Origin of the sequence: Agrobacterium sp. FDAARGOS_525, from assembly GCF_003938925.1 — a bacterium.
GTDB classification, from domain to species: Bacteria; Pseudomonadota; Alphaproteobacteria; order Rhizobiales; family Rhizobiaceae; genus Agrobacterium; species Agrobacterium pusense.
This window is the reverse complement of sequence record NZ_RKIU01000003.1, coordinates 1,711,480-1,939,392: the sequence shown is the minus strand read 5'-3', so window position 1 is coordinate 1,939,392 and position 227,913 is coordinate 1,711,480. Positions and strand designations below refer to the sequence as shown.

At 60.1% G+C, this 227,913-nt stretch carries 213 protein-coding genes, 2 tRNA genes and 5 pseudogenes (2 of these 220 cut by a window edge); 99 read left to right on the top strand and 121 right to left on the bottom strand.

The features are described from left to right. Positions 1 to 250, top strand: the final stretch of a protein-coding gene (locus tag EGT36_RS10790) for a glycosyltransferase family 32 protein (protein WP_006700020.1). Its footprint begins 533 nt before the window's first position; the window shows 250 of its 783 coding nt (coding positions 534–783); its start codon lies beyond the left edge, outside the window; it ends in the stop codon at positions 248 to 250. A 35-nt stretch (positions 251 to 285) separates the two neighbouring features. On the opposite strand, the gene EGT36_RS10785 is transcribed toward EGT36_RS10790, so the two are convergent. From EGT36_RS10785 to EGT36_RS10770, 4 genes are all read right to left on the bottom strand, one after another. Beyond that, the gene (locus tag EGT36_RS10785; protein ID WP_125270387.1) at positions 286 to 1,251 is read right to left on the bottom strand and encodes an alpha/beta hydrolase family protein; all 966 of its coding nucleotides are present in this window, start codon (positions 1,249 to 1,251) and stop codon (positions 286 to 288) included. A 171-nt stretch (positions 1,252 to 1,422) separates the two neighbouring features. Then, the gene (locus EGT36_RS10780) at positions 1,423 to 3,048 is read right to left on the bottom strand and encodes a cisplatin damage response ATP-dependent DNA ligase (protein WP_004440496.1); all 1,626 of its coding nucleotides are present in this window, start codon (positions 3,046 to 3,048) and stop codon (positions 1,423 to 1,425) included. A 1-nt stretch (position 3,049) separates the two neighbouring features. Then, entirely contained in the window at positions 3,050 to 4,060 is a 1,011-nt protein-coding gene (locus EGT36_RS10775) for a ligase-associated DNA damage response exonuclease (protein ID WP_037091727.1), read from the bottom strand. Positions 4,061 to 4,324: 264 nt separating this feature from the next. Then, entirely contained in the window at positions 4,325 to 5,854 is a 1,530-nt protein-coding gene (locus tag EGT36_RS10770; RefSeq protein ID WP_006700017.1) for an MDR family MFS transporter, read from the bottom strand. Positions 5,855 to 5,995: 141 nt separating this feature from the next. On the opposite strand from EGT36_RS10770, the gene EGT36_RS10765 reads away from it, so the two are divergent. Then, the gene (locus tag EGT36_RS10765; RefSeq protein ID WP_004440484.1) at positions 5,996 to 6,511 is read left to right on the top strand and encodes a MarR family winged helix-turn-helix transcriptional regulator; all 516 of its coding nucleotides are present in this window, start codon (positions 5,996 to 5,998) and stop codon (positions 6,509 to 6,511) included. Between the two features lie 82 nt (positions 6,512 to 6,593). After that, positions 6,594 to 7,253, top strand: a complete 660-nt coding sequence (locus EGT36_RS10760; RefSeq protein WP_004440482.1) for a glutathione S-transferase family protein — start codon at positions 6,594 to 6,596, stop codon at positions 7,251 to 7,253. 150 nt (positions 7,254 to 7,403) lie between these two features. Here EGT36_RS10760 and EGT36_RS10755 read toward each other — a convergent pair whose 3' ends face one another. Beyond that, positions 7,404 to 8,024: a glutathione S-transferase family protein gene (locus tag EGT36_RS10755; RefSeq protein WP_037091700.1), complete on the bottom strand. Its 621-nt coding sequence runs from the start codon at positions 8,022 to 8,024 to the stop codon at positions 7,404 to 7,406. Positions 8,025 to 8,158: 134 nt separating this feature from the next. Next, positions 8,159 to 9,157, bottom strand: a complete 999-nt coding sequence (locus EGT36_RS10750; RefSeq protein ID WP_037091702.1) for an asparaginase — start codon at positions 9,155 to 9,157, stop codon at positions 8,159 to 8,161. 73 nt (positions 9,158 to 9,230) lie between these two features. On the opposite strand from EGT36_RS10750, the gene EGT36_RS10745 reads away from it, so the two are divergent. Beyond that, positions 9,231 to 9,983: a DUF3750 domain-containing protein gene (locus EGT36_RS10745; RefSeq protein ID WP_037091703.1), complete on the top strand. Its 753-nt coding sequence runs from the start codon at positions 9,231 to 9,233 to the stop codon at positions 9,981 to 9,983. 4 nt (positions 9,984 to 9,987) lie between these two features. Here EGT36_RS10745 and EGT36_RS10740 read toward each other — a convergent pair whose 3' ends face one another. Further along, positions 9,988 to 11,331 carry a chloride channel protein gene (locus EGT36_RS10740; protein WP_037091704.1) on the bottom strand — a complete coding sequence of 448 codons (1,344 nt, stop codon included), beginning with the start codon at positions 11,329 to 11,331 and terminating at the stop codon, positions 9,988 to 9,990. A 146-nt stretch (positions 11,332 to 11,477) separates the two neighbouring features. On the opposite strand from EGT36_RS10740, the gene EGT36_RS10735 reads away from it, so the two are divergent. Beyond that, positions 11,478 to 11,753, top strand: coding sequence for a YlcI/YnfO family protein (locus EGT36_RS10735; protein WP_004440470.1), 276 nt, complete (start codon positions 11,478 to 11,480; stop codon positions 11,751 to 11,753). After that, complete coding sequence (locus EGT36_RS10730) at positions 11,750 to 12,049, top strand: type II toxin-antitoxin system RelE/ParE family toxin (protein ID WP_037091705.1); 300 nt, start codon at positions 11,750 to 11,752, stop codon at positions 12,047 to 12,049. Before EGT36_RS10735 ends, EGT36_RS10730 begins: the two co-directional genes overlap by 4 nt. Positions 12,050 to 12,052: 3 nt before the next feature. Here the strand turns inward: EGT36_RS10730 and betA are convergent, their stop codons facing one another. The 3 genes from betA to betI form a co-directional block, all read right to left on the bottom strand. Then, entirely contained in the window at positions 12,053 to 13,702 is a 1,650-nt protein-coding gene (gene betA / locus EGT36_RS10725; RefSeq protein ID WP_037091706.1) for a choline dehydrogenase, read from the bottom strand. A gap of 231 nt (positions 13,703 to 13,933) precedes the next feature. Then, positions 13,934 to 15,415: a betaine-aldehyde dehydrogenase gene (gene betB / locus EGT36_RS10720; RefSeq protein ID WP_125270385.1), complete on the bottom strand. Its 1,482-nt coding sequence runs from the start codon at positions 15,413 to 15,415 to the stop codon at positions 13,934 to 13,936. Between the two features lie 11 nt (positions 15,416 to 15,426). Next, positions 15,427 to 16,047, bottom strand: coding sequence for a transcriptional regulator BetI (gene betI / locus EGT36_RS10715; protein ID WP_006700007.1), 621 nt, complete (start codon positions 16,045 to 16,047; stop codon positions 15,427 to 15,429). Between the two features lie 370 nt (positions 16,048 to 16,417). On the opposite strand from betI, the gene EGT36_RS10710 reads away from it, so the two are divergent. The 3 genes and pseudogenes from EGT36_RS10710 to EGT36_RS10700 all read left to right on the top strand — a co-directional run bounded on the left by EGT36_RS10710 (position 16,418) and on the right by EGT36_RS10700 (position 19,725). After that, positions 16,418 to 16,654 carry a ribbon-helix-helix domain-containing protein gene (locus tag EGT36_RS10710; RefSeq protein ID WP_022555776.1) on the top strand — a complete coding sequence of 79 codons (237 nt, stop codon included), beginning with the start codon at positions 16,418 to 16,420 and terminating at the stop codon, positions 16,652 to 16,654. Between the two features lie 168 nt (positions 16,655 to 16,822). After that, positions 16,823 to 18,619: pseudogene (locus tag EGT36_RS10705) on the top strand (GGDEF domain-containing protein); the annotation flags it as partial. Between the two features lie 92 nt (positions 18,620 to 18,711). Continuing rightward, a complete protein-coding gene (locus EGT36_RS10700; protein ID WP_037091708.1) occupies positions 18,712 to 19,725 on the top strand; it encodes an NAD(P)H-quinone oxidoreductase in 1,014 nt (337 codons plus the stop codon). A 401-nt stretch (positions 19,726 to 20,126) separates the two neighbouring features. Here EGT36_RS10700 and EGT36_RS10690 read toward each other — a convergent pair whose 3' ends face one another. The 5 genes from EGT36_RS10690 to EGT36_RS10670 form a co-directional block, all read right to left on the bottom strand. Beyond that, entirely contained in the window at positions 20,127 to 21,167 is a 1,041-nt protein-coding gene (locus tag EGT36_RS10690; protein WP_006700005.1) for a sulfate/molybdate ABC transporter ATP-binding protein, read from the bottom strand. Positions 21,168 to 21,178: 11 nt separating this feature from the next. Next, complete coding sequence (gene cysW / locus EGT36_RS10685; RefSeq protein WP_022555771.1) at positions 21,179 to 22,051, bottom strand: sulfate ABC transporter permease subunit CysW; 873 nt, start codon at positions 22,049 to 22,051, stop codon at positions 21,179 to 21,181. After that, positions 22,044 to 22,901: a sulfate ABC transporter permease subunit CysT gene (gene cysT, locus EGT36_RS10680; protein ID WP_037091709.1), complete on the bottom strand. Its 858-nt coding sequence runs from the start codon at positions 22,899 to 22,901 to the stop codon at positions 22,044 to 22,046. Before cysT ends, cysW begins: the two co-directional genes overlap by 8 nt. A gap of 198 nt (positions 22,902 to 23,099) precedes the next feature. Continuing rightward, positions 23,100 to 24,125 (bottom strand): sulfate ABC transporter substrate-binding protein, encoded by a 1,026-nt coding sequence (locus EGT36_RS10675; RefSeq protein WP_004440447.1) that lies wholly within the window; start codon positions 24,123 to 24,125, stop codon positions 23,100 to 23,102. Between the two features lie 245 nt (positions 24,126 to 24,370). Next, positions 24,371 to 24,811 carry an RrF2 family transcriptional regulator gene (locus EGT36_RS10670; protein WP_004440445.1) on the bottom strand — a complete coding sequence of 147 codons (441 nt, stop codon included), beginning with the start codon at positions 24,809 to 24,811 and terminating at the stop codon, positions 24,371 to 24,373. A gap of 204 nt (positions 24,812 to 25,015) precedes the next feature. Between EGT36_RS10670 and EGT36_RS10665 the strand changes: the two genes are divergently transcribed. The 3 genes from EGT36_RS10665 to cysN are packed head-to-tail and all read left to right on the top strand — an operon-like array spanning position 25,016 to position 28,260. Further along, positions 25,016 to 25,798, top strand: coding sequence for a phosphoadenylyl-sulfate reductase (locus tag EGT36_RS10665; protein WP_162719109.1), 783 nt, complete (start codon positions 25,016 to 25,018; stop codon positions 25,796 to 25,798). 27 nt (positions 25,799 to 25,825) lie between these two features. Next, the gene (gene cysD / locus EGT36_RS10660; protein ID WP_037091710.1) at positions 25,826 to 26,779 is read left to right on the top strand and encodes a sulfate adenylyltransferase subunit CysD; all 954 of its coding nucleotides are present in this window, start codon (positions 25,826 to 25,828) and stop codon (positions 26,777 to 26,779) included. Next, positions 26,779 to 28,260 carry a sulfate adenylyltransferase subunit CysN gene (cysN, locus tag EGT36_RS10655; protein WP_037091711.1) on the top strand — a complete coding sequence of 494 codons (1,482 nt, stop codon included), beginning with the start codon at positions 26,779 to 26,781 and terminating at the stop codon, positions 28,258 to 28,260. Before cysD ends, cysN begins: the two co-directional genes overlap by 1 nt. Before the next feature lie 731 nt (positions 28,261 to 28,991). Here the strand turns inward: cysN and EGT36_RS10645 are convergent. Continuing rightward, positions 28,992 to 29,068 (bottom strand) — tRNA-Pro (locus EGT36_RS10645). A 264-nt stretch (positions 29,069 to 29,332) separates the two neighbouring features. On the opposite strand from EGT36_RS10645, the gene EGT36_RS10640 reads away from it, so the two are divergent. The 7 genes from EGT36_RS10640 to istB all read left to right on the top strand — a co-directional run bounded on the left by EGT36_RS10640 (position 29,333) and on the right by istB (position 37,275). After that, positions 29,333 to 29,755 (top strand): hypothetical protein, encoded by a 423-nt coding sequence (locus EGT36_RS10640; protein ID WP_037090758.1) that lies wholly within the window; start codon positions 29,333 to 29,335, stop codon positions 29,753 to 29,755. A gap of 380 nt (positions 29,756 to 30,135) precedes the next feature. Next, on the top strand, positions 30,136 to 31,869 hold the full coding sequence (gene mqo, locus EGT36_RS10635; protein ID WP_037090759.1) for a malate dehydrogenase (quinone): 1,734 nt from the start codon (positions 30,136 to 30,138) through the stop codon (positions 31,867 to 31,869). Positions 31,870 to 32,011: 142 nt separating this feature from the next. After that, complete coding sequence (locus EGT36_RS10630) at positions 32,012 to 32,293, top strand: type II toxin-antitoxin system ParD family antitoxin (RefSeq protein WP_022555762.1); 282 nt, start codon at positions 32,012 to 32,014, stop codon at positions 32,291 to 32,293. Further along, on the top strand, positions 32,283 to 32,594 hold the full coding sequence (locus EGT36_RS10625; protein ID WP_037090761.1) for a type II toxin-antitoxin system RelE/ParE family toxin: 312 nt from the start codon (positions 32,283 to 32,285) through the stop codon (positions 32,592 to 32,594). The genes EGT36_RS10630 and EGT36_RS10625 overlap by 11 nt, the downstream gene beginning before the upstream one ends. 136 nt (positions 32,595 to 32,730) lie before the next feature. Continuing rightward, the gene (locus EGT36_RS10620) at positions 32,731 to 34,293 is read left to right on the top strand and encodes a site-specific integrase (protein WP_172965641.1); all 1,563 of its coding nucleotides are present in this window, start codon (positions 32,731 to 32,733) and stop codon (positions 34,291 to 34,293) included. 746 nt (positions 34,294 to 35,039) lie between these two features. Further along, the gene (gene istA / locus EGT36_RS10615) at positions 35,040 to 36,539 is read left to right on the top strand and encodes an IS21 family transposase (protein WP_052821263.1); all 1,500 of its coding nucleotides are present in this window, start codon (positions 35,040 to 35,042) and stop codon (positions 36,537 to 36,539) included. 1 nt (position 36,540) lies between these two features. Then, positions 36,541 to 37,275: an IS21-like element helper ATPase IstB gene (gene istB / locus EGT36_RS10610; RefSeq protein ID WP_003501246.1), complete on the top strand. Its 735-nt coding sequence runs from the start codon at positions 36,541 to 36,543 to the stop codon at positions 37,273 to 37,275. A 181-nt stretch (positions 37,276 to 37,456) separates the two neighbouring features. Here the strand turns inward: istB and EGT36_RS10605 are convergent, their stop codons facing one another. From EGT36_RS10605 to EGT36_RS10590, 4 genes are all read right to left on the bottom strand, one after another. Further along, complete coding sequence (locus tag EGT36_RS10605; RefSeq protein ID WP_125270379.1) at positions 37,457 to 38,167, bottom strand: DUF3800 domain-containing protein; 711 nt, start codon at positions 38,165 to 38,167, stop codon at positions 37,457 to 37,459. After that, positions 38,164 to 39,417 (bottom strand): restriction endonuclease subunit S, encoded by a 1,254-nt coding sequence (locus EGT36_RS10600; RefSeq protein WP_125270377.1) that lies wholly within the window; start codon positions 39,415 to 39,417, stop codon positions 38,164 to 38,166. The genes EGT36_RS10605 and EGT36_RS10600 overlap by 4 nt, the downstream gene beginning before the upstream one ends. Then, positions 39,407 to 40,969 (bottom strand): class I SAM-dependent DNA methyltransferase, encoded by a 1,563-nt coding sequence (locus tag EGT36_RS10595; RefSeq protein ID WP_125270375.1) that lies wholly within the window; start codon positions 40,967 to 40,969, stop codon positions 39,407 to 39,409. The genes EGT36_RS10600 and EGT36_RS10595 overlap by 11 nt, the downstream gene beginning before the upstream one ends. Before the next feature lie 161 nt (positions 40,970 to 41,130). Then, positions 41,131 to 41,205, bottom strand: a tRNA-Gln gene (locus EGT36_RS10590). Positions 41,206 to 41,408: 203 nt separating this feature from the next. Between EGT36_RS10590 and EGT36_RS10585 the strand changes: the two genes are divergently transcribed. After that, the gene (locus EGT36_RS10585; RefSeq protein WP_037090931.1) at positions 41,409 to 42,317 is read left to right on the top strand and encodes an MBL fold metallo-hydrolase; all 909 of its coding nucleotides are present in this window, start codon (positions 41,409 to 41,411) and stop codon (positions 42,315 to 42,317) included. Between the two features lie 255 nt (positions 42,318 to 42,572). On the opposite strand, the gene EGT36_RS10580 is transcribed toward EGT36_RS10585, so the two are convergent. Then, positions 42,573 to 43,493 (bottom strand): DUF1499 domain-containing protein, encoded by a 921-nt coding sequence (locus EGT36_RS10580; RefSeq protein ID WP_004440428.1) that lies wholly within the window; start codon positions 43,491 to 43,493, stop codon positions 42,573 to 42,575. 579 nt (positions 43,494 to 44,072) lie between these two features. Between EGT36_RS10580 and EGT36_RS10570 the strand changes: the two genes are divergently transcribed. The 3 genes from EGT36_RS10570 to EGT36_RS10560 all read left to right on the top strand — a co-directional run bounded on the left by EGT36_RS10570 (position 44,073) and on the right by EGT36_RS10560 (position 46,710). Then, complete coding sequence (locus tag EGT36_RS10570) at positions 44,073 to 45,437, top strand: dicarboxylate/amino acid:cation symporter (RefSeq protein WP_004440424.1); 1,365 nt, start codon at positions 44,073 to 44,075, stop codon at positions 45,435 to 45,437. A 289-nt stretch (positions 45,438 to 45,726) separates the two neighbouring features. Continuing rightward, the gene (locus EGT36_RS10565; protein WP_125270373.1) at positions 45,727 to 46,314 is read left to right on the top strand and encodes a demethoxyubiquinone hydroxylase family protein; all 588 of its coding nucleotides are present in this window, start codon (positions 45,727 to 45,729) and stop codon (positions 46,312 to 46,314) included. A 123-nt stretch (positions 46,315 to 46,437) separates the two neighbouring features. Beyond that, positions 46,438 to 46,710: a hypothetical protein gene (locus tag EGT36_RS10560; protein ID WP_004440421.1), complete on the top strand. Its 273-nt coding sequence runs from the start codon at positions 46,438 to 46,440 to the stop codon at positions 46,708 to 46,710. Here EGT36_RS10560 and ppdK read toward each other — a convergent pair. Then, on the bottom strand, positions 46,688 to 49,414 hold the full coding sequence (gene ppdK / locus EGT36_RS10555; protein ID WP_004440419.1) for a pyruvate, phosphate dikinase: 2,727 nt from the start codon (positions 49,412 to 49,414) through the stop codon (positions 46,688 to 46,690). The two genes, EGT36_RS10560 and ppdK, sit on opposite strands and share 23 nt — an antisense overlap. Before the next feature lie 228 nt (positions 49,415 to 49,642). On the opposite strand from ppdK, the gene EGT36_RS10550 reads away from it, so the two are divergent. Further along, positions 49,643 to 50,617: a VOC family protein gene (locus EGT36_RS10550; protein WP_037090765.1), complete on the top strand. Its 975-nt coding sequence runs from the start codon at positions 49,643 to 49,645 to the stop codon at positions 50,615 to 50,617. Positions 50,618 to 51,103: 486 nt separating this feature from the next. Here the strand turns inward: EGT36_RS10550 and EGT36_RS10545 are convergent, their stop codons facing one another. The 5 genes from EGT36_RS10545 to EGT36_RS30470 all read right to left on the bottom strand — a co-directional run bounded on the left by EGT36_RS10545 (position 51,104) and on the right by EGT36_RS30470 (position 56,692). After that, positions 51,104 to 54,571 (bottom strand): chromosome segregation SMC family protein, encoded by a 3,468-nt coding sequence (locus tag EGT36_RS10545; RefSeq protein ID WP_037090767.1) that lies wholly within the window; start codon positions 54,569 to 54,571, stop codon positions 51,104 to 51,106. 84 nt (positions 54,572 to 54,655) lie between these two features. Beyond that, complete coding sequence (locus tag EGT36_RS10540; RefSeq protein WP_037090769.1) at positions 54,656 to 55,336, bottom strand: DsbA family protein; 681 nt, start codon at positions 55,334 to 55,336, stop codon at positions 54,656 to 54,658. 128 nt (positions 55,337 to 55,464) lie between these two features. Next, entirely contained in the window at positions 55,465 to 55,986 is a 522-nt protein-coding gene (locus EGT36_RS10535; RefSeq protein WP_037090771.1) for a DUF721 domain-containing protein, read from the bottom strand. A gap of 27 nt (positions 55,987 to 56,013) precedes the next feature. Continuing rightward, positions 56,014 to 56,478: a hypothetical protein gene (locus tag EGT36_RS10530; protein ID WP_034495929.1), complete on the bottom strand. Its 465-nt coding sequence runs from the start codon at positions 56,476 to 56,478 to the stop codon at positions 56,014 to 56,016. Continuing rightward, positions 56,456 to 56,692 carry a hypothetical protein gene (locus tag EGT36_RS30470; protein WP_162484560.1) on the bottom strand — a complete coding sequence of 79 codons (237 nt, stop codon included), beginning with the start codon at positions 56,690 to 56,692 and terminating at the stop codon, positions 56,456 to 56,458. Before EGT36_RS30470 ends, EGT36_RS10530 begins: the two co-directional genes overlap by 23 nt. On the opposite strand from EGT36_RS30470, the gene mutY reads away from it, so the two are divergent. Both mutY and EGT36_RS10520 read left to right on the top strand, forming a co-directional pair. Continuing rightward, positions 56,605 to 57,714: an A/G-specific adenine glycosylase gene (gene mutY / locus EGT36_RS10525; protein WP_052114204.1), complete on the top strand. Its 1,110-nt coding sequence runs from the start codon at positions 56,605 to 56,607 to the stop codon at positions 57,712 to 57,714. The two genes, EGT36_RS30470 and mutY, sit on opposite strands and share 88 nt — an antisense overlap. 82 nt (positions 57,715 to 57,796) lie before the next feature. Then, positions 57,797 to 58,408, top strand: a complete 612-nt coding sequence (locus tag EGT36_RS10520; protein WP_022555751.1) for an HAD family hydrolase — start codon at positions 57,797 to 57,799, stop codon at positions 58,406 to 58,408. A 31-nt stretch (positions 58,409 to 58,439) separates the two neighbouring features. Here the strand turns inward: EGT36_RS10520 and EGT36_RS10515 are convergent. From EGT36_RS10515 to EGT36_RS10505, 3 genes and pseudogenes are all read right to left on the bottom strand, one after another. Then, positions 58,440 to 58,729, bottom strand: a pseudogene (locus EGT36_RS10515) (type II toxin-antitoxin system RelE/ParE family toxin). 2 nt (positions 58,730 to 58,731) lie between these two features. Next, entirely contained in the window at positions 58,732 to 58,983 is a 252-nt protein-coding gene (locus tag EGT36_RS10510) for a type II toxin-antitoxin system ParD family antitoxin (RefSeq protein ID WP_022555750.1), read from the bottom strand. Between the two features lie 373 nt (positions 58,984 to 59,356). Further along, positions 59,357 to 60,502 (bottom strand): site-specific DNA-methyltransferase, encoded by a 1,146-nt coding sequence (locus EGT36_RS10505; protein WP_004440405.1) that lies wholly within the window; start codon positions 60,500 to 60,502, stop codon positions 59,357 to 59,359. A 237-nt stretch (positions 60,503 to 60,739) separates the two neighbouring features. Here EGT36_RS10505 and EGT36_RS10495 point away from each other — a divergent pair, with 237 nt between their 5' ends. Then, complete coding sequence (locus EGT36_RS10495; protein ID WP_037090772.1) at positions 60,740 to 61,840, top strand: hypothetical protein; 1,101 nt, start codon at positions 60,740 to 60,742, stop codon at positions 61,838 to 61,840. Here EGT36_RS10495 and EGT36_RS10490 read toward each other — a convergent pair. Further along, on the bottom strand, positions 61,800 to 62,261 hold the full coding sequence (locus EGT36_RS10490; RefSeq protein ID WP_037090933.1) for a DUF1284 domain-containing protein: 462 nt from the start codon (positions 62,259 to 62,261) through the stop codon (positions 61,800 to 61,802). The two genes, EGT36_RS10495 and EGT36_RS10490, sit on opposite strands and share 41 nt — an antisense overlap. 40 nt (positions 62,262 to 62,301) lie before the next feature. Beyond that, positions 62,302 to 62,982, bottom strand: coding sequence for a GntR family transcriptional regulator (locus tag EGT36_RS10485; RefSeq protein WP_004440402.1), 681 nt, complete (start codon positions 62,980 to 62,982; stop codon positions 62,302 to 62,304). Between the two features lie 214 nt (positions 62,983 to 63,196). On the opposite strand from EGT36_RS10485, the gene EGT36_RS10480 reads away from it, so the two are divergent. After that, entirely contained in the window at positions 63,197 to 63,886 is a 690-nt protein-coding gene (locus tag EGT36_RS10480) for an HAD family hydrolase (protein ID WP_037090773.1), read from the top strand. A 10-nt stretch (positions 63,887 to 63,896) separates the two neighbouring features. Then, positions 63,897 to 64,091, top strand: a pseudogene (locus EGT36_RS10475) (BrnA antitoxin family protein); the annotation flags it as partial. A gap of 250 nt (positions 64,092 to 64,341) precedes the next feature. Here EGT36_RS10475 and EGT36_RS10470 read toward each other — a convergent pair. Further along, entirely contained in the window at positions 64,342 to 64,881 is a 540-nt protein-coding gene (locus EGT36_RS10470) for a hypothetical protein (protein ID WP_037090934.1), read from the bottom strand. A 264-nt stretch (positions 64,882 to 65,145) separates the two neighbouring features. Here EGT36_RS10470 and thrC point away from each other — a divergent pair, with 264 nt between their 5' ends. From thrC to EGT36_RS10450, 4 genes are all read left to right on the top strand, one after another. Beyond that, positions 65,146 to 66,543: a threonine synthase gene (gene thrC / locus EGT36_RS10465; RefSeq protein ID WP_037090774.1), complete on the top strand. Its 1,398-nt coding sequence runs from the start codon at positions 65,146 to 65,148 to the stop codon at positions 66,541 to 66,543. A gap of 21 nt (positions 66,544 to 66,564) precedes the next feature. Then, on the top strand, positions 66,565 to 67,863 hold the full coding sequence (locus EGT36_RS10460) for a M16 family metallopeptidase (protein WP_125270369.1): 1,299 nt from the start codon (positions 66,565 to 66,567) through the stop codon (positions 67,861 to 67,863). Between the two features lie 93 nt (positions 67,864 to 67,956). After that, positions 67,957 to 68,556: a GNAT family N-acetyltransferase gene (locus EGT36_RS10455; RefSeq protein WP_004440394.1), complete on the top strand. Its 600-nt coding sequence runs from the start codon at positions 67,957 to 67,959 to the stop codon at positions 68,554 to 68,556. Continuing rightward, entirely contained in the window at positions 68,553 to 71,468 is a 2,916-nt protein-coding gene (locus tag EGT36_RS10450) for a sensor domain-containing phosphodiesterase (protein ID WP_004440393.1), read from the top strand. The genes EGT36_RS10455 and EGT36_RS10450 overlap by 4 nt, the downstream gene beginning before the upstream one ends. Before the next feature lie 171 nt (positions 71,469 to 71,639). Here EGT36_RS10450 and EGT36_RS10445 read toward each other — a convergent pair whose 3' ends face one another. The 3 genes from EGT36_RS10445 to EGT36_RS10435 all read right to left on the bottom strand — a co-directional run bounded on the left by EGT36_RS10445 (position 71,640) and on the right by EGT36_RS10435 (position 73,814). Continuing rightward, positions 71,640 to 72,743 carry a zinc-binding metallopeptidase family protein gene (locus tag EGT36_RS10445; protein WP_037090776.1) on the bottom strand — a complete coding sequence of 368 codons (1,104 nt, stop codon included), beginning with the start codon at positions 72,741 to 72,743 and terminating at the stop codon, positions 71,640 to 71,642. 170 nt (positions 72,744 to 72,913) lie between these two features. Further along, positions 72,914 to 73,105 carry a CsbD family protein gene (locus tag EGT36_RS10440; protein ID WP_004440389.1) on the bottom strand — a complete coding sequence of 64 codons (192 nt, stop codon included), beginning with the start codon at positions 73,103 to 73,105 and terminating at the stop codon, positions 72,914 to 72,916. A gap of 103 nt (positions 73,106 to 73,208) precedes the next feature. Then, entirely contained in the window at positions 73,209 to 73,814 is a 606-nt protein-coding gene (locus EGT36_RS10435; RefSeq protein ID WP_004440387.1) for a YqgE/AlgH family protein, read from the bottom strand. 161 nt (positions 73,815 to 73,975) lie between these two features. On the opposite strand from EGT36_RS10435, the gene EGT36_RS10430 reads away from it, so the two are divergent. Further along, the gene (locus tag EGT36_RS10430; protein ID WP_004440386.1) at positions 73,976 to 74,824 is read left to right on the top strand and encodes a protein-disulfide reductase DsbD domain-containing protein; all 849 of its coding nucleotides are present in this window, start codon (positions 73,976 to 73,978) and stop codon (positions 74,822 to 74,824) included. A 199-nt stretch (positions 74,825 to 75,023) separates the two neighbouring features. Continuing rightward, entirely contained in the window at positions 75,024 to 75,509 is a 486-nt protein-coding gene (locus EGT36_RS10425) for a peroxiredoxin (protein ID WP_006699978.1), read from the top strand. Positions 75,510 to 75,649: 140 nt separating this feature from the next. Here the strand turns inward: EGT36_RS10425 and EGT36_RS10420 are convergent. The 12 genes and pseudogenes from EGT36_RS10420 to coxB form a co-directional block, all read right to left on the bottom strand. Continuing rightward, positions 75,650 to 75,957: pseudogene (locus EGT36_RS10420) on the bottom strand (Dabb family protein). Between the two features lie 135 nt (positions 75,958 to 76,092). Next, positions 76,093 to 76,533 (bottom strand): ribonuclease HI, encoded by a 441-nt coding sequence (gene rnhA / locus EGT36_RS10415; protein WP_037090780.1) that lies wholly within the window; start codon positions 76,531 to 76,533, stop codon positions 76,093 to 76,095. Next, a complete protein-coding gene (locus EGT36_RS10410) occupies positions 76,530 to 77,498 on the bottom strand; it encodes a homoserine kinase (RefSeq protein WP_004440378.1) in 969 nt (322 codons plus the stop codon). The genes rnhA and EGT36_RS10410 overlap by 4 nt, the downstream gene beginning before the upstream one ends. Positions 77,499 to 77,579: 81 nt before the next feature. Continuing rightward, entirely contained in the window at positions 77,580 to 78,626 is a 1,047-nt protein-coding gene (gene ispH, locus EGT36_RS10405) for a 4-hydroxy-3-methylbut-2-enyl diphosphate reductase (RefSeq protein WP_037090782.1), read from the bottom strand. A 62-nt stretch (positions 78,627 to 78,688) separates the two neighbouring features. Continuing rightward, the gene (locus tag EGT36_RS10400; RefSeq protein WP_479829523.1) at positions 78,689 to 79,465 is read right to left on the bottom strand and encodes an SURF1 family protein; all 777 of its coding nucleotides are present in this window, start codon (positions 79,463 to 79,465) and stop codon (positions 78,689 to 78,691) included. Then, positions 79,434 to 79,820 (bottom strand): DUF983 domain-containing protein, encoded by a 387-nt coding sequence (locus EGT36_RS10395; protein ID WP_004440372.1) that lies wholly within the window; start codon positions 79,818 to 79,820, stop codon positions 79,434 to 79,436. The genes EGT36_RS10400 and EGT36_RS10395 overlap by 32 nt, the downstream gene beginning before the upstream one ends. Before the next feature lie 280 nt (positions 79,821 to 80,100). After that, positions 80,101 to 80,976: a cytochrome c oxidase subunit 3 gene (locus tag EGT36_RS10390; protein ID WP_004440371.1), complete on the bottom strand. Its 876-nt coding sequence runs from the start codon at positions 80,974 to 80,976 to the stop codon at positions 80,101 to 80,103. Positions 80,977 to 81,035: 59 nt separating this feature from the next. Beyond that, on the bottom strand, positions 81,036 to 81,653 hold the full coding sequence (locus EGT36_RS10385) for a cytochrome c oxidase assembly protein (protein ID WP_004440369.1): 618 nt from the start codon (positions 81,651 to 81,653) through the stop codon (positions 81,036 to 81,038). Between the two features lie 29 nt (positions 81,654 to 81,682). After that, positions 81,683 to 81,814, bottom strand: a complete 132-nt coding sequence (locus EGT36_RS30990) for a cytochrome c oxidase system small membrane protein (protein WP_003521105.1) — start codon at positions 81,812 to 81,814, stop codon at positions 81,683 to 81,685. After that, positions 81,814 to 82,767 carry a heme o synthase gene (locus tag EGT36_RS10375; RefSeq protein ID WP_004440366.1) on the bottom strand — a complete coding sequence of 318 codons (954 nt, stop codon included), beginning with the start codon at positions 82,765 to 82,767 and terminating at the stop codon, positions 81,814 to 81,816. Before EGT36_RS10375 ends, EGT36_RS30990 begins: the two co-directional genes overlap by 1 nt. A 388-nt stretch (positions 82,768 to 83,155) precedes the next feature. Next, on the bottom strand, positions 83,156 to 84,871 hold the full coding sequence (ctaD, locus tag EGT36_RS10370) for a cytochrome c oxidase subunit I (RefSeq protein ID WP_004440364.1): 1,716 nt from the start codon (positions 84,869 to 84,871) through the stop codon (positions 83,156 to 83,158). Between the two features lie 16 nt (positions 84,872 to 84,887). Then, entirely contained in the window at positions 84,888 to 85,751 is an 864-nt protein-coding gene (coxB, locus tag EGT36_RS10365; protein ID WP_034496285.1) for a cytochrome c oxidase subunit II, read from the bottom strand. 431 nt (positions 85,752 to 86,182) lie between these two features. Between coxB and EGT36_RS10360 the strand changes: the two genes are divergently transcribed. From EGT36_RS10360 to EGT36_RS10340, 5 genes are all read left to right on the top strand, one after another. After that, the gene (locus EGT36_RS10360) at positions 86,183 to 86,707 is read left to right on the top strand and encodes an invasion associated locus B family protein (RefSeq protein ID WP_022555736.1); all 525 of its coding nucleotides are present in this window, start codon (positions 86,183 to 86,185) and stop codon (positions 86,705 to 86,707) included. Positions 86,708 to 86,787: 80 nt separating this feature from the next. After that, the gene (gene tldD, locus EGT36_RS10355) at positions 86,788 to 88,203 is read left to right on the top strand and encodes a metalloprotease TldD (RefSeq protein WP_037090784.1); all 1,416 of its coding nucleotides are present in this window, start codon (positions 86,788 to 86,790) and stop codon (positions 88,201 to 88,203) included. 358 nt (positions 88,204 to 88,561) lie between these two features. Next, entirely contained in the window at positions 88,562 to 88,999 is a 438-nt protein-coding gene (locus EGT36_RS10350) for a bleomycin resistance protein (RefSeq protein ID WP_037090785.1), read from the top strand. 3 nt (positions 89,000 to 89,002) lie between these two features. Further along, a complete protein-coding gene (locus tag EGT36_RS10345) occupies positions 89,003 to 89,668 on the top strand; it encodes an HAD family hydrolase (RefSeq protein WP_006699876.1) in 666 nt (221 codons plus the stop codon). 139 nt (positions 89,669 to 89,807) lie between these two features. Beyond that, a complete protein-coding gene (locus EGT36_RS10340) occupies positions 89,808 to 90,185 on the top strand; it encodes a hypothetical protein (RefSeq protein WP_037090786.1) in 378 nt (125 codons plus the stop codon). Between the two features lie 50 nt (positions 90,186 to 90,235). Here EGT36_RS10340 and EGT36_RS10335 read toward each other — a convergent pair whose 3' ends face one another. Both EGT36_RS10335 and pdxH read right to left on the bottom strand, forming a co-directional pair. Continuing rightward, a complete protein-coding gene (locus EGT36_RS10335; protein ID WP_035209412.1) occupies positions 90,236 to 90,541 on the bottom strand; it encodes a pyrophosphohydrolase domain-containing protein in 306 nt (101 codons plus the stop codon). 174 nt (positions 90,542 to 90,715) lie between these two features. After that, positions 90,716 to 91,336: a pyridoxamine 5'-phosphate oxidase gene (gene pdxH / locus EGT36_RS10330; protein ID WP_037090787.1), complete on the bottom strand. Its 621-nt coding sequence runs from the start codon at positions 91,334 to 91,336 to the stop codon at positions 90,716 to 90,718. A gap of 56 nt (positions 91,337 to 91,392) precedes the next feature. Between pdxH and EGT36_RS10325 the strand changes: the two genes are divergently transcribed. The 4 genes from EGT36_RS10325 to EGT36_RS10310 all read left to right on the top strand — a co-directional run bounded on the left by EGT36_RS10325 (position 91,393) and on the right by EGT36_RS10310 (position 94,749). Then, complete coding sequence (locus tag EGT36_RS10325) at positions 91,393 to 91,842, top strand: RT0821/Lpp0805 family surface protein (RefSeq protein WP_004440354.1); 450 nt, start codon at positions 91,393 to 91,395, stop codon at positions 91,840 to 91,842. A gap of 212 nt (positions 91,843 to 92,054) precedes the next feature. Next, entirely contained in the window at positions 92,055 to 93,170 is a 1,116-nt protein-coding gene (locus EGT36_RS10320) for a DnaJ C-terminal domain-containing protein (RefSeq protein ID WP_037090789.1), read from the top strand. Between the two features lie 131 nt (positions 93,171 to 93,301). Continuing rightward, complete coding sequence (fabI, locus tag EGT36_RS10315) at positions 93,302 to 94,120, top strand: enoyl-ACP reductase FabI (RefSeq protein WP_004440350.1); 819 nt, start codon at positions 93,302 to 93,304, stop codon at positions 94,118 to 94,120. Between the two features lie 35 nt (positions 94,121 to 94,155). After that, a complete protein-coding gene (locus EGT36_RS10310; RefSeq protein ID WP_037090791.1) occupies positions 94,156 to 94,749 on the top strand; it encodes a histidine phosphatase family protein in 594 nt (197 codons plus the stop codon). Positions 94,750 to 94,966: 217 nt separating this feature from the next. Here EGT36_RS10310 and EGT36_RS10305 read toward each other — a convergent pair whose 3' ends face one another. Further along, positions 94,967 to 95,227, bottom strand: coding sequence for a DUF1344 domain-containing protein (locus EGT36_RS10305; RefSeq protein WP_006699882.1), 261 nt, complete (start codon positions 95,225 to 95,227; stop codon positions 94,967 to 94,969). Positions 95,228 to 95,310: 83 nt separating this feature from the next. On the opposite strand from EGT36_RS10305, the gene EGT36_RS30465 reads away from it, so the two are divergent. The 3 genes from EGT36_RS30465 to ribB all read left to right on the top strand — a co-directional run bounded on the left by EGT36_RS30465 (position 95,311) and on the right by ribB (position 97,873). After that, a complete protein-coding gene (locus EGT36_RS30465; protein WP_172965640.1) occupies positions 95,311 to 95,565 on the top strand; it encodes a hypothetical protein in 255 nt (84 codons plus the stop codon). A 98-nt stretch (positions 95,566 to 95,663) separates the two neighbouring features. Continuing rightward, the gene (gene aroC / locus EGT36_RS10300) at positions 95,664 to 96,761 is read left to right on the top strand and encodes a chorismate synthase (RefSeq protein WP_004440343.1); all 1,098 of its coding nucleotides are present in this window, start codon (positions 95,664 to 95,666) and stop codon (positions 96,759 to 96,761) included. Positions 96,762 to 96,772: 11 nt separating this feature from the next. Next, positions 96,773 to 97,873: a 3,4-dihydroxy-2-butanone-4-phosphate synthase gene (ribB, locus tag EGT36_RS10295; RefSeq protein ID WP_004440341.1), complete on the top strand. Its 1,101-nt coding sequence runs from the start codon at positions 96,773 to 96,775 to the stop codon at positions 97,871 to 97,873. 269 nt (positions 97,874 to 98,142) lie between these two features. On the opposite strand, the gene EGT36_RS10290 is transcribed toward ribB, so the two are convergent. Continuing rightward, on the bottom strand, positions 98,143 to 99,339 hold the full coding sequence (locus tag EGT36_RS10290) for a winged helix-turn-helix domain-containing protein (RefSeq protein ID WP_125270581.1): 1,197 nt from the start codon (positions 99,337 to 99,339) through the stop codon (positions 98,143 to 98,145). Positions 99,340 to 99,451: 112 nt separating this feature from the next. Here EGT36_RS10290 and EGT36_RS10285 point away from each other — a divergent pair, with 112 nt between their 5' ends. From EGT36_RS10285 to dxs, 7 genes are all read left to right on the top strand, one after another. Continuing rightward, positions 99,452 to 100,132, top strand: coding sequence for an energy-coupling factor ABC transporter ATP-binding protein (locus EGT36_RS10285; RefSeq protein ID WP_037090793.1), 681 nt, complete (start codon positions 99,452 to 99,454; stop codon positions 100,130 to 100,132). Further along, positions 100,129 to 100,734, top strand: a complete 606-nt coding sequence (locus tag EGT36_RS10280; RefSeq protein WP_022555725.1) for an energy-coupling factor transporter transmembrane component T family protein — start codon at positions 100,129 to 100,131, stop codon at positions 100,732 to 100,734. Before EGT36_RS10285 ends, EGT36_RS10280 begins: the two co-directional genes overlap by 4 nt. A gap of 31 nt (positions 100,735 to 100,765) precedes the next feature. After that, positions 100,766 to 101,329 (top strand): biotin transporter BioY, encoded by a 564-nt coding sequence (locus EGT36_RS10275; RefSeq protein WP_004440332.1) that lies wholly within the window; start codon positions 100,766 to 100,768, stop codon positions 101,327 to 101,329. A gap of 25 nt (positions 101,330 to 101,354) precedes the next feature. After that, positions 101,355 to 102,290 carry a histone deacetylase family protein gene (locus tag EGT36_RS10270; protein WP_006699885.1) on the top strand — a complete coding sequence of 312 codons (936 nt, stop codon included), beginning with the start codon at positions 101,355 to 101,357 and terminating at the stop codon, positions 102,288 to 102,290. Positions 102,291 to 102,292: 2 nt separating this feature from the next. Beyond that, positions 102,293 to 102,547, top strand: a complete 255-nt coding sequence (locus EGT36_RS10265) for an exodeoxyribonuclease VII small subunit (protein WP_003503059.1) — start codon at positions 102,293 to 102,295, stop codon at positions 102,545 to 102,547. Positions 102,548 to 102,846: 299 nt separating this feature from the next. After that, positions 102,847 to 103,770, top strand: a complete 924-nt coding sequence (locus EGT36_RS10260; protein WP_035209401.1) for a pirin family protein — start codon at positions 102,847 to 102,849, stop codon at positions 103,768 to 103,770. A gap of 101 nt (positions 103,771 to 103,871) precedes the next feature. After that, the gene (gene dxs / locus EGT36_RS10255) at positions 103,872 to 105,791 is read left to right on the top strand and encodes a 1-deoxy-D-xylulose-5-phosphate synthase (RefSeq protein WP_037090795.1); all 1,920 of its coding nucleotides are present in this window, start codon (positions 103,872 to 103,874) and stop codon (positions 105,789 to 105,791) included. A gap of 42 nt (positions 105,792 to 105,833) precedes the next feature. Here the strand turns inward: dxs and EGT36_RS10250 are convergent, their stop codons facing one another. Beyond that, complete coding sequence (locus tag EGT36_RS10250) at positions 105,834 to 106,196, bottom strand: nuclear transport factor 2 family protein (RefSeq protein ID WP_037090797.1); 363 nt, start codon at positions 106,194 to 106,196, stop codon at positions 105,834 to 105,836. 107 nt (positions 106,197 to 106,303) lie between these two features. Between EGT36_RS10250 and EGT36_RS10245 the strand changes: the two genes are divergently transcribed. Next, on the top strand, positions 106,304 to 107,098 hold the full coding sequence (locus tag EGT36_RS10245; RefSeq protein ID WP_022555723.1) for a helix-turn-helix domain-containing protein: 795 nt from the start codon (positions 106,304 to 106,306) through the stop codon (positions 107,096 to 107,098). A 5-nt stretch (positions 107,099 to 107,103) separates the two neighbouring features. Further along, positions 107,104 to 107,418, top strand: coding sequence for a putative quinol monooxygenase (locus EGT36_RS10240; RefSeq protein ID WP_037090798.1), 315 nt, complete (start codon positions 107,104 to 107,106; stop codon positions 107,416 to 107,418). On the opposite strand, the gene EGT36_RS10235 is transcribed toward EGT36_RS10240, so the two are convergent. Further along, complete coding sequence (locus tag EGT36_RS10235) at positions 107,415 to 107,798, bottom strand: ACT domain-containing protein (RefSeq protein WP_037090799.1); 384 nt, start codon at positions 107,796 to 107,798, stop codon at positions 107,415 to 107,417. The genes EGT36_RS10240 and EGT36_RS10235 overlap by 4 nt on opposite strands. Positions 107,799 to 107,885: 87 nt before the next feature. Next, on the bottom strand, positions 107,886 to 108,338 hold the full coding sequence (locus tag EGT36_RS10230) for an Lrp/AsnC family transcriptional regulator (protein WP_022555720.1): 453 nt from the start codon (positions 108,336 to 108,338) through the stop codon (positions 107,886 to 107,888). A gap of 121 nt (positions 108,339 to 108,459) precedes the next feature. On the opposite strand from EGT36_RS10230, the gene EGT36_RS10225 reads away from it, so the two are divergent. After that, positions 108,460 to 109,422: a nucleoside recognition domain-containing protein gene (locus tag EGT36_RS10225; protein ID WP_037090800.1), complete on the top strand. Its 963-nt coding sequence runs from the start codon at positions 108,460 to 108,462 to the stop codon at positions 109,420 to 109,422. Between the two features lie 79 nt (positions 109,423 to 109,501). Here EGT36_RS10225 and EGT36_RS10220 read toward each other — a convergent pair whose 3' ends face one another. Continuing rightward, positions 109,502 to 111,523 carry a methyl-accepting chemotaxis protein gene (locus EGT36_RS10220; RefSeq protein ID WP_037090802.1) on the bottom strand — a complete coding sequence of 674 codons (2,022 nt, stop codon included), beginning with the start codon at positions 111,521 to 111,523 and terminating at the stop codon, positions 109,502 to 109,504. Positions 111,524 to 111,795: 272 nt separating this feature from the next. Here EGT36_RS10220 and EGT36_RS10215 point away from each other — a divergent pair, with 272 nt between their 5' ends. Further along, positions 111,796 to 112,548 (top strand): TlyA family RNA methyltransferase, encoded by a 753-nt coding sequence (locus EGT36_RS10215; RefSeq protein ID WP_037090803.1) that lies wholly within the window; start codon positions 111,796 to 111,798, stop codon positions 112,546 to 112,548. Beyond that, the gene (locus EGT36_RS10210) at positions 112,545 to 113,795 is read left to right on the top strand and encodes a class I SAM-dependent RNA methyltransferase (protein WP_037090804.1); all 1,251 of its coding nucleotides are present in this window, start codon (positions 112,545 to 112,547) and stop codon (positions 113,793 to 113,795) included. Before EGT36_RS10215 ends, EGT36_RS10210 begins: the two co-directional genes overlap by 4 nt. A 125-nt stretch (positions 113,796 to 113,920) precedes the next feature. On the opposite strand, the gene EGT36_RS10205 is transcribed toward EGT36_RS10210, so the two are convergent. From EGT36_RS10205 to EGT36_RS10195, 3 genes are all read right to left on the bottom strand, one after another. Then, positions 113,921 to 114,259: a hypothetical protein gene (locus EGT36_RS10205; RefSeq protein WP_125270367.1), complete on the bottom strand. Its 339-nt coding sequence runs from the start codon at positions 114,257 to 114,259 to the stop codon at positions 113,921 to 113,923. A 70-nt stretch (positions 114,260 to 114,329) separates the two neighbouring features. Further along, a complete protein-coding gene (locus EGT36_RS10200) occupies positions 114,330 to 115,088 on the bottom strand; it encodes a crotonase/enoyl-CoA hydratase family protein (protein ID WP_037090806.1) in 759 nt (252 codons plus the stop codon). 10 nt (positions 115,089 to 115,098) lie between these two features. Then, the gene (locus tag EGT36_RS10195) at positions 115,099 to 116,883 is read right to left on the bottom strand and encodes an acyl-CoA dehydrogenase family protein (RefSeq protein WP_125270365.1); all 1,785 of its coding nucleotides are present in this window, start codon (positions 116,881 to 116,883) and stop codon (positions 115,099 to 115,101) included. A gap of 221 nt (positions 116,884 to 117,104) precedes the next feature. On the opposite strand from EGT36_RS10195, the gene EGT36_RS10190 reads away from it, so the two are divergent. Next, positions 117,105 to 118,100 (top strand): transporter, encoded by a 996-nt coding sequence (locus EGT36_RS10190; RefSeq protein ID WP_004440300.1) that lies wholly within the window; start codon positions 117,105 to 117,107, stop codon positions 118,098 to 118,100. A 61-nt stretch (positions 118,101 to 118,161) separates the two neighbouring features. Here the strand turns inward: EGT36_RS10190 and EGT36_RS10185 are convergent, their stop codons facing one another. The 4 genes and pseudogenes from EGT36_RS10185 to EGT36_RS10170 form a co-directional block, all read right to left on the bottom strand. Further along, entirely contained in the window at positions 118,162 to 118,677 is a 516-nt protein-coding gene (locus EGT36_RS10185) for a BA14K family protein (protein ID WP_004440298.1), read from the bottom strand. Between the two features lie 214 nt (positions 118,678 to 118,891). Continuing rightward, positions 118,892 to 119,356 (bottom strand): annotated as a pseudogene (locus tag EGT36_RS10180) (BA14K family protein). A 178-nt stretch (positions 119,357 to 119,534) separates the two neighbouring features. Then, positions 119,535 to 120,608: an FAD-binding oxidoreductase gene (locus EGT36_RS10175; RefSeq protein ID WP_004440293.1), complete on the bottom strand. Its 1,074-nt coding sequence runs from the start codon at positions 120,606 to 120,608 to the stop codon at positions 119,535 to 119,537. Between the two features lie 8 nt (positions 120,609 to 120,616). Then, complete coding sequence (locus EGT36_RS10170; RefSeq protein ID WP_006699899.1) at positions 120,617 to 121,861, bottom strand: aromatic ring-hydroxylating oxygenase subunit alpha; 1,245 nt, start codon at positions 121,859 to 121,861, stop codon at positions 120,617 to 120,619. A gap of 330 nt (positions 121,862 to 122,191) precedes the next feature. On the opposite strand from EGT36_RS10170, the gene EGT36_RS10165 reads away from it, so the two are divergent. The 3 genes from EGT36_RS10165 (at position 122,192) to EGT36_RS10155 (ending at position 125,397) form a co-directional block, all read left to right on the top strand. Further along, a complete protein-coding gene (locus tag EGT36_RS10165; RefSeq protein ID WP_125270363.1) occupies positions 122,192 to 122,800 on the top strand; it encodes a DUF6656 family protein in 609 nt (202 codons plus the stop codon). A 143-nt stretch (positions 122,801 to 122,943) separates the two neighbouring features. Further along, positions 122,944 to 123,921, top strand: coding sequence for an L-threonylcarbamoyladenylate synthase (locus EGT36_RS10160; RefSeq protein ID WP_004440284.1), 978 nt, complete (start codon positions 122,944 to 122,946; stop codon positions 123,919 to 123,921). A gap of 48 nt (positions 123,922 to 123,969) precedes the next feature. Then, the gene (locus tag EGT36_RS10155; protein ID WP_004440282.1) at positions 123,970 to 125,397 is read left to right on the top strand and encodes an FAD-binding oxidoreductase; all 1,428 of its coding nucleotides are present in this window, start codon (positions 123,970 to 123,972) and stop codon (positions 125,395 to 125,397) included. Positions 125,398 to 125,408: 11 nt separating this feature from the next. Here the strand turns inward: EGT36_RS10155 and EGT36_RS10150 are convergent, their stop codons facing one another. Then, positions 125,409 to 125,927: a hypothetical protein gene (locus EGT36_RS10150; RefSeq protein ID WP_004440279.1), complete on the bottom strand. Its 519-nt coding sequence runs from the start codon at positions 125,925 to 125,927 to the stop codon at positions 125,409 to 125,411. A 284-nt stretch (positions 125,928 to 126,211) separates the two neighbouring features. Between EGT36_RS10150 and EGT36_RS10145 the strand changes: the two genes are divergently transcribed. Further along, a complete protein-coding gene (locus tag EGT36_RS10145) occupies positions 126,212 to 127,369 on the top strand; it encodes a PA0069 family radical SAM protein (protein WP_022555710.1) in 1,158 nt (385 codons plus the stop codon). A gap of 444 nt (positions 127,370 to 127,813) precedes the next feature. After that, on the top strand, positions 127,814 to 128,467 hold the full coding sequence (rnhB, locus tag EGT36_RS10140) for a ribonuclease HII (protein WP_081950564.1): 654 nt from the start codon (positions 127,814 to 127,816) through the stop codon (positions 128,465 to 128,467). Between the two features lie 92 nt (positions 128,468 to 128,559). Here rnhB and EGT36_RS10135 read toward each other — a convergent pair whose 3' ends face one another. The 13 genes from EGT36_RS10135 to EGT36_RS10075 all read right to left on the bottom strand — a co-directional run bounded on the left by EGT36_RS10135 (position 128,560) and on the right by EGT36_RS10075 (position 141,968). After that, positions 128,560 to 129,543, bottom strand: coding sequence for a ribose-phosphate diphosphokinase (locus tag EGT36_RS10135; RefSeq protein ID WP_052114205.1), 984 nt, complete (start codon positions 129,541 to 129,543; stop codon positions 128,560 to 128,562). 314 nt (positions 129,544 to 129,857) lie between these two features. Further along, positions 129,858 to 130,343 (bottom strand): F0F1 ATP synthase subunit B, encoded by a 486-nt coding sequence (locus EGT36_RS10130; protein WP_004440269.1) that lies wholly within the window; start codon positions 130,341 to 130,343, stop codon positions 129,858 to 129,860. A gap of 1 nt (position 130,344) precedes the next feature. Next, on the bottom strand, positions 130,345 to 130,986 hold the full coding sequence (locus tag EGT36_RS10125) for a F0F1 ATP synthase subunit B (protein ID WP_004440268.1): 642 nt from the start codon (positions 130,984 to 130,986) through the stop codon (positions 130,345 to 130,347). A gap of 80 nt (positions 130,987 to 131,066) precedes the next feature. Continuing rightward, positions 131,067 to 131,294: a F0F1 ATP synthase subunit C gene (locus EGT36_RS10120; protein ID WP_003494147.1), complete on the bottom strand. Its 228-nt coding sequence runs from the start codon at positions 131,292 to 131,294 to the stop codon at positions 131,067 to 131,069. A gap of 72 nt (positions 131,295 to 131,366) precedes the next feature. Beyond that, positions 131,367 to 132,116, bottom strand: a complete 750-nt coding sequence (locus EGT36_RS10115; protein WP_004440258.1) for a F0F1 ATP synthase subunit A — start codon at positions 132,114 to 132,116, stop codon at positions 131,367 to 131,369. Between the two features lie 61 nt (positions 132,117 to 132,177). Next, entirely contained in the window at positions 132,178 to 132,543 is a 366-nt protein-coding gene (locus tag EGT36_RS10110; RefSeq protein ID WP_022555707.1) for an AtpZ/AtpI family protein, read from the bottom strand. 270 nt (positions 132,544 to 132,813) lie between these two features. Then, positions 132,814 to 133,977, bottom strand: a complete 1,164-nt coding sequence (locus EGT36_RS10105; RefSeq protein WP_035209376.1) for a cell wall hydrolase — start codon at positions 133,975 to 133,977, stop codon at positions 132,814 to 132,816. A 365-nt stretch (positions 133,978 to 134,342) separates the two neighbouring features. Continuing rightward, complete coding sequence (locus EGT36_RS10100) at positions 134,343 to 136,262, bottom strand: potassium transporter Kup (RefSeq protein ID WP_004440255.1); 1,920 nt, start codon at positions 136,260 to 136,262, stop codon at positions 134,343 to 134,345. Positions 136,263 to 136,277: 15 nt separating this feature from the next. Continuing rightward, positions 136,278 to 137,255: a magnesium transporter CorA family protein gene (locus EGT36_RS10095; RefSeq protein WP_004440254.1), complete on the bottom strand. Its 978-nt coding sequence runs from the start codon at positions 137,253 to 137,255 to the stop codon at positions 136,278 to 136,280. Between the two features lie 334 nt (positions 137,256 to 137,589). Next, positions 137,590 to 138,720, bottom strand: coding sequence for an Mrp/NBP35 family ATP-binding protein (locus EGT36_RS10090; RefSeq protein WP_037090812.1), 1,131 nt, complete (start codon positions 138,718 to 138,720; stop codon positions 137,590 to 137,592). Between the two features lie 127 nt (positions 138,721 to 138,847). Beyond that, the gene (locus EGT36_RS10085) at positions 138,848 to 140,071 is read right to left on the bottom strand and encodes a CmpA/NrtA family ABC transporter substrate-binding protein (protein ID WP_037090813.1); all 1,224 of its coding nucleotides are present in this window, start codon (positions 140,069 to 140,071) and stop codon (positions 138,848 to 138,850) included. A gap of 78 nt (positions 140,072 to 140,149) precedes the next feature. Continuing rightward, positions 140,150 to 140,890 (bottom strand): helix-turn-helix transcriptional regulator, encoded by a 741-nt coding sequence (locus tag EGT36_RS10080; protein ID WP_037090815.1) that lies wholly within the window; start codon positions 140,888 to 140,890, stop codon positions 140,150 to 140,152. Between the two features lie 208 nt (positions 140,891 to 141,098). After that, entirely contained in the window at positions 141,099 to 141,968 is an 870-nt protein-coding gene (locus EGT36_RS10075; protein ID WP_172965639.1) for an IclR family transcriptional regulator, read from the bottom strand. 83 nt (positions 141,969 to 142,051) lie between these two features. On the opposite strand from EGT36_RS10075, the gene EGT36_RS10070 reads away from it, so the two are divergent. Genes EGT36_RS10070 through EGT36_RS10055 form a run of 4 tightly spaced genes read left to right on the top strand, consistent with a single transcriptional unit; the run spans position 142,052 to position 145,273 of the window. After that, positions 142,052 to 142,822 (top strand): SDR family NAD(P)-dependent oxidoreductase, encoded by a 771-nt coding sequence (locus EGT36_RS10070; protein WP_037090817.1) that lies wholly within the window; start codon positions 142,052 to 142,054, stop codon positions 142,820 to 142,822. Continuing rightward, the gene (locus EGT36_RS10065) at positions 142,822 to 143,736 is read left to right on the top strand and encodes a 2-dehydro-3-deoxygalactonokinase (RefSeq protein ID WP_048902660.1); all 915 of its coding nucleotides are present in this window, start codon (positions 142,822 to 142,824) and stop codon (positions 143,734 to 143,736) included. The genes EGT36_RS10070 and EGT36_RS10065 overlap by 1 nt, the downstream gene beginning before the upstream one ends. Before the next feature lie 15 nt (positions 143,737 to 143,751). Then, a complete protein-coding gene (locus EGT36_RS10060; protein WP_004440240.1) occupies positions 143,752 to 144,381 on the top strand; it encodes a 2-dehydro-3-deoxy-6-phosphogalactonate aldolase in 630 nt (209 codons plus the stop codon). 4 nt (positions 144,382 to 144,385) lie between these two features. Then, positions 144,386 to 145,273: an SMP-30/gluconolactonase/LRE family protein gene (locus EGT36_RS10055; protein WP_125270359.1), complete on the top strand. Its 888-nt coding sequence runs from the start codon at positions 144,386 to 144,388 to the stop codon at positions 145,271 to 145,273. Positions 145,274 to 145,458: 185 nt separating this feature from the next. Here EGT36_RS10055 and EGT36_RS10045 read toward each other — a convergent pair whose 3' ends face one another. Together EGT36_RS10045 and EGT36_RS10040 are read right to left on the bottom strand one after the other, a co-directional pair. Continuing rightward, the gene (locus EGT36_RS10045; protein ID WP_125270357.1) at positions 145,459 to 146,811 is read right to left on the bottom strand and encodes a putative bifunctional diguanylate cyclase/phosphodiesterase; all 1,353 of its coding nucleotides are present in this window, start codon (positions 146,809 to 146,811) and stop codon (positions 145,459 to 145,461) included. Positions 146,812 to 146,994: 183 nt separating this feature from the next. Continuing rightward, on the bottom strand, positions 146,995 to 148,614 hold the full coding sequence (locus tag EGT36_RS10040) for a response regulator (protein WP_162719123.1): 1,620 nt from the start codon (positions 148,612 to 148,614) through the stop codon (positions 146,995 to 146,997). Positions 148,615 to 149,020: 406 nt separating this feature from the next. On the opposite strand from EGT36_RS10040, the gene mutL reads away from it, so the two are divergent. Continuing rightward, entirely contained in the window at positions 149,021 to 150,853 is a 1,833-nt protein-coding gene (gene mutL / locus EGT36_RS10035; protein ID WP_034496289.1) for a DNA mismatch repair endonuclease MutL, read from the top strand. Positions 150,854 to 151,003: 150 nt separating this feature from the next. After that, positions 151,004 to 151,225, top strand: a complete 222-nt coding sequence (locus EGT36_RS10030) for a DUF2093 domain-containing protein (protein ID WP_004440232.1) — start codon at positions 151,004 to 151,006, stop codon at positions 151,223 to 151,225. A 106-nt stretch (positions 151,226 to 151,331) separates the two neighbouring features. Here EGT36_RS10030 and lpxK read toward each other — a convergent pair whose 3' ends face one another. The 6 genes from lpxK to EGT36_RS10000 form a co-directional block, all read right to left on the bottom strand. After that, positions 151,332 to 152,378: a tetraacyldisaccharide 4'-kinase gene (gene lpxK / locus EGT36_RS10025; protein WP_125270355.1), complete on the bottom strand. Its 1,047-nt coding sequence runs from the start codon at positions 152,376 to 152,378 to the stop codon at positions 151,332 to 151,334. A 258-nt stretch (positions 152,379 to 152,636) separates the two neighbouring features. After that, positions 152,637 to 153,374 (bottom strand): HAD family hydrolase, encoded by a 738-nt coding sequence (locus tag EGT36_RS10020; RefSeq protein WP_125270353.1) that lies wholly within the window; start codon positions 153,372 to 153,374, stop codon positions 152,637 to 152,639. Then, a complete protein-coding gene (gene waaA, locus EGT36_RS10015; RefSeq protein ID WP_037090824.1) occupies positions 153,368 to 154,690 on the bottom strand; it encodes a lipid IV(A) 3-deoxy-D-manno-octulosonic acid transferase in 1,323 nt (440 codons plus the stop codon). Before waaA ends, EGT36_RS10020 begins: the two co-directional genes overlap by 7 nt. A gap of 215 nt (positions 154,691 to 154,905) precedes the next feature. Continuing rightward, entirely contained in the window at positions 154,906 to 155,145 is a 240-nt protein-coding gene (locus EGT36_RS10010; RefSeq protein WP_004440223.1) for a DUF4170 domain-containing protein, read from the bottom strand. A gap of 60 nt (positions 155,146 to 155,205) precedes the next feature. Further along, complete coding sequence (locus EGT36_RS10005) at positions 155,206 to 156,012, bottom strand: 3'(2'),5'-bisphosphate nucleotidase CysQ (RefSeq protein WP_037090825.1); 807 nt, start codon at positions 156,010 to 156,012, stop codon at positions 155,206 to 155,208. Between the two features lie 91 nt (positions 156,013 to 156,103). Then, a complete protein-coding gene (locus tag EGT36_RS10000; protein ID WP_037090937.1) occupies positions 156,104 to 157,450 on the bottom strand; it encodes a TldD/PmbA family protein in 1,347 nt (448 codons plus the stop codon). Positions 157,451 to 157,566: 116 nt separating this feature from the next. Here EGT36_RS10000 and EGT36_RS09995 point away from each other — a divergent pair, with 116 nt between their 5' ends. Continuing rightward, a complete protein-coding gene (locus EGT36_RS09995) occupies positions 157,567 to 159,396 on the top strand; it encodes a monovalent cation:proton antiporter-2 (CPA2) family protein (RefSeq protein WP_037090826.1) in 1,830 nt (609 codons plus the stop codon). Between the two features lie 205 nt (positions 159,397 to 159,601). On the opposite strand, the gene EGT36_RS09990 is transcribed toward EGT36_RS09995, so the two are convergent. From EGT36_RS09990 to EGT36_RS09980, 3 genes are all read right to left on the bottom strand, one after another. Continuing rightward, positions 159,602 to 160,528 (bottom strand): patatin-like phospholipase family protein, encoded by a 927-nt coding sequence (locus EGT36_RS09990; RefSeq protein WP_125270351.1) that lies wholly within the window; start codon positions 160,526 to 160,528, stop codon positions 159,602 to 159,604. A gap of 89 nt (positions 160,529 to 160,617) precedes the next feature. After that, entirely contained in the window at positions 160,618 to 161,175 is a 558-nt protein-coding gene (gene rsmD, locus EGT36_RS09985) for a 16S rRNA (guanine(966)-N(2))-methyltransferase RsmD (RefSeq protein ID WP_004440217.1), read from the bottom strand. Then, positions 161,156 to 163,099 (bottom strand): pseudouridine synthase, encoded by a 1,944-nt coding sequence (locus EGT36_RS09980; protein WP_037090828.1) that lies wholly within the window; start codon positions 163,097 to 163,099, stop codon positions 161,156 to 161,158. The genes rsmD and EGT36_RS09980 overlap by 20 nt, the downstream gene beginning before the upstream one ends. Positions 163,100 to 163,170: 71 nt before the next feature. Between EGT36_RS09980 and EGT36_RS09975 the strand changes: the two genes are divergently transcribed. Further along, the gene (locus tag EGT36_RS09975; protein WP_004440213.1) at positions 163,171 to 163,629 is read left to right on the top strand and encodes a nucleoside deaminase; all 459 of its coding nucleotides are present in this window, start codon (positions 163,171 to 163,173) and stop codon (positions 163,627 to 163,629) included. 50 nt (positions 163,630 to 163,679) lie between these two features. On the opposite strand, the gene EGT36_RS09970 is transcribed toward EGT36_RS09975, so the two are convergent. The 4 genes from EGT36_RS09970 to EGT36_RS09955 all read right to left on the bottom strand — a co-directional run bounded on the left by EGT36_RS09970 (position 163,680) and on the right by EGT36_RS09955 (position 169,534). Then, positions 163,680 to 164,321, bottom strand: coding sequence for a hypothetical protein (locus EGT36_RS09970; RefSeq protein ID WP_004440212.1), 642 nt, complete (start codon positions 164,319 to 164,321; stop codon positions 163,680 to 163,682). A gap of 142 nt (positions 164,322 to 164,463) precedes the next feature. Further along, on the bottom strand, positions 164,464 to 167,367 hold the full coding sequence (gene ileS, locus EGT36_RS09965; protein WP_037090938.1) for an isoleucine--tRNA ligase: 2,904 nt from the start codon (positions 167,365 to 167,367) through the stop codon (positions 164,464 to 164,466). Between the two features lie 280 nt (positions 167,368 to 167,647). Next, a complete protein-coding gene (locus EGT36_RS09960) occupies positions 167,648 to 168,628 on the bottom strand; it encodes a bifunctional riboflavin kinase/FAD synthetase (protein ID WP_004440200.1) in 981 nt (326 codons plus the stop codon). A 57-nt stretch (positions 168,629 to 168,685) separates the two neighbouring features. After that, positions 168,686 to 169,534, bottom strand: a complete 849-nt coding sequence (locus tag EGT36_RS09955; RefSeq protein ID WP_037090830.1) for a TIGR01459 family HAD-type hydrolase — start codon at positions 169,532 to 169,534, stop codon at positions 168,686 to 168,688. A 457-nt stretch (positions 169,535 to 169,991) separates the two neighbouring features. On the opposite strand from EGT36_RS09955, the gene groES reads away from it, so the two are divergent. From groES to EGT36_RS09935, 4 genes are all read left to right on the top strand, one after another. Continuing rightward, positions 169,992 to 170,288 (top strand): co-chaperone GroES, encoded by a 297-nt coding sequence (gene groES / locus EGT36_RS09950; protein ID WP_004440196.1) that lies wholly within the window; start codon positions 169,992 to 169,994, stop codon positions 170,286 to 170,288. A 73-nt stretch (positions 170,289 to 170,361) separates the two neighbouring features. Further along, positions 170,362 to 171,996 carry a chaperonin GroEL gene (groL, locus tag EGT36_RS09945; protein ID WP_004440194.1) on the top strand — a complete coding sequence of 545 codons (1,635 nt, stop codon included), beginning with the start codon at positions 170,362 to 170,364 and terminating at the stop codon, positions 171,994 to 171,996. 923 nt (positions 171,997 to 172,919) lie between these two features. Then, positions 172,920 to 173,360 (top strand): hypothetical protein, encoded by a 441-nt coding sequence (locus tag EGT36_RS09940; RefSeq protein WP_037090831.1) that lies wholly within the window; start codon positions 172,920 to 172,922, stop codon positions 173,358 to 173,360. Positions 173,361 to 173,507: 147 nt separating this feature from the next. Then, the gene (locus EGT36_RS09935) at positions 173,508 to 173,954 is read left to right on the top strand and encodes a DoxX family protein (protein WP_037090832.1); all 447 of its coding nucleotides are present in this window, start codon (positions 173,508 to 173,510) and stop codon (positions 173,952 to 173,954) included. 62 nt (positions 173,955 to 174,016) lie between these two features. Here EGT36_RS09935 and hisG read toward each other — a convergent pair whose 3' ends face one another. From hisG to hisS, 4 genes are read right to left on the bottom strand one after another with little or no spacing between them, the layout of a single operon-like run. Further along, positions 174,017 to 174,709 carry an ATP phosphoribosyltransferase gene (gene hisG / locus EGT36_RS09930; RefSeq protein ID WP_004440190.1) on the bottom strand — a complete coding sequence of 231 codons (693 nt, stop codon included), beginning with the start codon at positions 174,707 to 174,709 and terminating at the stop codon, positions 174,017 to 174,019. Continuing rightward, positions 174,706 to 175,830 (bottom strand): ATP phosphoribosyltransferase regulatory subunit, encoded by a 1,125-nt coding sequence (locus EGT36_RS09925; protein WP_037090833.1) that lies wholly within the window; start codon positions 175,828 to 175,830, stop codon positions 174,706 to 174,708. The genes hisG and EGT36_RS09925 overlap by 4 nt, the downstream gene beginning before the upstream one ends. A gap of 16 nt (positions 175,831 to 175,846) precedes the next feature. Continuing rightward, positions 175,847 to 176,215: a VOC family protein gene (locus tag EGT36_RS09920; RefSeq protein WP_006699502.1), complete on the bottom strand. Its 369-nt coding sequence runs from the start codon at positions 176,213 to 176,215 to the stop codon at positions 175,847 to 175,849. A gap of 4 nt (positions 176,216 to 176,219) precedes the next feature. Next, positions 176,220 to 177,743, bottom strand: coding sequence for a histidine--tRNA ligase (gene hisS, locus EGT36_RS09915; protein ID WP_037090834.1), 1,524 nt, complete (start codon positions 177,741 to 177,743; stop codon positions 176,220 to 176,222). Positions 177,744 to 177,977: 234 nt separating this feature from the next. Here hisS and relB point away from each other — a divergent pair, with 234 nt between their 5' ends. From relB to copM, 5 genes are read left to right on the top strand one after another with little or no spacing between them, the layout of a single operon-like run. Then, positions 177,978 to 178,211 (top strand): type II toxin-antitoxin system RelB family antitoxin, encoded by a 234-nt coding sequence (gene relB / locus EGT36_RS09910; RefSeq protein WP_004440186.1) that lies wholly within the window; start codon positions 177,978 to 177,980, stop codon positions 178,209 to 178,211. Then, a complete protein-coding gene (locus EGT36_RS09905) occupies positions 178,195 to 178,398 on the top strand; it encodes a type II toxin-antitoxin system RelE family toxin (RefSeq protein ID WP_286083845.1) in 204 nt (67 codons plus the stop codon). Before relB ends, EGT36_RS09905 begins: the two co-directional genes overlap by 17 nt. Positions 178,399 to 178,404: 6 nt before the next feature. Then, positions 178,405 to 179,169: a hypothetical protein gene (locus EGT36_RS09900; protein ID WP_125270349.1), complete on the top strand. Its 765-nt coding sequence runs from the start codon at positions 178,405 to 178,407 to the stop codon at positions 179,167 to 179,169. A 41-nt stretch (positions 179,170 to 179,210) separates the two neighbouring features. Next, a complete protein-coding gene (locus EGT36_RS09895; protein ID WP_234882025.1) occupies positions 179,211 to 179,594 on the top strand; it encodes a hypothetical protein in 384 nt (127 codons plus the stop codon). Positions 179,595 to 179,651: 57 nt separating this feature from the next. Continuing rightward, positions 179,652 to 180,026, top strand: coding sequence for a CopM family metallochaperone (gene copM, locus EGT36_RS09890; RefSeq protein ID WP_037090836.1), 375 nt, complete (start codon positions 179,652 to 179,654; stop codon positions 180,024 to 180,026). A 145-nt stretch (positions 180,027 to 180,171) separates the two neighbouring features. Here copM and EGT36_RS09885 read toward each other — a convergent pair whose 3' ends face one another. Further along, positions 180,172 to 181,089: a LysR substrate-binding domain-containing protein gene (locus EGT36_RS09885; protein WP_004440182.1), complete on the bottom strand. Its 918-nt coding sequence runs from the start codon at positions 181,087 to 181,089 to the stop codon at positions 180,172 to 180,174. A gap of 81 nt (positions 181,090 to 181,170) precedes the next feature. Between EGT36_RS09885 and EGT36_RS09880 the strand changes: the two genes are divergently transcribed. Continuing rightward, positions 181,171 to 182,214 (top strand): YeiH family protein, encoded by a 1,044-nt coding sequence (locus EGT36_RS09880; protein ID WP_037090837.1) that lies wholly within the window; start codon positions 181,171 to 181,173, stop codon positions 182,212 to 182,214. 14 nt (positions 182,215 to 182,228) lie between these two features. On the opposite strand, the gene EGT36_RS09875 is transcribed toward EGT36_RS09880, so the two are convergent. Next, positions 182,229 to 182,672 (bottom strand): hypothetical protein, encoded by a 444-nt coding sequence (locus EGT36_RS09875; RefSeq protein ID WP_004440178.1) that lies wholly within the window; start codon positions 182,670 to 182,672, stop codon positions 182,229 to 182,231. Further along, on the bottom strand, positions 182,669 to 183,298 hold the full coding sequence (locus EGT36_RS09870) for a DNA-3-methyladenine glycosylase I (protein WP_037090940.1): 630 nt from the start codon (positions 183,296 to 183,298) through the stop codon (positions 182,669 to 182,671). The genes EGT36_RS09875 and EGT36_RS09870 overlap by 4 nt, the downstream gene beginning before the upstream one ends. A 234-nt stretch (positions 183,299 to 183,532) precedes the next feature. On the opposite strand from EGT36_RS09870, the gene EGT36_RS09865 reads away from it, so the two are divergent. Beyond that, entirely contained in the window at positions 183,533 to 184,309 is a 777-nt protein-coding gene (locus EGT36_RS09865) for a L,D-transpeptidase (RefSeq protein ID WP_125270347.1), read from the top strand. A 263-nt stretch (positions 184,310 to 184,572) separates the two neighbouring features. After that, positions 184,573 to 185,232 carry an outer membrane beta-barrel protein gene (locus EGT36_RS09860; protein ID WP_004440172.1) on the top strand — a complete coding sequence of 220 codons (660 nt, stop codon included), beginning with the start codon at positions 184,573 to 184,575 and terminating at the stop codon, positions 185,230 to 185,232. Between the two features lie 232 nt (positions 185,233 to 185,464). Here EGT36_RS09860 and glcF read toward each other — a convergent pair whose 3' ends face one another. From glcF to EGT36_RS09840, 3 genes are all read right to left on the bottom strand, one after another. After that, complete coding sequence (glcF, locus tag EGT36_RS09855) at positions 185,465 to 186,769, bottom strand: glycolate oxidase subunit GlcF (protein ID WP_125270345.1); 1,305 nt, start codon at positions 186,767 to 186,769, stop codon at positions 185,465 to 185,467. 3 nt (positions 186,770 to 186,772) lie between these two features. Next, on the bottom strand, positions 186,773 to 187,987 hold the full coding sequence (gene glcE, locus EGT36_RS09850) for a glycolate oxidase subunit GlcE (protein WP_037090941.1): 1,215 nt from the start codon (positions 187,985 to 187,987) through the stop codon (positions 186,773 to 186,775). A 202-nt stretch (positions 187,988 to 188,189) separates the two neighbouring features. After that, positions 188,190 to 189,623: an FAD-linked oxidase C-terminal domain-containing protein gene (locus EGT36_RS09840; RefSeq protein ID WP_037090839.1), complete on the bottom strand. Its 1,434-nt coding sequence runs from the start codon at positions 189,621 to 189,623 to the stop codon at positions 188,190 to 188,192. Positions 189,624 to 189,728: 105 nt separating this feature from the next. On the opposite strand from EGT36_RS09840, the gene EGT36_RS09835 reads away from it, so the two are divergent. After that, complete coding sequence (locus EGT36_RS09835) at positions 189,729 to 190,628, top strand: LysR family transcriptional regulator (protein ID WP_004440165.1); 900 nt, start codon at positions 189,729 to 189,731, stop codon at positions 190,626 to 190,628. 3 nt (positions 190,629 to 190,631) lie between these two features. Here the strand turns inward: EGT36_RS09835 and EGT36_RS09830 are convergent, their stop codons facing one another. Beyond that, a complete protein-coding gene (locus tag EGT36_RS09830; protein ID WP_037090942.1) occupies positions 190,632 to 191,906 on the bottom strand; it encodes a DUF3422 family protein in 1,275 nt (424 codons plus the stop codon). Positions 191,907 to 192,194: 288 nt separating this feature from the next. On the opposite strand from EGT36_RS09830, the gene EGT36_RS09825 reads away from it, so the two are divergent. From EGT36_RS09825 to EGT36_RS09790, 7 genes are all read left to right on the top strand, one after another. After that, a complete protein-coding gene (locus EGT36_RS09825; protein ID WP_037090840.1) occupies positions 192,195 to 192,968 on the top strand; it encodes a FadR/GntR family transcriptional regulator in 774 nt (257 codons plus the stop codon). 103 nt (positions 192,969 to 193,071) lie between these two features. Further along, positions 193,072 to 194,418, top strand: coding sequence for a glycosyltransferase family 4 protein (locus EGT36_RS09820; protein ID WP_172965638.1), 1,347 nt, complete (start codon positions 193,072 to 193,074; stop codon positions 194,416 to 194,418). Beyond that, the gene (locus EGT36_RS09815; protein WP_037090842.1) at positions 194,415 to 195,161 is read left to right on the top strand and encodes an HAD-IIB family hydrolase; all 747 of its coding nucleotides are present in this window, start codon (positions 194,415 to 194,417) and stop codon (positions 195,159 to 195,161) included. Before EGT36_RS09820 ends, EGT36_RS09815 begins: the two co-directional genes overlap by 4 nt. Before the next feature lie 287 nt (positions 195,162 to 195,448). Beyond that, entirely contained in the window at positions 195,449 to 195,889 is a 441-nt protein-coding gene (locus EGT36_RS09810; protein ID WP_037090843.1) for an NUDIX hydrolase, read from the top strand. Positions 195,890 to 196,050: 161 nt separating this feature from the next. Next, positions 196,051 to 197,556, top strand: a complete 1,506-nt coding sequence (locus tag EGT36_RS09800; protein WP_125270343.1) for an inorganic phosphate transporter — start codon at positions 196,051 to 196,053, stop codon at positions 197,554 to 197,556. A gap of 14 nt (positions 197,557 to 197,570) precedes the next feature. Continuing rightward, on the top strand, positions 197,571 to 198,308 hold the full coding sequence (locus EGT36_RS09795) for a 16S rRNA (uracil(1498)-N(3))-methyltransferase (RefSeq protein WP_037090845.1): 738 nt from the start codon (positions 197,571 to 197,573) through the stop codon (positions 198,306 to 198,308). 117 nt (positions 198,309 to 198,425) lie between these two features. Next, positions 198,426 to 199,799: a glutamate--cysteine ligase gene (locus tag EGT36_RS09790; protein WP_037090846.1), complete on the top strand. Its 1,374-nt coding sequence runs from the start codon at positions 198,426 to 198,428 to the stop codon at positions 199,797 to 199,799. A 178-nt stretch (positions 199,800 to 199,977) separates the two neighbouring features. Here EGT36_RS09790 and EGT36_RS09785 read toward each other — a convergent pair whose 3' ends face one another. Further along, positions 199,978 to 200,259: a YjiS-like domain-containing protein gene (locus EGT36_RS09785; protein ID WP_004440146.1), complete on the bottom strand. Its 282-nt coding sequence runs from the start codon at positions 200,257 to 200,259 to the stop codon at positions 199,978 to 199,980. A gap of 203 nt (positions 200,260 to 200,462) precedes the next feature. Between EGT36_RS09785 and EGT36_RS09780 the strand changes: the two genes are divergently transcribed. After that, entirely contained in the window at positions 200,463 to 201,413 is a 951-nt protein-coding gene (locus tag EGT36_RS09780) for a LysR substrate-binding domain-containing protein (protein WP_004440144.1), read from the top strand. Between the two features lie 52 nt (positions 201,414 to 201,465). Here the strand turns inward: EGT36_RS09780 and EGT36_RS09775 are convergent, their stop codons facing one another. Further along, positions 201,466 to 203,904 (bottom strand): DUF1217 domain-containing protein, encoded by a 2,439-nt coding sequence (locus EGT36_RS09775; RefSeq protein WP_022555670.1) that lies wholly within the window; start codon positions 203,902 to 203,904, stop codon positions 201,466 to 201,468. A 365-nt stretch (positions 203,905 to 204,269) separates the two neighbouring features. Here EGT36_RS09775 and EGT36_RS09770 point away from each other — a divergent pair, with 365 nt between their 5' ends. Further along, positions 204,270 to 204,836: a DUF6101 family protein gene (locus tag EGT36_RS09770; protein ID WP_004440141.1), complete on the top strand. Its 567-nt coding sequence runs from the start codon at positions 204,270 to 204,272 to the stop codon at positions 204,834 to 204,836. Positions 204,837 to 204,912: 76 nt separating this feature from the next. Here EGT36_RS09770 and ubiA read toward each other — a convergent pair whose 3' ends face one another. The 4 genes from ubiA to EGT36_RS09750 form a co-directional block, all read right to left on the bottom strand. Then, positions 204,913 to 205,866 carry a 4-hydroxybenzoate octaprenyltransferase gene (gene ubiA / locus EGT36_RS09765; protein ID WP_037090847.1) on the bottom strand — a complete coding sequence of 318 codons (954 nt, stop codon included), beginning with the start codon at positions 205,864 to 205,866 and terminating at the stop codon, positions 204,913 to 204,915. Positions 205,867 to 205,985: 119 nt separating this feature from the next. Further along, the gene (locus tag EGT36_RS09760; protein WP_037090943.1) at positions 205,986 to 206,786 is read right to left on the bottom strand and encodes a MipA/OmpV family protein; all 801 of its coding nucleotides are present in this window, start codon (positions 206,784 to 206,786) and stop codon (positions 205,986 to 205,988) included. Positions 206,787 to 207,068: 282 nt separating this feature from the next. Beyond that, positions 207,069 to 208,325 (bottom strand): cyclopropane fatty acid synthase, encoded by a 1,257-nt coding sequence (locus EGT36_RS09755; RefSeq protein WP_037090848.1) that lies wholly within the window; start codon positions 208,323 to 208,325, stop codon positions 207,069 to 207,071. 168 nt (positions 208,326 to 208,493) lie between these two features. Beyond that, positions 208,494 to 210,818 (bottom strand): Tex family protein, encoded by a 2,325-nt coding sequence (locus EGT36_RS09750; RefSeq protein WP_125270341.1) that lies wholly within the window; start codon positions 210,816 to 210,818, stop codon positions 208,494 to 208,496. Between the two features lie 424 nt (positions 210,819 to 211,242). On the opposite strand from EGT36_RS09750, the gene purD reads away from it, so the two are divergent. From purD to EGT36_RS09735, 3 genes are all read left to right on the top strand, one after another. Further along, positions 211,243 to 212,514 (top strand): phosphoribosylamine--glycine ligase, encoded by a 1,272-nt coding sequence (gene purD, locus EGT36_RS09745; RefSeq protein WP_125270339.1) that lies wholly within the window; start codon positions 211,243 to 211,245, stop codon positions 212,512 to 212,514. Between the two features lie 155 nt (positions 212,515 to 212,669). Continuing rightward, a complete protein-coding gene (locus tag EGT36_RS09740) occupies positions 212,670 to 213,185 on the top strand; it encodes a plant virulence effector HPE1-like domain-containing protein (protein WP_022555665.1) in 516 nt (171 codons plus the stop codon). Positions 213,186 to 213,501: 316 nt separating this feature from the next. Further along, positions 213,502 to 215,325, top strand: coding sequence for a methyl-accepting chemotaxis protein (locus EGT36_RS09735; protein ID WP_004440129.1), 1,824 nt, complete (start codon positions 213,502 to 213,504; stop codon positions 215,323 to 215,325). A 55-nt stretch (positions 215,326 to 215,380) separates the two neighbouring features. On the opposite strand, the gene EGT36_RS09730 is transcribed toward EGT36_RS09735, so the two are convergent. The 12 genes from EGT36_RS09730 to EGT36_RS09670 all read right to left on the bottom strand — a co-directional run bounded on the left by EGT36_RS09730 (position 215,381) and on the right by EGT36_RS09670 (position 227,283). Next, a complete protein-coding gene (locus EGT36_RS09730; protein ID WP_037090851.1) occupies positions 215,381 to 215,875 on the bottom strand; it encodes a 2-thiouracil desulfurase family protein in 495 nt (164 codons plus the stop codon). Positions 215,876 to 216,104: 229 nt separating this feature from the next. Next, positions 216,105 to 218,258, bottom strand: a complete 2,154-nt coding sequence (glyS, locus tag EGT36_RS09720; RefSeq protein WP_037090852.1) for a glycine--tRNA ligase subunit beta — start codon at positions 218,256 to 218,258, stop codon at positions 216,105 to 216,107. A gap of 97 nt (positions 218,259 to 218,355) precedes the next feature. After that, positions 218,356 to 220,293: a DUF2207 domain-containing protein gene (locus tag EGT36_RS09715; RefSeq protein ID WP_037090853.1), complete on the bottom strand. Its 1,938-nt coding sequence runs from the start codon at positions 220,291 to 220,293 to the stop codon at positions 218,356 to 218,358. A 21-nt stretch (positions 220,294 to 220,314) separates the two neighbouring features. Continuing rightward, positions 220,315 to 221,592 (bottom strand): 3-phosphoshikimate 1-carboxyvinyltransferase, encoded by a 1,278-nt coding sequence (gene aroA, locus EGT36_RS09710; protein WP_037090854.1) that lies wholly within the window; start codon positions 221,590 to 221,592, stop codon positions 220,315 to 220,317. 74 nt (positions 221,593 to 221,666) lie between these two features. After that, a complete protein-coding gene (locus tag EGT36_RS09705) occupies positions 221,667 to 222,218 on the bottom strand; it encodes a LemA family protein (protein WP_004440119.1) in 552 nt (183 codons plus the stop codon). A gap of 119 nt (positions 222,219 to 222,337) precedes the next feature. Continuing rightward, positions 222,338 to 222,721 (bottom strand): hypothetical protein, encoded by a 384-nt coding sequence (locus EGT36_RS09700; RefSeq protein ID WP_223215408.1) that lies wholly within the window; start codon positions 222,719 to 222,721, stop codon positions 222,338 to 222,340. A gap of 107 nt (positions 222,722 to 222,828) precedes the next feature. After that, a complete protein-coding gene (locus tag EGT36_RS09695; RefSeq protein ID WP_020813609.1) occupies positions 222,829 to 223,791 on the bottom strand; it encodes a glycine--tRNA ligase subunit alpha in 963 nt (320 codons plus the stop codon). 96 nt (positions 223,792 to 223,887) lie between these two features. Continuing rightward, complete coding sequence (locus EGT36_RS09690) at positions 223,888 to 224,814, bottom strand: acyltransferase family protein (RefSeq protein ID WP_234882024.1); 927 nt, start codon at positions 224,812 to 224,814, stop codon at positions 223,888 to 223,890. Between the two features lie 259 nt (positions 224,815 to 225,073). Next, entirely contained in the window at positions 225,074 to 225,268 is a 195-nt protein-coding gene (locus EGT36_RS09685) for an NfeD family protein (protein WP_004440115.1), read from the bottom strand. A gap of 20 nt (positions 225,269 to 225,288) precedes the next feature. Next, positions 225,289 to 226,155 carry a S49 family peptidase gene (locus EGT36_RS09680; protein ID WP_006699473.1) on the bottom strand — a complete coding sequence of 289 codons (867 nt, stop codon included), beginning with the start codon at positions 226,153 to 226,155 and terminating at the stop codon, positions 225,289 to 225,291. Between the two features lie 90 nt (positions 226,156 to 226,245). Beyond that, positions 226,246 to 227,046, bottom strand: coding sequence for a tRNA1(Val) (adenine(37)-N6)-methyltransferase (locus EGT36_RS09675; protein ID WP_004440112.1), 801 nt, complete (start codon positions 227,044 to 227,046; stop codon positions 226,246 to 226,248). 6 nt (positions 227,047 to 227,052) lie between these two features. Continuing rightward, positions 227,053 to 227,283, bottom strand: a complete 231-nt coding sequence (locus EGT36_RS09670; RefSeq protein ID WP_004440111.1) for a putative signal transducing protein — start codon at positions 227,281 to 227,283, stop codon at positions 227,053 to 227,055. Between the two features lie 111 nt (positions 227,284 to 227,394). Here EGT36_RS09670 and EGT36_RS09665 point away from each other — a divergent pair, with 111 nt between their 5' ends. After that, positions 227,395 to 227,913 carry the 5' portion of a polyprenyl synthetase family protein gene (locus EGT36_RS09665; RefSeq protein ID WP_004440110.1) on the top strand. It continues 498 nt past the right edge of the window, so the window shows 519 of its 1,017 coding nt (coding positions 1–519); its start codon is at positions 227,395 to 227,397; its stop codon lies beyond the right edge, outside the window.

Genomic DNA, 227,913 nt, shown 5'->3' with positions numbered 1-227,913 from the left:
CCACCCGGCGCTCAGGCTGATAGCTGATCGTATTGCCCGCAATATCGAAGAAGGCACGCTCGTCAGCGTCTATGACATGACGGGCCCAACCGTGGTGCATGCCGTCGTCAAGGAACTCGGGCTGCCGGTCCGCAACTACCGGGAAATTTGCACCCAGGGCCAATTCACCAACAAGCGCGCCCAATATGCCGACAAGAAAGACGGCGCATGGTGGGCAGAGCAGGCCAAGACGTCCATCATCAAGACCTGAGACACCACACGCCTACGGACGGTGCAACATCGCGTTTACGCAAAGCCGTTGAAAAAACGGATGCTTTCCGCCACTGCGCCGGGGACGACACCATTATGGGTTCCCGCCAGCAGTTTTTTGTCGACCCTGAAACCCGAGGTCAGGGCGCGGTCCACAAAAAGCTGGTGATCGGCGTCGAAGGGCCGCTCCTCCGTACCGCGCAACAGCAGTGCCGGACATTTGAGGCTGGGGCCGAAACAGACGGAGGAGCGCATGATGAATTCGCGTTCGTCGGTTTCGTCGAAACAGATCTCCTCGCTATAGCGGTTGAAATAGCGCCATGAATTGACGCCAGCGGATATGGGGGCCGCAGCACGGAATTTACGGCTCATGGCTGCCAGAAGCGTGAGCGTGCCGCCATTGGAATGGCCGGCGATGAAGAAGCGAGCTCTGTCAATGCCGGGAAGATTTTCAAGATAGGTGGCCGCCGCCAGCGCATCCGAGGTTTCGTCGTAGAAGCCTGAATAATTGCCGTTCTGGCCGTTTTCGCCACGAAAGGACGGTAGCAGCACAACGAAGCCCGCTTCCCAATATGGCTTCATCAGCGCCCAATGGCCATCCCCGGTGGCGTTGCCGCCATGCAGGAAGAGGACGGCCGGTTTCAGTGTTTTTGACGGCTGGTAGTGGGAGAGCCAGGCGACAAGTTCGATCGAGCCATCCGGCCCGCCACGATAGGTGACACGCTCCGCCCCGGGCGGTGTGCCAAGCGCCGAGGACTTCTCCGGCGCCGCCATCTCGCGCAGCAGGTGGGTGTGGAAACGTCGGCGAGCCTCCGCATAATCCTGCCGTTCGAGCGGCAAGACTTCAGGTGTCGGAATGCCCGCTTTCACGGCGGGCGGCAGGACAAGCGCTGCTGACAGCCCCATTGCGCCAGCGAGCAATCCACGCCGCGTCATGCCCGGCGAGATCGTGCCGCTCTCTTCCTGTCCGAAGGGTGAGGAAAGAAAGCGTTTGTCTGCCATATGGTCACCTGACGAGGATGGTTGCATTAGCAGTTCAGCACTGCGGCGGGAGGCTGTCCAATCACGGATTCGCGAATGACAACAATGTATTCGCAGCCATCATGGCAATTTCTGGACGTCGCCTCGCCCCGACTGTGACGCCCAGGGAAATAAACAGGCGATCGTGCCACCCTAGCCTTCCACACCGTCGATCATCGCCACCAGTGTTGAAAGCCTGTCGGCTTCGGCCGGCAACTTGTCGGCGCGCAGCCGGGCAATGCGGGGGAACCGCATGGCGACGCCGGATTTGTGGCGGGTAGAGCGGTTGATGCCTTCGAAGGCAACTTCAAGCACGAAACCGAAATCCGGCGTGGCGCGCACCGCCCGCACCGGGCCGAAACGCTCGACGGTATTGTCGCGCACGAACTTGTCCAGCACCTCCAGCTCCGCATCGGTGAAACCGAAATAAGCCTTTCCGACAGGCACGAGCTGTTCGCCGTCCTCCCCCTCCGCCCAGACACCGAAGGTGAAATCGGAGTAATAGCTCGATCTTTTGCCGTGGCCACGCTGGGCATACATCATGACGGCGTCGATATTGTAAGGATCGCGTTTCCACTTGAACCAGGGGCCTTTGGCGCGCCCGGCCTGATAGGTGCTGTCGCGGCGCTTGATCATGACGCCCTCGATGACCGGATCGGGCGGTGCGGCGCGTAGCGTATCGAGCTCCTGCCAGCTGGAAAAGCCGATCAGTGGCGATAGGTCGAAGCGGTCATGCGGTGCATGTTCGATAATGTCAGACAGCCGGCCGCGACGCTGCAGATAGGTCTGCGCGCGGATATCGCTCTCGCCGTCGAACAGCAGGTCATAGGCGCGGATGAAGGCGGGATAGTCGTCCAGCATCTTCGCCGTCACCGTCTTGCGGTTCAGTCGCTGCTGCAGGTCGGAAAAGGTTCGGGTGAGATTGTTGGACCGTGCCGTGCCGCCAATCAGCAGCTCACCATCCATCACACCTTCGAAATCGATCGCGTCAAGAACGTCAGGGAAGGCGCCTGAAATATCGTCGCCTGAACGGGAATAGAGTTTCCGTGTCCCACCGGCGCGGGACAATTGCACACGAATACCGTCCCATTTCCATTCGGCGGCGTAGTCGGCGGGGTCCAGCCCATCGAGGTCGCCATCCGCCACCGGCGTCGCCAGCATCACCGAATGGAAGATGGCGGGCGTTGCCAGCACCGGGCGGTCCGCCTTGCCCTCGAGCCATGCGAAAAGCGGCGTATAGGGCGGCGCCAGCCCGTGCCAGAGGGTTTCGATCTCGATGATGTCTTTCCCCGCAAAATCCGCCAGCGCCTGACGCGCCAGCCGGGCCGAAACACCGATGCGCAGGCTGCCGGTGGCAAGTTTGAGGAAAGCGAAACGAGAGGACGTATCGAGCCGATCCAGGAGATCACGCACCGCACCGCGCACCTCCGTACGGCCGAGCGAATTCATCAGTGTCACCACTTCACCAAGACGCGGATCCTGTGCCTCTGAATCGTCAGCACCACCGATATTGCCCCAGACCAGCGAAATGGTTTCGGCGAGATCGCCCACATAATCATAGGAATAGCGGAACAGAACCTCATCCATCCGCTCCAAGACCAGTTCGCGCAGCAGGGCCGGCTTGACGCTTTTGAGGTCCAGCGTGCCGGCAATGGCCGCCAGCCCGTAACCCCGGTCGGGATCGGGCGTATCGCGGAAATAATCGGTCAGCAGCTTCAGCTTGCCATTGCGCGACGGGGTGAGAACCAGGCGGTCAAGAAGAGTGGCGAAGGCTTTCATCTCAATCCCCCTCGTCCTCGTAACCAACGAGATGCAGTGGCTTGGCGGCGATGCCCTGCAATTCGCACCAGCGCACCAGCGCCTCCTCCCGGCCATGCGTGACCCAGACGGCCTGCGGGGAAATTTCCTTGATCGTCTCCAGCAGTTCCGGCCAGTCGCAATGGTCCGAGATCACCAGCGGCAATTCCACACCGCCCTGCTTTGCCCTCTGCCGCACCATCATCCAGCCGGACGCGAAGGCAATCAGTGGTTCGTTGAAGCGGCGCGCCCAGCGCTCCTGAAACGCCGAGGGCGGTCCGACGACAATCGCGCCCTTGAAGGCGGAAGGATCGCTTTTTTCCAGTGTTGCGGGCCTGAGATCACCGAGATCGATACCCTGCGAGACGTAATAATCGCAGAGCCGCGCCAGCGCACCGTGGATATAGATCGGCTCGGCATAACCATTATCGCGCAGGAGCCTGATGACGCGCTGCGCCTTGCCCAGCGAATAGGCGCCGACAAGGTGCGTCCGCTCGGGAAACTGTTTGATGGAGGTGAGCAGTTTGGCCGTTTCCACACGCGGCAGCGGATGATGAAACACCGGGAGGCCGAAGGTGGCTTCGGTGATGAAGACATCGCAGGGCACCGACTCGAAGGGGGCGCAGGTGGGGTCGATGCCGCGCTTGTAATCGCCGGACGCCACGATGCGCAGACCGTTCATTTCTACGGAAATCTGCGCCGAACCCAGAACATGGCCTGCCGGATGGAAACCGACGGTGACGCCGTTTACCTCCACCCTCTCGCCGAATGCGACCGCCTGCTCGCTGCCACAGAAATCCTCGCCATAACGGATGCGCATGATATCCAGCGTCTGGCGCGTGGCCAGCACCGCGCCATGGCCAGCGCGGGCGTGATCGGAATGACCATGGGTGATGAGCGCCCGCGCCACGGGCCGCACGGGATCGATATAAAAATCACCCACCGGGCAATAAAGGCCATTGGGCGTGGAATTCAGGAGCTGTTCCGGCTTCATGTTCATTGAGATAGGGCCGCCCGCGCGAATCTAGAGTGCTGCGAGCATAACGCGGAACGCGCGTTAAATTTCCAATGGGCGCGTTTTTGTTTTGCGGAGACATCCCGTCATTCCGGCCTTGAGCCGGAATCCAGGAGCCGCGCGTCCGCGCGGCGAAAGAGTTATTTCAGCCCAAGGACTTGGGCTGGCTGGATACCGGCTCAAGGCCGGTATGACGGATGAGAGGTTTCAGCGAGAACCAAAGGTGACAACTGTCGGCCGCCCCTACTCCCCCGCCACTTCCGCGGGCTTCGCCTCAACCGCCGCCGGTAGCCGCACCGGTTTCAGCATCAGCGCCGCGGCAAGGCCGATGGCAGCGGTTGCGGCGGCCGCGAAGAACAGCGGCGTAAACGCATCCGAGTAGAGCGAGGCGACGGCGGCCTGGGAGGCTGCGGGCAGTTCCGAGAGGATTTTTGGCGTCAATTCCTCGATTTTGCCGACGCCGGGAATATCCACCGCCACACCCTTGAGGCTTGTGGATACGATGGCGCCATAGACCGAGATGGCGATGGCAGCACCACCCATGCGGGTCAGCGTTACCGCTCCGCTTGCCGCACCGATGTCAGCCTTGGGGGCCGAGTTCTGCACGCCGATGATCGGAGCCTGTTGGCCGAGGCCGACTGCGAAACCCTGCGCCAGCATCAGCACAGCGATCAGCCAAAGCGGCGTTCCCGCATGCATCTGCGTGAAGAGCAGCATGGCGATGACGTTGATTGTCAGGCCCGCAACCGAGAAGGGCTTGTAGACGCCGGTAATCGAAATCAGCCGTCCGGCCGAAAGCGAACCCATGACGATGCCGCCGGTGACCGCGATGAAGAACAGGCCGGCATGGGAGGGGGAAAGGCCGGTGGTCGTCTGCAGGAACAGGGCATAATAATTGACCATGCCGATGCCGATGCCGCCGCTGGTGAGCGAAACGATCATCAACAGCGGAAAGGTGCTGTCCTTGAAGAGACGCAGCGGCACTACCGGTTCCGGCGCGCGGCGCTCCACCTGCACCCAGAGGAAAGCGGCGATGACGGCGAAGGCGATGATGCCGAGGCTGGGGGCCGCGATGAGCGAGCCGAACAATTCGCTGCTGTCCGCCCAGAAGACCACGCTGGCAATGGTGGCCGCCAAGAGGACCGCACCGAGATAATCGATCTTCGGCTGGCGCGCCGGGCGGCGGTAAGGCAGCATCAGCGCCAGACCGGCAATAACGATGATGCCGAGCGGCAGATTGATCAGGAAGATCGACCGCCAGCCAAAGAGATCACTCATCGTGCCGCCGAGGATCGGGCCGACACTGCCCGACGCCATGATGGTGAGGCTGGAATAGCTCTGGTAACGGGCGCGTTCACGCGGTTCGAACAGATCCGCATTGACGGAAAAGATCGAGACCATGATGCCGCCGCCGCCGAGCCCCTGCAAGACACGGGCGGCAATCAGACTGTCCATCGACCATGCCAGCCCGCAGGCGAGCGAGCCGAGCGTAAAGATGACGACCGCAGCGATCATCACGTATTTCCGGCCGAACAGATCGCCGAGCTTGCCATAGACGGGCATGACCGCGCTGGTCGCCAGCAGATAGGCAGAGCCGATCCAGCCGAAACGCTCCAGCGCGCCGAATTCACCGACGATGGTGGGCAGTGCCGTCGATACGATCTGGTTATCGAGGGTCGCCATGAACATGGCCAGCATCAGAAACAGAAAGACGATGAGCCTGCGGCGATGATCCGACACAAGCGGCGCCACGGGGGCGGTGGACATATCCATGAAAAATCTCGTTGGCTTCAGGCAGATTTGCTGTGACAATTTGTGTGCTATCAGCATATATATGTCAATGGCAAGTTTTTGACATCTGTGCTATTGCCGCTAAACGTGATCGGAAAACAGCATCGAAAGGGACGATGAAGCGTGGCGACTGAGGAAAACTGGAACGAGGATCTGCCCGAGGACATCAAGCGGATCGGCAATACGATGACGCGCATGCGCATCATGATCGGCCGCCGCATCATCGGCCGCATGGCGCTTGCCAGGCTCGCTCCAGGTCTCGAACTTTCCCATATCGACGTGCTCGACATTCTACGCCGGGCGGAGGGCGATGTGACCGTGGGCGCGATTGCCGAGGGCATGCGCATCGATCCCTCACGCGGCAGCCGGGTTGTGGCCGATATGGTCGGGAGAGGGCTGCTGAAACGCGGCGTTTCCCAGCAAGACGCCCGCCGCAGCATCGTAGAGATCACCCCGCTCGGCACCAGTCTCTTGCAGGAAATGCGTCGGACGAAGATGAGCGTCATCGAGGACGTGATGGATGGCTGGCCGGCGGAGGATGTGGAGACATTCGCCCGGCTGTTCGAACGCTTCATCGACCGTTTCGAATGCCGGCTCTCGCCCGATACAGACCTCCTGCCGGATCAGAAAAAATCATAGTTGGCGCTGCGATCCACAGCTTCACTTTAGGAGGGCTAGACCGTAACTTGCCGCCATCTGACAGGTTGAAGGGGTAATTTCAATGTTGACGATTTACGGTGTCTACCGTTCCCGCGCCACACGCACATTATGGCTGGCGGGCGAACTCGGCATAGAATTCAAGCACGTGCCTGTGATACAGGCCCGCCGTCTTGCCGATCCGCTGGCTGCGGATGCGCCGCTCAACACGCTGTCTCCGGACTTCCTGGCCGTCAACCCGATGGGCACCATTCCCTGCATCGAGGATGACGGCATGGTGCTTTACGAATCCATGGCCATCAATCTCTACCTCGCCCGCAAATATGGCGGACCGCTTGCGCCGATCGATCTGAAGGAAGATGCGGCGATGCTGCAATGGTCCTTCTTTGCCGCGACCGAAGTGGAGACGAATTCGCTGAAGATTTCCTCCGCCATCGCCGAAGGCCTGTCGGAAAGTGATAGCGGCAAGGCCGTGATCGATGTTGCCAGCCGCCTGCTGAAGCGCCCCTTCCGGGTGCTGGAGCAGCATCTGTCCAGTCATGATTATCTGGTGGGCGATCGCTTTACCGTCGCCGATCTCAACGCGGCGGAAATCGTTCGTTACGCACAGGGCCACAAGCCGCTGTTCGACGCCCATCCGGCTCTGAAGGCCTGGCTGGATCGTTGCCAGGCCCGCACGGCGTTCAAGACGATGTGGGATACGCGCGCGGCCGAGGCGGCTTGAGCGGTTAAGCCCCTTACCCCTCCGTCATGCCGGACCTGATCCGGCATCCAGCCAGCCCAAGTCCTTGGGCTTAAAGGACCCTTCTCGCCGCGCAGACGCGTGTTGGCTGGATTCCGGCTCAGGGCCGGAATGACGGAAATACTGAGCCTTTCAGCCCCTCTCCCCCGCGAGCGCCCGCTGCACCGCCGGCCGGTCGTTCATGCGGCGGAAGTGGTCGTGCACCTTGGGGAAACGGGCAATATCTACGCCGTCGCTTTCCAGCCATCCGGACATGACGAAAAGATAGGGATCGGCCACGGAATAAGCAGTGCCCAGAACCCATGGGCCATGCAGCATGCCGTGCTCGATCAGTTCGAAGCATTCACCCATGGTCTGCGGCACCTTGGCCTTCATATCCTCAAGCGAGCTATCCTTGCTCGCCCAGCGACTGCCGCGCCGGCCGTGGGCATGGGCGACATGCACCGTCGAAGAAATGAAGGCGTTGAAGGACTGCATCAACGCGAATTCGAAGGGATCGTCGAGCGGCGCGAGTTTCTTCTCGGGCGCCATCTGGGCGATGAAGGCGAGGATGGCCGGCGTCTCCGTCAGCACGCCGCTTTCCGTCGCCAGTGCCGGCACGCGGCCCTTGGGATTGATCTTTAAAAATGCCTCGGAGCGTTGCTCGCCTTCCGCAAAATTGACGCGGTGGGCCTTGTAAGGCAGGCCCGATTCCTCCAGCACAATATGGCTGGCGCGGGAGCAGGAACCGGGGGAGAAAAACAATGTGAACATGGATATGAGACCTCCAAAGCAATGAAGCGCCCGCTTCTTCCTCATGCGGACACCGCCCCGCGAGGGCCATGGGGTGGCCGTCACGTGCGGGGCGTGTCATCATCATGCCGGCAAACGGCCGCGTCAAAGGTTATTTAGAGACCGACGACCCTGATATCGCCGACATGGATGCCGTTCCAATTGCGCATCTGCCGGTTCGCCATGCCGCTCAGCGCCTGTTGTTCGGCGCTGCCTTCATCGAAATAGCGGGCGAGCAATGCCGAAACCATGGCTTCCGCCGCACGCGTCGTGCCGTCTTCGCATTTCACCGCCATGGCGATGCCCTTTTCCGGCATGGCGGCGACGAAGACGCCCTCCGCGCCGGTCTTGGCGAAAATCTTGCCCGGCGCGATCTGCATCAGCTTCGTGCAGGCGCGGCCGGTGCCTGCCACATAAAAGGGTTCTGCCATGCAGGCCTCCATGAGCCGGCGCGAGGCGCTCGCCCGGCCGGCTTCCAGCCCCCTGCCCGTCGCCATCTTTGCGAAACCATGTGCCAGCCCTTTGAGCGGCACCGCATAGGTCGGGATGGAGCAGCCGTCCACGCCGCAATTGTCGTGACCCAGCGCAGCACCCGTCAGGCTCTCCATCGCCGCGCGGATTTCCTGCTGCAGCGGGTGGTCATAACCGACATAGCCCTTGGGGTCGGTGCCGGTATGGCAGCAGGCGCAGATGAAGCCTGAATGTTTGCCAGAGCAATTATTGTGAAGCGCCGTCGGCTTTTCCAGCGTGCGGGCCTGATGGATGATGGTTTTCTGGTCGGAGGACCAGTGCGCGCCGCATTCCAGCGTATCCACATCCCTGCCCGCCTTGGCGAGCATCGAAGCGGCAAGTTCCGCATGTGCGTCCTCGCCGGAATGGGACGAACAGGCAAGCGCCAGCTCGCGGCTGCCGAAACCATAGGCGTCCGCGGCACCGCTTTCCACCAGCGGCAGGGCCTGCATGGCCTTGCAGGCCGAACGCGGGAAGATGCCACGTTCCAGATCTCCCGTGGAATACAGCACGCCGCCATCGCCATCCACCACTACCGCAAGGCCCCTGTGGCGGCTTTCCACGAGATTGCCCCTGACGACTTCGACGGTAACGGAATTGTTCATTCTCTCAGCCTCAAAAAATTCTGATTTTATGTTGTTGATACCGCAATTGATTTTTCGATGCACGGGGCCATCAGTGAAATTTGCAAAACGTCTGTTACTGGCGATTGCCATTATCTACCTGCTGCCGGCACTGGCATCGGCCGGACTGTGGGCCATGAAGGACCATCCACGCGGCTGGAATGCCGCCAGATGGTCATCGTCAGGCATGCTGCCGGCGGCTTCGAGCGACGGGCAAGCCGCCGTCTACGTCTTTTCCGCCATGACCGGCGGCTTCAAGGGCTCGGTCGCCAGCCATGCCTGGGTCGTGTTGAAAAAGCCGGGCGCTACGAGCTATGACCGTTATGACAAGGTGGGCTGGGGCACGCCGATCCGCCATAATGGATATGCGGCGGACGCCTATTGGTATTCCAACATGCCGCGCCAGGTGGTGGCCATTCACGGCGTAGAGGCGGAAAAGCTGATCCCCAAGATCGAAAAGGCGATTGCCGACTATCCCTATGGCAAGCCGGGCGGCTATCGCATCTATCCCGGGCCGAACTCGAACACCTTCGTCGCCCATGTGCTGCGCAGCGTGCCCGAACTCGGCGTCGTTTTGCCGCCGGATGCGGTCGGCCGCGACTATCTGCCGGACGGTGCATTTTACCACGTCGCCGACGACTGGAAGGATGCGAGCGTTTCGCTCGGTGGCCTGTTCGGCATTTCGGCGGGTGCGCGCAGCGGCTTCGAGATCAACTTCCTCGGTCTCGTGGCCGGCATCGATTTCGCCCGGCCGGGCGTGAAGATACCCGGGCTTGGTTATTTCGGCGTGGCGGGCATACGCGCTTAAGCCGTCACGTTTCGTTAGCCTGAGCGGCGCGTCTGGCGCGGATGCTCTGGGCGATGAAGACCCGTGACAGGCCGTGATAAAGCGGTTCGCGAGAGAAAAGCCGAGACGTCAGATATCCCAGCATCGATGCGGCCATGATGGGTATGACGCCTTCATGATTACCGGTCATTTCGAGGATGATGACGAAGGCTGTCATCGGCGCCTGCACAACGCCGGCAAAATAACCCGCCATGCCGACGATGGCGCCAAGGCCGATGCTGGTGCCGAGCAAGCTCGCCATGGTGCTGCCGAAACCCGCACCGACCGACAGAGACGGCGCGAAAATGCCGCCGGGGATGCCCGACATCATGGCAAGGAAAGTCGCCGCCAGTTTTTCGATGAAGAAGAACGACGGTGCGGCTTGCCCCTCTATCGCCGCACGGGCCTGCTCGTAACCGGTTCCGAATGTCGCGCCGCCTGTTGCGATGCCGAGGACGGCGGAAGCAAGGCCGCAGGCGGCGGCAACCGCCAGCATTCGCTTCAGGGGCATGGTCTGGGCGAAACGGCGGATACGTGCAGAGAGGCGCAACGCACCAGCGCTGAAAAGAGCGCCAAATGCACCACCGCCGACACCGCAGACAAGCACCAGCAGCCAGTCCATCGGCGTTTTCGCCATGACCGAGCTGGTGCCGAAATAGGTATAGCTGCCGACCAGAGCCAGCGATGCAAGGCCCGACAGGATGACGGCCGTCAGCACAAGGCCGTTGGCGCGGGATTCATAAGTCTTACTCATCTCCTCGATGGCAAAGACAATGCCTGCGAGCGGCGTGTTGAAGGCCGCCGCAATGCCCGCCGCCGAACCGGCTAGGATGAGGCCCTTGGCCTGCGCCATGCCGCCCCAGCGAGCGGCCTGCAGCATGATCGAGGCCCCCACCTGAACCGTCGGCCCCTCACGGCCAATCGACGCGCCGGAGAGCAGACCGGCGACGGTGAGCACCACCTTGCCGAAAGCAAGCTTCAGCGACAGAAGCCGCGAACGATCCGCATCGTCCCGCAGGTGCCGGGCGGCGATGGCCTGCGGAATGCCGCTGCCGCCGGCGTTGGGGAAAACCGTGATCGCGAGCCAGGCGCACAGGGTGAAACCGAGCGGCGTGATGATGAGCGGCAGCAGAAACGCCCATTCGCCTGAGGACGTGGCCGCGAAGAAGAGGTGCTGGGCGCGATCCGCTGCCCAAGCGAAACCGACGCTGATAAGGCCGACGGCAATCGCACCAATCCAGAAAACCGCCCTTGGCTTCCAAATCCGCCATGAACCCCAGACAACACGGGAACGGCGGAGCATTTTCAGCTTCTTGTAATCGACGGGCATGGCGATCCAGATCGGTGATTTCAGTCATTGTCGGGCGGGAGGCCCTTTTATCGGCCTGCCAGCCGGCGATTGCAAGTTTTGCATTTGACTCGTTGCGACAGATGGCAGATGCTGCGCATCGCAAATGCAACGAATGGAGAGACAAGATGAAAACCGCAACTTTGCCTTCGCTGCGTGTAACGGCGGATTTCCGCGAAGCGGCAGAAAGCGTTCTGAAGGACGGCGAGACGCTATCGTCATTTGTCGAGGATTCGGTCCGCAGGGAAGTTGAAATCCGCAAGTCACAGGCAGATTTTATTGCCCGCGGGCTGGCGGCACGTGAAGAAGCCAAAAAAACGGGTGTTTATCACAGGGCGGAAGACGTTCTTGCTGAACTAAAAACTATGCTTGACGCGAAGCTCGCTGAAGACGACGACAAGTGACGTATCAGGTTTTTCTCGCCGACAGAGCGCGCGACAACATAACGCGCCTATATTCTCATCTCCTTCGCCGTGACAAACATGCGGCTAAGCAAGCCTATAGGGCAATCGAAAAAGGAATAGCCGCACTGGCGGATTTTCCAATGAGTTGCAGGAAAATTGATGCGGACAACCCGTTTCTGCGTGAGTTTCTTATTCCGTTCGGTTCATCAGGCTACGTCATTCTCTTTGAAATAGAGAATGCTGAAAAGGTAACAATCCTCGCGATCCGCCACCAGCGCGAGGACGATTACTATTGACCTTCACCGGTCGCTGACTGCCGCTCGCGGGTTTACCCACGGCTCCTGATTGGAGCGCGGCAGCGGGGTCTTGCCGAGAATGTGGTCCGCGGCCTTTTCGCCCGTCATGATGGAGGGGCCGTTCAGGTTACCATAGGTCACGTGCGGGAAGATCGAGCTGTCTGCAACGCGCAGGCCCTCGACACCGATCACGCGGCATTCGGGATCGACAACCGCCATCGGGTCGTTTCTGTCGCCCATGCGGCAGGTGCCGCAGGGGTGGTAAGCGCTTTCCAGATGGTCGCGCAGGAAGGCGTCGATCTGCTCATCGGTCTCGATATTTTCACCGGGCTGGATTTCCGGGCCACGGAATTCGTCGAATGCTTTCTGGCCAAAAATTTCGCGCGTGAGGCGCACGCAATGGCGGAATTTCTCCCAATCCTCTGGGTGGCTCATATAGTTGAAACGAATGACCGGCTCATCTGAGGGATCCGCGGAGCGCAAGGTGACGTTGCCGCGCGATTTCGACAGGTTGTAGCCGACATGCGCCTGGAAACCATGGCTTTTCGCCGCCGCCTTGCCGTCATAGGAGATGGCAACGGGCAGGAAATGATACTGAATGTCAGGTTGCTTGAGCCCGGGGGCGGAGCGCAGGAAGGCGCAGGCCTCGAACTGGTTGGAAGCACCGAGGCCGCCTTTCGACAGCAGCCATTGCGCACCGGCCACACCCTGCCAGAACCACGGAAGCCACGAATAAAGCGAGACCGGCTTGGTGGAGACCTGCTGGAAATAAAACTCCATATGGTCCTGGAGATTGGCGCCGACGCCGGGGCGATCCGCCTTCACCTCGATGCCCATGTCTTTCAGATGGGCGGCGGGGCCGATGCCCGAGAGCATCAGCAGCTTCGGCGAATTGAAGGAGGAGGCCGAAACGATGACCTCGCGACCGGCCTTGATGGTCTCCACCACACCCTTGCGCTCGATCTCGACTCCCACGGCGCGGCCGTTCTCAATGACCACCTTGCGGGCAAAACCGTTGACCAGCGTGACATTGCCTCGCTTCAGCGCCGGTTTGAGATAGGCATTGGCGGCGGACCAGCGACGGCCATTGTGAATGGTCTGCTCCATCAGGCCGAAACCTTCCTGTTTGGAGCCGTTATAGTCATCCGTCAGTTCAAACCCCGCTTGGGCGCCGGCCTGAATGAAGGCGTGAAACAGGGGGTTATTGACCGGCCCGCGCTGTACATGCAGCGGCCCATCCGTGCCACGCCAGCCTTCCTCGCCGCCATGGCTGTGTTCCATGCGCTTGAAATAGGGCAGCACATCCGCATAGGCCCAGCCCTGCGCGCCGAGCTCTTCCCAGCGATTGAAATCCTCGGCATGGCCGCGCACGTAAACGAGGCCGTTAATGGAGGAGGAGCCGCCGATGACCTTGCCACGCGGGGCGGTGATGCGGCGATTATTGAGGTTCGGTTCTGGCTCGGACAGGTAACCCCAATTGTAGCGCTTCATGCTCATCGGCCAGGCCAATGCGGCAGGCATCTGGATGAACGGGCCGAAATCGGAACCGCCGGCCTCAATGACGATGACGGAATAGCGACCATCTTCCGACAGGCGGTAGGCGATGGCGGACCCTGCGGAGCCGGAGCCGACGATGACGTAATCTGCTTGCATTGTTGCTCTCTCCGATGAGCGGTTGTTCCGATCAATTGACTGTCAGGGGGTGGGTTACCCCCCTCTGCCCTGCCGGGCATCTCCCCCTCAAGGGGGGAGATCGGCAAGCGGCGCTACCACCGCTCCATTCGCAAACTTTGAGATGGGCGAGACCTCGCCTCAGGTCGATCTCCCCCCCTTGAGGGGGAGATGTCCGGCAGGACAGAGGGGGGTGAACCCAACCATTGAACCTCAATAAGGCGCTTCCACCTTCCCCGTGCTCACATAAACCGTCTTCAACTCACTATAATGCTCCAGCGCCGACGCCGAATTCTCGCGGCCGAAGCCGGATTGCTTGGAGCCACCGAAGGGGATTTCCACCGGGCAGAGATTGTACGTATTGATCCACAGCGTGCCCGCCTCCAGCTGATCCACCACGCGGTGGGCGCGGGCGAGATCGGCGGTAAAGACGCCGCCGGCCAGCCCGAATTCGGTGGCGTTGGCGCGGGCAAGAACCTCGTCTTCATCCTCGAAATCCAGCACGCACATGACGGGCCCGAAGATTTCCTCGCGGGCGATCGTCATGTCGTCGGTCACGTCAGCGAACACGGTGGGCTGAACGTAGGCGCCCTCACCCGCGACATTGTTGGGGATGCCGCCGCCGGTGATGAGCGTCGCACCTTCCGCCTTGCCCTTTTCGATATAACCGAGAACCTTCTCCTGCTGGGCCTTGGAGACCAGCGGGCCGAGATGGGTGGCGTAATCGAGGGGATCGCCGAGGATCATCGCTTCCGTGCGGCTTTTCAGGTTTTCAAGGAAGCGGGCCTTCGCCTTTTTCTGCACGAAGACACGCGTTCCGTTGGAGCACACCTGCCCGGAGGAGTAGAAATTGCCGAGCATCGCACCGCCGACGGCGCTTTCGATATCGGCATCATCGAAGACGATCAGCGGCGACTTGCCGCCCAGTTCCATCGTGACATGCTTCAGATGCCCGGCGGCAGCGGCGGCCACCTTGCGGCCGGTCGGCACCGAGCCGGTAAGCGAGACTTTCGCCACATCCGGGTGATTGACGAGCAGCGGCCCCGTATCACGATCCCCCTGAATGACATTGAACAGGCCCTTGGGAAGACCCGCTTCGATAAGGATTTCAGCAATCTTCAGCGCGCCGAGCGGGGTGTTTTCCGAAGGCTTGAAGACCATGGCATTGCCGGCGACGAGCGCAGGCGCGGCCTTCCAGCAGGCGATCTGCTGCGGATAGTTCCACGCGCCGATACCGACGCAGACGCCGAGCGGCACACGTTTCGTATAGGCGAAATCGCCGCCGAGCGGGATGTAATCGCCATTCAATGCGGAAGGGGCGATACCGCCGAAAAATTCGAAGGCATCCGCACCCGAGGTCGGATCGGCGACGATGGTTTCCTGAATGGGCTTGCCGGTATCCAGCGTTTCCAGCGTCGAAAGCGCCTCATTGCGTTCGCGCATGATATCGGCGGCGCGTTTGAGGATGCGGCCACGCGCCATGGTGCTCATTGCCGCCCATTCCTTCTGGGCGCGCTTGGCCGAGGCGATGGCACGCTCGACAATCGCCGGCGTTGCGGCGTGAAGCCGGGCGATGATCTCGCCGGTTGCGGGGTAGATGCTCTCGAATGGCGTGCCGGCATTGTCCTCGACATAATCGCCGTCGATGAAATGCGAGGCTTTCGGCTGCGCCCTGAGTGGCGTGGCGATGGTCATGTCGAAGTCTCCTAGAGAGTGCGGATGGACGGCTTGGCGCGCTGTCCATCGGGAAAAGATCTGAGCTGCATGTCGAAATAATCCTCGACCAGCGCCGGTGCAGAGGCGAGGCCGAGCGGGGCGGAACGCAGGCTGTGCCTGATATAAAGCCCGTCGATGAGGGCTGCGGCCCCTTCTGCAATGCGTGCGGCATCATCGGGCGGGCAGAGCCGGTTGAGGCTTGCCATGAGGTTGGAGCGCAGGCGGCGGGAATAAATCACCAGCAGCCGGCGGGTTTCTTCCGAGCGCTGCGCCTCAACGTAAAAGGCAAGCCATGCCGCCACCGTTTCGGGCGTGAACTGGTCGCTCTGGAAGGAGACATGGACGATGGCGCTCAGCCTTTCGCGCGGGCCGGAAGCACGGGTCAGCGCCGCCACCGCATCACGCCTGAGATCACGCAGCAGGCTGCGAATGGTCTCCAGCAGGAGCTGCTGCTTGCTGCCGAAATAATGATGCGCAAGCGCCGCCGACACCCCCGCTTCCCGGGCGATGTCAGACATTGTCACATTCAACGAGCCATGGTGGCCTATGGTGCGCAGCGCCGCATCCACGAGCGCTTTTCGGCGCAGAGGCTCCATTCCGACCTTGGGCATGACGATCTCCTTGAGGGCGGCAAAATATTATTGATTGACTGATCAATCAATAAAAAATGCGCCATTCCGTGTCGCTATTTTGCTGTAAATCAATTCTTTCTCATCGGACGGACCCTGGTGTCGGCAATGGCCGGCGCGTGAGGATCATCTTCATGCTCCCGGCGCGGTCACGGGGGAAAAACTAAACCGTGATATACTGCGAATTGGGAATGGAACACGTTCCGTGCTAATATCCCAGCTGATACAAATTTCGCTGGAAGCGGCGCCAGACGAAAGACAATAAAAACGCCCGCCCTAGACCACGACGGCAGCCGATACCCATCCGGAGATCGAATGACCGTTCGCAGTGTTTAAAGAAGGGAGTGATATCATGCCAATGGTGACAGTATCGATTTCCCCGGAACAGGCAGCAAGAATGCGCGAAGCCGTCAATTGCGGGGCTTATGCATCCGGTAGCGAGGTCGTCAGGGAAGCGCTGCGATTATGGGCGGCGTCTGGCGCACACGGTATGGGCGCGAAGTCCAGGGAACCCGTGGAAGCCGACCGGGAGCGGGTGAACGTGGCCGATCTCTACGCCGCGCACTCAGGACATGTCCGCCGGGCGTGAGGCCCGGCTACTACCCCACATATCAAGGGGGTTGCAACAAAACGTTCATCAAAGCTTCACAGAGGTGAAAGCTTTTGTTGACCTGTAATCTGCGATTGTTCGCCGCAAAAGAGAAAGGCTCTCCTTACCTCAGCCACGGAAGGAAGGCCGTAATAGCGGAGAACAGAAATGCAGGCCGTTACGCTGGAAAACGATGCCGTAAGGCGATTTGCCTCCGGGCACATGTTTCCCATGGCGAAGCTCGTGCTGGAAACCGCGTTTCAGCCGATCGTCGAGGCGACGACGGGCACTATTTTCGGCTATGAATCACTGATGCGCGGCCACGACCGGCTCGGTTTTTCCGATCCGCTGGCGCTTCTCGACCAGGCGGCGCAGGGCGGCGAACTCAAGGCTTTCGAGCAGATGCTGGCGAGCCGCGCGCTGGCGAAATTCTCCACCCTGCCTGACTTCTCCTCCGCCACCCTGTTTCTCAACCTCGATGTGAGGCTGATCGCGCAGGGCGACGCCATTCTCGACAAGCTTGTGGGCCATCTGGCGCGCGCGGGTATTCCCCCCTCCTCCATCTGCTTCGAGCTTTCCGAACGCTTCGACAATACAAGCGTCCCCGAATTCACGACGCTGATTGCCCGCATGCGGAAAGAGGGCTTCAAGCTGGCGATCGACGATTTTGGCGCGGGACACGGCGAGATGAAGCTTCTGTGCGATTTTCCGCTGGACTATCTGAAGATCGATCGTCACTTCATCACCGGCGTCGATCATCTGCCGCGCAAGCAGCATCTTGTCCGCAGCATCGTCAATATTGCCCATGTTCTGGGGGTGCGGGTCATTGCCGAGGGCATTGAAACGGAAGCGGAGTTCCTGACGTGTCGCGAATTCGGCGTCGACCTGGTGCAGGGCTGGCTGATCGCCAGGCCAACGGTCTTCACCAGCGAGTTGCCGGAGAGCTTTCCCCACATCAACCGCATCGGCGTGGCGCGGCGAAACAGCCAGACTCTGGATGAGATCCTGATCCGCCGTGAAATCGAACGACTTCCCACCGTCTTCGAACATGACAGCGTCGACAGCGTCTTCGAGCTCTTCCGGAGAAACCCGCAGCAGGCGTTTTTTCCGGTTCTCAATGCCAACGGCGAACCGCGCGGCGTCATCAACGAATATCATCTCAAGGAATATATCTACCGACCCTTTGGCCGTGACCTGCTCAAGAACAAGATCTATGAGCGCACCATCTCCCATTTCGTCGACGCCGCGCCGATCGTCGGTCTCGATGCCGATGCCGACCAGTTGATGAACATGTTTGCCAGCATGGGCGGCAGCGCCTGCATTATCCTCACCGAAAACATGCGTTACGCCGGCATCGTTTCCGCCGCTTCGCTTATCAAGGTCATCAATGAAAAACAGCTGAAGATGGCGCAGGACCAGAACCCGCTGACGGCATTGCCGGGCAACCGCGCGATTGGCGGCTTCATCGCCGACCGCTGCAGCGATGGCGACGAGACACGTTTCTTCTGCTATTGCGACTTCGACAATTTCAAACCCTTCAACGACAAATACGGCTTCAACGCCGGCGACCACGCCATCACCCTGTTTTCAGCACTGATGCGCCGTTACTTTTTTGCCGGCGACTGCTTCCTCGGACATATTGGCGGTGATGACTTCTTCATCGGCGTGCGCGACTGGGCGGTGGAAGACCTGACGGAAATACTCGAGCGGCTGCTCAGCGATTTCCACGACGATGTCGCGGAACTGTATTCGGCCGAGGATCGCGAGGCGGGCTGCATGAAGGGCCAGGACCGGCACGGCAATGAGCGGGACTTCGCGCTTCTGCGCTGTTCCATTGGCGTTCTGAGCTTGCCCAAAGGATTGATCATCGCAAATCCCGAGCGCATCGGCAGCGAGATCGCGGGCGTTAAAGCGGCTGCGAAGGAAAATGACAGCGGCCTCGTCATCCGGGTCTTCGGCGAGACAATTGACACCAGTGACAAACGGCCTTCTTCCCTAAGCGGCGCATCTGACCTACATCTTCAGGCGACGCCGATAGTGAGGAGTTGCCCCTGACCATGCCCGACCCCAAGACCCTGCCCGAAAAAATGCGTTTCATCGACCTTCCCTCCCATGGCGGTCCGGAAGTGATGCGTCTTTCACAAGCGCCTTTGCCGAAGCCCGCGAAAGGCGAGGTTTTGGTGAAGGTCGAGGCAGCAGGCGTCAACCGGCCGGATGTCGCACAGCGCCAGGGAACCTATCCGCCACCCAAGGATGCAAGTCCGATCCTCGGCCTTGAGATCGCCGGCGAGGTTGTTGGGCTTGGCGAAGGCGTCGATGAATTCAATCTTGGCGACAGGGTCTGCGCGCTCGCCAATGGCGGCGGTTATGCGCAATATTGCGCCGTTCCCGCTGGGCAGGCCCTGCCCTTCCCCAAAGGTTACGACGCCGTCAAAGCCGCAGCCTTGCCGGAAACCTTCTTCACCGTCTGGGCGAATCTCTTCCAGATGGCGGGCCTGACCGAAGGTGAAACCGTGCTCATCCACGGCGGCACCAGCGGCATCGGCACGACGGCGATCCAGCTTGCCAAAGCATTCGGCGCGGAAGTTTATGCCACGGCGGGCTCTGCAGAAAAATGCGAGGCCTGTGTGAAGCTCGGCGCCAAACGCGCGATCAATTACCGCGACGAGGATTTCGCCGAAGTCGTGAAATCCGAAACCGGCGGCAAGGGCGTCGATGTCGTTCTCGACATGATTGGTGCTGCCTATTTCGAAAAGAACCTTGCGGCGCTGGCAAAGGACGGCTGCCTGTCCATCATCGCCTTTCTGGGGGGCGCAGTGGCCGACAAGGTCAACCTCACGCCGATCATGGTCAAGCGCCTGACCGTCACCGGCTCCACCATGCGCCCGCGCACGGCGGACGAGAAACGCGCCATCCGTGACGATCTCGTGGATCAGGTCTGGCCGCTGATCGAAAGCGGCCAGGTCGCACCGGTCATCAACCGCGTCTTCACACTGGATGAGGTTGCGGAAGCGCACCGGCTGATGGAAAGCAGCAGCCATATCGGCAAGATCGTGATGCGAGTCGACTAGGTGCTGCAGAGTAAGTTCTCAGTTAGCCCTCTTGCATTACTCACGAATCGTACTACCTTCTAGTTATGTTCAACGTATCGGAAGGAGGTGATCCAATGTCTAGTGAGATTTCGGTCTCTGGTGCAGGCAATGGAAAGGGTGTGTTTTCGACGGGGCAGCCCTCGTTGTAAACCTCTTCTGCCTTCGGAACGTTGAGAAACAGTCCCGGGTCTGTAAACAGGACCAAACTCATGGAAGGGTCGCTCAGGCGGCCCTTTTCCGTTTTTGCTTATTGCTTCGGCTATTGAGAAATCTGCGCTTCGAGTGCAGGTGCGGTTCTCTCGCGACGAGAAAATCTCCTTAATCAGATTGCAGTTCACCGCCGTTGAAACCATCGACCCTAAACGGCGGTCACCTCTTCCTTATTTCTTCCCGAACACCTTCCACCGCGTCGGGCGGAACCGCAGTTCGGCACCCACCGCCACGGCGGCGTTGAGCGGCACTTCGATTTCGAGGTGGTAGGGTTCATGGCCGTTATTGGCGATGTCGATTTCGGCGATGCGGGTGCCGGCCAGGCGGCGACAGGTGGTGACCTTGCCGTAAAGCGCGTCCTTTTCGTCCGTCAGCACCACGTCTTCCGGCCGGAAGAACAATTCGCCCTCGCCTGCGCCGCTTTCGTTGACGCCGATGCTTTCGCCCTGGAACAGCACATGGCCATCACGGATGGTGACCGGCAGGCTGGAGGATTCGCCGATGAAGGAGAAGACGAAGGGCGAGTTCGGCGTGTCGTAGACGTCATCGGCGGTGCCGACCTGCTCGATCTTGCCCTGGCTCATGACGACGACGCGGTCCGCCAGTTCCAGCGCCTCTTCCTGATCGTGGGTGACGAAGACGGTGGTGTGGCCGGTGCGGTCGTGGAATTCACGCAGCCAGCGGCGCAACTCCTTGCGCACCTTGGCGTCCAGCGCACCGAAGGGTTCATCGAGAAGCAGCACCTTCGGTTCGATGGCGACGGCGCGGGCGAGCGCCACCCGCTGGCGCTGGCCACCCGAGAGCTGCGAGGGGTAGCGTTTTTCAAGCCCGGAAAGGTGCACCATGTCGAGAAGCTCGGACACGCGCTTGCGGATTTCCGCTTTTGGCGGACGCTTGGCGGAGGGTCGCACCTTCAAGCCGAAAGCAATGTTGTCTGCCACCGTCATGTGGCGAAACAGCGCGTAATGCTGGAAAACGAAACCGACATTGCGCTCCTGCACGGTGCGATGCGAGGCGTCTTCGTCGCCGAAGAAAATCTGGCCCGTCGTCGGCTGCTCAAGACCGGCAATCAGACGCAGCAGCGTCGTCTTGCCGGAACCGGAAGGACCAAGCAGCGCGATCAGCTCGCCCGAGCGAATGTTGAGCGACACATCGTTCAGCGCCGGAAAGCGATCAAACTGCTTGGTGATGCCGGAAACTTTCACTTCCATGAAGATGCCTTTCAATGCTTGCCGGCTGCGTTGCCCGCGCCAAAGCGTATTTCGAGAATGGTTTTAAGAACGAGGGTCACCAGAGCCAGACCGGCAAGCAGCGTCGCAACGGCGAAGGATGCGCCTATATTGTACTCATTATAGAGTATCTCGACATGCAGCGGCATGGTGTTGGTCTCGCCGCGAATATGGCCTGAAACCACCGAGACAGCGCCGAACTCGCCCATGGCACGGGCGTTGCAGAGCAGCACGCCATAAAGCAGGCCCCATTTGATGTTCGGCAGCGTGACGTACCAGAAGGTCTGCCAGCCGGATGCGCCAAGCGAAATCGCCGCCTCCTCGTCACCATTGCCCTGATCCTGCATCAGCGGGATCAACTCGCGCGCGACAAAGGGAAAGGTGACGAAGATGGTGGCGAGCACGATGCCCGGCACCGCAAAGAGGATCTCGATGCCGTAACTCTTCAGCCATGGGCCTAGCACGCTGTGCGAGGAAAACAGGATGACGTAGACCAGACCTGATATGACCGGAGAGATCGAGAATGGCAGGTCGATCAGCGTGATCAGGAATGCCTTGCCCTTGAACTCGAATTTCGCGATGGCCCAGGCGGCCGCTACTCCAAAAATGAGGTTGAGCGGCACCGAAATAGCGGCGACGAGCAGCGTCAGCCGAATGGCGGAAAGCGCATCCGGCTCGAAAATCGCCTCCCAGAAGCTTTCCGTGCCCTTGCGGAATGCTTCGAAGAAGACCGAAACCAGGGGCAGGACGAGAAATGCGGCGAGGAAGACGAAGGCGATGGCGATCAGGGCCAGCCGCGCTGGCAGGCTTTCGCTGGCGGGATCGCGGAACGGACGCGGCGTGGTGCGGGAAACAGTCTCAGACATAACCGTACCTCTTGCGGCTCCAGGCCTGAATGAGATTGATGAGGAACAGCATGGCAAAGGAGATGATCAGCATGATGGTGGCGATGCCGGTGGCGGCCGCATAATTGAACTCCTCCAGCCGGATGACGATGAGGAGCGGCGCGATTTCCGAGACGTAGGGAATATTGCCGGCAATGAAAATGACCGAACCGTATTCTCCGACACCACGCGCAAAAGCGAGCGCAAACCCCGTTAGGATGGCGGGTGTGAGGCTCGGCAACAGAATGCGGGTTATGGTCTGGAAACGATTGGCACCGAGCGTTGCTGCCACCTCCTCCACCTGCCGGTCGATCTCCTCCATCACCGGCTGCACGGTGCGCACCACGAAGGGCAGGCCGATAAAGATCAACGCGATGACGATGCCGGTCGGCGTGAACGCAATCTTGATGCCATAGGGCTCAAACAGCGAACCGACCCAGCCGCGATTGGCGTAAAGCGCCGTCAACGCAATGCCCGCGACCGCGGTTGGAAGCGCAAAGGGAAGGTCCACGATGGCATCCACGAAACGACGGCCGGGAAAGCGGTAACGTGTGAGAACCCAGGCGACGATGACGCCGAAGACCACATTGACCAGCGCGGCGAGGAATGCCGTGCCAAAACTGACGCGCAACGCATTCAGCGTACGGCTATCCGTGGCAATCGCAATGAAATCTGCAAAACCGAGTTTCGCCGTGGACCAGACAAGGCCGCCAAGCGGAATAAGAATGATGAGAAACAGATAGGTGACGGTGTAACCAAACGTCAGGCCGAAGCCCGGTATGACGCTCGACTGCCGCCACTTCCACCTGCTTCCGGAAATATTATTGCTCATCAAGGCTCCGGATAATCTTAGTTTTTGAACATTTCCGGGACAGTCAACCGAGGTCTGCCCGTCCTGGAGGTGCTCTCTGGGAGCCGGTATTCCCCCGGCGCTTATTATAAAGTATCGACCGGCACGGCGTCCGGTCGATCAGGTTCTGATTTGTCTTGTCCCGTGGGACGGGGTGACTACGTTCACCCCATCATCCGCTTACTTCGCGGGCTTGTAAATCTGGTCGAAGATGCCGCCGTCACCAAAATGTTCCGGCTGCGCCTTTGCCCAACCGCCGAAGATCGGGTCGTCAATGGTGACGAGCTTGATGTCAGGCAGCTGCTTCAGCAGGTCCTTGGAGACAACGGCCGGGTTGGAGGGACGGTAGAAGTGCTTGGCCGCAATATTCTGGCCCTCGTCGGAATAGAGATATTGCAGATAGGCTTCGGCCGCCTTGCGGGTGCCCTTGGCGTCGACATTGGCGTCAACCACGGCAACCGGCGGCTCGGCAAGGATCGAGATCGGCGGCACGACGATATCGAAAGCGTCAGCGCCGAATTCCTGGCCGGCCAGATAGGCTTCGTTTTCCCAGGCGAGCAGCACGTCGCCGATCTGGCGCTGTGCGAAGGTTACCGTGGAACCACGGGCGCCGGTGTCGAGAACCGGAGCGCGCTTGTAGAGCTCGCCGACATAGGCCTTGATCTTGTCCTTGTCGCCCTTGAATTCTTCATTCGCCCAGGCCCAGGCCGCGAGATAGTTCCAGCGCGCACCGCCCGAGGTCTTCGGGTTCGGGGTCACGATCTGTACGTCGCCCTTCACCAGATCGCCCCAGTTATGGATGCCCTTCGGGTTACCCTTGCGAACGAGGAAAACGATGGTGGAGGTGTAAGGGGAGGAATTATGCGGCAGGCGGCCGCGCCAGTCCTTGTTGATCTTGCCGGAATTCTGCACGATGGCGTCGATGTCGCTCTGCAGCGCCAACGTCACGACGTCGGCTTCCAGACCGTCGATGACCGAACGGGCCTGCTTGCCGGAGCCGCCATGCGACTGCTGGATGGTGACGTCCTCGCCGGTGTCGGCCTTCCACTTCTTGGCGAAGGCTTCGTTGAAATCCTTGTAGAGTTCACGGGTCGGATCATAGGACACGTTCAGCAGCTTGGTCTGCGCCGCGGCCGAGCCAGCTGCGCCAAGTGCCAGTGAGAGGCTGAGCGCGACAACGCTCAAACCGGACAGAAGCTTGGACATCGGTATTCCCTCCTGATTGCGATGGCTTAACTCTACCGGTTGAGTAGAGTTGGTCAATGAGGCCGAATACGATCGAAAAAGTGTTTCCCTTGAGCGTTTCTCCGGGCAACAAATACAGCGCAGCATAAGCGAAAGGCGCAACAAGCGTCGTGTAAAACTTTGCTGAATGCAAAAGCGTTTCACATTTTTGCCGGTTTTTTGCCGCGATGGCGAAAAATATTGAGGTGTTTTAGACGAATTTTTCGTCAGGCCGTCAAAAGCTCGGGCACTTCGACACCGGCCACCGCATCCGCAACGGTGGTGTTGAACAGGATGTTGCGCGTCGCATCGGCCACACGGGCGAAGACGTGGCGGATCTCGCACTGCTTCTCGCCGTCGCAATCCTCGCAGCGGCGATAGGCGGTCTGGGAGAGGCAAGGCAGAGGAGCAAGGGGGCCATCAATGAGCCGCAGCACCTCGCCGAAAGTAATATCATCCGCCGGACGAGCCAGAAGATAACCACCCTGCTTGCCACGCCGGCTTTCGACAAGGCGTTCCTTCTTCATTTCGAGAAGGATCTGCTCCAGAAACTTTTTCGGAATGGCCTGTTCGCGGGCAATGTCGGAAATCTGCACAGGACAGCCGCCGTCGGCCTTGGCCAGCGAAAGAAGCGCCCTCAGCGCATATTTTGCCTTCTGCGAAATCATCGTAAAACCAGTAGATCACAAGCCCGGATACCCGGCAATCACGGCTTAGCGCAGAAGTTGTCACAATTCAAATCCAGGCCGCGAACAAGGTGAACGGGCATCTTTTGCTCGTAGCACGCGCGCGAGAGGCATTTTTGCTCTGAAGTGCAGCGCACAAAGACTGTCATTTCTCGTCCAAAGCGCCGATTTCAACAATAATCGGCCATGGAAATCCCGGACGTGACAATGACCATCAATTCAGCAAATGCCTCTGCCGATGCCGCTTCCCTTGATGCCACGCTTGCCGGGCTCGATCTGGCGGGTCGGCTTTCATTTATCGCCGGCCTCGGCGGGCGCGCGGTCTTCACCACCAGCCTCGGCATCGAGGATCAGGTCATCACCGCCGCCATCGGCACCCATCGCCTGCCGATTGACGTTGTCACGCTGGAAACTGGCCGTCTTTTCAAGGAAACCGTCGATCTCATCGATGAAACCGAGGAGCGTTTCGGCATCGAAATCCGTCGTTTCCGTCCCGAACAGGACGATATAGACGCCTACGCCGCAAAATACGGTCTCAACGGCTTTTACGAAAGCGTTGAGGCGCGTCATGCCTGCTGTCATGTCAGAAAGCTGATCCCGCTCGGCAAGGCGCTTGATGGTGCCGCCTTCTGGATCACCGGCCTCCGTCGCGGCCAGTCGGGCAATCGCGCCACGACGCCGTTTGCCGAATTCGATGCGGATCGCAATCTCATCAAGATCAACCCTTTGGCTGACTGGGATATCGATCTCATCAAGGCGCATGTCGCCCAGGAGAACATCCCCATCAATCCGTTGCATCAGCGCGGTTACCCGTCCATCGGCTGCGAGCCGTGTACGCGCGCCATCAAGCCCGGTGAGCCTGAGCGCGCCGGACGATGGTGGTGGGAAAACGACGAGAAGCGCGAATGCGGTCTTCACGTCGCCGGTGCGGAGCAGACCTCCGCCGTTTCCGCCATCCCGCAACGATAATCATTCAGTACATTCCCGGAGTTCACAATGTCCAACGCAGTCCACGAGACGGACAGCAAGAATACTGTCGCATCCAAGCCGCCGCTCGATCCCCATCTGAAGGCGCTTGAAAACGAAGCTATTCATATCTTTCGCGAAGTCGCAGCCGAATTCGACAAGCCCGTGATGCTCTATTCCATCGGCAAGGACTCGTCCGTGCTGCTGCATCTCGCGCGCAAGGCCTTCTTCCCCGGCCGCATTCCCTTCCCGCTGCTGCACGTCAATACCGGCTGGAAGTTCAAGGAGATGATCGAATTCCGCGACAATATCGTCAAGGAATACGATCTGGAGCTGATCTCCCATACCAATCCGCGCGGCGCGGCGGAAAACATCACGCCCTTCACCCACGGATCGGCGCTTTACACCGACATCATGAAGACGGAAGCCCTGCGTCAGGCACTGGATGCCGGCCAGTTCGACGCAGCCTTTGGTGGTGCACGCCGCGACGAAGAGGCGAGCCGCGCCAAGGAACGCATCTACTCTTTCCGTACGCCCGACCATAAGTGGGACCCGCGTAACCAGCGCCCTGAGCTATGGAACATCTATAACGGCATGGTGCGCAAGGGTGAGAGCGTTCGCGCTTTCCCGCTCTCCAACTGGACCGAAGTCGACATCTGGCGTTATATCGAGGCGGAAAACATCCCGCTGGTGCCGCTCTATTATGCCGCCGAGCGCCCCTATATCGAGCGTGACGGCATGATGATCCTTGCCGAAGACGAGCGTCTGGAGCTTTTGCCCGGCGAAGAGGTCAAGCGTGGCTCGATCCGCTTCCGCACGCTCGGCTGCTTCCCGCTCACCGGTGCGATCCGTTCCGAGGCGGCGACGCTTCAGGATGTGATTGCCGAGCTCGAAATCGCCACCGTTTCCGAACGTCAGGGCCGCGCGATCGATCGCGACCAGTCCGGCTCGATGGAGAAAAAGAAGCGCGAGGGGTATTTCTGATGACCGCCTCTGCCACCACCAACATTTCCACGGCCACCATTTTGCCCTTTGCTGAACATTCGAAAGCAGCGCGCGACACCCGCCCGCTTCGTCTCATCACATGCGGCAGCGTGGATGACGGCAAGTCGACCCTGATCGGCCGTCTCCTCTGGGACACCAAGGCCGTCAAGGAAGACCAGGCCGCGACACTGCACCGCGACAGCGGCAAGCAGAACGATCTCGGTCTGCCCGATTTCGCGTTGCTGCTGGATGGTCTGCAGGCAGAGCGCGAACAGGGCATCACCATCGATGTCGCCTATCGTTACTTCGCCACCGACCGACGCGCCTTCATCGTGGCCGACACGCCCGGCCATGAGCAATATACCCGCAACATGGCGACCGGCGCTTCCACGGCCGATCTCGCCGTGCTGCTCGTCGATGCGCGCACCGGCATTCTGGAACAGACCCGCCGCCACGCCACCATCGCGGCGCTGATGGGCATCCGGCAATTCGTGCTGGCCGTCAACAAGATCGACCTGACGCATTACGACAAGGCCGGTTTCGAACTGATCGCCCACGAGTTCCGCGATTTCGCATCCGATCTCGGCATCAAGCAGATAACCGCCATTCCGATGTCGGCGCTGAAAGGTGAAAACGTCGTTCTGTCAGGCAAGGCTTCCATGCCCTGGTATGAAGGCCCGACGCTGGTGGAAACGCTGGAACTGGCGACCGTTCGCTCCGCGCAATCGGGCGGCTTCCGCTTTCCCGTACAACGCGTCTCGCGTCCCGGCGAAAGCTTCCGCGGTTATCAGGGCACGGTTGCCGGCGGTTCGGTGAAGCCGGGCGACAGCGTCGTTATCCTGCCTTCCGGCATGGTCGCTAACGTCAAGCAGATCTTCACTTTCGACCTGGTGCGCAATGCCGCCGTGGCGGGTGATGCCGTCACGCTGGTGCTCGATCGTCAGGTGGACGTCTCGCGCGGCGACATGATTGTCTCCATCGAGGCGCAGCCTCAGACGGGCCTTGCCTTCGACGCGCAGATCGTGGCTTTGCAGCCCGGAGGCATCGAGGCCGGCAAACGCTACTGGCTGAAAAGCGGCAGCCGCCGACAGCGTGTCAGTGTGCAGCCTGTCAGCCAGCTGAACCTCAAGGAAGGCGAATGGCAGGCGCATGAAACGTCGCTTCCGATGAACGCCATCGGCAAGGTCAGGCTTTCCTTCGATGAGACGGCGATCTTCGATCCCTATGAGCAGAACCGCTCGACGGGTTCCTTCATCCTGATCGACCCCGACACCAACAATACGGTGGCGGGCGGCATGATTTCAGGAAAGCGCAATACTGGCGCGACGGAAGAAAAAGGCGACCGGGTCATTCTCTCGCTGCCTGCCGATCTCGCGGAAAAGCTGCTGGCGAGCGAGCTTCTTGCCAAGCACCGCGACGAGATCGACATCCGGCGCACGGATGCGGCAACAGCCTCACGGCTCATCAGCGATCTCGACTGAGAATGCCGGCATGAACGACAAAAGGCGACCACGGTGTGGTCGCCTTTTTGTTTGGGTCCAGTCGTCAGATGCGACTTAAAACACGAACATATAAAGCAGAATGATCACGAAGATCGGAACGCCCATAGCCCACAGTGCAATACCCTTCAGCATGTTATCCTCCATTGTTGTATGTTTGGATAACGGCTGAGGAAGCTTTCCGATCCATCTGCTTTGCGGATTTTTACGGGTTGTTTCTCGGCGGCGCAGAAGGGCGCTCGTTCATTCGGCGTTCATGGGCAAAAGGCGAATTTGCCCTCGGTCGCTCCGCCAAGCGGCCGAACAGAGGCTCGTTGCTTGAAAATGCAGCGGGCCTCTTTTTTGATCGCGATAAGTTGATCACGGCGATGGCCCTGAAACTCGGGGCTCGCGACTGTCACGGGTAACTTCTTGGATTGTGGACCTGAATTGACACTTCTAAGACGGTCCGTGTCGCGCGTCCCCTGAAACAGGCCGCGACATTGGGGCCTGGCGCTTGGCGGAGCGACGGGCCTCTTTTATTCGCGCATACGGAAAACTGGAAGCGCAGGAAGTTGCGACAGCCTACCCAACTGGGCTCCGAGGCATGGGCGACGAATGCATTCAAACCGGCTCTGATGCGACCGGCCCGGTTGATGTATGACGATTTGATATGGAGGTTTTCAGCAAGTATCGGGATTTTTTGCAAGCCGCTGATTTATCGGGCTTCTAGCTGGTCGGAGTGAGAGGATTCGAACCTCCGACCCCCACGTCCCGAACGTGGTGCGCTACCAGACTGCGCTACACTCCGTGACCAGCGGCGCTTCTATAGACCAGCCTCCGGCATTCGACAAGCGGCTTATTGCATTTTTTATGACAAGTTTTCCCCACCTGCTGGAACAGCCCCGGCAGGCACCGGCGGCACCGGGCGGAAGGCTTCAAAACGTTACAAAAAAGCAATTGTGGCAGGAAATTTTCATCGGGCCGCACAGCTCCCCTGCCCGCCGCCGCCAAATCTGCTAGGGGAACGGAATGACCGGCGGGATGCCGGACACGGCACAAAGGACATTTCACCATGCTATTTCGCAGCGTAACGCTTGCAGCGTTTGCCATTACGCTCTCGGCCTGCACCACTGCCACCGATGGCTCCACGCCCTCCTTCACCCAGAAGAGCCCGGTTGAGACCCGTTGGGTCGGCCAGTCCGCAGGTATTTTCTTCGCCAAATTCGGCCCGCCGCTGAGCGACACCGAAAGCGGCAGCTCCACCGTCTACAACTGGCGCGGCGGCTACAAGAAGGCGACGATTCCGGCGAAGTTCGAAGAAGGCAAGGATGGCAAAAAAGGCCGGCAGATTTCGCCCGCCCGCACCGCCTCCCTTTCCTGCACGGTGCAGCTGGTCGTCTCCAGCGATTACAAGATCACCGCCGTCCGCACGATCTCCGATCGCCCGGGCGTCAACGGTCCGAGCTACTGCGCGGAATTCCTCGCCGCCAACTGATCGTCAGCCACAAGCCAAAATGCGCGAAGGCCTGCCCGAACCGGTGGGCCTTTTCACTTTTTCGGGATTTCCGTCATTATTCTGAAAAAAATTGTGCCTGAAGCGGCACCTTGCGGATCGTAACTCAGTGGAAAGGGTGCTGGCGCTGCGTTTTTGGCAAAATCCCGTCAGGGAACGCTTTCAACCGTTTGAAAGCCGCGACTTATCTTAACAATCATCAAAACGATAATCGGCAAAACCGTGAAATCGGCCGTCCGCCACGGCAAAATCCGCACAAAACCGCTTGAACTGGAGTGGATGAGTCCGGGTTGTGCCGGTTTGCGCTTTGCTATAACGGGGCGATCGGGAGGAGTGTTTTTAACACAAAACAAGAATCAGGTATGGCCGTGACTCCCATCGATCAAGACAAATCCCAGCTCACTGATCTCTCCGAGGAAACTTCCCTCTCCCACGCATTGCCGATGAACCGCAGACAGGTTCTTGGTGGTGCTCTCGCCGGACTTGCCGCAGCAGCGCTGCCCTCTTCCGCGCTTCTCGCCAATACGACTGCCAAGAAGGTCGACGTGCTTCTCATCGGTGGCGGCATCATGAGCGCGACGCTCGGTGTGTGGCTGCGCGAGCTGGAGCCCACCTGGTCGATGCAGATGCTGGAGCGGCTGGATGGCGTGGCGCTTGAAAGCTCCAACGGCTGGAACAATGCCGGCACCGGCCATTCCGCGCTTGCCGAGCTGAACTACACGCCCGAAGACGACAAGGGCAACATCAAGATCAGCCAGGCGATCAACATCAACGAATCCTTCCAGATTTCCCGGCAGTTCTGGGCATGGCAGGTGCGCAACGGCGTTTTGAAGAACCCGCGCTCCTTCATCAACCACACGCCGCATATGAGCTTCGTCTGGGGTGACGAGAACGTCGCCTATCTGGAAAAGCGCTATCAGGCGCTGAAGGCGAGCCCGCTTTTCGCGGGCATGGAGTTCTCCACCGATCCCGAGCAGATCAAGAAGTGGGTGCCGCTGATGATGGAAGGCCGCGATCCTTCCCAGAAGATCGGCGCAACCTGGTCGCCGCTCGGCACCGACATGGAATTTGGCGAAATCACCCGCCAATTCGTCTCGCATCTGCAGAGCGACCAGAATTTCGACCTGCAGGTCAATAGCGAGGTTTCCGACATCCAGCGCAATGCCGATGGCAGCTGGCGCGTGACCTATACCAACACCAAGACCGATGCCGAACAGGTGGTGGATGCGAAATTCGTGTTCATCGGCGCCGGCGGCGGCGCGCTGCATCTGCTGCAGATGTCTGGCATTCCGGAAGCGGATGATTATGCCGGTTTCCCTGTCGGCGGCTCGTTCCTCATCAACGAGAACCCCGATGTGACGATGCAGCATCTGGCCAAGGCCTATGGCAAGGCCTCGGTGGGCTCGCCGCCCATGTCGGTGCCGCACCTCGATACCCGCGTGCTGGGCGGCAAACGCGTCATCCTGTTCGGACCTTTCGCCACCTTCTCGACCAAGTTCCTGAAGGAAGGCTCCTATTTCGATCTCGTCTCCTCCGTAACAACCAGCAATGCCTGGCCGATGGTGCGCGTCGGCATCGATGAATATCCGCTGGTCGAATATCTCGCCGGCCAGCTGATGATGTCGGATGACGACCGTTTTGCTGCGCTGAAGGAATATTTCCCGAATGCCAAGCAGGGGGAATGGCGCCTGTGGCAGGCAGGCCAGCGCGTGCAGATCATCAAGCGCGACGAAGAAAAGGGCGGCGTGCTGCGGCTCGGCACCGAAGTCGTCTCCGCTGGGGACGGCAGCATCGCCGGCCTGCTCGGCGCTTCGCCGGGCGCTTCCACCGCAGCGCCGATCATGCTCAGCGTTCTGGAAAAAGTCTTCAAGGACAAGGTGGCAACGCCGGAATGGCAGACGAAGCTGCGCCAGATCGTGCCGAGCTACGGCACCAAGCTCAATGACGACCCGGAAAAGGTACAGCAGGAATGGGCCTACACCGCCGAACACCTGCAGCTGCCGACCCCGCCGCAGATCGATCTTGAAGCGCTGAAGGCAGCTGGCTCGGCGCCTGCGGGTGCGCCGGTGAAGAAGGTGCCGGATATCGCGCTTTAAGGTTTAGGTGCGATTTAGGATTGGACGCCGCGTGTCTCTGGATGCGCGGCGTTTTTTGTCGATCCAATTCTGCATACTGAAATATCTGGTCGGCCAATCTCTTTGGTGGTAATAATTGCTACCAAATCGATGGAGATCTTAGATGGCCAATGTGGAAAAAATCAGCGTCTCGATGACACCCCAGCACGCCGAAATCTTGCGTGATGCCGTGGAAAGCGGGGCTTATGCCAGCAGCAGCGAAGTCATCCGTGAAGCGATGCGTGACTGGTCTGCAAAATGGGTTCAGCGACGCGACGACATTGCCAAGCTGCGCACATTATGGACCGAAGGCAAAGCCAGTGGCAATTCAACCGAAGTGGATTTTGACGAGGCGCTCAATGAAGCGCGTGCAGAACTGGCTTCGTTGAAAAATCGTGACCATTAAACTTGTCTGGTCGCCCCGCGCGCGCAGCGATGTGAAGAAAATCTACATCGACATTGGTAAATTGCATACCCTTGCGGCGGAGCGGTATTTCGCGCGGTTTCGCGCCAAAGCGGAGCGCTTGATCGAGCATCCCCACCTCGGCGAGCGCCACCCGGAAATTTTTCCATCCGCCCGCATGCTGGTTGAAGCGCCCTACATCATTCTCTACGAAACCGTGCCGGATACCAATGGTGAGAACATACGCTCCGTGGAAATAGTTCGCATTATTGACGGTCGCCGGGACCTGCGAACACTGTTTTGACTTGGGGATAGGTGGCTGGGGCGCCAGGAGCCCCACTTACTCCCAAGTAAGCCCCAAGAAATCATTGCGCTTATTGACTTATCCCTTCGCCATGAGCTACCAACGTGTACCACCAGCGTGTACTACCGAGGAGCAAATGGCTGACACTCGATACCTCAAGCAGCGGCGGCAAGGCTGGTACTTCGCAATGAAGGTACCTGCCGATTTGATCGATAAGATGGGTAAGTCCAACATTGTGAAATCGCTACATACCCGTGATTTGTCACAGGCGCAGAAAGACCGCTGGCCGCTGGTTGCGCACTGGAGCGCCCAATTTGATGTGCTCCGTGGCAAGCGTACGTGGACGCCTGCCGAGATTGAGGAAAAGGCGCAGGCAGAGTACCAAGATACACTGAAAGTCCTGGCCGAATACAACGAGGGCGAGGAGAACCTTGACATCTTCGCCGAGCTTGAAGCTGAGAAACTGGAGGACCCAAAGCTTAGCGATCTGGATTATGCGCTCGCTTCGGCACGCATCGCGGCAGCATTCGGGCGCAGGGCCGCGCTCGGCGGAAGAACCATCAGGCCGCCTCTCGTGTTCGGACGCAATGGTATCGACATGGAGACCCTTGAGCCAGTCAGCTTGAAGAAGCGACAGGGGGCTGGGGAGGCGTTCGCCGAGGCCGCGCGCCGATACATCGAGGAAGTTCAACGCGACCCGTCCGCCAAGCTCACGGAGCAAACGCGTGGTCAGTACGAAGCGGTTTATCGCCTGTTCGACCAATGGGCGGGGAAGCCGTTCCTACATGAGGTTAATCGGAAACAGGCGGCCGACTTTCTCGATAAGATTGCCACGCTTGATCCCCATTGGGGCCGGAGCCCGCAAACGAAGCAGCGGACGTTCGACGACATCTTCAAAGAGTTCGGCAACCATGAGACTGGTCTGCGCAACAGGACGGTCAACCGGTATGCCACCGCCCTCTCGATGGTTTGGCAGTGGGCTAAGCAGCGTGGCCGGCTGTCGGGCGAGAACCCGTGGGAAGAGCAATACCGTAAGACCGGTGAGAAGCGGAAAACTCAGAAGCTGCCGTTCGCTATCGAGGAAATGAAAAAGCTCCTCGCCACCCAGCCGGAGGTTCGCCCCAAACAACAGAGCCACCCTAACACCCTTGCTTGGCTCTGCCTCATCTCCGCGTACAGCGGCATGCGGTTGAACGAGATGTGCGACCGGAAGGTCGCCGACATCAAGCAGGAGGACGACGTCTGGTATTTCGACATCACGAACGCCAAGTCCGAGGCGGGTGATCGGAAGGTGCCCATCCATTCCCGCCTCATCGCCGCTGGCTTGCTCGAGTTCATGCGGCATCACAAGAGCGAGTGGCTATTTCCCGCGCTGAAGCCGGGAGGCCCCGATGGCAAGCGGTCGTGGTACATATCAAAACGCTTTACCGAGTACCGGAGGAAGTTGAAGATCGTGCGTCCTGACGAACGAACTGGGAAAGATCGGGTGGACTTTCATTCTTTTCGGCGCAGCGCAATCAAGGTACTTGAGCGTGCAAGACTTCCTCAAACAGAGGTGGCGCAGGTCGTCGGCCATGATCGGGAGGGCATCACGTTCGGCACCTACAATCCCGACGGCTTGGACATTCGCGCGCTGCAGCAGGTAGTCGAGGCTATAAGGTACCCGGAAATCGAGCGGGAAATTGCCGTTGCCGCCTGAAACAATGGTTCAATCTTCCGATTGTTCTGCCATACTCCGTACGCAAAGAAGCGGCTCATCAGGCGACGGCGAGCGTCTCCAAGCACCGAACGTGGCCTAACCCGTTCCGCCTCAGACGACCTTCACCGCCCCGTTGAGCGATCTTCGGCGGCTTTGTTTTCAGATCGGTGTTTTTCTTACTGGCTATCGACCGTGGAGCCGCGTTCGAGGTGTGGTTGGTATCATCACGTATTTCGATAGTTGATGCGCGTCTCCATGCGGTTTGTCGAGATCAAGGGAACATTACACGGCTTTGCTGGGGACATCTGCCCGCAACTCGGCCTGAAGCCTGGCAAAATGGGAGACTTCCGCGAATTTCTTTGCAAGCTGAAAACTCCATGGACAATATCAATGGTTGCCATGGGCACAGAAGTCCAAGGGCCATTCGCATTGCTCTCATAGGAAGCCGTTGACGATCTCTCCGGTTACGCACGAGACTACACCGGCGTCTTCGAATTTCTCGATATCGTCGACATCTTCCTTGAAGCCGATATCGTGCTTCATGGCTGGATGCCTTCGCGCATTGTTCCAGCAATTCGAGCAGGCGACTATATCAGACGCTGACTTCCGCTGGTCTACGCTCCGGATCGCCTGTGATTAGGCATGGAATAAGGACCCCGCACATGGGGTGATCGGCGTCCAAACGGGACCCCCATTTGCAATGGGGTTACAACAGCCTCCGGTTTCATCGGAGGCTTTTTGTTCGGATGCTTATTGTGGAAACAATTCTGAAGATACGGCGGCTAGCCCATGTTCAGGGCAAGTCGATCAAGGCGATCTGCCGGGAGTTGGGCATATCGCGGAAAGTGGTGCGGAAGGTTTTGCGCACCGATGAGACGGAGTTCAAATACGAACGGACCCGTCAACCTCAGCCGAAGCTCGGCCCCTGGCGCGGTCAGCTCGATGGAATGCTCCTCGCCAATGAGGCCAAATCTTCTCGCGAACGGCTGACACTGATCCGGATATTCGAGGACTTGCGCGACCTCGGCTACGAGGGCGGTTACGACACAGTCCGGCGTTACGCCCGAACATGGGCGAAGGAGCGCGGGTCCGTGACGGCGCAAGCCTATGTGCCGCTCTATTACGCGCCGGGCGAGGCCTACCAGTTCGACTGGAGCCACGAGATTGTCGTGCTGAACGGCGTGACGACGACGGTGAAGGTTGCGCATATCCGGCTCTGCCACAGCCGGATGATGTATGTGAGAGCCTATCCGCGCGAGACGCAAGAGATGGTCTTCGACGCCCATGACAGGGCGTTCGCTTTCTTCGGCGGGGCCTGCACGCGCGGCATCTATGATAATATGAAGACCGCGGTGGAGACGGTCTTCGTCGGCAAGGAACGGCAATACAATCGCCGCTTCCTACAGATGTGCAGCCATTACCTGATCGAACCGGTGGCCTGCACGCCGGCGTCGGGGTGGGAGAAAGGCCAGGTCGAGAACCAGGTCAATCTGGTGCGCGAACGCTTCTTCACGCCGCGACTGCGCTTCAAATCCTACGATGAACTGAATGGCTGGTTGCTGGACAAGTGCATCAGTTACGCCCGCGCTCATAAGCACGTCGATCAGACGGAGCGCACGATCTGGGAGGTGTTCGATGCGGAGCGGCCGCACCTGGTCGGCTATCCCGGCAAATTCGACGGCTTCCACGCTGTGCAGGCCTCGATCGGCAAGACCTGCCTCGTGCGTTTCGACAACAACAAATACTCGGTACTGTCTACGGCAGTCGGCCGCCCTGCCGAGATACATGCCTATGCAGATCGCATCGTCATCCGGCAGGATGGCGTGGAAATCGGCCAACACGATCGCTGCTTCGGCCGTGGCGAGACGATCTATAATCCCTGGCATTACGTGCCGGTCCTGACCCGCAAACCGGGAGCACTGCGCAACGGTGCGCCGTTCCACGACTGGGTTTTGCCCGCCGCCATGGAGAAGGTGCGCCGCCGGCTGAAGGCAATGCATGACGGCGACCGGCAGATGGTGTCGATCCTCGAATGCGTGGGCCTGGACGGGCTCCCCGCCGTCGAAGCGGCCTGCCAGGAGGCGATCGATCAGGGCGTGTTCTCGGCCGCCGTCATCATCAACATTCTGGCCCGCAAGCGTGATCCGCAGCCGGCCGCCATCCTTTCCATCCCCGATGCGCTTCGCCTGACCCATGAGCCTCTGGCCGACTGCGCCCGTTACGACAGCCTGAGGAGGGCAAGCTGATATGGAACGATCCCAAATCCTCGACATGATGGGCACGCTGAAGCTGTTCGGCATGCGTAGCGCCTATGACGAGATCATGGCCTCCGGCATCAAGCGACAGCACGAACCGCCGCGCATCGTCGGTGACCTGCTTCAGTCGGAGATCGCCGAGAAGCAAGCGCGCTCCATCAAATACCAGATCACCGTCGCCAAGCTGCCGCTGGCCAAGGACATCGACGACTTCGACTTCACCGACACGCCGGTCAACGAAGGCCTGGTGCGCCAACTCGCAACCGGGGCCTTCCTCGCCGAGCAGCACAATATCGTTCTGGTCGGCGGAACCGGCACGGGAAAGTCTCACCTGTCCATCGCCCTTGCTCGTGCTCTGATCCGCAATGGCGCACGCGGCCGCTTCTTCAACGTCGTCGACCTCGTCAATCGGCTCGAGACGGAGGCACGTAGCGGCAAACAGGGACGGCTGGCCGACTTCATCACCAGGCTCGACTTCGTCATCATGGACGAACTGGGCTATCTCCCATTTGCCCAGGCGGGCGGCCAGCTCCTCTTCCACCTCATCAGCAGGCTCTACGAGCGGACGTCCATCATCGTCACGACGAACCTGGCCTTCGGCGAGTGGCCGGCCGTATTCGGCGACGCCAAGATGACCGCCGCTCTGCTCGACAGGCTCACCCACCATTGCGAGATCGTGGAAACCGGGAACGAATCCTGGCGCTTTAAAAACCGCTCTCAAAGCTAAAGCCGAAAAGACAAACAACCCGCGCCCGCAGGCCCTTGCGCTAAATGGAGAGCCCCGGGCCTACGCGCGCTGACCCGATGCAACTAGAGGCAGGGGTCCCTTTTGGGAGCCGATAAGGGGTCCCGTTACGACGCCGATTGACAACCATCGAAGTCGGAGAAGAGCACGAGGTCCGGCAGGCTCATTTACCGTAACCCTTGGGCGACCATGCGAGAAGATTGAATTTCTGCGACCCAAAGGTAGAAGTGGTCGAAAGGGCTCGGGAGCCCAAGACCGCCTTCAGTTGCTCGACAAGCGCACTCTTTCCTGCACTGCTAGAGAGGCCCCTATTTGCGTAGCCAATGGCTCCGATAATAAGGTCCGCCACCTGCATTAACTCGCTTTCATGGGAGCGAATTTGCTCCACCCGTTCGATGCAAGAACGGTCGAAATCATGCAGGCTGTTGGCAAGTACTTCATGAAGTTGCCGGGTCTTCGCTCCACCTTGGGTATCCTTGATATCCAGATAGACCCTGTATTTATGCCCTGGCGTGAATATGTACTTTAACATCGTAAAATACATCTTGTAATACCACTCGTCATGTGTTTGGGTAAAACTGCCATGATCGAGAATTGACTTATCAGCGACAAGTAATCCACGGAAATTAATGGATTTTTCTTCAAGAGCGTATTGCAAAACCTCCTGATAGAATGCAATCCGCGCGGGAGATACCTTCGTCCACTTGATCTCAAAATTCCGCTTCAGGCCGTGCGTTTCTTTCAGTGCTCGGATATGTTCTGAAATACGCCGGGTCTCCTTCAAGTCACAATAGACCGCGCCCCAAACCATGACCTGAATATGGTCGTTCTCAAGGTGGCAGCTCTCGTCACAATAAAGGTTGAAGGTTGTCATTGCGCGGCCTCCAATTGTTCTTCGACATCGCGAAGGCGGATTTCGCCGGACATCAGCTTGGGGAGGAGGAGATCGCGGGTGGCGGCGAGCGTGCGGCTTTCTATCTCGTTTGAAGTAATCCTCTGCCGCAGAAGCCCGGCCATATGCCCGAACTCCCGAACAATCGCTGCACTCGCCATCGCCACATCAAGTCGATATGCGTTGCTGCGGTTTAGGCCCGGCACAGCGGCATCCGTATTCATGCCATCAAGGCCCAGTGTCTGCAGGAGGTAGTAGCAGTAGGTCATCGGTTTTTCCGACTTCACATAAAAGACGGTGTCGATGGGATAGAAGTCACGATCCTCCCAGTACAGGCTGCCTACCGTGCCTTTCCTGCCAACGACTACAGACGGCCCCTTAACTAGTGCGGCATCATGGAACCCACCAATGCCGCCCGAACCATACACAGGATATGGGCCATCCCGACGATCACCCTTTGGTAGGGACTTGCCGTAAGCAAGCTCCAGCACATCCTCTAGCCTTCCTGCGCCCCACCCCTCCGGCAGCCCATTGTCCCCGAACCTTGCCGGGAAGAGATCGGCGAGTTTCTGCGCGCACTCGGCATCGGTGACGAGGCCGCCCATGATCTCGACGGGATCGGATGCGCCCTCGACCTTTCGGCGGGTCGGGCCAAAGTCGACGAACCAGTCGCGGAAGATCGCCTGCGCCATTGCCTCCAGCGTCTCGTTCATCCGCCGGTTCAGTTCGATCTTGTCGTCGAGGCAACCGAGCAATTCACCTATCTTGTTGGCAATCGCGGCCGGGATATCCGGTATGGGGAGGCTCTCAATTAGCGCTCCGCTTATGTTGGGCTGAGCCGAGCCGTAAGCGGCGTTGGCAAAATAAAGATACGCCTCTGGGCGGCTGACCAGATAGTGGATGTAGTCCTTGGAAAAATGCAGTTCCGTAATGGGGACAAAGCGCCCCACTCGCTGGTTGATCCTAGCTTCTGGGTCACCATAACCAGTTCGCGCGGTCTTTCCTACATTGGCTCCGGTCATTGAGATAAGCGTATCTCTCGGAGCAGGCGAGAATTTTTTGGTCTGATGGGCGACCAATTGAGGGACACGTTGCAGTCCATCGTAGTTGACCGTACCGCCCCCGGTAACGTCGGAAATTTTGATAACAGGAACGCCTTCTGTCCCGAAGTCTCCACTCTTGAACGCGAACCCGCCCACAAGACGGCAAATCTCACCCAGCTTAGTTGGCATCTACCTGAACCGATCCGAGAGCTGTATCTATTTGCTCCTCCAACGCTCGCCCCTCGGCAAATTGCGCTAGTAGCGTCTCCCTCAATCCATCGAACTTTTCCGCAAACGAGATGCCATCATCCTCGGCATCCGCTGCACCGACGTAGCGCCCCGGCGTCAGGACATGACCGTGCGAGCGCACCTCCTCCAAGGTCGCCGACTTGCAGAAGCCGGGTTCGTTCTGATAGTCCGCCCAGCCGTTCTTCTCCCGCGTTTCCGGCTTGGCACGCCAGCGATGATAGGCGCCGGCGATCTTCTCTATGTCCTCGTCGGTGAATTCGCGACGCACGCGATCCACCATGAAGCCGAGCTTGCGGGCATCGATGAACAGGATTTCTCCGCGCCGGTCGCGGTGGCCATTCGCGCTCTTGTCGCGGGCCAGTATCCAGAGACAGGCGGGTATCTGCGTCGAGAAGAACAGCTGCCCCGGCAGAGCCACCATGCAATCCACCTGATCGGCGTTGATCATTGCCTTGCGGATATCGCCTTCACCAGACTGCTGCGAGGACATCGAGCCGTTGGCGAGTACCACACCTGCCGTGCCGCGAGGGGCCAAGTGGTGGATGATGTGCTGCAGCCAGCCAAAGTTGGCGTTGCCCTTGGGCGGCAAGCCGAACTTCCAGCGTGCATCCTCCGCCAATCGCTCACCACCCCAGTCGGAGATGTTGAAGGGCGGGTTGGCGAGAATGAAGTCGGCCTTCAGGTCCGGTAGTTCGTCACGATGAAAGCTGCCCTCGTTGTTCCAGCGGATATCGGCATCGATGCCCTGCACGGCGAGGTTCATCTTGGCGAGGCGCCACGTAGTGTGGTTGATCTCCTGCCCGTAGATGGCGATGTCGTCCCGCCGTCCGCCATGCTCCTCGATAAACTTCTCCGACTGCACGAACATGCCGCCCGAGCCGCAACAGGGGTCGTAGACGCGGCCCTTGTAGGGCTCCAGCAGTTCGACCAACGTGCGCACCACCGAGCGGGGCGTGAAGAACTCGCCACCGCGCTTGCCTTCGGAACCGGCGAAGCCCGAGAGGAAATACTCGTAGACGCGGCCCAGCAGGTCCTTGGCCTTGTCGGAGCTGTCATGCATGCCGATGTTGGAGAACAGGTCGATCAGCTCGCCGAGCATGGTCTTGTTCAGCGTCGGGCGAGCGTAGTTCTTCGGCAGCACGCCCTTCAGCCCCTCGTTCGAGGGCGCCTTCTCGATCGCCTCCATCGCCTCGTCGATCAGCTTGCCTATCTCCGGGCGCTTGGCGTTGGCCTGGAGATAGGTCCAGCGGGCCTCCCTCGGCACCCAGAAGACGTTCTCGGCGAGATACTCCTCCGGGTCTTCCGCATCGGCATACTCGTCCGCTTCGAGCTTCGCATGAAGCCCCTCGAAGGCATCGGAGATGTATTTCAGGAAGATCAGGCCAAGCGCGACGTGCTTGTATTCCGAGGGCTCAAGATTGCCTCGAAGTTTGTCAGCCGCCTTGAAAAGCTCGGCCGTGAAGCCGAGGTCACCATTATTTTCTCTTGCCACCAGTATGTCCCCAAATCAATGCGGCGACGATAGCAGCCAGACATGAGGTGTAAAGGACAAAACGCCAGCCTTAGTTGTCCATCCAATGTGTACTACCGGCGTGTACTACCGGCGACGCCATCTCTGCACTAAGTTATTGATTTTTATGGCGTTTTATGAGGTGGCTGGGGCGCCAGGATTCGAACCTGGGAATGCCGGTACCAAAAACCGGTGCCTTACCGCTTGGCGACGCCCCAACAGGGCAGCGAAAGCGAAACGCCGCTGCCTGAACCGCGCCTGATTAGCAAAGCCTGCCCGGCGCGGCAATGACCCGGCGACCAATTTTTTCACAAAATTCAAGCTTTTTGGATGTCGCGCCGCAGACGGCATGATAGGGCTTGGCGATTGTGCGGCGGGTGCCGTCGGCACTGGCGGCATGGCATTCATTCAGGAGGTCTTGATGGCGGACCCGGCATTCGATCTCGATTTCAAGCCGGCCTATGGCGAGGCGGTTCCCGTCGCCCCGCTCATCCAGCGCATCACCGTCAACAATCCTTCCGCCTTCACCTTCCATGGCACCAATTCCTATATCGTCGGTGACCGTTCCGTCGCCGTCATCGATCCCGGCCCGGAGGATGAGGCGCACTTTCGGGCGCTGATGGCCGCGCTCGAAGGGCGCGAAGTCACGCACATCTTCGTCAGCCACACCCATCGCGATCATTCGCCGCTTGCCCGCAGGCTGGCGCAGGCGACCGGGGCGCTGACGGTGGCTGAAGGCCCGCACCGCGCCGCCCGGCCACTGCATGTGGGCGAGACCAATCCCTTTGCCGAAAGTTCCGATACGGCTTTCGCGCCCGACATTGCGCTGGGCGACGGGCAGAGCCTTTCCGGCGACGGCTGGACATTGACGGCGCTGCATACGCCGGGCCACACCGCCAACCACGCCGCCTTTGCGCTTGAGGGCAGCGGCATTGTCTTTTCGGCCGATCACGTCATGGCCTGGGCTACCACCATCGTCGCGCCGCCTGATGGGGCGATGAGCGACTATATGGCTTCACTGGAGCGGTTGCTGACCCGCGACGACCGGTTGTTCCTGCCAGGCCATGGCGGCCCGGTCACCGATCCTGCCGCCTTCATGCGGGGCTTGCGCGCCCACCGCCGCATGCGGGAAAAGGCGGTGTTGAAGCGGATCAGGGACGGCGACAGGCTGATCGCCGACATGGTGAAGGTGATCTATGCCAGCACCGACAAGCGTCTGCATGGGGCGGCGGCACTTTCCGTGCTGGCGCATATCGAGGATCTGATCGAGAAGGGCGAGGTTCGGACGGATGGCGTGCCTTCGCTCACTGGTGAGTATTTTCCGGGGTGACGGCGTTTTAATCTGCGAATTCTCAAGATGCTTTCATGCTCGCCGCCCGTTCGATGGCGAACGAGCGGGCGCCACCTGTTTCTTCTCCCCGCCGGGGAGAAGTCCGCGGCAGCGGGATGAGGGGGCAAGCTCTCCGAAAATCTCCGCCGTTACCCCATCATCCGGCCCTTCGGGCCACCTCCTCCTCGGCGGGGAGAAGAAACGAGCGGCGACGTCGCGATCCATTCGGCCGACGTGTAGCTTTGCCTTCCGGCCTCAATTATCGTTCAGACCCTGCATCTCCGCATCCAGAGCATCGAGATAGGCCTCGGCAATCGCCGCACCCATGCCAAGATCGTGCGGGCCGTAGCGGGAGGCGACGCGGACATCGACGATGGTAGTTTCCGCCTCTTCCTTCAGGCGAATGAGGATATCGAAGCGCAGGCCCCAGATGCGGGTGCGGGTTTCACCCTGCATCAGCACCACGCCGCTGCCGTTGAAGAAGGTGGGCAAAGGCGCGTCGGTCGGGCGGGCCATGGGCACGGGCACGATGGAGGGCAGGTCTTCCACCGGCGCATCGTCGGCGGGCTGCTGCCTGTCCTGTGCTGGCACCCCGACGGCAGGGGCATCCTCCGCCCCGATCACACCCTTCGTATGGGTAATGCGGATGTTCTGGGAGGCGGCCATTTTTTTGGCGGCGGCGTAGATGCGGTCTATCGCGCCTTCATAACGGCGCCCGGCAAGGCTGGCATAGGCCTCCATCTGCGCATCGCGATCAGCCTTGGTAATGGTCGCGGGCCGCACCAGCCATTGCTGGTTGGCGGCCGGTGTCGCCAGCCACTCCGGCACATCGCTCAGGTCAGTGGAGATGTCGTAAATCTTCGGCTGCTGCCAATAAAGAAAGGCGCCGTAGCCGACAACGCCGAGTGGCAAGGCCGAGAGAAGCAGCGCCGCCAGCGCCGAAAGGCCGCCGCGTGCGCCTCTGGTCCACAGCCGCTCAAGGCCGATCAGCGCCAGAAGCACGGCAAGAAAAGCGATGCCTGCGGCAATGAGGAGCAGCCCGACAAGATCAGGCGTCGTCAGCGGCCCGAAACGGTGGATGCCGGCGGCGATGAGAAAAAGCGCCAGTGCCGCCAGGCCCAGATAGCGGGAAAGATAGGCTGCAACCGAAAAAGGCCGGACGAAACGCACAGTCATGGAAGCGGATATCCGTTAGATCGCATTGGCTAAGAGGCGTTGCACCCGGGTTCTGGCAGGGAATCACCTGCATATGATGTCATAGACCGGAATTGCGGCGAGGAAAACAAAGGAGGGGGCGATCTGCGGGTAAAGCGTGCCCCCCGAAGACCTCTCTTCCGCCATTCCGGGTATGATCCACTTCTGTCCGGGTTAAATTTCCGGACAGGTCGCAGTTTCCTTGAGGTCGGTGATTAAGGGTGAAGACTCGCTCAACGTCATGCTCGGCTCTGTGCAGAGGATCTAACTACCTCCAATAAAAATCAATATATCGGCAGACCTCGGGACAGGCCCGAGGATGACGTCGGCGCAATTGGCATGACTTTCCCTGCGCGACGGACTGAGAGGCCAAGCCAACAAGAAGCAGGAATATTTTTCCGCATTGCCGTAGCGTCAGAGAATAATTCCCCGACAATGCAACAAATACGCACGTTCATCCCTTAATTGCTGAGGAAATCGGCGTATTCTCGGCGACCTCCCTCGAGAATGCTTGTAAAAAATGCAACATTCTCGCTTTCTTGCACAATAAAGAGACATGTCATGTCACAGGCAACGACCTCTGCCCGCCCCTCGGGGCATAAACCCTTTTATCGCAATTTTGGCTTTCAGGTTCTGATAGCCATGGTCATCGGCCTGCTGCTTGGCCTTGTTGCCCGCAATATCGGCCCCGACGCCGCCGGTAGCCCCAACTGGCTCTCGGTGACGCTGCAGACCATCGGCAGCATATTCGTCCAGCTGCTGCGCGCACTCGTGCCGCCGCTGATCTTTACCGCCATCGTCGCCTCCATCGCCAATCTCAAGAACCTCTCTAATGCGGCGAAGCTCGTCTGGCAGACGCTGCTCTGGTTCGCCATCACCGCTTTGATCGCGGTCGTCATCGGCATCGTGCTCGGTCTTGTCATCCAGCCGGGCGTCAACACGGCGATCGCCAATACGGCAGCCGCAGCACCGTCCTCCACCGGTTCTTGGCTGGACTTCCTCAAGGGTCTCGTCCCGGCCAACGTCTTCGGCCTCGAAGCATCTACCAAAATCAGCAATGGCGCGGCCAGCACCTCGCTGAATTTCAACGTCCTGCAGTTGCTGGTGGTGTCGATTGCCTTCGGTGTCGCGGCGCTGAAAGCCGGCAAGGCGGCGGAGCCGTTCCTCGCCTTCAACCAGTCGCTGCTCGCCATCGTGCGTAAAATCCTGTGGTGGGTCATCCGCCTTACCCCCATCGGCACCATCGGCCTGCTTGGCCGCGCAGTTGACCAATATGGCTGGACCACGCTGTCGCAGCTCGGCTGGTATGCAGCGGCCGTCTATATCGGTCTCGCACTGGTGCTTTTCGTCGTTTACCCGGCGCTGCTTCTCGCGCATGGCCTGAAGCCCTCGCGCTTCTTTGCGGGCGCATGGCCGGCCATCCAGCTCGCCTTTGTCTCGCGTTCCTCCATCGGCACACTGCCCGTCACCGAAACCGTGACGGAAAAGAGCCTCGGCGTGCCGCGCGAATATGCCGCCTTCTCCGTGCCGCTCGGCGCCACGACCAAGATGGACGGCTGCGCCGCAATCTATCCGGCAATCTCGGCGATCTTCATCGCGCAGTTCTTCCAGGTGCCCCTCGGCATTCAGGAATATGTGCTGATCGTCTTCGTTTCGGTGCTCGGTTCCGCCGCAACGGCCGGACTGACCGGCGCGGTGGTTATGCTCACGCTGACGCTCTCCACACTCGGACTGCCGCTCGAAGGTGTGGGCCTGCTGCTCGCAATCGACCCGATCCTGGACATGGGCCGCACCGCGGTCAACGTCGCCGGACAGGCGCTGGTGCCCACCATTGTCGCCAAGCGTGAGGGCATTCTCAACGAGGCCGTTTATAACAACGCCAAGGACATCGACGCACTCGATGACCGTGAAGTGGCGACGGCCTGAGCAAAGCAATGAACGTGATTGCTCCCTGCGCATCACGTCCCTGCCTCGATGACGAACGCTACCGATGAAGTCATCATCTTGGCGAAACCGTCGTCATTGCAGCCGCCAGCAAAGCTTGCGCGGCTGCAATGAACGCCTAGCCTTGGTCGTCATCACCGATCGTGTAATTTATTTGTTGTTGTGTGAGACTATGGAACTGGACTAAAGGGGCGGCTAGCCCCTACCAAAAAAGCAGAAGCGATTTGTGCCGTGTTCGTGTGAACGGGAGTAGGCTGAGGTAGCATTTCACATGTCCGACAGTCTAGGTAAACACGACCCGGCTCTTACCGTTCGGCGTATTCTCAAGGTCAATCACGCCGGAGAGTTTGGCGCTATTCGCATCTACGGCGCGCAGATATGGATGGCTCGCCGGCTGTTTCCGGACATTGTACCCCCTCTGCAGGAGATGCGGGAAGACGAGATCGATCATTGCCGCCTGTTCAGAGAAGCCATGCCATCCAGAGACGCAAGGCCTTGTCGCGTCATGGCATTTTGGAGCCTCGGAGGTTTCCTGCTCGGTTTTCTGACCGCGCTGGGTGGACGCAACATGATCTGGATTTGCACCGAAGCCGTTGAAAGCACCGTTCACCGCCATCTGGACGATCAATTGGCCTTCTTGCAAACGGGAGATCGCGAGCTTTACAGGCTCATCGCTTCTATCCAGGAACAGGAATTGGCGCATTTACGGGAAGCCGAAAAAAACCAGGCGACACGCGGTCTGGCTCACAAGCTTCTTCTTCCGATTATCGGCTTTCTAACCGACCTGATGATCTGGCTCTCGACATGGGGGGATTCAAGCTGGATGCGCGCTGAAATGGCGCGTTCCAAGCAGACTTGACGACTGGTATGTTCTCGAACCGAACGCAACTTTCCACCCTGCCGCGGCTTTTCCCCGTCCTAAAACAGGCGTATCAATCTCGGCAATAAGTGCCGTACGGCTGTCATATCAGGGAGAAACAAAATGCGCTTTTCCATCGTCTTCGGTGCGCTTGCCGCCATGCTGGCGCTCACGGCATGCCAGACGCTGACACCGGAAGAGCGCCGGGCTCGGGATGAGGCGACATGCCGGGGTTACGGTTTCCGTCCCGGCACTGACCCGATGGCCGGTTGCCTTCTCGATCTGGAAATGGACCGTCGTGCCGACAACCGTGCCTGGCAGGCGCAGATGAACCGCGACATGTTCTACCGTCCCGTGGTGGTGGAGCGGCGCATCATCGTCCAACAGAACCCCTGACGGGGATAAAGGCGACATTGCTTGCCACCTGCCCTTCTTCCGCCCGCGCGGCAAGCGTCGCCTGCGCGGCGGCTAGGCGGGCGATGGGCACGCGAAAAGGCGAGCACGAGACGTAATCAAGATCGGCATTTTCGCAGAAATGGATCGAGGCCGGGTCTCCGCCATGTTCGCCGCAGATACCGAGCTTCAGTTCTGGCCGCGTCTGGCGGCCGCGTTCGGCGGCGATGCGGATCAATTCACCCACGCCATCGAAATCGAGCGAAATGAACGGGTCGCGTTCGATGATGCCCTTACGTTGATAGGTATTGATGAAACGCGCCGCATCGTCGCGGGAAATGCCGAAGGTCGTCTGCGTCAAATCATTGGTGCCGAAGGAGAAGAACTCGGCCGCTTCGGCAATGACATGTGCGCGCAGAGCCGCACGCGGCAGCTCGATCATGGTTCCCGTGAGATATTCGATCTCCATGCCGGTTTCTTTCGCCACCGCCGCGGCGACGCCGTCGATGACCGCAGTCACATAATCCAGTTCCGAACGCAGGCCAACCAGCGGCACCATGATCTCAGGCACGACGGGCGCGCCGGTAATGCGCGCCGCCGCAACGGCCGCTTCGAAAATGGCGCGGGCCTGCATTTCGGCGATTTCCGGGTAGGAGATGGCGAGACGGCAGCCGCGATGGCCGAGCATGGGGTTGAATTCGTGCAGCGCATCCAGCCGCTGGCGGAACACCGTCTGCGGCATGCCCATGGCGGCGGCAACCTCGACGATTTCACCATCCGTCTTCGGCAGGAATTCGTGCAGTGGCGGGTCGAGCAGGCGGATCGTCACCGGCAGGCCGTGCATGATCTGGAAAAGTTCGGTGAAATCCGAGCGCTGCATCGGCAGAAGCTCATCGAGCGCCGCCCGCCTGCCCTTTTCGCTTTCGGCCAGGATCATCTCGCGCATGACATGGATGCGATCGCCCTCGAAGAACATGTGTTCGGTACGGCAGAGGCCAATGCCCTCAGCGCCAAAGGCGCGCGCGGCGCGGGCGTCGGCGGGCGTGTCCGCATTGGTGCGCACGGTCATCCGGCGCAGCTTGTCCGCCCACTCCATCAGCTTGCCGAAATCACCCGAGAGTTCCGGCTGCGTCATCGGCACCTCGCCTTTCAGCACCCGGCCGGAGGAACCGTCGATGGTGATGACATCCCCCCGCTTCAGCATGCAGCCGACGCCGATCAGCACCCTGTTGCGCATATCGACCCGCATGGAGCCGGCGCCGGTGACACAGGGAATGCCCATGCCGCGCGCCACCACGGCGGCGTGGCTGGTCATGCCGCCGCGCGTCGTCAGAATGCCTTCGGCGGCATGCATGCCGTGAATATCTTCCGGGCTGGTTTCGATGCGTACCAGAATGACGCGACGCCCCTCGGCTTCGGCGGCGACCGCCTCTTCCGCGGTAAAGACGATCTCACCCGTTGCCGCCCCCGGAGAGGCGGGCAGGCCGGAGCCGATGATGGGACGGGATGTGCCGGGATCGATGGTGGGATGCAGCAGCTGGTCGAGCGACGACGGCTCGATGCGGCAGACGGCTTCGTCCTGCGAAATCAGCCCTTCCTCCACCATATCGACCGCGATTTTCATGGCGGCGCGAGTGGTGCGCTTGCCGGAGCGGGTCTGCAGCATCCAGAGCTTGCCGCGCTCGATGGTGAATTCAAGATCCTGCATGTCGCGGTAGTGGGTTTCCAGCCGCTTGCAGATCGCCAGGAATTCGGAAAAGGCTTCCGGCATCAGCTTTTCCATGGATGGCTTGTCGGAGCCGGAGGCCAAGCGTGCGGCCTCGGTGATGGATTGCGGCGTGCGGATGCCCGCCACCACGTCTTCGCCTTGCGCATTGACGAGGAATTCGCCGTAAAGCTCCGCCTCGCCTGTCGAGGGGTTGCGGGTAAAGGCGACGCCGGTTGCCGAGGACGAGCCGAGATTGCCGAAGACCATGGCCTGAACGTTAACGGCCGTGCCCCAGTCGCCGGGAATATTGTGCAGGTGCCGATAGGTCACGGCACGGTGGTTGGTCCAGCTGGCGAACACGGCGCCAATTGCGCCCCAAAGCTGGACGTGACAATCCTGCGGGAAGGCTTCGCCGAGCTCATCTTCGATCAGCTTCTTGTAGAGCGAAACGACGTGCTGCCATTCGACCGCCGACATGTCCGTATCGTATTCATGGCCAAGCCGGCCTTTTTCATCTTCGAGGATTTCCTCGAACATTTCATGGTCGAGACCCATGACGACATCAGCATACATCTGGATGAAGCGGCGATAGCTGTCCCAGGCAAAACGCGCGTCGCCCGCATCGTGGCCCAATGCCTCGACGGTGCGGTCGTTGAGACCAAGGTTCAACACCGTGTCCATCATGCCGGGCATGGAGGCGCGCGCGCCGGAACGGACGGAGATGAGCAGTGGCGACTGGCTGCCGCCGAAGGTCTTGCCGGTCACGATTTCCATACCATGCAGGCCGGCCATGACCTGAAGCTTCAGGTCATCCGGGAGATCGCGGCCGTTCTTGTGATAAAGCGCGCAGGCGTCGGTAATGATGGTGAGGCCGGGGGGAACGGGAAGGCCGAGACTTGCCATTTCGGCAAGGTTTGCGCCCTTGCCGCCCAATATCGCAACGTCACCTGCCCGGCCTTCGGCAGCACCGTTGCCGAAGGTATAAACCCATTTTTTCATTCCACGCTCTCCACCCAGAAGCGTTGTCATTTTTCTATCATCTACAGCATTGGCGGCACGTTGGGAACGCCGCAACGCGTAGTTTACATCGCAGTGCAGCATAATTGCGGCGAATTGCGCGCCAGAATTGCCTTAAACAGGACATAACAGCAGCATTGACGCATTCGTGTAGTGCGCTGAAACGGAGTGTTACCTAAGCCATTCAAATCGCCGACAAAGAGATTATTCATGCAATTTACCCGCCGCCACACGCTCAAATTTGCCGGAATTTCCTGCGCCGCCACCGCCCTTGCCGGTGCGCTAAGAGCCGAGGGCGGAGCTTCCGCCGCCGTCGATCCCACCCTGCCCTTTGCGTTGACGACGCCGATGCATATCGGCAAGGCGGCGCTGCGCGTGCGCGAACTCGATCCGATGATCGATTATTACCGTTCGGTGCTGGGTATGAACGAAGTGGAACGCACGGCAAGGGGCGTGACGCTGGGTGTCGGGACCGTCCCGCTGCTCGATCTCGATCACAAGCCCGCAGCGGATTTCGAGAGCCCCACCTCTGCCGGCCTGTTCCACGTCGCCTATCTGATGCCCTCCCGCAAGGATCTGGCGCGCTGGCTGGTGCATGCGGCGCTGAAGCAGGTGCCTCTGACGGGCTTTGCCGATCACAATGTCAGCGAGGCGATCTATCTCAACGATCCCGAAGGTAACGGCATCGAGGTCTACAGCGATCGTCCCACGGACACATGGGTGTGGAGCGGCAACGTGGTTAAAATGGGCACCGAGCCTCTCGATGTCGATGATCTCGTAAAGCTGACCGATACCAAAAACAGTGATTATGACGTCGCCCCCGCGGGAATGCGCATTGGCCACATCCACCTGCGAGTTGGGGACATCGCCGCTGCCCGCGCCTTCTACGAAGAGGCCGTCGGCCTCAAACCGACACAGGATGCGCGTTCCGACGCGTCTTTTCTCTCTTCCGGTGGCTATCACCACCATCTGGCGGTGAATACCTGGAACAGCCGTGGCGCAAAGGAACGCAACGCCATGGAAACCGGCCTCGACTGGTTTTCAATCACCGTTCGCAACCCCACCGATCTCCAGGCGCAGAAAACACGGCTACGGGCCGCGGGTTATGTGCTGGTGGAGATGGAGAATAATGTCGTGGAAGCGATCGACCCCTGGGGCACAAGGTTGCGGCTTGTGCCAGGGTGAGTGATGGTGGCCTCCATGCATCATGGGCCGAGAAACTCGCACACTGCGCGGGCAGTTGCAGCATGCCAGTGTTTACAGTGATTGGCTGCGTCGCCTCTCTCCGTCATTCCGGCCTTGAGCCGGAATCCAGTCGACGCGGCTATCGCGCGACGGGAAGAGTCCTTTCAGCCCAAGGACTTGGGCTGGCTGGATACCGGCTCAAGGCCGGTATGACGGAAAGAGGCTTACTCCCCTGACACAATTGCCAATGCAAACCGCCGCGCAACCCTATGAACCCGGAAAAAGAAAGCCTTGCGAGGCCACGGCAGCGGCCTCGCAAGGCATTCCATCCGGTACAGGAAACCGGATGGTGGGGTCTCAGGAGAACCTTTGGCTCTTGCGAAAGACATAGCAAACTGCCGCGCAATGTCGCTCACCCGAATGGGTGATATGGCAAGATAAATTGACATTGAGCAAAACCAGAAATTGAATCCCGGAATTGTCGCCTCAGACGGCTTCGCGCAACTGTTCGGCGGTCTGCAAATCAACAGACACCAGTTGCGACACGCCCTGCTCCGCCATGGTGACGCCAAAGAGGCGGTTCATGCGCGCCATGGTGATGGGATTGTGAGTGATGATGACGAAGCGGGTTTCGGTGGAGGCCACCATTTCATCCATCAGGTTGCAGTAGCGCTCGACATTGTGGTCATCGAGCGGCGCGTCCACCTCGTCCAGCACGCAGATCGGCGCGGGATTGGTGAGGAAGACGGCGAATATCAGCGCCATGGCCGTCAGCGCCTGCTCACCGCCAGAAAGCAATGTCATGGTCTGCGGCTTCTTGCCCGGCGGGCGGGCGAGGATTTCGAGACCGGCTTCCAGCGGATCGTCGGACTCGATCAGCTGCAATTCCGCCGTGCCGCCGCCGAAGAGATGCGTGAACAGCCGCTGGAACTGCGAATTGACGACATCGAAGGCGGCAATCAGCCGCTCGCGGCCCTCGCGGTTCAGGCTCTGGATGCCGGCGCGCAGCTTGCGCACGGCATCGATGATGTCGTCGCGCTCCTTGATCAGCGCCGCGAGCTTGGCGGAAAGCTCGGCCTGCTCCTCCTCGGCGCGCAGATTGACGGCGCCAAGCCTTTCGCGCTCGATCTTCAGCCGGTCCAGATCGCGCTCGACATCACGGATATCGGGCTTTGGCTGGTCCGGGCCAAGGCCGGTCAGGCGAAACGCCATATGCGGCTCGGTATTCAGCGTCTCGCGGATGCGATGTTCCGCCTCCTGGCGCTTCTCGCGGGCGGAAACCAGGCGCTCTTCGGCGCGGCCGCGCTTTTCGCGGGCTTCGGCCAGTTCGGAAAGCGCCGTTGCCGCCAGCCGGTCGGCGGCGCGCTGCAGGTTTTCCGCCTCGGCCAGCCGGTCGGCGGCCGCGCGGCGGGCGTCTTCGGTCTTCTGCAATTCGTTGAGGAGGTTGCGGCGTTTTTCGTCGAATTCCTCGGGCGCAATGTCCAGCTCGGCGATTTCCTCGCGCGCTTCTTCCTCACGTTCGCGCAGCGTGGCGATATGATCGGCGGCACTTGCCGCCCGCGATTGCCAGGTGGAACGCTCCTGCCCGATTGCCTGAATTCTGCGCTGGCGGCTTTCCGCCTCGCGGCTCACACCTTCATGGCGGGCGCGCGCTTCCGCCAGCAGGCCGCGATCGGTCGCGACTTCCAGCTGGCTTTCACGCAGCTTGAGATCAAGCACGGAAAGATCAGGCGCATCTTCCATCTCGATACGGGCATTTTCTTCCTGAACGGCGATCTCGTCGATCTGCGCGCCGATCTGGTTCAGTGCTTCGGAGACGATATCCCGGCGGCGCAAAAGATCGCCCGAGGCGCGTTCGGCCGATGTCAGCGCCTCGCGTGCCTCGGCAAGCTGACGGGTCGCAAGCCGGCTCCGGTCGCGCACGTCCGAAAGCCGCAATTCGCTGCTTCTGATCTCCTCGGTTTTCGCGGCAAGCTGGTCTTCGGCCTCTTCCAGAATGGAGCGGGCCTCATCCAGTTCGGTTTCGATTTCGGCGAGGCGGTTCTTCTGCGACAGGCGAAGTGCCGCAGCGCCCGGCGCATCAGCGCTGGCGACATGGCCGTCCCAGCGGAACAGCGCGCCTTCACGCGTCACCAGCCGCTGGCCGGCCTTCAGCGACGGCAACAGCCGCCGGGCCTCCGTGACGTCTGCAACGACGCCGATCTGTGCAAGGGCACGCCTAAGCGCATCCGGCGCCTGAGCATAATCCAGAAGCGGTTTGGCGGTCTGCGGTAAGGCAGGATCATCAGAACCGTCGCCATTACCGGCCCAATAGGCAGGTGCTGCGGCATCAAGCGGACTTTCCAGATCGTCGCCAAGCGCCGCGCCCAGTGCCGCCTCATAACCGCGCTCAACCGTCATTTCTTCCGCCACCGGCGTGAAGCTGCCATTCGCGGCGGCGCTTGAAGCGAGGATTTTGGTGATGGTACGCGCTTCCGTGTCCAACGCGTTCAGGCGGTTTCGCGCCGTTTCCAGCGGCCCGCGCGCCATGGCTTCGGCGGAACGCGCCTCGGCAACGGCAGCGTCGGCCTCTTCCACGACGATCAGCGCATCTTCGACGGCAATCTCGGCTGCCTCAACCGCTTCGCGCCGTTCCGCGGGGTCCGGAAGGCCGGAGAGTTTTTCGTCGATGGCCTCGATCTCGGCCGTTGCTTCCTGCGATTGCCGTTCGAGCCTCAGCTTGCGGTCGGAAAGATCGCGGATCGCCCGCTCCAATTGCTGCCGGGCGGCGGCGGCTTGCGCGCGCTCGGCGGTGATGGCGGTGAAGATGGCTTCGCTTTCCGCCAGCTTGACGGACGCAGCTTCGAAGGCTTTGCGCATTTCGTCGGCATGGCGGCCGGAATCGGACAGGATTTCGAGGAGCTCGGCTTCTTCCTCATCGAGCCGCGCGAGTATCTGGGCATTGTCGGAGACCAGCCGCTCCTCGCGGATAATATCCTCGCCAAGCTGCGACAGACGGCGCGCCAGCTCGTCACGACGGCGGAGCAGGCGGTTTGCTTCGTCGTCAAGCTGGGTACGGGCGATTTGCAGGCGTTGCAGGGCAGCGGCGACTTTCGCCTCGTCCTCGCGCAGCTCCGGCAGCTTCAGGCTGGCGATGCCCTGCTGCTTTGCCGCCTCCATCTGCGCCTGCGCCTTTTCGGCGACGATATTCGTGGCCTGATTGAGCGCGCTCTCCGCCTCGCCCTCGGCTTCCTTCGCCTCTACCCAGCGGATATGCAACAGGGTCGCCTCGCGGGCGCGGATATCGGCGGACAGCATCTTGAAACGGTTGGCTTGGCGCGCCTGCCGTTTCAGGCTTTCGATCTGGCTCTCCAGCTGCGCGGTCACATCCTCGAGCCGCTCCAGATTGGTCTCGGCGGCGCGCAGGCGAAGCTCGGCCTCATGGCGGCGCGAATGCAGGCCGGAAATGCCGGCCGCCTCTTCCAGCAGCTGGCGGCGGGCCTGCGGCTTGGCGTTGATGAGTTCGCCGATGCGCCCCTGCCCCACCATGGAGGGCGAGCGTGCGCCTGTGGAGGCATCGGCGAAAAGAAGCTGTACATCCTTGGCGCGGGCTTCCTTGCCGTTGATGCGATAGACGGAGCCGTTTTCGCGCTCGATGCGGCGCGTCACCTGAATTTCATCGGCATCGTTAAAGGCGGCAGGCGCGGTGCGGTCGGAATTGTCGAGATAAAGGCCAACTTCGGCGGTGTTTCTGGCCGGGCGGTTACCGGAACCGGAGAAGATGACGTCATCCATGCCGGAGGCGCGCATGTTCTTGTAGGAGTTCTCACCCATCACCCAGCGCAGTGCTTCAACAAGGTTGGACTTGCCGCAGCCATTGGGGCCGACAACGCCGGTCAGACCGGGCTCGATGATGAATTCCGAGGGCTCGACGAAGGACTTGAAACCGACGAGGCGGAGCTTGTTAAACTTCATGCCGCCCCGCTCCGGACAGAAAAACGGCAATAAAAAACGGGCGTGCGGAAATATCCGCCGCCCGTTTTCTGAAGGCTTCGGTAATCAGAGCAGCTTGTCGATGACAGCCGACATGGTTTCAACCGACATGTCTCCTGCGTATTTCTTGCCGTTGATGATGAAAGTCGGCGTGGAGTTGACGCCGAATTCCGTCGCACCGCGTTGCATGGTTGCGTTCACATCATCCAGAAGTTTCTGGTTCGTCAAGCAGGCCTCGAAAGACTCCTGTGAGAAACCGGCCATTTTCGACATTTGCAGCAGGGCGGCGCGCGCATCCTGCGCAACGGCCCAGCTCTGCTGCTGCTTGAACAGCATGGAAACGAAGGGGAAATACTGACCTTCCGGTGCGCAGCGCGCCAGCATGAAGGCGGCAGCGGCGCGCGGATCGAACGGGAATTCGCGGAGCACGAAATAGACCTTGCCGGTATCGATATACTTCTTCTTGATTTCTTCGAAGGTCTTGTTGTGGAAGTTGGCGCAGTGCGGGCAGGTCATCGACATATATTCGACGATCTTGACGGGTGCGTTGGCATCGCCGAGCGCTGCTTCCGGCAGCGGGCCGGGCTTCATTACCGCAGCCATATCCACATCGCCGGTGGATTCAGGCAATTCCTGCGCCTCGGCGATGCCAGACGTAAAGGCAAACGGCAGGGCCGTGGCGATGGCGGCAAGAGCAACGCCGCCGAGAAGGCTGCGACGGGAAATGGTCAGTTCGGGAAAATGCATGAAAGCACCTGTTGGTAATAGACTCTATTGTCCGTTGATTCCGATATAGCGACGGCCTGTTCATCACAAGCGGGGTTCTGAACTCTTCTTGTCAAAGAATTGTGACCAGTCAAGGACGGCATCTTGCATCAAATCGTCCTGCGCCCCGGCTTCTTCTGCAACACCGCCGTACCCAGCCTCTCCACCGCCTTGCGCAGCGCCTCGCTTTCAATGCCGTCCATCATGTCATCGAGACGTTTTGCCGCATCGCCGCGCAGGGGCTGCGGTTTGCGCCGGCGGGTGATGGTTTGCGAGACGGGCTTCTGTACGATCCTGATCTGGCGCACGGCCGGAAAGCCGAAAAAGCCGTTGATGCGAGCAATGAGTTCGCCCTGCGCGTGGGTGAGAAATAGCGCGCGCGCGCCTTCGCAGGCGATCGTCAGCACGCCGGGGTGATATCCGCCACGGTCCGGGCCTTCGTCGCGGCGCGGCCAGGTGATCTTTTCGGGGCGGGTGCAATCGGCAAAATCGTCCCCGGCGATCTCGTCCCAGGAGCCGAGCAGCGCCGTGTTGATGCCGGCGCGTTTCGACAGGACCGGGTCCATGATGCCATTGGCGACTTCGGCGATCTGCACGACGCCTTTGCGGAATGAATCTGCGGGTTTCTTCATGCTCTCCTCGACAGGGGCCAAGCGGCCTCAAGCGGTCGCGCCATCGTCATCTTCTTCGCCGCGCCACAATGCGCGGAATCGTCGCCAGTCCCGGCAGGCACCCAAGCGTATCATTCCCGCCACCAAACATCCAAAGAGGAAATAGGCCACAGCCAAAAACTTCAGATGCGATATTCCCGGCTTATCCGACATAACGGCAATCACCAACATGCAGGTGAGCACGATGGAGAGGTATATCCACAGGCCATGGCAGAAAATCGCCCAGAAACCGGATTCGATAATTCGAAAGCGGCGCGAGGGCTTGCCTCTCATCTTCTCCAGTTCACGGACTTCGCCGATCAGGCAGGAAACCACAAAGGCCACGCAGTTGTGCCGCCCGAAACACAGCCGGCCAATATGGTTCAACAGGCTTCCAATCAGGCACAGGGCCAACAGAACCCCGATAACATAAAGCAGCGGTTGGGGTATATTATCCAGCAGCGCATTCAGCATGAGGCTCTTCTTCCAAAATCGGATCATGGGTTTCGATGTCGGGCATTCGTTGCCGGATGCGGTTTTCCACGTCGCCGTCGCAGGCTGCTGTTGCAGATTGCCGTGCCGTGTCTATGTTCAGCGGCGATGAACACACATACGCGGCAACACATATCACATCCGACAGCGGAACAACTTCTCGCATGGTATGACCGGCACCATCGCGAACTGCCATGGCGCACGTCTCCGGCCATGGCGGCACAGGGAAAACGCGCCGATCCCTATCACGTCTGGCTGTCGGAGGTCATGTTGCAGCAGACGACGGTGCAGGCGGTGAAACCCTATTTCCTGAAGTTTCTCGCCGCCTGGCCAAGCGTCAGCGATCTGGCCGCGGCTCCGGTCGAGGATGTCATGGCGGCCTGGGCGGGGCTCGGTTATTACGCCCGCGCCCGCAACCTTAAAAAATGCGCGGAAGCCGTGGCGCGCGACCATGGCGGGACCTTTCCGGACAGCGAAGAGGGGCTGAAGAAACTGCCCGGCATCGGCGATTATACGGCCGCGGCCGTGGCGGCCATCGCCTTTAACCAGCCGGCGGCGGTGATGGACGGCAATGTGGAGCGCGTCATCTCCCGCCTCTTCGCCATAGACGCTCCCCTGCCCGGCTCAAAGCCCGCCATGAAAGCGAAGGTGGCCGCGCTTACGCCTTCCGACCGGCCCGGCGATTTCGCCCAGGCGATGATGGACCTGGGTGCTACGATCTGTACGCCGAAACGGCCGGCATGCGCGCTCTGTCCCTTCAACGGCCACTGTCTTGCGCTTGCCCATGACGAGCCGGAGCGTTTTCCGGTCAAGGCGGCGAAGAAAGCAAAGCCGGTGCGACTAGGGGCCGCGTTCGTGGCGGTGAATGCGAGCGGCGAAATCCTGCTCCGGCGGCGCGTCGAAAGCGGGCTTCTCGGCGGCATGACTGAGGTGCCGACAACGGCATGGACCGCCCGCATGGACGGAGGCACGGAGGCGAGCCATGCGCCCTTTGCCGCCGGCTGGCAGGCGGCGGGCGTCATTACGCATGTCTTCACCCATTTCGAACTGCGGCTCACCGTCTACCGCGCGCAGGTACCGGACGGTCTTAAACCCGGTCCGGATGACGAATGGTGGGAGCCGGTTACAAATCTTGACGCGCAGGCGCTGCCAACGGTGATGAAAAAAGTCATCGCCCAAGCTATTCCATCCGCGTATCGGCCCGAAAATCGAAATTGATTTTCGACAGGCACGATGCGCAACTCAAAGATTTAGAGCGTCTTTCGGACGCTCTAACGTTCGATGAAAGCAGGAAATTTCGATGACCAAGATTGAGCATATCGTATTCGACATCGGCAAGGTGCTGATCCATTACGATCCGCATATTCCCTATAGCCGCCTCATTCCCGATGCCGATGAGCGCCAATGGTTCTTCGAGAATGTCTGCACCCATGACTGGAACCTCGAGCAGGATCGTGGCCGCCGCTGGGAGGATGCTGAAGCTTTGCTGGTGGAGAAGTTCCCGGAACGGGAAGAGCACATCCGCTCCTTCCGCAAGTTCTGGCACGAGATGGTCTCGCATTCCTATGACGACAGCGTCGCGATCATGACAGGCCTTATCGAGAGCGGCCACGACGTGACGATGCTCACCAACTTCGCCTCCGACACTTTTCGTGAGGCGCAGAAGATGTTCCCCTTCCTCACCCTGCCGCGTGGCGTCACCGTTTCCGGTGACATCAAGCTGATCAAACCGGATGTGGCGATTTATGAGCTTCATGCGCGCGATTTCGGGCTCAATCCCGCCGCAACTTTGTTCATCGATGATACGGCGATCAATGTCGAAGGCGCAAAGGCCGCCGGCTGGCAGGCGGTGCAGTTCACCGGCGCGGAGAAGCTGAAGCAGGATCTGCAGGCATTTGGGGTGGCGGTTTAGGTTCCGCCCTTAAGTCACCTCGTGGCATGGATTAAGGCTCATTGCCCCAGTCCTCGTGCCCATGGCGGACGCGGACGATGAGGACGTCGTCGTCCGCCTCAACGCGATAGACCACCAGATGTGCTCTGAACGGATGAATGCGCACCGACGGCGACAACTCGTTACGCTCGCGTGCGATCCTCGGATTCCGTGATATCAAGTCGAATATTGCGAAAAGTTCGCATGGTACTTTCGCGCTTGCTGAGGTCCAAATAGGTCGATGCCTTCTTGCGCTATGCGGATGACGTCTTCTTCCGCAGGCAGAGAAAGGCGAAATCCCATGATCAGCCAATTTTACGTTTCATGGAGCGGGCTTCGGCCTCAGCAAACAAGGCATCTTCACAACGATGACCGGAGGGAGCCTGCAATCCTTCGTCCACCAGACCCTGCATGGCAGCGATCTTTTCGCTCCGCTCCTGATCCTTTCGGATGAGATCTCGTACATAGTCGCTGGCATTGGAGTAACGGCCCGTTTTAGACTGCGCTTCGACCCATTCCTTCATCTGGCCGGGCAGCGAAATATTCATGGTTACCATCTTCATCTCCTATGAAGACAGAGTGCAGATTTTGGCAAGGTTTGTCAAAAAGATCAGGAAAAGAAATTGGCGCAGGCGGAAATGGCGGTCTCCGGCCTGCGCCAGTCCTGCCGCAAGCGGCATTGGACGCAATGTTTTTGTGAGTTGTCCAGACCGGATTTTCACAACCACTGCTTTGATTAGGACAGTAGTTGTCGTCTCTTGCGCGAAACTTGTCTATCTAAAATTTTATATTCGAAAATACCAACGCCCGACACGATGTGCCGGGCGTTGGTCGTTCTCCATCCGGGACTGAAGGTACTAAACCGGACGGAGACGTATTCTGGACAAGGGCGGGCGGTGGATCGGTGCCTTCAAGCCTTTTCGGCTTGGACTATTCGGCCTTTGCCAGTTCACTGCGGATGATGGCTCGGAGATCATCGATCGGCTTCAGGTCGTCGCCGTCTTCGAAGTGCCAGAACGTCCATCCGTTGCATGCGTCGAGACCCTGCACCTTCGCGCCGAGGCGATGGATGGAGCCGGCGGTTCCGGCGGATGCGAGCGTACCATCCGCACGAATAATGGCGCTATAACGGCGCTTTGCATCCGTCAGCACCTGGCCGGGACGGACGAGGCCGCTTTCCAGCAGGGTGTTGAAGGCGACGCGCGGCTCGGCCTTCTTGCCGGTCATGACCGTCAGTTCCGCCTTGCCGAGCGGTTCGACGGCGGCGATGCGGGCGGCGGCGGCATCGATATAATCCTGCTCGCGCTCAATGCCGACGAAGTGGCGGCCGAGGCGTTTTGCCACCGCACCCGTGGTGCCGGAGCCGAAGAACGGGTCGAGCACGACATCACCCGGTTTGGTGGAAGCCATGATGATGCGGGCAAGCAGCGCTTCCGGCTTCTGGGTGGGGTGCACCTTCTTGCCGTCCTCACCCTTCAGCCGCTCATGGCCGCTGCAGATAGGGAACAGCCAGTCGGAGCGCATCTGCACGTCGTCATTGGAGGCCTTCAACGCATCGTAGTTGAAGGTGTAGTTCTTGGCTTTCGGATCGCGGCTCGCCCAGATCATGGTTTCATGGGCGTTCTGGAACCGGCGGCCCTTGAAATTGGGCATGGGGTTGGTCTTGCGCCAGACGATATCGTTGAGGATCCAGAAATCGAGGTTCTGGAGCGTGGCGCCGACGCGGAAGATATTGTGATAGGAACCGATGACCCAGATGGTGCCGTTCGGCTTCAGCACGCGGCGGCAGGCGAGCAGCCAGGCGCGGGTGAAGGCATCATAGGCCTCGAAGGAGGCGAACTGGTCCCATTCGTCGTCGACGGCATCAACGAGCGACTGATCGGGCCGGTGCAGCGTGCCGCCAAGCTGGAGGTTATACGGCGGATCGGCGAAAATCGCGTCCACCGACTGGCTCGGGAGGGCATCCAAGGCAGCGACGCAATCACCCTTTATGATGCTGTCTTTCCAGGCGTCACTCTCACCTGCACGATCAAAACCGGCATGCCGAAAATCGGCCAGCGGAAAAACTGCTGCCATTGGTACTCGCTCCATACGCTTACTCTCTACTGAGGCTTATGGTTACCGAAGATGGTTATCAAAGCCTGAACAAGTCACGGAAAATGCGAAATAAATGGCTCTCGCGGCGCACTGGCGCAATTTGCGGAGACCGGCGGGGAACCCGAAGTCCGGCGAAAACGTTGTGCACAATGGGTTCTCCTGTGCCCGCTCATTCGCGCGGCAGGAAGAGCCATTATGGCAGAGGGGTAGTCCGCAATGGGGTCCGTGATGAAAATGGCGTCTTTTTCCATGAATGTCGTTTGGGCCGCACTTTTCGCGGTCGCGCTGGCAACGCCCTCGCAGGCTCAGCAACCGAACCCGCAATATAACGTCATCACCGATGCGGTTTTGTTTGATGGCGGCCCCTCCCTCGGCAACAGTGACAGGGTGCGCTGGGATTTCTACAAGGCCGACAGCACGGGCGGGCGCACCGACGAGAATGCCGGCGGTTCCTATGACGCCACCTTCGAGGCGAAGCTGCCAGCGGGCAGATATGTGGGCGTGGCGGCGCTGGGCAATGTGACCCGCGAAATAGCGTTCGAGGTGAAGGACGGAAGCGTTGCAAGGCCGAAGGTAAATTTCGATGCGGCCGAACTGACTGTCGTTCCAAAACGCAGCCCCGGCGGCGATGTGGAGACACAGGCGAAAACTGAAATCACCAAGGATGATTTCAAAGACAGCGTCTATGGCCAGGATACCGTCTTCGTGCCGGCGGGCGAAGTGCTTCTCACCGGCAGCGTCGGCCCGGCGCGGGCGCAGGAGAAGCTCACCATGAAGGCCGGCGACAAGATCAGCCACGAACTTGTCATTCCGAGCGGCGTGGTGATCGCCAAGGCCGTGTATGCGGAAGGCGGCAGGGCGGTGGAAACGGATGATATCCGCTTCGAAGCGATGTCAGCCAAGGAAACCCTTGACGGCACGCGGGAGACCATCAACGGCATTTACGGAACCGGCAAGATGATGGAAATGCCGGCCGGTAATTTCGTCATGCGCGCACGCCTCGGCAAGGTGACAGTGGAGCAGCCGTTCACCGTGACAGCCGGAAGACGCACGGAAATAACCATCAATCTCGATGCGGGCGTACTCGCAATTACCGCCCCCGGCGCGGAACGGATCGACATTGTCGAAACGACCAGGGACCTTCAGGGCACGCAGAAGGAGATTTCCGGCCGTTATGGCACGCAGCATCAGGAAACGCTTCATCCCGGCGATTATTCGGTGAAGGTAAGTTACGACAAGAAGTCGGGCCGCGATCCGAAGGAGATCAAGGCGACGGTCAAGGCTGCCGAGAGAACCGAGACGCGTGTGCCGGAGTAGGCCTCGGCCGCAGCCCTGCTTGAGGCTCCGGCTGTTCGCCGATTTTCACGCCAGCAAAGCCTGAAGCGACAATGCGGTCGCACAGCCTGTTCCACTGGCAGCCTCGACAGGCCTGCCTGATATCTCCCGCTGCAAATGCCAGACGCATCTTGGCAAGGAAGTCCGGCGTCGCCTGCAACCGCTGGCCGGCAGCCAGCGTCTCGCCCAAAAGCACTGACACCGAAACGCGGGCCGTCTCATCCCGCTTCACAACACCTTCGTTGAAACAGTGGGCATGGCTTTCACACAACAGGCCCTCGCAGATGTCGTCGGGGCCATCCACCAGCTCGATATCCTCTTCCCCGGCATTCAGGCGGTCGGCTACACGGTCGTAATTTTCGACGAAGCCGGATGTGTATCCCTTGCCCACATAGGTGAGCATGCAGAGAAGGTGGTGGGGCCGGAGGCGGACGGTCAAGGGCCTATCCGACAATGGCGAAGGCGTCGCGCACCGAGCCGGACGAGGTGCGGATCGCCTTGCGGCCGATCCATTGCACATGCCCGTCAAGGATGCGCACCGCCTCTTCGGCGCGGCCGCCGCGCAGCGCGTCGATGATCGCCCGGTGATCGGTATCGGTGCGGCGCTCCCAGCCGGCCCGCCAGGCGGAGAACAGGAAACGGGCGCTTGCCGCATGCAGGCCATCGATTGCTTCCATCAGGCGCGGCATGTTGCAGGGCGCGGTGATGAGGCGGTGGAAGCGGCGATTGGCCTCCTCCCAATGCTCGACATCAACGGCGCTGTCGCCTTCGAGCGTGGCTGCCTCCGCCTGATCGAGAATGGCTGACGTCATGTTGGGAATGGCGTGGCGCAAAGCCAGAACCTCAAGAGCGGCACGCATTTCCGCCACCTCGCGCACATCATCGAGACCGAAATCCGCGACCCTGACACCCCGGCGCGGAATGCTGGCGGCAAGTCCCTGCGCTTCCAGCCGGCGGAATGCCTCGCGCACCGGCACATGCGAGGCGCCGAATTCGGCGGCGATGTGATCCTGCCGCAGCCTTTCGCCCGGCGACAGCTCACCGCGAACGATGCGGTCGGCAAGCGTGCGGCTGATGCGGGCGGCAATGGTATCTTCAGGCGAATTTTTTGCTGTCTTGGGCATAACATCCCATAGCGCATATGGCGCGACCGTGTGTAGAGGTTTTTGCAGCAAGCCAGAGCAGACTGTTATGACACGCGGCACCCTTGCCCGCGGCCTTCAAGCTATGAGCCTGACGGGACTGTCCTTTGCTGGCGAGCCGGTTGAGCTTGGCGCGGACATGGTCTAAAAGCCCGGCATCATTTTCTTCCAGCCAAATCCGATACAGGGAGCGCCCATGAGCGGCTTCGACCTCATTATTTTCGACTGCGACGGCGTTCTGGTCGATTCCGAAATCATCGCGGCACAGGTGGAATCCAGCCTTCTGACCGAAGCCGGTTATCCGATCTCGGTCGAGGAAATGGGGGAGCGTTTCGCCGGCATGACCTGGAAGAACATCCTCCTGCAGGTGGAAAGCGAAGCCAGCATTCCGCTCTCAGCCTCGCTGCTCGACAAATCGGAAAAACTGCTCGACATGCGGCTGGAACGCGACGTGAAGATCATCGAGGGCGTGAAGTTCGCCCTGTCCCGCCTGACGACGCCCCGCTGCATCTGCTCGAACTCTTCGAGCCACCGCCTCGATATGATGCTCACGAAAGTAGGCCTGAAGCCGTATTTCGCGCCGCATATCTATTCCGCCAAGGATCTCGGCGCTGATCGCGTGAAGCCGAAGCCCGACATCTTCCTGCACGGCGCAGCGCAATTCGGCGTTTCCCCCGATCGCGTGGTCGTGGTCGAAGATTCCGTGCACGGCATCCATGGCGCAAGGGCCGCTGGCATGCGCGTCATCGGCTTTACCGGCGCGTCCCACACCTATCCCAGCCACGCCGACCGGCTGACAGATGCGGGCGCCGAAACGGTGATCTCCCGCATGCAGGACCTGCCGGCCGTGATTGCAGCAATGGCAGAGTGGGAAGGCGCGTTTTAAGGAGGTAGCTGTGGTGGCATCCCAGACGGAAAAGGAATTCGTACCCGGCCAAGGCTATACCGAAGCGGATTGGGATGCTGTCGACTTTCCCGAAATGACAGATGAAGAGCTGGCAAATGCGCGTCCCGCCAGGGCCGTTTTGCCGCCAGCTTTTTTTGAGGCTGTGGAGGAGTATCGAAACTCCAGTAGCCGCCCGTCAGCGGAGAAGGCGACGACTGTGGGAAAACCCTCCGGTTAAAACGCATGGAAAGTGGTAGACCTCTCCTCCGTCATGCCGGACTTGATCCGGCATCCAGTCACGGCGCGTCTGCGCCGTGAGAAGAGTCTTTTGCGATCAATGACTTGATCGCGCTGGACCCCGGATCAAGTCCGGGGTGACGGAATTCGGACCTTTGCGCGCAATCAGCACCGAAGCCTGCCGAGCATCCTCCGGCTTTTACATTTTGCCCGTCAAATCACCGGCGCTTCGTCTTAGCCTTCGCGCCCTGCTCTGCAAAGCCGATATAAACGCTGACAGACCTCGGAGCGCCGCCCGGTCCGTTGGGAATGGCGACGTGGTCGTTGTTGAAGATGAACTGCGTGCCGGCCCCGCCTGCGGGAACATCGATGGCGAAATTGGTCGTTTCACCGAAAATCTCGCCGTCGCCATCCTTCACCGTCACCCGGATCGGCACGGTGACGCGGCCGGGCTTGGCCATCGGGCCGGGAACGAGGCGGCCCTGGGCCAGCACGTTGACGGTGAGCGTCGATTCATTGGCGGTGCAGGAGCGCGTCGTATCGGACAGCGAGACCTGATAGGCGAGTTTCTGCGGATCGTCCTTGGCGCCGCCGGCATAGACGCGATGAACGGCATTGCCGTCGAGAACCGTCACGGCCGGGCAATTGGCCTGAACCACGGCAGCCGTTGGCGCGGCCTGCGCCGCCGGCGGGTTGACGGCAAGCGAGTCCGACGGGTTGGAGGAATTGCATCCTGCAACAACGACGAGAAGCGACATCGCGGCGGACAAACGCAAGAAATTCCCTGACACTCTTCTAATTCCCTCTCCATTGTCCCGGAACAGAACCGGAGACGCTGTTTATTGACCTTTCACCCAGGTTGGCGATGGTCTATAGCAGCGACGCCGGAAAAAATCGATTGGCATGTTCGGTTTTGCTTGAATTTTCAAAAAAGCGCTTCATGACCTCGCCAATCGCCTCAATTCGGTGAGACGCTGCGGAAAAGACGCCGATCACATCGGCAACGGATAAGGGACTATCTCGTGGAATATGTATCGACCAGGGGTGCGGCCCCTTCGCTTGGTTTTTGCGACGCGCTTCTGGCAGGCCTTGGCCGCGATGGCGGGCTTTACATGCCGCGCAAATGGCCGTCCATGTCGAAAAAGGAAATCCGCAACCTGCGCGGCAAGTCCTACCAGGATGTCGCCTTCGAGGTTCTCTACCGTTTCACCGGCGGCGAAATTCCGGCCGACAAGTTCAAGGCGATGATCGACGACGCCTATGCGACCTTCCGCCACCCGGCCGTCGTTCCGCTGACACAGACCGGTCCGAACACCTTCGTGCTGGAGCTTTTCCACGGCACCACGCTCGCCTTCAAGGATGTGGCGATGCAGCTACTCGCCCGTCTGATGGATTACACGCTGACGGAACGCGGCGAGCGCGCCACCATTGTCGGCGCCACATCCGGCGATACGGGCGGGGCGGCGATCGACGCCTTTGCCGGGCGCGAGCGTACTGATATCTTCATCCTTTTCCCGAACGGCAAGGTCTCTCCGGTGCAGCAGCGTCAGATGACGACCTCCACGGCTTCCAACGTGCATGCGCTCGCGATCAACGGCAATTTCGACGATTGCCAGACGCTGGTGAAGGAGATGTTCAACGACGTGAAGTTCCGCGACGGCGTGAAGCTTTCCGGCGTCAACTCCATCAACTGGGCGCGCATCATGGCGCAGGTGGTCTATTATTTCACCGCGTCTCTGTCGCTCGGCGGCCCCGACCGGAAGGTGTCCTTCACCGTTCCGACAGGCAATTTCGGCGATATTTTCGCCGGTTACGTCGCCAAGAAGATGGGCCTGCCGATCGACAAGCTGGTCATCGCGACCAATGACAACGACATTCTGGCGCGCACGCTGAAGACCGGCCGTTACGAGATGCGCGGCGTCAAGCCCACCACCTCGCCCTCGATGGACATCCAGATTTCGTCCAACTTCGAGCGACTGCTGTTCGAAGCCTACGACCGCGATTCCGCTGCCGTTAAGTCATCGATGGATGGCCTCAAGCAATCGGGCGCGTTTGAAATTCCGGAAAAGGCGCTGAAGTTCATCAAGAAGGATTTCCGCGCCGGACGCGCCACCGAAAAGCAGGTGGCGGCGACCATTCGCGACACGCTTGAAAAGACCGGCTACCTGATCGACCCGCACACGGCAACAGGTGTTTTCGTGGCGGAAAAGCACGAAAAGCCCGCAACGCCAATGGTGGTTCTGTCGACCGCCCATCCGGCAAAATTCCCGGCGGCTGTAAAATCCGCTTGCGCAATCGACCCGGCGCTTCCAGTATGGCTCGCTGACATCATGAACCGGGAGGAGCGTTTCGACATTCTGGATGCGGAGCTCAAAGCCGTGGAAAGCTTCATCGGCAAACATGCTCGCGCCGGCAAATAGAGACGCGGAAAGACGTTGAGTATGAGAGTAAATTTGACCCGGCTTTCGTCCGGGTTGACCGTTGTCACGGAAAGAATGCCACATCTCGAAAGCGTCGCTCTTGGGGTGTGGATCAAATCCGGCTCCCGCAACGAGACGACTGCCGAACATGGCATCGCCCATCTTCTCGAACATATGGCGTTCAAGGGCACGGCGCGCCGCACCGCCCGTCAGATCGCCGAAGAGATCGAAAATGTCGGCGGCGAAGTCAACGCCGCGACGTCGACGGAAACAACCTCCTACTACGCCCGCGTCCTCAAGGATCACGTTCCGCTCGCGGTCGATATCCTTGCCGACATCCTGACGGAATCGCTCTTCGATGAAGACGAGTTGGAGCGCGAAAAGAACGTCATCCTGCAGGAGATCGGCGCCGCCATCGATACGCCCGACGACGTGATCTTCGACAATTTCTCCGGTGTCGCCTATCGCGACCAGACGATCGGCCGGCCGATCCTGGGCACGCCCGACACCGTGCAATCCTTCACGACAGGCCAGATCAGGCATTATCTCGCCCGCAATTATACGACGGACCGCATTTTCGTCGTTGCGGCCGGCGCGGTCGATCACGAGAGCTTCGTCAAGCAGGTGGAAGAGCGTTTCGCCTCGCTGCCGCAGCTGCCCGTGGCGACACCTGTGCTTGAAAAGGCTGTCTATACCGGCGGAGAAATCCGCGAGACCCGCGACCTGATGGATGCGCAGGTGCTTCTCGGCTTCGAGGGCAAGGCCTATCATGCCCGCGATTTCTATTGTTCGCAGATTCTCGCCAATATTCTCGGCGGCGGCATGTCTTCCCGCCTGTTCCAGGAAGTGCGTGAATATCGCGGCCTGTGTTATTCCGTCTATGCGTTCCACTGGGGTTTTTCCGATACCGGCATCTTCGGCGTGCATGCGGCCACCGGCGGCAACGACCTGCCTGAACTGGTTCCCGTCATTCTGGAAGAGCTGCGCAAGTCCTCGCAGACCATCCACCAGGAGGAAATCGACCGGGCCCGTGCGCAGATCCGCGCGCAACTGCTGATGGGCCAGGAAAGCCCGGCTGCCCGCGCCGGCCAGATCGCCCGCCAGATGATGCTTTACGGCCGACCCATTCCGAATGAAGAGATGATGGAGCGGCTGGGCGACATCACCCGCACGCGCCTGACCGATCTTGCAGGACGGCTGTTTTTCGATACAGTTCCGACATTGTCTGCAATTGGCCCGCTCGAACATCTGCCGCCTCTTTCCGACATCACGGCCGCGCTGTCCGCGCAGCAGCCCGCAAGGATAAAGGCGAACGGATAAACCGATATGAGAGCGGGATTTGAAGGTGAAGACCGCTCATCTTTTTCGCCATCCCATTCGCGGATGGCGATATCTGCCTGACAGGGATCGTGAATGCTGCGTTTTCTTTCCCGACATAATGACACACCCGAATTGCGCAGCGCCAATCACCTTCTCAGACTGCCGCGCTACAGCGATTTCAAGCAGTGGCACGTGCTGCGATCCGAGAGCCGGCAGTTTCTACAGCCGTGGGAACCGACCTGGCGGCCGGACGAACTGACGGAGGGCGCCTTCCGCATGCGCGTGGTGCGTAACGGACAGGAATTTTCTTCCGGCACCGCCGTTTCCTTTCTTCTGTTCGAAAAAGAGACGCTTCTGGTCGGCGGCATCACCATCGGCTATATCCGCCGCGGGGCGGCGCAGAGCTGCATGATCGGATACTGGATCGGTGAACGGCATGCCGCCCAAGGCCATATGTCTGCCGCATTAAAATTGGTAATACCCTACATCTTCAACGGACTTCAGTTGCACCGTATCGAGGCAGCCTGTATTCCGGAAAACTTCAAAAGCATCCGGCTCCTCGAAAATGCCGGGTTCCAGCGGGAAGGTCTCTTGCGGGAATATCTGAAAATCAATGGCCAATGGCGGGATCATATGATGTTTTCCCTTCTTGCCGACAAGCAAAGCTCCGGCGGAACGAAGTACGATACATGACCTACAATCACACTGCGCCTTGCCTCACGAAACGTCTGGCGGCAATCGCGCTGGCTGCGCCGTTTTTTCTGCTTTTCCTGCTTTTTGCCTCCCATTCCTTCGCCTTCGAGCCGGTCAAGATCTCCCGTGACGACACGGCGCTCGATCTCACCGCCACCACGGATATCTATGCCAATCAGGGCGAAGCCTTCCAGGTTTCCACCGCGCCGGGTCCTGACGGCATCCGCCGGCGCATCGAGGTGCGTGCCAGTTCCGACGATCACCAGGGCGACTGGGCCGTGTTCGCGCTTGCCAATGTCTCCGAAGAGCAGCTGGAGCGCGTGATCGTCGCGCCGCATTTCCGTCTCGTCAATTCCAAGCTGTTCTGGCCGGATCTCGGCTCGCAACGCATCATGGCGATAACGCCCAGCGAAGGCTTTGCGCTCGACAGGCAGCCAAGCCCGGACGCCGACGTCTTCCGCATCACGCTCAATCCCGGCTCCGTCATCACCTTCGTCGCCGAGCTTTCCACGCCGCAGCTGCCGCAGCTTTATCTGTGGGAACCGGAAGCCTACAAGGATACGATCAACGCCTTCACGCTCTATCGCGGCATCGTGCTCGGCATTGCCGGCCTGCTTGCCGTGCTCCTGACCATTCTCTTCGTGGTCAAGGGAACCTCGGTCCTGCCCGCGTCTGCCGCCCTCGCCTGGGCCGTGCTTGCCTATATATGCGTTGATTTCGGCTTCCTCGAAAAGCTCATCACCGTCACCTCAAGCGATCAGCGAATATGGAGGGCGGGCGCGGAAGTGGCGCTCGCCTCCAGCTTCGTCGTCTTTCTCTTCACCTATCTCAACCTGAACCGATGGCACGCACATCTGGGTTATGCGACCTTTGCCTGGGTGGTGGGGCTGGCGCTGCTGTTTGGCGTGGCGATCTATGACCCTTCCGTCGCATCCGGTATTGCGCGTGTTTCCTTCGCGCTGACGGCGACGGCGGGCATCGCGCTCATCATCTATCTCGGTTTCAACAAATACGACCGGGCTATCCTGCTCGTCCCATCCTGGGCCTTGATCCTCGTCTGGCTGTTCGGCAGCTGGTTGACGGTGACGGGACAGCTGGACAACGACATCGTGCAGCCTGCGCTTGGCGGCGGGCTGGTACTGATCGTCCTTCTGATCGGCTTTACGGTCATCCAGCACGCCTTTGCCGGCAGCGCCTATCAGCAGGGGCTGTTCTCCGATCTGGAACGCCAGTCGCTGGCGCTCACGGGCAGCGGCGATACGGTCTGGGACTGGGACGTTACGCGTGACCGCATCGTCACCACACCAGATATTTCCAACCGCCTGGGGCTGGAGCCCGGAACCATGCATGGCGCCGCGCGCAACTGGCTGCCGCGCCTGCACCCTGATGACCGCGACCGGTTCAAGGCCACGCTCGACGTGCTGCTCGACCATCGCAAGGGCCGGCTGAACCACGAATTCCGTATTCGCGCCGAGGATGGCCATTTCCACTGGCTGCAAATCCGTGCGCGTCCCGTTCTTGGCTCCAACGGCGAAATCATCCGCTGCGTCGGCACCATCACCGATATTACAGAGCAGAGAAATTCGGTCGAGCGGCTGCTGCAGGACGCGATGAACGACAATCTGACCGGGCTTCCGAACCGGCAGGTCTTCCTCGACCGCCTGCAATCGATCCTCAACCTCTCGCCGGACAGCGAGGGCGTGCGGCCAACCGTGATGGCGATCGATATCGACCGTTACAAGCTGGTCAATGACACGCTCGGCATTGCTGCCGGCGACAATATTTTGATTGCCCTCACCCGGCGCCTGCGTCGCCTGCTCAAACCGCAGGACACGCTGGCTCGTCTCGGCGGCGACGAATTCGGCCTGATCCTGACCTCGGAGCGCGATCCGCAGCGTGTGGCGGATTTCGCCGATGCGGTGAACAAGGCGATCATGGTGCCGATCAATTTCGCCAATCGCGAAATCATTCTCACCGCTTCTATCGGCCTCGTCTCGTGGATCGACCAACAGGAAAGTGCGGCAGGTCTGCTTAGCGATGCGGAATTGGCCATGTATCGCGCCAAGCGCGCCGGCGGCAATCGTGTCGAGCCTTTCCGTCCCGCCTTCCGCACCTCGGGCACCGACCGGCTGCAGATGGAAAGTGACCTTCGCCGCGCTATCGAGCGCAAGGAACTGTCACTTGCCTATCAGCCGATCGTCAAGCTCGATGATGGGGAGCTTGCCGGTTTCGAGGCGCTGATGCGTTGGGAGCACCCGAAGCGTGGCAATATCCCGCCAAGCGAGTTCATTCCGATTGCCGAAGCCTCCGGCCTGATCGAGCCGCTCGGCATGTTCGCGCTGGAACGGGCAGCGACCGACCTGATGGACTGGCAACATGCCATCGACAAGATGCCGATCTTCATCTCCGTCAATATTTCCAGTGCCCAATTGCTGAACAACGAACTCTATAACGACGTTCGCGGCATGCTCACCCGCACGCGCTGCAACCCGCAGCAGCTGAAGCTGGAACTGACGGAATCCGTCGTCATGGAAAATCCGGAACAGGCGCGGCTTGTGCTTTCCAAGCTCAAGGAAACCGGCCTTAGCCTCGCCATGGACGATTTCGGCACGGGCTATTCATCGCTCGCCTATCTCACCCGTTTCCCCTTCGATACGATCAAGCTCGACAAGGCGCTGGTGGCCAATACCAGCGACAAGCGTAACGTGCTTCTGCGCTCCGTCATTGCCATGGCGCGGGCGCTCGACATGCAGGTGGTGGCGGAAGGCATCGAAACGCCTGAGGATGCGGCCGAACTGGCCCGCATGAACTGCCATTTCGGCCAGAGCTTCCTGTTTGGCACGCCGGTTTCCGGCGATGCGGCGCTAAAGCTTCTTCGGGAGCGGTTCCAGCCGACGAAGCGGGCTTCGTAAGCGAAGTATTGGAACGCGAGGTATCTACCCCCGTCAGCCGACGCGCGTCGGCACGGCGGGAAAAGTCCTTTCAAGCCAAGGACTTGGGCAGGCCGCATACCGGATCAAGTCCGGCACGACCGGAGGAGGAAACACCGCGTTTGCCGGCTTTTACTCCTCGCTTGTCGATATTCACTGAACCACGGCAGCCTGCACCGGTGTTGACGCATCCGCCGCCACCCTCCCATGCAGCAGGTCGTGAATGAACTCCATCTTCGCAACCACCGGCGGCGTCAGGACGAAGGGATAGAGGTCCGCTTCCCCCATGCTGCGCTGGATCGAGTTGATCGCAACGCTGAGCGGAATCCAGGCCTTGACCAGCTGTGCAGCGCTGCGGGCATTGTAAGGATCGAAAGTCACCTCCGCCGCCATTTCTTCATGCCCGTCGGGGTCGATTGCCACGCCGAAGGCGCGCGCGGTCTCAAGCGTATCGACGATATGCAGATAATGCGCGAAACATTCGGCAAAATCCTCCCAAGGGTGGACGGAGGCATACGAACTGATGAAGCTGTCCTGCCAGTCGGGACGTGGACCCTCCTCGTAATTGCGTTGCAGGGCAGCGCCATAATCTTCTCTGTCATCGCCAAAGACGGCGCGGCAGGCCTCCAGTCGGTTTGCATCGCGTACGAGCTTGTTCCAGATGAAGTGACCGACTTCGTGGCGGAAATGGCCGAGCATTGTGCGGTACGGCTCGTTCATATTGGCGCGCACCTGTTCGCGCGTAGCATCGTCGGCCTCGGCCGCACGAATGGCGATCAGCCCCTCGTCATGACCGGTCATGGCCGGAATGACGGAACCATCTGGCGCCACCTCATCCACCAGAAAGTCGAAGACAAGGCCGCCAGCGGGATCGGCATCACGGTTGGGATGCGGGAGGCCGAGCCGCAGGATAGAATAAAACAGATGACGCTGCGCCTGGCTGATACGACGCCATTGCTCAATGCCCTGTTGCGTCGCAATGTCGGGAACAAGGCGATTGTGGCTGCAGGCAGGGCAAAATGCGCTTTCGCTTCCCGCGGGCACCGACCAGTTGCAGATATCGTTCACTTCATTGGCGCAAAACCGTACCTGTTTTTGCGGTTCCGCGACGATCTGCCAGTTCGGCTCACCGGCCGGGGCCAACGCCTCCATGGACAGGCGCTCCGGCACGAAGGCAAGACGATGACCGCAGGAAACGCAAAAACGATTGTCGAAATGCACCGGCTGGCCGCAGGATGCGCAGGAAAAAAGCTTCATCGATGAAACCCTTGCGATGGATCAGTTGGTCGGAGGCAAATCTGGGACGACGACATGAACGGCGCAACAGGAAGAGCGTTCCGGCGCTCAGACGACAAGAGCGCATGTGCTCTTGAACACATGCGCTCCGCGCGCCCCATCATCAGAGAGGCGCAATCAATCCGGCGATATTACATGCGGTCGACGGCGCCCTTTACGGCATCCTTCGCCTTGCCGACGGAGGACTGTACCTTGCCCTTGGTTTCCTGGGCGGCACCCTTGGCGCGCAACTCATTATTGCCGGTCGCTTCACCCACGTTCTTCTTCACCTTACCAGCAACTTCATTAGCTTTACCGGCGACCTTGTCAGATGTGCTACCCATATTACTGCTCCCTAGTTGAACCGTACTGTCTGTGCGGCTTTCCGGGTAAGTAACGCCAAAGGGAGAAGAATGGTTCCAGCCAAAACGAGCGGGAAGATGAGGCTCAGGCATGCCCCGCATCTGTGGAGAGCATGCGTGCATCAACGCCCATCAGGGCGAGCGCTCGCTCGTATTTATTGTCCAGCCCGCGGTCGAAAATCAGCTCCTCCGCAGCCGGGCAGTTCAGCCAGCCATTATTGGCGATCTCGTTTTCCAGTTGTCCTGGCCCCCAGCCGGCATAACCGAGCATCATGGTGGCCCTTTGCGGGCCGCGGCCGTTGGAAATGGCGCGCACGATATCCAGCGTTGCGGTCAGCGAAATGTCATCGCTGACGGGAATGCTGGATTCGCTTAAATAGTCATCCGAATGCAGAACGAAACCTCGGCCGGATTCCACCGGGCCGCCGCACTGGATCGGGAACTCACGGGTGCGGTTGGGCAGCATGATGGCGTCGTTGCTGTCCACCAGTTTCAGGTGGAGCAGTATGTCCGTGAAGGTAATCTGCTGCGGCCGGTTGATGATGAAACCCATGGCCCCGGCGTCCGAGTGGGCGCAGATATAGATCACCGCACGGGCAAAATTGCCGTCGTCCAGCCCCGGCATCGCAATGAGGAACTGGCCGTCGAGAAAGCCACGTTCGCGCTTGTCCATCAGGGTTGAAAAGCTCACAGGCGCCTCCAGCAGGCCGAATTCCGTCGTTTAACGGAAAACGGCGTTCGCACTTCGACAAAGGACAGGATGCGGCATACCGCCCGATCAATCAACCGAAAATGATGAACCCCACGAATTCGTAACTGGTCCGCCGGTCGATGTTGGGTTAGACGGGAAGCATGAGCGTCAGGTTATTCTTTCGATTTTCACATCTTCACCTCGCGGCTGCTTTTGCCGCCCTCCTCGGCGGCATGCAAGCCGCCCGGGCCGACATTACCGACTGGGCCAGAAGCGAGGGCGGCCAGATGCGCGTCGCGAGCCTTGCCGTGGATGCAAACGGCGTGGTGCGCGGCGTATTGCAGATCGAGCCGAAGGACGGCTGGATAACCTATTGGCGCGAACCCGGAGAAGCAGGCATACCGCCGCAGATCACGCCTGATCCGACCAGCGGTGCGATGCTGACCGCCATGGCCTATCCGGTTCCGAAGTTGATCGAAAACGGCGATATAACCGATATCGGTTATGACCACGCCGTCAGCCTTCCCTTTCAGCTGAAGGTTACCGATCCGGCAGCTGGCGGGAAGATCGACCTCACCGCATTCATCGGCGTCTGCCAGAATATCTGCATCCCTTTCGAGGCGAAGTTCTCCATCGACCGGGGCACAGCGGGTGATGATGACAGCGAGGAGCGCCGCCTTCTCGAAGAGGCGCGCGAAACACTGCCCGAAGCGGCATCCGACGATTTCAAGGTGATCGATTTCCACATCACGCCCGACAAGACCATGCTCGGCGTGCAGCTGCAGCTTCCGGAAAACGCGCCGAAGGAGACCGAAATCTTCATCGCCGGCCCCTCGGGTTTTGCCTATTACGAGCCGCAGAACCTCGTACGCGACAAGCGCAAGCTCTCCTTCTACATGAACATCAAGGGCCTGCCGAAAACCTATCAGGTGCAGGGCAACAGCTGGCCCATTCTGGTCAAATCGGGCGACCGGGCCATGGAGACGATGCTGAATTTCCCGAAGCCCTGAACGGTGGCTCCGCGGTGGAATCCACCGTGAAAACCATGTGGCAGACTTCATTTCCGTGCTCCTGATACCGTTGGATTCGTTGCGAGCCTGCCAGTATCGGGACAGCTTGTTTTCGTTTGTCTTCCAAGGAAAACCGGGTTCCACTTTTCCCTGACAAACTCTATAGTCGCGCGAACCGAACGGCCATAGGAGCACGGACATGACTATCAAGATCGGCGATAAACTGCCTTCCGCAACGTTCAAGGAAAAGACGGCCGATGGCCCGGTGGAAACCACCACGGACGCGCTTTTCGGCGGGAAGAAGGTTGTTCTCTTTGCCGTTCCCGGCGCTTTCACCCCCACCTGCTCGCTGAACCACCTGCCGGGTTACCTGGAAAACCGCGACACTATTCTGGCCAAAGGCGTTGACGATATCGCAGTCGTTGCCGTCAACGACTGGCATGTAATGGGCGCATGGGCGCAATCTTCGGGCGGTCAGGGCAAAATCCATTTCCTCGCCGACTGGGATGCGTCCTTCACCAAGGCGCTCGGCCTTGATGCCGATCTCTCCGCCGGCGGCCTCGGCGTGCGTTCCAAGCGTTATTCGATGCTGGTGGAAGACGGCGTCGTGAAGTCACTCAACGTGGAAGAGAACCCCGGTCAGGCGACGGTCTCTGCCGCTGCGGCGATGATCGAGCAGCTTTAAGGCCAATTGTTTGGCCACAGGCCGGGCCATAAATCCTCGGGCTTGTCCCGGGGATCCAATCATTTCACCAAAAACGAAATGCTGCAGATGTTTTGGGCCGGCCCGAGCATGAGGGAAGAGAGCGGCGAGGAGCCGCCTTCTCAAACATTCATATCAAACACCAGAAGCCCGGCAAGACCGCCATCGGTGAGTGACACGAGGCGCTCCCCCACCTCCATATGCCTGGGGTGGGCAAGATATTCGTCCCGGGCTTCCGGGCTTTCAAGCGTCACGAGAAGCCATCGACAAAACCGCCATTTAGCCCTTCGGGTGAAACGTTCTGTCCGTATTTCACATCGACGATGCCGGGTATCACGTCTTTCAGGGCGGCGATCGCCTCGAAAATTGCATGTTTTTCAGAAGCGGCCGTCGCGGCCTTGAAGCGTAGAAAGACACAATGCAGGATCATCCGGATTTTTCTCCTCCGTTGGGCACCACCGGAGCACCCTTTGACGACAAGATAGGTCGGGTTTCGGTTTTCACAACCCCGGATGGGGGCGTGCCGGCTCGGATTTTGTCCGGCGCAAAATAGAGCAGTCTTGCATTACCGCCGTTTGAAAGGCTCCATGCCTTTTCGCGCCAATTCATCGGCGCGCTCGTTTTCCGGATGGCCGGCATGGCCCTTCACCCAGTGCAAGGTAACCTTGTGGCGCTCGCGCGCCACTTCCAGTGCCTGCCATAGCTCGATATTCTTGACCGGCTTGTTATCGGCTGTCTTCCAGCCCTTCTTTTTCCAGCCAAAAATCCACTTGGTGATGCCGTCCTTCACATAGGCGCTGTCGGTGAAAAGATCGACTTCGCAGGGGGCCTTGAGCGCATTGAGTGCGGAAATCGCCGCCATCAGTTCCATGCGGTTGTTGGTGGTCTCGGCCTCGCCGCCGCAGAGTTCCTTCTCCACCTCGCCGTAACGCAGCACCGCACCCCAGCCTCCCGGACCCGGATTGCCGGAGCAGGCGCCATCGGTGAAAATATCGACATGCTTCATTCGCCGGCCAGCCCGTATTCGGCGACAGTGGCGATGGAACGGTGGAACCGCAGCTTGCGCAGATATTCCAGCGGGTCTTTTTTCACCACCAGCGCGCCCTCCGGCGTTGTCAGCCAGTCGTAAAGCCGCGTCAGGAAGAAGCGCAGAGCCGAACCGCGCGCCAGAAGCGGCAGGGCTTCCAGCTCCGCTTCACTGAGCGGCCGCACGGACTGGTAACCTTCCAGCAACGCCTTGCCCTTGGTGACATTGTAAGCGCCATCCTTTTCAAAGCACCAGGCATTGAGGCAGATCGACACATCATAAGCGAGCAGGTCGTTGCAGGCGAAGTAAAAGTCGATCAGACCGGAGAGTTCGTCGCCGAGGAAGAACACATTGTCCTGAAACAGATCCGCATGGATGACACCGGCCGGCAGGTCCTTCGGCCAATGGGCCGCGAGATAATCGATCTCGGGGCGAATCTCGTCCTTCAGCCCCTTCTCCACCTCGTCCGCGCGGTCTTCGGATTTCTCCCACAGCACCTTCCAGCCCTCAACGGAGAGCGCGTTCGGCCGCTTGATCTCGAAGCCTTCGCCCGCCAGATGCATGGCGGCCAGCGCCTTGCCGACTTCGCGGCAATGTTTCGCCTCCGGCTTTCTCAGCCACATTCCCTCAAGGAAGGAGATAAGCGCGGCGGGGCGGCCCGACAGCTCTCCCAGCAACTCGCCATCCTTGCGCGGCAGCGGCAAGGGGCAGGACAGGCCTTTGGCGGCCAGATGCTGCATGAGGCCGAGGAAGAAAGGCAGATCGGATTTTTCCACACGCTTTTCATAAAGCGTCAGGATCAGCGGGTCCTTGGTGGTATGCAGCAGGAAATTGGAGTTTTCGACGCCTTCGGCAATGCCCTTGTAGGAAGTGAGGCTGCCGACGTCATACTGCGTGAGGAAATTCCTCAGATCATCTTCGGTGATATCAGTATAAACTGCCAATTTTAAATCTCTTGATGAAGGATGGAGTGGAAATCCGGCAGAGCGGCGCGGGGCGAATACCACCCTTCCCGCCAAACCATGTCAGGCGCCGGCTGCAGCCTTGGGCGACAGCGCGTTGCTGGCATTGCCGTTGACGAAAGCCATATCATCCGTCGTCAGCTCGATGCTGCGCAACTCGCGATTGACGAGGAAATGTTCCGTTTCCTCAACCGTCACGGCGAGATCGAGCGTGGTGTCGAAACGGGCCTTGAAGGCTTCGATGATTTCATCGACGATGACTTCAGGAGCGGATGCACCGGCCGAGAGACCGACGGTGCGGATATCGCCGATTTCATTCCAGTCGATTTCGGAGGCCCGCTGCACCAGGACAGAGCGCTTCGCACCCGCACGCAGGGCCACTTCCACCAGCCGCTTGGAATTGGAGGAATTGGGGGCGCCGACGACGATGAACAGGTCGCAGCCGGGCGCTGCCTGTTTCACCGCATCCTGACGGTTGGTGGTCGCGTAACAGATGCTGTCGGCGGCGGGCGCCTGAATGGCCGGGAAGCGTTCCTGCAGCCTGGCGATCACGCCTGCCGTGTCATCGACCGACAGGGTCGTCTGGGTGACAAAGCCGAGATTTTCGCGGTCCAGCGGCTCATAACGGTCGGCATCCTCCACCGTTTCGATGAGCGAGACGGTGCCTTCGGGAAGCTGGCCCATGGTGCCGATGACCTCTGGATGACCGGCATGGCCGATCAGCACCACATGGCGGCCGAGGCGCTGGTGGCGCATGGCCTGCTTGTGGACCTTGGAGACCAACGGGCAAGTGGCATCGAGATAAAACAGGTTGCGCGCCTGCGCATCCTCAGGCACGGATTTAGGAACGCCATGCGCCGAGAAAACCACCGGCTGCTCGCGATGTTCGGCCGGAATTTCATGCAGTTCCTCGACGAAGACCGCACCCTTGGCTTCCAGCCCTTCCACCACATAGCGGTTATGGACGATTTCGTGGCGAACATAAACGGGCGCGCCATAGGCCTTCAGCGCCAGCACGACGATCTGGATCGCCCGGTCCACGCCCGCGCAAAAACCACGCGGTCCGCACAGCCTTATCGTCAAAGGGGGTTTGGAAACGGCGATGTTCATTCCAGCTCCTTAGGCGTGCTCCGTGCCCTGCCGATGGCCAGCCCTGCCGGGCGGCAGGCGCACTATTCATCGCGCGCCTTGTGGTTCCGGAAATAGGCAAAACCGGCGACGATGACAAGGGCTGCAGCCAGACCATACCACGTTATCGCATATTGCAGGTGATTATTGGGCAAATCTATCAGCGTCACCCCGCCCTGCGGCCAGCCGCCGGGATTGGGGGCGGCATCGGCATCCACGAAAAGCTTGACCAGCCGGTCCGGCGGAATATCCGCACTGGAGGCCATGGCCGCCAGATCCTTCCAGTAGAATATGTTCTTGGCGATATCGTTGTCCGGCAGCAGCGAGGAAGGCTTGGCGACAAGCGGCGCACGCGCCAGCCCCGTAATCGTCACCTCGCCCGTCACCTGCCCCTCGGATCGCTTGGCCGGATCCTTCATCTCGAAGGGCACAAAACCGCGATTGACGAAGAGGACGCGGCCATCGGCAAGCGTCAGCGGCGTATAGATGTAATAGCCGGTTCTGCCCTGGTGGGTGGCGAAGAAATGCCGCTCGCGGGCGTGATCGAAGGTACCGGACAGTATGACCTTGCGATATTCGATATCGCCGCCGCTTTTGGCAATCGCCTCTATTTCGGCAACCGTGGCGGGGGCAGCGTTTCGCCGTTCTTCTATATCGGCGAGAAGCGCCTCTTTCCAGTAAAGCCGCTTTACCTGCCAGGTGCCGAGCCCGAGAAGAATGGCAAGCGCCAGCAGAACCAGCGGCGCAGCGAACCAGACCCGCCTTTCCGCCGCCTTCATGTGGGACACGTCATTCACGGTCAAGCCTGCCTTCGCTTGCATTGTTGCGGTATTGCAGCGCGATCATGATGCCCTTCAGCTTGCGCAGCAGCACGAGGGAGACAATCACCGTGAATGGCAACCACAAGATGACATGCACCCAGACGGGCGGCGCAAAATGCTGATCGAACCAGAGCGCCAGCCCGACAACCAGAAAACCGACGATCAGCATGACGAAAACCGCCGGGCCATCACCCGCATCGGCAAAACCGTAATCCAGTCCGCATGCGCTGCAGGCGGGTTTTACCGTCAGAAAACCATCGAAAAGGCGCCCGTTGCCGCAGCGAGGGCAGCAGCCCTTCAAGCCCACCTTGATCGGGTCGACCGGGGCGAACTTGCTGCCTGATGGCTCTGACATGGTGAAACCTCCCGCAAAGTCGGCCAAAGTCCGAGGGTGACGTCGATCTCTTGGAAACCTGCCTCAAAACCCGGGCACTTGTTTCTTGCTCGATCGCGTCGCGTCTTCTTCTCCCCGCCGGGGAGAAGGTGGCCCGAAGGGTCGGATGAGGGGGCTAGCTCTCCGGATATCTCTACCGGAGTCCCCTCATCCCGCTGCCGCGGACTTCTCCCCGGCGGGGAGAAGAAACGATTGCACCCGCTCGCTCCACCGGATGCCTTGCTTTGGCCCCTTGGCCCTATCAGCCGTGAATTGGCGCGCCCCAGCCACCCCAGATATAGATGGCGAAGAACAGGAACAGCCAGACGACGTCAACGAAGTGCCAGTACCAGGCAGCGGCTTCGAAACCGAAATGCTGGGTGGGCGTGAACCCGCCGGCAATGGCGCGGAACAGGCAGACCAGCAGGAACACCGTGCCCACGAAGACGTGGAAACCGTGGAAACCGGTGGCCATGAAGAAGGTCGCGCCGTAGATCGAATTCTTGAAGTCGAACGGGGCGTGCATGTATTCGTAAACCTGCACGGTGGAGAACAGCACGCCAAGCGCAACGGTGAGCACCAGACCCGATATCAGGCCCTTGCGGTCATTGTGCAGCAGAGCATGATGCGCCCAGGTGACACAGGTGCCCGACAGCAGCAGGATGACGGTGTTGTAGAGCGGCAGATGCCATGGATCGATGACTTCGATGCCCTTGGGCGGCCATTGTCCGCCGGTATATTCGAGACGCGACGCCTGAATAGCTTCATGGGGGAAGAGGCTGGCATCGAAATATGCCCAGAACCATGCGACGAAGAACATCACCTCTGAGGCGATGAACATGATCATGCCGTAACGCAGATGCAGCGAAACGACGCGGGTGTGATTGCCCTCGCGGCCTTCCTTGATCGTATCCGCCCACCACGCATACATGGTGTAGAGCACGATGACGAGACCGATATAGAACAGCCAGGGATTGGCGAGTTCCGCGCCGAACAGCTTGAAGGAGCCGCCCGACAGGTAACGCATGTAACAAACGCCACCGAAAGTCAGGATGAAAGCGCCGATCGAGGCCAGAAGCGGCCAGGGGCTTGGATCGATAATGTGGTAATCGTGGTTCTTCTGATGCGTATCTGCCATTGCGACAATCCCCTGGTGTCTCTTCCCTGATCCGGCCTCGGCAAAGGCCGGATCTCCTCTCACAATTTGCTTTCGCCAGATTCGGTTTTTACCGGCAAGGACGCAACCGGTTTTTCGGTTTTGGCCGGATAAAACGTATAGGACAGCGTTAAAGTATGAATGCTCTTGGTCTCACGCGCCGTGGCGATGTCAGGATCGACGAAGAACACCACCGGCATTTCCAGCGTTTCGCCGGGCTGCAGCGTCGTTTCGGTGAAGCAGAAGCACTCCACCTTGTTGAAATAGGCGCCGGCTTCCATGGGCGTGACGTTGAAGACCGCCGTGCCTGTGGTCGCCACCGGTGAACGGTTCGTCGCCTTGAAGGTCACCTGCACCGTTTCGCCGATCTTCGGCGTGACCTTCCTGTCGACCGGCTGGAAATCCCAGTTGAGGCCGTTCGACGTATTGGCGTCAAAGGTGACATTGATGGTCTTGTCGAGGATCACATCGGAATATTGCTCGACGCGCTGGGTCGTGCCGTTGTAACCGGTGACACGGCAGAACAGCGTATAAAGCGGCACGGCGGCGTAGGCCATGCCGATCATGGCGCAGAAAAACACCAGACAGAGCACGAGGATGGAGCGATTGCTCACCCGTTGCCGCTCGGTCCCCGTTGTCTGCGCTTCCATATTCGCCATATCCTCCTCCTTCCCCCTCGATCAGCCCGTCAGTGCGAACCGATCTTGATGATGGTGATGATATAGAATAGCACCACCAGACCGGCGAGCAGGACGCCGAGCGCAATATTGCGCCCGCGTCTCGATTTTTTCTGCGCCGCGCTCAGTTCCACCGTTTCCATCACAGGACTCCCGACATGACGGCCTTCAGGGCCGGCGCGAAATGATCGGCCAGAAGGCCGGAGAAAATCGCAAAAAGGTAAAGCACCGAATAAGCGAACATTTTCTTGGCCGGCAACATCTTTTCGTCACCCTCCGGCATGCGCCGGACATCGAGCGAACAGTATACGAAGATGGCGCTCAGCACTGCCGCGAAAATACCGTAACCGGCGCTTGCCAGACCAGTGAAATAAGGCGCGACGGCTGCGGCTGCGGTCAACACCGCATAACAGATCATCTGGTTCTTGGTGGAGCGCTCGCCAGCAACATTCGGCATCATCGGAATGCCAACGGCGCCATAATCACGCATCTTGAACAGGGCCAGCGCCCAGAAATGCGCAGGCGTCCACAGGAAGATGATGAGGAACAGGATGATGCTGTCCAGCGAAACGCCACCGGTGACGCAGGCCCAGCCAAGCATGGGCGGGAAAGCGCCTGCCGCGCCGCCGATCACTATATTCTGCGGCGTCGAGCGTTTCAGCCACATCGTATAGATGACAGCATAAAAGAAGATGGTGAAGGCCAGAAGACCGGCCGAGAACCAGTTGATCGCAAGGCCGAGAATGACTACCGAGAAGGCCGACAGCGTCAGGCCAAAGGCCAGCGCCTCGCGCGGGGTGATACGGCCGGACGGGATCGGTCGCCTGGCGGTGCGGCTCATGACGGCATCGATATCGGCATCGTACCACATGTTGAGCGCACCGGACGCGCCCGCGCCGACGGCGATGCAGAGAATAGCGATGATGCCGAGTATCGGGTTGATTTCACCCGGCGCCAGCACGAGGCCCGCAAAGGCCGTGAAGACCACGAGCGACATGACGCGCGGTTTCAGCAATTCGAAATAATCGCGCGCGCCGGCTTCCGAGAGTTCGGAGCTTTCCGCGCCCAGCATTTCGCGATTGTCGATAACGGTCATTTCCTGTCCTGCTTCCTTCGAACGCCGCCTGTCGCGACATTCCCTGCATCGGCCGGAAACACGAGTGAGAGTTCCGGAATGCGCGATGCGTCGATCCATGGGTCCCGAACGTCACGGCCTGACCGGCAGCCGGTTCAACCGATGCCATCTGCCCGGCCTTACGCCGTGTCCTGCCGCCATTCCTCTGCGCTTGCCATTCATAAAGGCCAAAACTGGCATTTATCATATCCCGGCGCATGTATCACGCTGGAAGGCAAGCATCGCTTGGACAAAATGTCACGCGGCAGTAAAGGCAGCCCGTTCGGGAAAACGGCACGGGCCTGACCGTGCCGCCCTCTTTCTCAGCGCTCGGGACCCGCGAGCCTTACCGCGCGTCCCGATCCGTGCATCAGCGAATGCGCGGAAGCTGTTCCCACTGGTGGTACGGCGGCGGGGAAGACAGCTGCCATTCGAGCGTCGTCGCGCCTTCACCCCAGGGATTGTTGCCGGCGATCCGCTTCTTGGCGAAAGCTTCCCAGACACCGAAAAGGAAGATCAGCACGCCGACGGCCGAAATATAGGACCCGTAGGACGACACCAGGTTCCAGCCGGCATAGGCATCGGGATAATCGATGTAACGGCGCGGCATGCCGGCAAGGCCGAGGAAGTGCTGCGGGAAGAAGATCAGGTTCACACCGACGAACATGACCCAGAAATGCAGTTTTCCGATGAACTCGCTGTACATGTAGCCGGAAATCTTCGGGAACCAGTAATACCAGCCGGCGAAGATCGCAAAGACGGCGCCGAGCGACAGAACGTAGTGGAAATGGGCCACCACGTAATAGGTATCGTGCAGCGAGCGGTCGAGACCGGCATTGGCGAGCTGGACGCCCGTGACGCCACCGACCGTGAACAGGAAGATGAAGCCGATTGCCCAGACCATTGGTGTCGAGAAGGTCAGCGAGCCGCCCCACATCGTCGCGATCCACGAGAAAATCTTGATGCCTGTCGGCACCGCGATGACCATGGTTGCGAAGACGAAGTAGCGTTGTGCTTCCAGCGACAGGCCAACCGTATACATGTGGTGCGCCCAGACGATGAAGCCGACCGCGCCGATCGCAACCATGGCGTAAGCCATGCCGAGATAACCGAAGACGGGCTTCTTCGAGAAGGTGGACACGATGTGGCTGATGATGCCGAAGCCGGGCAGGATCAGGATGTACACTTCCGGGTGGCCGAAGAACCAGAACAGGTGCTGATAGAGGATCGGGTCACCGCCGCCTTCCGGCGAGAAAAATGCCGTGCCGAAATTGCGGTCCGTCAGAAGCATGGTGATGCCGCCCGCCAGAACCGGCAGCGAAAGCAGCAGCAGGAACGCAGTGACGAGCACCGACCAGGCGAAGAGCGGCATCTTGTGCAGCGTCATGCCCGGGGCGCGCATGTTGAGGATGGTGGTGATGAAGTTGATCGCACCGAGGATCGACGACGCGCCCGAAACGTGCAGCGCAAAGATCGCCAGATCCACCGCCGGTCCGGGCATGCCGTTTGTCGACAGAGGCGGATACATGGTCCACCCGCCGCCGACACCATAAGCACCCGCCGGCCCTTCGACGAAGAGTGACAGAATGAGCAGGATGAAGGCCGGAACGATCAGCCAGAAGGAGATGTTGTTCAGGCGCGGGAAAGCCATGTCCGGCGCACCGATCATGATCGGGATCATCCAGTTGGCGAAACCGCCGATCAGCGCCGGCATGACCATGAAGAAGATCATGATCAGGGCGTGTGCGGTGGTGAACACGTTGAACATGTGCTTGCCGCCGTCGATGGCAGCGTCGCCCTCAAAGCCGTAAACCATGGAGGCCAGACCGTGGAAAATCTGGATGCCCGGCTCCTGCAGTTCCATGCGCATGACGACGGAAAGCCCGCCGCCGACGATACCGGCCATGATCGCAAAGATCAGGTAGAGCGTGCCGATGTCCTTATGGTTGGTGGACAGGAACCAGCGGGCGAAGAAGCCCGGCGTATGGGAATGATGTGCATCATGCGAATGGTCGTCATGCGCGTGCCCATCATGTGCGGAATGACCATGCGAGTGATGATCGTCGTGTGCGGAAGGTCCAGCCATTGTCCTCACTCCAGAATCAGTTGGTTTCGTTGGCGGCAACGTCGACGGTGCGCGGAGCGCCATCGACAGAGGCCATCAGCGCCCGGTTCGCGCCGTTCAGGTCAGAACCGGCGGCGGCGAGCCAGGTGTTGTACTGCTGTTCGGAAACCACCCGAATGGCGATGGGCATGAAGGCGTGATCCTTGCCGCAAAGCTCGGAACACTGGCCGTAATAAAGGCCTTCTTTTTCCGCCTTGAACCAGGTTTCGTTCAGGCGGCCCGGAACAGCGTCGATCTTGACGCCGAAAGCCGGCATGGCGAAGGAATGGATCACATCCGTCGGCGCGGCGGTGACGAGCAGGCGAACGGTCTTGCCGACCGGGACAACCATTTCATTGTCTACTGCGAGAAGACGCGGATAGCGGGCCTTGTCCTCCTTGCCGGCGGCGGCGCGATCCTGATCCTTCAGCATGTAGCTGTCGAAGGAGACCGGCTCGGCGCCCTCGGCAGCCGTATATTCGTAGCTCCACAGCCACTGCGTGGCGGTCGCCTTCAGCGTCACGTCGGGGTTTTCCGGCTGCGTGAGCTGCGCGTTCAAAAGATTGAACGACGGGAAAGCAAGGAACAGGAGAATGAGAACCGGCGCCAGCGTCCAGACCACTTCGATTGCCGTGTTGTGGCTGGTCTTCGAAGGCACGGGATTGGCCGAGGCGCGGAATTTCAGAACGACGACGATGAGCAGCGCAAGAACGAAAAGCGTTACCGGAACAATGAACCAGAGCGTATATTGTTCGAACCAGCGTATTTCGTGCATGATCGGCGTGGCGGCCTCCTGCATGCCCATTTGCCAATGCACCGGCTGGTCGGCGTGGGCGCCGACAGCCGTGAGCAGACAGGTCATCCCCGCCAGTGCTGCGTAAATCCTATTCCTCACGGTACCCTCTCCCTCACGCGCCTGATCCAGATCAATCACAGGCGCAGAATCCATGCTAATGGTAATAACTTCAAACCACAGTTTGCCCTCTGCCGCAATATGCGTCACGCCACGGATGCGCCCCAATTTTGCCATTGATCAATCCGCGCGCGACTTTCCTTCAGCCTGTGCGTCGGCTCGTCTGCCGAAGACGATTTCGCGACGAAAAAATGCGGCAAGCCCCGTCTTCCAGCCGGTTTGATCGCGGGATGACGACCGATGCCGCGAACAAATCCGGCTGCCATCAGGACCGACAGGTCCTATTTCCGCCCAACTCGGCTGGAATTGAAAGCCCGAGGCTTTTTTTTCCGGATTATGGCGTCAAAATAGCCGCACTGATTCGAATCCCAGAGGTATCCATGCGTCTTTCCCCGCTCGCGCGCACTTTTCTTGCCGCCGCCGGTCTTGCCATCATCGCCCCCGCCGCCGCGGCGCTGGCGCAACAGCCGCAGCCCGGAACGCCGAAGTCGACGCATGGCGCATGGTCTGTCATCTGTGACAAGCCGGCGGGCGCTTCGGAAGAACAATGCGCCCTGATGCAGAACGTGATTGCCGACGACCGCCCGGAAGTCGGTCTTTCAGTGGTGGTGCTGAAGACGGCCGACCGCAAGTCGCGCATCCTCCGCATCCTCGCACCGCTGGGCGTGCTTCTGAAGGACGGCATGGAACTCTATATCGACAATAACAATATCGGCCGCGCCTATTTCACCCGCTGCTTCTCCGAAGGCTGCTATGTGGAAGTTGATATTGACGACGAGTTGCTGAAGGTTCTGCGCGCCGGCAAGAACGCCGTTTTTGCACTGCGTGAATCCGTCGATCAGGACCGCGTCGGCATTCCGATCGAACTGACGGGGTTTGCCGAAGGTTACGACGCGCTTCCTTGAAGGCTGCCGTACCGGACAGCCTTGCGTCCGCCCGCTCCAGTGCCTAAATCGGTCATGAACGATAATGACTGGAGCCTCCTATGACCGACGATCTTGTAAAACTCTTCGATTGCGACGAAACGCAATTGCGCAAGCTCGTCGGCGAGGCGCTCGCCGGCGCTGACGATGGCGAGCTTTTCATCGAACATGCGCAGGCCGAGTCGCTGACTTTCGATAATGGCCGGCTCAAGGGCGGTTCCTTCAATACAGACCAGGGTTTCGGCCTGCGGGCGGTCGCCGGCGAGACGGTGGGTTACGCCCATGCGGGCGAGCTTTCGCAAAGCGCGCTGAAACGTGCATCGGATGCGGTCAGCGCAGTGACGAGAGGTTATTCCGGCTCCTATGCCGCCGCACCGCAGCGCACCAACAAGAAGCTCTATGGCGACGAGAATCCCATCGGCAGCCCGAGCTTCGAAGAGAAGGTGAAGCTTCTCACCGATATCGATGCCTATCTGCGTGACAAGAACACCAATGTCCGGCAGGTGACGGCGACGATTTCCGCAAGCTGGCAGGTGGTTGACATTCTGCGCGCCGATGGCCACCGCGTCAGTGACGTCAGGCCGATGACCCGCATCAACATCTCCGTCGTGGCGGGTGAAGGCGATCGGCAGGAAAGCGGCTCCTATGGCATTGGCGGCCGGGTCGGTTTCGGCGATTTCATCACAGAAGAAAACTGGCAGCGCGGCGCCGATGAGGCTTTGCGTCAGGCGCTCGTCAACCTCACCGCCATCGATGCGCCGGCCGGCACCATGGATGTGGTGCTGGGCTCCGGCTGGCCGGGTGTGATGCTGCATGAGGCCGTGGGTCACGGTCTGGAAGGCGATTTCAACCGCAAGAAGACGTCCACATTCGCCGGCCTGATGGGCGAAATGGTCGCCGCGCCCGGCGTGACCGTGGTGGACGACGGCACTATCGACAGCCGCCGCGGCTCGCTGACCGTGGACGATGAAGGCACCCCTTCCGGTTACAACGTGCTGATCGAGAACGGCAGGCTGGTGGGCTACATGCAGGACCGCCAGAACGCCCGGCTGATGGGTGCGACGCCCACCGGCAACGGTCGCCGTCAGGGTTATGCCTATGTTCCGATGCCGCGCATGACCAATACCTACATGCTGTCGGGCGACAAGACGCCGGAAGAGATCATCGCCTCCGTCAAGAAGGGCATCTATGCCGTCTCCTTCGGCGGCGGCCAGGTCGATATCACCTCGGGTAAATTCGTGTTCGGCTGCACCGAGGCCTATCTCATCGAAAACGGCAAGATCGGCGCGCCGGTGAAGGGCGCCATGCTGATCGGCAACGGGCCGGATGCGATGAAGCGCGTCTCGATGATCGGCAATGATTCGAAACTCGATACCGGCATCGGCAATTGCGGCAAGGCCGGGCAATGGGTGCCTGTTGGCGTCGGCCAGCCGCATCTGCGCATGGACCAGATCACCGTGGGCGGCACGAAGGCGTAAATCTCCCGACCCTGCCTGTAACGACTGTTAATGCGTATCTGTAGCGCGGATAAAGTGATGTAACGGTGCATCCCTGCACCCGTCATTCCGGCCTTGAGCCGGAATCCAGCCGATGCGCGTCGGCGCAGCGGGAAGACTCTTTTCAGCCCAAGGACTTGGGCTGGCTGGATTCCGGCTCAAGGCCGGAATGACGGAAGAAAGAGTTGCAGCCACACTGAGCCTGTCGGCGCCTCGTCAGCCCCTGACCACACACATGGCTGCCATGATGCGGTTTCCTCTGGCATGCCGCCGGGAAGACGTTAAGATCAGCCCCTACCCTAAGGCCACATCCCGATCCGGCCGATGCGCAAAGGAGACCATGACCATTATACGAAATGCCCTCGTTCCTGAACTTGCCGTCAGCGACTGGCAGAAAAGCCGCGCATTTTATTGCGACCTGATCGGTTTTCATGTGGTCTATGAGCGCCCCGAAGAGGGCTTTACCTATCTGGCGCTGGGGGAAGCCCAGCTGATGATCGACCAGATTGGCGCGACGCGGACATTCGTGACTGATAATGCCGTGCTCGAATTTCCGTTTGGTCGCGGCATGAACCTGCAGCTTGCCGTCCCCTCGCTGCAACCCATTCTTTCCCGGCTGGAGCGATCCTCCATCGACCTCGTCATGCCGTTGGAAGAAAAATGGTACAGGCGCGGCACGGTCGAAGTGGGCAACCGGCAGTTCATCGTCGCCGATCCCGATGGTTACCTGATCCGTCCGTTCGAGAGCCTTGGCGAACGCCCTTTCCGGTTCGGTTGAGCCATGCTCCCTTTTCTCCCACGGGCCGTGGTTTTCGACATGGACGGATTGCTGATCGAGAGCGAGCGGCTCTATCGCGATTCATTTCTGGCGGCTTCGGAAGAAGGCGGCCACGGCATGAGGGTGGAGACCTATCAGAAGGTCTGCGGCAGCCCGTGGGACGTCATCACCGGCACCATTTTTGCTGATTATGGCGCGGATTTTCCCATCGACAGTTTCCGAGACGCCTGGCTCCGGCATCTTGGCGTGATGATGGCTGATGGCGTGGCGTTGAAGCCGGGCGTCACCGAGATACTCGACCTTCTCGACAGCCTCGATATCCGCCGCGCCATCGCCACCTCGTCGCGGCACGATTCGGTGACGCGCCATCTTGGGCCCCACGATCTTCTCAGACGCTTCGACACAATTGTCGCGCGCGGCGACTATACGGAGCCGAAACCGGCGCCCATGCCCTATCTGACAGCCGCGCGACGACTGTCCCTTGATCCCGGGCGTTGTCTTGCCCTGGAGGATTCATACTCGGGTGTACGCTCGGCGACATCGGCAGGCATGATGACGATCATGGTGCCCGACGTTGCGCCGCCGACCGAGGAAATGCGGGAGAAATGCGTGGCCGTCGCCAGCGACCTGCATATGGTGGCCGACCTTCTGCAAAAAGCGCAGGCCTGAGTAGAATGAAAATCGGGCTGGGCGCGCGAGACGGCGTCATACGTGCTTCGCGATTTGACGTCATGATGAAACGCATGTCGGGCTGGGGCGCCGCTACTGGGCAAATGCCTCTGCCGGCGTATCCATAACCGGGGTAATCATGACGCCTGTCGCCGTGTCACTCATCACGCTGATACTGCTGGTTCTGTCCCTGTTCCAGATTGCGCTCGCCGCCGGCGCCCCTTTCGGCGGCCTTGTCTGGGGCGGCGTGCACACGGTATTGCCGGGACGGCAAAGGATAGCCAGCGCAGCGACACCGCTCTTTTATGCGCTTTTCGCGTCCTTCCCGCTGCAAAAGGCGGGTTGGGCCTACATCTGGCCGTCTGGCTGGGTTGATCCTGGAATCTGGATCATCGCCTGTTACATGGCGGTGAGCATCGGATTGAACGCAATGTCGAAAAGCCGCCCGGAGCAGCTGGTCATGGCACCTGTAGCTGCCGCTCTTGCGATCCTGTTCTTTGTCATCGCGTTCTCCTAGCGGATCGCGGAGGCGCGACGCAGCAGGATCGAATGGTCCTCGGCGGAGCGTCAGGCCCCCGGCTTGAAGCGCCACTTGCGTTCTATCGAATTTTCGAGATCGAGACCGTTGCGATGCGCCAGCAGCAGTACGTGGCCGAGCAGATCGGCGGTTTCGTCAGCCAGATCACGCTTCATCTCCTCTTCGCTTCTGCCCCTGCTGCGCCCCCGCCCCGTCAGCCGGTTCCAGGCCTGCGTAACCTCGCCCACCTCCTCCTGAAGCTTCAGCATGAACCAGTCGGGATCACGGGCGATCCCGTTTTCATCGGCATATTTCTGCGAGGCCGCCTCGAACTGGCGCATCATGGACAGAAGCATTTGTTCATCCTTTGTTCGTGATATCCAACTCTAATCACGATTCTCCGGCAGCGTCGATTCGAAAGCGGACGGCGGATGGAATTTGCGCGACGAGCGTCTGCCGGGCCCCCTTGGCCCGGCGCTGTTTGATTTGCTGCTTAAACAGGCAGGCGCCAATGGCGCGGCCTGACGCCCTTAGGGGTACATGCGGACCTTGGACCAGGCACCGTCTGGCGTGTCGCGGCGGAATTCGATGCGGTCATGCAGGCGGAACTTGCGGTCATGCCAGAATTCGATGCTGACGGGGCGAATGCGGAAACCGGACCAATGGGACGGGCGCGGAATATCGCCGATCGCATATTTGGCAGTGTATTCAGCCACCGCCTTTTCCAGCGCGAAACGGCCTTCCAGCGGCCGTGACTGCTTGGATGCCCAGGCGCCGATGCGGCTGCCACGCGGGCGGGAGGCGTAATAGGCATCCGCCTCCTCGTCGCTCACGATCTCCACCTCGCCGCGCAGGCGCACCTGACGTCGCAGGCTCTTCCAGTGAAAACACATGGCCGCTTTTTTCTGGCCGAGGATCTCCCGGCCCTTCTGGCTTTCGAAATTCGTGTAGAACACGAAGCCGCGGCCATCGACGCCTTTCAGCAGCACCATGCGCACATTCGGCAGGCCATTTTCGTCCACGGTGGCGAGTGCCACCGCGTTCGGATCGTTGATCTCGGAAGCCGTCGCATCCTTCAGCCATTCGGCAAAAAGCGTGAAAGGTTCATTTTCTTCCGTGAAGTCACTGGATGTTAACCCCGTTTCCGACATATTGACTAAAATGCTCCCGAGCTGATTTGGACCCCAGAGATGATCTCTGGTGAAAGATGGTGACCGTCATAGCAAAGTCGAACAGTCGAACAAAGAGCCTCCTTTCGTCGGTAGCGGAAGTTTCCGCCGTCGTGTCGATGCTTGCGGTGCTGAGCGGATGCGTCAGCCTCGATCTGTTCGGCGGCGACAAGGTTGACCGCTCGCTTTCCACCGCCTCCGTGCCGAACCAGCAGAATGGCAGCGCCCAGACCGACGATGTGACCATTCGCAATGCGGTGACATCGGCCGATCTCGCCAAACTTGCCGACCAGCCGCTGCCCTGGGCGAACGCCGCCACCGGCAGCGCCGGCGTCGTGACCGCCATTCACGAAGACAAATCAAGCGGTTTCGTCTGCCGCGATTTCAAGACGACGCGCCACTCCTTCGAAGGGGTGGCAGCTTATTCCGGACAGGCCTGCCTGTCGGAAACCGGCGAATGGTTGATGACCCGCTTCGAGCAGAAATAATCTGTTTACCCTTCCATGGGGAATAGGCGCGGCCCCGGTGCGTCGAACCTGCTCCGTAAAGGAGTGATTAGCAACTTATTGCAACAGTCGACGTTGATTAAACCGAGGGCGTGCAGGCGAATGATCGCGGGCACCCCTTTTCGGAGGGGTTAGCTTCAGGATTGCGCCATGACGGGCGGCAGGCGCCTGAGCCAACGTAACTGGTGTTTCGCATGCGCGATCCATATTCGATCCTCGGCGTAAAACGTGACGCCCGCCACGAGGAAATCAAGGCCGCCTGGCGCACGAAGGCGAAAACCGTTCATCCGGACGCCAATCGCGACGATCCCGATGCCTCGGCGCGATTCGCCGAGATCGGACAGGCCTACGACCTTCTGAAAGACCCGAAAAAGCGCGATCTCTACGATCAGGCCCGCAAGGCTGCAGAAAAAAAGCAGCGCGATCAGACCATCATGCAGCAGCGGGAGGCCGCGCGCGAGGCGGCTGAACGCGCCAGGGCGGCCGAAAAGCTGATGGAAGAACTGGCCCGGGCGGACGCCCGCAACCGGACGCAGACCGGCCAGAAAACCGACGCCAGGACGGAAAGTGCCGAAGACATCGTCGAGCGGATTTTCGGCGCGGAGGCACAGAACGATCCCAAGGTACAGCAGGCGGCGGAAGCGGCAAAGGCTGCCGCAAGCGCCGTAAGAGGCGATGCGCCTGCCGCCGGCGAGACCGCCCAGTCCGGCGCTGGCGATGACAGGGCCACGCCCGTCTCGCTTGCCGCCAATCTCTTCAGCGCTCTCGTACGCCGGTTCCGCACGCCGCAACCAGCTCCCGAAAAGGCGCCCGATATCACGGCGGAGGCCATCGTCACGGTCGCCGATCTGCTGGAGCAAAAGTGGATTACCGTATCGCTTGCCGATGAACGAGAGGTTCGCTTCCAGCTGGAAGCCGGCATGACCGACGGACATGTGGTGCGGCTGAAGGGACAGGGGCTGAAGCTTCCGAACATGGCCCGCGGCGATCTCGCCGTGACATTGCTGACCGCGCGCGAGGACGCGTTTTCCCTTCGTGGCTTCGATATCCACACAACGTTGCCGATCTCGCTCAGCGATGCGGTTCTGGGCTGCGAAGCAAAGGTCAAGACGCCGCTTGGCGAGGAAAACATCACCATTCCAGCCTGGTCAGGCTCGGACCGCGCGCTCAGGATTGCCGGCAAGGGTCTTGCCGACGGCAATGGCGGCTCCGGCGATCTCGTCATCGAATTGCGCATCGTCCTGCACGAGAAGCCCGATGAAAAGGTGACGGACCTGATGCGCCACATGCGCGAAGGCCTTTATTTGTGAAAGTTTTGCGAATAACCGGGACAACGCACCCTTTGTTACGTTCCCTAACAGTTGATGATCCTTGGCAATCTTGAACAGGATTGCAGCCTATGCCATAGGCAGGACCGATCAAAAGTACTAGGGAGCATAAAATGGCTCAGGCATCCGGCCTCATGGCTGGCAAACGCGGCCTCATCATGGGTGTCGCCAATAATCGTTCCATCGCTTGGGGCATCGCCAAGGCCTGCGCCGACGCGGGCGCGGAAGTGGCTCTCACCTGGCAGGGCGATGCGCTGAAGAAGCGTGTCGAGCCGCTGGCCCAGGAACTCGGCGCCTTCATGGCCGGTCACTGCGATGTGACCGATCTCGAGACCATCGATGCGGTTTTTGCCAGCCTGGAAAAGCATTGGGGCAAGATCGACTTCGTCGTGCACGCCATTGCCTTTTCCGACAAGGATGAGCTGACCGGCCGTTACCTCGATACCAGCCGCGACAATTTCAACCGCACCATGGACATTTCCGTCTTCTCGCTGGCCGCCGTTGCCAAGCGGGCGGAGCCCGTCATGAATGACGGTGGTTCGATCGTGACGCTCACCTATTACGGCGCCGAAAAGGTGATGCCGAACTACAACGTCATGGGCGTGGCCAAGGCCGCGCTTGAGGCAAGCGTGCGTTACCTCGCCGTCGACCTCGGCAATCGCGGCATCCGCGTCAATGCCGTTTCCGCCGGCCCTATCAAGACGCTCGCTGCTTCCGGCATCGGCGACTTCCGTTACATTCTCAAGTGGAACGAATATAATGCGCCGCTGAAGCGCACCGTTTCGATCGAGGAAGTCGGCAAGTCGGCGCTTTACCTGCTCTCCGACCTTTCGACCGGCGTGACCGGCGAAATCCACCATGTCGATTCCGGTTACCACACCATCGGCATGAAGGCGGTGGATGCGCCTGACATTTCGGTGGTTAAGGACTGACGACAACCGGGAATGCTTGAAACTGGGGTATCGCCTTGCTCGTCTATGTGATCCGGCACGGACAAACGGACTGGAATGCGATACGCCGGCTTCAGGGCCAGAAAGACATTCCGCTCAATGATTTCGGCCGCCAGCAGGCGGTCGGCAATGGTCTGCTTCTCGCCCGCCTCCTGGGGGATCAGGCCGCGGATTTCGATTATGTAGCAAGCCCGCTCGGGCGCACGCGCGAGACAATGGAACTGATGCGCGGCGCGATGGGGCTCGATGCCAAGGCCTATCGCACCGACGACCGCCTCATCGAAGTTTCCTTTGGTGACTGGGAAGGGCAGACGTTGCCCGAGCTCAAGAAGGAATTTCCGGACCGGGTGAAGGCGCGCAAGGCCAACAAGTGGGATTTCATTCCCCCCGGGCAGGACGCCGAAAGCTATGAAATCCTCTCCTGGCGCATCGGCGCATGGCTCTCCTCCGTGGAGCGGCCGACAGTCTGCGTCTGCCATGGCGGCGTCATCCGCTCGATTTTCAGACTTGTTTCAGGCATGGACAAGGATGAGGCGTCGCGGACGCAAATCCCGCAGGACCAGATTTTGAAGGTCGAGATCGACAGGAACAGCGTGGAGTGGATTTCCTAGGGGCTGGCAGCTTTCCTATGATTGGCAGGACGTCGCAGCTTGTTTCTTCTCTCCCCCGGGGAGAGGTGGCCCGAAGGGTGGGATGAGGGGGCAACGTTGCCGGATTTCGGAGAGCTTGCTCCCTTACCCGCTGTCGCGGACTTCTCCCCGTCGAGGAGAAGAAACAGGTGGCACCCGCTCGTTTCACAAAGGGGGTTTTGACTTGGTAGGCGGCTGCTTACTCCACAACCTGCAGATCGTCGACCACACGTTTCCCATCCACTTCCGTGTAGAAGACAACGACCTTCACGCCCGCTTTCAGACCTTCGAAATTGAATTCTTCCGGCACACGATAGGTCTTGCCGTCGTTCAGCGTGATACTTAGACCGTTCGCGTCGATCTTGCTGATCGTGCCTTCCACGTCGACGCTCTGGGCGAAGCCGTTGATCGGCATCAGGAGGTTGGCGGTGGCCAGAAGGGCGGCAATCATCATACGCATCGATCTAGCTTTCGTGGATTTGCGTGAAAACCTTACATGCATGAAGAATTGCCTTTCGAATGTGGCGGAAATTGCCCGCAACCATGACATTTTCGGCCCAATTGATGAACGGATTTCAAATCCTGTTCAAGCCGTTAGTGATTTTTACACCGCATTTTCCGGCAATATTTGAAAACTCGGGTTTAGGGTGGAAAACCCCGGCTCTTTTACAATTTCGTCATCTCACAAAACCCGTCGATACGGTCGAATCACTTTCCGTCGCCCATGGCGGGACTGTCGTTTTTCGTCCTTTCGCAAGTCGTGAACGGTACGTCACCTTCTTATCGCGTTTGCGATGAAAGAAAGGCTTTTGCCTTGCCCGGATTTTCCACTAAGACAAATCCGCTTGTTTTAAACGGCGCTGTCCACAGGCGCCCCGTTTTCCGGTTTGAGAATTATGTCGCATAACAGTTTCGGTCATCTTTTCCGCGTTACCACCTGGGGAGAAAGCCACGGGCCGGCGCTTGGCTGCGTGGTGGATGGTTGCCCGCCCGGCATCCGGTTTACCCTTGCGGAGGTGCAGCACTGGATGGACAAGCGCAAGCCGGGCCAGAGCCGCTTCGTCACCCAGCGGCGCGAGGACGATATCGTCAAGGTCCTTTCCGGCGTCATGCTGGATGAGGACGGCGAGACGATGACGACAACAGGCACGCCGATTTCCATGCTGATCGAAAACACCGACCAGCGCTCCAAGGATTATGGCGAGATCGCCAGGCGATTCCGCCCCGGACATGCGGATTTCACCTATGACCTGAAATATGGCATTCGCGATTATCGCGGCGGCGGTCGCTCTTCCGCGCGCGAGACGGCGGCGCGTGTCGCTGCCGGCGCAATCGCGCGAAAGGTGGTACCCAGCCTTAACGTGCGCGGCGCGCTGGTGCAGATCGGCAAACACAGGATCAACCGCGACAACTGGGATTGGGATCAGGTCGATCAGAACCCGTTCTTCTGCCCTGATGCCGCCATGGTGCCCGTCTGGGAAGAATATCTCGACGGCATCCGCAAGGCCGGTTCGTCCATTGGCGCCGTCGTCGAAGTGATCGCCGAAGGCGTTCCGGCGGGCATCGGCGCACCGATCTACGCCAAGCTTGACCAGGATATTGCCTCCAGCCTGATGTCGATCAACGCCGTCAAGGGCGTGGAAATCGGTGAGGGTTTCGCCTCCGCCGAGCTTTCCGGCGAGGAGAATGCCGATGAAATGCGCATGGGCAATGACGGCAGGCCGATCTTCCTCTCCAATCATGCCGGCGGCATTCTGGGTGGCATTGCGACCGGCGAGCCCGTCATCGCGCGCTTTGCCATCAAGCCGACCTCGTCAATCCTGACCGAGCGCCAGTCGATCGACGCCGATGGCAACAATGTCGACGTGCGCACCAAGGGACGCCACGACCCCTGCGTCGGCATTCGTGCCGTGCCGATCGGCGAAGCGATGGTGGCCTGCACCGTTGCCGACCATTATCTGAGGGATCGCGGCCAGACCGGCCGGTTGAAGTGAGGTATTCCGCCATGGCCTATGACCAGAAACGCGTTGTCGATGCCATCCGCGCTTTCGAAGCCGGTGAAATCGTTGTCGTGACCGATGATGATGACCGTGAGAACGAGGGCGATCTGATCATTTCAGCGGTCCACTGCACGGCAGAAAAGATGGCTTTCATCGTGCGCCACACGTCAGGCATCGTCTGCGCCCCCATGCCGCGCGAAGAAGCCAAGCGCCTGAACCTCAATGCCATGGTGGCCGAAAATGACAGCGCCCATACCACGGCCTTCACCGTCAGCGTCGATTTCAAGCACGGCACCACAACTGGCATTTCCGCCGATGACCGCACGCTGACGGTGCGCAATCTCGCCAATCCCAATGTCGGAGCCGCCGATTTTACCCGGCCCGGACACATTTTCCCGCTGATTGCCCGTGAGGGCGGCGTCCTGATGCGCTCGGGACATACGGAAGCCGCGGTCGACCTCTGCAAGCTGGCAGGCCTGCCGCCGATCGGTGTCATCTGCGAACTCGTCAATGATGACGGCACCGTGACGCGCGGACCGCAGGTCACCGCCTTTGCGGAAAAACATCAGCTCAAGCAGGTGTCGGTTGCCGATCTGATAGCCTATCGCCAGCGCAAGGAAACGCTGGTGGAGATGGAATCCTCCTTCACCATCGAAACGCCCTTCGGCCCGGCCAGAGCGCAGACCTACTCCCTTCCCTGGGACCGGATGCAGCACATGGCGGTGATTTTCGGCGACATCAGGGACGGTGTCGACATTCCCGTGCGCCTGCACCCGGAAAACGTCGCTGACGACGTGTTCGGCGACCGCCAGCCAGTGCGGCACTACATGCAGAAGATCGCCGAGGAAGGCCGCGGCGTCATCGTCTATCTGCGTGAAGGCTCCGTCGGCGTCGGCCAGGTTGCGGGGCGGCGCAAGGCGCGCGACCCGGACGAGGCACACGCCCAGGCCCGCTCGCGGGAAAACGAATGGCTGGAAATCGGTCTCGGCGCGCAAATCCTCAAAGACCTCGGCATCAGCTCGATCAAGCTGATGACCACGCGCGAACGCCATTATGTCGGTCTCGAAGGATTTGGCATCAAGATTTCCGCGACGGATATCGGGTGAGCCTGGGTTTTGCCTGGTCTCGCCGCGCAATTGTGAGGCGAGCGGGTTCCGCCTGCTTCTTCTCGCCGCCGGGGAGAAGTCCGTGGCAGCGGGATGAGGGGGCTAGCTCTCCGTAAATCTCTACCGTTGCCCCCTCATCCGACCCTTCGGGCCACCTTCTCCCCGGCGGGGAGAAGAAATATGCCGCAACGCCGCGCTACAATGGGGTATCACGGATCGGTAACCTTGAGTCCGAGGGCACCTCTCTCGCAATCATTCGTGCGAAAAACTCAGTTGTCCTCCCGCCAGCCCTCCAGATAGTTCACGCTCTCGACCCCTGTGAACTTCGCAAGCCGCGACAATTCCGCATCGAGCTTTTCCAGCCGCCCGGCCGAAGCGCGCACGCCGGGCTCGAGCCACAGGCGGCGTACATCCAGAGTGCTGCCTTTGCGCTCCGCCTTCATGTCGATGCGACCGATCAGACGGTCGCCTTCCAGAAGCGGAAAAACATAATAGCCATATTGCCGCTTCGGCTCCGGCACGAAGACCTCGATGCGATAATAAAAGCCGAATAGCCGCTCCGTGCGGTTTCGGTCACGCAGCAAAGGGTCGAAGGGGCTCAGCACGCGAACGCGGGAGGACGGTTCCGGTACGTCCGTCAGGTCGGCAGTGAAATCGGCAAAGGCATAGGACTGGCGGGCAGTATCGCCGTCACTTGCGAGAAGCGATACCTCGCACAATTCATCGCGATGGTTTTTGACCCAGTCTCTCGCCTCCTGCGGGGTAACGAGGTCGAAAAAAGCGGCGATTTCGCCGTGGGTGGCGAAACCCAGCCGTTTCAGCGCCTCGCGGCAGGCCCAGTCGACGAATTCGGCGTGCTCCACTTCGGTCTCGTGATGCTCACCGGGAATGACCCGTTCGGCCAGATCATAGACCTTCTGGAAGTTCACACGGCCGGCAATTGCAAGCTTGCCGGTGTGCCAGAGATATTCGAGTGCGGTCTTGGAGGGATGCCAGTTCCACCAGCCACCGGACTGGTGTCCCTCCTCTTTAAGCTCCCGCGCCAGCACCGGCCCGGTTGCGGCGATGCGCTCCAGCGTTTCGCCGAACGCGGCATCGAAACCCTCACCGTGCCATTTGCGCCAGCGTTCCTGAATGATCGGCTCGCGGCGGCGGAAGCGGTGTTTCCAATAGGGATAAAATTCCGTCGGCAGGATGGAGGCATCATGCGTCCAGTGCTCGAAAAGCGCGCGATCCTTTTCCAGCAGCGTGGTCAGATGGTTGCGCCTGTAGGTCTGGTTGCGGGAGAAAATAATCTGGTGATGGGCGCGCGCCACCGTGCCGATGCTGTCCACCTGCACGAAGCCGAGATCGGTGATGAGCTGCAGCAGCCCATCCTTGGAAAGCGCCTTGCCGGGCGGGGAGGAAAGGCCCTGCCGCGCCAGAAAAATTCGCCTTGCTGCTTCGTTCGAAACCTTGATTGTCATGGCCCAGAAGGTATGACGGCTTTTTCGCGAATGCAATGTTCTTTTTTTGTTCCTTGTTTCGCTTCTGTTGATGACGGGATATAGAACCGGAAACGAGCGCGAGGATGTAAGTTTGGAAATCCGTTTCGATGCCGCCGGTGTCGTTTTCGAGGGCCGGCAGGTCCTGCAGCCGCTGTCTTTGACGTTGACGGAACGGCGTATCGGCGTAATCGGTCTCAATGGTTCCGGTAAGACCACCTTTGCCCGGCTGATCAACGGGCTGAACAAGCCAAGCGAGGGCAAGGTTTCGGTGAACGGTCTCGACACCGTGAGCGACGCCAGGGCCATCCTGCAGATGGTCGGTTTCATCTTCCAGAATCCCCAAAACCAGATCATCCTGCCGATCGTGCGCGACGATGTCGCCTTCGGGCTGAAGCGGCTCGGCCTCGGCAAGGCCGAAACTGAAAATCGGGTGAAGGTCGTTCTGGCCGGACTCGGCATCGCGCAGCTGGAAGACCGGCGCGCGCATGAGCTTTCCGGCGGTGAGCTACAGCTTGCAGCGCTTGCCGCCCTTCTGGTGACCGAACCGCAAATCCTCATTCTCGATGAGCCAACCAACCAGCTTGATCTCAAAAACCGCGCAGTCGTGGAAATAACCATGGCGGCGCTGTCCCAGGCGCTGATTGTCATAACCCACGATCTGCCGTTGCTTCGGGGTTTCGACCGGGTGCTGGTTTTCCATGAGGGTGCGCTTATTGCAGATGCTGCACCTGAAGAGGCGGTGGCGCGCTATCTGGAGGTGGCGTCGCGATGAAATCGCTGCATGTCGAGGGCACCGGCTGGCTATACCGCGTCTCGCCGCGCCTCAAGCTTCTGACGCTCATGGGCTTCAGCATTGCATTGTTCCTCACCCGCGACTTGCTGGTTCTCGCATGCGCGATGGTTCTGGCCGCGCTAGTTCTGGGCGCGACGCGGCTGCCCCTCAAGGACATCGCCCTGCGGCTGCGGCCGGTGATGCTGACGATCTTCCTCGTCGCCGGCTTCAGCTATCTCCTGCTTCCGGCCCACGATGCCAGTGTCAATCTTATGCGGCTGACGGCACTTGCGTTGCTCGCCACCGCGGTCACCATCACCGTCAGCATTTCGCAGTTCATGGACGAAATTACACGTGCTGCCTCCCCGCTGGAAAGGCTGGGGCTGCTCAAGGCCGCCGATATCGGGCTTGCAGTCGGGCTGGTGGTGCGCTTCGTGCCTGAGATCGTCAACCGTTACCATGCGGTGCGCGATGCCCACCGGGCGCGTGGCCTGCCCGTGCGGATGGCGACCATCATCGTGCCCCTCGTCATTATGACGTTGAAGGATGCCGATGCCATTGCCGACGCCATTGACGCGCGCGGTTTCAGAGGCCAAAGCTGACGGCCAGACAACCATCCGGAGTTTCCGAGCCATGACGACCCGCGACCTTGTGCTGATTTCGCTGTTTTCCGCCATCATCATCGCGCTCGGGCTTTTGCCGCCGATCACGCTCGGTTTCATTCCGGTGCCGATTACCGCGCAGTCGCTCGGCGTCATGCTCGCCGGCGTCGTCCTCGGCGCAAAACGCGGCACGCTCGCGGTTCTGCTGACGATCCTGATTGCCGCCATCGGCCTGCCGGTGCTTTCGGGCGGACGTGGCGGTCTTTCGATCTTCACCACGCCGACAACGGGCTTCCTGATCGGCTGGATCGCAGCCGTTTTCGTCACCGGCACGCTCTCGGAAAAACTCGTCAATCGCAGCCAGTCCGCTCTGGCGCAGGGTGTTGGCTTTTTCGTCGCCAGCCTGATCGGCGGCGTGGTCGTGCTTTATGCTTTCGGCATCACCTACCTGGCGGTGGTCGTCGGTCTCGGTTTTGAAAAGGCTTTCATGGGTTCGCTCGCCTTCATCCCGGGTGATGCGCTGAAGGCCGTGCTGGCAGCCCTTGCCGGCCGCGCCGTCATGGCGGGTTATCCGCTGCTGCCGCAGCGCGCCTGAAAACACTTTCTTCGGGAGGAAAAGAATGGCGACGCGTTTATACGAACATCCGATCTTCCTCGAGCATATCACGCCTTCCGGCCATCCCGAGCGGCCGGACCGCCTGCGGTCGCTGAACATCGCGCTCGAACATCCGAATTTCGAGCGCCTTGATCGCAAAGAAGCGCCTCAGGCCAATGAGGATGCGGTGCTGCTGGCGCATCCGGAAGAGCATCTGCTTGCCGTGATGCGACAGATTCCGGAAGAGGATGGCGAGATCAACCGCATTGAGGCCGACACTTACGTTTCGCAAAAAAGCCTGCAGGCGGCGCTGACCGGCATCGGCGCCGCAATGGCGGCAGTAGACGATGTCTTTACCGGCGCTGCCGACAATGTCTTCGTTGCAGCCCGCCCGCCTGGCCACCATGCCGAGACCGCCAAGGCCATGGGCTTCTGTCTTTTCAACAATGTGGCGATCGCCGCCCGCCACGCGCAGAAGGCGCATGGTGCCGAGCGCGTCGCCATCATCGACTGGGATGTGCACCACGGCAACGGCACGCAGGACATCTTCTGGAACGACACATCCGTGCTGTTCTGTTCCACCCACCAGATGCCGCTTTATCCGTGGAGCGGCGATAAAAACGAAACCGGCGTGAAGAACAACGTCGTCAACGCACCGCTTTCTCCGAACACCGGCAGCGAACATTTCCGCGAGGCATTCAAATCACGCGTTTTGCCGGCGATTGCGGATTTTTCGCCCGATCTCATTCTCATCTCCGCCGGTTTCGACGCGCATCACCGTGATCCGCTGGCGCAGATCAATCTGGTGGGAGAGGATTTCGACTGGGCGACGGGCCGGCTCTTGGAGATGGCGGATAAATACACTTCGAACCGGGTCGTCAGCCTGCTGGAAGGCGGTTATGATCTGGAAGGGCTGGCGGAATCGGCAGCCATGCATATTTTGAGAATGATGAAGGGTTGAACATGACGGAAAATGCCAACACAGCCGATGTCAGCGGTTATTCGTTCGAAAAAGCCGTCGCCGAGCTGGAAAGCATTGTCGCACGTCTGGAACGCGGCGACGTGGCGCTGGACGAATCCATCGCCATCTATGAGCGCGGCGAAGCCCTGAAGAAGCATTGCGAAACGCTGCTGAACGCTGCCGAAAAGCGCATCGAGAAGATCCGTCTCGACCGCGCCGGCAAGCCGCAGGGTGTGGAGCCGCTTGACGGAGAGTGATTGCGTTTAGGGTGAGCGTTCGGACGGGATTCGATAAGGTAGCCACCTCCCGATTTAAACGCTAGACGTCATCCTCGGGCTTGTCCCGAGGATCTGCAATGCATTGATTTTCTTGACGTGTTTAGATCCTCGGGACAAGCCCGAGGATGACGGAGGAGAGGTTTGAGAACTTTCTCCGGCCGTAAGGTGTTCTCACAATGTCGTGTTAACAAGGATCGTTGACGCTGCGTTCGATATCGCGATGCTCCCCTCCCCCTCGGTTATGCTAAACTCCCGCCAGACGATACGAGGAGCTGACCATGTCCTTCTTTCCCGGTAACGATCCCGTCGCGGGCGATGCCTTTGCCTGCGACGCCATCGAGAACCTCATCATCCCCCGCACCAGCGATATTGGCGGCTTTGCGGTGCGGCGCGCGCTACCGACGCGGCAGCGGCGGCTTGTCGGTCCCTTCATCTTTTTCGATCGCATGGGTCCGGCGATACTGAAGGCCGGTGAGGCGCTGGATGTGAAGCCGCATCCGCATATCGGGCTTTCCACCGTCACCTATCTGTTCGACGGCGAAATCAAGCATCGAGACAGTCTCGGCACCGAGCTTGTCATCCGCCCCGGCGACATCAACCTGATGACGGCCGGGCGCGGCATCGTGCATTCGGAACGCACGCCGGAAAACCTGCGCGGCCATCCGCTTTCCATGTCGGGCCTCCAGACCTGGCTTGCCCTGCCCGACCATATGGAGGAAATCGACCCGGCCTTTGCCCACACGGCAAAGGAAGAGATGCCGCTGATCGATATCAAGGGCGCGTCGGGTCGTGTAGTGATCGGTGAATTCGAGGGCCTCACCTCCCCCGTTGCGGCCTTCACGGATACGCTTTATGTCGACCTGACGCTGGAGCCGGGGGCAAAGTTTCCCTTTTCCGCCGATCATGAGGAGCGGGCGATCTATATCCTGTCCGGCTCGCTGGATGTGGCGGGCGATATCTTCGCCGCCGACCAGCTGCTCGTCTTCCGGCCGGGTGACGACATCACGCTTCAGGCCGGCAGCAATGGCTGTCACATCATGATCTTTGGCGGGGCAGCGCTGAATGAGCGCCGATACATCTGGTGGAACTTCGTTTCGTCATCAAAAGAACGCATAGAACAGGCCAAACAGGAGTGGAGAACGGGACGCTTCGACATCGTTCCCGGCGACGAAGAAGAGTTTGTCCCTTTGCCGGAAGGTTGAAATTCTATAGAAGTATACGACATGCATGGTTCACCCGGCGGCTTTCGCGATGAAAGACGTTCTCACGCGCCGCGCGGGGACCACCAGAAAAGGCCGAACGATTGACCGGAATGCCACAGACACCATTGCTTGACCGGGTGAATTTTCCCTCCGATCTCAAGGAGATCGATGATCGCGACTTGCCGGAACTGGCAAGGGAACTGCGCGACGAGATGATTGACGCCGTGTCGAAAACCGGTGGGCATCTGGGTGCCGGCCTTGGCGTTGTGGAATTGACGATTGCCATCCACAAGGTCTTCAACACGCCCGAAGACCGGCTGATCTTCGATGTCGGCCATCAATGTTACCCGCACAAGATCCTGACCGGCCGGCGTGATCGCATCCGCACGCTGCGGCAGGAAGGTGGCCTTTCCGGTTTCACCCGCCGTGCGGAAAGCGAATATGATGATTTCGGCGCCGGCCATTCTTCTACCTCCATTTCCGCCGGTCTCGGCATGGCGGTGGCGGCGGGCTTGGATGGCAGCGACCGCAAGGTCATTGCTGTCATCGGTGACGGTTCCATGTCTGCCGGCATGGCGTTTGAGGCACTGAACAATGCCGGCGCGCTCGATGCACGACTGATCGTCATCCTCAACGACAACGACATGTCCATTGCGCCGCCGACGGGCGCGATGAGCGCCTATCTGGCGCGTCTCGCCTCCGGCCGCACCTATATGGGTTTTCGCGATTTCGGCAAGAAGCTGACGGCGTATCTCGGGAAGACGATCGACCGCGCCATTACCCGCGCCGTGACCCATGCGCGCGGTTACGTGACCGGCGGCACGCTGTTCGAGGAGCTTGGTTTCTATCACATCGGCCCGATCGACGGTCACTCCTTCGACCACCTTTTGCCGGTGCTGCGCAATGTGCGCGACAACCAGAAAGGCCCTGTCCTCATCCATGTGGTGACGCAGAAGGGCAAGGGTTATGCGCCGGCGGAAGCCGCAGCCGACAAATATCACGGCGTCAACAAGTTCGACGTCATCACCGGCGCGCAGGCAAAAGCCAAGCCGAATGCGCCGAGCTATACCAGCGTCTTTGCCGAGGCGCTGATCCAGGAAGCCACGCTCGATGAGAAAATCATCGGTGTGACGGCCGCGATGCCCAACGGTACCGGCCTCGACAAGATGGCCGAGCTGTTCCCGGCGCGCACCTTCGATGTCGGCATTGCCGAACAGCATGCCGTCACCTTTGCGGCGGGGCTTGCGGCTGACGGTTACAAGCCGTTCTGCGCGCTTTATTCCACCTTCCTGCAACGCGGTTACGACCAGCTGGTGCATGATGTGGCGATCCAGAGCCTGCCCGTGCGTTTCCCGATCGACCGCGCCGGTTTTGTCGGCGCCGACGGGCCGACCCATGCCGGCTCCTTCGACACGACTTTCCTCGCCACCCTCCCCGGCATGGTAGTTATGGCGGCCTCGGATGAGGCGGAGCTGAAACACATGGTCCGCACGGCGGCCGCCTATGACGAAGGCCCGATTTCCTTCCGTTATCCGCGCGGAGAAGGTGTCGGCGTCGAGATGCCCGCACGTGGGGAGATTCTTCAGATCGGCAAGGGTCGCATCATCAAGGAAGGCACGAAGGTTGCCTTGCTTTCCTTCGGAACCCGCCTTGCGGAATGCCTGGCGGCGGCCGAAGACCTGGACGCCGCCGGCCTTTCCACCACGGTTGCCGATGCGCGCTTCGCCAAGCCGCTCGATCTCGATCTCATCCGACAGCTTGCCGCCCATCACGAGGTTCTGGTGACGATAGAAGAAGGCTCGGTCGGCGGTTTTGGCGCACATGTGCTGCATTTCATGGCAAGCGCCGGCCTGCTCGATCACGGCCCCAAGGTGCGGACACTCACACTGCCCGACCAGTGGGTGGAACAGGCCAAGCCAGAGACCATGTATGCCAATGCCGGCCTCGACCGGGCCGGCATCATTTCCACGGTGTTCAATGCGCTCGGCCAGCGTCAGGCCGGAGTCGGTTTCGCCGGCTGACAAAATTGCCGGGACAGGAGGCGGGACTATCCCGCCTTTACCTCAGGATGCCGCGCCGTCGAGAAAACCAACGACATTTTCGATCCGGCCCTCGGCATCGTGGCTGACGACATCGGTGCCACCAGCCACATCGTCCCCGTCAGGCGAGATAAGGCGCCAGGCGAAACGGGTGAAGTTGCCGTGTCCGTCCGGGGTGCCGGCAAGAACGAAACGATATCCCGGAAATTTCTGCCGCGCCGCCTCGATCATTGCGGCAATCCCCTGCTGGCCTTCGCCCTGCATCAGCGGATCGACGTAGCGCGTATTTTCTGCCCATGCCTGACCGATGAGGTGCCTGCGGCGTTCATTGTCTTCCTCATTCCAGGCTGCGAGATAGGTTTCGGCGATTGCGAGATGCTGCGTCATGATTGCGCTCCTTGTGGTTGACGGCCCAAACATGCCGGGGGTCGGAAAGCGGAACAATTACCTCCGAGGTAATCGCATCCGCGATATCTTCTGCTAGGCTGCGGGGCATGACACATCATCGAGAACATGTCGGCCAGGTGCTGAAGGAATGGCGAGCCCGCCGCAGATTGAGCCAGCTGGATCTGGCGGTGGAGGCTGAAATATCAGCACGCCATCTGAGCTTCGTTGAAAGCGGGCGATCATCGCCCAGCCGCGACATGCTGGTGAGGCTGGCGGAGCAGCTTTCGATGCCGGCCCGTGCCGCTAACCGGCTGATGCTGGCTGCAGGTTATGCACCCGTTCATTCCGAACGATCACTGGATGCACCTGATATGGCAGCCGCCCGACAAGCCGTCGAAACGGTAGTGCATGGGCATATGCCATTCCCCGCTCTTGCCGTCGACCGGCACTGGAATGTCGTTCTCGCCAATGGGGCGATCACGTCGCTTCTGGCCGGCGTTTCAGAAGAGCTGCTTTACCCGCCGCTCAACGCCTTGAGGCTGAGCCTGCATCCGCTGGGTCTGAGTTCACGCATCGTCAATCTGGCCGAATGGCGCCATCACCTGCTGGAACGCCTGCGCCGTCAGGTCGAGGAAACCGGAGACGAAGTGCTTTCTCGGCTGCATGCGGAGCTTGCGGCCTATCCCGCGCCAAAGGTCGCCCCGCATTCCACCGGGGCCGACCCTCTGGCCATACCGCTCCAGCTTCGCGATCCATCTTCGGGCGGCATATTGAGCTTCATTTCAACCACAACGGTTTTCGGGACGGCGACGGACGTCACGCTCTCCGAACTCGTGCTGGAATGTTTTTATCCCGCCGACGCAGCAACCCGCAACGCACTGATGCAAGGCGCCAAGGAGTAAGACCCGTGCACAGCACCTATCTTATCGGCTTTCAGGTCCGTCCAGCCCAGCGCGAACGTTTTCTGGAATTGCTGAATGCGCTGCTCGACGCCATGCGGCACGAAAAGACCTTCGTGAACGCAACCCTGCACCGGGATTGCGAAAACGAGAACCGGTTCCTGCTGCATGAGACCTGGACTGACCATCAGGACGTCATCGACGTTCAGATCCACCGGCCCTATCGGCAGGCATGGCACGATGCCCTGCCCGAGCTTCTGGACGCGCCGCGCGATATTTCCGTTTGGCATCCCATGCGGGCGGATCACGCTCACGGAGCTTAGATGCATGAGTGCCCTGCATTTGCCAGCAGCTCAAACGTTTTCTCCAGATCTTTCGATTTGACCAGCAGATGATCGCCATCGAAAGTGGAAACCACGAATATCCCGATGTCGTTGGTCGATAGCGGTTCGATCACCGAAAGCACGATGCCGGTCTCATCAAAGGCGAACGGGCCCTGAAGTTTGAGACAGTTCCAGCCGGTGTCGGCCTTAACATCATGAGGGATACGCTCCTGACGGCAAACGACGGAAAGCTCATCATCAGTCCGGCTGATGCTGAGAAAACCTGTGCCATCGGCCCAGGCTGGAATGGATGCATCGGCAGAAAGCCGGGCCACTCCGTAGGTGCCCTCAAGGAGCCTTAACTTAACGCGAGGCGCCATCTGTAAACTGCCTTCCCGAAAGCCAGAGGCTTTCCTTGGGTTGAAGGGGAGGATCAAATGCCTCCCCAGAAGGCCATATTATCAGTTTCAAAGCTTGATGGCCGTTTCTTCTTTCGCCGTCTTGATGACGACCATGGTGAAAAAGCGTGCCACATTGTGCTGATCGCGGAACAAGCGGTCGCACAGGGCGTCGAATTCTTCCATATCCCGCAGGCGTAACATCAGTACGACATCGCTTGCGCCGGTGACGGCATAAGCCTGCGACACCGCCTCCTCCGCGCAGGCAATATCCAGAAAGCGGCGCATCTGCTGCTCACCGTGCAGTTTCAGCTCCACCGTCACCAGAGCCTTGAGCACGCGTCCCGCCTTTGCCGGGTTGAGGATCGCCACGATGCGGTCGATCACGCCCGACTTGCGCAGCCGCTGCAGGCGGCGCAGGCAACTGGACGGCGACAGCCCGACTTCGTCAGCCATATCCACATTGGTGCGCGAGGCATCGTTCTGCAAAAGGTTCAGAAGTTTCCGGTCGATCCTGTCCATGCGGGCAGCATATCGCCCGCCGCCATCTTTGCAATAAAATTGCATGAAACTGCAATCTCTGACCGCAAATGCGAACCGGCCGGGAGTAGTGGATGGAAACAACTTTCAGGGGAGCCTTGATATGTCAGTTCTACAGACCGTCTGGCAAAAAACGCGGGAAACGCTTGCAATTTACTGGGTGCTGGTGCGGATCACGGTCCCGATCGCCATACTGACCGAGCTGCTATCAAGGATGGGGGCGATCGACGCGGTGGCGCCTGCCTTTGCGCCGGTCATGAACCTCATCGGCCTGCCGCCTGAACTCGGCCTTGCCTGGCTGACCGCGATGCTGGTCGGCATATGGGGTGCCGTGCCGCTCATCTTCACGCTGGTTCCCGCGTCTTCACTGACCGTGGCTGATATTACCGTTTTTTCGGCGCTCATCCTGTTCGCCCATGGCCTGCCCATCGAACAGAAAATCATCGAAAAGGCGGGCCCCGGCATGATCGTCACGACGGGGCTGCGCGTCGGCGGCGGATTGCTTTATGCCTTTCTCCTGCACCAGCTTCTGGAATCGACCGGCTGGTTGTCGGGGCCGGTGAGCCCGGCCTGGATTGCGATGAGCGCCAAGCCTGAATGGTCCGCCTATTTCCTCGGTCTCGGTGAAACCATGGCCTGGATGCTCGTCATCCTCCTTGCCCTTTCCCTTTGCCTTGAAATTCTCAGGCTGACCGGCCTGCTCGCGCTGATGATGAAAGCGCTCTCGCCCCTGCTGCGTCTTGCAGGCATTCGCGGCGAGGCCGAGCATCTCACTGCCATCGGGTTGTTCCTCGGCATTTCCTATGGCGCGGGTTTCCTGATCCGCGAGGCGCAATCGGGGACGATATCACCGCGGCAGGTATTTCTGTCCTGCGTCTTCATGGGTTTTGCCCATAGCGTGATTGAAGACACGCTTGTGGTCATGTCGCTGGGTGCGGATGTCTACGGGGTTCTCGCCGGACGTCTCGTTTTCGCCATTGCCGCAACCGCCGTCATTGCCGCCGTGCTCCACCGCCTGTCGGATGAGCTTTTTTTTGCGCGGATGTTCCGGCTACAGCGCGCCTAGGCGGCCTCCCATTTGAAAATGCCGACGCAAAAAGGGGGCCTTTCGGCCCCCGATCCGTAGGTTCAATCTGAAGCCCCGCTCAGAACTCCGTCCAGTCCTGATCCTTCGCGGCCGGTGCTTCGGCAGCACCACCGAAGGCGCGGGCAAGGCTCTGGCCGAGTGCACGGGCCGGCGATGCGACAGGCCTTGCTGTTGCAGAGGCCGATTTTACCGGAGCCTTGCGGATCGGCGCGGCTGGCGCAGGCTGAAAGGCCGGCTTGGCCGAAGATGCGCGCGGAGCGGAATATCCGCCGGCGCTCGCAACGGCGGTGCGTGCGCCGCCCATCCTGAACTGGCCAAGCAGGCTGTTCAGCGCTTCCGCTTCGCGGGCCAGCGAATGGCTGGCGGCGGTCTGCTGCTCCACCATGGCGGCGTTCTGCTGCGTGCCCTGATCCATGGTGTTCACGGCCGTGTTGATTTCCTGCAGGCCGGTGGCCTGTTCGCGGGCAGCGACAACGATGGCGCTGACATGGGCGTTGATCTCTTCGACTTCCGAGACGATGAGTTCCAGCGCCTTGCCGGTTTCATCGACGAGATTGACGCCGTTTTCCACCTGCTGGCTGGAAGCGCTGATCAAGGTCTTGATTTCCTTGGCGGCATTGGCCGAACGCTGGGCAAGTTCGCGGACTTCCTGCGCGACCACCGCAAAGCCCTTGCCGGCATCACCGGCGCGGGCGGCTTCCACACCGGCATTCAGCGCCAGGAGGTTGGTCTGGAAAGCGATATCGTCGATGACGCCGATGATGTTGCCGATTTCGCCCGAGGACTTCTCGATCTCGCGCATGGCGGCAACCGCCTTGCGGACTACAACACCCGACTTTTCCGCACCGGCGCGGGCGCGCTGGACCAGATTGCCGGCATCTTCCGCACCACGGGCGCTATCACGCACGGTGGTGGTGACTTCTTCGAGCGCCGCAGCGGTCTCTTCGATGGAGGCCGCCTGCTGTTCGGTGCGGCGCGACAGGTCGTCGGCGGCGGAGAGCATTTCCGAAGCGCCGGCATTGATGGCGGCCGCGTTCTCGCCGACCGTGCGCAATGCCTGCTGGAGTTTTTCGACGGCGCTGTTGAAATTCACACGAACCGGATCAATCGCAGGCGCAAAAGGCGTTTCAATGCGATAGGAAAGATCGCCATCCGCGAGAGCCGCAAGGCCCTTGCCAAGCTCGGCGCTGGCAAAAGCGCTGGCGGCCTCGTCCCTGGCTTTTTCTTCCTCGGTGCGGCGACGTTCTGCTTCCGTCGCGGAGCGCATGCGATCGGTCTCACCGGCAAGGCGAGCTTTTTCAAGCCCGGCTTCCTTGAAGACCATTACAGCCTTTGCCATCTTGCCGACTTCGTCGCCACGATCCGTGGCCGGAACTTCCGTCGTCAGATCGCCATCGGCAAGCCGGCTCATCGCCGCTGTCATGCCGACGATGGGCGTAACGATGGAGCGCGAAAGCGCCCAGATCAGGATCACGGCGAGAAGGCCGGCGACGGCGCCACCGCCGAGAAGGGCATATTCCAGCTTGCGGGCAGCAGCCTGCTGTTCTGCAGCGTAAGCGGTGGACAGGCCATTCAGCTGTTCCTTGATCTTGGCGGCCGAGGCGCGGAAGCCGTCAAGCTGGCCCTTGGCCTGATTACGGCCGATTTCGATGATTTCGGAAATCGGCGCTTCGGTCGCTTTGCGTGCGGCGATCTGCGGTTCCGCCAGTTCCTTGAAGAACACGGTGGCGGATTTCTGCATGTCGTCGATGGATTTCAGGATGTCCGGCTGGCCGGCAGCAAGGGCGCGCGCTTCATCAAGCTTCTTCAGCATGATATCGCGCTGGGCGAACACGTCATTATAGGTGCTGTCACTGCGAAACAGCAGGAAGCCGCGCTGATTGACGGCCTGTTCCAGCATGGCTGCCGTCGCGCCATCCACGGCCTGGATGATATCCTTGGTGCGGTTGTTTTCAATCGTGACACGCTCGCTCCCCAGCGTCTGCCAGAATACGACCGCGGAAGCGAGCAGGCACACGCCCATCAAGGCACAGAAGGTGGCTATGAGCTTCAGATTAATGGGGAGATTTTTCAGCGACATCGCAAACTCTCTCGGCGACCCGATGCCTCGGAGCAAGCGTCTGCGCTGCAACGGCCGCAATTTCAGAAATGGGAGAAGATGCCATCATGGCGGGTTCCGACCGGCCGCACGGGCCTTGGCACACCCTGCAATACAAGCCTTTATATTGGATTAATCTGATATGCTGATTTGCGGCGCAAAAGCCTCATAAGTCCGTGGCTCAGGCGCTGTCGGCTCCGCATCGCGATAAATCGCTTGCATCGGCGGAGTTTGGCAGTCATTGACACGGGATCATGTCCAAAACACCTGAAAATGAACGGCTTGACCAGCTTCTCGTGTCGCTCGGCCATTTTGCCAGTCGCTCGCGTGCGCGCGACGCGATTGCGCGCGGCACCGTGAGCGTCAACGGCAAGACCGTCACCAAACCGAGCCAGACCGTCGCCGGCAATGCCGAGATCGCCATCAGCGATCCAGCGCAGGCCTATGTTTCCCGCGCAGCTCTGAAACTCGTGGCGGCACTCGATCATTTCGGGCTCAATCCTTCCGGCCATCACTGTCTTGACGTCGGCGCTTCCACAGGCGGTTTTACCGAGGTGCTGCTGGAACGGGGCGCCAGCCACGTCATCGCCATCGATGTCGGCCACGGGCAGATGCATGCAAGGATCGCAAACGATCCGCGCGTCACCAATCTGGAGGGGCTGAATGCCCGCTTCCTGACGGCGGACGATATCGATGACCAGCCCATCGGCTTCATTGTCTCCGACGTGTCCTTCATTTCGCTGAAGCTCGCGCTCGCCCCGGCGCTCGATCTTGCTGAGCCGGGTGCTCGTGCTGTCCTGTTGGTGAAACCGCAATTCGAGGCAGGGCGTGACGCCATCAGCAAGGCCGGGCTTCTGAAGGAACCCGAAACCGCGCCCGCAGTGGCGGCCGAACTGGAGCGCTGGCTGACGGAGGACATGGGCTGGAAAAGTCTCGGCCTCATTCCCTCGCCGATTTCTGGCGGTGACGGCAATGTCGAATTTCTTCTCGGAGGCGAAAAGCCATGAGCACACAAACCGTCACCATCAAGAGCCTCGGCGCCCAGGGCGATGGCATTGCGCACTGTCCCGACGGCCCGGTCTATGTGCCCTTCGCGTTGCCCGGCGAGACGGTCGCCATCGCCAAGGTGAAGGATCACGGCACCGTCATGTCGATTACGGAAGCCTCACCCGAGCGCCGTACACCCGCCTGCCGCCATTTCGGCCCGGAGGGCAAGAATGGCACCTGCGGCGGCTGTTCGCTGCAACATCTCGCCGACGAGCCTTACCACGCATACAAGCGGGAACTGGTGGTCTCGGCACTGAAATCGAAGGGCTTGACGCCCGATGTGGATAATCTCGTCATCTGTCGCCCTGGCGAGCGCCGCCGTGCGGTGTTCGCCGCCCGCAAGACGGAAAAGGGCCTGCTGCTCGGCTTCAGCCAGGCGAACAGCCACCACATCGTCGCCATTGAGGAATGTCCCGTCACCTCGCCCGGCATCGTCTCGCGACTGGATGCCATCCGCGCCATCGGACTTTCAATGGTGGCGAATGCGGAACCCTTCCGGATGACGGTGCTGGAGACCCTTTCCGGCCTCGATATTTCCGTCGACGGTATCAAGTCGGTCAGCGACAAGCAGCGCCGCACGCTCACGGAAACGGTTCTTGCCATGCGCGGCATTGCGCGTGTTTCACTGTCGGGTGAAATATTGATCGAACCCCAGAAGCCGATCATCGAGTTTGGCGGGGTGGCGGTATCGCCCCCGGCCGGCAGCTTCACGCAGGCGACGAAGCAGGCGGAGGACGCCATGGCGGAGCTGGTGCTTGCCCATGTCGGCAAGTCCAAACGCATTGCCGATCTCTTCTGCGGCTCCGGCACATTTGCGCTGCGGCTTGCGCGCGTTGGCAAGGTGCATGCGGTGGAGGCGGAAGACAAGCCGCTGAAGGCGCTGGATTTCGCCGCCCGCAACACGCAGGGCCTGAAGCCGGTCAGCGTCGAGAAGCGCGATCTCTTCCGCCGCCCCCTGATGACAAGCGAGCTAAAGAATTACGACGCCGTCGTCTTCGATCCGCCACGCGCGGGCGCGGAGTTCCAGTGCAAGGAACTGGCACGCAGCACGGTAAAGAAGATCGTGGCCGTGAGCTGCAACCCGCTGACACTGGCGCGCGATCTCGCCATCCTGACCGAGGGCGGCTATCGCATCACCCGCGTCACGCCGGTCGACCAGTTCCTGTGGTCGCCGCATGTGGAAGCCGTGGCGACGCTGGAGAAATAAGCAATCCGGGCGGAGAGCCGCTCAGCGACGCTGAGGCAACACAACGATTCATATGCCCGCAATCCCAACAGCTCTCATTCCTGTGCTTGTCGCAGGAATGAGAGTGGAGATGAAGCCTAGGAGTCTTACCAGACCGTATCGACCGTGCCGTTGCCCACCACGCCCGAGCAGCGGCAGGCACCGCCCACACGGCCGCGCTCCAGCGGGCAGATATAGGGCCGACGGCGGTTGGCGCTGTCCGGGGGGGTGATGACGCAGACGAAACGCGCGCGGCGCTGGCGGTCGCGGTTATTGCCGGAATAGAAGTTCGGACTATCGTCGTCCGTGGACTGCGCCAGAATGACATCGTTGGTGGAAGCCGCTGGAGCGCGTGTTATCGCCGCCGCTTCAGCAATCGTCGCGGCGGATAGGAAGACAGTCAGGGCGAAAAAACGAAGTGACGCATGTGGGTGGCCTTCGGACAATGACGGTGCGTTATCTAACCCAAGCCATATTGCCCGGCTGCTTAACCGCAAGGAATTCCTGCCCGCACACTTAACGACGCATGAATGCCTCGAAGGCGGCGCGCGCTTCGGCACTTTGCAGCTGCGCGATGAAATGACGACCTTCCTCTTCGATGCGGGTGAGAATATCGGCCGGGTTGCCGCGGACCAGATCGCGAGCGATCTTCAGCGCCTGCTGCGGTTTGGCGGCAAGGCGGGTGGCAAGCGCCAGCGTTTCGGCTTCGACATGTTCCGGGGCAACGACTTTCCAGATCAGCCCGGCCTGCAATGCCTGCTCGGCGGAAAAACCCTCACCCATCGCGAGCAGCGCAAAGGCGCGCTGGTGGCCGATGAGCCTTGGCACGAGCAGGCTGGAGGCCGCTTCCGGCACCAATGCGAGATCCACGAAGGGCGTCTTGAACAGGCTGCGGCTGGAAGCGACCGTCAGGTCGCAATGCAGGTTCAGCGTGGTGCCGATGCCGATGGCGAGCCCATCGACACCGGATACCAGCGGTTTTTCGAAGGTGACCAGCGCTTTCAGAAGTTCGAGGGCAGCGAGCTTGCCCTTTCCTCCGGACATGGCGAAGGCGAGAAAATCAGCCATGTCGTTGCCAGCGGAAAAGCAGCCTTCCGTGCCGAGAAAGGCAACGACGCGGATGTCCGGATCCGTATTGGCGGCGTGCAACGTCTCGGCCATGCGCAGATACATGGCATCGGTGATGGCGTTTTTCTTTTCCGGTCGGTTGAAGCGGATGGTCAGAACGTCAGGCGCATGGCCGACACGCGCGACAAGAATATGGTCGTCCGACATCTGAAGCTCCTCAAGCCAAAACAGTACGGGCGGCGGCAAGGCTTGCCGCGCCTGACACAATGCGGTCCTTCAGCGCCGCCGTTTCCGCCAGCAGGTTTTCCGCCGCGAAACGGCAAAGCGCGGCACGATGCCCGCCCCTGCTATCATCGACAGAGACCAATGCACCCTTGGCGAGATAAGCGCCCGTCAAGGCAAGACCGAAGAGACGCTGATAGGGCGTGGCGCCCGCAAGTGCCATCTCGGTTTCGCCCGCCTTGATGCGGGAGAGCAGCCAGTCGGTTGCCGTTTCCAGATCGGTGAGGCTGGCATCGAGATAACGGGCGGTCTCTCCGAGATCGTCACGGTTCGATGCGGCCGTGCGGGCGGCGATCTCACGCAGTTCGGCGATGAAACCGCGTACCTGCGCGCCCTCGGAGAGCGGCAACTTGCGCAGGACCAGATCGATGGCCTGAATGCCGTTGGTGCCCTCGTAGATCGGCGCGATGCGGGCATCACGCAGATAACGCGCCGCGCCGGTTTCCTCGATGAAGCCCATGCCGCCATGCACCTGAATGCCCATGGACGCGACATCGACACCGGCATCGGTGGAAAAGGACTTGGCGATCGGTGTCAGAAGGGCAGCGCGCTCCTGCCAGTGAGCGCGCTGCCGGGCGTCCTCAGTCGCATGCGCCATGTCGATGGCGTGCGCGCAGCTGAAGGAAATCGCCCGTGATCCTTGCGTCAGCGCCTTCATTGTCAGAAGGGTTCTCACGATATCAGGATGTTCGATGATCGGGCTCATGCCCGGACCCTGCCAGCCGGGCGCCTTGCCCTGCGTGCGTTCCCTCGCGTATTCGATCGCCTTCTGGGTCGCCGCCTCACAGATCGCCACGCCCTGCATGCCAACGGCAAGGCGGGCGTTGTTCATCATGGTGAACATGCAGGCGAGGCCTTTGTTCTCCTCGCCGACCAGCCAGCCGAGCGCACCCTTTTCGTCACCAAATTTGCCGTCACCGAAGATCATGGTGCAGGTGGGCGAACCGTGAATACCGAGCTTGTGTTCGAGAGAGTGGCAGAAAAGATCGTTGCGGTTGCCCGGCGCGCCGTTTTCATCGGGCAGGAATTTTGGCACGAGGAACAGCGAAATGCCACGCGTTCCCGCCGGCGCATCCGGAAGACGGGCGAGAACGAGGTGGATGATATTATCAGCCGCGTCGTGTTCACCCCAGGTGATGAAAATCTTCTGGCCGAAGATGCGGTAGGTGCCGTCACCATTGCGCTCCGCCCGGGTCTTCAGGACACCAAGATCGGAACCCGCATGCGGCTCGGTCAGGTTCATCGTGCCGGTCCATTCGCCGGAGACGAGTTTCGGCAAATAGCTTCGCTTGAGATCGTTGCTGCCGTGGGCGACGATGGCTTCCACCGCACCCATTGTCAGCGTCGGCGCCAGCGCGAAGGCCATGGAGCCGGAATTCCACATTTCGAGCGCTGCAACATTTAGCATATGCGGCAGGTTCTGGCCGCCGAATTCTTCCGGGGCAGTCAGGCTGTTCCAGCCCGCCGCCGCCCAGCGACGGTAAAGATCGGCCCAGCCATCGGGCGTCGTCACCCTGCCATCGGCAAGTTTTGCGCCCTGACGGTCCCCGATTTCGGCGAGTGGCGCGACCTCTCCGGTGGCGAAACGTCCGGCTTCCTCCAGAATGGCATCGACGAGATCTTCACTCAGATCTCCCAGCACACCCCTGGAAAGCGCGTCTCCGAGACCCGCTACATGTTTGAGTGTAAAGGCGATATCATCCACCGGCGCGCTATACATCCTGCCTCCTCCCGAAGCTCTTGTATCCTGCTACTGCCTTCGGGCTAAATGATTTTTACGTAAACGTCAATTTGAAAATTCCCGGTATTTCGACGGGCTTGTTATAAAACTGTCATATGAATTTGCTCAGCATGTTGACGGTGCCCTGACGCGCTCCTTTCGCCTCCCCCCGGTGCGACGGGCACCCCTCTCCTCCCATCCCGCCGGTCAGGACTGCCACGATGGACCTCATAACGCCCACCATTCCCGGCCTCGTGTGGGCCTATCAATTTCAACCCGGGAAGGCCCCATGCCGCAGGCTGGCGCCCGATGCCGGCTTTGACGAGATGGCGGGACGCGACGGGTTCTTCTGGCTGCATCTCAATCTCGCCGATCAGCGCGTGGCGGGTTTTCTGGAGACGGTTGAGGGTCTCGATCCGGCAGCACGGGCAAGCCTCACCACCCACGAAACGCATCCGTCCATTGTTGTCGACGAAAAATCGCTCTACGGCACCCTGGTCGATTTCCAACGGGAATTCGACAAGGAAACGCGCGATTTCGGCTGGCTGCATTTTGCGGTGAGCGACCGTTTCATCATCACCACCCGCCTTCAGCCGCTGCATTCGGTAGACCGGCTAAAGGCGGCGGTCGACAAGAACTCCAACCGCTATCTCACACCTTCCCACGTCTTCGAAGGCCTTGTCGCCGAATTCCAGCGTTCGCTGATCAATCTGGTCATGGAGACGACGGAAGAACTGAACGCCATCGAGGATCTGGTCTATGACAGCGAGACCCGCGACGAAAGGCGACGCCTCGCACCGCTGCGCCGCACGGTGGTGCGCCTGCACCGGCATTTACGCACCGTCCTCACCCTGATGCGGCGGGCTTCGGCAGCGGATGACGACGAGATGCCTGACGGTTTCGAGGATGTCGCCTCACGGCTGATGGGGCGCCTCGAGGCTGTCGATCATGACGTCTATGCCCTGCAGGAGCGCGCAAGGCTGCTTCACGAAGAAATCGATTCAAAACTCTCGTCTGAAACCAACCGGCATCTCTATATACTGTCGCTGATGACGGCGTTCCTGCTGCCACCGTCGCTGGTAACCGGCTTTTTTGGCATGAACACGGATGAGCTGCCGTTTACGGTCGGGACCGGTGGCACCATGGCGGCCAGCATCTTCATCGTCATCTCGGTCGTGCTCGCCTGGTTCGTGTTGAAACGCGCGCGTATCCTCTGACAGCAAAAAGCCGTCCGGTCGAAACCGGACGGCTCTGTCAATCTCGGTCTTGGCCAACCTATCAGCCGTAGGGCGAATAGCAGGTCTGACGCGGACCGTTGTACGGCTGGAACGTGTTGCTATAGGCGTCGTAGGAGCGATAGCGGCCATAGCACCAGTTCACATGCGCCTGGCTCATGCCACCACGGCGGACCGGACGATACTCACGATAGACCGGGCGCGGGCGATATTCCGGCACCGGACGGTACACTTCGCGCGGCTGCGAAAGAGCGCCGCCGATGATTGCGCCCGTTGCAAATGCTGCGAGCGGGAACCAGTAACCGTCATGGTGGCGGTAACCCGGACGATAATCGCGGTAACCGCGGTGACCGCGATACCAGCCGCGACGATCGCCCCAGCCGTCACGGTCACGCCAATATTGCACGTTCACGATATTCTTGCTGGCATCGTTGCCCGAGGTCTCAACGCTCTTCGGCGCTACAGGCAGGGGCATGGCGGCTTCGGCCGGAACAATCGCTCCTGCAACCACGATTGCAGAAAGACCGACAGCCAGGATATTCTTCACATAGCTTTTCATCTGACTTCCTCCATTCACGACGGTCGACAGGCCGTAAGACGTGAATTTCTGTTGTTCTATTCCGCCTTTGTCCGGGCGGTGTCGTGTACTTCTACAGCCTAGGGACGTGTGGCTGAACCTACGATTAACGGTCCGATCACGCTTCGTTTATCAAAACCACGGCGTTTCAGGGCCAGACAAAAGCCCGGTAAAGACCGGGCTTCTGCTTGTGCAATTAGCGGCTGTAAGGCGATACGCAAATGCGGCGCGGACCGCTGTTGGGCTGGTAGGTGTTGTCGTAGGCACGATACGAGCGCCAGCGATTCTGACACCAGGATACATGGCTGCCGCCATAGGCCGGACGGGGTTGCTGAATCGCGCCGCCGATGATGGCGCCGGTGGCGAAAGCGGCAAGCGGGAACCAGTAGCCGTTATGATAACGGTAACCCGGACGGCGGTCACGGTAACCACGGTGGCCATTATAATAGCCGTCACGCGGCGGGCGCGGGCGATACATGCGGTCGCCGTGACGGCGATCATGTCGACGGTCCCATTCGCGATATTGCACCTGCACGACATTGTCGGTGGAAACCGCCGGCTTCTGGATCGGCACAGGAACCTGGAACGCCTACGACGGCGTAAAGCTGGTCAGGAACACGACGAGGGCCGTGGCGACACTCGTTGTCCGGAAATTTATCATGATCTTCCTCCGTTTGCTTCAGCGCGTTGACCCACGCTTTTCACCCACTCACTCTTTTCGGAGATTAGGGTCAGCCCCGCTTCATGCCCGAGAAGAATTGGATGACGTGCAAACGAATTTACGGAAATTTGGTTCCAGACAATGGTAATGGAAGGAAAGCCTCAAATGCCTGCCGGCATCATGCCTCCACCTTGACATCGGTCAAAGGCCGCGAGCAGCAGGCGAGAATATAGCCCTCCTCGATTTCCTCATCGAGAATGCCACCATTGTGGTTCATCTCCACCTCGCCGGAAAGTTTCAAGACCCGGCAAGTCCCGCAGATGCCGGATTCGCAGGCTGCGCCGATCCGCACACCGGCTGCACGCGCCGTCATCAGAACGGTCTGCCCGGGCTGGCAGGGCATTTCTTTCCCGGAAAGGGTAAAACCCACCATCGACAACGCTTCGCCATCATCGGTGAGAACACTCTCGCCGACGGCGACGGGAGCAGCAGGCGAGAAGCTTTCCTGATGGTAACGGCCCATGTCGAAGCCGGAGGCTTCAAGCATGGAGCGGACAGCGGCCATGAACGGCTCCGGCCCGCAGCAGAAGACGGTACGCTCCATGAAGTCATGGGCGAGCAGCGCGATCTTGGCCTTGTCGACCATGCCCTTCAGGCCGGACCACAGATCGGTGCGTCCACATTTCTCGACAATGAAGCCGAGCGACAGGTTCGGCATGAAGCGGGCGAGATATTCCAGCTCGTGACGGAAGACAATATCGCCGGGTGTACGCGAGCAATTGATGAAGGCAATGTCGCTTTGCGGGGCGCGGTCGCTCATGTCGCGCACCATCGACATCATCGGCGTGACGCCGGAGCCCGCGGAGATGAAGAGATACTTGTCCCCGGGATGCTTGACGTAGGAAAAATCGCCGAGCGGACCAAGCGCCCGGATCTTCATGCCGGGCTTCAGATTGTCGAACATCCAGCGCGTGCCGATACTGTTGGCCTGCGCCTTGACCGTGACCGACAGCGAATAGGGCCGCGACGGGCTGGATGACAATGTGTAGGTGCGGTAAAGCGGCTCCTTGCCCACCGGCAGTTCCAGCGTGACGAACTGGCCCGGCAGATAACGGAACCAGTTCTGATCCTCGGAGCGGAACAGGAACGTCATCACATCCTGTGTTTCGGGGGTTACCGAAATACATTCCAGCAGCTGGAGCTTGTCGCTCCACGGCTTCATCTCGTCAATATGCTTATATGTCACGACCATGTTCATCTTCACGCTACAGCCGAAAGCCGGGCCTTGTCGCCGGACAGCCGGTCGATCATGAAATCGGCGTACCAGTTGACGAACTGCATCACGCCGCCCTCGTCCTCCATGGAGTAAGGGCCGGGCTCATAAGCGGGCGAGCGGATGCCGAAGGCATTTTCCTCGACGATGCGGCGGTCCTGATCGTTGGTTTCGTTCCAGACATGGGTGAGATCCTCAAGATCGTAATCCACGCCCTCCACCGCATCCTTGTGCACCAGCCATTTGGTGGTGACCATCGTCTCGTTGGCGCTGAGCGGCAGCACGCGGAAGGAGATGGTGTGGTCGCCGAGGAAGTGGTTCCAGGTCGTCGGGTAATGGAACAGGAGCAGCGCGCCGATATGGCTGATGCTGACATCGTCCGACAGCGGCCGGCGCACGGCGCGTTTTCCCGACATTGTGTAGCTTTCCGCTTCGCCGATCAACGGCATGCGCGCCACGCGGAACTGGCCCTTCGGGTCAATCTTGAAACGGCTGGGCAGGCCGGCTGCTTCGCAGCGTGCCCAGTGGCCGCCGATCTCGGGGTCGCTTGCCCCGCCATCCGTTCCCGTCACGCTCGGGTTTTCGGGATAGGTACGGCAGAGTTCCGGATGGTTGGCGGCGCAATGGTAGCACTCGCGGTTGTTTTCCCAGACGAGCTTCCAGTTACCCTTTTCGATGATGGTGCTCTCATGCGCGACCTTGGCTTCCCATATGCGGTGCGGCGCCATGTAGCTTTCCACTTCGGCGCGCATGGGCTCAAAATCCGCCGGCTGATCGGCGAGGCAGATGAAGACGTAGCCAGCGACGGTTTCGCAGGCGACAGGCTTCAGGCCGAAATCGCCCTTGTCGAACTCCTCGCCCATGTGGCGCGCAAAAAGCAGCTTGCCGTCAAGATCGTAGGTCCACTGGTGATAGGGACAGACCAGACGCGCCGACTGGCCCTTCTGCGTGGTGCAGACGCGGGAGCCGCGATGGCGGCAGGAATTGTGGAACGCGCGGATTTGCCCGTCGCGGCCACGAACGATGACGACCGAATAGGCGCCGACCTGCACGGTGAAATAGCTGCCGGACTTCTGTACCTCACAATCATGGCCGACAAACAGCCAGTCGCGATACCAGATGGTTTCCATATCCAGCTTGAAGTAATCCGGGTCCGTGTAGAAGGGCTGTTCCAGGCTAAAACCTTCGCGGCGGTTTTTCAGCTGGCGCAATACGGTATCACGCAATTCCATGGCCAAATCCTCGATCAAACCGCCCTGCCCGACACCATTTGCGGGGGCTGCGGAAGCATGTCCTCATCTAATCATCGGCGGTCATTTGCGGCAGCACAGACAGCGACATCGGCTTCCGCATTGGCGACAAATTGCGACATGTCCAAACGGCGTCTTCAGGCCATTCCACTGCAAAATCCGGCAACTATTTACCGCCTGCAACGACGTCGCAATATGACGAATGATGGCGCAGCCACTGCCCACCCATCAAAAAACAGGGGCTGCAGCGCAACGGAGTATTAACGCACCCTAAATTATCTTACCGGATCGACAGCAACGAGGGTGTTCCCGGTGGAGAAGGCGACACGCATACGCTATTTCGATGCGAGCAGGCATTCGGTCACACCGATACGCTCGAAGACCGCGCATTCCGATTTTTTGCGGACAGGGCGCATCAGCCGTTACGAAGAGGGGTGGCTGCCGAAAGAACGCGTCTACTACAGCCATGACGAAGTGGCTGCGCTGACCGGGCGAAAGCTGGAAGCTGCCGCCGATGCCACCCACAGCCGCCTGAACGGTTTTCACCAGTCCATCCGTTTTCCGAAGATGGTTTTTCACCATCTGCTGAATGACCGGCCGCATCTGGGTTATTGCCACGTCACGGCGGCGACGACCAGCTTCGATGCAGAGCGTCATGTGCTATGGTCCTTCTATTTCGCGAATTTCTTCGCGGAACTGAGCGGTGCCGAAAACTTCTTCGAAAATATCGATGCGCGTTATTCGCGGATGTATTTCGCTGTCGCCATCAACGCCCTTCCCGATCAGGAAATCGCCGTCGATACATCCGTCCATCGCGGCGGCCTGCTGTTCCAGACACACGATCCGCGCGTGGCGCTGAAAAACGTCCTCATGCTCGGCGCGCGCTCGGAGGAGATGCGCAGGATCATCAAGGCGATATAGCAGCGACAAAGCCCCCAGGGACTTCATCTTTCTTTCTTAGGCATGTCGTTGTCCCGAAACCGACGACCAGTTTCGGACAATGTGCATTAGCGCTTTCCATTCTGCCCGGAAATACGCTATTGACCGCCCTGAAAGGCAGCATCATGGCGCGTCATATCCATATTGAAAACGAGCGGGAAACCGCCCTTCAAGCAGCCGTCACGGAGCTTGCCGCCGGCCAGCCGATCGCCCTGCCGACGGAAACCGTTTACGGCCTTGCCGCCGATGCCACCAACCCTGCAGCCATTGCCCGTATCTACGAGACCAAAGGCCGGCCGCAATTCAACCCGTTGATCTGCCACATGGCAGATATCGCCATGGCGGAACGTTACGCCATTTTCGATCCCATGTCGCTTGATCTTGCACAGGCCTTCTGGCCCGGCCCGCTGACACTGGTGCTGCCGCTGAAGCCGGCAAGCGATATTCATGCGCTGGCGACGGCCGGGCTCGATACGGTCGGCATTCGCGTACCGCAAGGTTTTGCCGGCGATCTTATCCGCCGGTTCGGCAAACCGCTCGCAGCCCCCAGCGCCAATAGTTCCGGCAAGATCAGCCCGACAAGCGCCGCCCATGTGGAGGCCGATCTCGGTCAGAAAATCAACCTCATTCTCGACGGCGGGGCGGCTTCGGTCGGCGTCGAATCCACCATCGTCAAGGTGGAGGAAGATGGAAGGGTGCGTCTGCTTCGTCCTGGCGGCGTCGTCACGGCCGAAATAGAGCGTGTTGCGGGCAAGCGGCTTGAACGTTCTGAAAAAGCGTCGGCGGCCATCGAGGCGCCAGGCATGCTCGCTTCGCATTATGCCCCCGGCGCCGCCGTGCGCCTCAACGCCACATCGGTTTCGCCTGGCGAAGCGTTGATCCGGTTCGAAGGTATCCCGGTTGCGGGTGAAGAGACCGCCCGCGCCGTTTTCGATCTCAGCCCCTCCGGCGATCTTTCCGAGGCCGCCGCCAACCTGTTCGATTACCTCAAGGCCGCCGATGCGAGCGGCGCAGACAGCATCGCCATCACCAGCATTCCCACTCACGGTCTTGGAGAGGCGATCAATGACCGCCTTTCCCGCGCCGCCGCACCGCGGAGCTGAGGCCCGCCGACCATTCGCCCACCGTTTCAAATGACAGAGAGACGCCCGATGACAACCGTCCCCTCCTCCGACATCCTCGACCGATTTGCCGCCATTGTCGGAGACAGGAATGCGGTGCGCGATGCGACAGAGATGGCGCCGCGGCTGGTGGAAAATCGCGGGCTTTATCGTGGCGCTTCGCCGTTGCTCCTCAAACCCGGATCGGTCGAGGAAGTATCGGCCATCCTGCAGTTCGCCAGCGAGACGGGTACCCCAATCGTGCCGCAGACGGGCAATACGGGCCTTGTCGGCGGGCAAACGCCGCGCGCCGGGGGAACTGACATCATTCTTTCGCTGGAGCGCATGAACCGCATTCGCGACATCGATCCCGTCGCCAATGTCATCGTTGCCGATGCCGGCTGCATTCTCGATGACATCCATAAAGCCGCCGATTCGGTTGAACGCATGTTTCCGCTGTCCCTCGGCTCTCAGGGGTCCTGCCGTATCGGCGGCAATCTCGCCACCAATGCCGGCGGTACCGCAGTGCTTGCTTATGGCAATATGCGCCAGCTCTGCCTCGGGCTCGAAGTGGTGTTGCCGACAGGCGAGATCTGGAACGGGCTGCGCCGGCTGAAAAAGGACAATACCGGTTACGATCTGCGTGATCTCTTCATCGGCTCCGAAGGTACGCTCGGCATCATCACCGGCGCGGTGCTGAAGCTCTTCCCGAAGCCACTCGGCCATCAGGTGGCCTTCGCCGGGCTGACCTCAACCGAAGATGCGCTGAAGCTGTTCGAGATGGCGTCAAACCTCTGCGGCACGGCGCTGACCGGCTTCGAGCTTATGCCACGGATTGGCGTGGAGTTTACCGCCAGACATATTCCCGGCGTGCGCGATCCCCTGGAACAGCCCCATGACTGGTACGCACTCATCGACATCTCCACCTCCGATTCGGCCGAGACGGCGGATACGATGATGCAATTGCTGCTGGAGCGTGGTTTTGAGGCCGGGCTGGTCGAGGATGCCGTGATCGCCGCCTCCGAAGCCCAGCGTCAGGCACTGTGGCACATGCGTGAGAGCATGTCGGATGCGCAGAAGCCGGAGGGCGGCTCCATCAAGCACGATGTCTCCGTCCCGGTTTCCAGAATACCGGAGTTCATGGCGACGGCGGAAAAGGCGGTTCTTGCTGCTATCCCGGGCGCCCGTGTCTGCGCCTTCGGCCATCTGGGCGACGGCAACATCCATTACAATATTTCCCAGCCGGTGGGGGCGGACAAGGCGCAATTCCTCGCCCGCTGGCGGGACATGAACGAAATCGTGCACGGCATCGTGCTGTCGCTGGGCGGTTCGATTTCCGCCGAACACGGCATTGGCCAGTTAAAGCGCGACGAACTGGCCGCCATCCGGCCCGGCATCGAAATGGAGCTGATGCGGCGCATCAAGCACGCATTCGATCCCGCCGGAATCATGAACCCCGGCAAGGTGCTCGCGGAATAACCCTTCCCGCCTCAGGCCGAAGCCCGCAATGCCCAGGCGGGCACCATTTCCGCATTCAGCCGGCGCGGCTTCTGCGCGCCGACAAATTGCGTCAGGCTCATGCCCGATTTCGCAATCGACATCGCGTGCTTCTTCGGCAGGAGATAACCATGCTCCAGCGGCGGGGTGCGGCGCAGGACACGGCTGAAAACATTCCGCCGGTGATAACGTGATGGGGAAAAGCGCGCTGGCTGTTCGCAGATCGCGACATATTCCAGGATTTCATCGATCCAGCCTGCCTGCGGGCGTGCGCCCGGCTCGATCAGCAGCAACCAGCCGCCACGCGCGGACTTGACGATATCCTCCAGTTCCCATTGCCCATAAAAACGGCAGCCGGCCGCATCGGCCACACGCGACGATCCATCGCGCGAACCGTGATCCAGAATCACAACATCGCTTACAAGCCCTTCCACGGCACCGGTGACAAGCGCAGACAGCGTATGCGCCAGTTCCGGCTCCTGATCCCGGCATTCCATTATGACTGTCAACATGTGCATAGCTCTAACGCATCGCACAATAAATTGCCACCATGCTCGTCGCGGTAAAATCCGCGGGGGTTGATGTCGCTCTCCGCGATCTCAGGTGCCGGCGTGCCCGTCCTGGCGCTGGCCCCGGCAGTACAAAAGCAGCCAAATTTACAATTTTGTTCTTGTATTGTTCTCATTCGTGATGTAGGAATTTAATCATTCGAGGGGCGATGAGGCCTCTCCGGATGGAAACGGTTTAGGGCGTTCAGCGTGCCTCGAAAGGCGTGCGACGTCTTGGGAGCATCCAGATGAGAAATCATTCGCTTTCGGGGCAGGCTGCCTTCCAGCCGAGCCATATGCCTGACATTGCCAATGCGCTGGCCGATGCATCCGGCCTGCGCATCGAGATTGACCGTCGCCGCGGCCGTGGTGCGGGGCTCAATCCAGATGGACGTTTCGAAGCCTTGCAGCGTGAGGTCTTCGACGATGGCTGGCAGACGCTGGAAGAGATGCCGGAATTCCGCACCGAGGTGCAGGTGGAAAAGCCACGCAGCATCATCACCCGCAATGAATCGCCCGATATCCCCTTCGATCGTTCCATCAATCCATACAGGGGCTGCGAACATGGCTGCATTTACTGTTTTGCCAGACCCACTCACAGCTACATGGGCCTTTCGGCCGGACTTGATTTCGAGGCCAAGCTGTTTGCCAAGCCTGATGCGGCCAAACTTCTGGAACGGGAACTGGCGAAACCCGGCTACAAGGCGCGGGTAATCGCCATCGGCACCAATACCGACCCTTACCAGCCGATTGAGCGCGAATGGCGCATCATGCGGCAGATACTGGAAGTGCTGGCCAAGGCTGATCATCCCGTCGCCATCGTCACCAAATCGGCGCTGATCAAGCGGGATATTGATATTCTCGCGCCAATGGCAAAAAAGGGGCTCGTCAAGGTCGGCATTTCCGTCACGTCGCTGGATCGCAAGCTTTCGCGCACGATGGAGCCGCGCGCCGCCACGCCGGAGAAGCGGCTGGAGGCCGTCAAGGCGCTGACGGATGCCGGAATTCCGGTGGCGGTGATGATGGCACCCGTCATCCCGGCGCTTAACGATCATGAAATCGAGCGCATTCTTGAGGCCGGCAAGGCTGCTGGCGCGACCGAGGCTTCCTATGTGCTTTTGCGGCTGCCGCTGGAGGTAAGCCCGCTGTTCCGCGACTGGCTGCTGCGCAACTATCCGGACCGTTACCGTCATGTCATGTCGCTGGTGCGCTCCATGCGCGACGGCAAGGATTATGACGCGGAGTTCGGCAAGCGCATGAAGGGTGATGGCCCTTATGCCTGGCAGATCGGCAGGCGATTCGAGATGGCGACCAAAAGACTTGGTCTCATCCGCCGCGGCATCAACCTGCGTGACGACCTGTTCGTGCCTCCGGGCGGTGCCGGGGTGCAATTGTCTCTGCTTTGAGAGCCGCATGGTGAAAGTGACTGAAGGTAACGAATGCCCGTGATGAACCAGACGCTACCCTCGGGCTCGACCCTGGAACGTGAACCGAGCGCGACAGGATCTCGGGTCAAGCCCGAGAGGACATCGAGCATGGGGGGATGACGCGCCGACAATACGAGGTGCTGTGAGCTTTTAATAAACGGAATTCAAAATGACAGGAGCAATCGTCTCATCGTGTTGCTCTCGACGAAATGCCCGGCTGGTTTTCCCTGGCCCGCCGGACATCGCCCCTGGAACCGCCGCCTCGCGTGCGATCGTTTTTCCTCCGCCGCCCTGCTGGAGGATAAAAGGTCATGACGACCTTGGGCACGGTGAGCCACGCCCCTTGACCCCGGCTCATCGTGCCTGTCATCGCCCGCTTCCGGGGGCTTGCAGGAGATCGGGTGTGTGTGCCAGTTTCGCCGCATGAAACGCACGGCCACACCCGATTCTCCTGCCCTTTTTGATCTTGCCGATACTGGCCCGGATTTCTCGTTCGAGCTGGAAGCGCGAAAGAAGGGCCTCTGGCCGGTCGCCGGCACGGACGAGGCAGGGCGTGGCCCGCTCGCCGGCCCTGTGGTTGCGGCCGCCGTCATTCTCGATCCGGACAATATTCCTGACGGAATGGATGATTCCAAGAAACTGACGAAGCAAAAGCGCGAGAGCCTGTTCGTCCAGATCATGGAAACCTCGGTCGTATCGGTCGCCTCCTCCGGCCCGGGCCTGATCGACACGATGAATATCCTGCGCGCCAGCCTGGACGCCATGCGCCGCGCAGTCCTCGGACTCGAAATTTCCCCCGCCCTCGTACTGGCCGACGGCCGCGACAGGCCGCCAGGCATCACCTGCGAAGCCAAGGCCGTCATCAAGGGCGATTCCCGCTCCCTCTCCATCGCCGCCGCCTCAATCGTCGCCAAGGTGACCCGCGACCGGATGATGGAACGTGCGGGTGTGGTGCATTCATCCTATGGCTTTGAAAGCCACGCAGGCTACGGCACACCGGCCCACCTGCGCGCCATCGAAAGCCACGGGCCCTGCGCGCTGCACAGGATGAGCTTTCGGCCACTGAAGCGGGATTGATGACAAATGGTGAAGTTCTAGCCGCAGCGCGGACTTGACGGCGGCGCCACCTGAGGACATCTCTAGTCCGGCAGTCCAAAGAAATGCTCACTTCATTTGCTTTGAGACGCGGTGATCACTTGGGCCGGACCAATGTCCTCGGCCAGAAGCGCGCTAACGGAATCCCCCGAATTAATCCGGCGCATTGCTTCGGCGAGAGCCGGTGCGACAGACAACACGGTAAGCTTGGGAAGGCGCTTTTCGGCAGCGATGGGCACCGTGTTGGTGCACACGATCTCAAGCACGTCCGGTTCCGCGGCAAGCCGGGCAACTGCAGAGCCAGCGAGAATTCCGTGCGTGGTGGCGATCCGGATGGTGCGTGCGCCGTGGGCCCGCAGATGTTGGAGCAGCTCAAGAATGGAGCCACCGCTGGCGATCTCGTCATCGAGCACAATGACGTCGCGATTTCGGATATCGCCGATCAGCGCCGAGATGCGCACTTGGGTATCGCTCACCCGTTCTTTGGCGCCGGCCGCGACAGGCACATTCAGCCGCTTTGCAAAGGCGGCCGCGTTCTTGGCATTGCCAAGGTCGGGGGAAACGACGACGGCCCGGCTGAGATCATAACGGAAGAAATAATTGGCGAGCTCGCCCAAGGCGTGGAGCTGATCAACAGGCACGCTGAAAAAGCCGTGGACCTGGGGGGAATGCAGCGTCATGGTGAGCACGCGGCTGGCACCTGCCGTAACTAGGAGATCTGCGACCAGCCGACCGCCGATGGAGATCCTCGGCGCATCTTTCTTGTCGGAGCGAGCATAGGAAAAGTGCGGAATGACTGCGGTGATGCGTGAGGCCGACGCACCACGCGCCGCATCGAGCATCAAGAGCAGCTCGATCAGGTTTTCCTGCACAGGCGCACTGAGCGGTTGGACGATAAAGACATCTTGCTCCCGGCAGTTTGCCTGCAGCTGGACCTCAAGGCAATCGTTGGAGAAGCGCTTAGTGCGCACCGGATGCAACGGCACGCCGAGGTGGGAACAAATTTCCTTCGCAAGTTCGGGATGCGCACTACCGCTGAAGATGGCTATCTGGTTCAACGAGAACTCTCCCCTTAACTGTCCGGCTTATGATAGTTGCCTCTGTCATAGTCAACCCTTTGCGGGCAGTGTTTGCTAAGGGCCTTCCGATGCTTTCGGTGCGTCCAAACCATGCCAAGTATTGGAGCAAAGCGATGAGCAATCTGCATCAAAAACATTGCAGCCAGTTACCGCCACCCTAAGAGAAATGCCTGTTAGCGAATGCCGCATTTTCGTAGTGCAGGCGGCACCCAATCCTAACCAGCTTTATCACCTCAAACAAAAAACCCCTCGCGGCGGGGCCGGAGGGGTTTTGAACAATACCGAGATAAATCTCAGTTCAGTTTCGACTTCACTTCGCCGATCGTGGCGGTGAAAAGCTTGGCCTTTGCGGCGGCCGTCGTCTTTTCGGCCAGCAGCTTCTCGGATGCGGCAATGGCGATGTCGACCGCGGCGGCGCGGACGGCGCCGATGGCGTCTTCTTCGGCCTGCTTGATCTTCTGTTCCGAAAGAGCCGTGCGGCGGGCGACGAATTCTTCCGTCTTCTGCTTGGCTTCTTCGGTCAGTGCGGCGGCTTCGCGTTCAGCGGCGGCAACGATGCCGGCGGCTTCGGCTTCGGCTTCCTTGCGCTTGCGCTGATATTCGGCCAGCAGGTGCTGGGCCTCTTCACGCAGGCGCTTGGCTTCAGCCAGCTCATCCTGAATATTCTGCGCGCGCTCGTCCAGAGACTTGGAGAGCATGCCCGGAACCTTGAGATAGGCGATCAGGACGAAGAAAAGGACGAGACCGACGAGAGCGAAAAATGATGCATCAAATGCCATATCAGGCTCCCTTGACGTTCGAAGCGGCGGCAATCGCTGCCTTGACGTCCGTGTCCTTGACCTTTGCGCCAACCAGCTGGTCGACGATTGCGGTCGCGGTTTCTTCGGCGATGGCGCCGACGTCGGCAAAAGCCTGGTCCTTGATGCCGGCAATGCGCTTTTCGGCGGCGGCAAGCTTTTCGGCGAGACCGGCTTCAATAGCGGCGCGATCGGCATCGGCCTTCGCCTTGGCGGCGTCACGGGCCGCGGCGCCGATCGAGCTTGCCTTGGCGCGGGCTGCCGCGAGTTCTTTTTCATAGGTTTCGACGGCAGCGTCAGCTTCAGCTTTCAGCCGTGCCGCTTCGTCGAGATCCTGTGCGATGCGTCCATGACGGTTTTCGAGAATGCCGCCGACGCGCGGAACGATGACCTTCTGCATGAGCAGGTAGAAAAGGCCAAACGTAATCGCCAGCCACAGGACCTGCGATGCATAAGTAGACTGGTCGAACGGCGGGAAAACGCCGGAAGAACCGTGCTCGGCGCCATGCGCTACACCGGTTTCCGTGTGCGTGGCTTCCGGTTGCGGCTGGCCAACGGCCGGAGTTTCCGTATGCGTTTCACCTACGGTCGGTGCTGACTGGGCATAAGCCTCGGTCACGAACATGCTCACCTCCAGGGGGACTGCAAATGCGAAGGATCACGGCACGCTATGTTGCGGGCCGTGATCCAGACCTGATGCCGGTATTAGACAGCGAACAGGAGAAGGAGAGCAACGAGCAGCGAGAAGATGCCCAGAGCTTCCGTAACGGCGAAGCCGAATACCAGACGGCCGAACTGGCTGTCGGCAGCAGAGGGGTTGCGCAGTGCGCCGGACAGGTAATCACCGAAGATACGGCCGAGTGCGAGGGACGTACCAGCCATGCCGAGGCATGCGAGACCTGCGCCGATGTACTTTGCTGCTTCCGCTTCCATGTGAGACTCCTTGAGATATTGGTTGTTGCGGCTGTTTTTGACGCCCGTTGCCGGGGCCAGCGACTTTACTTCTCAGTGACCACCATGCACGGCGTCGTTCAGGTACATGCAAGTCAGTACCGCGAAGACGTAAGCCTGCAGGAAGGCAACGAGAAATTCGAGAGCGGTCATGGCGACCGTCATGATGAGAGGCAGGACTGCACCGCCGACGCCGAGCGCGCCAAGCGCGCTCATGGAGGCGACGAAGCCTGCGAAAACCTTGAGCGTGATGTGGCCGGCCAGCATGTTCGCGAAAAGACGAACGGAAAGGCTGATCGGGCGCGACAGGAAGGAGATCATTTCAATCGACGCCACAAGCGGCAGAAGCGCCTTGGGCACGCCGGAGGGGGCGAAAATGCCGAAGAAATGCAAACCGTGCTTATAGAAACCGTAAACCACGACCGTGCCGATGACGAGGCAGGCGAGCGCGAAGGTGACAATGATCTGGCTGGTGACCGTGAAGAAATACGGGAACATGCCGAGCAGGTTTGCCGTCAGCACGAACATGAACAGCGAGAAAACGAAGGGGAAGAACACCATACCCTTCTTGCCGGCGCCTTCGCGCAGCATGGAGGCGATGAACTCATAGGACATTTCGGCAACGGACTGCATGCGGGTGGGGATCAGACCGCGGTTCGACGTTGCGAAATAAAGGAAACCCGAAGCAGCAGCCACGGTCGCGACCATGAAGAGCGACGCATTGGTGAAGGAAAAATCGACGCCGCCAATTTCGATCGGAATGATCGGCTGCACCAAGAACTGATGGGTCGGATCGTTTGCCACCGGCTGCCCTCTTTACCTGTCGCCGCCTGTCGCGGCATCTCAACTGTAAGGAAAAACAGCCTCAAAGGCCGCGTTTTCCACCCTCGTCTCGTCTGTCCGCCTTCTCAAGCAGCGGCGGCTTGGCCACCGCGCCCGTCGAACGCAACACATTCAATACGCCTGCGCAGAAACCGAGAAGAAGAAGAACGATCATCCCCCACGGCGTCGTGCCGGCAAAATAGTCCAGAAGATAACCCAGCATAGCGCCGACCACGATGGCCGAAATGAACTCCGATGAGAGCTTAACCGCCATCGCAAAGCCTTTCCGGCTCTCCGCAGCGTTGGTCTCCGCCCTCACTTCCGCCTCATCCTCCGCCTTCACCTTTGCCAACTCGTCAGCAAGGCGTTTGCGGCGCTCGTCCAGACTATCGTCACGGTTGCCAGTCATCTTAAAATCCCACCCATTTTCTCCGTTCCAGCCATGCCAGAACCCTTTGGAGTTGTAAACGGTGACGGATTAAGCCTGTTCCAGCCCGCTCTGAAGTCGCGCGCAACATAGTTTTAGGGGCTTCTCTAGTCAAGGCACTGCGAGCGGTTGTTTAGGCACAAATTAATCATGCAAAAACAATGCCTTGACTAGAAATCACGGTTTGGGGGCGATGTTTCGCCGGGGAATCGGCATTTTTGACACGCAAAATGCGACAAATTGGCGGTGGTATCAGCTCCAGCCGCCACCATAGGTACGGTAAAAGACGTGGAGGCCGATTCTGCCGACCTTCTTCATCGACTTGCCCCAGGCGGGACGCACGTAAACGGCGTGATAGTGGGTAGCAGAGCCAACTTCCTTCAGCCAGATCTTGCCGGCCGTAGTCGCCATGGCCACTTCGCGGGCCATCTTCCAGTGGCGTTCGGAATTCACCCGGTCCTTGATATTATCGCAGGCGAAGGAGAACTGGCAGCGATTGCGCCAGTCCTTGTTCTGGTAGACAACGCCGCAGATGGTTTTCGGATAGGCCGGATTGCGCACGCGGTTGAGGATGACCTGCGCCACCGCCGCCTGACCTTTAACGGACTCACCGCGCGCCTCGAAATAGATGCCCGATGCAAGGCACTGCTGTTCGGCCGGAGAAAACACGGCAGCCGGCAGCGGCGTTGCGGCCCAGGCGTGGTCATCTGGGTTGATCTGCGGTACGAAGCGGCCGGCCTCGGGCTTCTTCAGAATGGCGTCGAAGGGAGACTCGCGGGCAAAATCCGGTTCGGCGGGCGCATAGGCCGTCGCCAGGATGTCCGGCGTGCGGTTGGTGACGAGTTCCGCCAGCATCGGCGAGACGCTCTTGTCCGCCTTCTTTTCCTCGCGGCGGAAATAGAAAGAGGCGAGTTCGACATCCTTGCCGCGCTTCGGCTTGACGAAGGCGGTGCGATCCTTGCGCTTCAGCGGCTCGATATCCAGCATCGAGGTGCGCTGCAGCACCGAACCGGCGGTGAAGGCCTTCGGCGGCTGCATGATTTCGGTGGCGACGATGCGGCCCTTCTTGGCGGCGCGGTTCACCCGCTCGCTGTCCGGCGTCGTTGCCTCGCCCTTCTTGTTGGTGACGAACGCGACCTTGCTGCCATTGGGCAGGGTCATGCCGCCGCCATGCAGCGCCTCGTCCCCTTCCGCATCGTTGAATGTCAGGGAGGCGTTATGCGTCGAGCCCGCCGGGGAGGCAGTCAGCACCATGCGCCATTGTTCGCCGCCCTTGTCGAGGCCCGCCAGAAGCGAGGCGAGATCGGCACGCGCAGCGAGGGAGGGAAAGACAAGCCAGGCGGCCAGGCCGAAGACGACGGGTGACGTCCACTTGGACGCCCATCCCTGAAAGGACACGGGGGACCGACGACGCATTACTCTTTTCGAACGCAAAACCAGCACTCCGAACACCGACAACCGAATTTTCTACAGGTGTTCAAGAATCTCTTATTAACCTTGATGGTTGGTTAACGCCGCGCAGGAAGGTGTCTTCACGTTAATGTGTGAGGGAATGCTAATGAGTATGGCGTGGAGTCGAGTTCGCATGCGCCGATCAGAACTGTGCCGCAGGGAATCTCCTCATCCGTCATTCCGGCCTCGAGCCCGAACCAGCCGTCGCGCGTCGGCGCGGCGTAAAGACCCCTTCACCCCAAGGACTTGGGCTGGCTGGATACCGGCTCAAGGCCGGTATGACAGAGAGAACGAGATCGCCCGGCTACATTGAGGGCATGCCCACTTCGTCACACCACGACGTGCGAACCGAGTTCCACCACCCGATTGGCAGGCAGGCGGAAATAGTCGGAGGGATCGGCCGCGGTTTCGGCGAGCGCGATGAACAGGCGGTTCTGCCAGCCCGGCATGCCCGATTTCGGATCTGGAACCAGCTTGCGGCGACCGAGATAGAAGGAGGTCGACATGATGTCGAACTTGTAGCCCGTGCGGCGCAGATAGCCCAGCGCCTGGGTAACATTCTGGGTTTCCATGAAGCCGAAATGCAGCTCGACCACGGCGAAACGGTCGCTCATCTTCGTCAACGTATAACGATCTGCCGGATGAACGCGCGGCTGATCCTCGGTGCGGATCGTCAGGATGACGTTCTTGTCGTGAAGGACGTGGTTATGCTTGAGATTATGCAGCAAAGCCGCCGGCGCCGTTTCCGGATCGCCGGTGAGGAAAATCGCCGTACCCGGTACGCGCACCGGCGCATGGGCGCTTTCCTTTTCCACTGAGGCGATGAAGGCCTTCAGCGGCACATCGATGCGGCGCGTCTTGGCGAACAGGATTCTCGAACCGCGCTGCCAAGTCGTCATGATGACCGTGAAGGCAATCGCCAGCAGCACCGGCACGTAACCGCCATCATGAATTTTCAGAAGGTTTGCGCCGAGGAAGATCAGTTCCAGCACCAGAAGCGGGGTCAGCACCGCAAGGGCAAGCCAGATCGACCATTGCCAGCGTTTGCGCACGAACTCGAAGAACATCAGGCTGGTGACGACCATCGCACCGGTGACCGAAATACCATAGGCGGTGGCCAGCGCATCCGAGCTCTTGAAGGTGAGCACCAGGGCAACGACACCGAAAAGCAGGATGGTGTTGACCGCCGGAAGATAAATCTGCCCGGTATTGGTTTCCGAGGTGAAGAGAATTTCCATGCGCGGCAGGTAGCCGAGGTGAATCGCCTGGCGAACCAGCGAGAAGGCGCCCGTTATAACGGCCTGGCTGGCAATGATTGTCGCGGCGGTCGCCAGAATGACGGCGGGCAGGATCGCCCATTGCGGGAACATCAGATAGAAGGGATTGGACATGGCCGCCGGGTCTTTCAGCACCAGCGCGCCCTGCCCCAGATAGTTCAGCGTCAGCGCCGGGAATACCAGACAGAACCACGCCCACTGGATGGGGCGGCGGCCGAAATGGCCGAGGTCTGCATAAAGCGCTTCTGCGCCCGTAATCGTCAGGAACACCGCGCCGAGCACGACAATGCCATAAAAACCTTCATTCGCCAGAAACTCGACCGCGTGCCACGGGTTGAAGGCAAAGAGAATGCTGAAGTCGTCAGCAATATGAATGAGGCCTGCAAGGCCCATGACGATGAACCAGACCGCGGTGATCGGTCCGAAAAATTTTGCCACCGTGCCGGTGCCGTGGGACTGGATGGCGAAGAGGCCAATCAGGATACCGACAGAGATCGGAATGATGAAGGCGTCCATCTCCGGGGTGACGAGCTTCAGGCCTTCCACCGCCGAAAGCACTGAAAGTGCCGGGGTGATCATGGCATCGCCGAGAAACAGCGCCGCGCCAATCAGGCCAAGCACGATAAGAACGCTGCGATGGGTGCCGGCCGTCTTCATCAGCAGCGCCAGCAGCGACAGCGTACCGCCCTCGCCGTCATTGTCGGCGCGCAGCAAAAGCGTGATGTATTTGAAGGTGACGATGATCGTCAGAGACCAGATCATCAGCGATGTGAGGCCGATGACCTCTTCCTGCGTCACCCCGTCATAGGCGATGGGCCGCAGGGCTTCGCGAAAGGCGTAGAGCGGGCTGGTGCCGATATCGCCATAAACGACGCCGATCGAACCAAGGATAGCGGCGTAAAGCCCCTTGTTCTTGTGAGCGTCATCCGCATCCGGCTTCTCGGCAACATCCTTGTCAGCGATCTGGGACATGATGATCCTGGCTCCTCAGAGCCAGCCCTTCCAACGAAAAAAGAGAAACGGGATGATTGCGGACATCACCATGACGATCAGCGCAAGTGGATAACCAAATGTCCAGTTCAACTCCGGCATGAGCTGAAAGTTCATTCCGTAAACCGAAGCCACCAGCGTGGGCGGCAGAAAAACCACCGAAGCGATGGAGAATATCTTGATGATGCTGTTCTGCTCGATGTTGATGATGCCGAGCGAGGCATCGAGCAGGAAGGTCAGATTGCCGGAAACGAAGGAGGCATGTTCGTTCAGCGACTGGATATCGCGTCCGATGGACTTGCCCTGCTCCCTCGCAACCTTGTCCGCGCTCGCCTGATCGCTGGTGGAAAAGAACGTCTGCAGCCGCGCCAGCGATGCAAGACTGACGCGGACCTTCGAAATCAGCCGATGATAGGCAGCGATGTTGGTCAGGCGGTCTTCGAGATAACGCGGCGCCTTGCGCTTGGAACGGGCTTGGCTGCCGAGAATATCAGCGGCGAGATTGTCGATGCCAGCGACCGAGTTTTCGAGAATTTCGGCCGTGCGATCGACGATTGTCTCGAGCAGTTTCAAAAGCAGCGCCGTGCCGCTGCGCATCTCATGCGGCGCGCGGGTGATGGCGGCAATGAAAAGGTGGAATGATTTCGGCTCAGCATAACGGATCGTCACGAGGCGCGTGCCGGCGAGGATGAAGGCGACGTCGGTGAGGCGGGGGTCGTCCGAATCCGCCTTCCACACCAGCGATGCGGTCATGAAAACATTGCCGTCTTCCATGTAGAGACGGCTGGAGGGCTCGATATCCTTCAGATCCTCACGCGTCGGCAGATCGAGCTGCAGCAGCTTTTCCACATGCTGCTCTTCCGCCCTGTCCGGGTTGACGAGATCGATCCAGACGATGTCATCAGGAATCTGTACGGAGCCGTCGTCTGACGACAGGCTGATCGCCTCGCAATTGGCGCGATAGGCTTTTATCAATCCGTTTCTCCGCTCCACATTGCAGGCCTTAGCCGCAATGCTGCTTAACATATCCTGTTTGCTGTCGGCAAACCTTTGGACGACACTTCAGGGACCACCGAAACAGGCGCAACGTCATATCGCGCCAGCCCGATGGACCAAGAGCCAAACGGCGCAGGCGTATGCGCCCAAAGCGAGATGCAATCAAGCAATATTTTTTCGTGACAGCTTTGCAGACGAAGCACTTCTGGATTTCATGGCCAGAAACCGCACCGTTACTGGCCACCAATCTTCTGTTTTTACAGGACTATTCACAGCGCAGGTGCGCTTTGCGGTTTTGCCGGCCGTCCGTAGCTTATTCGAAAACGATCTTTGGAGCCGCTTTTCTTTCACCGGCGCCAATACGCTCCCAGACTTTTTTCGCTATCTCGCGGTAGATCGCAGCCTGTGGACCATCCGGGTCGGCAACGACGACAGGCGTTCCGGCGTCCGACATTTCGCGGATGGCGATGGTGAGCGGCACCTCGCCGAGGAACGGCACACCGATCCTTTCGGCTTCCGCCTTCGCGCCGCCGTGGCCGAAAATATCGTAGCGGGCGCCGGTATCAGGTGCGATGAAGTAACTCATGTTCTCGATGACGCCGAGCAATGGCACCTCCACCTTGCGGAACATGGTGATGCCCTTGCGCGCGTCGAGCAGCGCGAGGTCCTGTGGAGTGGAAACGATGACCGCGCCGGCAAGCGGCACCTGCTGGGCGATGGTCAGCTGCGCATCACCCGTGCCGGGCGGCATATCCAGCACCAGCACGTCGAGCTCGCCCCAAGCGACTTCACGCAGCATCTGCATCAGGGCGGACTGCACCATTGGCCCGCGCCAGATCATCGCGGCCTCCTCATCCACCAGAAACCCCATGGACATGACCTTCAGCCCATAATTCTCCATGGGAAGAATGATGCGGTCCTCCTGCTGTTTCGGACGACCGGAAATCTTGAGGAGCCGCGGCAGCGAAGGCCCGTAAATGTCCGCATCCAGCATGCCGACCTTCAGGCCAAGCGCCTGAAGGCCGAGCGCAAGATTGACTGATGTCGTCGATTTGCCGACCCCGCCCTTGCCCGATGCGACGGCGATGATGGCGCGGACGCCGGGGACGCCCACCTTGGACGAGCCCGGCTGCTGTGTTGGCCGGCCCGCTGCCGCGGCGGGACGCGGCGGCGCCGGCTGCTGTTGGCCGGGCTTGCGATCGGCAGTCAGCGCCACGACCGCGCCGGCGATACCCGGAACGCCCTTCGCCGCCTGTTCGGCGGACAGGCGCAACGGCTCCATCTCGGCCGCCCTGTCGGCCGGGACGGTGATCGAGAAATAGGCCTTTCCATCTGCGATGAAGATTTCCGAGACCATGCCGAGGGAAACGATGCTTCTGCCGCTGCCGGGATAGATGACGGCGTCCAGAGCCTTTTCCACCTGGTTCTTGCTAACCTCTGCCATTGTCTTACTCCGTTACATCGTCCGGCCTGATCGGGAAACAATTTGCGCCATCCATAGACAAGCGGAAGCGGTTCGCCAACGCCAAAGCGCAAACAGGAACCATTCGCGACGATTTAGCGCTGCGATTTCAAATCTCGTCATCCATATCGAGCGTCTCCGGATCGAAGACGCGCCCGTCGAAGAAACAGTCGGGTCCCAGAACGAGGCCGGTACGCGATGCGCCGACATGAACAGGTTCCCTCAGCGTGCCTTCCAGCTTCAGATTGGCGCCCGGCACCGGCACGAAAAGTGGTTTCATCGCCTTGCGAAAAATATCCGGCCTATACGCATTGCGTGCGGCTTCCACCACCGCGGCATCGAAACGGCAACCGGCGGGTATTTCCCCCCAGCGCAACATCTGGCTGAAGAACCAAAGAGCCTGGCTTTGCCATGGAAAATTCGCCGCTTTCGCGCTGGTGACGAAAAATTCCTGAAAACGCTGCATGTCCTTCTGCGAAGTCGAAATATAGCCCGTCAGGGCCGGAAGCAGTAATTCGCCACTGACGTTCATATAATGGGGGGCGGCCAGAATACCGGCGAGTTCTTCGATATTGGCGGGGTTGGCGCACCACTCGCCCGCGCGATAAAGCGCGCGTAGCAGCCCCTCCAACAGGCTGGCATTCGCATCAGCCCAATCTCGCTTCACGGCAAGTATTTTTTCCGGGGCATTGTGCCAGATGAGCGCGCCCGTCGTCACGATACGCCCGGCGCCACCCAGCACCGCAGCGCTGCCCGCGGGTTCAGCGGAACAGAGCGCATCGACGTCGCCGCTTTCCAGAAGCCCGGGCATCGCCTTCGGCAGCGCTTCGACGATTTCCATGTCACGGCCAAGCAGCACACCGCAGCTTCCGAGCAGATAACGCAGGGCATAAAAGGACGTCGAGGCGATATCCTCAACCGCGAAGACGGGCGGATTTTCACCCGCGGCCCGGCGTGCGGCGCAGACGCGGGCCATCGCACGGCCGAAAGCCGCCGGGTCCGGCAGCTTCAGTCCCTCACGGTAAAGTTCATCATAAAACCCAGGGGAAACGGTGGTCGCGGAGCCGCCGAGGGAAAGCGTGAAAACGCCGATGATATTGGCGGGCATATCATGGATGCCAACGGCCGACCCCACGGGAACGGGAGCGGGCAAATGCGCGATCTGAACGCCGTCCTCGCCGAGCACCGAAAGAACACCACGTGCGGACTGCTTTCGGACCAGTTCCAGTTCTATGCCTTCATCGGCGGCAAAGCCTTTTTCGGCAGCGACTATCAGCACGGCGCAATCGACAGTCGGAGAAAATCCCGCTTTTACACTATGCCGCTCCGGCAACGATTTCTCCTTTCCGGTGATTCGAAAAGAGGATCGCCCAGGAAGGGCTTTATCACAATGATAAAATTGCGAGTTTCGCTATTTAATCAGTCCGACGCGCAGGGCCTTGGCGACCGCCTGGGTGCGGTTGACCGTATCGAGTTTTTTCGTCGCGCGGTTCAGGTAGTGATTGATGGTATGCTCCGACAACATCATGATCTCGGCGATTTCGGCACTGGTCTTGCCGGCTGCCGTCCAGTTCAGGCAGTCGATCTCCCGTTCGCTCAATGTTTCCGGCACGCGGAGATCGAGACGGCGGATTTCGGACAGCCGGGCAAAGACGTGGCTGGAAATGTAAAAAAGCTCCGCAAGCCGGGCTTCCGGCAGGGCCGTCTTGTTGCCGGAAAAGGATACGGCGCCGCGCCTGAGGGTGACATCATGCACCGGGAACCAGACGGAATTTATCATCTCGAACCGTTCGAAAAGCGCGACCACGTTTTTCTTCAGGACATGCCCCTCGCCTTCGACCAGGAAATCCAGCGACACGGAAAAGGGTACAGTGGATTTTCTTAGCCGCGCCATGACGCGGCTGTCCTGCAACTCGCCTTCTTCATCATAGCGTTGCAACAGTTCGGCCGGCCAGCTGGTGATGACGGTATAATGCGATAATTCGCTCGAGACCTCTGTAGTGAGGTCGAGTACCATGAAGGCCCTGAATTCCCACGCCTCCGTCAGCCGCTTCAGGAAGCGGAATATATCGAACTGCGTATTAAGATTGGCGATCTCGCGAACGCAATCAACACCAATCGACTGAACGCTGGCCGTTTCTGTTTTCTGCATGAAAGCTGTTCTTCGAGCATGAGGAAATGCCGCCGCAAAGGCCCGCCTCTGCCCGGAATTTTGAGGATGTTACTCAGCAAATCGATTCATGCAAACAAAAGTTGAAAATTAGATCAGAATATTCGAAAATTAGCGTTATCTCGCGTAAGCCGGTCATGTCTCCTCTTTTTCGCGGGCGGGCATCCCCATAAGCGGCATCGGCTTTTCGTCAATCATCCGCAACCGGCGATAAGCGATAGACAAGTTCTGCCGAAATTTTATCGGCGGTTGCACGCACTAGCGGAGCCCAGGCGCGGAGCTGTTCCACATCCACCCTGTAGGCGGGGCCGGTCACTGAAATCGCCGCGCGGAAACTGCGTCCCGGGGCCGGTAACGGCGCCGCAACGCAATGAATGCCGATCTCGTGTTCCTGAAGGTCGAAACCGTAACCGAGGGTGCGAATGGCCGAAACATCCTCCATCAGGGCCTGCGGTGTGGTGATGGTGTTGTCCGTGAAGCGCTTAAAATCCAGCCCGTCCGCGAGATCTTCCAGATCGCCGGCGGGCAGCAGCGACAGCGCAGCCTTACCCACGCCGGTGCAATAGGCTGGTGAGGTCTTTCCAACCTGCGAATGCATGCGCAAGCTGTGCTTGCCCTCAATCTTGTCCAGATAGGTCACTTCGCGCCCGATCAGAACCGCGAGATGCACCGATTCCTGCGTTGCCTCCTGCAGCGCCGCCAGGTGTGGGGCGGCTATGCTGCGCAGATCGTTGCCACTCCAGGCTTTGGCTGCAAACTGCAACAGCCTCAGGCCAACAACGTAGGTCTGGTCGGGAGCCTGGTCTATCAGGCCTTCGGCAAGCAGATGTGCGAGCTGGCGGTGGACGGTGCCTCGCGGCTGGCCGCACGCTTCCACCACATCGGTGAAACGCATCTGCCTTTCAGCAAGGGCGATCAGTTCCAGGAGCGAGGTGGCCTTACCGAGTGTACCGGTGTCGCTATCGGTTTTTTGCCGCGCGGCTGGAACTGCGCTGCGCATCCTGCCATTGGGTATTTTGATATCAGGCATGGCAACATCCATTGTCATTCGCCTTGACATGGGGCTTGCGCCAAGGGAATAATTCCATTTATTAAAATCTAGTTCCAAATAATGGAACAATCAAGCCCCTGACGGATGAGATCATGCCGATGACGACAGCCCAATTTCCGGACCTCAAGGATGCGGGCGTGCTGATCACCGGCGGCGGTTCCGGCATAGGGGCTTCGCTCGTGGAAGCCTTTGCCATGCAGGGCGCAAAGGTAGCGTTCATCGATATCGCCGAAGAGCCGAGCGAAGCGCTGGTCCGGCGGCTTTCCGGGGTGTCGCCCCACCCGGTCCATTTCTTCAGGGCCGACCTGCGAGACGTGGCGGCCATAGCCGTGACCGTCACTGAGGCGGCCGCGGCGATCGGCGGCATCAAGGTTCTGGTCAACAACGCCGCCTGGGACGACCGTCATGACATAGATACGGTGACGGAAGCCTATTGGGATGCCAATCAGGCGGTCAATCTCAAGCAGATGTTTTTTACCGTTCAGGCCGCGCTTCCCTACCTCCGGCTCGCGAAAGACGCCTCCATCATCAATTTCTCGTCCATCTCGTTTCTGCTCAACATGGGCGAACTTCCCTCCTATGCGGCGGCGAAGGCAGGTATCATCGGGTTGACAAAAAGCCTTGCCGGCCGGCTGGGGCCAGAAAATATCCGCGTCAACACGCTGCTGCCGGGCATGATCGTGACCGAGCGGCAGAAGGAACTGTGGCTGACGGATGAGGGCATTGCGACCACCACGGCGCGGCAATGCTTGAAGCGCATGCTCGTCGCTGCCGATTTGTCTGGGCCATGCCTGTTTCTCGCATCCTCGGCATCAAGCGCCATCACGGCGCAATCCATAATCGTAGACGGAGGCCTTCTATAATGTCTGAACCCGCTTTTATCGCCGTTGACTGGGGTACGACCAGTTTCCGGCTCTGGCTCATGAGCCGCTCGGGTGCTGTTCTGGCGGAGCGCAGAAGTTCGGAAGGCATGACCACGGCCATGCGGACCGGTTTTGCCGAGGTTCTGCAAGCGCATCTCGACGCCATCGGCGCGCCTGAAGATTTGCCGGTTCTCGTCTGTGGTATGGCAGGCGCGCGGCAGGGTTGGGTCGAAGCGGGTTACATCGACGTGCCGGCATCGCTGTCGTCGGTGCTGGATGGCGCGGTTCGCGTGCCGGGTCAGGCGCGCGATGTGCGCATTCTGCCGGGGCTGGCGCAGCGGGATAAAAACGCGCCCGACGTGATGCGTGGCGAGGAAACGCAATTGCTCGGCGCTCTTGCCTCCTCGGACACCGGCGAGAAACTTGTCTGCATGCCCGGCACGCATTCCAAATGGGTGACCGTTCGTGATGGCGACGTCAACGGCTTTGCCACCTTCATGACCGGCGAACTGTTCGAGGTCATTTCCAAGCAGACGATCCTGTCCCATGCGGTGGCCGAGGCGGAGCCGTTCACCGGCCAACACGAGGACTTCAGAGCGGCCGTGCTCGACATTTACGCCAATCCGCAGCTCGCCAGCAACCGGCTGTTCACACTGCGCTCCGGTCAACTGCTGCATGGCCTCGCCGCCACGGATGCCAAGGCCAGGCTTTCCGGCATCATGATCGGGCTGGAGATCGCCGGCGCGCATTCGACGGCGCGGCGGGAGACACCGGTGGTGCTGATCGGCTCCGGCGCGCTTGGCGCGCTTTACGAAGGCGCCTTCACCGCCCTCGATATCCACTATACGGTCATCGACGCAGACGAAGCCGTGCGGCGCGGATTGCTGGCCGCTGCAACAGCCATCTGGCCATAAGAAGAAAGATCGACCATGCGTATTCCCTTTCCTTCCATCAAATATCCGCTGATTGCCATCCTGCGCGGCCTGAAACCCGAGGAGACAGAAGGCGTTGTCGGCGCGCTGATCGAAACCGGCTTCCGCGCCATCGAAATTCCGCTGAACTCCCCCGATCCGTTCCGCTCCATCGAGATCGCGGCAAAGATGGCGCCCGCCGATTGCCTGATCGGCGCCGGGACCGTGCTGAGCGTGGAAGACGTCGCATCGCTGGACGCGGCAGGCGGCAGGCTGATGGTTAGCCCCAATGCCGATGCGGAGGTCATTACAGCTGCACGTGAAAAAGGCATGGTGACGATGCCGGGCGTTCTCACCCCCACCGAAGCGCTGGTGGCCGCAAAAGCCGGTGCGACCGGGCTGAAGTTCTTCCCCGCCAGCATCATCGGCCCCGCCGGCATCAATGCGATCCGGACGATCCTGCCGAAGGATCTGGTCATCGCCGCGGTCGGCGGTGTCTCGGATAAGAATTTTGCCGACTATACATCGGCCGGCATCATGGCGTTCGGGCTCGGAACCAGCCTCTATAAACCCGGCATGACCGCAGCGGAGGTACGCGAACGCGCCACTGTCACACTGTCGGCCTATGATGCAGCCATCGGAGGATAAGAGCTTGGCGACTGTTTTTCCCTTTACCGGACGTGTTCTTGACGAGACGCCGATGCTGCTCGGCGAAGGCCCGACCTTCGACCCTGCGACCGGCACGGCCTGGTGGTTCAACATTCTCGAGCGGGAATTGCATGAACTGCACCTCGCCTCCGGCCGCAAGACGGTCCATGCCCTGCCCTTCATGGGCAGCGCTCTGGCAAAAGTCAGCGACAGCCAACAGTTGATCGCCTCCGATGACGGGCTTTTCCTGCGTGATACGAAGACTGGTGTGCTGACTCTGCATGCGGAGCTGGAAAAGGACCTGCCCGGCAACCGGTCCAATGACGGGCGCATGCACCCTTGCGGCGCGCTTTGGATCGGCACCATGGGCCGCAAGGCGGAAACCGGCGCGGGCAGCATCTATCATGTTTACAAAGGCACGGTGACGAAGCTGTTTGCCGATATCAGCATTCCGAATTCGATCTGCTTCTCGCCCGATGGCGCGGCCGGATATTACGTCGATACCAAGGTGAACAAGCTGATGCGCGTGCCGCTCGATCCGGAGACCGGCCTCCCTTCCGGCAAGGCTGAAGTCTTCATCGATTCGACAGGAGTCGATGGCGGTATCGACGGCTCGGTCTGCGATGCTGAAGGGCATATCTGGAACGCTCGTTGGGGCGAAGGCGCGGTCGATCGTTATGATACCGACGGCAACCATATTGCCCGATATGCGGTGCCCGCGGGACAGACGACCTGCCCGGCCTTCGTCGGCCCGGAAGCATCGCGCCTTCTCGTGACGTCGGCGCGTGAAAATCTTGACGAGGACGCCCTAGCCGCCAATCCGCAGCACGGGTTGACGTTCGAACTGGGGGTTGAGGTCAAGGGCCGGTTTGAGCCGCTTTACAGGCTCTGAGACGCCGCACGCACCGCCTTCTCCTCATTCCTGTGCTTGTCACAGGAATCTAGGCAGTCCAAGTCCTTGGGCTGAAGGGACTCTCTTCGCCGCGCAAACGCGCGTCGGCCGGGTTCCCGTGACAAAGACAGGAATGAGGGGTGTTGGGGGCGTCCCCACCACCTCGTCCAAGGTCATTCCGTTTCTCAGGAAATATCCGAAAATATCTCGCGGTAATTCTCATGTAGATACCGCTGGGTCGCCGCGGCGTCGGCGGGGCGGCCGTAGAAGTAGCCTTGTCCCATGGCGCAGCCGAGCGCGCGCAGTTTTTCCTCTTCCGCCCGCTCCTCTATCCCTTCGGCCACGACTTCAAGATCAAGCCCTTCGCACATGGCGACGATGGCCTTGATGATATGTTCGGAAGGGCGGTCGCTGCTGATGCGCGAGACGAAAGCGCGGTCGATCTTCACCTTGTCGAATGTGAAATCCCGCAGGCGGCCGAGGCTCGATTGGCCGGTGCCGAAATCGTCGAGAGAAATACGAACGCCCGCGCTCTGCAACTCGCTGATGATCCGCTGGGCGGTATCGGCGGAGGTCATGACCGCCGTTTCGGTGATTTCAAGCTCCAGCCGGTGCGGGTCGAGGCCGACACGCGAAAGTATGGACAGAATATTGTCGGCCGTGCTGGGGTCCATCAGTTGCGCGGACGACAGGTTGAAGGACAGAAAGAGCTCACGCGGCCAGAAAAGCGCCGCTTCCGCGGCTTTTCTGAGCAGGGCCTCCGAAAGCGCATCGATGAAACCGCGTTCTTCGGCCAGCGGCACAAAAACCGCAGGCGATACGAAGCCGAGATCCAGATCGTTCCAGCGCGCGAGCGCCTCGAAACCGATGACCTTCGCCTCCTCCAGCCGGACGATGGGCTGGAAATGCACGTCGATCGCGTCGGTGATGATCGCGTTTCTGAGCGCCTGCTCAAGCTGCGTGGCGCGCTTCATCTCCTGCGCAATCTCACGCGAATAGACGGTGATCTGGCCGCGGCCGCGCCGCTTGGAGCGGTAGAGCGCCGTCTCGGCGCTTTTCAGAAGATCCTCAAAATCATCGCCGGCGAAGGGATAGATGGCAAAGCCGAACGAGGAGGAAAGCCGGACGTTACGATCACCAAGATCATAGGGAGCGGAGAGCACGTCCTTGATCATGTTGCCGACACGCTCGGCACCGGTGCGTTCGAACACCAGCGGCAATACGAAAGCGAATTCGTCGCCGTCATGGCGCGTCACGATGGCGCCATCGGGAATGCAGGCTTTGAGGCGGTGAGCAACCTGGCAGAGGATTTCATCGCCCGCCTGCACGCCGAAAAGGTCATTGATGGGTTTGAAGCCGTCTATATTGGCAATGCCGACCGTGAAGGGTGCTGGATCGCTGGAGCGTTCGCTGGCGAGCATGCGGATCTTGTCCCGCAAACGGTAGCGGTTGCCGAGCCCTGTCAGCGGATCGCTGTAGGCCATCGCCTGAAGCTCGTTCTGGCTAACCTGCAACGTTTGCGGCTCTGCCCGTTTCATTCCTGCATCTCTTGAATCCTCTATCGACCGCGATCACAATGCAGGGCAAGTATTAAAAAAGCCATAGAGCGACGAACCGAAAAACGCAGACCGCCCTCGTTGAGACCCGCTGCCAGCGCAAAACGGCCGAGGCGGCGGCAATTAATTGTATGTTTACGCCACGCGGTTCGATGGAGGGGGCTATCACGCCTGCAGCTGCAGCACGTCCTTGCCAAAAAGCCGCACAAAAACAGCCTCCACCATATCGGGGCTGACAGGTTTCAGCAGCATGTCCTCCATCCCGGATGCGAGGCATTTGTCGAGGTCGCCTTCGAATGCGTGGGTAATGACGCCGACAACAGGAATGCGCTTTTCACCCGAAAGATCGCGCATGCGGCGGGCGACCTCGAAGCCGTCGATATCGGCAAGTGTCGTGTCAAGCAGGACGACCGACGGAGCCTGTTCCACGAAGAGACGCAGCGCTTCCTCGCCCGACGTGGCGAGCCGCCAGGAAAGCCCGAGACCCTCAAGTATCTGCGAAAAAACGATCTGGTTGACCCGGTTGTCCTCGACGAGAAGAACGTCGCACACGCCGCCGTTGCTGAGGATTTTGGGCAGGTCCTGCGTCATGATCTCCCAGTCCTCCTCTACCGATTTCTCCTTCGGCACCGAATGGAGCCCTACAGCCACATGATGCAACAACGACGCGTCAATCTCGTCCTCCTCGATGCTGACGACGGGCAGATGGTGTGCCGCGGCAATATCGAGGCATGCGATGCTCATCTGGGCGTCGATGACAACAACATCGATGGCAACCCCGGCGGAGGCGGCGACATCGATAAAGGCGCGCTGCTCTTCCTCGCTCGTCACCGCTGCATGGTCCATGCCACCTGCCGTGAGCTGGCGGCCTGCGGCCTCTGCAAAGCGGCTGTTTTCGGAGACGACCAGCACCGCCTTGCTTTTCAGCAAGCCGTTACGGCCTTCCTTCTCCTCATCCTTTCCATAGGTTGAGGACACAAATGCCACATGCTCCAGAGAAGGGATGACGGGCATGCCGTTCGCATCGAGCGTGGCGAGCGCAGTCACATCCTCCATCGTCGTCACCAGAAAATAACGGCCTGACCGTCCTACGCGCTGTTTGCGCGTGATCGTCAGTATCTCTTCACCGTTCAGGCGTCTCACCCTTTCCGGAATGACGCTTGGCGTGCCGCTCTCCAGTACCGTCCGGTCGGCCGCATCGATCCGCCCCGCAACCTTGCTTGAATGGAGATCGAAGACCGTGCGTCCGAGCAGGCTCTCGGGGCTGGTTTCGACCAGGGTGCAGGCGGATTTGTTCACGGCGGCATAGGCCAGGTTCCGGTCCTTGACGAAGACGGGAAACGGCAGATTGTCGAGAATATCCTCGAGGAGCTGTACGCGCTCGAGATCGATACGCCATTGTTCTTCACGCTTCTTCTGTTCAGAAATATCCGCGAGGACACTAATGCCGAGACCGGATGGCAGGCGGTTCATGACAAAGCGCAGGAACCGCTCCCCCTTCAGCCGTTCGGTTTTTTCAGACCGTTCCTTCCAGTGCAGAGCCAGCCGTTCGCCGATCCACTCTTCCCGACCGAACTGGCGGGCATTGGCGGCAGGATTTTCCGTCTCGATATGGTAACAATCGTACAGGGCGCCAAGATAATCGCGCAGGCGCGCGCCGGGGCCGATGACGGCCTCTTCCAGCGGGAAAAAACTGAGGAGCTTCCGGCTTGCGAAAATAATGTGATCGTTACGGTCGTAAACGACGATCGCCGCGCCAAGCGCGTCGCAAAGGGCATCAAGCATCACCGTATGAACGCCCGCGCCGGAGGACGCCAAATCACTCAACTGCAAACTCCCGCCTGTTTTAATGGGTCAGGCTTTTGTTTCTATTGGAATCGTCCAGGGCAGATGCCGGGATGAAACGAAAATTCCGGAAAACAGACATCAGGGTTTGCCGCTTGAAGCAGTCTTGAGGAGAAGATGACGCTCACCCATAGTCGACGTCACACACCACCCGGCAGAGGTGGCCCCGTTTCTGCGGTCATTTCAAGCTGCCCCACCATAAACAAGGGCGATTAAGGGCGGATTAACGCTTAAACTGCATTGGCGGAAATGGTCCGATGCCATGCAACCCGCAAAACATGTGCAAATTTCCGCGGTCTCAGTTTTTTGCTTTCGAAGCCGGCGCGAATCCGCGAAAATGGCGATCATGGCCATCAAGCAGCTCTCAGAAACCCTTATCAACCAGATCGCCGCCGGCGAGGTCATCGAAAGACCCTCCAGCGCCACGAAGGAACTGGTGGAAAATGCCATCGACGCCGGGGCGACGCGCATCGAGATCGCCACGGCGGGCGGCGGCAAGGGGCTGGTGCGGATTACCGACAATGGCTGTGGCATGTCGCCGGCCGATCTCGAGCTTGCGGTCAGGCGGCACTGCACCTCGAAGATTTCCGATACACTTGACGATATACGCACGCTCGGCTTCCGCGGCGAGGCACTGCCCTCCATCGGCTCCGTGGCCAAGCTGACGATCACCAGCCGCCAGCAGGGCGCGGAGCAGGGTTCGGTGATTTCCGTCACCGGCGGCAAGGTTTCCGATGTGAGGCCGGCCGCCTCGAATGCCGGCACCATCGTCGAGGTGCGCGACCTGTTCTTCGCCACACCGGCGCGGCTGAAATTCCTGAAGACGGAACGCGCCGAAGCGGCCGCAATCACCGAAGTCGTCAAACGCATGGCGATCGCCTTTCCGCATATCCGCTTCGTGCTGTCAGGCACGGATCGGTCGACGCTCGAAATTCCGTCGACGGGTGACGATCATCTGGCCCGCATGGCGCAGATTCTCGGTGCGGACTTCAAGGACAACGCCATCGAAATCGATGCCGGGCGTGAGGATGTGACGCTGACGGGCTTTGCCGGCGTGCCCACCTTCAACCGTGGCAATTCGGCGCATCAATATGTCTTCGTCAACGGCCGTCCGGTGCAGGACAAACTGCTTTTATCCGCCATTCGCGGGGCTTACGCCGAGACCGTGCCGCATGGGCGATATCCTGTCGCGGTGCTTTCCATCACGCTCGATCCCGCCTTTGTGGATGTAAACGTACACCCGGCGAAATCCGACGTTCGTTTTCGCGACCCCGGGCTCATTCGCGGGCTGATCGTCGGCGCGATCCGCCAGGCGCTGACGCGTGACGGCGACAGGGCGGCAACGACGGGCGCCAGCCAGATGATGAACGCCTTCCGCCCCGGCTATAGCCCTTCTGGCCTCAGGCCATCGCCTTTCACGACCGCTCCCGCGCCATGGTCCGCCGCGACCTCGCCGTCACGGCCGCTCGCCGTTTCAGGCGCAACGCAGTTTTCGGAGGCGGTACAATCACATTTCTCGGACATCACCACCCCAACGGCGCGGGCCGAGTCTCGGGAAACTTATGAAGCCGGCGCGAGCTCCTCGCCCGAGCCCACGCTCTACCCGCTCGGGGCCGCGCGGGCGCAGCTGCACGAGAACTACATCATCGCGCAGACAGAAAACGGCCTTGTCATCGTCGACCAGCATGCGGCGCATGAGCGGCTGGTTTTCGAGCAGATGCGGAATGCGCTGCATTCCAAACGGCCGGCTTCGCAGGTGCTGCTCATTCCCGAAATCATCGATCTGCCGGAAGAAGATTGCGACCGGCTGATGGATCACGCCACCGGTTTCGATGCGCTGGGGCTCGTCATCGAGCGTTTCGGGCCGGGTGCCGTCGCCGTTCGCGAAACCCCGGCCATGCTGGGTGAGGTCAATGTGCAGGGATTGGTGCGCCAGCTTGCCGACGAGATCGCCGAATGGGACGCCGCCTCGACGCTTGCCAACAAGCTAGAATATGTCGCCGCCACGATGGCCTGCCACGGCTCGGTGCGTTCCGGCCGGCGCATGCGGCCGGAGGAGATGAATGCGCTTCTGCGGCAGATGGAAAATACACCGGGTTCGGGCCAGTGTAATCATGGCCGTCCGACCTATATCGAACTGAAGCTTTCCGATATAGAACGGCTCTTCGGCCGCAGCTGACGCCTTCTTACATGCACGGGCGTCGGGGCTGGCCTTGCGCCACGCCGGCCTATATAAATTCAGGATACTGGAGCATCCGGATTGTTCAGGAAAACGCTACGCCGTTTCGGACTGGGTGCCCTGACAGGACAGAGCAGGAGACGAAAACGGATGAACAGATTTGAAGGAGGCGGCAATCGCCTCGCCGTCATCGAATATCTCGACGGTGACTTCCGCATCGTCCAGACCGGCTCGCATGTCATCTGCGCCATGACAGGCAAGAGCATTCCGCTCGATGAGCTGCGCTACTGGAGCGTGGCGCGGCAGGAGGCCTATGTGGATGCCGCGGCTTCTCTGGAAGCCGAAAAGAAGGCTGGTACTTTGCCGGCATAAGGAGGGAAGAGACGCGTCGAGTGTCGCGCGTGTGCCTCCCTCGTCCCTATGCTCGTCACGTCAGTGAGGAGAAACCGGCGCACGACGGTTTGTCTTTTTCGGTACCTTAAAGCGACGTCCGCGAATTATCCCGAAGCAAACGGGCGCGGCAGTTCGCCACGGCCGTATCGATAATGGTTCCAGCCGCATTGGGATCGTCGAACACCATGTCGACCTCGATCACCAGGCTGTTCCAGAGCAATTCCTCTGCCCGGCCTTGGTGCCCGTTAAGCCGCACGGCATCCTTGGCCGTGGTGACAAGTTGCAGATCCGCCTTGCCTGCGTCCTGCAGAAGATCGGCAATCTCGTCATCGCTGAAGTGGTGATGATCCGGGAAAGAGCGCTGCATCACGATATCGCCGCCGAGCGCTTCGACGGTTCGATAAAATTTGGCCGGGTCGGCTATGCCCGCATAGGCCAGCACACGCCTTCCCCTGAAATCCTGCGGCTCCTGCGGCGTGATCGCCGCAACGAAAACGGGTTTGGCAGCCTTTGCGGCTCGCCGCACAAGGGCATCGGCCGCGTGACCATTACCGACCTTCAGGAGCCCGGTCATATGCCGCATCTGTTCGGCGAGCGGGGCTCTTACCGGACCGCCCGGCACCAGATGGCCGTTGCCGATGCCGCGCATCGTATCGATGACGACAAGCGCATAATCCAGCGTCAGACGCGCACTCTGAAACCCGTCATCCATCATGATGAGATCGACGCCCTCTTTGATCAGGCGATGCGCACCCTCAACGCGGCGGCGCGAAATCACCGTCACCGCTTCGCGCGCCAGAAGCAACGGCTCGTCGCCGACATCGGCAGAGCGATGATGTGCGGGATCGACAAGGGTGGTGACGTCCAGTGTGCCGCCATAACCGCGGCTGAGAAATCCGGGTTTCAAGCCTTTCGCAACGGCGGCCCTTGCAATTGCCATTGCCGTCGGCGTCTTACCGGCGCCACCCACGGTAAAGTTGCCGATGCAGATGACCGGAACGGTAACACTTGCCCTTTTTGCCGTCCGCATGCGCCGGCCGGCGACCTTGCCGTAAAGAAGCGAGAAAGGAGACAGGAGCCACGCCTGCCAGCCCGCTTTCTGCCACCAGAAGGGCGGCGCTTCAGAAACCATCTATTCCCGCTCCCGGCCGGGTCGCCCACGGCATTGCGTTCGCCATTTCACGTCTGGGAGGTTGTTTGCCAGAAAAAACCGTAAATTGCAAAATCCGAATAGACGGCTTTACGCACCGGTGCTGATACGGACTGGCCGCGATTTAACATGGAACTTCAATCTGCGCGCCGCGATATCCATTTTCTCCGTCATACCGGCTCAAAGCCGGCATGACGGGACTAGAGAGTGCCGCGACAATGCAAACCGTGCGACACCGCTTCAAACAGCCCTTTCCGGCAGCAGCGCTTCGAGCCCGGTGATGTCATCGAAACAATAATGGGCATCCGCACCCAGGCTTTCGCGAGAGCCGGTGCCGGTGAGAACGGCGACCCTGAGACCCGCGCCGGCGTTTTTCGCCATATGCAGATCGTGGTTATTATCGCCGACGACGGCCACGCGGTCGGGAGAGATACCGGTCGCCTGACAGAAGCCGAGGACCATGCCGGGCTGCGGCTTGGTGCCGTAACCGCTGTCATATCCCGCAACGAAATCGATATCGTTTTCGAAACCGAAGCGGATGGCCGTCTGGCGGATGGAGTTTTCGTTGTCGCTGGAGGCGATACCGAGCTTGTAGCCGCGAGCCTTCAGCCTCGCGAAAAAACCCTTGAGATCGGTCACCGGCACGGATTTATCCGCGGCCTCGGTAAACAGCCGGTCGAGACGTTGCGTGAGCTCGACAACATCGCAGGGCGAGCCGGCGGCGACGAGACCGGCGGCGATCTCCGCCGTGTTGCCGGCGGCCAGAAGACTGTCGGGCACGACATGACCGGTAACGGGATCCATGCCGCAGGCTGAGAGAAGCCTGTCGGCGAGGACGGGATCTCCCTTGGCCGCAATCGACGCGAGTTCGCGGTTCACCGGTCCCCAGCTTGCGTCATAGCCCAGCAGCGTGCCGTCCTTGTCGAAAAGCACTGCGGCGATTGACTGCGCGACGTTGAGTTCTATATCCGCTACCATGATCCGATGGCGCTCCGCGGCTGCAGCTTGGCGGAAACGGTGAGCGGGTTGATATAGGGCTCCAGCGCCTTCACCGTGGAGGAAAGCGCGCCGCGCATATCCTGAATGACCCGATTGCCCGCATCGATCATCTTGTAACGCTCATTATCGTTGACGAGCAGATAATGCACCGCCTTTGCCAGCATCTCCACATCACGGATGATGCGGCCACCACCTGCGCGGATCAGCTTCTGATAGGCCTCGCGGAAGTTCTGCACATGCGCGCCCGACAAAACCGCACAGCCAAGCATGGCAGGCTCCAGCGGGTTCTGCCCGCCTTCAGCCGTCAGCGAGCGGCCAACAAAGGCAAGCTCGGTCAGCCGCAGGTAAAGCCCCATTTCGCCAATCGAGTCTCCGAGGAAAATATCGGTTTCAGGCGTTATCGCATCATTGCGGCTGCGGCGAGCAACGGAGAGATTCATGCCCTTCAGCATGGCCTCCACCTCATCTCCACGCTCGGGATGGCGCGGCACGATGATGGTCAGTTGCCCGTTGCGCGACTTGATCGCCGCATGCACGGTGGCCGCGGCCTTCTCCTCACCGTCGAAGGTTGAGATCGCCGCCCATGTCTTGCGATTGCCGACCTGCTTGCGGTAGCTCTCCAGCAGCGCCTCGTCACAGGGCGGCGGGTCGGTGTCACCCTTGAGGTTACCCGATATCACCACCGGCCAGGAGCCGAGATCGCGGAAACGTTCGGCATCGAGATCGGATTGGGCAACCACCAGCGCCAGCTTGGAAAACAGAGATTCAGCAATGTCGTGGCGAGCTTTCCAGCGATCGAAGGAACGGTCGGAAAGGCGTGCATTGACCCGGATCTGCGGAATGTGCCGACGCTCCAGTTCCATCATCGTCACCGGCCAGATTTCGGACTCGGCCGTGATGGCGGCATCGGGTGCCCAGTAGGTCAGGAAACGGTTGACCGCGATCTTGATGTCGAGCGGCACATACTGGTGGATCACGTCATCGCCGAGCCGGGTGCGGGTCAGTTCGGCCGAGGTGACCGTACCCGTGGTCAGAAGCACGAAGATGTCGCGTTTGCGGATTTCGCGGATGAGCGGAATGAGCGCCAGCGTTTCGCCGACACTTGCGGCGTGGAACCAGACGAGCGGCCCGCGCGGGCGCTCGGCACTCGCATAACCGAAACGTTCGAGCCGGCGGCGTTTGTCTTCCTTGCCCTTGGCGGCCCGATAGGAAAGATAGGGCTTGGCAAACGGGTAAGCGGCGATACCGGCAATGCGGTAACCGGAAAGAGCGAAACGTGCGATACGGCTGCTCATGACAGTCTGCCCTTGATCATTCCGCGCAATGCCCTGCCCCTGTTCTGGTTGTTATCGCCGCCTACTTCTTCTCAAATTGCGTCATTTTTTGTCATCGGAAACGAAAGCGCGATCACATTTTCTCGTAACGGCATTCCCGGGCTGCGCCGCTCGCGCAGGAATCACGGGAAAGCGCGCTTTCATCCAATAGTATTACAACGCAAGGGCAAAGGGACTCAAATTTTGTCGTCAGGATTGAGGAGACGGTGCATATGCACGATAAAATAACGCATATGGGCGTTATCGACAGTCATCTGTGCCTTCGACTTCCAAGCCGTGAGCGCGGAGGCGTAATCTGGGTAGATGCCGACAATGTCGAGCGCGCTCAAATCCCGGAACTGAACATCCTGAAGGTTTTCCAGTTCGCCGCCGAAGACGAGGTGCAGCAGCTGTTTCGGTTTGCCAGTTTCCGTCATGTCTTATCTCTTTCTTGAACTCTGAGAGAGGCCTTCATCTGCGGGATTTCCCGCCAAACGTCAACTGCCAGACGGATGTGAAAACGCTTTCAAAAGTGCAGGCAGCGCATAATTCGCTGCGGCGCACAATGCGGGGTGGTTCACCCGGCGGCGATTATACATCAGAGGTTTGCCATCCAGACCGGCAAGCCGGCCGCCGGAGCATTCGAGAATGAGATCGGCCGCGGCCAGGTCCCACTCGTGTGAGTTGGGCATGACCAGCGTACCGTCGATACGACCGTCCGCCACCATCGCCAGCCGGTAGGCCAGCGACGGCACATGCGGGACACGCTCGACATTGTTACGCATCGTTTCCGGCAGATGCGTGATCGCCTCTGCCGCGGCGGCGAGATGGAAGGTGCCGGTATTGCCGCCGCTTGCGGAGATGGGGCTTCCGTTTTTTAACGCCACGCCGCCCTCTATCGCGGTAAATTCCTCCGACAGCGCCGGTGCGACGAGCACGCCCACCACCGGCCGCCCTTCATGCACCACGGCAACGCTGATGCACCAAGTATCCCTGCCGCCAATGAAGGCGCGGGTGCCGTCGATGGGATCGACCACAAAGACGGTGGAACGGGAAAGCCTGTCCGCGTCGTCATCCGTCTCTTCGGAAAGCCAGCCATAATCCGGCCGGGCGGAGCGCAGAATGGTTTCGAGGATTTCATTGGCGGCGTAATCGGCCGCGCTTACCGGCGAAAGCCCGCCATTCTTCCACCAGACCTCGGGATCCTTGCGGAAGAAACCGAGGGCTGTCTCGCCCGCCTTGCGGGCGGCTTCGAGGACCAGCCTCAGATCGGAGGCCCAGCGGGCCTCATCCATGTCGTTCATCTTGCCGTCTTTTCCGCGCGCCTCAGATGGCGCGCCCGTTTTTCTGTTCGCACTTGCATATGAAGCGCCAGCGAAAATCCCGCAGGTCGCCTCACTTGCCTGCGATCGTCATGCCTTCGATGGCGAGCGTCGGGGCCGCGATGCCGTATTTGCGATCAATATCATTGGCCGGCGTGATCCGCATGAACATGTCCTTCAGGTTCGAGGCAATCGTGACCTCGGAAACCGGAAACGTCTTTTCGCCGTTCTCGATCCAGAAACCGCTCGCCCCGCAACTATATTCACCAGTGATCATGTTGGCACCGTGGCCGATCAGCTCGGTGACGTAAAAGCCCGACCCGACCTGCCCCAACAGGTCCTCCGGCGAAAGATCGCCCGGCTCCAGAGCAAGGTTGGTGGAAGCCGGCGAGACCGAGGTGCCGCCACGCACGCCGCGGCCGTTGGTTTCGAGGCCGAGTTCCCGTGCCGCGGAGGTGGAGAGGAACCAGTGCTTCAAAACGCCATCCTCAATCATCGTCATCTTTTCGCCGCGAACACCTTCGCCATCGAAAGGACGGGAGGAAGGGCCACGCACGATCTGAGGATCGTCGGTGAGGTAAAGGCCTCTTTTCAGCACCTGCTGGCCCATCTTGTCGCGCAGGAAGCTGGTCTTGCGGGCAACGGAAGCGCCGTTGATCGCGCCTGCAATCGCACCGACGAAGCCGCGGGCGATACGGGGATCAAACACCACCGTGATGTTGCTGCCGGTATCGACCTGGCGCGGACCGACGCGGCGCACGACTTTTTCACCGGCGCGACGGCCTATCTCTTCGGCGGCATCGAGATCTGCATAATAAAGGCGGCTGTCGAAATCGTAGTCGCGCTCCATCTTCGTGCCTTCGCCGGCGATGACACTGACGGAACGGCTGAAACGGCTGCCCATATAGCTGCCGGCAAAGCCATGCGAGGTGACGAGAACGAGACCGCCCATCCCGCTCGATGCACCGGCGCCGGAGGAATTGCTGACGCCCTTGACCGCCAGCGCCGCCTCTTCCGAAGCAAGGGCCGCCTCGCGCAATTGATCCGCAGACACGTCCGTTGCATCGAAAAGCTCGAGATCATCATAGGAACTTGCCAGCCGTTCCTTGTCCGCAAGGCAGGCAAAGGGGTCTTCCGGCGAAACCTTCGCCATGGCCACTGCCCTTTCCGCCAAGGTCTTCAGATCGAAGCCGGGATTGGCCGAAACGCTTGCCACCCGGCGGCCAACGAAGACACGCAGGGAAAAATCGTCGCTTTCGGAGGATTCGGTGCTTTCCACCTTGCCGAGCCGCACGCCGACCGATTGTGAGCGCGAACGCACGACAACAGCATCCGCCTCATCCGCGCCGGCGGCCCGGGCAAGATCGACAAGCTGGCTGGCGCGCTCGAGAAGTTTGGAAGAATCTATTTCTGAGGACATGAGTTGGCCTTTCATTCCTGTTCCATTTATTGTGCCAGCAACCCCGCATCAAGGGCGAAACGTCGCTTTCTCCGTCCAGAGGGCGCCATCGCCACCCTATTCGAAAGTTCGCCCGCATGACCGAGCACGACGCTCTCTTTTCCGAACCCTTGCTGCTTCTGGCCGGCGCGGTCATTGCGGCCTCCGTTTTCCGCAAACTCGGACTTGGCACCGTGCTCGGTTATCTGGTGGCCGGCATCGTCATCGGGCCGTTCCTGCATCTGGTCACGGATGCAAAGGACATCTTCAACGTCTCGGAACTCGGCGTCGTTTTCCTGCTCTTCATCATCGGGCTGGAACTCAAGCCGTCGCGCATCTGGCAGATGCGGCGCGATATTTTAGGGCTGGGGCTTGCGCAAGTACTGGTGACGGGCAGTGTGCTTGCGGCGATTGTATGGTGGGCGGGGCTGATCGACTGGCGGGGAAGCGTGGTTGCAGGTTTCGGCCTTGCGCTTTCCTCCACCGCCTTTGCGCTGCAGATCCTCGAAGACGACGGCGACATGAATACGCGGCACGGCAACCGCTCCTTTTCTATCCTGCTGTTTCAGGATCTGGCCATCGTGCCGCTTCTCGCCCTCGTTACCATTCTTTCCAACCGGCCGGACGTGGCGACGGATTCCATGGTGTCCGATCTCATCGCCTCCGTCGTCGCGGTGGCTGGAATGATCCTTGCCGGGCGGTATCTTCTCACCCCCATGTTCCAGATCATCGCCCGCACCGGCGCGCGGGAGGTGATGATCGCCGCCGCCCTCTTCGTCGTCATCGGCGCCGCCGCGATCATGGAGGCGGTCGGCCTGTCGATGGGCATGGGCGCGTTGCTGGCGGGGTTGATGCTGTCGGAATCCTCCTATCGGCACGAGTTGGAGGCCGATATAGAGCCGTTTCGCGGGTTGTTCCTGGCATTGTTCTTCATGGCCGTCGGCATGTCGCTGCACGTCCATATCGTTTATGAGAACATCGTGCTTATCCTGATCGCCGTGCCTGTCATGATGGCGGTGAAGGCGGCGCTGATCTATGGCCTCTGCCGCATCGCAGGCTCATCGCGTTATGCGTCGAGCCGCATCGCGCTGCTTCTGGCGCAGGGCGGCGAATTCGGCTTCGTGCTCTTCACCACGGCGGCCGCCTCGGGGCTGTTTCCGCAGGCAACCGCGTCAATCCTCGTTGCCGTCGTTACGCTCTCCATGGCGCTGACGCCGCTTCTTGCAGTAATTTCCCGTCGGCTGACGGCGGAGGATGCGGAAGAAGACAAGCTGGAAGAGGATTTCGACGGAGCCGGCGCGGATGTGCTGATGATCGGCTTTTCCCGTTTCGGTCAGATCGCCTCGCAGATCCTTCTCGCCGGCGGGCGCGACGTGACCGTGATCGACAGTTCCGCCGATCGCGTGCGTCAGGCCGCCCGTTTCGGTTTCCGTATCTTTTTCGGTGATGGCACCCGCAAGGACGTGCTGATCGCCGCCGGCATCGAACGGGCCGATCTGGTGGCTGTCTGCACCCACAAGAAGGAAGTCACCGACCGTATCATCGACATGATCCAGTCGGAATTTCCAAGCGTTCGCATCTATGCCCGCTCCTATGACCGCATTCATTCGATCGACCTTAGAAAGAAGGGCGTGGAATATGAGCTCCGCGAAACGCTGGAATCCGGCCTGCTGTTTGGCAGGCGCATTCTCGAGGGGCTTGATATGGATGGCGACAGGGCTCTGGCGATTGCCGACGACATTCGCGAACGCGATGAGGAGCGACTGCAGTTGCAAGCCGTGGAAGGCCTCGCCGCCGGCCGGCAGATGCTGCACAACAAGCCGGTACGCGAGGTGAAGCCGGAACCGCTGATGAAGCCGAAGAACAAGGCGGAAAAGCGGGAGGAAGAAGAGGATATGGAGGACAGCGAGACGGAGGTGTCGTTGTGAAATGCGTTCTTCGTAGTGGCTGGGATAGCGCCACTTGTCTCTTCTCCCCGCCGGAGAGAAGTCCGCGGCAGCGGGATGAAGGGGCAAGTTCTCCGAAATCCGGCAACGTTCCCCCTCATCCGACCCTTCGGGCCACCTTCTCCCCGGCGGGGAGAAGAAACCAGTGGTACCCGCTCGTTCCTAGCGAATACTCAGGGATTGCTGCTTAAGCCTCCACGCCGTGCCCGCGATGAAACAGCTCCACTTGCAGCTCGATCTGCCGTTTGAGATCGTCCTTGATGCCGGACGACGCGTTCAGCACCTCTTCCGACTTCAGGAAGTCCAGCACGCCGAAACGGTGAACCGGAGGGCGTAGGAAAATGTGTGGCGGGCGCAGTCTGAGCTTCAGGGCAATCGCCGCCTGCATCATCAGCTGGCTGGCGCCGAACAGGCTTTCCAATCGGCTGGGCATGGTGGTTCCATCCCCTTCCGGGCCACCGACGACATCGACGCCAATAACGATATCGGCGTGATCCAGCAAATGTTCATAGGGGACCGGATTGAAGATACCGCCATCGATCATGATGCGGCCATCGATACGAACAGGCATGAACAGCGCCGGAATGGCGGCTGAAGCCGCCAGCGCCTGGATGATCTCGCCGCTCTCGACCACCACTTCGGTCTGGGCGTAATAATCCGTGGTTATCACTTTCAGCGGAATGGCGAGTTCGGAAAAATCCTTCGGCAGCGCCTGTGGCATCAAGGCGTGGAGAATGAGTTCGAGATTGAACTGGCCGAGACGAAAACCGTCCACCGCATGGCGCATCGATGCCGGGCCGAGGCTCCAGAGCCGGTTGGCGACCGAACCTTTGCGTCCCATGAGTTCCAGCGTGTATTCGCGGATTTCGCGGCCAGACATGCCGGCCGCCATGCCCGCGCCGATGATGGAGCCGATGGACGAACCGGAAATTGCCACGGGCCGGATGCCGAGTTCGTCGAAAGCCTCGATAACGTTGATATGGCAGATGCCGCGTGCGCCGCCGCCGCCGAGCGCCAGTCCGAATGTCGGCACATGATTGCCCGCACCATCGCCTTCGAGAACTTCTTCTCCGGCGCGGACGATCGTGACGCTTTCGTTCCCAGCCTGATCCATGCGAAAACACCCAAAACTGGTTACCACGGTGAAGGGGTCTGCCTATCCGGCAAACAAGACGAGACCGTGGCGTGACGGGGCACTCCCCGTCAGGGCTCGTAGCGGTAGAAATGCATCTTCGTGTCGCCGAAGATGCGGCTTTCAAGCAGCTTGAACGCCGGATCGACATTGACCGTCACATCGCCGCGCTCTTCCAGAATGGCAAGCGCGCCGGCGTTGAGCCAACCGCCACTATGGGCAGCCGCGAAAGCCTTTTCGCCATGGCCATAGCCATAAGGCGGATCGGCGAAAAGAAGATCGAACGGTTCGATATTGTTGACGCCGCCGAGCTTGGTGGCATCACGCCGCAAGATGCGGGCGCGGCCATGCAGACCCAGCGCATCGATATTTTCCCAAAGCAGCCCCCTGCCCTCGACGCCGTTTTCGACGAAGAGCGCCACACGACAGCCGCGCGAAAGCGCCTCCAGCCCGACCGCACCGGTTCCGGCGAAAACGTCCAGAACGCGCGTGCCATCCAGACTTTCCGGATAGGCATGGCTCAGAATGTTGAAGAGGCTTTCCCGCGTCCTGTCGATGGTCGGACGAATGGAATTTGTTTTCGGCGCGGCCAAGCTCCGGCCGCGGAACTCACCGCCTACGATCCGCATTACGTGTCATTCCCCTGCCTCCAGAAGGTTTGCCACCCGGGCCCTTGCCGCCCGGCTTATTACCGCCGGGGCCCTTGCCGCCAGCGCCTTTTCCGGAAAACCCCGAACGTTCGCCACGCTCGCCCGATTTTCCGAAGGACGGCTTGCCAAAGCCGGGTTTGCCGCCCGGCTTGCCGCCGCGGGGCTTGTCACCCGCTGGCCGCTCGCCGCGGGCGCGATCACCGTCGTCACGGGGTCTGTCTCGGAACGGACGGTCACCAGCGGGTCTTTCCCCCCGGGCGGTGCGATCGCCGAAACTCTTTTCGCCACGTGGGCGGTCGCTGCGCGGACGGTCACCGTCTTCGCGCGGGCGGTCACGGAAGGGCCGGTCGCCGAAGGGTTTGTCGCCCCGGGCCGGACGGTCACCAAACGGCTTGGCACCACGCGGGCGGTCGCCATCTTCACGGGGACGGTCGCGGAACGGCCGATCGCCGAACGACTTGCCGCCGCGTCCGCCACGATCGCCAAAATTCTTCTCGCCACGTGCGGAGCGATCGCCACGGCCCTGCCCGCGGTCATCGTCGCGGGTGGGTTCGGAACGAATCCACTCACCGTCTTCATCGGCATGGCGCACGAGGCTGCGGCGGGCTTCGTCCTGCGCAGAAGGCTTCTTGAACAGGCTTTCCGCCTCAGCACGGGCCGAAGACTTGCGTTCCTTGCCGTCACGGGTCGGCTTCGCGCCGGGCGCCATCCAGACATTGGCCGTGCGGCTTGTGCCGGCAGGCTGGCGGGGGCGGCGGTCGTCACCCTCATCCTCGGTGCGGCCCTTGGCGCCGAACTTGCCGGCAGGCTTGGAGCCGAACTTGCCGGCGGGCTTGTCGCCCCGCTTGGTGTCGAGGCGGCCAAGCGCCTTTTCACGGCGGTCCTCGGACTTGCCGCCTTTTTCGAAGCGCGGCTTGCCTTCCGGCGCATCGCTCTTTGCCCATTCGGCCTTCGCGGGCCGCTTCGGCGCGTTGTCTTCCTCGTCCTCAACGGGGGCATTGTAGATCGGCGCATCGAAATTGGCGCCCGCCTGTTCGATCAGGCGCGGGCCGAGCTGGTCGCGCAGCATCCGGCCACGCACTTCCAGCACCTTGCCTTCGGGCAGATCGCCGAGCTGGAACGGACCGTAGGAAACACGGATCAGACGGTTGACCTCGAGGCCGAGCGCGCCGAGCACGTTCTTGATCTCGCGGTTCTTGCCTTCGCGCAGGCCCATGCTGATCCAGACGTTGTGGCCCTGGGTACGGTCAAGCGTGGCGTCGATCGCGCCGTAGAGCACGCCATCGACGGCGATGCCTTCCTTCAGCTTGTCGAGCGCCGCCTGATCCACCTCACCATGGGCGCGCACGCGGTAACGGCGCAGCCAGCCGGTGGTCGGCAATTCCAGAACGCGGGAAAGACCGCCATCATTGGTAAGCAGCAGCAAGCCTTCGGTATTGATATCGAGGCGGCCGATGGAGAGGACGCGCGGCAGTTCGCTCGGCAGATTGTCGAAAACGGTCGGGCGGCCTTCCGGGTCGGAATTGGTGGTCACCAGACCAGCGGGCTTGTGGTAAAGCCACAGCCGCGTGCGCTCGGCGCCGCGAATCGGCATGCCATCCACTTCGATCTTGTCCGACAGCGTGGCGTTGACGACAGGCGTATCCAGCTTGACGCCGTTCAGCGACACGCGGCCCTCCATGATCATGCGCTCGACATCGCGGCGCGAAGCCACGCCGGCGCGCGCCATGATCTTGGAAATGCGCTCGGGCTTCGAGGCGCCCACGGTTTCCGGCACCGGGGCGGCCTTTGCCTCGGCAGGTTTCTTTTCGCGCTCGGCTGCGGGTTTGCCGGGGCCTTTCGGCTTCCTGTCTCGGCTAAATGTCTTGCCGCCGTCACGCTTCGGCTTGTCTTTAAAAGTCATTTGCTGTTTGCCTGTTGTTTGGGCTGTCCTATCAGGTCCAAGCACAAGGGTTAAGAGGAAATTGAAACGCAATGGCCGAAAGGACGCATTTCATGGAGCTGGCGCTTTGGGAAGCCCGTGCCGCCGGCGAGCGGCAGGAGGTTCCAATCGGTGCCGTACTGGTACTGGACGGTCGCGTCATCGCCCGTTCCGGCAACCGCACCCGTGAATTGAACGATGTGACGGCGCATGCTGAAATCGCCGTGATCCGTATGGCCTGCGAGGCGCTGGGACAGGAACGCCTGCCCGGTGCCGATCTCTATGTGACACTAGAGCCTTGCACCATGTGCGCGGCGGCAATTTCATTTGCCCGTATCCGTCGGCTCTATTATGGCGCGCAAGACCCGAAGGGCGGTGCAGTGGAGAGTGGCGTGCGGTTCTTCAGCCAGCCGACATGCCATCATGCGCCGGATGTTTATTCGGGACTGGCGGAGAGTGAAAGTGCTGACATCCTGCGGCAATTTTTCCGCGGGAAACGTCTCGACGACTGAGCGACTCGCGGGAGGCGTAAGCCTTCCCGCCAGCCATCAACCATTCGCCATTACTGGAAAGGGTTCCACCAGCTCTTGCCGGTGCCGGCCATTGCCGCTTCTTTCTTGCGGCGCTTTTCCTTTTTCTGCTCCGGCTCGCCGAGATCGGTCAGCTGATCCTGCGGAACGCTGCGATATTCGGCCGGTGGATCGGTGAGGAACTTGCGCTGGGCGTTGACCACAGAGCCGCCCTGGGCTTCGGCCTTGGCCTTGCGGAAGGCTTCCCACTTCTGGCTTTCGGTCATTTGACCGGCGGTGCCGTTGCCGGCGAGCAGCGGCGAACGATAATGCGGGTTGTTCTTGTTGGCATCCGCCTCATCGCGCAGGCGTTCGCGGGTTTCTTCCGGCGATTCGACCCATTGCGGGTTGTTTTCGCGGCTCGCCATGTTCTGCTGCGGCTGAGCCAGCTGCTCGGCACGGGCCTGGGCGGGAACGACGAGGCCCGGGCGAGGACCATATTTCAGGTTGCGCTTGGTCTGGTCGCCGGTGATCGAGGTTGCGTTGCCGAGATCGTCGACAAGCTGTTCGGCTGCCGTCTTGCCCGTACCGTAGGTCGGGCTCGTGCATGCGCCGAGCAGCACGCCTATCGTCGTGACGCCAACCACCGTGCGAAACATGCCCAAACCCTGCGCATTACCCTGCATCGTCTTCATTGAAACCCTTCCAGCCGTCCGTCCCACTTCGCCAGACATCGTCTTTCGGCAGGCGGCAGCCCGCATTGCCCTGTAAATCCGGCCATTTTCAGGCAGGTGTACCGGATGAAGAGGCAAAGCGCAATTCATCCGGCCATTTTCATTATGCCAGGGCCGCAAGCTCGCGCAGGGCGGCCGCATCGCGCGCCGAGACATCGGGATAATCCGGATCGGACCCGACATCGGTGGTGATGCGCCACGAACGCGCGCATTTTTCACCTTCCGCGAGCTTCTGCTCGACCACGACCTTCGGAACTTCCGGCAGGCGGAAACCGTCGGCAGGGCCTTCGTCACCCACAACCGTGATGGCCGAGGTGATGCAGATTTCGGCGAAGTCCTGATCCTTCAGCGCGGCCAGAAGATCGGCGTCGGCGATGTGGACGACCGGAGCCGCTTCCAGCGAAGAACCGATGCGCTTTTCACGGCGCTCGACTTCAAGCGCGCCCGTCACGACGGTGCGGACCTTGCGGATTTTCTCCCACTTCGCTTCCAGCGCATCATTCTTCCAGTTTGCCGGGATTTCCGGGAACTGGGCGAGATGCACCGACTCCGCATCCGGGTAGCGCGACAGCCACGCTTCTTCCGTTGTGAAGGGCAGCATGGGGGCAAGCCACGTCACCAGGCAATCGAACAGCTTGGCGATGACCGACAGGGCCGCGCGGCGCTTCAGCGACGACGGCGCGTCGCAATACAGCGTGTCCTTGCGGACGTCGAAATAGAAGGCCGAAAGCTCGACATTGGCAAAGTCGATCAGCGCACGGGTGATCTTCTTGAACTCGAAGCCGTCATAACCTTCGCGAACAACGCCATCCAGTTCGGACAGGCGGTGCAGCACCAGCTTTTCCAGCTCCGGCAGATCGTCATAGGCGATCTCTTCGCCCTTGTAATGGGCGAGCGTGCCGAGCATCCAGCGGATGGTGTTGCGCAGCTTGCGATAGGCATCGACATTGGTCTGGATGATGGCCTTGCCGAGGCGCTGGTCTTCCCAGTAATCCGTGGTCATCACCCACAGGCGCAGGATGTCGGCACCCGACTGGCTCATGACTTCCTGCGGAGCAACCACGTTGCCGAGCGACTTCGACTGTTTACGCCCCTGCTCGTCCATGGTGAAACCGTGGGTCACAACGGCATTGTAAGGCGCACGGCCGCGCGTCGCGCAGCTTTCGAGCAGCGACGAATGGAACCAGCCGCGATGCTGGTCGGAGCCTTCGAGATAGACATCCGCCGGCCACTTCAAGTCCGGGCGGTCTTCCAGCGTGAAGGTGTGAGTGCAGCCGCTGTCGAACCAGACGTCGAGGATGTCCATGACCTGCTGCCACTTGGCATGGTCGTGGTCATTGCCGAGGAAGCGTTCCTTGGCGCCTTCGGCGAACCAGGCGTCCGCGCCTTCGGCCTCGAAAGCCTCGAGGATGCGGGCGTTGACGGCCTCGTCGACCAGAACTTCACCTTTCTCGTCGGCGAAGACGGCGATCGGCACGCCCCAGCTGCGCTGGCGCGACAGAACCCAGTCCGGGCGGCCTTCGATCATGGCGCGCAGGCGGTTCTGGCCGGAAGCCGGCACGAAGCGGGTCTGGTCGATGGCGGAAAGCGAACGGGAGCGCAGCGTGGTGCCGTCACCCAGTTCCTTGTCCATATAGACGAACCATTGCGGCGTGTTGCGGAAGATGACAGGCTTCTTGGAGCGCCAGCTATGCGGATAGCTGTGCTTCAGACGGCCGCGGGCGAACAGGTTGTTTTCCGCGATCAGCGCCTTGATGACGCGGTCATTGGCGTCACCCTTCTTGCCGTTATCGTCCATGACACGGGCGGCACCGCCTTCGGCCGACGGGCCGAAACCGGGGGCGTCTTCGGTGTAGAAACCGTCATCGCCGACCGTGAACGGGATCTTGGAGGAGATGCCGCGCGCTTCCAGATCGCGCGCCTGCGCCATCCACGCGTCAAAGTCCTCGCGGCCATGGCCGGGGGCTGTGTGCACGAAGCCGGTACCGGCATCGTCGGTGACGTGATCGCCATCGAGAACCGGAACAGGGAAGGTGTAACCCAGCGATGCCAGCGGGTGGGCGCAGGTAACAGCGGCGAGCTCCTCCGCCTTCACATCGCGCAGGCGTGTGAATTCGAGCTTCGCCTTGGCAAAGCATTCGGCTGCCAGCTTGTCTGCGAAGACGAGCTTTTCGCCCGGCTGCGGTCCGAAATCATTGGCCGCCGCCGTGACCTCATAAATGCCATAGGCGATGCGCGACGAAAACGAGATGGCACGGTTGCCGGGGATCGTCCACGGCGTGGTCGTCCAGATGACGATGGAAGCGCCATCAAGCTCGGCAGAGCCTTCAACGACCGGAAACTTCACCCAGATCGTGTCACTCTCGACGTCATGATATTCGACTTCCGCTTCCGCCAGCGCCGTGCGTTCGACAACCGACCACATGATCGGCTTGGAACCGCGGTAGAGCTGGCCGCTCTTGGCGATCTTCAAAAGTTCGCCGGCGATACGGGCTTCCGCGTGGAAGTTCATCGTCGTGTAGGGGTTTTCGAAGTCACCCTCGATGCCGAGGCGCTTGAACTCCTCCGACTGGACCTTGATCCAGCCGGCTGCGAACTCACGGCACTCCTTGCGGAATTCGTTGACCGGAACCTCGTCCTTGTTCTTGCCCTTGGCGCGGTAGGCTTCCTCGATCTTCCATTCGATCGGCAGGCCATGGCAATCCCAGCCGGGCACGTAATTGGCGTCGTAACCGCGCATCTGGAACGAGCGGGTGATGACGTCCTTCAGGATCTTGTTCAGCGCATGGCCGATATGGATGTTGCCGTTGGCATAGGGCGGGCCGTCATGCAGCACGAATTTCTCGCGGCCGGCGGCCGAGGCGCGCAGCTTCTTGTAGAGACCCATTTCCTGCCAGCGCTTCACCGTTTCCGGTTCTTTCTGCGGCAGGCCGGCGCGCATCGGAAAATCCGTCTGCGGAAGATAGAGGGTGGTGGAATAGTCCAGTTTTTCTGCGGTGTCGCTCATGATCATACCGTTGTTGCGCGCCGTGCGGGCCGCGCCATATCAATTGCAAAGAGGGCAAATTCGGAAAGCGCCACGTCCGTCTGTCACAGAAGCGCCAAAATCCCGGACCTTCCGGCTCTCTCAGAGCGGGCGGAAGGCCGGGCCAATAATTCGGCCAATCTGAACTGCAAATTTCAACCGGTATTGGGACATGGCCGGTTGTTTATGCGGTTTTCCGGTAAAAAGGAAGAGAAAAGCGACGGCAAGGGGCGGGCGAGTAAGGACATGCCCCGCAGCCTGCTCAAAACGCGATCTTCGCATCCACTTCGCTCAGCGGCTGCACACCCGACAGCATCGCCCTCGCCTCTTCTTCATCCCGCTTGATCTGCGCCACGAGCGGATCGAGACCATCGAATTTCAACTCATCGCGCAGGTGGCCGAAGAAGGAGACCGAGCAGACCTCGCCATAGAGATCGCCCGAAAAATCGAAGACGAATGTTTCGAGCAACGCCGCGCCGTTGTCCGTGACCGTCGGGCGATAGCCGAAGCTCGCCACGCCGTCGCGGATCGAGCCATCGGGTCGGCGGAAGCGGACGGCATAGATGCCGGCCTTCAGTTCCGTTTCCGGCGCCAGCGCCATGTTGGCGGTGGGGTAACCCAGCGTGCGGCCAAGCTTCTGGCCGCCGATGACTTCGCTTTCCACCGTGAAACGGTAACCAAGCAGGCCTGCGGCGCCCGCCACATCACCCTCGCACAGAAGCGAGCGTATCCGGCTGGAAGAGACGACATCCGCGCCCTCGTCGCGGAAAGCGTCCACCAGCGTCACATCGAAGCCATGGCGTTTTCCGGCTTCCATCAGGAATGCCGGCCCACCTTCCCGGCCCTTGCCGAAATGGAAATCGAAACCGGTGACGACGGCGCTCGCATGCAGCCAGTCAATCAGGATGGACTGGACGAACTCTTCCGCCGAGCGCTGCGAAAACTCGCGGTCGAACGGATATTCGATGACCGAGCGGAAACCGATGGCCTCAAGGATGCGCGCCTTCAATGGCGCGGGCGTGAGGCGAAAGACCGGCGTATCGGGCCTGAACACGGAACGGGGATGCGGCTCGAAGGTCAGCACCAGCGCGGGGACGCCGCGGGCTTCCGCCAGTTCCAGCGCGCGATCCAGCACGGCCCGGTGGCCGCGATGCACGCCATCGAAATTGCCGATGGCGACGACGCCGCCACGAAGAGCTTCGGGCAGCGGCTCTTTTTTTTCATTGCGGTGAAAGACGGTCATGACAGTCGATCCATTCCAGCGCCAGCTATTCCCGAGGCGAGACGTAGAAATGCGTCCTCAGGCAAGTCGGGGCATCCACCAGCCGGGTGAAGCGCCCTGCCCCTTGAGATAGGCATTGAGAAGCGCCTCGTCCGTCTGGCCGTTCAGCGTATATTCGGCGACGTGAATGCCGCCGCTGATATAAAGAAGGTTGAGACCGCTCGCAATCGCGCCCTTCACATCCGTCGGCATGCCGTCACCGATGGCGAGAACGCGATCCTTGGCGAAGGCGCCGCGCACTTCCTTGGCCGCTGCAAGGCAGGCCTCATAGATCGGCGCATGCGGCTTTCCGGCGATGCGAACCTCGCCGCCAAGCTGTTCGTAATAGGCGGCCATGGCGCCGGCGCAGGGAATGATGCGCTCGCCGCGCTCCACCACCAGATCCGGGTTGGCGCAGATCATCGGCACGTTGCGGGCAATAAAGCTTTTAAGCATTTCGGTATAGTCCTCCGGCGTCTCCGTCTCGTCGTCGAAGAAGCCGGTGCAGACCACGGAGTCCGCGTCGGCCTCGCCAACCACCTCGACATCGAGACCCTCCAACAGCGGCATGTCCCGCTGCGGTCCCAGCAGGAAGACTTTTCTGGGGCCTTCCGCGATCAGGCCACGCGTTACATCGCCCGAGGTGACGATGCGGTCATAGGCCTCGTCGGGCACGCCGAGCACACGCAGCTGGGCGATGACGCCGGGCGCGGGACGCGGTGAATTGGTGATGAGAACCACGGTCTTGCCGGCCTCGCGCGCGCTTCTCAGGGCAATGGCCGCGTCCGGAAAGGCGCTGACGCCATTGTGCAGCACGCCCCAGACATCCGACAGGATAACGTCGAACCCATCAGTGATTTCGCCGAGAGTTTGAATGCGGTGGGCCATGAGATGCTTTCCGGATGCGAGAAGAGTGTGTGCGTCACATCGCAAAGCGGGACGCCGATGGCAAGGAAAAAAGCGCCGCCGGTCCGGGCTTCGGACTGAACTGATTGGCGCGTCACACTCGACGTCATCCTCAGGCTTATCCCGCGCATCCAAACCCGTCACGAAAATCAATGCCTTGTCAGATCATATTCACGGGACAAGCCTGAGGAAGACAGCGGCGCGCTTTTCGAGCCTTCCAGCCTCCCGATGTGAAGCTTCATAGCATCGCGCAGACATAGAAATTCCTGTCATGGAACGCTGGTAACCATAAGCCATGAAATTTTTCAGACAGGGCGTTCTTGACTCCGGAAGAAGCCCTCCTTATCTCGGTTCCGCTGGCACTCGATAAACGAGAGTGCTAACACCCATCAGGCGAGTTCCAAAAGCTCGCGCAGTCATTTGATCGAGGGATTAGACAATGACAAGCACCAATTTCCGCCCGCTTCACGATCGCGTCGTTGTTCGTCGCGTTGAGTCCGAAGAAAAGACCAAGGGCGGCATCATCATTCCCGACACCGCCAAGGAAAAGCCGCAGGAAGGCGAAATCGTCGCCGTCGGTTCCGGCGCACGTGACGAAGCCGGCAAGGTCGTCGCTCTCGACGTCAAGGTTGGCGATCGCGTTCTGTTCGGCAAGTGGTCGGGCACCGAAGTCAAGCTCAACGGCGAAGACCTTCTGATCATGAAGGAAGCCGACATCATGGGCATCATCGGCTGATTTCGGCCACCCCATCCTTCCTTAAATTTCAAGCCGGACCCCGTCCGGCCATTCGAAACCAGGAGTTTTGAAAATGGCAGCCAAAGAAGTAAAATTCGGCCGCACAGCACGCGAAAAGATGCTCAAGGGCGTCGACGTTCTTGCTGATGCAGTGAAGGTAACCCTCGGCCCGAAGGGTCGTAACGTCGTTATCGACAAGTCCTTCGGCGCTCCGCGCATCACCAAGGACGGCGTTTCGGTCGCCAAGGAAATCGAACTGGAAGACAAGTTCGAGAACATGGGCGCACAGCTCGTTCGCGAAGTTGCCTCCAAGACCAACGACATCGCCGGTGACGGCACCACCACCGCGACCGTTCTGGCCCAGGCCATCGTTCGCGAAGGTTCCAAGGCAGTTGCTGCCGGTATGAACCCGATGGACCTGAAGCGCGGTATCGATCTGGCCGTTGCTGAAGTCGTCAAGGACCTTCAGGCCAAGGCCAAGAAGATCAACACCTCTGAAGAAGTTGCGCAGGTCGGCACGATCTCCGCAAACGGCGAACGTCAGATCGGTCTCGACATTGCTGAAGCAATGCAGAAGGTCGGCAACGAAGGCGTCATCACCGTTGAAGAAGCCAAGACCGCTGAAACCGAACTCGAAGTCGTCGAAGGCATGCAGTTCGACCGCGGCTACCTGTCGCCCTACTTCGTGACCAACCCGGAAAAGATGGTGGCTGACCTCGAAGACGCCTACATCCTCCTGCACGAAAAGAAGCTCTCGAACCTCCAGGCCATGCTGCCGGTTCTCGAAGCTGTCGTTCAGACCGGCAAGCCGCTCGTCATCATCGCTGAAGACGTCGAAGGCGAAGCTCTTGCAACGCTCGTCGTCAACAAGCTGCGTGGCGGCCTCAAGATCGCTGCCGTCAAGGCTCCTGGCTTCGGCGACCGCCGCAAGGCCATGCTGGAAGACATCGCCATCCTGACCGGTGGTACCGTCATTTCCGAAGACCTCGGCATCAAGCTCGAAAACGTTACGCTCGACATGCTCGGCAAGTCGAAGAAGGTTTCGATCTCCAAGGAAAACACCACGATCGTTGACGGCGCCGGCCAGAAGTCCGACATCGAAGGTCGTGTTGCCCAGATCAAGGCCCAGATCGAAGAAACCACCTCCGACTACGACCGCGAAAAGCTGCAGGAACGCCTTGCCAAGCTCGCTGGCGGCGTTGCCGTTATCCGCGTTGGCGGTTCGACGGAAGTCGAAGTGAAGGAAAAGAAGGATCGCATCGACGACGCTCTCAACGCGACGCGCGCTGCTGTTCAGGAAGGCATCGTGCCTGGTGGTGGCGTGGCTCTGCTGCGTTCGTCCACGAAGATCGCCGTCAAGGGCGAAAACGACGACCAGGAAGCTGGTATCAACATCATCCGCCGCGCCCTGCAGGCTCTGGTTCGCCAGATTGCAGACAACGCTGGTGACGAAGCTTCCATCGTTGTTGGCAAGATCCTTGAGAAGAACGAAGACAACTACGGCTACAACGCCCAGACCGGCGAATATGGCGACCTGATCCAGCTCGGCATCGTCGACCCGGTCAAGGTTGTCCGCACGGCTCTGCAGAACGCAGCTTCGGTTGCTTCGCTGCTGATCACCACCGAAGCCATGATCGCCGAGCTTCCGAAGAAGGACGCTCCGATGCCGGCAATGCCGGGCGGCGGCATGGGCGGCATGGACTTCTAATCAGTTCTGTCACCGGAATAATGAAAGGGCGGTCTTCGGATCGCCCTTTTTCGTTGGCCGCCCATGCCCGTTGAGTGGTCCAGCGTCGCCAGCGCGCCAGACGGGGCGGCATGGACTTCTAATCAGGCCTGTCACCGGAATAATGAAAGGGCGGTCTTCGGATCGCCCTTTTTCGTCGGCCGCCCATGCCCCTTGAGTGGTCCAGCGTCGCCAGCGCGCCGGACGGGCGGCATGGACTTCTAATCAGTTCTGTCACCGGAATAATGAAAGGGCGGTCTTCGGATCGCCCTTTTTCGTTGGCCGCCCATGCCCCTTGAGTGGTCCGGCGTCGCCAGCGCGCCAGACGGGGCGGCATGGACTTCTAATCAGTCCTGTCATCGGGATAATGAACGGCACTCGTCGGGTCGGCCTTGTCCCCTGACCGAAGAGAAAAGAGCGCAGTTTGTGAACCTCGACGCCAGACTGAGCAGAACGTCGGCACTTCCCAGAGAGATGCCTCGTAAAATCAACCGGTTGCACAATTTCGAAGGCCCACGCGGAAGGGCTCAAATATTGTCCCGTTTTGGAACAGCGCCGCATTTATCCCGCCTTTTTTTTGCGGCTCATGGAATATTGCGGTGGCGCTGCTGCGAATCATCATCACCACGGGACTCGATATCGGCGCCAAGTGACCTGTAAGTACGCTATTTAGTTGTGTCTTTTCACAAGTCTCGCGGTTTTGAAGAAGAAATACATATTATTTTTATATTTCTCACTGACTGGTTGTTGTAGGTAGAAGAAAATAAACTATAAGCAGCCCCCGTAAGGGTGCCGCGACGGGACGCAAGCATTGAAGGGGTTTCGGTGCCTGGCAGATACGTCCGACTGCGGATGGCGGTGGAAGTTCGACCCGGCGATAACGCTTCAAAAGCGGCGCCGGCGCGATGTTCATACGGGGGCGCGAATTGTTCGAAATATCAAGACGCAACGATGCTTTGCCCGCGGCGGCTCCCACCACACCGGATCCACGGACTTTGGCGCGTTTCTTCATTTCGGAAGAATGGAGCAGTGAGCTTTCGAGCGGTGTCATCCGGCTCGGCGAACAAGCATCTTTCATGCATGGGGTGCCGCCGGGTGAATGCGGCCTGCTCAGCCTCGTCCGCTGTTACGACCGCGCTGACCACGCCCGGGTGCTGGAACTATTCGAACAGGCTTCTTCCGCCCCCTCGCGTTTCTGCTTTTCAACCGGCATCTCGATGTTGCCGGCCCTGCGGCAACCGGTCATCTGCATGGGTGAATCCTTCAATTTTGAAGATGGCCAGCCCGGTCGTATCACGGGACTGTTTCTGTTTCCCCGTTTCGAAGACATGCGCTTCGCCGCCTGATATCCTGTTTCCGGTTTCACCATCGTTCACAAAATAAAGACAATTCGTCTTCTGTTGTTCATCTTTATGGGCGAATGATTTTCAGTCATTGATATCTCCAGACATTGCCCCAACCGGCGAAACGCCGATCATTTACCGGAGATTTCCATGTCCAGCAGCCAGAACGTTCTCGTTCTTATTGCCCGCATTCTGCTTTCCTTCATCTTTATCTATGCCGGCTTCGGCAAGCTTACCGATCCGGCTGGTACGGCCGGCATGATCGCCGGTGCCGGCATGCCTGCCGCAACCGCGCTTGCATATCTCGCAGGCCTCTTCGAACTCGTGACCGGTCTTGCCATTTTCGTCGGTTTCCAGACGAAAATCGCCGCCTGGGCGCTTGCCGTCTTCTGCGTCTTCACCGGCCTCGTTTTCCACAGCGGCACCGTTGCCGTTCCCGGCTGGCCTGACCCGGCGCTTGGCTGGATCAACGCGCTGAACGGCATCATGCTGATGAAAAACATCACCCTGGCCGGCGCTTATATCCTGCTCGCCGCCTTCGGTCCCGGTGCCTATTCCGTCGATGCAAAGCGCGGCGTCGCTCTGGCTCACGCTTAATTCAGGCGTCCCGCCAACGAAAAAGCCGCTGGAGCGATCCAGCGGCTTTTGTGTTTTGATGCTCAGACCGCCGCCCTGATGCGCGACGCTATCTCCTCAATCCTTCCATCGCCGTCATGCTCCGGTTTGCGGGCGCGGACAAAGCAGGCTTCCGAACGCACGATGATACCGTCGGAGAGAATTTTCAGATGGTTGGCTTTCAGCGTCGAACCCGTGGAGGTGATATCAACGATGATATCCGCCTGCCCCGCCGCCGGCGCGCCTTCGGTGGCACCGAGGCTTTCGACGATGCGGTAAAGCTGGATGCCGTGCTGGCGTGAAAAGAACTGCTGCGTCAGCCGCCAGTATTTGGTGGCGATGGCGAGCCTTCGACCATGGCGGGCGCGGAACTCCGAAGCGACATCACCCAGATCCGCCATGCTGTCCACATCCAGCCAGATTTCCGGCACGGCGACCACGACGTCGGCATGCCCAAAACCGAGACGGGCGCAGAATTCCACCTGCGCATCGGCATTAGTCAGCCCTTCACGCACAAGGTCCTCCCCGGTCACGCCGAAATCCACCGTGCCGGCGCCGATCTCGCGGGCGATTTCTGACGCCGACAGATAGGCGATCTCGATATCGTCGCGCCCTTCGACGCGGCCGCGATAGGAACGATCATTGCCGACGGCAGCGACTTTCAGCCCGGCGCGTTCGAGAACGGCGGAGGAGTCTTCCTTCATCCGGCCCTTGGAGGGCAATGCGATGGTGATCATGGCTTACTCCCGCGCACCGTTTCGATGCGATCCAGCCAGAGCGAGAAGCCCACGGCCGGTATTTTTTCCTGTGCGCCGAGCAGCGTCAGCAGCCGGTCGAAACGGCCGCCACCGGCGAGAACACTATCTCCACCCGCTTCCACCACCTCGAAAACAAGGCCGGTATAATAGTCGAGCGGACGACCGAACGCCGCGCCATAGGTGACGGTTTCGAGGTCAACGCCCGCGTTAGAAAGAGCTGCGACACGTTTGTCGAAAGCGGAAAGCGCTCCGTCCAGTTTCAGCTTCGCCTTCGCAGCAAAATCGGCCAGAACCTGCGAGGCCTGCGGCAAAGGCGCCTTCAAAGCGAGGAACTGCTTCAGCAGCGCAAAGCTGTCATCCGGTAGACGTGTGGCCGCAAGGGCCAGTTTTTCCCGCAGGCGGCGGGCGATTTCCTGTGGTGAACGGCTTGCATTGGTGGAGTAGCCGGTTTCCTGCATCACCGTATCGAGATAATCGACCAGCACCGCCTCATCCCCCGTCGCCAATAGCCCGGCGACGCGGGCGTCCAGCCCGGTCATCGGCTTGGGATGCATGAGGCTTTCCAGCAACGCGTCAAGCTGCGCCATGTCACCGAAGGCCTGTACCAGCCGCTTCTGCCAGCCGAGCGGCAGGCCAAGGGCGGCAACAACCGCCTCGAACACCTGTTGATCGCCCAGGGTGACGGCAAGCGCCCGGCCCGGCAGCAGACGCTGCAGAATCCCGGTGGCATCGATGACGGCACGCGCATCGGCGGCAGCAATATCGGTATCGCCGAGATCCTCGATGCCGGCCTGATAAAATTCGTTCGCACCTTCGCGGCGCTGGCGGAAGACTTCACCGAGATAGGAATAACGTTTGGGTGTGCCGGTCGCCGTCTCGATATGGCGCAGGCAGACGGGAATGGTGAATTCGGGCCGCAGGCACAGGCTCTCACCCGTCTCGCTTTCCGTCATGAAGATACGGCGGCGCAAATCCTCGCCAGCCATATCCAGAAACGGTTCCGCAGGCTGGATGACGGGCGTGTTCACGCGACTCGCGCGGCGCGCGGCGAATTCTTCCAGTAGCTCTCCGGAAAACTCCGGCATGTCGATCAGGGGCATGGAACGGTACTTTTCGTCACGGTTCGAGCGGCTGCATCATTTCGATGCGGTTTCCGAAGGGATCATGGACATAAAACCGGTGATATCCCTCAAGCGGTTCATCCTCAACCACATGGCAGCCCGCTGTTTCAAGTGTTTTTCGCAAGTCTGCCAAGTCATCGACCAGAAACGCCGGATGGGCTTTTTTCGCCGGTCGGAAATCCTGCTCGATGCCCAGGTGCAGTTTTATCGAACCCCGGCTGAACCAACAGCCGCCGCGGGCAACCAGATTGGCCGGTTTTGCCTGTTCCGCAAAGCCGAGCAGGCTCCCGTAAAAAGCCCGCGCCTCTTTTTCACGGCCAGCCGGCATCGCCAGTTGAACATGGTCGAGCGCAAAGATCCCCATGGCTTCAGCGCCCTTCGGCGGCGCGGCGAACGTCCTCTGCCTGATGCTCCAGAATCTCGCGGACCTTTGCCACCAGCTCGGCCTCCGGCACGCTGACCTGGGCCACACGCGCCTCGCGCCAGCTGGCATTGTCCTCGATCTCGCCGGAGAGGCGCTTGCCTTCGATCAGGTCCTTGATCTGCACCACGCCTTCGGCGCGCTCGTCACCGCCCTGAATGATGGCAATGGGGGAACCGAGGCGGTCGGCATATTTCAGCTGGTTGCCGAATTTCTTCCAGTTGCCCTGATACATTTCAGCGCGGATGCCTTCGGCCCGCAGCGCCTGGGTGAAGCGCTGATAACGGCTCATACTCTCCACATCGCCATCCATGACGGTGATGAGAACGGGTGCGAGCGGCTTCACCTGGCCGAGCTTGCCGAGGTTCTTCAGCGCCGTCATCAGGCGAGAAACGCCGATGGAGAAGCCCGTGGCGGGAACCGGCTGGCCCATGAAGCGGGAGACGAGGCCGTCATAACGGCCGCCGCCGCCGACGGAGCCGAACACGACCTTTTCGCCCTTTTCGTTGGTGACATCGAAGGTGAGCTCGGCCTCATAGACCGGGCCTGTATAATATTCGAGGCCGCGAACGACCGAGGGGTCGATCTTGATGCGATCCGCATCGTAACCGGCACTGGAGACCAGAGCGCCGATGATGTTCAGTTCATCAACGCCTTCCTCGCCTTTCGAGGTGCCCGTGACCAGTTTCGCCAGATCATCGGCGCTCGCCGCATAATCCTTGATGCCGACGAAAAACAGGACCTTTTCGATCTGCTCGTCACCGAGACCGGCACCCTTAGTAAAGTCACCGGACTCGTCCTTGCGGCCGGGGCCGAGCAGCAGCTTTACGCCTTCAGGACCGAACTTGTCGAGCTTGTCGATGGCGCGCAGCACGTTGAGACGACGACCGGCATTTTCCTCGCCGCCGAGACCGATGGCTTCCATGACGCCATCGAGCACCTTGCGGTTGTTGACTCGGATAACGTAATCGCCGCGCTTGATGCCGAGTGCTTCCAGCGTATCCGCCATCATCATGCACATTTCGGCATCCGCCTGCACGCCGGATGCACCCACCGTATCGGCATCGAATTGCATGAACTGCCGGAAACGGCCTGGGCCGGGCTTTTCATTGCGGAAGACATAACCGGCGCGATAGGTGCGGTATGGCAGCTGGATTTCGTTGAAGTTTTCGGCCACATGGCGTGCGAGCGGCGCCGTCAGATCGTAGCGCAGGCTCATCCACTGGTCGTCGTCATCCTGCAACGAAAACACGCCCTCGTTCGGACGATCGCTGTCCGGCAGGAACTTGCCGAGCGCATCGGTATATTCGAACTGCGGCGTTTCGATCGGGTCGAAACCGTAAAGCTCATAAACCCTGCGGATCTTGTCGATCATCTCGTTGGTGGCATGGATATCGGCAGCCGAGCGGTCCACGAAGCCGCGCGGCAGGCGGGCTTTCAGTTTCTGAGGCTTTTTTGCTTTTTCGCTCATGATGCCGATCCGATATTTTCCTGAAATTATGCCGGTGTTAAAGCGCGCCGCGCTTTAAATTCTGTTTCTACGCATGTCTTTATCCCAAAACCGCTGCGCACTTTTGGGAGACATGCTTTAGAGGATGAAGCCCTGTGCGGCAAGCCGCAAAGGCTCCGGTTTTACTGGCCGCGAAGGACAAGCGATGCTATATGGGATGCATGTATCCCATTTTGCTCGGAAAGGACGCAAGCGATGAGCAAACAGACGGCCATCCGCCTCCCGGATGAGACCTATGAGCGGCTGAAAGCGCTTTCCGAGCGCACCGGACGCACATCTGCCTATTACATTCGCGAGGCGATCGAGAAGCATATCGAAGATATGGAAGATCTTTATCTCGCCGAAGAGGCGACGCGGCGACGGATCGCAAACAATGAGCGCACCTATACTCTGGAAGAAGTGATGCGCAATCTTGATCTGGAAAATTGAGTTTCAGCGCCGCGCCGTCAAGCAGCTTGAAAAGCTGGCGAAGCAAGATGCGAACCGCATCGTTTCGTTTCTGGCAGACAGGGTGGTGCAAAATGAAAATCCCCGCAGAACCGGTGCCGCCCTGCAAGGTTCCGAACTCGGCAGTTATTGGGTCGAAATCGGCCATCGCCGACAAATTTACCGTTAGGCATTCATGATCCTCGAATCCCTGCAATATGCCGCGACACGCGCGGTCACGCCGAAAGAATTCCGGCCGCATATCCGCTATTCCGTCAATCTCTGGGCACGCGCCAACCGTTGCGCCAAAGCCTGGGCGGAGCATGAAAACAACAGCCGGCAATTCGTGCTGCAATCGGCGAGAAAGCTGAAGCAGAGACGGACCGCCGTGGTGCTGGGGTCCGGCCTGTTGCGGGATGTACCCCATGAGGCGCTGGTGGCGATGTTCGATACCGTCGTTCTGGTCGATCTGGTACATCTCGCCAGTGTGCAGGCGAAGTTGCGGCTCAATGCCAAAAAGAATGTCCGCATCGCCAATCGCGATCTTTCCGGCTTCGATGATCTCATGGCCGGCCGACCGGCGGAACCGCTCGATTTCCTGCGGCGGGTGCCCTATCTCGATTTTGTCGTCTCGGCCAACCTGCTGTCGCAGATCGGTACGGGTGCACAGCATCGGCTGGAACGGCAGAAAATAGCGGCTGCGCCTGATGACCTCCTGCCGAAACTCATTCATACGCATCTCGATGCGCTGGCCGGTCTGCCCTGCAAGGTGTGCCTGGTGACGGACACCGCCTTTGACGTCATCGGCAAGGATGGAAGCCTGCACCAGCACGAAGACCTGCTGCACGGCATTGAGCTTCCCGCGCCCGCCGCTGCATGGGAGTGGCCGCTCGCGCCGCTTGGCGAGGAAAGCAGGGATTATCGCATCGTGCACCACGTCATTGCACGCGAACTGACCTGATCGTCATGCTTATTCCATAATTTCAGCGGTAACTTCACATCATGTCCCATGTGGTCCGCACATTGATGTTCCTTGCCTGCCTGCTTTACGGCGCGATGCCGGCGCAGATGGCGATGAGCATGCCGACAGGCATGGTTGTTTCCTCGCATTTGCCGATGAAACATCAAGATACCCAATCACACCCGCAAGATCACGGTTCTCAAACGCCTGCGGAGAATGCCGCTCATGAAGCGGGAACGGGCGGTTGCTGCCCCCACGGCAACGATGCTTCACATCCGGATTCCTGCGCCGCCTGCCTGATCGTGGTTCCACGAATGATCTTTGCCGATGCCGGGCGGATGGCATTCGCCTATCCGAAGCCGCAACGCGGCACTGTCTTTGACGGCAAGGCTTTCGCGCCGCCGCTACCGCCTCCCCGCGCCTGACCGCAGATTTTTCAGACCGACTTTCGAAAAATCCGTCAGACACAGGAAGGATAATCCATGTCTATCAAGACCATTACGCTCGCCGCCGCTTTTGCGGCCTCTCTCGCCATGCCCGCTTTTGCACAGGACGCGGGCGGCCATGCCGGACACGACATGTCAAAAGGCAGCATGAGCGACAGCGCCTCCACGCAGGCGTTCATGGAAGCCAGCAAAAAGATGCATGGCAATATGGCAATCGATTATAGTGGCGATGCCGACGTCGATTTCGTGCGCGGCATGATCCCGCATCATCAGGGGGCGATCGATATGGCCAAGGTCCAACTGCAATACGGCAAGGACCCGGAAATCCGCAAGCTGGCCGAAGAAGTGATCAAGGCGCAGGAAGGCGAAATGACCATGATGAAGGCCTGGCTGAAGTCCAAGGGCAAGTGATTGCTACTGTTGAAGGGGAGCGCCGGCTATGGCGCTCCTCCGGCAACTTTGCGGCATATTTCTTCCCCCGCGGGGAGAAGAAACTTGCGACAGCTTTCCCATACAACGGCGAACGCGCGAACGCCGCCTGCCACCCCGCGCGTTACTATAACCCAGCAAGACCGGCCTTGTAATCCTCCGATGCCGCGCGGCTGAGGCGTTCCAGCTCCATGGCTGCCCGGCTGGTGTGGCGTTCCTTGTGGCGCAACAAAGCGAAGTTGCGGGCGGGCAGATCAATACCAGCGCGAACGAGCAGGCCTTGCCGCAGGAAGAGGGATGCCACTGAGGCTGAAACTGCCGTCGCAGCCCCGCCGGAGCGTGCCGCCATCACCACCGCCTCGTTGGACGGCAGTTCAAGCATGACCGAGAGTTCACCCGGATCCACGCCCATCTGCCGCACCGCCGCCTCGAAGGCGGAGCGGGTGCCGGAGCCCTGCTCGCGCAGAACCCATGAAGTGCCGTAGAGGATATCCAGCGCGGTGAGATAACGGCCATCGGCAAAGGGATGGGCGGAGCCCGTGACGACCAGAAGCTTGTCAGACACCACCGGCTGCACCATCAGAGCCGGCTCATCGATCCTGCCTTCAATGAAACCCACCTCCGCAAGACCGTCCAGCACCGCCTGCGTCACGGTCTTGGTATTGCCGATATCCAGCCGCACGGTGACACCGGGATAGAGCTTCTTAAACTGCATCAGGATCGGCGGCAGCCAGTAGCTCGCAATGGTCTGGCTGGCGCAGACGGTGATTTCACCGCGCGTCAGCCCGCCCATTTCGGAGAGAATTAGTTCCGCATTGCGCACACGCGCCAATGTCGCCTTTGCTTCACCCAGAAACACCCGGCCGCTTTCAGTCAACTCAATGTTGCGGCCGACGCGGTGGAACAGTTCGACATTATAAAAGGCTTCGAGATTTTTGATGGCGGAGCTGACGGCGGAGGCGGTCAGACCGATGGCTTCCGCAGCCCTTGTCAGGTGCTCGCGTTCGGCTACGGCTATGAAAATACGGAGCTGCTCAAAGGTCATGGTTTTTCATTCGATTTTATAGAATAATATATGCCATATTATTTGATAGAATAAAACAGGCTGCTGCGGCATGGTCTGGTCATGGCCCAACATCGCACCCTTGCTCATCCCTTCCAGTTTTCGCTCCGCTGGCTCACCCCGCTTCTTCCGGGCATTCTCATCTGTGTAGCTGTCAGCTGCGCCGCCATTCTGGCGGAGCGCGTTCAGGTACGGCTTGCGGGCCATGCCTGGCTTGGCGATCTCGTTCTCGCCATTCTGATCGGGACCATGCTGCGTTCGCTGGTGGCTCTGCCCGCAGCCGCTTCCGCCGGCATAAAGTTCAGCGCCAAGACCCTGCTTGAAATCGCCGTGGCGCTTCTCGGTGCATCACTCAGCCTGTCCATCCTCAAGGGCGCCGGCGGATTGCTGATAGGTGGCATTGCGCTGATCGTCGCGCTGTCACTGGTCGTCAGCTATGCCGCCGGGCGGATGCTCGGCCTTCCGCCCAAGCTCGCGACGTTGATTGCCTGCGGCAATTCCATCTGCGGCAATTCCGCCATTGCCGCTGCGGCCCCCGCCATCGGCGCCAAGCCGGAAGATGTCGCCGCCTCGATTGCCTTTACCGCGGTTCTCGGTGTCGCCGCCGTGCTTTTGATGCCATTCCTGCCGCAGCTTCTCGGGCTCGACGCCACCCAATACGGCATCTTCGCCGGGCTTACGGTCTATGCCGTGCCGCAGGTTCTGGCCGCCACCGCCCCGCTTGGCGCGATTGCCGTGCAAACCGGCACCATCGTGAAGCTCATCCGCGTGCTGATGCTGGGACCTGTCATCGCCACCCTCTCCGTCGTCCACGGCCGGTCGGACAAGGGACGCCTCAGATTGCAGCAGATGGTTCCGTGGTTCATCATCGGCTTCGTGCTGATGATCATGGCCCGGTCATTCGGTCTCATCCCTGAAGTCCTGCTTGCCCCCGTCGCCTCTCTCTCAAACATCCTCACCATCATGTCGATGGCGGCGTTGGGCCTTTCGGTCGATATCCGCAGCCTTCGCCACGCCGGCGGTAAGGTCATCCTGGCTGCCAGCCTGTCTCTCTTGCTGCTCGGTATCCTGAGCTTTGGCCTGATCATATTGACCCAGACGGCCTGAGCCAGCTTCCGGCTTTATTCGCCGGCGCTGACAGTAAGTGTATAATGCGCACCGAGCCCGCGGCGCGGCGAACCGAGAATGAGCGTCGGGCGAATCAACCACTCAGTATCTGCCTTTGGTGTCAGCGTCGCCACCTTGCCCTGGGAATCGCTGAAGAAAATCGCATCTTCATCCGGGGTCGAAAAATCGAAGATCGCCATCAACACGAATTCGCTCGAGGCGGCGAGCTCGACCTTCACCGTCTGCCCTGCCTTCACCTTCAGACGATAAACATCGCCGCGCCCGCGACGCGTCCAGCCCTCGAGCTTCAGCGGGCCGGCCGGTGGCAACGCCACCTCCTTAAGCCTTTCGCCGTCATCCAGCCAGATACCGTCGACGTTGCGGCCTTCCGCAAAGGAGGGGTGCGGCACGGCGGCCATGGCCATGGCAAGCGCCAGGAGAAGGGGGGTTACCTTCATGGACGTACAAACTCCCGCCGCATGACCTCTATCGGCTGGCGGCAATGACAGCCTTCGATATGGTCGTTGACCATACCCATGGCCTGCATGAATGCATAGACGGTCGTCGGGCCGACAAAGGTCCAGCCCCGCTTCTTCAGATCCTTGGAAAGGCGGATGGAGGCGGCGCTAGTGGGATTGGCCCTTAAAGTCGCATAGTCCAGCCTTTGCGGCCTTTCTGCGGCAGCCGGTTCGAAACCCCAGAAATATCGGGCGAGCGACCCGAACTCGTCCCGCAGAGCCACGGCGCGGCGGGCGTTGTTGATGGTGGAAACAATCTTGCCGCGATGGCGGATAATGCCCTTGTCGGAAAGGCAGCGCTCGATATCGGCCTCGCCGAACTCGGCCACTTTTTCGAACTCGAAATTGGCGAATGCAAGACGGAAAGCCTCCCGCTTGCGCAGCACCGTCAGCCAGGAGAGGCCGGACTGAAAGCCCTCCAGGCAAATTTTCTCAAACAGGCGGCGATCATCGGTGACGGGATAACCCCATTCCTCGTCGTGATATCGGCTGTAATCCGCAAGCCCCTGCTGCCAGAAGCACCGAACAAGGCCATCCGCGCCCGTTTCAAGTCCCGCCTCGATCATTTCCGCGACCACCTTTTCCACTCCGCCTGCGACCACTTAAAGACTGCACTTACCACTCATTCACCACGTTTCAAAACGGGGTGCTAACCCTAAAATCAGCTTTCCTTAATCAAGCGCTTTTTAATGAACAGCCATTTACGATTCGCTGGCGTCAAGGTGCGAACGTGTCCGGCAAAGCGGGAGAATGATCCCGCAAATCCATAGTTGCGACGTCCCGCAGAGAGAGTCCACCCGATGACGATGAAGTCCGTTTTCCTGGCGTTGAGCCTTGTTTCCACCCTCGCCGTCCCTGCCGCCATGGCCAATGAACGTTATCGCGAGCGTCCGCCCGTCGTCGTCAGCCCGGATCTTTCCGCGCCATGGGTAACCCAGCTCGGTGGCCGCGGCAACGTGCGCCCCGTTGTCTATCCGCGCGCACCTGCCGCACGCCAGCCGTTCTTCCAGCAGCGCCAGGCCGCAATGCCGCAGCGCCCCAGCTCCGGCGTCACATCGCAGCGCCCGGCACGGGTGCAGAATGCCGCCGTACGCCCCAATGCGCCGGTGCGTACCCAGATCGCGCCGCAATTCCTGCCGCAGATCGTCACCTATCCGACCAATGAAAAACCCGGCACTATCGTCATCGATACGCCGAACCGTTTCCTCTATCTCGTGCTTGCTGATGGCAAGGCCCGGCGTTATGGCGTCGGCGTCGGCAAGCCCGGTTTCGAATGGGCTGGAACTCACAAGGTGACCCGTAAGGGGGAATGGCCGAGCTGGACCCCGCCGAAGGAAATGATCACCCGAGAGGCGGCAAAAGGACATTACCTGCCGGCCTTCATGGAAGGCGGCCCCGCCAACCCGATGGGCGCGCGCGCCATGTATCTCGGCTCGACGCTTTACCGGATCCACGGCACCAACCAGCCCTGGACGATCGGCAGCAACAATTCCTCCGGCTGCATCCGCATGCGCAACGAGGATGTCACCGATCTCTATGAGCGCGTCAACGTCGGAACCAAGGTCATTGTGATATGACGGCAACGGTTCAGCCTTTCCGGCCGCTTCGGAACGGGCGTATTGGCTTATCCGCTTGAATTACCGCCCTGCGGCGGTACAATCCGGCTCACTTCAGCGGAATGAGACTTGGCGGGGGACGCCAGGCGCCGAACCTCTCTCAGGGGGATGACGGAACGGCCTTAAAGCGGGTGGTCAATCGACCGCCCGTTTTTCGTTTCTGTCATTCAAATGTTATCAAAAAACGGTTTGGTGAATTACTGATATCAATCTGGATTCACTTCATGCCGCGCCATACTTCATTTGTTTGCGCCCTGCTCTTCAGCGGCGTTTCCTTCTCTGCCGCAATCGCGGGCGAATTCGAAATTTCCGGTTACGGCGGCTGGCAAAGCGCACCGCACAGCGATGTGAAAGTTTCCGACGGTCCGGATTTCCGCGCCGGATGGGAAGGCAAGTCCTTTTCCAACCCGCCCTACTGGGGCGTGCGCGGCACCTACTGGTTCGATGAGGGTCAGCTCCGGAATTTCGGTATCTCGCTCGATTTCACCCATGACAAGGTCTATGCCGATGACCAGACGCTTGCCCGCTCAGGCTGGTCGCATTTCGAATTCACCGACGGCCTGAACCTACTGACGCTGAACGCGCTCTACCGCTTTCCGCTGGAATCCCTGCCGATCACCCCTTACGTCGGCGCCGGCGTCGGCATCAACGTGCCGCATGTGGAAGTGTACCGCCCCTCCGGCAAGACTTTCGAATACCAGTTCGGCGGCGCAACGCTGCAGGCGCAGGCCGGCCTCAGCTACCGCATCACCGACAGCTGGTCGACCTTCGTGGAATATAAGGGCACCTATTCCTTCGTCGATGTCGATATTGACAACGGCGGCTCGTTGAAGACCGACATCATCACCAATGCGGTGAATTTCGGTGTGGCGTATAAGTTCTAGTGGTGGCTTGGGAAGCGGGGCGCATCCTCGCAGCCGGTGGGCATCCCCTCACCCTCACTCCCTGTGCTTGTCACAGGAATCTGGACGATGCGCGTCCGCGTGACGGAAAGAATCTTCTCGGCCCAAGGACTGGCTGGATCCCCGTGACAAGCACAGGGATGAGGAAACGAGAGCGACGACGCTCAGGCGAATCTTTTCTCATGCACGACGGGCTTTACTGGTGCGCGGCGTTCTAAACCGAGAGTCTAGCCGGCTTCGGCCCGCCATAAGCCCAGTCCAAAAGCTCGACAGTGTGCAGGATCGGCATGTCCGTGCCGGTTCCGATCTGCGTGATGCAGCCGATATTTCCTGTCGCGATGACATCTGCCCGCGTGGCCTCGATGTTCTTCACCTTGCGCGCCTTGAGCTTGCCGGAAATTTCCGGTTGCAGGATGTTGTAGGTTCCGGCCGAGCCGCAGCAGAGATGCCCTTCCGCCGGATCACGCACGGCAAAACCCGCCGCCTTCAGCAGTTGTTTCGGCGCAAGCGTGATCTTCTGACCGTGCTGCATGGAGCAGGCGGAGTGATAGGCGACCGTCAGCCCCTGGCTTTGCTGTTGCGGCAGATCGAGCGTGGCGAGGTATTCGGTGATGTCCTTTGCCAGAGCCGAGACCCGCGCGGCTTTTTCGGCATAGGCCGGATCAAGCCGAAGCATATGGCCGTAATCCTTGATGGTGGTGCCGCAGCCGGACGCGGTGATGATGATGGCGTCGAGACCGCCATTCTCCATCTCGCGCGTCCAGACATCGACATTCCGCCGAGCAGAAGCCAGCGCCTCTTCTTCCTCCCGCCCCATATGATGCACCAGCGAACCGCAGCAGCCCTCCCCTTTCGGCACAACGACCTCGATACCGAGCCGCGTAAGCAGCCGCAGCGTCGCCTCATTGATACCGGGATCAAGCACCGGCTGGGCGCAGCCGGTGAGAATGGCGACGCGCCCCCGCTTTTCACCTTCGGCCGGTCGCGCGCCCGGGCGGCTTGACGCCGACGCTGGAGGGACCGCGGCCGGTGCGAGAGCAAGCATGGACTGCAGCGGTTTCAGCGCGGGAGCCTTTGCAAAAAGACCGGCGAAAGGCCGTGCCAGACGGGCCAGATGCAGGGCCAGCCGGAAACGGGCAGGATGGGGTAATATGCCGACCAGAAGATTGCGGATCAGCCGATCCATGAAGGGGCGCTTGTACGTCTGCTCGATATGGGCGCGGGCATGATCGACCAGATGCATGTAATCCACGCCGGAGGGACAGGTGGTGGTGCAGGCAAGACAGGAAAGACAGCGGTCGATATGGGTGACCACCTCGCGGTCGGCCGGACGGCTGTTTTCCAGCATGTCCTTGATGAGGTAGATGCGGCCGCGCGGGCTATCCAGCTCGTTGCCAAGCGTGACATAGGTGGGACAGGTGGCGGTGCAGAAGCCGCAATGCACACATTTGCGCAGGATTTTTTCGGATTCCGCCACATGTGGATCGGCCAGCTGCTCAGGCGTGAAGGATGTTTGCATGGTTCAGACGGCCCTTTCCATCGTTACGGCCATCTTGCCGGGATTGAAGATGCCCACGGGATCGAGCTTCTCCCTGATACGCGCGGAAAGCAGTGCTTCCGCCGCCGGGCGCGGTTCGAAGGCCGCGACTTTGGCGCGCACAGCATCGCTCGCCCTTACCAGCGTGGCATGGCCACCGCCGAGCGCACGGATTGCGCCGCGCAGCAGATCGGCTTCGGGGTCCGCCTCCATCTGCATCCAGACCAGGCCGCCCTGCCAGTCATAGAAGGCGTCGATGCCTGCCTCCATGCGCAGCGCCGCAACAAGCTGGTGGCCCATCGAAGGCGCTACCGAGACTTTCCAGAGCGGCTTGGCGGATTGGCCGGCATAGGGCGCGACATCCCGGACCTGCCGCCACAAAAGACTGCTTTCCTCGCCCTCCAGCAGCGCCCAGGGTCCGACGCGATCCATGACCGACAGGAGTTTAGCCGTGCGGGCCTCCACCGAGGCCGCAAGGCCTTCCAGACGCAGAATGGTGGCCGGTCCTTCCGGCAAGGCGCCATCGATAAAGCGGGAGCGCACGCTTTCAGGCAGATGCGCCGCGCCGGAGACCTCGACGCTCATCGCCATCGCCGCCGCCATGATGCGTGTCGCCGCCTCGTCATCAAGGCCGGACACGACAACGGTTTTTTCGACGGGCGGTTTCGGCAGCACGCGGAATGTGACTTCGGTGAGGAACCCAAGCGTGCCGAAAGAACCAGCGAGAAACTTCGACAGATCGAGACCGGTGACATTCTTCATCACCCGGCCGCCGGCCTTGATGATCTCGCCGTTACCATTAACGAAACGGATGCCCAAAAGGCTGTCACGCGCCGCACCCGCCACATAGCGGCGCGGACCGGAAACATTGGCAGCAAAGACGCCGCCAATGGTCGGTTCGCCATGGGTGCCCATGATGGGGCGATGGTCCATCGGTTCGAAGGCCATCATCTGGCGATTTTCTGCCAGCGCCGCTTCGACAGTTGCGAGCGGCGTGCCAGCCTTGGCAGTCATGACCATTTCGGCGGGGACGTAGGAAACGATACCGTTCATCGCACGGGAGGTTAGCACGGTCTCCGCCGTCACCGCATTGCCGAAACCGGAGCGAGTGTTGCCGCCGAAGATTTTCAGCGGGGTTTTGCGCGTGGCATGATCGCGGATGATGTCGGCGACCTGGGTTTCCGCGTAGGGCGTCAGCATGCGATTGTTGCCTTCGAGCAAGTGATACCCCCCTCTGCCCTGCCGGGCATCTCCCCCTCAAGGGGGGAGATCGATATGCCGCACTCACCCGTTCCATGGGCAGGGTGTTCGCCCCTTGCCGATCTCCCCCCTTGAGGGGGAGATGCCCGGCAGGGCAGAGGGGGGTAAGCCACACCCTGCAACATCATAAATCCAGCGCCCATCAACCCCTCCCCTCCAGCGGAAACACCTTGGAAGGGTTCATCAACCAGCCCTCGTCAAAGGCTGCCCGCACCGCCATCTGCTGGGCGAGATCGGCCTCGCCATATTGGTGCCGCATCAGGTCACGCTTTTCGATGCCCACACCATGTTCACCGGTCAAACAGCCGCCGGCATCCACGCAGAGCTTCAAAATTTCGTTGCCCGCTTCTTCCGCACGGGCCGCATCGTCAGGGTCATTGGCGTTGAACAGGATCAGCGGGTGCATGTTGCCATCGCCGGCATGGAAGACATTGGCGACGCGCAGGCCGAGGCGATCGGTGATCTCACTCGTCTTTTTCAGCACATGGGAAAGCTGGGAGAGCGGCACCGTGCCGTCCATGCAGATATAATCCGCGATACGACCCGTTGCGCCAAAGGCGGATTTGCGGCCTTTCCAGATCGCCGCCGCCTCCATTGCCGACTGACATTCCTTCACCGTCTTCACGCCATGTCGTCGGGCAATGGCCACGATATCGGCCAGCATGGCGTCCATTTCCGCCTCGGAGCCTTCGACTTCCACGATAAGAAGCGCACCGACGTCAAGCGGATATCCCGCTTTGGCGAAGGCCTCGCAGATTTCGATGGCCGGTTTGTCCATGAACTCGATGGCAACAGGGATGATGCCCGCGCCAATGATATCCGTGACGCAGGAGCCCGCTTCTTCGGAGGTTTCGAAACCGAACAGCACCGGGCGCGCGCCCTCCGGCTTGGCGATGAGGCGCACCGTTGCCTCCGTCACGATACCGAGCTGGCCCTCCGAGCCGCAGACAAGCGCGAGCAGGTCGTAACCTGCAGCATCCAGATGCTTGCCGCCCAACTCCAGCACCGTGCCATCGACCAGCACCATCTTGACGCCAAGCAGGTTATTGGTGGTGACGCCATATTTCAGACAGTGCGCGCCGCCGGAATTCATACCGATATTGCCGCCGATGGTGCAGGCAAGCTGCGAGCTGGGGTCGGGTGCATAAAAGAAACCCTCCGCGCCTGCGGCATCGGAGATGGAGAGATTGGTGACGCCCGCCTGTACCCGCGCCGTGCGATTGTAAAAATCAAGCTCAAGGATCGCACTCATCTTCGACAGGCCGATCACCACGGCGTCTTCCTGCGGGATAGCGCCGCCGGAAAGCGAGGTGCCGGCCCCGCGCGGCACGACCGGAATGCCGGAGCGATGGCAATATGTCATGACAGCCGCCGCCTCCTCCGTCGTTCTCGGCAAAGCGACGGCGAGCGGCAGACGGCGATAGGAAACGAAAGCATCGGTCTCGAAAGGCACGAGTTCGCGGGGCTCGTGCACAAGACAGTCATCAGGCAGGACGGTCTTGAGGTCGGCGATAATTCGTTCGCGATCCGCCAAGACCTGAGCGCGCGGCTCCAGAAACTTTATAGGCTGCGTCACCGCCGCTCCTCCGTGCCGATAACTGGTATTGTTTCTTTACCACTTTGAAGTCGCGTAATCAAATGTTATGGATTTTTTCTATTCTGGAAACAATCAAGGGCAACTATGACAAATCTGGGTGATCTCGAAGTCTTTGCCAGCGTTGCCGCCTCCGGCAGCATGTCGCTTGCTGCCAAGGAGCTTGGTTATTCGCCCGCCGTCATTTCCAAGCGCATCAAGCGATTGGAAGAAAAGCTCGGTGCCCGGCTGTTCCAGCGCACCACGCGACAAATCTCTTTGACAGAAGCGGGGCAAGGCTTTTACGAACGGGTGCTGGCTGTTCTCGAAGGGCTGGAAGAGGCGGAGGATTTCGTCTCCGGCCGGGCCAATACCGTCAACGGCACGCTGAAGGTTTCCGCACCCACCTCTTTCGGGCGCATGCATATCGCGCCACATCTGAAGACATTCATGGAGCGGCATCCGGACCTGTCGGTCAATCTGGTGCTGAGCGATGAGTTCATCGATATTATCGAGGGCGGTTACGATCTGGCGATCCGTATCGCCGATCTCAACTCCTCCAGCCTCGTGGCCCGCAGGCTGGCACCGGTGCGGCGCGTGCTTTGCGCCTCGGCCGACTACGTAGCCGCGCATGGCATGCCGGATACGATCGAGGATCTGAAGAAACATCGCTGCCTGCCGGCGCACAATAATGACATCTGGCGGCTGGAGGGACCGGGCGGCGCGCTCAGCATTCGGCCTGAAGGCATGCTGGTCACCAATTCGAGCGAGGTGATCCGTGAGGCGGTGATATCAGGGCTTGGTGTTGCGCTGCGTTCGACATGGGATATCGGCCATGAATTGCGAAGCGGGAAGTTGGTGCAGGTGCTGCCCGGTTATGAAGGGTCGCGCAACGTCACACTCTCGGCGGTTTATCCCAGCCGACAGTTCCTGCCCGCCAAAGTGCGCTTGTTCATCGATTATCTCGCCGCGCTTTATGGGCCGTCGCCCTATTGGGAGCAGGGCTGACACTCAGTGCCCGCCCTCCGCATGGGAGCGGCGGATGCGGCGCACTACCCACCAGACGCCAAGCACGGCGAAGGGCACGGAAACGCCGGTGACCACGGCCGGGTCGACCGGCAGCACATCATGGCTGATCGCCTTGGTGAGATAACCGATAAGCCCGACGACATAATAGGAGATGGCGGCGACAGACAGGCCTTCCACCGTCTGCTGCAGGCGAAGCTGCATCGCGGCGCGCTTGTTCATGGTGTTGAGCAGCACGGTGTTCTGCCGTTCCAGCTCCACATCGATCCAGCTTCGAACCAGAGCCGTGGCGCGATAGAGCTTGCGCGACAGGTTGGCCTGCCGCTCTTCCACCGACTGGCAGGTGCGCATGGCGGGCGCCATACGCCGTTCCAGAAAGCTGCCCATCGTCTCATGGCCCTGAACAGGCGTTTCCGCGAGCGCCCGGATGCGTTCGCGCACGATGCCGTCATAGGCGCGGCTGGCGCCGAAACGATAGAGGCTGAGCGCGGCATTGGCTTCAAGTTCGGCCGCAAGCCGGGTCATTTCGGCCAGCAGCGCATCCGCCTCGTCACGCGCGCCGTTTTTCATGCGTTGGGTGATGCCCGTCAAGCCATCCTCGATGCGGCGGATTTCCGGCGAGAGCGTCTGCGCCATCGGCAGGCCGAGCATGGCAAGCGTGCGATAGGTTTCAATATCCAGCAGCCGCTGCACCAGCGCGCCGCGGCTGTAATCGCTGAGGCCGCGGTCGATCACCAATATCTGCGTCAGCCCGTCGCGATCCTGCCTGAAATCGGTGAGGATGGCCGCCTGACCGTCGCGCACGTCGCTATGACAGAGGCTGGTCGGCTCGAAGATTGTTTCCGCCTGCGAGGTAAAACCGTTCTCCGGGCGAATTTCCAGCCGCACGCCCGAGATCAGCGAGCCGGGCGGCGAAAAGCCGTCACCGAAGGGATCGCCGGCAATCTCCCCGCCAAATTTTTCCGGCGCAGGGCCATCCCAGAACCAGGTCGAGAATTCGGTATGCCGCTCCCAGCGCAATGTCCCCTGCCCCCACGGCATGGCGTGGTGACGCGCATCGCGTTCCGGCGGCGCAACACCGCGGCTGCGCGACATTTCCGCAATGACAGAATGGTGCACGGCCGAGCCGCCATCCATCATGAAGGCAAGCTGGATGATGATGCGCGACGGGGCAAGCAGCACCGTCGGCCGCGCATGCACCTCGCCCAATGCCAGCGACCGTTCCGGCGCGCTTGCGAATGCAAATCTACCCTTTGCCATTGCGATATCGTCCCCGCTTTTATGGCTGATGTCTAAGGCATCGATTGTGATGACAACACCACGATCGACGCCGATGTCACTGTTTTGATCCACCTGACAGAAAAATCCGCTGTAGTGCCCCTGTCGGGACCGCTTTAACAAAAGCCAATTCAAAAAGGCAGATGCCGTGTTGCCGCAGGCATTGATACAGCGAGCGAGAGAACTGGACAGAATATTTGACCAGTGCGAGACTTGCCTGATACTTTATACGATATCAAACACGGGCGGATTTCGCCGGAGACTTCTGCGATGGACGAAACGCTTTTTGCGCGCATCGAGCACAGCCGCACATCGCAGGAGGTGATCTTACGTTTCGAAGAACTGATCCTCGACGGCATATTGCGCGATGGCGACCGGCTGCCCGGCGAGCGGGAACTGGCGCAGAAACTCGACGTCTCGCGGCCTATTCTTCGGGAAGCGTTGAAGGAACTCGAAAGCCGAGGCCTTCTCGTGAGCCGGCATGGTGGCGGCACTTATGTCGCCGATATTGTCGGGCCGGTCTTTTCCGATCCCTTGAGCGCGCTGATCACCCGCCACAGCCGGGCGACGCGGGATTTTCTCGAATATCGCCGTTATATTGAAGGCATGACCGCCGAACTTGCCGCGCAGCGGGCGACAGAACCGGACAGGCGAAACCTTGCCGCCATTGTCGAGCGGATGCGCGATGCGCACGAGGCAGGCCGCTTCGAAGAGGAACTGGCGGGGGATGTGGAGTTTCACAACGCCATCGGCGAAGCGGCGCACAACATCGTCCTTATGCACACGCTGCGCTCCTGCTACCGGCTGTTGAGCGACGACATCTTTTATAATCGCCACATCATCTTCAGTATCGCAGGCGCCCATGACGAGGTGCTGAGACAGCATGTCGCCATTTACGACGCCATCGTCGCCGGCGATCCGGCATCGGCACGGGCGGCGGCAGAGGCCCACATCGACTTCATCGTTGAGACGACATCCAGGGCGCATCAGGCGCGGGAATGGGACCGGATTTCCCGTTTGCGGCAGCAGCAGCGGAGTAGTTAAAAACGCCCTCAGGCGAAATACGCAATCCATTTTATTCAGGTTTTGATGGAACCTTTTGTGCTCTTTGGTCTTTTTATCGGGTTAATTGGAAAAATTTACCAAGATGGGACCCATGACAACCACGAGCGAAACTGAACGCTATCCGCGGATAGCTCTCATATCGACGCATGGCTATGTCGCCGCGCATCCGCCACTGGGCGCGGCTGATACCGGGGGGCAGGTGGTTTATGTGCTTGAGCTTGCACGCAAACTCGGCCAACTCGGTTATACCGTCGATCTTTATACCCGGCGCTTCGAAGACCAGCCGGAATTCGACGAGATCGATGAGCGCGTCCGCGTGGTGCGCATTCCCTGCGGCGGGCGTGACTTCATTCCCAAGGAATATCTGCATCGCCACCTGATGGAATGGTGCGAAAACGCCCTGCGTTTCATCAAGAAAAACGATCTCAACTACTCCTTCATCAACAGCCATTACTGGGACGCAGGCGTCGCCGGTCAGCGGCTTTCCGAGGCGCTCAAAATCCCGCATCTGCATACGCCGCATTCGCTGGGCATCTGGAAAAAACGCCAGATGGAAACCGACTATCCGGAAAAGGCCGATACGTTCGAACTGGAATTCAATTTTAAGGAACGCATTCAGCACGAACTCATCATCTACCGCAGCTGCGACATGGTGATCGCCACCACGCCGGTGCAGCTCGACGTCCTCATTGAAGACTACGGGCAGAAGCGCAAGCACATCCACATGATTCCGCCGGGTTATGACGACAACCGCTTTTTCCCGGTATCGGATGCGACACGGCAGATGATACGCCAGCGTTTCGGATTTGAAGGCAAGGTGGTGCTGGCGCTCGGGCGACTTGCTACCAACAAGGGCTATGACCTGCTGATCGACGGCTTCTCGGTTCTTGCCGAGCGCGAGCCGGAGGCCCGCCTGCATCTTGCCGTGGGCGGCGAGAACATGGACGAGCAGGAAACCACCATCCTCAACCAGCTCAAGGAGCGGGTGAAATCGCTCGGACTGGAGGAGAAGGTGGTATTCTCCGGCTATGTCGCGGATGAAGACCTGCCCGACATCTATCGCGCGGCCGATCTCTTCGTGCTGTCCAGCCGCTACGAGCCCTTCGGCATGACGGCCATCGAGGCGATGGCAAGCGGCACGCCGACTGTTGTTACCATCCACGGCGGATTGTTCCGAGCCGTCAGCTATGGTCGCCATGCGTTATTCGCCGATCCTTTCGACAAGGAGGATCTTGGCATCACCATGATGAAGCCGTTCAAGCACGAGCGACTTTATGGGCGCCTCTCCCGCATGGGCGCGCATAAGGCGCGCAGCCTCTTCACATGGACCGGGATTGCTCAGCAGCTTCTGGCCGTGGTGGAAGGCAGGACCATGATGCCGGTCCTCGAGGAAGCCGACTGGGCCGAACCATGGAATGACGGCGATTGAGACCGCTTCGCCTTTTTTCAACGGATCTCGACGGCACCGTCGTGGGCGATAATGACGCCACGCGGCGGTTCCGGGATTTCTGGCAGTCATTGCCGGACGATCGCCGTCCGGTTCTGGTGTTCAACAGCGGCAGGCTGGTGGATGACCAGCTCGCCCTTCTGGAAGAAGTGCCGCTGCCCCGGCCCGATTATATCATCGGCGGGGTCGGCACCATGCTGCATGCCAAGGAGCGCAGCGACCTGGAGAGCGCCTACACACATTCCCTCGGCACCGGATTCGACCCAAAAAAAATTGCCGATGTAATGAGCGCTGTTCCGGGCGTGACGATGCAGGAGGAGCGTTACCAGCATGGCCTCAAGTCCAGCTGGTTCCTGCATGATGCAGATGAAGCGGCACTGGCCGATATCGAGGCTGCGCTGATTGGGGCTGATATCGAAGCCCGGATCGTCTATTCCAGCGGGCGCGATCTGGATATATTACCGAGGGCCGCCGACAAGGGCGCGGCGCTCGCATGGTTATGTGGACAATTGCGTATCGGCCTCGACGAATCAGTGGTCGCAGGCGATACTGGCAATGATCGGGCGATGTTCGAGTTAACGGACATTCGTGGCGTCATTGTCGGCAATGCCCTGCCGGAGCTTGTATCGCTGGCTGATCTCGACAGCCGTTATTTCCGCTCGGGCGCGTCCGAAGCGGACGGCGTGGTTGAAGGCCTGCGCCATTGGGGACTGCGCCCCGCCTGAAGCGTTCCGTTATCGATGCTTTGGTTGCGAACGGTGTGAAAAGGACGCATCCGTGAGACCGCAATCGGGCTGTTCGGCCGGGGAACCACCCGGTCGAAACTTTGTTCGCAAATCTGCCGCATCATCTTTTCCGCAGGCTTCATCAGCGTGAAGACAGTAGTGGGTTATGGAGGTTGGGGGATTGGCGGAATTTACGGGATATCTATATTAGCAATTATCATAGGCAGGCAAAGAAGGACCTATTCGGATTGAAGATTTTGAATCGATTGGCGACAGATGTTGGCTTGATGTTGCGCAGACCGCCGCGGCAGCAATATGCGGCTCTGTGCTATCGGTTCTCCAAGAAAAATCCGGGGCCTGAAGTGCTGCTGCTGACAAGCAGGGATACGGGACGATGGGTCATTCCCAAAGGCTGGCCCATGGCGCATAAAAAGGCCCATGCGGTAGCCCAGCAGGAAGCCTATGAGGAAGCAGGCGTCAAGGGCACGGTGGAGAAGGCCCCCTTCGGTTACTACGAATACGAGAAAAAACTGAACAGCGGCATCAATGTGCCATGCAGGGTTCAGGTGCATCTGCTCGAAGTTTCCGAAATGCAGGATAGCTTTCCTGAAAAGGAATCCAGGCGACTGGAATGGGTCAGCCCCCAGGAGGCGACCAGGCGGGTGAACGAGCCGGAACTGAAAGCGCTGATGCTCGCTTTCGACAAACGGATGACGCATTCAAAATAGTGCGGCCGCCCCAGGTGTGGCAATTTGCAGTTTGTTTTTCCAACACGGCTTTTATCGTCTTTCCTTTTGGAAAGATGTACGAGATGTAACAGTCTTTCTGTAAATTGCCTTCAACCTGCGACACTGCCGGACGAAAGGGAATGCTGGCAAACGAGGTCTGAATGGCAATGAAGCCGCCATCAAACATGAAGCCGACGCTCGACAAGGATCTCGACAAGATTACCCGTGTCGAAGAAGCGACGCTGCATGTCACACAGCAGCTTGCGGGCCTTGGCGCCGGCTTCATGTTCGTCGTTCTGGCGGCGGTCTTCGCCGGTGCTTTTGTCGTAGGCACTTCGGGCGCCGTCATCATCATCGCCGCCGTCGCCATCGGCGCCTATATGGCAATCAATATCGGCGCCAATGACGTGACGAACAATGTCGGCCCCGCGGTCGGCGCCAAGGCGATGCCGCTTGCCGTCGCGCTCATCATCGCCGCGATCTGCGAGATTGCGGGGGCGCTGATCACCGGCGGCAATGTCGTCGAAACCATTTCCAGCGGCATCATCAACATCGAGACCATTCCCGACAGAACCGTTTTCTCCTGGGCAATGCTGTCTGCGCTTCTCGCCGCCGGCCTTCTCGTCAATATCTCGACCTGGACCAGAGCACCGATTTCAACCACTCATACGGTCGTGGGCGGAGTCGCGGGCGCGGGCATGGCCGCCTACGGAGCAAAAGCAGTGGACTGGCTGTCGCTCGGCAGCATCGCCTTCGCATGGGTCCTCGCGCCTTTCATCAGCGCCGCCATAGCCATTATGATCCTTGCTTTCATCAAGGAATTCATCATTTACCGCGAGGACAAGATTGGCGCGGCGCAGCGGTGGGTGCCGGTCCTCATCGGTTTGATGGCGGGTGTTTTTACGGCTTATCTCATCTGGGTCGGGTTGCGGCAGCTCATGCATGTGTCGCTTGGCCACGCCAGCCTGATTGGGCTGGTGACCGGGCTTGTCGTCTGGCGGCTTGGCGTGCCGATCATCCGCAAGCAGTCGGAAGGACTGGAAAACCGCAACCAGTCGCTTCGCATCCTGTTCCAGTGGCCGCTCGTTCTCGCCGCCGGCCTGATGTCCTTCGCGCATGGGGCTAATGACGTTTCGAACGCCATTGGCCCTGTCGTTGCCATCGTGCGGGCCCTGCATGACGAGGCGGTGAGCACCTCTGCACGTGCGCCGCTGTGGGTGATGCTGGTCGGCGCCTTCGGGCTCTCCTGCGGTATCCTTCTTTATGGCTCGCGCCTCATCCGCCTCGTCGGTGAGCAGATCACCAAGCTCAACCCGATGCGCGCCTTCTGCGTTTCGGTGGCAACTGCGCTCACCGTTCTCGTCGCTTCGCGTTTCGGCCTGCCAGTCAGCACAACCCATACGGCGATCGGCGCGGTGTTCGGCGTCGGCTTTTTCCGTGAATGGTACACGCAATCTTCCCGCAGGCGGCAGGATCTGGTCCAGGTTGGTGACGGCCGACCCCGCCGGTCTGACAAATATGCCGACAATCCTTCGGAGATACGCCGCCGATATCTTGTCCGCCGCTCCCACTTCATGACGATCATCGCCGCCTGGCTGGTCACCGTTCCCTCCAGTGCAGCGCTCGCGGCGCTGCTCTACTGGTTCATGTCCTTCCTCTTTCGCTAAAGCCGAAAAATCCCATGCGCGCCAATTTCCGGATGCAACGCCTGTATATCGAAGCCAGCCTTGCCGAAGGCGTCGCGCTGGAGGCGACCGCCGAACAGTTCAACTATCTCGCCAATGTGCTGCGCATGACCGATGGTGCGGAAATCCTGCTGTTCAACGGTCACGATGGCGAGTGGAAAGCGCAACTCGCCTTTCCGAGCCGCAAGAAGATCGTGCTCGTCCCCCTCGAACAGACGCGGCCTCAGCCAAACCCCGCGGACCTGCATTATCTTTTCGCGCCGCTGAAAGTCGGGCGCATGGATTACCTGGTGCAGAAGGCGGTGGAGATGGGGGCCGGCCTGTTACAGCCGGTGATGACACAGCATGTCCAAGGCAAGATTCACAACACCGAAAAATTGCGCGCCAACGCCATCGAAGCCGCCGAGCAGTGCGGCATACTGTCCCTGCCCGAGGTAGCCGAGCCGGTGAAACTGAAGGACATACTGGACACCTGGCCCCACGACCGGCGCATCATCTATTGCGACGAAGGCGATACGGGTCAAAATCCGCTGCCGATCCTGCAGGCAGTGAAGGAACGCAAAATCGCATTGCTGGTCGGTCCGGAAGGTGGATTCTCGGAGGAAGAAAGGGAGCTTCTGCGCAGCCTCGACTTCGTCACCCCCATTCCGCTCGGGCCGCGCATTCTGAGGGCAGATACGGCTGCGGTTGCCGCACTGGCGGTCATTCAGGCCACGGTCGGCGACTGGAACTGAATGCTCCGTTGCTCTTCATGCATCTTTAAAAGAAATTCATTTGCCTCCAGCTACGATACGGCCCTATCTGCCAATCATATGCCTCGCCGCAACAGAGACGTCATAACAAGGTAAGCCATGGCACGCGACACGACCGACCAGACCCCCCTTTCCTCCGTTACGGAGCTTACCGATTATCTGGCGGGCGGTAACAAAGCTGAAGCCGATTTCCGTATCGGCACCGAGCACGAAAAATTCGCCTTTTTCCGCGAGGACAACCGGCCGGTTCCTTATTTCGGCGATGCCAGCATTTCCGCACTTTTGAAGGGCATGCAGGAGAAGCTCGGCTGGGACCCGATAATGGACGGTGAAAACATCATCGGCCTCGGCGAACAACACGGCATGGGTGCCATCTCCATCGAACCGGGCGGGCAGTTCGAACTTTCGGGCGCGCCGCTTGAGAACCTGCATCAGACCTGCAAAGAATCCAACCAGCATCTGGCGACGCTGCGCGAAGTGGCAGAGCCGATGGGCATCCGTTTCCTCGGCATCGGCGGCAGCCCGCTGTGGACCTTTGACGAAACGCCACGCATGCCGAAATCGCGCTACGCGATCATGACGCGCTACATGCCGAAAGTCGGGACCAAGGGTCTCGACATGATGTACCGCACCTGCACCATTCAGGTTAATCTCGACTTTTCATCCGAAGCCGACATGCGCCAGAAGATGCGCGTTTCCATGAAGCTGCAGTCTCTGGCAACGGCGCTTTTCGCCTCGTCGCCCTTTACGGAGGGCAAGCCGAACGGTCTTCTCTCGTGGCGCGGCGATATCTGGCGCGATACTGACAATCGCCGCTCGGGCGTCTTGCCCTTCACCTTCAACGAGGATTTCGGGTTCAAGGACTATGTGGAATGGGCGCTCGACGTGCCGATGTATTTCATCGTGCGCGACGGCAAATACCATGATTGCACCCATGTCACCTTCCGTCAGTTCATGAATGGTGCGCTCAAGGGCGAAATCGCCGCATCTGAACCGACCATGGGTGACTGGACGAACCATCTCTCCACCCTGTTCCCCGATGTGCGCCTGAAGCGTTTTCTGGAAATGCGCGGCGCCGACGGCGGTCCGTGGAGACGCATCTGCGCCCTGCCAGCCTTCTGGGTCGGCCTTCTCTACGATCGGCAAGCGCTGGACGCTGCCGACGCACTGACGGCGGCCTGGAGCTTCGACGAGGTCATCGCCCTTCGTGATGCGGTTCCGGCCAAGGGACTGAATGCCGAAATCGCCGGCAAGCCACTTCTCGGTATCGCGCGCGAAGTGCTCGATATTTCCCGCACCGGACTGAAAAACCGCAACCGGCTGAATGGCGAAGGTCAGGACGAGACCGTATTCCTGTCCTCGCTGGACGAGGTATTGGCGAAGAAAACGACACTCGCCGAAGACTTGCTGGCGCTTTACAATGGCCGCTGGGACGGCTCGGTTCTTCCTGTGTTCGAGGAATATCAGTATTAAAACCAGCGGAACCGCTTCGGGTTTCGCGAGACCGCCAATCGCAGACATAAAAAAACCCGGTGCGGCCGAGGGGGCCTGACACCGGGCAAAGGCAGGGCTATTGGCAAATCACCCTGCGGGGAAACCTTTCGGCTGGAGGGCCTCTCCGGCAGCTGGAGGCCCGCCGGATGGCACTATTTCAAAGGGTCTTGAACCGTGTTACTGCCCGTCGACGTGCCGCGCGGGTCAGATGAGCGGTGGGATCTTCCAGAAGGCCCGTGTTGAGGGCGTCGCTGACGTCCGATCTTGCCAGGCCGATATCGGCGAGAAGACGATCATCCAGCTCGGTGAGGCCATTCGCCACGATACGATTGTAGATGCGCTGCACGAAGGTCTTGACGCGGAAAGCGACGCGGCGGAACGTATCGTTCGGCCGTGCTGTTGCAAGTTCCAGTTCCATTCTCCGTTCTGCCGTGCGCATGACACTTATCCTTTCGTAACGGCACGATGCGGCACCGCCCCCGGCGCACCACGCGCGAGAAGCTGCCTCGGGTTGGGGGCCTGACGTTTCGCCGGCCCGGGGTTGAGATTGATTTGCTTGGTGTCAAAATGTCGCAAGACTATTGATCAGTCCAACGAATGTTTCTAATGTAAGACATCAATCATTCTGATGGATGACCATCCATGTCCGCACCTCTCGACATAGACCAGCTGCACACCTTCATCGCCATCGTCGATACGGGCAGCTTCACCAAGGCCGCAGATCGCGTTTTCAAGACACAGTCCGCCGTCTCGATGCAGATGCGACGGCTGGAAGAACGCATCGGCAAACAGCTCTTCGCCAAGGACGGGCGGGGCAACCGCCTGACGGCGGAAGGCGAAAAGCTGATGAACTATGCCCGCCGCATCATCCGCCTCAATAACGAGGCGATCGCCGCCTTCGATGACAACCGGCTGGAGGGCACGCTGCGCATCGGCACGCCCGATGACTATGCCGACCGTTACATGCCCGAGATCATCGGGCGTTTCGCGAAGACTCATCCGAATGTCGAGCTTTACATCGTCTGCGAGCCGTCGGTTAGCCTTGCGGAGAAAATGGCGCGCGGCGAACTGGATATCGCTCTCGTCACCCACAATCCGCGGGCCCGCTCGTCGGATGTGGTGCGCACCGAACCGCTGTGCTGGGTCGCTTCCGCCAACCATCCGCTGAAGGACGATGCCCCGGTGCCCCTCGCCGTCGGACGACGTGACTGCCACTGGCGCCAGCTCGCCTGTTCGGCGCTCGATGCCGACGGGCGCGATTACCAGGTGCTTTTTACCAGCTGGTCTTCAACCGTCGTTGCCGCCGCCGTGCTGGCGGGCATGGCTGTTTCGGTGCTGCCGGAATCGGCGCTGCGCACCGGCATGAAGGTTCTGACCGCCGCAGACGGCTTCCCGCCGCTGCCGCCGGTGCAGATCGGCCTGATGAAACGACCGGGCCTTTCCCCATCGCTGGTGAATGCCATCACCGACCATATCACCGCCTGCCTCGACAATATCTCACCGATGAGCGTGGTCGACGAGATGGACAGCGATGTGAAGACCTATCCGAAGATGCCGCGCCTGCGCGCCGGGCATATGCTGCCGGGCTGGTAATCCGGCGGCGGATCGTCGAGCGCCCCCTGCTGACAAGCCGGTCCGAACGCGCCTATCGCGCGCGCAGCGTCGCTACCGCCAGCAGCGTATCGCCGCTGATTCCCGCAGAGCCGCTGCCATTGAACAGCATCATGATGGGATCTGTGGTGTTCTGCGCGTTGTCATACATGACGGTAAAACGCGCGACGAGCTTCTTTACCTTTTCCGGGTCCTGAAAATCCTTGATGTCGAAGTATTTCTTCATCATCGCCACCTGCGTATCGACCGGGGCATTGCCGAGTTCGTCAGGAATGCCGAAAGTGGTGTTGATGAAACTCTGGATCGCGGTATCGGCAAGAATGGAATAATAGGACGTCGTGCCTGCCGCGATGCGCTTGAAATAAAGCGCCAGACGGACGCCGGCATTCTCTTCGCCCGCCTGCGTCTCCAGGGTCTGGGTCAGATAATTGTCCAGTGTCTCGTAGAGACCGCGCCGTGTCTGGATCAGGCTGCGGTCTTCGTGAAGGATATTGCCGTCAGAATCGAAGTTGAAGGCGGTGACGAGACGGCGGAAGACCGGGTCCATTTCCTTGTTGAGATAGCTTTCGCCATCATCCAGTTTCGACGAGAACATCTTCTGCAGCTGTTCTTTCGTCACAGTTTTGGGATCGATGCCAAGCGATTCCATCGCGAATTCCGTGAGACGATCATTGCTCAGAAAATCCTTGAGCGTCTTGATCTTCTGCATCTCGCCCGTGAAATATTCCGCCTCCTTCTTGGCGGTTTCCTTGTCTTTCTCAGTGCCGAAAGCCGACTTCTTCTTGATGTAGTCAGCCGACATGGTCTGCATCTCGATTTCCGACTGTGCCAGCACCGGGGAGCCCAGACTTCCGTCCGGTGCGAAGTTGAAAAGCTCCGCCAGTTTGACATAGCGCTCGTCTTTCAGCGTATAGACGTAGCTCTTTTTGTCCTGAAGGTCGCTGGTGAGGACCTTACGGATATCCGCCGCATTCACCTTGGCCGGATCGAGGCCGACGGCCTTCAGCGCATAATTATAGACTGCGCTGCTGTCGAGGAAATCCTTGACGGACGTGACGCTTCTAATGTCACTCTTGAATAAGGTCAGCGCCTTCTCGTCGGCGGCGTCATCCTTTTCGCCGTAATGGGTCATGTAGCCGCTTGTCGTGGTCGCGGTCTGCAGCGTCGTCTGCGGCGTCGTGCCGTCGGCAAGCGTTCCGTCCGTCTTGAAATTGAACGCGTTCCTCATGGCGAGGTAGCGCTTGTCGTTCTTGCCAAAAGTCGCGATGTAATTGTTCGGGTCGTTCAGGTCGCTGGTCAGGATGTTCTCGATCGTCGCCGTCACGATCGTCAGGTCGTTAAGGTCAAAGGCAACCTTGATATAGTTGAGGAGACGCGTATCCGAGAGCAGTTCGTCCACGGTCTTGATCGAACCGATCTTCGATTCGAAATAGTCCCGGTTCAGCGTGGCGACCGTCGGCGTTACGCGCGGTGCGCTGCTGATGTAGGCATCCGTCATCACCTTGATATTGTCAGCTTTCTGCGCCCCGCCGGCGGCAACGGTGCCATCGTTTTTGAATTCGAAGGCGGCGGCGAGCTGTGCCATCTTGTTATATTGGGTAACGGCATTTGAAAGCGTCGTCTGTTCTGCGGTGATCGCGGCAAGCTTCGCTTCCCACTCGCTCTTGGGTGGCAACACGGCTTCGAGCTGCGTCAGCTGGTCCTGCCTGGTGACTTTTTCCGCCTCGAGCGCCGTGCGCTGCTCGTCTGTCAGTTCCGTTCCCGCAAGCGAAGTGTCGATTGCGGCGATCCGCGCCGTGACCTCCGCGTGCAGTTCGATATTACCTTTCATGGTCAGCTTTTCGACCGCATCATTATAGGCAGCGCCAAATTTCTGATTGAGGTAGCTGTCGGGATCGGCGATGTCGCTCGTCATCAATCCCCGGATATGGGAATAGGTATAGGTCTTCTCATCGATGCTGAAGACCTGAAATATATAGGCGCGGGCCCTGTCGTTCTGGAGCAGCTGATCAACGTTGGTGACCGTGCCGATGATCGCCTTGTAATAGCGGGTCTCTTCGGCAAGGCTGTCATCCATGTCGGTGATCGACGTCCCGTAGAGCCCGATCATCTTGTCGAGCTGTGCCTCCGTCTGAACCGTCTTTGTCGACGCCGTGAAATTGAAGGCAGCGGCGAACTCCCGATACCGCTCGTCGGTCAGCTTGTTGGCGAAGCTGTTCTGGTCGTTCAGGTCGCTCTCCAGCACCTTTTTCATGAAAGCCTTGGCATAGGTCATCTCGCCGAGGCCGAAGGCATCCATGGCATAGGAATAGAGCTGATAGTTATCGAGGAATTCATCGACGCTTTTCACATTGCCGATGTTTTCCTTGTAATATTTCGTCTGACGCTCGGTGATTGCCTGCTGCGACACGCGGGAAATGCTTGTCTTCATATCGCGGTTGATGAGGTCGTAGCTGAGATAAGTCGATACCATCCGAATGCCCCCTGGAGCCTCGCTCGTCCCCGTGGGACGTCGAAACTCCGCTTGAATCCGCCCCGCCATGCCTCCATCCGGAAGCGCGGCAGGGCCCGACGCGACTATGCAGGACGCGCCTTGCCCGGAGCTTGAAAGAGCACAATTTCGACCGGGATAAAAACCGCATTGTCCCGATCTCCTTTACCCAAGCGAAACCATGCCACAGTGTGTTTTGCTAACCATTTGGGAATGCAAAGTTTTCTTAACCGCGATTTTTAAGCAGTCTCGAACAGGCGGCGGATATTCTCCTGACATCAGAGGACGAAAAGTCCCGATGAGAAGACCGGAAACCGGCTCTCAGGTAAAACAAGGGTAGAATAAACATGACCAAGACCGTTCTGAAGCCCGACTGGGCCGTCGCCACTCTCAGGTTAGACCCGGCACGTTTTCCGCAACAGGTCACCTATGGAAAAGGCAATGGCGCGACCGATGTCGCCGTCACCCTCGATGAACGGGGCGCCGTTCTGAGAAAGGTTCTGTCCTCTTCCGGCCTGCCTCTGTCCTTCGCCCTGCCTGCCCGCGCCTTCAAGGGTGTTGCCGCCCGCGCCATCGACCATGGTGACGGGCAGGTGACGGTGACTCTCGAGCTGCATCACGACGATCCGGATCTTTGCGTTCCGCTTCTCGTCGCCCACGATCTGTGCGATATCGCCGCCGACTGGCGCAGCTGGTCCGAGGCCTACCGCATTCCCATGCTGATGGTGGAAGCCGATGGCGTCGCCCGTCCGCTGGAAGAACATCTCGGCAAGGTGCGCACCCAGAATACCCGTCCGCGCCGCCGCCATTCCTATTTCGCGGAGCGCCGCCCGCGCTTCCTCGTTCGCCGTTCCACCGGTTCGCTCGGCATGAGCATGAAGATCGAGGGCAAGGAAATCATCGCCCGCAACTGATCTTCTTCAATCCAGAACACAAAAGCCCGGCGCGGATGACGCGACCGGGCTTTTTCGTATTCGCTATCCTAGCAGCTTACGCCAGCAGCAGCGGCAGAATGAGCCCTGCGAAAATCAGCACGCCGACGCGGTTGTTGGATTTGAACAGCACGAGACACTGGTCAACGTCATCGATATCAAGCACCCATACCTGCCGGAACAGCATGAGAGCCGCGGCGGCAAGTCCGCTATAGGCAATGACGTTAACACCCGCCGTCCAGAACGACAGGAACATCATGGCAAGGGCTGTGCCATAAAGGAAAACCAGCCAGCGATGTGTGTTTTCTCCAAACAGGAGGGCGGTAGAACCGATGCCCACCGCCGTGTCATCTTCCTTGTCCTGGTGGGCGTAGATTGTATCATAACCGATCGTCCAGGCGATGGAGCCGACATAAAGCAGGACAGCCGGCCAGGCAATCGATCCGAACTGCCCCGCCCAGCCCATCAGCGCGCCCCAGGAAAAGGCAAGGCCGAGGAAAAATTGCGGCCAGTTGGTGAAGCGCTTGGCGAAGGGATAGATCGCCACGAAGAACAGCGAGAACATACCGGTTGCGATTGCGAAACTGTTGAACTGCAGGAGGACGACCAGCCCGGCAAGCGCCTGCAGGACGATGAAGACCTTGGCCTGTCCGCGGCTCACCCGGCCCGACGGCAGCGGTCGCGAGCGGGTGCGCGCCACTGCCATGTCGATCTTGTGGTCGGCCAGATCATTATAGGTGCAGCCCGCGCCGCGCATCGCCACCGAGCCGATGAAGAACAGCACTAGATGCCAGAGCAGCGTGCCCCAGGAAAAGCCGCCGGTCGCCACCGCCGCGTTGGCCGCGAGGGCTGCGGACCAGAAGCATGGCCACATCAGCAATTGCCAGCCGATGGGTCGATCCCACCGGGCCAGCTGCGCATAGGGCCAGAGGGGCCTCGGCAAAATCCGATAGACCCAGTTATTGGATGGCGCGTCGGAGACGCGGTCTGACAAATCGCTGTGGTGAACCATGGGATGGTTCTACAGCATCAGCCGCAAAATCGGAATGGATTTCAGCAGCCGACCGTACACGCAGAAAAGCCCCGCAGCTGTTCGCGGCGGGGCTTTTCAGGAGCATATCTCCACTCGTGTCAGGGCAGGGAGAAATTGAATTTGTAGCTCGCCTGAACCCCGATGATGAACTGGTTCTTCGAACCGCGCTCGCGCACGAGCGAACTGTCCGCGGCATCGCCGGTCAGGCGGCGATATTCCGCAAAGGAGCCGACTTCGGCATTTTCGGTGACTTTCCAGGTGATGGCGGCGCCGATACCGGCCGAATGCAGGCCGCCGCCCGGGCTATAGGGCGATGGCGCGCCGGCGGCCGCCTGTGCCGCACTCACACCGTAATAACGTTCATTGTATTTGCTGCTCACCCACGTGGCGCGCGGGCCGGCCGAAATCTGGATGCCGGGGGCGATATCGGTGAAGGCATCGACAGCGACATCGCCGACCACGCCGCTGTGGCTGCGGATGCCCTGACGAACTTCGCCGCGAACGCGCAGCCAGTCGGTCGGATAAGCCTCGGCAAAACCACCAAGCTCGCCGCCGCGCTTGATACGCGTCATGCCCTTCAGATCGGCAGAATCACCCTCATCACGTGGAGAAATCAGGCGGCCGGCGAGACCCATGCTGATCGGGCCGTTATCCAGAAGCGAGATCGAGGCGCTGTCGTTCCGGGAGGTGAAACGGGCGCCCTGCCCCTGACGGCCGAGGGAAATGATGGGCGAAAAGCCGAATTCATTCTTGTTATCGCCCTGATATTTCGGCGCGGTGAAACCCGCGCCGCCGAGTTTCAGATACCAGTCGCCGGAAAACCAGCCATCTGCATGGGCATTGCCCACGGCAAAAAGCGACAGGATACAGGCGGCGGCGGCCGCTGATGGCTTGAACATGAAAGAACCCCAGAAACGCAATACAGACAGGTGTCCGTAGAATTAGAGGGATTGTCTTTCCATTCGATTAACCAGTGCGTTAAGAAGCAGACACCACTGCGAGGCTCACGACACGGTGCCAAACCTCTCGTTCGTCATGCTCGGGCCTGTCCCGAGCATCTGCGACCGAAGGACTTTACGCAACGTGGATAGATCCTCGGAACAAGCCCAGGGTGACGCCGAGATTGCGGAGACGCTTGTCAATACTCTCCGCAATTCGGTCACTCGCCGCCCACACCGTCGTCAGAATGTCACCTTCTCCAGCGGCGCCCGGGTCTTCTCAAACTCCAGCAGCTTTGCCTCGTTCTGCGCAATGTAGTCGCGATTATGCGGCACGGCATCGCGGTCCTTGGCGATCTGGATCTGGAAGATGTGGAAGTTTTCATGGGTGAAGGCCATTTCCGACCCCGCCAGATAAAACTCCCACATGCGGAAGAAGCGCTCATCGTAAAGCGCGATCGCTTCTGCCCTGCGTGCCACGAAACGTTCCCGCCAGTGGCGAAGCGTATGGGCATAATGCATGGGCAGAATTTCGATATCCTTTACCAGCAGCCGCGACTTCTCGAGGGCCGGCAACACTTCCGCAAGCGATGGGATATAGCCGCCGGGGAAAATATATTTTTCGATGAAAGGGTTGGTCGCCAGTGCCGGATAGGGCTGACCGATGGAATGCAGCACCATCACGCCCTTGTCATCAAGCACCTCCGCCACCTTCTCGAAATAGTCGCGATAATGGGTCGGCCCGACATGTTCGAACATGCCGACGGAGACGATGCGGTCGTATTTTTTCGAGGCAGGCAGATAACGGTAATCCTGCAACTCGAAGCGGACATTGCCGGCAAGACCGCGTTTTGCGGCTCGGTCGCGGGAAACGCGCAGCTGTTCCTCGCTAAGCGTGATGCCGGTGACATCGGCTCCGGCGCTCTCGGCGATATACATGGCCATGCCGCCCCAGCCGGAGCCTATTTCCAGAACACTCTGGCCCGGCTCGGTCATCAGCTTGGCGGCGATGTGCCGCTTTTTCGCGACCTGCGCCTCATAGAGGCTGATGCCGGGCGGATTGAAATAGGCGCAGGAATATTGCCAGTCCTCATCGAGAAAGAGGTCAAACAGCTTTGCGCTCAGATCATAATGGTGGGCGACGTTGCTCTTGTTGTGATTGACCGGCAGATGCATCTTGATGCGGGCGGCGATGATGCGAGCCATGCCACGCCAGATCATGCCGAAGGACAGGGCTTCGCTCAGCGTATTGCTTTTGACCAGCGCCAGAAAATCATAAATGTCGCCTTCCGCGACCTTCACACGGCCTTCCATGTACATTTCAGCAAGCTTGAGCGCCGGATCGGCGGCAATCTCCTGCATGGCGGCTTCGTCGGTGAAGTTGAGAACCACCTTCTTTCCGGCACCATTGCCGAATGTGCGGCTGCCGCCGGGGCTGTTGACGGTCAGATCACCGTTCTTGATTATCTTTTCGAGAAGAACATGCAGAGACGACGCCATGGCACCCCCAATTGCTAAGTCTCACTTATCAATTTTGCTGACCGTATTCCTTTCGGCATAAGTTGCAAGATAGTCTTATTTCAAAAAAATTGAACGATTTCATCAAGCAAAAAGCCCTGCCGAGGTGTATGGCAGGGCTTTACTCAGAAAAATCATTTCAACCGCAGGTCAGCGCCGCTTCATGGCTTCAGCCAGGGCAGCTGCCAGTGCACCACCGGATTGCGACCCCTCGTTGCGATCTTTGGGCTTGGATGTCGCGTGGCGCATGGCGTTGGTATTGCCCTTCTCCCGCATCGGCTGCGGCGCAGCCTCACCACCATCCTTACGCATGGTCAGCCCGATGCGCTTGCGCTTCACATCCACTTCAACGACTCGCACCTTGACGACATCACCCGCCTTGACGACCTCATGCGGGTCTTTCACGAAACGGTCGGCGAGCTGCGAGACATGCACCAGCCCGTCCTGATGCACGCCGATATCCACGAAGGCGCCGAAGGCAGCCACATTGGTAACGGTGCCTTCCAGCAACATGCCGGGTTTCAGATCGGTGATCTCGTCCACACCCTCGGCAAAGGTCGCGGTCTTGAAGCTCGGGCGCGGGTCACGGCCGGGCTTTTCCAGTTCGGCGATGATGTCCTTGACGGTCGGCAGGCCGAATTGCTCATCGATGAACTTCTTAGGGTCCAGCGACTTCAAGGTGGCGCTATCGCCCATCAGCGAGCGCAGATCGCGGCCGCAGGCGGCGACGATCTTCTTCGCCACGCCATAGGCTTCCGGGTGAACGGACGAGGCATCGAGCGGCTCCTTGCCGTTTGGAATGCGCAGGAAGCCCGCGCATTGTTCGAAGGTGCGCTGGCCGAGGCGCGGCACTTTGAGCAATTCCTTGCGGCTCGCGAATGGACCGGTCTGATCGCGATGGGCAACGATGGCATCGGCAATCGAGGCACCGAGACCGGAAACCCGCGCCAGAAGCGGCGACGAGGCCGTGTTGAGGTCTACGCCGACGGCATTCACGGCATCTTCCACGACAGCATCGAGCGAGCGGCTGAGGCGGCCCTGATCGACATCGTGCTGGTATTGACCGACGCCGATAGATTTCGGCTCGATCTTCACCAGTTCCGCCAGCGGGTCCTGAAGGCGGCGGGCGATGGAGACTGCTCCACGTAGCGAAACGTCGAGATTGGGGAATTCGGCCGCCGCCCGCTCCGAAGCGGAATAGACGGATGCGCCCGCCTCCGACACGATTACCTTGGTGGGCTTTGTATCTGAAGCGGAAGCCGGCATCTGGGCCAGAAGATCGGCCACCAGCTTTTCCGTCTCGCGGCTGCCGGTGCCATTGCCGATGGCGATCAGCTCGACATTGTGCTTGCGAATGAGCAAGGCGAGTTCCGCCTGCGCGCCGCGCACGTCGTTCTTCGGCTGGAAGGGGTAAACCGTCGAGGTGTCCAGCAGCTTGCCGGTGCCATCGACCACGGCCACCTTGACGCCGGTGCGGATGCCCGGATCGAGACCCATGGTGGCGCGCGATCCGGCGGGGGCGGCCAGCAGGAGATCCTTGAGGTTCCGTGCGAAGACGTTGATCGCCTCTTCTTCCGCCCGCTCACGCAACTCGCGCATCAGGTCGAGCGACAGCGACATGGAGAGTTTCACGCGCCAGGTCCAGCCGGCGACCTCCATCAGCCATTGATCGGCGGGGCCAGCATTGCGGATATCGAAGGCGGCGGCGATGGTGCGCTGCGCCGGCTTCACCGGTGCGGGATCGTCTGCATCAACATCGATCGTCAATGTCAGAATTTCCTCGTTCCAGCCGCGCAGCATGGCAAGCGCCCGGTGGCCCGGCACCGCCGCCCAGCGTTCGGAATGGTCAAAATAATCGGAAAACTTCTCGCCGGCCGCCTGTTTGCCATCCACCACCTTGGCGCGGAAGGTGGCGTTCTGGCGCATGTAATCGCGCAGGCGGCCAAGCAGATCGGCATTTTCCGTCATGGTTTCAGCCACGATGTCGCGCGCGCCCTCGAGCGCCGCCTTCACATCGGCCACCTCGCCCTGCACATAGGCCTCCGCCAGTTTCGCCGGATCGGCGGCGCGGTTTTCCCAGATGGCTTCGGCAAGCGGGCCAAGATCGCGCTCCCGGGCGATTTCGGCACGGGTGCGGCGCTTCGGCTTATAGGGCAGGTAGAGGTCTTCCAGCTCGGCCTTGGTGCCCGCCTGCATGATCTTGACTATCAGCTCATCGGTCATCTTTCCCTGCCCGCTGATGGAATCGACGATGGAAGAGCGACGTGCATTGAGTTCGCGCAGATAGACAAGGCGTTCCGAAAGCGTGCGCAGCTGGGTATCGTCAAGCCCTCCCGTCACTTCCTTGCGGTATCTGGCGATGAAGGGTACGGTCGCGCCCTCGTCCAGCAGGGTCACCGCCGCCTTTACCTGATCGGGACGGGCGTTGATTTCGGAGGCGATGAGCGTGGCGAGGCGGGCGTTGTCTGCGGTCATATGGGTCTCTGCTGTCATATCTGGAGCGGCGACCATAATGTCTGATTGTGGCGTGACAACAAGAGGCGACAACGATTCCACAGGAAAGGCTGACTTCAGGGGAAAGACAGGCAATTCATCGTACTGACCGCGGCGTCTCGAAAAGCGATTTCTGATGCAGAACGGCACCATCCGCACACCGTCACCCCGGACTTGATCCGGAATCCAGTGCGATCAAGTCCTTGATCGCTTAAGACTCTTTCACGGCGCAGACGCGCCGTGGCTGGATGCCGGATCAAGTCCGGCATGACGGAGGCGGGATTTGCAGCCTCTATTCGCAGGCTAAACGCGCGGCAATCGCCACATATTCGTCTTGACCTTTCGCCCCCCTGCCCTTAACGCCCCTGACACAAGGTTACTGGCGAATTTTGCAGGGGTATTGACCATGAAAGTTCTGTTGATCGGTTCCGGCGGACGCGAACATGCGCTGGCGTGGAAAATCGCCCAGTCTCCCCTGCTTGATGCGCTCTACGCCGCCCCCGGCAATCCCGGCATCGCCGACCATGCGATGCTAGTGGAGCTGAACGTGGAAGATCATGCTGCCGTCATCGCCTTTGCGAAAGAAAAGGCAATCGACTTCGTCGTCATCGGCCCGGAAGCGCCGCTGGTCGCCGGTCTGGCGGATGACCTGCGTGCCGCCGGCATCGCCACTTTCGGGCCATCGAAAGCGGCAGCGCAGCTGGAGGGTTCCAAGGGTTTCACGAAGGATCTCTGCGCGCGCTACGATATTCCGACCGGCGCTTACCAGCGTTTCAAATCCGCAGAGCCGGCCAAGGACTACGTCCGCGCACAGGGTGCGCCCATCGTCATCAAGGCCGACGGGCTTGCCGCCGGCAAGGGCGTGACCGTGGCCATGACGGAAGCGGAAGCGCTTGCCGCGATTGACGACTGCTTCGACGGCGCTTTCGGCGCGGCCGGCGCCGAAGTGGTGGTGGAGGCCTTCCTCGATGGCGAGGAAGCGAGCTTCTTCTGCCTTTCCGACGGCAAGACCGCGCTGGCGCTCGCAACCGCGCAGGATCACAAGCGCGTCGGTGATGGTGATACCGGTCCGAATACGGGCGGCATGGGTGCCTATTCGCCCGCCCCCGTAATGACCGCGACCATGGTGGAGCGCACCATGAAAGAAATCATCGAGCCGACGATCTCGGGCATGGCGAAAGATGGTAATCCCTTCTCCGGCGTGTTCTTTGCTGGACTGATGATTACCGCTAAGGGCCCGGAACTCATTGAATACAACGTGCGCTTCGGCGATCCAGAATGCCAGGTGCTGATGATGCGCCTGAAAAGTGATCTGCTGCCCATCCTCTACGCCACGGCCACTGGCACACTGGACAGGGTTGACGCGGAATGGCGCGACGAGGCTGCGCTGACCGTCGTCCTGGCTTCCAAGGGTTACCCCGGCGCATACGACAAGAACACGCCGATCGCGCATATTCCTGAAGCGAGCGAAGAAGCGAAGGTGTTCCATGCCGGGACTGAGTTGAAGGACGACAGGCTGGTGGCTACGGGTGGCCGCGTGCTGAACGTTACCGCCCTTGGAAAGACCGTGACGGAGGCGCAGGCCCACGCCTACGCGCTGGCGGACAGGGTGGAGTGGGAAAACGGCTTTTGCCGGCGCGATATCGGCTGGCAGGCTGTGGCGCGCGAAAAGGTCTGATTTTAGATCAAACGGGCCGGCAACGAATATTTCGTTCAATTTTTACCAAGTTTGCTGACCCGATGGAAACGAAACGCCGGTAATACTTGCCCGAACATGGAATGGCGCACTTTGCCCGGATCACGAGGCGGCGCCGTTATTTGGGGGCTTTTTCGATGCGGCGTCTTCTTCTGACAGCGATTGTCGTGCTGACCGGCGGGTCTGCCATGGCGTCTTCTATCGAATATATCAACGGTGTTCATACCACCAATGGCAGCTTCATCCGTCGCGACTGCACGGGTTGCCAGCAGGTCAAGGAGAAAACCGCGGCGCAGGTTTACAGCATTCCTTCCATAGAACCCGGGACCCAGCACACGGAAATGCGGGAAGTGGATGGCAAGCAGACGCTGGTGCGCACGGAAGCATGGCTCGGCGGCGCGCCCGTGACATTTGTCAGCACCAATCCGGCATGGATGCCGAAGGAAGCGTCTGGCACCGCAATCGCCACCTATGACGACGTGGAGCCAACGGCGCATACGCAGGAAACCGCTGCGACGCCCGGCGGCATAGACATGACGACCACCACTGCGGCTACGAAGGAAATTTCGAGTACCGATGCGGCGGCCCCCTCACGCGCTTCTGCCTTGCCCGCTCCGACCAACTTCCCGGACTTCCAATTGCGCGGCAACTGACCTGCGGGTTGGATGACAAATGTCAAACAATCGCGTCCGCGCTGTATTTTTCACGGTCGTCAGCAACCATTTGGGGAATTAAAAATCCCCGAGGGGTTATTCCGCCGGCTGGCGTGATAAAGCTTCCACTAATTAAATATATCTTCAAATTTTTGGCTGCTAAGTCATCTCATGGTGCAATGCAGCACAGCATAAGGCCTTGGGCGGATGCCGCTCTTCAGGCCCTTCCCGGCGCATCATGCGCTTCTCCCTTTTCCGAAACACCGGCAGCGCGCGGCAAAGCGAGGCGCGCGAGGCCAAACGCTTGTGAGCGCCCATGAAGAACCTTTCCATTTCCCGTCAGTTGATCGTTCTTGTAGTGGCCCTGATGGCCGCCTTCGCCGTGGCAACCTTCTACCAGCTGAAGTCCGCCACCGACGCGATCTATGAGGAACGCTACGGTATGCTGCGGACTCAGGTGCAGTCGGCCATCTCCATCCTGCAATCCTTCCACGACAAGGAAAAGGCCGGCACCCTTTCGCGCGACGAGGCCATGAAGCAGGCTTATGCGACCGTCAGCGCCATACGCTTCACCCCGGATGGCTACCTCTTCGGTTATGATTACGATGTAACGATGAAGTTCCATCCCGATGCCAAGCGCGTCGGCGAGAACTTCAAGGGCAAGCCTGACAGCAAGGGTTTCGCTTATCGTGACGAGCTGGTGCGGCTTGGTCGCAATGGCGGCGGCCAGACGGATTTCTACGGCCCGAAGCCCGGCATGGAAGGCAATGACTACGCCAAGAGCTCCTATGCACTTGCCTTCGAACCCTGGCAGGTGGTGGTCGTGACCGGCGTTTACATCGATGATCTGAACGCACAGGTGCGCGGCGAGGTGATGAAGGCGCTATCCATCGGCGCGTTGATCTTCGTGCTGGCGCTTGCAGCCGCTTTCTATGTCATCCGTGGTATCTCGAAGCCCCTCGGCGATATTCACCGCGCGCTTGGCGAAGTCGCCAATGAAAACGTCTCGCTCGCCATTCCCCATACTGGCCTCACCAACGAAGTGGGCATGATGGCGAAGGCTACTGCCTCGCTTCAGGACAAGGTACGCGAGCGCCATGCCATGCAGCGCCGTGAGGAAGAACAGCAGCAACAGCTCAATGCCGAGCGCCAGAACAACCTCGACATGCAGCGCGACGAGGCAGAATTGCAGGCGCGTGTGGTCGCCACCATCGGCGAGGCGCTGGAAAAGCTGGCCGGCGGCGATCTGACCGTGCGCTGCGGCGACCTCGGCAACCGTTACGCAACGCTGCGCGACAATTTCAACGAGGCCCTGACCCATCTCGATGCCGCCATGGCCAAGGTAAATTCCAAGAGCATCGACATTGGCGGCTCAAAGGAAGAAATCCGCAAGGCCTCCAACGAGCTATCGCAGCGTACCGAACGGCAGGCTGCCAATCTGGAAGAGACCTCCGCAGCGCTTGACGAACTGACCGTTGCGGTGCGCCAGACGGCGGAAGGGGCAGCTGACGCCGCCAAGCGTGTCACCACCGTCAGCTCGGAAGCCATGCGCAGCGACCGTGTGGTGGAAGAAGCGATCATGGCGATGAGCGGCATCGAGCAGTCTTCCGACCAGATTTCCAACATCATCGGCGTGATCGACGATATCGCCTTCCAGACCAACCTTCTGGCACTGAATGCTGGCGTCGAAGCTGCTCGCGCGGGTGAGGCTGGCAAGGGCTTTGCCGTGGTAGCGCAGGAAGTGCGCGAACTCGCACAGAAATCCGCGGCTGCCGCCAAAGAGATCAAGGACCAGATCGCCCGCTCTTCCGCCCAGGTGGAAAATGGCGTGCGGCTTGTGGGCGAGGCCGGCGATGCACTGAAGCGTATCTCCGACCAGATCAAATCCGCTAACGAGATCGTCAGCAAGATCGCCCATTCGGCGGCCGAACAGGATACGACGCTGCGCTCGATCTCCTCATCGCTCAACCAGCTCGACGTCGCCACCCAGCACAATGCGGCCATGGCGGAAGAAACCACGGCTTCAGCGGAAGCGCTTGCCGTGGACACCGAGGAACTGCTGAACCTCATCCGCGGCTTCCGCGTGTCGTCCGGCCATCAGCTTCATGCCATGGCGCATGAGCTGCGCATGGCGGGGTGATACGCCGCAAGACTATCGATGAACAAAGGCGCCGGGGAACTCCGGCGCTTTTCTTTTAACGGGTCAGCACATCCAGCCGGTCGATATCGGCAGGTGAAAAAACGGCAATACCGGCTTTTTCGAGCAGCGCCGCCGTCACCCCGTTGCCCGCATGTTTGACGCCAGAAAACGAACCGTCATAGATCGCAACCGATCCACAGGACGGGCTGCCGTCGATCAGAAGCGCGTATGTGCAGGCATTGGCCCTCGCAAAGGCCAGCGCCCTTTCTGCGCCGGCAATGAATTGCGCCGTGACATCGCCGCCGGTCACCTCCAGCACGCGGGCGCGGCCCTCCAGCACATCGAGACCGGAGGCACGATCTTCGATTTCCGCCGGCGGGCGCGGCACGGGCATACCGCCCGCCATCTCCGGACAGATCGCCACCAGCCTGCCTTCGCTGCGCCAGCGGTCGATCGCCGGGTGGAAGAAGTGCTTGCCTCTGCCGTCGTAACGGACAGGTTGGCCGAGGAGGCAGGCGCTGATGAGGATTTTGGAGGTGGGGTGGGTCAATGGGAAGTTATCCTGCGGGAGCTGAGGCTGTGGCTTAACCCCTCTGCCCTGCCGGGCATCTCCCCCTCAAGGGGGGAGATCGGCGAGAGGCATGCTCCCCCTCTTCCCGAAACGTTCAATGTGGTTGAGAGCTCGCCACAAGTCGATCTTCCCCCTTGAGGGGGAGATGTCCGGCAGGACAGAGGGGGGTGAACCGCGCACACTGACATGTACGGCTACCCCAACCCTATCAGCCCGTTATCTTCGAGAAATCCGCAACCGTGCCAGTTGCCTCGCGAATGGCCTTCAGCAACGCCAGACGGTTTGCGCGGATGGCCGCGTCCTCGTCGTTGACGAGCACATCTTCGAAGAATTTATCGACGGGCGCGCGAAGCGTCGAAAGCGCCTGCATGGCAGAGCGGAAATCTTCGCCGGCAACAGCCTTCGCGGCATCGGCAGACGCGGTCTTGATCGCCGCATAAAGCGCCTTTTCGGCATCGAGCTTCAACAACTCTTCCGAAACGCCATCCGCCACCACAGTCCCCTTCTTCTCCTCCGCGGCCAGAAGCTGCGTGGCACGCTTGGCGCCTGCCAGAAGGTTGCGGCCATCCTCACCGGTGATGAAGGCGGTGAGCGCTTCGACACGGCGGGCGATCATCAGCAGGTCGTCAGATTCCGGCGTCAGGACGGCGTCGATCAGATCGTAACGCGCGCCGAGATCGCGGAGATAGACCTTCAGACGGTCGTGGAAGAAGGAGAGAAGGTCCGGATCCTTGGCAACGCTCAGCAGTGGCAGCCGCACGTTCTTCTCAAGCAGAATACGCACCACACCCAGCGCCGCACGGCGTAGCGCGAAGGGGTCCTTCGAGCCGGTGGGCTTCTCATCGATGGCCCAGAAGCCGATGAGGGTGTCGAGCTTGTCGGCAAGGGCGACCGTGATCGCCACCTTATCGGCCGGCAGGCGGTCGGAAGGGCCTTGCGGTTTGTAGTGATCTTCGATGGCGGCGGCGACGCTTTCGTTTTCGCCCTGAAGCGCCGCATATTTGCGGCCCATCAGGCCCTGAAGCTCGGGGAATTCGCCGACGGCTTCGGTGCGCAGGTCGGCCTTGGCCAGCACAACGGCGCGGTCCACCAGCGCGGCATCGGCGCCGACGATCGGGGCCAGCGTCTTCGCCAGTTCGCGGATGCGAGCCACGCGCTCGCCCTGCGTTCCGAGCTTGGCGTGAAAGGTGACGTTGAGCGCATCGAGCTTCGCCATGCGCTGGTCGAGCGGCTTTTTAAGATCGAGGCTGAATTTTGCAGCCGAGTCCTTCAGCATCTCAAGATCGGGCAGATCACCCTGGTCACGGGTCCAGAAATGGCGGGCATCCGACAGGCGCGCGCGCACGACCTTGCCATTGCCGTGGATGATTTCCTTGCCGCCATCACTCGCTTCGATGTTCGAGACAAGGATGAAGCGGTTGGAAAGGCCCTCTTCCGCACCCTGGTTGCGGGTGACGAAACACTTCTGGTTGGTCTTGATAGTGAGGCGGATGATTTCTGCGGGAATTTGCAGATAGTCCTCTTCGAAAGTGCCTATCAGCACCTGCGGCCATTCGACCAGGCCGGAAACTTCTTCCAGCAGGCCTTCGTCTTCCACAAGGTCGAGCCCGTTGGCGAAAGCGAGGTCCTTGGCGTCGTGCAGGATGATGTCCTTGCGGCGCTCGGCATCGAGAATGACCTTCGCCTTTTCGAGGCTCGAGACATAATCCTCGAAACGGCGTACGGTGATCGGGCCCGGCGCATGGAAACGATGGCCATAGGTAACGTTACCGGCAACGATACCATCGATGGCAAACGGGATGACCTGCGTTTCATCGTGTTCGGGGCCGAACAGGCAGACAATGGACTGCAGCGGCCGCACCCAACGCAGGCTTTCCGAACCTTTGCCTTCGATACCGGCATAGCTGGAGCCTTTCGGCATCGAAGCGGGGCCGGAGCGCATGGATTTCGGCCAGGGGAAAGAGCGGATGATGCCGGGCATCACCTCGGCGATGATCTCTTCCGCCGGACGGCCCGGCTTGTTGATGATGGCGATGTAGAAATCACCCTTCTTCGGATCGGAAACAACCTGCGCTTCCGAGATATCGTTGAGGCCTGCGCCACGCAGAAAGCCTTCGATGGCCTTTTCATTGGCATCGGTGCGCGGACCCTTCTTTTCCTCACGCACATCGGCCGAGCGGGCGTTGAGGCCACGAATATCCAGCGTCAGGCGACGCGGTGTCCAATATTCGCGCGCACCTTCATAGGTCAGCCCTCTCTCCACCAAGGCATCGGTGACGAGTTTCTTCAGATCGCCCGCCGCCTTGCGCTGCATGCGGGCAGGGATTTCCTCGGAGCGAAGTTCAAGCAGAAGATCGGGCATGGGATAAGGACTTTAATCTGTTGCAAAAGAGTGTCGCGGACTTAGCAAGACCAGCGGCAAAAGTCACCAGCTATCGGTTAAATTACCGCGGCAGGCATCACCAGCCGCCGCCACCGCCACCGCCGCCGCCAGAGCCGGAAAAACCGCCCCCGCCCCCGCCTGAGAAGCTGGAGCCGGAAGAGCTGACAGGCTGCGGAATGGTGGAGGCGATTGTGCTTGCCATAGAGGTTGAGAACCCGCCGATCCTGTCGCCAAAGCTGCCGTAATTGCTGCCCAGGTACCAGCCGGGCACATAACTTGCCGCGGCGGCACCGGCGGCGGCGGTCGCGAGCCAGGTCTCGAACGTACGGCTCCAGGGCTTTTCGACGCCAAGCGCCACGGCATAGGGCAGCAGCGTTTCGAAATGTTGCGGCGACATGGCCGGCGCGCCCGCCATGTTCATCCGGTCCTTTTCGGCCAGCGTCAGATAGGTCCGCAGGCCTTCGATGCCATCCATCAGCTTGCGGCCGAGCGGCGTCGGTGCGCCCATCAGAAACAGGAACAGCGCATTGGTGAGCACGATTCCGCCGATGGCAGCGAGCGCCAGTGACTTGGTGTCATGTGTAACGTCAAGCAGGATTTGCGTGGCGATGCCGCCAATGGCCGAAAAGGCCACGAAACCGGCAAAGGCGAGCATGACGATGCCCCCGATCCGCTTGCGCAGCGGCGCGCCGCGCGAAAACTGCCGGCCGATGCCAATCGAAAGGATGCTGAAAAAGAAAGCAAAAAAGCCAAAGACCAGCACAGCGGCGATGGCGCTCTCATCCAGATCGCCGAAGACCAGCGTCGCAACGATGAGGGCGAGGCTGAGGAAGATACCGAAGACGGTGTAGCCGGCATTGCCACGGTAATACTTGCCGCGATGTTCTTTCTCTATCGCTGCGCGAAACTGTTTGCCGACCTTCTCGACCTCCGCCCCATGGGCCTTGTCGATGGTTAGCGTCTCCCCCGGCCCACCGATGGAGGAAAGCAGCGTCTTCTGTCCCGTCGGCAGGTTGTCGGCCGTCGCCTTTTGCGTGCGGCGGATGACGATGGCGTTCTTCAGGTCCTCCAGAACCACATAACCTTTTACGGCCAGATCAAGTGCCGAAGCGGAAAGCGCCGTCCAGCCCGCGCCGGAAAAACCGCGGTTATCGACGTAATTGACCAGCGCCGGGGAAAGTCCATCCGGCGCGTCCCAGCGCGGCACGACGACGCCTTTTGCCGGATCGCGGCCCACGGCGAACCAGGCTCGCAGATAATAGAGGAGCACGACGAAGAGACCGCCGCCCGAAAGGAGGATGGCGAGATTGTCCCGCAGCCACCACCCCGCCTCCTGCGTGGTGTCAGGAGCCGATATAGCCCCCTTGGGCAGTTTCACCGCAACCGTCATGCCCTCGCCCACCGAAAAGGGGCGAGTGGAGGCGAAGAAAACCTCGTTGCCCTCACTGAGGATGCGGGCGTCCTTGCCTTTTGCGCCAAGCGGACCGGTGAAGACGGCGGTATCCGTCGCCTTGATACCATCAGGCAACGTGATGGTGGCGGAAATCTCGCCCATGGGGAATTGCCAGCCATTGCCGGTGACGTTCCAGGTCAGCTCGTCATAATCGCTGAAATAACGGATCTGCCGGGCGGTGGTGTAGGTGATCTGGAAGATATGTTCGCCGGTCGGCAGAAAACGGTCGGCGCTGCCGGTATAGATGCGGATACCGCCATCGATGGTTTCGGTGCGCCAGTTCTCGGGCGCACCATCGCGCTCCACCGAAACGACGCTGAAATCCACCTTGGTGCGGCGGTTATTCGCATCCAGCGCATAAAGCGGAAAATCGCGGAAAATGCCACGCTTGATGTTCTGGCCTTCGGCGCGGGCGGCGATGGTCTCCGTCACCGTCAGCTCTCCGTCTCGCGCAACCTCGATGACGGAATGATACGAACGGATGAACTCTTCCGCGAAAGCCGGGAAGGCCGCGCCCAGGAAGACGAACAGCGCGAGAAATCTTGCGGCGATGGTCTTCACGGGTGATTTCTCCTCAATGGCTCAGTGCTGCGGCTCGGCAGCGCTTTCCTTTTCGGTATAGTCGACGCCCAGCGAGGCGAGCGCCTTCCAGTAACCGGGATAGGTCTTGCCCACGCAGGCCGGATTCTGGATGGCAATGCCGCCGATCTTCAGCGCCGCCAGCGCAAAGCTCATGGCGATACGGTGGTCGGCGAAAGTGTCGATCGAGGCATTCACCGTCTGGCCCGCAAGCGAGGGATCGGAATGCACGATCAAGTCGTCGCCTTCCTCATGCGCCAGACCATCGCGGATTTCGTTGAGGCCGAGTGAGACGGCGCGGATTCGGTCGCATTCCTTGACGCGCAGATTGGCGATGCCGACGAAACGCACCGGCGTTTCGTTAAAGGCGGCGAGAACGGCAATGGTGGGAATGGCATCCTGCATCTGCGAACCGTCGATTTCGGCGGGCAGATGCGGAAATTGCGCCATGACCTCATGGGCCTTGGCATCCGGCTGGGTGAACTTGTCGGCCGGCGTACCGATATCGATGGCGCCGCCGGTCAAAAGCTCAGCGCCCCAGAGATAGGTGGCGGCCGAGGCATCCGGCTCGATATGGAAATCGGTCGCCGTGTAGCCGGTCGGATGCACGCGCCAGATGGCGTTGCTGACCCGCTCCACCTTTGCGCCGAAGGCTTCCATGGCCGATGTGGTGAGATCGATATAGCCCTTCGCGCCGATATCCTCACCTTTGAGGATGATATCGACAGGCTTGTCGCCGCAGGCGGCGGCCATCAGAAGTGCGGACACATACTGGCTGGAAAGGTTGGCGTCGATCGTGACGCTGCCCTTCGGGAAGCCAGTACCCTTACCGCAGACGGTGACGGGCGGGCAGCCGGTCGGCGCCTCCGCCTCAACGCCGAGGGAGCGCAGGGCTTCCACCAGCGGCATGATCGGGCGTTTGCGCATATGCTCGTCGCCATCGATGATGACGGCGCCATCCACAAGGGCGGCAGCGGCGGTGAGAAAGCGGGTGGCGGTGCCGGCATTGCCGAGGAAAAGCGGCTTTTCCGGCTGATGCAACACACCTGAACTCTCCACCACGAAGGTGGTGGCGTCAGGCTCGGTTACCTTGACACCCATCTCACGCAGCGCTTCTGCCATGTAAAGCGTATCGTCGCTTTTCAGCGCGCCCGTGAGACGGCTTTTGCCCTTGGCGAGCCCGGCCAGCAGAAGTGCACGGTTGGTAATGGATTTGGAACCGGGCGGCTCCACCTTGCCGGAAAGCGGGTGGCCGGGCGGGGTGATGGTCAGTTCGATCATGATCGTCGTCTTGTCAAAGAATGCGGCGCAAAGCCGGGCTATCGGAATATCGGCGAGAATTTGTGAGCCGGTGCTTAGAACTTCACCGTCGGCACGGCGCGGTCGGCCGGGTTGTCGATCTCGAAATAGGGCGCCTTGGCAAAACCGAACTGCCCCGCCACGAGATTGGACGGGAAGCTCTCCACCTTGACGTTAAGATCGCGGGCAGCGCCATTGTAATAACGGCGCGACATCTGGAGTTCGCTTTCGATGGTTTCGAGCGAGCGCTGCAATTCCAGAAAGTTGGTGTTGGCTTTCAGATCGGGATAGGCTTCGGCGAGCGCAAAGAGCTTACCGAGCGCCTGTGACAGCAGTCCTTCCGCCTGGGCGCGACCTTCGACATCGCCAGCCGGCACGGCCTGCGCCCGGTTGCGCAGGTTGATCACCTCCTCGAAGGTGCTCTTTTCATGGGCCGCGTAACCTTTCACGGTCTCGATGAGGTTGGGGATGAGATCAGCGCGGCGCTTCAGCTGCACGTCGATGCCCGACCACGCCTCTTCCTTCATCTGCCGCGCCTTGACGAGACCGTTATAGATGAAGACGACATAAAGCGCGATTGCCGCGATGATTGCCAGCGTGATGAACATGAATTGCGATTCCCAGCTTCGTTGCGCGCACGATAACCGCTCATTACCGCAAAGTCATGGGGCTTCGCTCATTCTGTCCGCTTTTGGCGGAACGGACCCGCTGCAGGAAGCAGCGCCCGTTATTTATAAAAGACGGTACAATATAATTTCAGGCCGGATACCTTACGGACAAAAAGAGTATAGGAGGCAAGCCTGTAGCCTCGCTCAGCCCAATATTCCTTGTTTCCCTCCAGATGATTCCAGCCGTCTATGACCCAGTCGAGCATTTTCGTATTGCGCGTGTAGTGCATGCGGACGAGCGCGCTGCCCACATCGAGAGAGCGCTGGCCGCTATCCTTGCACTCCATGCGGGTGACGATCATTCCGAAAGAACGCAGCTTGTCGGCGCGGGCAAAGGCATCGTTGCCGCTCATCCAGTCTGTCGTTTCCGCAGCCGCGCCATTACCGAGAACGCATCCGAGTGTAAGCACATATAGAAAACAGAAATTTCTAATATTATTCACGGTTAAACCCATTGCGCTATTCAGCCATACGAATCCACACAAAATAAAAGGCCGTCAAGAACGGCCTTTCAAATCATCAAAGTTAGACAAGAGCTTACCGCTAAAAATCAAGCGGCCCTGTTCCAGTTCAGCCCGCCCGCATCCGTCAGCAGGAAGGCTTCGCCGCAGGCTTTCGCCAGCGTGCGCACGCGCAGGATATAGCTTTGACGTTCCGTTACCGAGATCACGCCGCGCGCATCCAGAAGGTTGAAGACGTGGCTGGCCTTGATGCACTGATCATAGGCCGGGAACACGCATTTGTGCAGGCGCTGATTATCGTTGTCACCGGGCGCACCGGCAGCGAGAAGCGCCTGGCACTCCTTTTCGGCGTCGATGAAATGACGATGCAGCATGGCCGTATCGGCGAATTCGAAGTTGTGGCGGGAATATTCCTGCTCGGCCTGCAGGAAGACGTCGCCATAGGAAATCTTCTCTTCGCCCTCGCGGCCGTTGAAGTTCAGGTCGTAGACATTGTCGACGCCCTGGACATACATGGCGAGGCGTTCCAGACCATAGGTCAGTTCGCCCGCGACCGGCGAGCATTCGATGCCGCAGACCTGCTGGAAGTAGGTGAACTGCGAGACTTCCATGCCATCGCACCAGCATTCCCAGCCGAGGCCCCAGGCACCGAGCGTCGGGCTTTCCCAGTCGTCTTCGACGAAGCGCACGTCATGCAGCAGAGGGTCGAGGCCGATTGCCTTCAGCGAACCGAGATAGAGTTCCTGCAGGTTTGAAGGGTTGGGCTTCAGGATGACCTGATACTGGTAATAATGCTGCAGACGGTTGGGGTTTTCCCCGTAACGGCCGTCCGACGGGCGGCGCGAGGGCTGCACATAAGCGGCCTTCCACGGCTTCGGCCCAAGGGCGCGTAGCGTGGTTGCCGGATGGAACGTACCCGCGCCCACTTCCATGTCGTAAGGCTGCAGCACCGCGCAGCCCTTGTCGGCCCAGTAATTATGGAGCGTCAGGATCAGTGCCTGAAAGGAACGCTTCGGGTTCATATGGTCGGGAACATCGGTCATTGCAGTCATCGCGGCGTTAGGAGGATAAGTAAGCATTGACTTACTTCGGATGCGGACTGGTGCCACGGCATGGCCTGAGGGTCAAGGTTTTATGCGAAGCGGCGATCAGCCCACGGCCTCGGCACGTTGACCACCGATGCCACGGTCTGCGAATTTCCTGAGAAGCCTGATCACCGGTTTTTCAAACAGGAGATGTGCTGCAACCGAGACAGCCAATGCCGCAAAAACAACCACGATCCCCGCCGCAGGGCCCGGCGCTATGATCTTGTAGACTACGGAAATAACCAGCCCGTGCAGGAGATAAAGCGCATAGGAGGCGTCCCCGATGATTTCAAAGGGCTTCAGCCACGCGATGGGCCAGCCACCCGCTCTTTCGATCCACACACAGCCCGCCACCAGCAGAACGGCTGGCACGCCCCAGCTCGCGATGCGCAGAAGGCCGGATTGCTCACCGATACCGGCCGCGAAAGCGAAGCCGACGAAAGAAAGCACGAGGGCCGCAGCGCCGCTGCGCACGCCCGCAAAGGCAATCTGCGACAGGAGAAGACCGGCGAGGAATTCCAGCAGCAGCGGCGAGGCCCATATCTGCATGAAGGGAGACTGCCAGTCCGCCAGTTGCCCCAGGCAGACCATGCCCGTCAGGACAATGATCGTCACGGAAATGGGCGCGCGCAGTGCAAGACCCAACGCAAAAACGAGATAAAAGAACATCTCCATATTCAACGTCCAGCCCACCATCACGAGAGGCGTGACCTGGCCCGAAGCATCCGCATAAGGGATGAACAGCAAAGATTTCCAGAGATGGTCCATGGTAAAGGTGAATGTGGAAAACACGCCTGCCAGCGCGCCAAGACACATGAGCAATGTAACGGCCCAGTAGAGCGGCACGATACGGAAAAGCCGATGACGCAGGAATTTGGTGGGTGTCGCCTTATCGCCGACCATGCCCATCACAAATCCCGATATTACGAAAAACACATCCACCCCGGCGGCGCCTATCGTCAGAGGAGCCCCGACAATGTGAAAAAACATGACGGAAAGCGCGGCGACTGCCCGCAAAAACTGAATGGAATGAACTTTTTGCAAAACTACCCCGTCCGGCTGCGCAATGCGAGGCTTCCGCCGGATTAGGCCGAAGCAAAGCAGATCACCCTAAAATTTGTGGATCACTAATCGCACAATCGGGACGAAAATACTCGGCGAATTTCAGGGCTGTCCCGAAAAGCTGAATTTTGGGTTAACCCCCAATCCTTCAGGACTGGCAAACGAGATTGTCCGGGATGACTGCGCCTTACGCCTCATCCTCACGCTTCACGCGGTACTCCCCCGTCTCGGGATCCTTAATCAGCGTGCCGATCGCTCCGGTCTCGCGTTCCTTCTCGCGCTGTTTCGATTTTGCCGAGAGCTTTTCCGCATCGCGAACGAAGCGGCGGTAGAGGATGATGGCCCCCACCACCAGAAGAATGATTGTAATAAGCTGCGCCATAAGGCTTTATTCCCGCGACATCATAGACCGAAACGCGACCACAATGCCTTTTCTTCGGCGACCTCCGCAAGACCCGCGACGGCGCCCGCCGCCAGCTTTGGGGTGTCGAGGCCAAACGCAGCATTCACACCAGGTACTTTTTTACCGAACAAAGTGCGCCCGCCGCTGACGAGCTGGAGCTTGACCTTTTCACCATAACGGCGGCGCAGAACCTCTCGCATGTCACCCAGCCCATCGATCAAGCCAAGGTCGAGGCCACGCATGCCGGTCCAGAACAGACCGGAGAAGATCGCCTCGTCGCCCTTTAGCTTGGAGCCGCGGCGCATCTTGACCATATCAATGAAAACATTGTGGATTTCGACCTGAAGCGACTTCAGGTAATCGATGTCGCCTTCCTTTTCCGGCTGGAAGGGATCGAGAATGACCTTGTTTTCGCCGGCCGTATAAACGCGCCGCTCCACACCGATCTTCTTCAACATTTCCGGAAAACCGAAGCCGCCGGAGACGACGCCGATCGAACCCACGATTGAGGTGGGGTCGGCGATGATCTCGTCGCCGGCAAGAGCGATCATATAGCCGCCCGAGGCCGCGACGTCCTCCACGAAGATGAGGACTTTCTTGTCCTTTTCCTCGGCAAGCTGGCGGATACGGTTATAGATCATCCGCGCCTGCACCGGCGAACCACCGGGCGAATTGAGCGAAATGGCGACGGCCGGAGCATCCTTGACGGCGAAGGCCTTTTCGAGAAGCGGCGCATAGGAAGCGAGATTGAGGGCGGGGCGGAACTGGTTGCCGCCGGCCATAATCGCGCCATGCATGCGCACCACGGGAATGACGAGCTCTTTTTTACGAAAGCGTTTCGGCACAAGAAGCTTCAGCAAACCCACCAATCAATCCTCACAGCAATGACTTCATCGACACGGATGTATGTATCGCCGGGCAAAACACAATGGCATGCGGCTAGCGTCACGGTGATTTTATAAGCCGGGTCTGATTGCCCTTACATTACGGGAATAGGCCGCACGACCATTGTTGAGGTCATCAACGAAGGGGGTGAAGGCGTGGCTGCCGGTCTCATGCATGATGAGCGGCGCGCGGAAGGACAGCCGTGCGCGCGATCCCTTGATGGCGGTTACGAGCATACGTACCGCATCCTCGCCGGGACGCGGATGGATGAGGGTGATTTCGATACCGCCGAACCGGCTGCCGCAGGCAGCAATAATCTCCGCCACTGATTGTGGCCTTGAAATCAGGGAAAGCTGCCCGCCCGGGATCATGATCGCACCCGCGGTCCTGATCCAGTCTTCGAACAGGCCGTCCGTCATCGCGTGGGCCTCGGCCTTCAGAGCATCCGGCGTGCGGCGGTCGCCCGCATCATTATAGGGCGGATTCATGATGACGTGATGGAAATGATCGTCGGGCAAACCCGCTTCCACACGGGCTTTCGCGCGCAGCGTCACATCCGCTTCGCGCACCTCGACGCGGGCCGAAAAGGCTGCATTGTCAAGCAGTTCCAGACTGCGGCGGGCAAACTGCGCCATTTCCGGCGAGCGCTCATAGAGCGTCACCCTGGCCTTTTCGAGCCGCGCCGCAACCGCCATGCCGGCGGCACCGGCACCGGCACCCAGATCGGCAATCCGGCAGGGGCGGTCATCCGCCACCAGCGAAGCCAGAAGCATGGCGTCCATGCCGGCCCGATGCCCCCTGCCCTTCGGCTGGATGATATGAAACCGGCCCCGATGAAAGGCATCGATCGTTTCGGAAATGCCGTCGTCCACCGTCGTTCAAGCCTCTTCGTTGCGCAACTCGTCGCCCAGCCCGGCATCGATGAGGATACGGCGGGCCTGAGCCGCCCGATCTTCCTCCACCAGGAACCGTCGCGGCAAAAGGCCGAGCGATCCCTCCAGAATGCTCATCGCCTGATCGGCGATGAGGCAGTGAATGCCGGCGTCCTTCATCAGGCTTTCGGCGAAGGAAAGAAGCACGGCATCGTTGGTACGGATCAGTTCACGCATGGATAGACCTTAAATTCCCATCTTTTTGAATGGCTAGCGGCAATTCGCCCCTTGCCGCGCAAGGCGTCAGTTTTTATTGTCGAATTCAAATTCGAACTGGAGTCCTGTCCCTTGGGCGTCGTCATACCGCTTGAAGAAAGCAAAAACAAACTCGCATCCGTCAAGCCGCTTGTCGACCTGACCCGCCCCGACATGGAACGGGTGAACCAGCTTATCCTTTCCAAGGCCGGTTCCGATGTCCAGATGATACCCGAGGTAGCCAACCACCTCATCTCGTCAGGTGGCAAGCGCCTGCGGCCGATGCTGACGCTCGCCTCGGCCTCGATGTTCGGTTACGAGGGCGATAATCACATCAAGCTCGCCACCAGCGTGGAGTTCATGCACACGGCGACGCTTCTGCATGACGATGTGGTGGATGAAAGTGATCTGCGTCGCGGCAAATCCACCGCCCGCACCATCTGGGGCAACCAGGCAAGCGTTCTCGTCGGCGACTTCCTGCTTGGCCAGGCCTTCCGCATGATGGTGGATGTCGGCTCTCTCGATGCCCTCGACGTGCTCTCCACCGCCGCCTCGGTCATCGCCGAGGGTGAGGTGCTGCAGCTTTCGGTCGCCAAGAACATGGAAACGACC

Excerpts from the sequence above, each read along its gene's own strand:
- EGT36_RS10785 (WP_125270387.1), bottom strand. The coding sequence starts at position 1,251 with ATGGCAGACAAACGCTTTCTTTCCTCACCCTTCGGACAGGAAGAGAGC.
- EGT36_RS10780 (WP_004440496.1), bottom strand. The coding sequence starts at position 3,048 with ATGAAAGCCTTCGCCACTCTTCTTGACCGCCTGGTTCTCACCCCGTCG.
- EGT36_RS10775 (WP_037091727.1), bottom strand. The coding sequence starts at position 4,060 with ATGAAGCCGGAACAGCTCCTGAATTCCACGCCCAATGGCCTTTATTGC.
- EGT36_RS10770 (WP_006700017.1), bottom strand. The coding sequence starts at position 5,854 with ATGGATATGTCCACCGCCCCCGTGGCGCCGCTTGTGTCGGATCATCGC.
- EGT36_RS10760 (WP_004440482.1), top strand. The coding sequence starts at position 6,594 with ATGTTGACGATTTACGGTGTCTACCGTTCCCGCGCCACACGCACATTA.
- EGT36_RS10755 (WP_037091700.1), bottom strand. The coding sequence starts at position 8,024 with ATGTTCACATTGTTTTTCTCCCCCGGTTCCTGCTCCCGCGCCAGCCAT.
- EGT36_RS10750 (WP_037091702.1), bottom strand. The coding sequence starts at position 9,157 with ATGAACAATTCCGTTACCGTCGAAGTCGTCAGGGGCAATCTCGTGGAA.
- EGT36_RS10740 (WP_037091704.1), bottom strand. The coding sequence starts at position 11,331 with ATGCCCGTCGATTACAAGAAGCTGAAAATGCTCCGCCGTTCCCGTGTT.
- EGT36_RS10735 (WP_004440470.1), top strand. The coding sequence starts at position 11,478 with ATGAAAACCGCAACTTTGCCTTCGCTGCGTGTAACGGCGGATTTCCGC.
- betA (WP_037091706.1), bottom strand. The coding sequence starts at position 13,702 with ATGCAAGCAGATTACGTCATCGTCGGCTCCGGCTCCGCAGGGTCCGCC.
- betB (WP_125270385.1), bottom strand. The coding sequence starts at position 15,415 with ATGACCATCGCCACGCCACTCAGGGCGCAGCCGAAAGCCTCGCATTTC.
- betI (WP_006700007.1), bottom strand. The coding sequence starts at position 16,047 with ATGCCCAAGGTCGGAATGGAGCCTCTGCGCCGAAAAGCGCTCGTGGAT.
- EGT36_RS10710 (WP_022555776.1), top strand. The coding sequence starts at position 16,418 with ATGCCAATGGTGACAGTATCGATTTCCCCGGAACAGGCAGCAAGAATG.
- EGT36_RS10700 (WP_037091708.1), top strand. The coding sequence starts at position 18,712 with ATGCCCGACCCCAAGACCCTGCCCGAAAAAATGCGTTTCATCGACCTT.
- EGT36_RS10690 (WP_006700005.1), bottom strand. The coding sequence starts at position 21,167 with ATGGAAGTGAAAGTTTCCGGCATCACCAAGCAGTTTGATCGCTTTCCG.
- cysW (WP_022555771.1), bottom strand. The coding sequence starts at position 22,051 with ATGTCTGAGACTGTTTCCCGCACCACGCCGCGTCCGTTCCGCGATCCC.
- cysT (WP_037091709.1), bottom strand. The coding sequence starts at position 22,901 with ATGAGCAATAATATTTCCGGAAGCAGGTGGAAGTGGCGGCAGTCGAGC.
- EGT36_RS10675 (WP_004440447.1), bottom strand. The coding sequence starts at position 24,125 with ATGTCCAAGCTTCTGTCCGGTTTGAGCGTTGTCGCGCTCAGCCTCTCA.
- EGT36_RS10670 (WP_004440445.1), bottom strand. The coding sequence starts at position 24,811 with ATGATTTCGCAGAAGGCAAAATATGCGCTGAGGGCGCTTCTTTCGCTG.
- EGT36_RS10665 (WP_162719109.1), top strand. The coding sequence starts at position 25,016 with ATGGAAATCCCGGACGTGACAATGACCATCAATTCAGCAAATGCCTCT.
- cysD (WP_037091710.1), top strand. The coding sequence starts at position 25,826 with ATGTCCAACGCAGTCCACGAGACGGACAGCAAGAATACTGTCGCATCC.
- cysN (WP_037091711.1), top strand. The coding sequence starts at position 26,779 with ATGACCGCCTCTGCCACCACCAACATTTCCACGGCCACCATTTTGCCC.
- EGT36_RS10640 (WP_037090758.1), top strand. The coding sequence starts at position 29,333 with ATGCTATTTCGCAGCGTAACGCTTGCAGCGTTTGCCATTACGCTCTCG.
- mqo (WP_037090759.1), top strand. The coding sequence starts at position 30,136 with ATGGCCGTGACTCCCATCGATCAAGACAAATCCCAGCTCACTGATCTC.
- EGT36_RS10630 (WP_022555762.1), top strand. The coding sequence starts at position 32,012 with ATGGCCAATGTGGAAAAAATCAGCGTCTCGATGACACCCCAGCACGCC.
- EGT36_RS10620 (WP_172965641.1), top strand. The coding sequence starts at position 32,731 with ATGGCTGACACTCGATACCTCAAGCAGCGGCGGCAAGGCTGGTACTTC.
- istA (WP_052821263.1), top strand. The coding sequence starts at position 35,040 with ATGCTTATTGTGGAAACAATTCTGAAGATACGGCGGCTAGCCCATGTT.
- istB (WP_003501246.1), top strand. The coding sequence starts at position 36,541 with ATGGAACGATCCCAAATCCTCGACATGATGGGCACGCTGAAGCTGTTC.
- EGT36_RS10605 (WP_125270379.1), bottom strand. The coding sequence starts at position 38,167 with ATGACAACCTTCAACCTTTATTGTGACGAGAGCTGCCACCTTGAGAAC.
- EGT36_RS10600 (WP_125270377.1), bottom strand. The coding sequence starts at position 39,417 with ATGCCAACTAAGCTGGGTGAGATTTGCCGTCTTGTGGGCGGGTTCGCG.
- EGT36_RS10585 (WP_037090931.1), top strand. The coding sequence starts at position 41,409 with ATGGCGGACCCGGCATTCGATCTCGATTTCAAGCCGGCCTATGGCGAG.
- EGT36_RS10580 (WP_004440428.1), bottom strand. The coding sequence starts at position 43,493 with ATGACTGTGCGTTTCGTCCGGCCTTTTTCGGTTGCAGCCTATCTTTCC.
- EGT36_RS10570 (WP_004440424.1), top strand. The coding sequence starts at position 44,073 with ATGTCACAGGCAACGACCTCTGCCCGCCCCTCGGGGCATAAACCCTTT.
- EGT36_RS10565 (WP_125270373.1), top strand. The coding sequence starts at position 45,727 with ATGTCCGACAGTCTAGGTAAACACGACCCGGCTCTTACCGTTCGGCGT.
- EGT36_RS10560 (WP_004440421.1), top strand. The coding sequence starts at position 46,438 with ATGCGCTTTTCCATCGTCTTCGGTGCGCTTGCCGCCATGCTGGCGCTC.
- ppdK (WP_004440419.1), bottom strand. The coding sequence starts at position 49,414 with ATGAAAAAATGGGTTTATACCTTCGGCAACGGTGCTGCCGAAGGCCGG.
- EGT36_RS10550 (WP_037090765.1), top strand. The coding sequence starts at position 49,643 with ATGCAATTTACCCGCCGCCACACGCTCAAATTTGCCGGAATTTCCTGC.
- EGT36_RS10545 (WP_037090767.1), bottom strand. The coding sequence starts at position 54,571 with ATGAAGTTTAACAAGCTCCGCCTCGTCGGTTTCAAGTCCTTCGTCGAG.
- EGT36_RS10540 (WP_037090769.1), bottom strand. The coding sequence starts at position 55,336 with ATGCATTTTCCCGAACTGACCATTTCCCGTCGCAGCCTTCTCGGCGGC.
- EGT36_RS10535 (WP_037090771.1), bottom strand. The coding sequence starts at position 55,986 with ATGAAGAAACCCGCAGATTCATTCCGCAAAGGCGTCGTGCAGATCGCC.
- EGT36_RS10530 (WP_034495929.1), bottom strand. The coding sequence starts at position 56,478 with ATGCTGAATGCGCTGCTGGATAATATACCCCAACCGCTGCTTTATGTT.
- mutY (WP_052114204.1), top strand. The coding sequence starts at position 56,605 with ATGAACACACATACGCGGCAACACATATCACATCCGACAGCGGAACAA.
- EGT36_RS30470 (WP_162484560.1), bottom strand. The coding sequence starts at position 56,692 with ATGGCAGTTCGCGATGGTGCCGGTCATACCATGCGAGAAGTTGTTCCG.
- EGT36_RS10520 (WP_022555751.1), top strand. The coding sequence starts at position 57,797 with ATGACCAAGATTGAGCATATCGTATTCGACATCGGCAAGGTGCTGATC.
- EGT36_RS10510 (WP_022555750.1), bottom strand. The coding sequence starts at position 58,983 with ATGGTAACCATGAATATTTCGCTGCCCGGCCAGATGAAGGAATGGGTC.
- EGT36_RS10505 (WP_004440405.1), bottom strand. The coding sequence starts at position 60,502 with ATGGCAGCAGTTTTTCCGCTGGCCGATTTTCGGCATGCCGGTTTTGAT.
- EGT36_RS10495 (WP_037090772.1), top strand. The coding sequence starts at position 60,740 with ATGGGGTCCGTGATGAAAATGGCGTCTTTTTCCATGAATGTCGTTTGG.
- EGT36_RS10490 (WP_037090933.1), bottom strand. The coding sequence starts at position 62,261 with ATGCTCACCTATGTGGGCAAGGGATACACATCCGGCTTCGTCGAAAAT.
- EGT36_RS10485 (WP_004440402.1), bottom strand. The coding sequence starts at position 62,982 with ATGCCCAAGACAGCAAAAAATTCGCCTGAAGATACCATTGCCGCCCGC.
- EGT36_RS10480 (WP_037090773.1), top strand. The coding sequence starts at position 63,197 with ATGAGCGGCTTCGACCTCATTATTTTCGACTGCGACGGCGTTCTGGTC.
- EGT36_RS10470 (WP_037090934.1), bottom strand. The coding sequence starts at position 64,881 with ATGTCGCTTCTCGTCGTTGTTGCAGGATGCAATTCCTCCAACCCGTCG.
- EGT36_RS10460 (WP_125270369.1), top strand. The coding sequence starts at position 66,565 with ATGAGAGTAAATTTGACCCGGCTTTCGTCCGGGTTGACCGTTGTCACG.
- EGT36_RS10455 (WP_004440394.1), top strand. The coding sequence starts at position 67,957 with ATGCTGCGTTTTCTTTCCCGACATAATGACACACCCGAATTGCGCAGC.
- EGT36_RS10450 (WP_004440393.1), top strand. The coding sequence starts at position 68,553 with ATGACCTACAATCACACTGCGCCTTGCCTCACGAAACGTCTGGCGGCA.
- EGT36_RS10445 (WP_037090776.1), bottom strand. The coding sequence starts at position 72,743 with ATGAAGCTTTTTTCCTGCGCATCCTGCGGCCAGCCGGTGCATTTCGAC.
- EGT36_RS10440 (WP_004440389.1), bottom strand. The coding sequence starts at position 73,105 with ATGGGTAGCACATCTGACAAGGTCGCCGGTAAAGCTAATGAAGTTGCT.
- EGT36_RS10430 (WP_004440386.1), top strand. The coding sequence starts at position 73,976 with ATGAGCGTCAGGTTATTCTTTCGATTTTCACATCTTCACCTCGCGGCT.
- EGT36_RS10425 (WP_006699978.1), top strand. The coding sequence starts at position 75,024 with ATGACTATCAAGATCGGCGATAAACTGCCTTCCGCAACGTTCAAGGAA.
- rnhA (WP_037090780.1), bottom strand. The coding sequence starts at position 76,533 with ATGAAGCATGTCGATATTTTCACCGATGGCGCCTGCTCCGGCAATCCG.
- ispH (WP_037090782.1), bottom strand. The coding sequence starts at position 78,626 with ATGAACATCGCCGTTTCCAAACCCCCTTTGACGATAAGGCTGTGCGGA.
- EGT36_RS10400 (WP_479829523.1), bottom strand. The coding sequence starts at position 79,465 with ATGCAAGCGAAGGCAGGCTTGACCGTGAATGACGTGTCCCACATGAAG.
- EGT36_RS10395 (WP_004440372.1), bottom strand. The coding sequence starts at position 79,820 with ATGTCAGAGCCATCAGGCAGCAAGTTCGCCCCGGTCGACCCGATCAAG.
- EGT36_RS10390 (WP_004440371.1), bottom strand. The coding sequence starts at position 80,976 with ATGGCAGATACGCATCAGAAGAACCACGATTACCACATTATCGATCCA.
- EGT36_RS10385 (WP_004440369.1), bottom strand. The coding sequence starts at position 81,653 with ATGGCGAATATGGAAGCGCAGACAACGGGGACCGAGCGGCAACGGGTG.
- EGT36_RS30990 (WP_003521105.1), bottom strand. The coding sequence starts at position 81,814 with ATGGAAACGGTGGAACTGAGCGCGGCGCAGAAAAAATCGAGACGCGGG.
- EGT36_RS10375 (WP_004440366.1), bottom strand. The coding sequence starts at position 82,767 with ATGACCGTTATCGACAATCGCGAAATGCTGGGCGCGGAAAGCTCCGAA.
- ctaD (WP_004440364.1), bottom strand. The coding sequence starts at position 84,871 with ATGGCTGGACCTTCCGCACACGACGATCATCACTCGCATGGTCATTCC.
- coxB (WP_034496285.1), bottom strand. The coding sequence starts at position 85,751 with ATGACCTGTCTGCTCACGGCTGTCGGCGCCCACGCCGACCAGCCGGTG.
- EGT36_RS10360 (WP_022555736.1), top strand. The coding sequence starts at position 86,183 with ATGCGTCTTTCCCCGCTCGCGCGCACTTTTCTTGCCGCCGCCGGTCTT.
- tldD (WP_037090784.1), top strand. The coding sequence starts at position 86,788 with ATGACCGACGATCTTGTAAAACTCTTCGATTGCGACGAAACGCAATTG.
- EGT36_RS10350 (WP_037090785.1), top strand. The coding sequence starts at position 88,562 with ATGACCATTATACGAAATGCCCTCGTTCCTGAACTTGCCGTCAGCGAC.
- EGT36_RS10345 (WP_006699876.1), top strand. The coding sequence starts at position 89,003 with ATGCTCCCTTTTCTCCCACGGGCCGTGGTTTTCGACATGGACGGATTG.
- EGT36_RS10340 (WP_037090786.1), top strand. The coding sequence starts at position 89,808 with ATGACGCCTGTCGCCGTGTCACTCATCACGCTGATACTGCTGGTTCTG.
- EGT36_RS10335 (WP_035209412.1), bottom strand. The coding sequence starts at position 90,541 with ATGCTTCTGTCCATGATGCGCCAGTTCGAGGCGGCCTCGCAGAAATAT.
- pdxH (WP_037090787.1), bottom strand. The coding sequence starts at position 91,336 with ATGTCGGAAACGGGGTTAACATCCAGTGACTTCACGGAAGAAAATGAA.
- EGT36_RS10325 (WP_004440354.1), top strand. The coding sequence starts at position 91,393 with ATGGTGACCGTCATAGCAAAGTCGAACAGTCGAACAAAGAGCCTCCTT.
- EGT36_RS10320 (WP_037090789.1), top strand. The coding sequence starts at position 92,055 with ATGCGCGATCCATATTCGATCCTCGGCGTAAAACGTGACGCCCGCCAC.
- fabI (WP_004440350.1), top strand. The coding sequence starts at position 93,302 with ATGGCTCAGGCATCCGGCCTCATGGCTGGCAAACGCGGCCTCATCATG.
- EGT36_RS10305 (WP_006699882.1), bottom strand. The coding sequence starts at position 95,227 with ATGCGTATGATGATTGCCGCCCTTCTGGCCACCGCCAACCTCCTGATG.
- EGT36_RS30465 (WP_172965640.1), top strand. The coding sequence starts at position 95,311 with ATGACATTTTCGGCCCAATTGATGAACGGATTTCAAATCCTGTTCAAG.
- aroC (WP_004440343.1), top strand. The coding sequence starts at position 95,664 with ATGTCGCATAACAGTTTCGGTCATCTTTTCCGCGTTACCACCTGGGGA.
- ribB (WP_004440341.1), top strand. The coding sequence starts at position 96,773 with ATGGCCTATGACCAGAAACGCGTTGTCGATGCCATCCGCGCTTTCGAA.
- EGT36_RS10290 (WP_125270581.1), bottom strand. The coding sequence starts at position 99,339 with ATGACAATCAAGGTTTCGAACGAAGCAGCAAGGCGAATTTTTCTGGCG.
- EGT36_RS10280 (WP_022555725.1), top strand. The coding sequence starts at position 100,129 with ATGAAATCGCTGCATGTCGAGGGCACCGGCTGGCTATACCGCGTCTCG.
- EGT36_RS10275 (WP_004440332.1), top strand. The coding sequence starts at position 100,766 with ATGACGACCCGCGACCTTGTGCTGATTTCGCTGTTTTCCGCCATCATC.
- EGT36_RS10270 (WP_006699885.1), top strand. The coding sequence starts at position 101,355 with ATGGCGACGCGTTTATACGAACATCCGATCTTCCTCGAGCATATCACG.
- EGT36_RS10265 (WP_003503059.1), top strand. The coding sequence starts at position 102,293 with ATGACGGAAAATGCCAACACAGCCGATGTCAGCGGTTATTCGTTCGAA.
- EGT36_RS10260 (WP_035209401.1), top strand. The coding sequence starts at position 102,847 with ATGTCCTTCTTTCCCGGTAACGATCCCGTCGCGGGCGATGCCTTTGCC.
- EGT36_RS10250 (WP_037090797.1), bottom strand. The coding sequence starts at position 106,196 with ATGACGCAGCATCTCGCAATCGCCGAAACCTATCTCGCAGCCTGGAAT.
- EGT36_RS10245 (WP_022555723.1), top strand. The coding sequence starts at position 106,304 with ATGACACATCATCGAGAACATGTCGGCCAGGTGCTGAAGGAATGGCGA.
- EGT36_RS10235 (WP_037090799.1), bottom strand. The coding sequence starts at position 107,798 with ATGGCGCCTCGCGTTAAGTTAAGGCTCCTTGAGGGCACCTACGGAGTG.
- EGT36_RS10230 (WP_022555720.1), bottom strand. The coding sequence starts at position 108,338 with ATGGACAGGATCGACCGGAAACTTCTGAACCTTTTGCAGAACGATGCC.
- EGT36_RS10225 (WP_037090800.1), top strand. The coding sequence starts at position 108,460 with ATGTCAGTTCTACAGACCGTCTGGCAAAAAACGCGGGAAACGCTTGCA.
- EGT36_RS10220 (WP_037090802.1), bottom strand. The coding sequence starts at position 111,523 with ATGTCGCTGAAAAATCTCCCCATTAATCTGAAGCTCATAGCCACCTTC.
- EGT36_RS10215 (WP_037090803.1), top strand. The coding sequence starts at position 111,796 with ATGTCCAAAACACCTGAAAATGAACGGCTTGACCAGCTTCTCGTGTCG.
- EGT36_RS10210 (WP_037090804.1), top strand. The coding sequence starts at position 112,545 with ATGAGCACACAAACCGTCACCATCAAGAGCCTCGGCGCCCAGGGCGAT.
- EGT36_RS10200 (WP_037090806.1), bottom strand. The coding sequence starts at position 115,088 with ATGTCGGACGACCATATTCTTGTCGCGCGTGTCGGCCATGCGCCTGAC.
- EGT36_RS10195 (WP_125270365.1), bottom strand. The coding sequence starts at position 116,883 with ATGTATAGCGCGCCGGTGGATGATATCGCCTTTACACTCAAACATGTA.
- EGT36_RS10190 (WP_004440300.1), top strand. The coding sequence starts at position 117,105 with ATGGACCTCATAACGCCCACCATTCCCGGCCTCGTGTGGGCCTATCAA.
- EGT36_RS10185 (WP_004440298.1), bottom strand. The coding sequence starts at position 118,677 with ATGAAAAGCTATGTGAAGAATATCCTGGCTGTCGGTCTTTCTGCAATC.
- EGT36_RS10175 (WP_004440293.1), bottom strand. The coding sequence starts at position 120,608 with ATGGTCGTGACATATAAGCATATTGACGAGATGAAGCCGTGGAGCGAC.
- EGT36_RS10170 (WP_006699899.1), bottom strand. The coding sequence starts at position 121,861 with ATGGAATTGCGTGATACCGTATTGCGCCAGCTGAAAAACCGCCGCGAA.
- EGT36_RS10160 (WP_004440284.1), top strand. The coding sequence starts at position 122,944 with ATGGCGCGTCATATCCATATTGAAAACGAGCGGGAAACCGCCCTTCAA.
- EGT36_RS10155 (WP_004440282.1), top strand. The coding sequence starts at position 123,970 with ATGACAACCGTCCCCTCCTCCGACATCCTCGACCGATTTGCCGCCATT.
- EGT36_RS10150 (WP_004440279.1), bottom strand. The coding sequence starts at position 125,927 with ATGTTGACAGTCATAATGGAATGCCGGGATCAGGAGCCGGAACTGGCG.
- EGT36_RS10145 (WP_022555710.1), top strand. The coding sequence starts at position 126,212 with ATGAGAAATCATTCGCTTTCGGGGCAGGCTGCCTTCCAGCCGAGCCAT.
- rnhB (WP_081950564.1), top strand. The coding sequence starts at position 127,814 with ATGAAACGCACGGCCACACCCGATTCTCCTGCCCTTTTTGATCTTGCC.
- EGT36_RS10130 (WP_004440269.1), bottom strand. The coding sequence starts at position 130,343 with ATGGCATTTGATGCATCATTTTTCGCTCTCGTCGGTCTCGTCCTTTTC.
- EGT36_RS10125 (WP_004440268.1), bottom strand. The coding sequence starts at position 130,986 with ATGTTCGTGACCGAGGCTTATGCCCAGTCAGCACCGACCGTAGGTGAA.
- EGT36_RS10120 (WP_003494147.1), bottom strand. The coding sequence starts at position 131,294 with ATGGAAGCGGAAGCAGCAAAGTACATCGGCGCAGGTCTCGCATGCCTC.
- EGT36_RS10110 (WP_022555707.1), bottom strand. The coding sequence starts at position 132,543 with ATGACTGGCAACCGTGACGATAGTCTGGACGAGCGCCGCAAACGCCTT.
- EGT36_RS10105 (WP_035209376.1), bottom strand. The coding sequence starts at position 133,977 with ATGCGTCGTCGGTCCCCCGTGTCCTTTCAGGGATGGGCGTCCAAGTGG.
- EGT36_RS10100 (WP_004440255.1), bottom strand. The coding sequence starts at position 136,262 with ATGTCCCAGATCGCTGACAAGGATGTTGCCGAGAAGCCGGATGCGGAT.
- EGT36_RS10090 (WP_037090812.1), bottom strand. The coding sequence starts at position 138,720 with ATGGCAGAGGTTAGCAAGAACCAGGTGGAAAAGGCTCTGGACGCCGTC.
- EGT36_RS10080 (WP_037090815.1), bottom strand. The coding sequence starts at position 140,890 with ATGCAGAAAACAGAAACGGCCAGCGTTCAGTCGATTGGTGTTGATTGC.
- EGT36_RS10075 (WP_172965639.1), bottom strand. The coding sequence starts at position 141,968 with ATGTCAAGGCGAATGACAATGGATGTTGCCATGCCTGATATCAAAATA.
- EGT36_RS10070 (WP_037090817.1), top strand. The coding sequence starts at position 142,052 with ATGCCGATGACGACAGCCCAATTTCCGGACCTCAAGGATGCGGGCGTG.
- EGT36_RS10065 (WP_048902660.1), top strand. The coding sequence starts at position 142,822 with ATGTCTGAACCCGCTTTTATCGCCGTTGACTGGGGTACGACCAGTTTC.
- EGT36_RS10060 (WP_004440240.1), top strand. The coding sequence starts at position 143,752 with ATGCGTATTCCCTTTCCTTCCATCAAATATCCGCTGATTGCCATCCTG.
- EGT36_RS10045 (WP_125270357.1), bottom strand. The coding sequence starts at position 146,811 with ATGAAACGGGCAGAGCCGCAAACGTTGCAGGTTAGCCAGAACGAGCTT.
- EGT36_RS10040 (WP_162719123.1), bottom strand. The coding sequence starts at position 148,614 with ATGCTTGATGCCCTTTGCGACGCGCTTGGCGCGGCGATCGTCGTTTAC.
- mutL (WP_034496289.1), top strand. The coding sequence starts at position 149,021 with ATGGCCATCAAGCAGCTCTCAGAAACCCTTATCAACCAGATCGCCGCC.
- EGT36_RS10030 (WP_004440232.1), top strand. The coding sequence starts at position 151,004 with ATGAACAGATTTGAAGGAGGCGGCAATCGCCTCGCCGTCATCGAATAT.
- lpxK (WP_125270355.1), bottom strand. The coding sequence starts at position 152,378 with ATGGTTTCTGAAGCGCCGCCCTTCTGGTGGCAGAAAGCGGGCTGGCAG.
- EGT36_RS10020 (WP_125270353.1), bottom strand. The coding sequence starts at position 153,374 with ATGGTAGCGGATATAGAACTCAACGTCGCGCAGTCAATCGCCGCAGTG.
- waaA (WP_037090824.1), bottom strand. The coding sequence starts at position 154,690 with ATGAGCAGCCGTATCGCACGTTTCGCTCTTTCCGGTTACCGCATTGCC.
- EGT36_RS10010 (WP_004440223.1), bottom strand. The coding sequence starts at position 155,145 with ATGACGGAAACTGGCAAACCGAAACAGCTGCTGCACCTCGTCTTCGGC.
- EGT36_RS10005 (WP_037090825.1), bottom strand. The coding sequence starts at position 156,012 with ATGAACGACATGGATGAGGCCCGCTGGGCCTCCGATCTGAGGCTGGTC.
- EGT36_RS10000 (WP_037090937.1), bottom strand. The coding sequence starts at position 157,450 with ATGTCCTCAGAAATAGATTCTTCCAAACTTCTCGAGCGCGCCAGCCAG.
- EGT36_RS09995 (WP_037090826.1), top strand. The coding sequence starts at position 157,567 with ATGACCGAGCACGACGCTCTCTTTTCCGAACCCTTGCTGCTTCTGGCC.
- EGT36_RS09990 (WP_125270351.1), bottom strand. The coding sequence starts at position 160,528 with ATGGATCAGGCTGGGAACGAAAGCGTCACGATCGTCCGCGCCGGAGAA.
- rsmD (WP_004440217.1), bottom strand. The coding sequence starts at position 161,175 with ATGCGGATCGTAGGCGGTGAGTTCCGCGGCCGGAGCTTGGCCGCGCCG.
- EGT36_RS09980 (WP_037090828.1), bottom strand. The coding sequence starts at position 163,099 with ATGACTTTTAAAGACAAGCCGAAGCGTGACGGCGGCAAGACATTTAGC.
- EGT36_RS09975 (WP_004440213.1), top strand. The coding sequence starts at position 163,171 with ATGGCCGAAAGGACGCATTTCATGGAGCTGGCGCTTTGGGAAGCCCGT.
- EGT36_RS09970 (WP_004440212.1), bottom strand. The coding sequence starts at position 164,321 with ATGAAGACGATGCAGGGTAATGCGCAGGGTTTGGGCATGTTTCGCACG.
- ileS (WP_037090938.1), bottom strand. The coding sequence starts at position 167,367 with ATGAGCGACACCGCAGAAAAACTGGACTATTCCACCACCCTCTATCTT.
- EGT36_RS09960 (WP_004440200.1), bottom strand. The coding sequence starts at position 168,628 with ATGACCGTCTTTCACCGCAATGAAAAAAAAGAGCCGCTGCCCGAAGCT.
- EGT36_RS09955 (WP_037090830.1), bottom strand. The coding sequence starts at position 169,534 with ATGGCCCACCGCATTCAAACTCTCGGCGAAATCACTGATGGGTTCGAC.
- groES (WP_004440196.1), top strand. The coding sequence starts at position 169,992 with ATGACAAGCACCAATTTCCGCCCGCTTCACGATCGCGTCGTTGTTCGT.
- groL (WP_004440194.1), top strand. The coding sequence starts at position 170,362 with ATGGCAGCCAAAGAAGTAAAATTCGGCCGCACAGCACGCGAAAAGATG.
- EGT36_RS09940 (WP_037090831.1), top strand. The coding sequence starts at position 172,920 with ATGTTCATACGGGGGCGCGAATTGTTCGAAATATCAAGACGCAACGAT.
- EGT36_RS09935 (WP_037090832.1), top strand. The coding sequence starts at position 173,508 with ATGTCCAGCAGCCAGAACGTTCTCGTTCTTATTGCCCGCATTCTGCTT.
- hisG (WP_004440190.1), bottom strand. The coding sequence starts at position 174,709 with ATGATCACCATCGCATTGCCCTCCAAGGGCCGGATGAAGGAAGACTCC.
- EGT36_RS09925 (WP_037090833.1), bottom strand. The coding sequence starts at position 175,830 with ATGCCCCTGATCGACATGCCGGAGTTTTCCGGAGAGCTACTGGAAGAA.
- EGT36_RS09920 (WP_006699502.1), bottom strand. The coding sequence starts at position 176,215 with ATGGGGATCTTTGCGCTCGACCATGTTCAACTGGCGATGCCGGCTGGC.
- hisS (WP_037090834.1), bottom strand. The coding sequence starts at position 177,743 with ATGAGCGAAAAAGCAAAAAAGCCTCAGAAACTGAAAGCCCGCCTGCCG.
- relB (WP_004440186.1), top strand. The coding sequence starts at position 177,978 with ATGAGCAAACAGACGGCCATCCGCCTCCCGGATGAGACCTATGAGCGG.
- EGT36_RS09900 (WP_125270349.1), top strand. The coding sequence starts at position 178,405 with ATGATCCTCGAATCCCTGCAATATGCCGCGACACGCGCGGTCACGCCG.
- EGT36_RS09895 (WP_234882025.1), top strand. The coding sequence starts at position 179,211 with ATGTCCCATGTGGTCCGCACATTGATGTTCCTTGCCTGCCTGCTTTAC.
- copM (WP_037090836.1), top strand. The coding sequence starts at position 179,652 with ATGTCTATCAAGACCATTACGCTCGCCGCCGCTTTTGCGGCCTCTCTC.
- EGT36_RS09885 (WP_004440182.1), bottom strand. The coding sequence starts at position 181,089 with ATGACCTTTGAGCAGCTCCGTATTTTCATAGCCGTAGCCGAACGCGAG.
- EGT36_RS09880 (WP_037090837.1), top strand. The coding sequence starts at position 181,171 with ATGGCCCAACATCGCACCCTTGCTCATCCCTTCCAGTTTTCGCTCCGC.
- EGT36_RS09875 (WP_004440178.1), bottom strand. The coding sequence starts at position 182,672 with ATGAAGGTAACCCCCCTTCTCCTGGCGCTTGCCATGGCCATGGCCGCC.
- EGT36_RS09870 (WP_037090940.1), bottom strand. The coding sequence starts at position 183,298 with ATGATCGAGGCGGGACTTGAAACGGGCGCGGATGGCCTTGTTCGGTGC.
- EGT36_RS09865 (WP_125270347.1), top strand. The coding sequence starts at position 183,533 with ATGACGATGAAGTCCGTTTTCCTGGCGTTGAGCCTTGTTTCCACCCTC.
- EGT36_RS09860 (WP_004440172.1), top strand. The coding sequence starts at position 184,573 with ATGCCGCGCCATACTTCATTTGTTTGCGCCCTGCTCTTCAGCGGCGTT.
- glcF (WP_125270345.1), bottom strand. The coding sequence starts at position 186,769 with ATGCAAACATCCTTCACGCCTGAGCAGCTGGCCGATCCACATGTGGCG.
- glcE (WP_037090941.1), bottom strand. The coding sequence starts at position 187,987 with ATGCTGACGCCCTACGCGGAAACCCAGGTCGCCGACATCATCCGCGAT.
- EGT36_RS09835 (WP_004440165.1), top strand. The coding sequence starts at position 189,729 with ATGACAAATCTGGGTGATCTCGAAGTCTTTGCCAGCGTTGCCGCCTCC.
- EGT36_RS09830 (WP_037090942.1), bottom strand. The coding sequence starts at position 191,906 with ATGGCAAAGGGTAGATTTGCATTCGCAAGCGCGCCGGAACGGTCGCTG.
- EGT36_RS09825 (WP_037090840.1), top strand. The coding sequence starts at position 192,195 with ATGGACGAAACGCTTTTTGCGCGCATCGAGCACAGCCGCACATCGCAG.
- EGT36_RS09820 (WP_172965638.1), top strand. The coding sequence starts at position 193,072 with ATGGGACCCATGACAACCACGAGCGAAACTGAACGCTATCCGCGGATA.
- EGT36_RS09810 (WP_037090843.1), top strand. The coding sequence starts at position 195,449 with ATGTTGCGCAGACCGCCGCGGCAGCAATATGCGGCTCTGTGCTATCGG.
- EGT36_RS09800 (WP_125270343.1), top strand. The coding sequence starts at position 196,051 with ATGGCAATGAAGCCGCCATCAAACATGAAGCCGACGCTCGACAAGGAT.
- EGT36_RS09795 (WP_037090845.1), top strand. The coding sequence starts at position 197,571 with ATGCGCGCCAATTTCCGGATGCAACGCCTGTATATCGAAGCCAGCCTT.
- EGT36_RS09790 (WP_037090846.1), top strand. The coding sequence starts at position 198,426 with ATGGCACGCGACACGACCGACCAGACCCCCCTTTCCTCCGTTACGGAG.
- EGT36_RS09785 (WP_004440146.1), bottom strand. The coding sequence starts at position 200,259 with ATGCGCACGGCAGAACGGAGAATGGAACTGGAACTTGCAACAGCACGG.
- EGT36_RS09780 (WP_004440144.1), top strand. The coding sequence starts at position 200,463 with ATGTCCGCACCTCTCGACATAGACCAGCTGCACACCTTCATCGCCATC.
- EGT36_RS09775 (WP_022555670.1), bottom strand. The coding sequence starts at position 203,904 with ATGGTATCGACTTATCTCAGCTACGACCTCATCAACCGCGATATGAAG.
- EGT36_RS09770 (WP_004440141.1), top strand. The coding sequence starts at position 204,270 with ATGACCAAGACCGTTCTGAAGCCCGACTGGGCCGTCGCCACTCTCAGG.
- ubiA (WP_037090847.1), bottom strand. The coding sequence starts at position 205,866 with ATGGTTCACCACAGCGATTTGTCAGACCGCGTCTCCGACGCGCCATCC.
- EGT36_RS09760 (WP_037090943.1), bottom strand. The coding sequence starts at position 206,786 with ATGTTCAAGCCATCAGCGGCCGCCGCCGCCTGTATCCTGTCGCTTTTT.
- EGT36_RS09755 (WP_037090848.1), bottom strand. The coding sequence starts at position 208,325 with ATGGCGTCGTCTCTGCATGTTCTTCTCGAAAAGATAATCAAGAACGGT.
- EGT36_RS09750 (WP_125270341.1), bottom strand. The coding sequence starts at position 210,818 with ATGACCGCAGACAACGCCCGCCTCGCCACGCTCATCGCCTCCGAAATC.
- purD (WP_125270339.1), top strand. The coding sequence starts at position 211,243 with ATGAAAGTTCTGTTGATCGGTTCCGGCGGACGCGAACATGCGCTGGCG.
- EGT36_RS09740 (WP_022555665.1), top strand. The coding sequence starts at position 212,670 with ATGCGGCGTCTTCTTCTGACAGCGATTGTCGTGCTGACCGGCGGGTCT.
- EGT36_RS09735 (WP_004440129.1), top strand. The coding sequence starts at position 213,502 with ATGAAGAACCTTTCCATTTCCCGTCAGTTGATCGTTCTTGTAGTGGCC.
- glyS (WP_037090852.1), bottom strand. The coding sequence starts at position 218,258 with ATGCCCGATCTTCTGCTTGAACTTCGCTCCGAGGAAATCCCTGCCCGC.
- aroA (WP_037090854.1), bottom strand. The coding sequence starts at position 221,592 with ATGATCGAACTGACCATCACCCCGCCCGGCCACCCGCTTTCCGGCAAG.
- EGT36_RS09705 (WP_004440119.1), bottom strand. The coding sequence starts at position 222,218 with ATGTTCATCACGCTGGCAATCATCGCGGCAATCGCGCTTTATGTCGTC.
- EGT36_RS09695 (WP_020813609.1), bottom strand. The coding sequence starts at position 223,791 with ATGACTGCAATGACCGATGTTCCCGACCATATGAACCCGAAGCGTTCC.
- EGT36_RS09690 (WP_234882024.1), bottom strand. The coding sequence starts at position 224,814 with ATGTTTTTTCACATTGTCGGGGCTCCTCTGACGATAGGCGCCGCCGGG.
- EGT36_RS09685 (WP_004440115.1), bottom strand. The coding sequence starts at position 225,268 with ATGGCGCAGCTTATTACAATCATTCTTCTGGTGGTGGGGGCCATCATC.
- EGT36_RS09670 (WP_004440111.1), bottom strand. The coding sequence starts at position 227,283 with ATGCGTGAACTGATCCGTACCAACGATGCCGTGCTTCTTTCCTTCGCC.